214 protein-coding genes, 1 tRNA gene, 3 pseudogenes and 1 riboswitch (2 of these 219 cut by a window edge) are annotated in these 221,384 nt (G+C 67.8%); of the genes and pseudogenes, 107 read left to right on the forward strand and 111 right to left on the reverse strand.

Translation table 11 applies throughout. From position 1 onward, the window contains the following. On the reverse strand, nt 1-735 hold the 5' portion of the coding sequence (locus AC07NF_RS13355; RefSeq protein ID WP_494626540.1) for a UDP-glucose dehydrogenase family protein. It extends 573 nt beyond the left edge of the window; 735 of the gene's 1,308 nt are visible here — the first part of the coding sequence; the start codon lies at nt 733-735; its stop codon lies off the left edge, out of view. Between the two features lie 158 nt (nt 736-893). On the opposite strand from AC07NF_RS13355, the gene galE reads away from it, so the two are divergent. The 3 genes from galE (at nt 894) to AC07NF_RS13370 (ending at nt 6,915) form a co-directional block, all read left to right on the forward strand. After that, nucleotides 894-1,871 (forward strand): UDP-glucose 4-epimerase GalE, encoded by a 978-nt coding sequence (gene galE, locus AC07NF_RS13360; protein ID WP_494626542.1) that lies wholly within the window; start codon nt 894-896, stop codon nt 1,869-1,871. Between the two features lie 100 nt (nt 1,872-1,971). Continuing rightward, nucleotides 1,972-4,434, forward strand: a complete 2,463-nt coding sequence (locus AC07NF_RS13365) for a bifunctional diguanylate cyclase/phosphodiesterase (protein WP_494626544.1) — start codon at nt 1,972-1,974, stop codon at nt 4,432-4,434. A gap of 99 nt (nt 4,435-4,533) precedes the next feature. Next, nucleotides 4,534-6,915, forward strand: a complete 2,382-nt coding sequence (locus AC07NF_RS13370) for an ATP-binding protein (protein ID WP_494626547.1) — start codon at nt 4,534-4,536, stop codon at nt 6,913-6,915. Here the strand turns inward: AC07NF_RS13370 and AC07NF_RS13375 are convergent. After that, a complete protein-coding gene (locus AC07NF_RS13375) occupies nt 6,893-8,437 on the reverse strand; it encodes a helicase HerA-like C-terminal domain-containing protein (protein ID WP_494626549.1) in 1,545 nt (514 codons plus the stop codon). The two genes, AC07NF_RS13370 and AC07NF_RS13375, sit on opposite strands and share 23 nt — an antisense overlap. A 100-nt stretch (nt 8,438-8,537) precedes the next feature. On the opposite strand from AC07NF_RS13375, the gene AC07NF_RS13380 reads away from it, so the two are divergent. The 3 genes from AC07NF_RS13380 (at nt 8,538) to AC07NF_RS13390 (ending at nt 16,224) form a co-directional block, all read left to right on the forward strand. Then, complete coding sequence (locus AC07NF_RS13380; protein WP_494626551.1) at nt 8,538-9,701, forward strand: AI-2E family transporter; 1,164 nt, start codon at nt 8,538-8,540, stop codon at nt 9,699-9,701. A gap of 297 nt (nt 9,702-9,998) precedes the next feature. Beyond that, nucleotides 9,999-14,840 carry an NAD-glutamate dehydrogenase gene (locus AC07NF_RS13385; RefSeq protein WP_494626553.1) on the forward strand — a complete coding sequence of 1,614 codons (4,842 nt, stop codon included), beginning with the start codon at nt 9,999-10,001 and terminating at the stop codon, nt 14,838-14,840. A 61-nt stretch (nt 14,841-14,901) separates the two neighbouring features. Then, nucleotides 14,902-16,224 carry an MFS transporter gene (locus AC07NF_RS13390; protein ID WP_494626555.1) on the forward strand — a complete coding sequence of 441 codons (1,323 nt, stop codon included), beginning with the start codon at nt 14,902-14,904 and terminating at the stop codon, nt 16,222-16,224. On the opposite strand, the gene AC07NF_RS13395 is transcribed toward AC07NF_RS13390, so the two are convergent. Next, nucleotides 16,196-16,948, reverse strand: a complete 753-nt coding sequence (locus AC07NF_RS13395; RefSeq protein WP_494626557.1) for a dienelactone hydrolase family protein — start codon at nt 16,946-16,948, stop codon at nt 16,196-16,198. The genes AC07NF_RS13390 and AC07NF_RS13395 overlap by 29 nt on opposite strands. Nucleotides 16,949-16,966: 18 nt before the next feature. Next, entirely contained in the window at nt 16,967-18,556 is a 1,590-nt protein-coding gene (gene purH / locus AC07NF_RS13400) for a bifunctional phosphoribosylaminoimidazolecarboxamide formyltransferase/IMP cyclohydrolase (protein WP_494626559.1), read from the reverse strand. Nucleotides 18,557-18,582: 26 nt separating this feature from the next. After that, a riboswitch (ZMP/ZTP riboswitch) is annotated at nt 18,583-18,663 on the reverse strand. Nucleotides 18,664-18,715: 52 nt separating this feature from the next. On the opposite strand from purH, the pseudogene AC07NF_RS13405 reads away from it, so the two are divergent. Both AC07NF_RS13405 and AC07NF_RS13410 read left to right on the forward strand, forming a co-directional pair. Next, a pseudogene (locus tag AC07NF_RS13405) lies at nt 18,716-18,839 on the forward strand (hypothetical protein); the annotation flags it as partial. A 763-nt stretch (nt 18,840-19,602) separates the two neighbouring features. Further along, complete coding sequence (locus tag AC07NF_RS13410; protein ID WP_494627568.1) at nt 19,603-19,695, forward strand: hypothetical protein; 93 nt, start codon at nt 19,603-19,605, stop codon at nt 19,693-19,695. A gap of 123 nt (nt 19,696-19,818) precedes the next feature. Here AC07NF_RS13410 and AC07NF_RS13415 read toward each other — a convergent pair whose 3' ends face one another. From AC07NF_RS13415 to AC07NF_RS13440, 6 genes are all read right to left on the reverse strand, one after another. Then, nucleotides 19,819-20,169: a hypothetical protein gene (locus tag AC07NF_RS13415; protein ID WP_494626561.1), complete on the reverse strand. Its 351-nt coding sequence runs from the start codon at nt 20,167-20,169 to the stop codon at nt 19,819-19,821. A gap of 726 nt (nt 20,170-20,895) precedes the next feature. Further along, nucleotides 20,896-21,183 carry a hypothetical protein gene (locus AC07NF_RS13420; protein WP_494626563.1) on the reverse strand — a complete coding sequence of 96 codons (288 nt, stop codon included), beginning with the start codon at nt 21,181-21,183 and terminating at the stop codon, nt 20,896-20,898. A gap of 5 nt (nt 21,184-21,188) precedes the next feature. Beyond that, a complete protein-coding gene (locus tag AC07NF_RS13425) occupies nt 21,189-22,919 on the reverse strand; it encodes a heparinase II/III family protein (protein WP_494626565.1) in 1,731 nt (576 codons plus the stop codon). A gap of 9 nt (nt 22,920-22,928) precedes the next feature. Then, nucleotides 22,929-23,588: a ribulose-phosphate 3-epimerase gene (rpe, locus tag AC07NF_RS13430; RefSeq protein ID WP_494626567.1), complete on the reverse strand. Its 660-nt coding sequence runs from the start codon at nt 23,586-23,588 to the stop codon at nt 22,929-22,931. Between the two features lie 37 nt (nt 23,589-23,625). Beyond that, the gene (locus AC07NF_RS13435; protein ID WP_494626569.1) at nt 23,626-24,906 is read right to left on the reverse strand and encodes an RsmB/NOP family class I SAM-dependent RNA methyltransferase; all 1,281 of its coding nucleotides are present in this window, start codon (nt 24,904-24,906) and stop codon (nt 23,626-23,628) included. Nucleotides 24,907-24,955: 49 nt separating this feature from the next. Next, nucleotides 24,956-25,363 carry a hypothetical protein gene (locus AC07NF_RS13440; protein WP_494626571.1) on the reverse strand — a complete coding sequence of 136 codons (408 nt, stop codon included), beginning with the start codon at nt 25,361-25,363 and terminating at the stop codon, nt 24,956-24,958. A 91-nt stretch (nt 25,364-25,454) separates the two neighbouring features. On the opposite strand from AC07NF_RS13440, the gene AC07NF_RS13445 reads away from it, so the two are divergent. Both AC07NF_RS13445 and AC07NF_RS13450 read left to right on the forward strand, forming a co-directional pair. Further along, a complete protein-coding gene (locus AC07NF_RS13445; RefSeq protein ID WP_492815869.1) occupies nt 25,455-25,694 on the forward strand; it encodes a DUF1674 domain-containing protein in 240 nt (79 codons plus the stop codon). Between the two features lie 43 nt (nt 25,695-25,737). Beyond that, nucleotides 25,738-26,172, forward strand: a complete 435-nt coding sequence (locus AC07NF_RS13450; protein ID WP_494626573.1) for an ester cyclase — start codon at nt 25,738-25,740, stop codon at nt 26,170-26,172. Here AC07NF_RS13450 and AC07NF_RS13455 read toward each other — a convergent pair. Then, on the reverse strand, nt 26,169-28,262 hold the full coding sequence (locus AC07NF_RS13455) for an amidohydrolase family protein (RefSeq protein WP_494626575.1): 2,094 nt from the start codon (nt 28,260-28,262) through the stop codon (nt 26,169-26,171). The genes AC07NF_RS13450 and AC07NF_RS13455 overlap by 4 nt on opposite strands. Nucleotides 28,263-28,358: 96 nt before the next feature. On the opposite strand from AC07NF_RS13455, the gene ggt reads away from it, so the two are divergent. Continuing rightward, nucleotides 28,359-30,119: a gamma-glutamyltransferase gene (gene ggt / locus AC07NF_RS13460; RefSeq protein WP_494626577.1), complete on the forward strand. Its 1,761-nt coding sequence runs from the start codon at nt 28,359-28,361 to the stop codon at nt 30,117-30,119. A gap of 132 nt (nt 30,120-30,251) precedes the next feature. Here ggt and pyrF read toward each other — a convergent pair whose 3' ends face one another. Then, a complete protein-coding gene (pyrF, locus tag AC07NF_RS13465) occupies nt 30,252-30,941 on the reverse strand; it encodes an orotidine-5'-phosphate decarboxylase (RefSeq protein ID WP_494626579.1) in 690 nt (229 codons plus the stop codon). An 85-nt stretch (nt 30,942-31,026) separates the two neighbouring features. On the opposite strand from pyrF, the gene AC07NF_RS13470 reads away from it, so the two are divergent. Both AC07NF_RS13470 and AC07NF_RS13475 read left to right on the forward strand, forming a co-directional pair. Continuing rightward, complete coding sequence (locus AC07NF_RS13470) at nt 31,027-31,722, forward strand: MarC family protein (RefSeq protein ID WP_295111207.1); 696 nt, start codon at nt 31,027-31,029, stop codon at nt 31,720-31,722. A 2-nt stretch (nt 31,723-31,724) separates the two neighbouring features. After that, complete coding sequence (locus AC07NF_RS13475; RefSeq protein ID WP_494626582.1) at nt 31,725-32,966, forward strand: UbiH/UbiF/VisC/COQ6 family ubiquinone biosynthesis hydroxylase; 1,242 nt, start codon at nt 31,725-31,727, stop codon at nt 32,964-32,966. Here AC07NF_RS13475 and AC07NF_RS13480 read toward each other — a convergent pair. The 4 genes from AC07NF_RS13480 to AC07NF_RS13495 all read right to left on the reverse strand — a co-directional run bounded on the left by AC07NF_RS13480 (nt 32,963) and on the right by AC07NF_RS13495 (nt 35,343). After that, the gene (locus tag AC07NF_RS13480; RefSeq protein WP_454713630.1) at nt 32,963-33,160 is read right to left on the reverse strand and encodes a Trm112 family protein; all 198 of its coding nucleotides are present in this window, start codon (nt 33,158-33,160) and stop codon (nt 32,963-32,965) included. The two genes, AC07NF_RS13475 and AC07NF_RS13480, sit on opposite strands and share 4 nt — an antisense overlap. A gap of 10 nt (nt 33,161-33,170) precedes the next feature. Next, the gene (locus tag AC07NF_RS13485) at nt 33,171-33,842 is read right to left on the reverse strand and encodes an LON peptidase substrate-binding domain-containing protein (RefSeq protein ID WP_494626585.1); all 672 of its coding nucleotides are present in this window, start codon (nt 33,840-33,842) and stop codon (nt 33,171-33,173) included. An 8-nt stretch (nt 33,843-33,850) separates the two neighbouring features. Further along, entirely contained in the window at nt 33,851-34,750 is a 900-nt protein-coding gene (gene trxA, locus AC07NF_RS13490; protein WP_494626587.1) for a thioredoxin, read from the reverse strand. Between the two features lie 86 nt (nt 34,751-34,836). After that, nucleotides 34,837-35,343 (reverse strand): prolyl-tRNA synthetase associated domain-containing protein, encoded by a 507-nt coding sequence (locus AC07NF_RS13495; RefSeq protein ID WP_492815862.1) that lies wholly within the window; start codon nt 35,341-35,343, stop codon nt 34,837-34,839. A 79-nt stretch (nt 35,344-35,422) separates the two neighbouring features. Here AC07NF_RS13495 and AC07NF_RS13500 point away from each other — a divergent pair, with 79 nt between their 5' ends. The 3 genes from AC07NF_RS13500 to AC07NF_RS13510 all read left to right on the forward strand — a co-directional run bounded on the left by AC07NF_RS13500 (nt 35,423) and on the right by AC07NF_RS13510 (nt 37,259). Next, nucleotides 35,423-36,169, forward strand: coding sequence for a DUF6065 family protein (locus AC07NF_RS13500; RefSeq protein ID WP_492815861.1), 747 nt, complete (start codon nt 35,423-35,425; stop codon nt 36,167-36,169). A 221-nt stretch (nt 36,170-36,390) separates the two neighbouring features. Then, a complete protein-coding gene (locus tag AC07NF_RS13505) occupies nt 36,391-36,957 on the forward strand; it encodes a hypothetical protein (protein WP_492815860.1) in 567 nt (188 codons plus the stop codon). Nucleotides 36,958-36,959: 2 nt separating this feature from the next. Continuing rightward, nucleotides 36,960-37,259, forward strand: coding sequence for a winged helix-turn-helix domain-containing protein (locus AC07NF_RS13510; RefSeq protein ID WP_492815859.1), 300 nt, complete (start codon nt 36,960-36,962; stop codon nt 37,257-37,259). Nucleotides 37,260-37,363: 104 nt separating this feature from the next. On the opposite strand, the gene rhaT is transcribed toward AC07NF_RS13510, so the two are convergent. The 3 genes from rhaT to glmM all read right to left on the reverse strand — a co-directional run bounded on the left by rhaT (nt 37,364) and on the right by glmM (nt 40,292). Then, entirely contained in the window at nt 37,364-38,431 is a 1,068-nt protein-coding gene (gene rhaT, locus AC07NF_RS13515) for an L-rhamnose/proton symporter RhaT (RefSeq protein ID WP_494626591.1), read from the reverse strand. 126 nt (nt 38,432-38,557) lie between these two features. Then, the gene (locus tag AC07NF_RS13520) at nt 38,558-38,941 is read right to left on the reverse strand and encodes a hypothetical protein (protein ID WP_494626594.1); all 384 of its coding nucleotides are present in this window, start codon (nt 38,939-38,941) and stop codon (nt 38,558-38,560) included. Between the two features lie 4 nt (nt 38,942-38,945). Next, a complete protein-coding gene (gene glmM, locus AC07NF_RS13525) occupies nt 38,946-40,292 on the reverse strand; it encodes a phosphoglucosamine mutase (RefSeq protein WP_494626596.1) in 1,347 nt (448 codons plus the stop codon). A gap of 160 nt (nt 40,293-40,452) precedes the next feature. Between glmM and glmS the strand changes: the two genes are divergently transcribed. Next, nucleotides 40,453-42,273, forward strand: a complete 1,821-nt coding sequence (gene glmS / locus AC07NF_RS13530; RefSeq protein ID WP_494626598.1) for a glutamine--fructose-6-phosphate transaminase (isomerizing) — start codon at nt 40,453-40,455, stop codon at nt 42,271-42,273. A 3-nt stretch (nt 42,274-42,276) separates the two neighbouring features. On the opposite strand, the gene AC07NF_RS13535 is transcribed toward glmS, so the two are convergent. Continuing rightward, nucleotides 42,277-43,665: an amino acid permease gene (locus AC07NF_RS13535; protein WP_494626600.1), complete on the reverse strand. Its 1,389-nt coding sequence runs from the start codon at nt 43,663-43,665 to the stop codon at nt 42,277-42,279. Between the two features lie 70 nt (nt 43,666-43,735). Next, on the reverse strand, nt 43,736-44,911 hold the full coding sequence (locus tag AC07NF_RS13540; RefSeq protein ID WP_494626603.1) for a class I SAM-dependent methyltransferase: 1,176 nt from the start codon (nt 44,909-44,911) through the stop codon (nt 43,736-43,738). Between the two features lie 63 nt (nt 44,912-44,974). Between AC07NF_RS13540 and AC07NF_RS13545 the strand changes: the two genes are divergently transcribed. Next, on the forward strand, nt 44,975-45,490 hold the full coding sequence (locus AC07NF_RS13545; RefSeq protein ID WP_494627570.1) for a GNAT family N-acetyltransferase: 516 nt from the start codon (nt 44,975-44,977) through the stop codon (nt 45,488-45,490). On the opposite strand, the gene AC07NF_RS13550 is transcribed toward AC07NF_RS13545, so the two are convergent. The 3 genes from AC07NF_RS13550 to AC07NF_RS13560 are packed head-to-tail and all read right to left on the reverse strand — an operon-like array spanning nt 45,487 to nt 47,007. Further along, nucleotides 45,487-45,954, reverse strand: coding sequence for a nuclear transport factor 2 family protein (locus AC07NF_RS13550; protein ID WP_494626605.1), 468 nt, complete (start codon nt 45,952-45,954; stop codon nt 45,487-45,489). The genes AC07NF_RS13545 and AC07NF_RS13550 overlap by 4 nt on opposite strands. A gap of 17 nt (nt 45,955-45,971) precedes the next feature. Further along, nucleotides 45,972-46,607, reverse strand: coding sequence for a lysoplasmalogenase (locus AC07NF_RS13555; protein WP_494626607.1), 636 nt, complete (start codon nt 46,605-46,607; stop codon nt 45,972-45,974). Beyond that, nucleotides 46,597-47,007: a YkvA family protein gene (locus AC07NF_RS13560; RefSeq protein ID WP_494626609.1), complete on the reverse strand. Its 411-nt coding sequence runs from the start codon at nt 47,005-47,007 to the stop codon at nt 46,597-46,599. Before AC07NF_RS13560 ends, AC07NF_RS13555 begins: the two co-directional genes overlap by 11 nt. A gap of 65 nt (nt 47,008-47,072) precedes the next feature. Here AC07NF_RS13560 and AC07NF_RS13565 point away from each other — a divergent pair, with 65 nt between their 5' ends. Continuing rightward, nucleotides 47,073-47,855, forward strand: coding sequence for an SDR family NAD(P)-dependent oxidoreductase (locus tag AC07NF_RS13565; protein WP_494626611.1), 783 nt, complete (start codon nt 47,073-47,075; stop codon nt 47,853-47,855). Between the two features lie 126 nt (nt 47,856-47,981). Here the strand turns inward: AC07NF_RS13565 and AC07NF_RS13570 are convergent, their stop codons facing one another. The 3 genes from AC07NF_RS13570 to AC07NF_RS13580 form a co-directional block, all read right to left on the reverse strand. Beyond that, nucleotides 47,982-48,575: a CC0125/CC1285 family lipoprotein gene (locus AC07NF_RS13570; RefSeq protein WP_492815848.1), complete on the reverse strand. Its 594-nt coding sequence runs from the start codon at nt 48,573-48,575 to the stop codon at nt 47,982-47,984. A gap of 97 nt (nt 48,576-48,672) precedes the next feature. After that, nucleotides 48,673-49,305, reverse strand: a complete 633-nt coding sequence (locus AC07NF_RS13575) for a LysE family translocator (protein ID WP_494626615.1) — start codon at nt 49,303-49,305, stop codon at nt 48,673-48,675. Between the two features lie 59 nt (nt 49,306-49,364). Further along, a complete protein-coding gene (locus tag AC07NF_RS13580; RefSeq protein WP_494626617.1) occupies nt 49,365-49,772 on the reverse strand; it encodes an MAPEG family protein in 408 nt (135 codons plus the stop codon). 150 nt (nt 49,773-49,922) lie between these two features. Between AC07NF_RS13580 and AC07NF_RS13585 the strand changes: the two genes are divergently transcribed. After that, nucleotides 49,923-50,123, forward strand: coding sequence for a KTSC domain-containing protein (locus tag AC07NF_RS13585; protein WP_494627571.1), 201 nt, complete (start codon nt 49,923-49,925; stop codon nt 50,121-50,123). A 58-nt stretch (nt 50,124-50,181) separates the two neighbouring features. On the opposite strand, the gene AC07NF_RS13590 is transcribed toward AC07NF_RS13585, so the two are convergent. From AC07NF_RS13590 to AC07NF_RS13600, 3 genes are all read right to left on the reverse strand, one after another. Next, on the reverse strand, nt 50,182-51,408 hold the full coding sequence (locus AC07NF_RS13590; RefSeq protein WP_494626620.1) for an argininosuccinate synthase: 1,227 nt from the start codon (nt 51,406-51,408) through the stop codon (nt 50,182-50,184). 70 nt (nt 51,409-51,478) lie between these two features. Next, nucleotides 51,479-51,841 (reverse strand): hypothetical protein, encoded by a 363-nt coding sequence (locus AC07NF_RS13595; RefSeq protein ID WP_494626622.1) that lies wholly within the window; start codon nt 51,839-51,841, stop codon nt 51,479-51,481. A 344-nt stretch (nt 51,842-52,185) separates the two neighbouring features. Continuing rightward, complete coding sequence (locus AC07NF_RS13600) at nt 52,186-54,180, reverse strand: potassium transporter Kup (RefSeq protein ID WP_494626624.1); 1,995 nt, start codon at nt 54,178-54,180, stop codon at nt 52,186-52,188. Between the two features lie 204 nt (nt 54,181-54,384). Between AC07NF_RS13600 and AC07NF_RS13605 the strand changes: the two genes are divergently transcribed. Next, complete coding sequence (locus tag AC07NF_RS13605; RefSeq protein ID WP_494626626.1) at nt 54,385-54,825, forward strand: Rrf2 family transcriptional regulator; 441 nt, start codon at nt 54,385-54,387, stop codon at nt 54,823-54,825. 103 nt (nt 54,826-54,928) lie between these two features. Here AC07NF_RS13605 and AC07NF_RS13610 read toward each other — a convergent pair whose 3' ends face one another. Continuing rightward, nucleotides 54,929-56,119 carry an MFS transporter gene (locus tag AC07NF_RS13610; protein WP_494626628.1) on the reverse strand — a complete coding sequence of 397 codons (1,191 nt, stop codon included), beginning with the start codon at nt 56,117-56,119 and terminating at the stop codon, nt 54,929-54,931. 290 nt (nt 56,120-56,409) lie between these two features. Here AC07NF_RS13610 and AC07NF_RS13615 point away from each other — a divergent pair, with 290 nt between their 5' ends. The 3 genes from AC07NF_RS13615 (at nt 56,410) to rlmN (ending at nt 59,393) form a co-directional block, all read left to right on the forward strand. Continuing rightward, nucleotides 56,410-57,021, forward strand: a complete 612-nt coding sequence (locus AC07NF_RS13615; RefSeq protein WP_494626630.1) for a flavodoxin family protein — start codon at nt 56,410-56,412, stop codon at nt 57,019-57,021. A 171-nt stretch (nt 57,022-57,192) separates the two neighbouring features. After that, on the forward strand, nt 57,193-57,993 hold the full coding sequence (locus tag AC07NF_RS13620) for an SDR family NAD(P)-dependent oxidoreductase (protein ID WP_494626632.1): 801 nt from the start codon (nt 57,193-57,195) through the stop codon (nt 57,991-57,993). A gap of 185 nt (nt 57,994-58,178) precedes the next feature. After that, nucleotides 58,179-59,393: a dual-specificity RNA methyltransferase RlmN gene (gene rlmN / locus AC07NF_RS13625; protein ID WP_494627573.1), complete on the forward strand. Its 1,215-nt coding sequence runs from the start codon at nt 58,179-58,181 to the stop codon at nt 59,391-59,393. Here rlmN and AC07NF_RS13630 read toward each other — a convergent pair. Continuing rightward, nucleotides 59,390-59,719, reverse strand: coding sequence for an ArsR/SmtB family transcription factor (locus tag AC07NF_RS13630; protein WP_494626635.1), 330 nt, complete (start codon nt 59,717-59,719; stop codon nt 59,390-59,392). The genes rlmN and AC07NF_RS13630 overlap by 4 nt on opposite strands. A 50-nt stretch (nt 59,720-59,769) precedes the next feature. Between AC07NF_RS13630 and AC07NF_RS13635 the strand changes: the two genes are divergently transcribed. The 3 genes from AC07NF_RS13635 (at nt 59,770) to AC07NF_RS13645 (ending at nt 61,600) form a co-directional block, all read left to right on the forward strand. Next, nucleotides 59,770-60,219, forward strand: a complete 450-nt coding sequence (locus AC07NF_RS13635; RefSeq protein WP_492815837.1) for an SRPBCC domain-containing protein — start codon at nt 59,770-59,772, stop codon at nt 60,217-60,219. Nucleotides 60,220-60,312: 93 nt separating this feature from the next. Then, nucleotides 60,313-60,741 (forward strand): DUF350 domain-containing protein, encoded by a 429-nt coding sequence (locus AC07NF_RS13640; RefSeq protein WP_492815836.1) that lies wholly within the window; start codon nt 60,313-60,315, stop codon nt 60,739-60,741. 25 nt (nt 60,742-60,766) lie between these two features. Continuing rightward, nucleotides 60,767-61,600, forward strand: a complete 834-nt coding sequence (locus AC07NF_RS13645) for a S1 family peptidase (protein ID WP_492815835.1) — start codon at nt 60,767-60,769, stop codon at nt 61,598-61,600. 133 nt (nt 61,601-61,733) lie between these two features. Here AC07NF_RS13645 and AC07NF_RS13650 read toward each other — a convergent pair whose 3' ends face one another. Together AC07NF_RS13650 and AC07NF_RS13655 are read right to left on the reverse strand one after the other, a co-directional pair. Next, nucleotides 61,734-63,422, reverse strand: coding sequence for an AmpG family muropeptide MFS transporter (locus AC07NF_RS13650; RefSeq protein WP_494626638.1), 1,689 nt, complete (start codon nt 63,420-63,422; stop codon nt 61,734-61,736). 36 nt (nt 63,423-63,458) lie between these two features. Then, nucleotides 63,459-64,988 carry a response regulator gene (locus tag AC07NF_RS13655; RefSeq protein ID WP_494626640.1) on the reverse strand — a complete coding sequence of 510 codons (1,530 nt, stop codon included), beginning with the start codon at nt 64,986-64,988 and terminating at the stop codon, nt 63,459-63,461. Nucleotides 64,989-65,201: 213 nt separating this feature from the next. Here AC07NF_RS13655 and AC07NF_RS13660 point away from each other — a divergent pair, with 213 nt between their 5' ends. Continuing rightward, nucleotides 65,202-65,774, forward strand: a complete 573-nt coding sequence (locus tag AC07NF_RS13660; protein WP_494626642.1) for a hypothetical protein — start codon at nt 65,202-65,204, stop codon at nt 65,772-65,774. On the opposite strand, the gene AC07NF_RS13665 is transcribed toward AC07NF_RS13660, so the two are convergent. The 5 genes from AC07NF_RS13665 to AC07NF_RS13685 all read right to left on the reverse strand — a co-directional run bounded on the left by AC07NF_RS13665 (nt 65,771) and on the right by AC07NF_RS13685 (nt 72,981). After that, on the reverse strand, nt 65,771-67,300 hold the full coding sequence (locus tag AC07NF_RS13665) for a YifB family Mg chelatase-like AAA ATPase (RefSeq protein WP_494626644.1): 1,530 nt from the start codon (nt 67,298-67,300) through the stop codon (nt 65,771-65,773). The genes AC07NF_RS13660 and AC07NF_RS13665 overlap by 4 nt on opposite strands. Nucleotides 67,301-67,409: 109 nt before the next feature. After that, nucleotides 67,410-68,363, reverse strand: a complete 954-nt coding sequence (gshB, locus tag AC07NF_RS13670; protein ID WP_494626646.1) for a glutathione synthase — start codon at nt 68,361-68,363, stop codon at nt 67,410-67,412. Nucleotides 68,364-68,541: 178 nt separating this feature from the next. Then, nucleotides 68,542-70,011 carry an OprO/OprP family phosphate-selective porin gene (locus AC07NF_RS13675; protein ID WP_494626648.1) on the reverse strand — a complete coding sequence of 490 codons (1,470 nt, stop codon included), beginning with the start codon at nt 70,009-70,011 and terminating at the stop codon, nt 68,542-68,544. Nucleotides 70,012-70,119: 108 nt separating this feature from the next. Then, on the reverse strand, nt 70,120-71,118 hold the full coding sequence (locus AC07NF_RS13680; protein WP_494626650.1) for an alpha/beta hydrolase: 999 nt from the start codon (nt 71,116-71,118) through the stop codon (nt 70,120-70,122). A gap of 42 nt (nt 71,119-71,160) precedes the next feature. Continuing rightward, complete coding sequence (locus AC07NF_RS13685; protein ID WP_494626652.1) at nt 71,161-72,981, reverse strand: methyl-accepting chemotaxis protein; 1,821 nt, start codon at nt 72,979-72,981, stop codon at nt 71,161-71,163. A gap of 165 nt (nt 72,982-73,146) precedes the next feature. On the opposite strand from AC07NF_RS13685, the gene AC07NF_RS13690 reads away from it, so the two are divergent. Then, nucleotides 73,147-73,452 (forward strand): hypothetical protein, encoded by a 306-nt coding sequence (locus tag AC07NF_RS13690; protein WP_494626654.1) that lies wholly within the window; start codon nt 73,147-73,149, stop codon nt 73,450-73,452. Nucleotides 73,453-73,466: 14 nt separating this feature from the next. Here the strand turns inward: AC07NF_RS13690 and AC07NF_RS13695 are convergent, their stop codons facing one another. From AC07NF_RS13695 to rdgB, 5 genes are read right to left on the reverse strand one after another with little or no spacing between them, the layout of a single operon-like run. After that, nucleotides 73,467-74,282, reverse strand: a complete 816-nt coding sequence (locus AC07NF_RS13695) for a SirB1 family protein (protein WP_492815826.1) — start codon at nt 74,280-74,282, stop codon at nt 73,467-73,469. Nucleotides 74,283-74,284: 2 nt separating this feature from the next. After that, a complete protein-coding gene (locus AC07NF_RS13700) occupies nt 74,285-74,662 on the reverse strand; it encodes a YraN family protein (RefSeq protein ID WP_494626656.1) in 378 nt (125 codons plus the stop codon). Beyond that, complete coding sequence (gene rsmI / locus AC07NF_RS13705; protein WP_494626658.1) at nt 74,662-75,534, reverse strand: 16S rRNA (cytidine(1402)-2'-O)-methyltransferase; 873 nt, start codon at nt 75,532-75,534, stop codon at nt 74,662-74,664. Before rsmI ends, AC07NF_RS13700 begins: the two co-directional genes overlap by 1 nt. Before the next feature lie 36 nt (nt 75,535-75,570). Further along, nucleotides 75,571-76,713 (reverse strand): radical SAM family heme chaperone HemW, encoded by a 1,143-nt coding sequence (gene hemW, locus AC07NF_RS13710; RefSeq protein WP_494626661.1) that lies wholly within the window; start codon nt 76,711-76,713, stop codon nt 75,571-75,573. Then, nucleotides 76,706-77,308, reverse strand: a complete 603-nt coding sequence (gene rdgB, locus AC07NF_RS13715; protein WP_494626663.1) for an RdgB/HAM1 family non-canonical purine NTP pyrophosphatase — start codon at nt 77,306-77,308, stop codon at nt 76,706-76,708. Before rdgB ends, hemW begins: the two co-directional genes overlap by 8 nt. 27 nt (nt 77,309-77,335) lie before the next feature. Here rdgB and AC07NF_RS13720 point away from each other — a divergent pair, with 27 nt between their 5' ends. The 5 genes from AC07NF_RS13720 (at nt 77,336) to AC07NF_RS13740 (ending at nt 79,500) form a co-directional block, all read left to right on the forward strand. Continuing rightward, nucleotides 77,336-77,941 carry a glutathione S-transferase N-terminal domain-containing protein gene (locus tag AC07NF_RS13720; RefSeq protein ID WP_494626665.1) on the forward strand — a complete coding sequence of 202 codons (606 nt, stop codon included), beginning with the start codon at nt 77,336-77,338 and terminating at the stop codon, nt 77,939-77,941. A gap of 156 nt (nt 77,942-78,097) precedes the next feature. After that, on the forward strand, nt 78,098-78,214 hold the full coding sequence (locus tag AC07NF_RS13725) for a hypothetical protein (protein WP_295108901.1): 117 nt from the start codon (nt 78,098-78,100) through the stop codon (nt 78,212-78,214). A gap of 94 nt (nt 78,215-78,308) precedes the next feature. Then, on the forward strand, nt 78,309-78,842 hold the full coding sequence (locus tag AC07NF_RS13730; RefSeq protein WP_291874712.1) for a DUF2975 domain-containing protein: 534 nt from the start codon (nt 78,309-78,311) through the stop codon (nt 78,840-78,842). 17 nt (nt 78,843-78,859) lie between these two features. Then, nucleotides 78,860-79,096 carry a helix-turn-helix domain-containing protein gene (locus AC07NF_RS13735; protein WP_494626668.1) on the forward strand — a complete coding sequence of 79 codons (237 nt, stop codon included), beginning with the start codon at nt 78,860-78,862 and terminating at the stop codon, nt 79,094-79,096. Between the two features lie 83 nt (nt 79,097-79,179). Further along, nucleotides 79,180-79,500 carry a hypothetical protein gene (locus AC07NF_RS13740; protein WP_492815819.1) on the forward strand — a complete coding sequence of 107 codons (321 nt, stop codon included), beginning with the start codon at nt 79,180-79,182 and terminating at the stop codon, nt 79,498-79,500. Nucleotides 79,501-79,520: 20 nt separating this feature from the next. Here AC07NF_RS13740 and AC07NF_RS13745 read toward each other — a convergent pair whose 3' ends face one another. Both AC07NF_RS13745 and rph read right to left on the reverse strand, forming a co-directional pair. Beyond that, a complete protein-coding gene (locus tag AC07NF_RS13745) occupies nt 79,521-80,498 on the reverse strand; it encodes a S1C family serine protease (protein WP_494626670.1) in 978 nt (325 codons plus the stop codon). A gap of 68 nt (nt 80,499-80,566) precedes the next feature. Further along, nucleotides 80,567-81,283, reverse strand: a complete 717-nt coding sequence (rph, locus tag AC07NF_RS13750) for a ribonuclease PH (protein ID WP_492815817.1) — start codon at nt 81,281-81,283, stop codon at nt 80,567-80,569. Nucleotides 81,284-81,396: 113 nt separating this feature from the next. Here rph and hrcA point away from each other — a divergent pair, with 113 nt between their 5' ends. The 14 genes from hrcA (at nt 81,397) to AC07NF_RS13820 (ending at nt 98,872) form a co-directional block, all read left to right on the forward strand. After that, a complete protein-coding gene (gene hrcA, locus AC07NF_RS13755; protein ID WP_494626673.1) occupies nt 81,397-82,473 on the forward strand; it encodes a heat-inducible transcriptional repressor HrcA in 1,077 nt (358 codons plus the stop codon). A 12-nt stretch (nt 82,474-82,485) separates the two neighbouring features. After that, nucleotides 82,486-83,112 (forward strand): nucleotide exchange factor GrpE, encoded by a 627-nt coding sequence (grpE, locus tag AC07NF_RS13760; RefSeq protein ID WP_494626675.1) that lies wholly within the window; start codon nt 82,486-82,488, stop codon nt 83,110-83,112. Nucleotides 83,113-83,254: 142 nt separating this feature from the next. After that, nucleotides 83,255-84,373, forward strand: a complete 1,119-nt coding sequence (gene dnaN / locus AC07NF_RS13765) for a DNA polymerase III subunit beta (protein WP_492815814.1) — start codon at nt 83,255-83,257, stop codon at nt 84,371-84,373. Nucleotides 84,374-84,438: 65 nt separating this feature from the next. Next, nucleotides 84,439-86,373 (forward strand): S9 family peptidase, encoded by a 1,935-nt coding sequence (locus AC07NF_RS13770; RefSeq protein WP_494626677.1) that lies wholly within the window; start codon nt 84,439-84,441, stop codon nt 86,371-86,373. 25 nt (nt 86,374-86,398) lie between these two features. Then, entirely contained in the window at nt 86,399-86,686 is a 288-nt protein-coding gene (locus tag AC07NF_RS13775) for an ArsR/SmtB family transcription factor (protein ID WP_454713683.1), read from the forward strand. Nucleotides 86,687-86,762: 76 nt separating this feature from the next. Then, on the forward strand, nt 86,763-87,134 hold the full coding sequence (locus tag AC07NF_RS13780; RefSeq protein WP_454758325.1) for a VOC family protein: 372 nt from the start codon (nt 86,763-86,765) through the stop codon (nt 87,132-87,134). An 84-nt stretch (nt 87,135-87,218) separates the two neighbouring features. Beyond that, nucleotides 87,219-87,374 carry a hypothetical protein gene (locus tag AC07NF_RS13785; RefSeq protein ID WP_494626680.1) on the forward strand — a complete coding sequence of 52 codons (156 nt, stop codon included), beginning with the start codon at nt 87,219-87,221 and terminating at the stop codon, nt 87,372-87,374. A gap of 43 nt (nt 87,375-87,417) precedes the next feature. Further along, nucleotides 87,418-88,581: a DNA replication/repair protein RecF gene (gene recF, locus AC07NF_RS13790; protein WP_494626682.1), complete on the forward strand. Its 1,164-nt coding sequence runs from the start codon at nt 87,418-87,420 to the stop codon at nt 88,579-88,581. After that, nucleotides 88,578-91,040 carry a DNA topoisomerase (ATP-hydrolyzing) subunit B gene (gyrB, locus tag AC07NF_RS13795; RefSeq protein WP_492815809.1) on the forward strand — a complete coding sequence of 821 codons (2,463 nt, stop codon included), beginning with the start codon at nt 88,578-88,580 and terminating at the stop codon, nt 91,038-91,040. The genes recF and gyrB overlap by 4 nt, the downstream gene beginning before the upstream one ends. A 226-nt stretch (nt 91,041-91,266) precedes the next feature. After that, the gene (locus tag AC07NF_RS13800) at nt 91,267-92,334 is read left to right on the forward strand and encodes a PDC sensor domain-containing protein (RefSeq protein ID WP_494626685.1); all 1,068 of its coding nucleotides are present in this window, start codon (nt 91,267-91,269) and stop codon (nt 92,332-92,334) included. A gap of 373 nt (nt 92,335-92,707) precedes the next feature. Next, nucleotides 92,708-93,304: a hypothetical protein gene (locus tag AC07NF_RS13805; RefSeq protein WP_494626687.1), complete on the forward strand. Its 597-nt coding sequence runs from the start codon at nt 92,708-92,710 to the stop codon at nt 93,302-93,304. 71 nt (nt 93,305-93,375) lie between these two features. Continuing rightward, nucleotides 93,376-94,662, forward strand: a complete 1,287-nt coding sequence (locus tag AC07NF_RS13810) for an outer membrane beta-barrel protein (RefSeq protein WP_494626689.1) — start codon at nt 93,376-93,378, stop codon at nt 94,660-94,662. A gap of 57 nt (nt 94,663-94,719) precedes the next feature. Further along, nucleotides 94,720-96,939, forward strand: coding sequence for a GumC family protein (locus tag AC07NF_RS13815; RefSeq protein ID WP_494626691.1), 2,220 nt, complete (start codon nt 94,720-94,722; stop codon nt 96,937-96,939). A 52-nt stretch (nt 96,940-96,991) separates the two neighbouring features. Further along, entirely contained in the window at nt 96,992-98,872 is a 1,881-nt protein-coding gene (locus AC07NF_RS13820) for an O-antigen ligase family protein (RefSeq protein WP_494626693.1), read from the forward strand. A gap of 15 nt (nt 98,873-98,887) precedes the next feature. Here AC07NF_RS13820 and AC07NF_RS13825 read toward each other — a convergent pair whose 3' ends face one another. Continuing rightward, entirely contained in the window at nt 98,888-99,541 is a 654-nt protein-coding gene (locus AC07NF_RS13825) for a sugar transferase (RefSeq protein WP_494626695.1), read from the reverse strand. A 200-nt stretch (nt 99,542-99,741) separates the two neighbouring features. On the opposite strand from AC07NF_RS13825, the gene AC07NF_RS13830 reads away from it, so the two are divergent. Beyond that, nucleotides 99,742-99,894, forward strand: a complete 153-nt coding sequence (locus tag AC07NF_RS13830) for a hypothetical protein (protein WP_291874755.1) — start codon at nt 99,742-99,744, stop codon at nt 99,892-99,894. A gap of 200 nt (nt 99,895-100,094) precedes the next feature. Here the strand turns inward: AC07NF_RS13830 and AC07NF_RS13835 are convergent, their stop codons facing one another. Further along, nucleotides 100,095-100,934 (reverse strand): transglutaminase-like cysteine peptidase, encoded by an 840-nt coding sequence (locus tag AC07NF_RS13835; protein ID WP_494626697.1) that lies wholly within the window; start codon nt 100,932-100,934, stop codon nt 100,095-100,097. A 261-nt stretch (nt 100,935-101,195) separates the two neighbouring features. Between AC07NF_RS13835 and AC07NF_RS13840 the strand changes: the two genes are divergently transcribed. The 3 genes from AC07NF_RS13840 to AC07NF_RS13850 all read left to right on the forward strand — a co-directional run bounded on the left by AC07NF_RS13840 (nt 101,196) and on the right by AC07NF_RS13850 (nt 103,970). Next, entirely contained in the window at nt 101,196-101,984 is a 789-nt protein-coding gene (locus AC07NF_RS13840; RefSeq protein ID WP_492815801.1) for a metallophosphoesterase family protein, read from the forward strand. Between the two features lie 87 nt (nt 101,985-102,071). Further along, complete coding sequence (locus AC07NF_RS13845) at nt 102,072-102,671, forward strand: polysaccharide biosynthesis/export family protein (protein WP_494626699.1); 600 nt, start codon at nt 102,072-102,074, stop codon at nt 102,669-102,671. Nucleotides 102,672-102,827: 156 nt separating this feature from the next. Continuing rightward, nucleotides 102,828-103,970, forward strand: coding sequence for an acyltransferase family protein (locus AC07NF_RS13850; protein WP_494626701.1), 1,143 nt, complete (start codon nt 102,828-102,830; stop codon nt 103,968-103,970). 13 nt (nt 103,971-103,983) lie between these two features. Here AC07NF_RS13850 and AC07NF_RS13855 read toward each other — a convergent pair. The 4 genes from AC07NF_RS13855 to AC07NF_RS13870 form a co-directional block, all read right to left on the reverse strand. Beyond that, nucleotides 103,984-104,060, reverse strand: a tRNA-Arg gene (locus AC07NF_RS13855). 81 nt (nt 104,061-104,141) lie between these two features. Then, a complete protein-coding gene (locus AC07NF_RS13860) occupies nt 104,142-105,464 on the reverse strand; it encodes an NCS2 family permease (RefSeq protein ID WP_494626703.1) in 1,323 nt (440 codons plus the stop codon). 101 nt (nt 105,465-105,565) lie between these two features. Next, nucleotides 105,566-105,997: a hypothetical protein gene (locus AC07NF_RS13865; RefSeq protein ID WP_494626705.1), complete on the reverse strand. Its 432-nt coding sequence runs from the start codon at nt 105,995-105,997 to the stop codon at nt 105,566-105,568. Between the two features lie 4 nt (nt 105,998-106,001). Then, nucleotides 106,002-106,964, reverse strand: a complete 963-nt coding sequence (locus AC07NF_RS13870) for an ABC transporter ATP-binding protein (RefSeq protein ID WP_494626707.1) — start codon at nt 106,962-106,964, stop codon at nt 106,002-106,004. Between the two features lie 142 nt (nt 106,965-107,106). On the opposite strand from AC07NF_RS13870, the gene AC07NF_RS13875 reads away from it, so the two are divergent. The 3 genes from AC07NF_RS13875 to AC07NF_RS13885 all read left to right on the forward strand — a co-directional run bounded on the left by AC07NF_RS13875 (nt 107,107) and on the right by AC07NF_RS13885 (nt 108,103). Beyond that, complete coding sequence (locus AC07NF_RS13875; RefSeq protein WP_492815795.1) at nt 107,107-107,376, forward strand: zinc-finger domain-containing protein; 270 nt, start codon at nt 107,107-107,109, stop codon at nt 107,374-107,376. Further along, nucleotides 107,377-107,814: an acyl-CoA thioesterase gene (locus AC07NF_RS13880; protein ID WP_492815794.1), complete on the forward strand. Its 438-nt coding sequence runs from the start codon at nt 107,377-107,379 to the stop codon at nt 107,812-107,814. A gap of 64 nt (nt 107,815-107,878) precedes the next feature. Next, nucleotides 107,879-108,103, forward strand: a complete 225-nt coding sequence (locus tag AC07NF_RS13885) for a hypothetical protein (RefSeq protein WP_494626708.1) — start codon at nt 107,879-107,881, stop codon at nt 108,101-108,103. A 12-nt stretch (nt 108,104-108,115) separates the two neighbouring features. On the opposite strand, the gene AC07NF_RS13890 is transcribed toward AC07NF_RS13885, so the two are convergent. After that, nucleotides 108,116-109,015, reverse strand: a complete 900-nt coding sequence (locus AC07NF_RS13890) for a LysR family transcriptional regulator (protein ID WP_494626710.1) — start codon at nt 109,013-109,015, stop codon at nt 108,116-108,118. A gap of 96 nt (nt 109,016-109,111) precedes the next feature. Here AC07NF_RS13890 and AC07NF_RS13895 point away from each other — a divergent pair, with 96 nt between their 5' ends. From AC07NF_RS13895 to AC07NF_RS13905, 3 genes are all read left to right on the forward strand, one after another. Next, nucleotides 109,112-110,110, forward strand: a complete 999-nt coding sequence (locus AC07NF_RS13895) for an aldo/keto reductase (RefSeq protein WP_494626712.1) — start codon at nt 109,112-109,114, stop codon at nt 110,108-110,110. 65 nt (nt 110,111-110,175) lie between these two features. Further along, on the forward strand, nt 110,176-110,583 hold the full coding sequence (locus tag AC07NF_RS13900) for an SRPBCC family protein (RefSeq protein ID WP_494626714.1): 408 nt from the start codon (nt 110,176-110,178) through the stop codon (nt 110,581-110,583). After that, complete coding sequence (locus AC07NF_RS13905) at nt 110,580-111,059, forward strand: GNAT family N-acetyltransferase (RefSeq protein ID WP_494626716.1); 480 nt, start codon at nt 110,580-110,582, stop codon at nt 111,057-111,059. Before AC07NF_RS13900 ends, AC07NF_RS13905 begins: the two co-directional genes overlap by 4 nt. Here AC07NF_RS13905 and AC07NF_RS13910 read toward each other — a convergent pair. The 7 genes from AC07NF_RS13910 to AC07NF_RS13940 form a co-directional block, all read right to left on the reverse strand. Next, nucleotides 111,056-112,639, reverse strand: coding sequence for a long-chain fatty acid--CoA ligase (locus AC07NF_RS13910; protein ID WP_494626718.1), 1,584 nt, complete (start codon nt 112,637-112,639; stop codon nt 111,056-111,058). The two genes, AC07NF_RS13905 and AC07NF_RS13910, sit on opposite strands and share 4 nt — an antisense overlap. Nucleotides 112,640-112,704: 65 nt before the next feature. After that, nucleotides 112,705-114,510 carry a methyl-accepting chemotaxis protein gene (locus AC07NF_RS13915; protein WP_494626720.1) on the reverse strand — a complete coding sequence of 602 codons (1,806 nt, stop codon included), beginning with the start codon at nt 114,508-114,510 and terminating at the stop codon, nt 112,705-112,707. 94 nt (nt 114,511-114,604) lie between these two features. Continuing rightward, entirely contained in the window at nt 114,605-115,663 is a 1,059-nt protein-coding gene (gene leuB / locus AC07NF_RS13920) for a 3-isopropylmalate dehydrogenase (RefSeq protein WP_494626722.1), read from the reverse strand. Between the two features lies 1 nt (nt 115,664). Then, nucleotides 115,665-115,967 carry a putative quinol monooxygenase gene (locus tag AC07NF_RS13925; protein ID WP_494626724.1) on the reverse strand — a complete coding sequence of 101 codons (303 nt, stop codon included), beginning with the start codon at nt 115,965-115,967 and terminating at the stop codon, nt 115,665-115,667. Between the two features lie 14 nt (nt 115,968-115,981). Continuing rightward, nucleotides 115,982-116,590, reverse strand: coding sequence for a 3-isopropylmalate dehydratase small subunit (leuD, locus tag AC07NF_RS13930; RefSeq protein ID WP_494626726.1), 609 nt, complete (start codon nt 116,588-116,590; stop codon nt 115,982-115,984). After that, entirely contained in the window at nt 116,590-118,026 is a 1,437-nt protein-coding gene (gene leuC, locus AC07NF_RS13935; RefSeq protein WP_494626728.1) for a 3-isopropylmalate dehydratase large subunit, read from the reverse strand. The genes leuD and leuC overlap by 1 nt, the downstream gene beginning before the upstream one ends. A gap of 284 nt (nt 118,027-118,310) precedes the next feature. After that, entirely contained in the window at nt 118,311-119,273 is a 963-nt protein-coding gene (locus tag AC07NF_RS13940; RefSeq protein ID WP_494626730.1) for a LysR substrate-binding domain-containing protein, read from the reverse strand. Between the two features lie 285 nt (nt 119,274-119,558). On the opposite strand from AC07NF_RS13940, the gene AC07NF_RS13945 reads away from it, so the two are divergent. Further along, nucleotides 119,559-120,518 carry a M23 family metallopeptidase gene (locus AC07NF_RS13945; RefSeq protein WP_494626732.1) on the forward strand — a complete coding sequence of 320 codons (960 nt, stop codon included), beginning with the start codon at nt 119,559-119,561 and terminating at the stop codon, nt 120,516-120,518. Between the two features lie 63 nt (nt 120,519-120,581). On the opposite strand, the gene rplS is transcribed toward AC07NF_RS13945, so the two are convergent. Next, nucleotides 120,582-120,989, reverse strand: a complete 408-nt coding sequence (gene rplS, locus AC07NF_RS13950; RefSeq protein ID WP_492815779.1) for a 50S ribosomal protein L19 — start codon at nt 120,987-120,989, stop codon at nt 120,582-120,584. 3 nt (nt 120,990-120,992) lie between these two features. After that, entirely contained in the window at nt 120,993-121,730 is a 738-nt protein-coding gene (gene trmD / locus AC07NF_RS13955; protein WP_494626734.1) for a tRNA (guanosine(37)-N1)-methyltransferase TrmD, read from the reverse strand. 130 nt (nt 121,731-121,860) lie between these two features. Here trmD and AC07NF_RS13960 point away from each other — a divergent pair, with 130 nt between their 5' ends. Next, complete coding sequence (locus AC07NF_RS13960) at nt 121,861-123,492, forward strand: ubiquitin-activating E1 FCCH domain-containing protein (protein ID WP_492815777.1); 1,632 nt, start codon at nt 121,861-121,863, stop codon at nt 123,490-123,492. A gap of 1 nt (nt 123,493) precedes the next feature. Here AC07NF_RS13960 and AC07NF_RS13965 read toward each other — a convergent pair whose 3' ends face one another. Both AC07NF_RS13965 and AC07NF_RS13970 read right to left on the reverse strand, forming a co-directional pair. Continuing rightward, complete coding sequence (locus tag AC07NF_RS13965; RefSeq protein ID WP_494626736.1) at nt 123,494-123,997, reverse strand: DUF805 domain-containing protein; 504 nt, start codon at nt 123,995-123,997, stop codon at nt 123,494-123,496. Between the two features lie 89 nt (nt 123,998-124,086). Beyond that, nucleotides 124,087-125,022, reverse strand: a complete 936-nt coding sequence (locus AC07NF_RS13970) for an isopenicillin N synthase family dioxygenase (protein ID WP_494626738.1) — start codon at nt 125,020-125,022, stop codon at nt 124,087-124,089. A 163-nt stretch (nt 125,023-125,185) separates the two neighbouring features. On the opposite strand from AC07NF_RS13970, the gene AC07NF_RS13975 reads away from it, so the two are divergent. The 4 genes from AC07NF_RS13975 (at nt 125,186) to AC07NF_RS13990 (ending at nt 129,421) form a co-directional block, all read left to right on the forward strand. Beyond that, a complete protein-coding gene (locus tag AC07NF_RS13975) occupies nt 125,186-125,854 on the forward strand; it encodes a YiaD family glycine zipper/OmpA-like lipoprotein (RefSeq protein WP_492815774.1) in 669 nt (222 codons plus the stop codon). A gap of 104 nt (nt 125,855-125,958) precedes the next feature. Beyond that, the gene (cerH, locus tag AC07NF_RS13980; protein ID WP_494626741.1) at nt 125,959-127,011 is read left to right on the forward strand and encodes a ceramide hydroxylase CerH; all 1,053 of its coding nucleotides are present in this window, start codon (nt 125,959-125,961) and stop codon (nt 127,009-127,011) included. Nucleotides 127,012-127,068: 57 nt separating this feature from the next. After that, the gene (locus tag AC07NF_RS13985; RefSeq protein ID WP_494626743.1) at nt 127,069-128,067 is read left to right on the forward strand and encodes a sterol desaturase family protein; all 999 of its coding nucleotides are present in this window, start codon (nt 127,069-127,071) and stop codon (nt 128,065-128,067) included. 322 nt (nt 128,068-128,389) lie between these two features. Beyond that, complete coding sequence (locus AC07NF_RS13990) at nt 128,390-129,421, forward strand: helix-turn-helix domain-containing protein (protein ID WP_494626745.1); 1,032 nt, start codon at nt 128,390-128,392, stop codon at nt 129,419-129,421. Here AC07NF_RS13990 and AC07NF_RS13995 read toward each other — a convergent pair. The 3 genes from AC07NF_RS13995 to AC07NF_RS14005 are packed head-to-tail and all read right to left on the reverse strand — an operon-like array spanning nt 129,418 to nt 132,115. Next, nucleotides 129,418-131,322: a monovalent cation:proton antiporter-2 (CPA2) family protein gene (locus tag AC07NF_RS13995; protein WP_494626747.1), complete on the reverse strand. Its 1,905-nt coding sequence runs from the start codon at nt 131,320-131,322 to the stop codon at nt 129,418-129,420. The genes AC07NF_RS13990 and AC07NF_RS13995 overlap by 4 nt on opposite strands. 5 nt (nt 131,323-131,327) lie before the next feature. Further along, nucleotides 131,328-131,909, reverse strand: coding sequence for a glutathione-regulated potassium-efflux system oxidoreductase KefF (gene kefF / locus AC07NF_RS14000; RefSeq protein ID WP_494626749.1), 582 nt, complete (start codon nt 131,907-131,909; stop codon nt 131,328-131,330). After that, nucleotides 131,909-132,115, reverse strand: coding sequence for a hypothetical protein (locus AC07NF_RS14005; RefSeq protein ID WP_494626751.1), 207 nt, complete (start codon nt 132,113-132,115; stop codon nt 131,909-131,911). Before AC07NF_RS14005 ends, kefF begins: the two co-directional genes overlap by 1 nt. On the opposite strand from AC07NF_RS14005, the gene AC07NF_RS14010 reads away from it, so the two are divergent. Next, nucleotides 132,018-132,728: a CoA transferase subunit A gene (locus AC07NF_RS14010; protein ID WP_494626753.1), complete on the forward strand. Its 711-nt coding sequence runs from the start codon at nt 132,018-132,020 to the stop codon at nt 132,726-132,728. The genes AC07NF_RS14005 and AC07NF_RS14010 overlap by 98 nt on opposite strands. Beyond that, nucleotides 132,728-133,369, forward strand: a complete 642-nt coding sequence (locus AC07NF_RS14015) for a 3-oxoacid CoA-transferase subunit B (protein ID WP_494626755.1) — start codon at nt 132,728-132,730, stop codon at nt 133,367-133,369. The genes AC07NF_RS14010 and AC07NF_RS14015 overlap by 1 nt, the downstream gene beginning before the upstream one ends. Nucleotides 133,370-133,487: 118 nt before the next feature. Here AC07NF_RS14015 and AC07NF_RS14020 read toward each other — a convergent pair whose 3' ends face one another. Together AC07NF_RS14020 and AC07NF_RS14025 are read right to left on the reverse strand one after the other, a co-directional pair. After that, a complete protein-coding gene (locus AC07NF_RS14020) occupies nt 133,488-134,477 on the reverse strand; it encodes a DJ-1/PfpI family protein (RefSeq protein ID WP_494626757.1) in 990 nt (329 codons plus the stop codon). Between the two features lie 81 nt (nt 134,478-134,558). Then, a complete protein-coding gene (locus AC07NF_RS14025) occupies nt 134,559-136,148 on the reverse strand; it encodes an ArnT family glycosyltransferase (protein WP_494626759.1) in 1,590 nt (529 codons plus the stop codon). 181 nt (nt 136,149-136,329) lie between these two features. Between AC07NF_RS14025 and AC07NF_RS14030 the strand changes: the two genes are divergently transcribed. From AC07NF_RS14030 to AC07NF_RS14045, 4 genes are all read left to right on the forward strand, one after another. After that, nucleotides 136,330-139,734, forward strand: coding sequence for a TonB-dependent receptor (locus tag AC07NF_RS14030; protein WP_492815763.1), 3,405 nt, complete (start codon nt 136,330-136,332; stop codon nt 139,732-139,734). A 151-nt stretch (nt 139,735-139,885) separates the two neighbouring features. Continuing rightward, entirely contained in the window at nt 139,886-140,893 is a 1,008-nt protein-coding gene (locus tag AC07NF_RS14035; RefSeq protein WP_494626761.1) for an agmatine deiminase family protein, read from the forward strand. Further along, nucleotides 140,893-141,771 (forward strand): N-carbamoylputrescine amidase, encoded by an 879-nt coding sequence (gene aguB / locus AC07NF_RS14040; RefSeq protein WP_494626763.1) that lies wholly within the window; start codon nt 140,893-140,895, stop codon nt 141,769-141,771. The genes AC07NF_RS14035 and aguB overlap by 1 nt, the downstream gene beginning before the upstream one ends. Then, nucleotides 141,768-142,295, forward strand: a complete 528-nt coding sequence (locus tag AC07NF_RS14045; RefSeq protein ID WP_494626765.1) for a GNAT family N-acetyltransferase — start codon at nt 141,768-141,770, stop codon at nt 142,293-142,295. Before aguB ends, AC07NF_RS14045 begins: the two co-directional genes overlap by 4 nt. Here the strand turns inward: AC07NF_RS14045 and AC07NF_RS14050 are convergent. Further along, nucleotides 142,292-143,110 carry an acid phosphatase gene (locus tag AC07NF_RS14050; protein ID WP_494626767.1) on the reverse strand — a complete coding sequence of 273 codons (819 nt, stop codon included), beginning with the start codon at nt 143,108-143,110 and terminating at the stop codon, nt 142,292-142,294. The two genes, AC07NF_RS14045 and AC07NF_RS14050, sit on opposite strands and share 4 nt — an antisense overlap. A 146-nt stretch (nt 143,111-143,256) precedes the next feature. Here AC07NF_RS14050 and AC07NF_RS14055 point away from each other — a divergent pair, with 146 nt between their 5' ends. Next, a complete protein-coding gene (locus tag AC07NF_RS14055; RefSeq protein ID WP_492815758.1) occupies nt 143,257-145,281 on the forward strand; it encodes a TonB-dependent receptor in 2,025 nt (674 codons plus the stop codon). Between the two features lie 271 nt (nt 145,282-145,552). After that, nucleotides 145,553-146,341: a SapC family protein gene (locus AC07NF_RS14060; protein WP_492815757.1), complete on the forward strand. Its 789-nt coding sequence runs from the start codon at nt 145,553-145,555 to the stop codon at nt 146,339-146,341. A gap of 59 nt (nt 146,342-146,400) precedes the next feature. On the opposite strand, the gene AC07NF_RS14065 is transcribed toward AC07NF_RS14060, so the two are convergent. Beyond that, nucleotides 146,401-146,793: a hotdog family protein gene (locus AC07NF_RS14065; protein ID WP_494626770.1), complete on the reverse strand. Its 393-nt coding sequence runs from the start codon at nt 146,791-146,793 to the stop codon at nt 146,401-146,403. A gap of 197 nt (nt 146,794-146,990) precedes the next feature. Here AC07NF_RS14065 and AC07NF_RS14070 point away from each other — a divergent pair, with 197 nt between their 5' ends. Further along, nucleotides 146,991-149,141: a protein-disulfide reductase DsbD family protein gene (locus AC07NF_RS14070; protein ID WP_494626772.1), complete on the forward strand. Its 2,151-nt coding sequence runs from the start codon at nt 146,991-146,993 to the stop codon at nt 149,139-149,141. Nucleotides 149,142-149,144: 3 nt separating this feature from the next. Here AC07NF_RS14070 and AC07NF_RS14075 read toward each other — a convergent pair whose 3' ends face one another. Continuing rightward, the gene (locus tag AC07NF_RS14075) at nt 149,145-149,876 is read right to left on the reverse strand and encodes a DUF1353 domain-containing protein (protein ID WP_494626774.1); all 732 of its coding nucleotides are present in this window, start codon (nt 149,874-149,876) and stop codon (nt 149,145-149,147) included. Nucleotides 149,877-150,048: 172 nt separating this feature from the next. Between AC07NF_RS14075 and AC07NF_RS14080 the strand changes: the two genes are divergently transcribed. Then, on the forward strand, nt 150,049-150,651 hold the full coding sequence (locus AC07NF_RS14080; RefSeq protein WP_494626776.1) for a thioredoxin family protein: 603 nt from the start codon (nt 150,049-150,051) through the stop codon (nt 150,649-150,651). Here the strand turns inward: AC07NF_RS14080 and AC07NF_RS14085 are convergent. Beyond that, nucleotides 150,648-151,142 (reverse strand): hypothetical protein, encoded by a 495-nt coding sequence (locus AC07NF_RS14085; RefSeq protein WP_494626778.1) that lies wholly within the window; start codon nt 151,140-151,142, stop codon nt 150,648-150,650. The genes AC07NF_RS14080 and AC07NF_RS14085 overlap by 4 nt on opposite strands. Before the next feature lie 106 nt (nt 151,143-151,248). On the opposite strand from AC07NF_RS14085, the gene pgi reads away from it, so the two are divergent. Further along, complete coding sequence (gene pgi / locus AC07NF_RS14090) at nt 151,249-152,868, forward strand: glucose-6-phosphate isomerase (protein WP_494626780.1); 1,620 nt, start codon at nt 151,249-151,251, stop codon at nt 152,866-152,868. Nucleotides 152,869-152,871: 3 nt separating this feature from the next. Here the strand turns inward: pgi and AC07NF_RS14095 are convergent, their stop codons facing one another. From AC07NF_RS14095 to AC07NF_RS14110, 4 genes are all read right to left on the reverse strand, one after another. Then, nucleotides 152,872-154,947: a TonB-dependent receptor plug domain-containing protein gene (locus AC07NF_RS14095; protein WP_494626782.1), complete on the reverse strand. Its 2,076-nt coding sequence runs from the start codon at nt 154,945-154,947 to the stop codon at nt 152,872-152,874. 183 nt (nt 154,948-155,130) lie between these two features. After that, entirely contained in the window at nt 155,131-155,421 is a 291-nt protein-coding gene (locus tag AC07NF_RS14100; RefSeq protein WP_494626784.1) for a hypothetical protein, read from the reverse strand. A 1,240-nt stretch (nt 155,422-156,661) separates the two neighbouring features. Then, nucleotides 156,662-157,240 carry a hypothetical protein gene (locus AC07NF_RS14105; RefSeq protein ID WP_494626786.1) on the reverse strand — a complete coding sequence of 193 codons (579 nt, stop codon included), beginning with the start codon at nt 157,238-157,240 and terminating at the stop codon, nt 156,662-156,664. After that, nucleotides 157,237-157,962 carry a hypothetical protein gene (locus AC07NF_RS14110; protein WP_494626788.1) on the reverse strand — a complete coding sequence of 242 codons (726 nt, stop codon included), beginning with the start codon at nt 157,960-157,962 and terminating at the stop codon, nt 157,237-157,239. The genes AC07NF_RS14105 and AC07NF_RS14110 overlap by 4 nt, the downstream gene beginning before the upstream one ends. 441 nt (nt 157,963-158,403) lie before the next feature. Here AC07NF_RS14110 and hisS point away from each other — a divergent pair, with 441 nt between their 5' ends. The 3 genes from hisS to hisG are packed head-to-tail and all read left to right on the forward strand — an operon-like array spanning nt 158,404 to nt 161,997. Continuing rightward, complete coding sequence (hisS, locus tag AC07NF_RS14115; RefSeq protein WP_494626790.1) at nt 158,404-159,894, forward strand: histidine--tRNA ligase; 1,491 nt, start codon at nt 158,404-158,406, stop codon at nt 159,892-159,894. Further along, nucleotides 159,854-161,029: an ATP phosphoribosyltransferase regulatory subunit gene (locus tag AC07NF_RS14120; protein WP_494627575.1), complete on the forward strand. Its 1,176-nt coding sequence runs from the start codon at nt 159,854-159,856 to the stop codon at nt 161,027-161,029. The genes hisS and AC07NF_RS14120 overlap by 41 nt, the downstream gene beginning before the upstream one ends. After that, on the forward strand, nt 161,026-161,997 hold the full coding sequence (hisG, locus tag AC07NF_RS14125; RefSeq protein WP_494626792.1) for an ATP phosphoribosyltransferase: 972 nt from the start codon (nt 161,026-161,028) through the stop codon (nt 161,995-161,997). The genes AC07NF_RS14120 and hisG overlap by 4 nt, the downstream gene beginning before the upstream one ends. A 382-nt stretch (nt 161,998-162,379) precedes the next feature. On the opposite strand, the gene AC07NF_RS14130 is transcribed toward hisG, so the two are convergent. Beyond that, nucleotides 162,380-162,925 (reverse strand): GNAT family N-acetyltransferase, encoded by a 546-nt coding sequence (locus AC07NF_RS14130; protein WP_494626794.1) that lies wholly within the window; start codon nt 162,923-162,925, stop codon nt 162,380-162,382. Beyond that, a complete protein-coding gene (locus AC07NF_RS14135; RefSeq protein WP_494626797.1) occupies nt 162,925-163,512 on the reverse strand; it encodes a hypothetical protein in 588 nt (195 codons plus the stop codon). The genes AC07NF_RS14130 and AC07NF_RS14135 overlap by 1 nt, the downstream gene beginning before the upstream one ends. A gap of 111 nt (nt 163,513-163,623) precedes the next feature. Here AC07NF_RS14135 and AC07NF_RS14140 point away from each other — a divergent pair, with 111 nt between their 5' ends. Then, nucleotides 163,624-164,364, forward strand: coding sequence for a hypothetical protein (locus AC07NF_RS14140; protein WP_494626799.1), 741 nt, complete (start codon nt 163,624-163,626; stop codon nt 164,362-164,364). Between the two features lie 200 nt (nt 164,365-164,564). Here the strand turns inward: AC07NF_RS14140 and AC07NF_RS14145 are convergent, their stop codons facing one another. Together AC07NF_RS14145 and AC07NF_RS14150 are read right to left on the reverse strand one after the other, a co-directional pair. Further along, a complete protein-coding gene (locus AC07NF_RS14145; protein ID WP_494626801.1) occupies nt 164,565-164,762 on the reverse strand; it encodes a hypothetical protein in 198 nt (65 codons plus the stop codon). 70 nt (nt 164,763-164,832) lie between these two features. Then, nucleotides 164,833-165,111 (reverse strand): alpha/beta fold hydrolase, encoded by a 279-nt coding sequence (locus AC07NF_RS14150; protein WP_494626803.1) that lies wholly within the window; start codon nt 165,109-165,111, stop codon nt 164,833-164,835. A gap of 193 nt (nt 165,112-165,304) precedes the next feature. On the opposite strand from AC07NF_RS14150, the gene AC07NF_RS14155 reads away from it, so the two are divergent. Further along, the gene (locus AC07NF_RS14155) at nt 165,305-166,759 is read left to right on the forward strand and encodes a S41 family peptidase (protein WP_494626805.1); all 1,455 of its coding nucleotides are present in this window, start codon (nt 165,305-165,307) and stop codon (nt 166,757-166,759) included. On the opposite strand, the gene AC07NF_RS14160 is transcribed toward AC07NF_RS14155, so the two are convergent. Then, nucleotides 166,756-166,950 carry a hypothetical protein gene (locus AC07NF_RS14160; RefSeq protein WP_494626807.1) on the reverse strand — a complete coding sequence of 65 codons (195 nt, stop codon included), beginning with the start codon at nt 166,948-166,950 and terminating at the stop codon, nt 166,756-166,758. The genes AC07NF_RS14155 and AC07NF_RS14160 overlap by 4 nt on opposite strands. A gap of 109 nt (nt 166,951-167,059) precedes the next feature. On the opposite strand from AC07NF_RS14160, the gene AC07NF_RS14165 reads away from it, so the two are divergent. Then, nucleotides 167,060-168,730, forward strand: a complete 1,671-nt coding sequence (locus tag AC07NF_RS14165; protein WP_494626809.1) for a hypothetical protein — start codon at nt 167,060-167,062, stop codon at nt 168,728-168,730. A gap of 100 nt (nt 168,731-168,830) precedes the next feature. Here AC07NF_RS14165 and AC07NF_RS14170 read toward each other — a convergent pair whose 3' ends face one another. The 5 genes from AC07NF_RS14170 to AC07NF_RS14190 form a co-directional block, all read right to left on the reverse strand. Then, a complete protein-coding gene (locus tag AC07NF_RS14170; RefSeq protein ID WP_494626811.1) occupies nt 168,831-170,948 on the reverse strand; it encodes a M13 family metallopeptidase in 2,118 nt (705 codons plus the stop codon). Nucleotides 170,949-171,046: 98 nt separating this feature from the next. Next, complete coding sequence (locus AC07NF_RS14175) at nt 171,047-171,529, reverse strand: copper chaperone PCu(A)C (RefSeq protein ID WP_494626813.1); 483 nt, start codon at nt 171,527-171,529, stop codon at nt 171,047-171,049. 14 nt (nt 171,530-171,543) lie between these two features. Next, nucleotides 171,544-172,035: a YcnI family copper-binding membrane protein gene (locus AC07NF_RS14180; RefSeq protein ID WP_494626815.1), complete on the reverse strand. Its 492-nt coding sequence runs from the start codon at nt 172,033-172,035 to the stop codon at nt 171,544-171,546. A gap of 12 nt (nt 172,036-172,047) precedes the next feature. After that, nucleotides 172,048-174,096: a TonB-dependent receptor family protein gene (locus tag AC07NF_RS14185; RefSeq protein WP_494626817.1), complete on the reverse strand. Its 2,049-nt coding sequence runs from the start codon at nt 174,094-174,096 to the stop codon at nt 172,048-172,050. Nucleotides 174,097-174,162: 66 nt separating this feature from the next. After that, nucleotides 174,163-174,567 (reverse strand): DUF2946 family protein, encoded by a 405-nt coding sequence (locus AC07NF_RS14190; protein WP_494626819.1) that lies wholly within the window; start codon nt 174,565-174,567, stop codon nt 174,163-174,165. 336 nt (nt 174,568-174,903) lie between these two features. On the opposite strand from AC07NF_RS14190, the gene AC07NF_RS14195 reads away from it, so the two are divergent. The 3 genes from AC07NF_RS14195 to AC07NF_RS14205 all read left to right on the forward strand — a co-directional run bounded on the left by AC07NF_RS14195 (nt 174,904) and on the right by AC07NF_RS14205 (nt 179,698). Next, the gene (locus AC07NF_RS14195; RefSeq protein WP_494626821.1) at nt 174,904-177,570 is read left to right on the forward strand and encodes a TonB-dependent receptor plug domain-containing protein; all 2,667 of its coding nucleotides are present in this window, start codon (nt 174,904-174,906) and stop codon (nt 177,568-177,570) included. Nucleotides 177,571-177,683: 113 nt separating this feature from the next. After that, the gene (locus AC07NF_RS14200; RefSeq protein ID WP_454718244.1) at nt 177,684-178,358 is read left to right on the forward strand and encodes a response regulator transcription factor; all 675 of its coding nucleotides are present in this window, start codon (nt 177,684-177,686) and stop codon (nt 178,356-178,358) included. Further along, a complete protein-coding gene (locus tag AC07NF_RS14205) occupies nt 178,355-179,698 on the forward strand; it encodes a sensor histidine kinase (RefSeq protein ID WP_494626824.1) in 1,344 nt (447 codons plus the stop codon). Before AC07NF_RS14200 ends, AC07NF_RS14205 begins: the two co-directional genes overlap by 4 nt. On the opposite strand, the gene AC07NF_RS14210 is transcribed toward AC07NF_RS14205, so the two are convergent. The 4 genes from AC07NF_RS14210 to ybaL all read right to left on the reverse strand — a co-directional run bounded on the left by AC07NF_RS14210 (nt 179,699) and on the right by ybaL (nt 184,300). Continuing rightward, nucleotides 179,699-179,923, reverse strand: a complete 225-nt coding sequence (locus tag AC07NF_RS14210) for a CsbD family protein (RefSeq protein ID WP_492815729.1) — start codon at nt 179,921-179,923, stop codon at nt 179,699-179,701. 179 nt (nt 179,924-180,102) lie between these two features. Next, the gene (locus AC07NF_RS14215; protein ID WP_494626827.1) at nt 180,103-181,959 is read right to left on the reverse strand and encodes a M61 family metallopeptidase; all 1,857 of its coding nucleotides are present in this window, start codon (nt 181,957-181,959) and stop codon (nt 180,103-180,105) included. A gap of 65 nt (nt 181,960-182,024) precedes the next feature. Then, entirely contained in the window at nt 182,025-182,480 is a 456-nt protein-coding gene (locus AC07NF_RS14220) for a MaoC family dehydratase (protein ID WP_494626830.1), read from the reverse strand. Nucleotides 182,481-182,635: 155 nt separating this feature from the next. Beyond that, nucleotides 182,636-184,300, reverse strand: coding sequence for a YbaL family putative K(+) efflux transporter (ybaL, locus tag AC07NF_RS14225; RefSeq protein WP_494626832.1), 1,665 nt, complete (start codon nt 184,298-184,300; stop codon nt 182,636-182,638). Between the two features lie 71 nt (nt 184,301-184,371). Here ybaL and AC07NF_RS14230 point away from each other — a divergent pair, with 71 nt between their 5' ends. Together AC07NF_RS14230 and AC07NF_RS14235 are read left to right on the forward strand one after the other, a co-directional pair. Further along, complete coding sequence (locus AC07NF_RS14230; RefSeq protein WP_291872164.1) at nt 184,372-184,620, forward strand: helix-turn-helix domain-containing protein; 249 nt, start codon at nt 184,372-184,374, stop codon at nt 184,618-184,620. A 72-nt stretch (nt 184,621-184,692) separates the two neighbouring features. Continuing rightward, nucleotides 184,693-186,492 (forward strand): cation:proton antiporter domain-containing protein, encoded by a 1,800-nt coding sequence (locus tag AC07NF_RS14235; RefSeq protein ID WP_494626835.1) that lies wholly within the window; start codon nt 184,693-184,695, stop codon nt 186,490-186,492. 6 nt (nt 186,493-186,498) lie between these two features. Here AC07NF_RS14235 and AC07NF_RS14240 read toward each other — a convergent pair whose 3' ends face one another. Next, nucleotides 186,499-187,563, reverse strand: coding sequence for a hypothetical protein (locus AC07NF_RS14240; protein WP_494626837.1), 1,065 nt, complete (start codon nt 187,561-187,563; stop codon nt 186,499-186,501). 52 nt (nt 187,564-187,615) lie between these two features. On the opposite strand from AC07NF_RS14240, the gene AC07NF_RS14245 reads away from it, so the two are divergent. Both AC07NF_RS14245 and AC07NF_RS14250 read left to right on the forward strand, forming a co-directional pair. Beyond that, a complete protein-coding gene (locus AC07NF_RS14245) occupies nt 187,616-187,798 on the forward strand; it encodes a hypothetical protein (RefSeq protein ID WP_494626839.1) in 183 nt (60 codons plus the stop codon). Nucleotides 187,799-187,827: 29 nt separating this feature from the next. Further along, a complete protein-coding gene (locus AC07NF_RS14250) occupies nt 187,828-188,175 on the forward strand; it encodes a RidA family protein (protein ID WP_494626841.1) in 348 nt (115 codons plus the stop codon). Here AC07NF_RS14250 and AC07NF_RS14255 read toward each other — a convergent pair. Then, entirely contained in the window at nt 188,172-188,603 is a 432-nt protein-coding gene (locus tag AC07NF_RS14255) for a MarR family winged helix-turn-helix transcriptional regulator (protein ID WP_494626843.1), read from the reverse strand. The genes AC07NF_RS14250 and AC07NF_RS14255 overlap by 4 nt on opposite strands. Before the next feature lie 71 nt (nt 188,604-188,674). On the opposite strand from AC07NF_RS14255, the gene AC07NF_RS14260 reads away from it, so the two are divergent. From AC07NF_RS14260 to AC07NF_RS14270, 3 genes are read left to right on the forward strand one after another with little or no spacing between them, the layout of a single operon-like run. After that, nucleotides 188,675-189,049 carry a nuclear transport factor 2 family protein gene (locus tag AC07NF_RS14260; protein WP_494626845.1) on the forward strand — a complete coding sequence of 125 codons (375 nt, stop codon included), beginning with the start codon at nt 188,675-188,677 and terminating at the stop codon, nt 189,047-189,049. A 26-nt stretch (nt 189,050-189,075) separates the two neighbouring features. Further along, the gene (locus AC07NF_RS14265; RefSeq protein ID WP_494626848.1) at nt 189,076-189,726 is read left to right on the forward strand and encodes a glutathione S-transferase family protein; all 651 of its coding nucleotides are present in this window, start codon (nt 189,076-189,078) and stop codon (nt 189,724-189,726) included. Beyond that, entirely contained in the window at nt 189,723-190,073 is a 351-nt protein-coding gene (locus AC07NF_RS14270) for a DUF2200 domain-containing protein (RefSeq protein WP_492815721.1), read from the forward strand. Before AC07NF_RS14265 ends, AC07NF_RS14270 begins: the two co-directional genes overlap by 4 nt. Here the strand turns inward: AC07NF_RS14270 and AC07NF_RS14275 are convergent. Beyond that, nucleotides 190,070-191,452, reverse strand: coding sequence for an aminotransferase-like domain-containing protein (locus AC07NF_RS14275; RefSeq protein ID WP_494626851.1), 1,383 nt, complete (start codon nt 191,450-191,452; stop codon nt 190,070-190,072). The genes AC07NF_RS14270 and AC07NF_RS14275 overlap by 4 nt on opposite strands. Nucleotides 191,453-191,553: 101 nt before the next feature. Here AC07NF_RS14275 and AC07NF_RS14280 point away from each other — a divergent pair, with 101 nt between their 5' ends. Further along, a complete protein-coding gene (locus AC07NF_RS14280; protein WP_494626853.1) occupies nt 191,554-192,414 on the forward strand; it encodes a DMT family transporter in 861 nt (286 codons plus the stop codon). Here AC07NF_RS14280 and AC07NF_RS14285 read toward each other — a convergent pair. Next, entirely contained in the window at nt 192,411-192,818 is a 408-nt protein-coding gene (locus AC07NF_RS14285; protein WP_494626855.1) for a helix-turn-helix domain-containing protein, read from the reverse strand. The two genes, AC07NF_RS14280 and AC07NF_RS14285, sit on opposite strands and share 4 nt — an antisense overlap. 72 nt (nt 192,819-192,890) lie before the next feature. Between AC07NF_RS14285 and AC07NF_RS14290 the strand changes: the two genes are divergently transcribed. From AC07NF_RS14290 to AC07NF_RS14330, 9 genes are all read left to right on the forward strand, one after another. Beyond that, the gene (locus tag AC07NF_RS14290) at nt 192,891-193,724 is read left to right on the forward strand and encodes a class I SAM-dependent methyltransferase (protein ID WP_494626857.1); all 834 of its coding nucleotides are present in this window, start codon (nt 192,891-192,893) and stop codon (nt 193,722-193,724) included. 81 nt (nt 193,725-193,805) lie between these two features. Beyond that, entirely contained in the window at nt 193,806-194,447 is a 642-nt protein-coding gene (locus tag AC07NF_RS14295) for a TetR/AcrR family transcriptional regulator (protein WP_494626859.1), read from the forward strand. Further along, nucleotides 194,444-195,442, forward strand: coding sequence for an HlyD family secretion protein (locus tag AC07NF_RS14300; protein ID WP_494626861.1), 999 nt, complete (start codon nt 194,444-194,446; stop codon nt 195,440-195,442). Before AC07NF_RS14295 ends, AC07NF_RS14300 begins: the two co-directional genes overlap by 4 nt. Then, a complete protein-coding gene (locus AC07NF_RS14305; RefSeq protein ID WP_494626863.1) occupies nt 195,439-196,359 on the forward strand; it encodes an ABC transporter ATP-binding protein in 921 nt (306 codons plus the stop codon). The genes AC07NF_RS14300 and AC07NF_RS14305 overlap by 4 nt, the downstream gene beginning before the upstream one ends. Next, complete coding sequence (locus AC07NF_RS14310; protein WP_494626866.1) at nt 196,356-197,504, forward strand: ABC transporter permease; 1,149 nt, start codon at nt 196,356-196,358, stop codon at nt 197,502-197,504. The genes AC07NF_RS14305 and AC07NF_RS14310 overlap by 4 nt, the downstream gene beginning before the upstream one ends. 347 nt (nt 197,505-197,851) lie before the next feature. Then, nucleotides 197,852-199,057: an OmpA family protein gene (locus AC07NF_RS14315; protein WP_492815712.1), complete on the forward strand. Its 1,206-nt coding sequence runs from the start codon at nt 197,852-197,854 to the stop codon at nt 199,055-199,057. Between the two features lie 498 nt (nt 199,058-199,555). Further along, nucleotides 199,556-201,439, forward strand: a complete 1,884-nt coding sequence (locus AC07NF_RS14320; protein WP_494627577.1) for a ribonucleoside-diphosphate reductase subunit alpha — start codon at nt 199,556-199,558, stop codon at nt 201,437-201,439. 182 nt (nt 201,440-201,621) lie between these two features. After that, nucleotides 201,622-202,614 carry a lipid A-modifier LpxR family protein gene (locus AC07NF_RS14325; protein WP_494626869.1) on the forward strand — a complete coding sequence of 331 codons (993 nt, stop codon included), beginning with the start codon at nt 201,622-201,624 and terminating at the stop codon, nt 202,612-202,614. 82 nt (nt 202,615-202,696) lie between these two features. Next, the gene (locus AC07NF_RS14330) at nt 202,697-203,038 is read left to right on the forward strand and encodes a hypothetical protein (RefSeq protein ID WP_492815710.1); all 342 of its coding nucleotides are present in this window, start codon (nt 202,697-202,699) and stop codon (nt 203,036-203,038) included. 12 nt (nt 203,039-203,050) lie between these two features. Here the strand turns inward: AC07NF_RS14330 and AC07NF_RS14335 are convergent, their stop codons facing one another. The 5 genes from AC07NF_RS14335 to AC07NF_RS14355 form a co-directional block, all read right to left on the reverse strand. Further along, a complete protein-coding gene (locus tag AC07NF_RS14335) occupies nt 203,051-203,245 on the reverse strand; it encodes a hypothetical protein (protein WP_492815709.1) in 195 nt (64 codons plus the stop codon). A 112-nt stretch (nt 203,246-203,357) separates the two neighbouring features. Continuing rightward, nucleotides 203,358-203,987, reverse strand: a complete 630-nt coding sequence (locus tag AC07NF_RS14340) for a DUF2799 domain-containing protein (protein ID WP_494626872.1) — start codon at nt 203,985-203,987, stop codon at nt 203,358-203,360. An 83-nt stretch (nt 203,988-204,070) separates the two neighbouring features. Continuing rightward, entirely contained in the window at nt 204,071-205,339 is a 1,269-nt protein-coding gene (locus AC07NF_RS14345; RefSeq protein ID WP_492815707.1) for a patatin-like phospholipase family protein, read from the reverse strand. A 10-nt stretch (nt 205,340-205,349) separates the two neighbouring features. Then, the gene (gene trhA / locus AC07NF_RS14350; protein ID WP_492815706.1) at nt 205,350-206,039 is read right to left on the reverse strand and encodes a PAQR family membrane homeostasis protein TrhA; all 690 of its coding nucleotides are present in this window, start codon (nt 206,037-206,039) and stop codon (nt 205,350-205,352) included. A gap of 118 nt (nt 206,040-206,157) precedes the next feature. Continuing rightward, on the reverse strand, nt 206,158-206,928 hold the full coding sequence (locus tag AC07NF_RS14355; RefSeq protein ID WP_494626875.1) for a sulfite exporter TauE/SafE family protein: 771 nt from the start codon (nt 206,926-206,928) through the stop codon (nt 206,158-206,160). A 142-nt stretch (nt 206,929-207,070) separates the two neighbouring features. Between AC07NF_RS14355 and AC07NF_RS14360 the strand changes: the two genes are divergently transcribed. Continuing rightward, nucleotides 207,071-208,087 carry a cupin-like domain-containing protein gene (locus AC07NF_RS14360; RefSeq protein ID WP_494626877.1) on the forward strand — a complete coding sequence of 339 codons (1,017 nt, stop codon included), beginning with the start codon at nt 207,071-207,073 and terminating at the stop codon, nt 208,085-208,087. Nucleotide 208,088: 1 nt separating this feature from the next. Beyond that, nucleotides 208,089-208,188 (forward strand): annotated as a pseudogene (locus tag AC07NF_RS14365) (hypothetical protein); the annotation flags it as partial. A gap of 10 nt (nt 208,189-208,198) precedes the next feature. On the opposite strand, the gene AC07NF_RS14370 reads toward AC07NF_RS14365, so the two are convergent. Both AC07NF_RS14370 and AC07NF_RS14375 read right to left on the reverse strand, forming a co-directional pair. Beyond that, entirely contained in the window at nt 208,199-209,212 is a 1,014-nt protein-coding gene (locus tag AC07NF_RS14370) for an aldo/keto reductase (protein ID WP_494626879.1), read from the reverse strand. A gap of 11 nt (nt 209,213-209,223) precedes the next feature. Continuing rightward, the gene (locus AC07NF_RS14375; protein ID WP_494626881.1) at nt 209,224-210,387 is read right to left on the reverse strand and encodes an MFS transporter; all 1,164 of its coding nucleotides are present in this window, start codon (nt 210,385-210,387) and stop codon (nt 209,224-209,226) included. 99 nt (nt 210,388-210,486) lie between these two features. On the opposite strand from AC07NF_RS14375, the gene AC07NF_RS14380 reads away from it, so the two are divergent. Further along, on the forward strand, nt 210,487-211,413 hold the full coding sequence (locus AC07NF_RS14380) for a LysR family transcriptional regulator (protein ID WP_494626883.1): 927 nt from the start codon (nt 210,487-210,489) through the stop codon (nt 211,411-211,413). A 20-nt stretch (nt 211,414-211,433) separates the two neighbouring features. On the opposite strand, the gene AC07NF_RS14385 is transcribed toward AC07NF_RS14380, so the two are convergent. The 4 genes from AC07NF_RS14385 to AC07NF_RS14400 all read right to left on the reverse strand — a co-directional run bounded on the left by AC07NF_RS14385 (nt 211,434) and on the right by AC07NF_RS14400 (nt 214,557). Continuing rightward, nucleotides 211,434-212,480: an aspartate-semialdehyde dehydrogenase gene (locus AC07NF_RS14385; RefSeq protein WP_494626885.1), complete on the reverse strand. Its 1,047-nt coding sequence runs from the start codon at nt 212,478-212,480 to the stop codon at nt 211,434-211,436. 99 nt (nt 212,481-212,579) lie between these two features. Continuing rightward, nucleotides 212,580-212,657 carry a hypothetical protein gene (locus AC07NF_RS14390; RefSeq protein ID WP_492816578.1) on the reverse strand — a complete coding sequence of 26 codons (78 nt, stop codon included), beginning with the start codon at nt 212,655-212,657 and terminating at the stop codon, nt 212,580-212,582. Nucleotides 212,658-213,133: 476 nt separating this feature from the next. After that, nucleotides 213,134-213,784: a hypothetical protein gene (locus tag AC07NF_RS14395; RefSeq protein ID WP_494626887.1), complete on the reverse strand. Its 651-nt coding sequence runs from the start codon at nt 213,782-213,784 to the stop codon at nt 213,134-213,136. 104 nt (nt 213,785-213,888) lie between these two features. Then, nucleotides 213,889-214,557, reverse strand: coding sequence for a glutathione S-transferase family protein (locus AC07NF_RS14400; protein ID WP_494626890.1), 669 nt, complete (start codon nt 214,555-214,557; stop codon nt 213,889-213,891). A 138-nt stretch (nt 214,558-214,695) separates the two neighbouring features. Here AC07NF_RS14400 and AC07NF_RS14405 point away from each other — a divergent pair, with 138 nt between their 5' ends. Further along, nucleotides 214,696-215,736, forward strand: a complete 1,041-nt coding sequence (locus AC07NF_RS14405) for a ribonucleotide-diphosphate reductase subunit beta (RefSeq protein WP_494626892.1) — start codon at nt 214,696-214,698, stop codon at nt 215,734-215,736. Between the two features lie 164 nt (nt 215,737-215,900). Here AC07NF_RS14405 and AC07NF_RS14410 read toward each other — a convergent pair whose 3' ends face one another. Then, a complete protein-coding gene (locus AC07NF_RS14410; protein ID WP_492815696.1) occupies nt 215,901-216,227 on the reverse strand; it encodes a GIY-YIG nuclease family protein in 327 nt (108 codons plus the stop codon). Between the two features lie 64 nt (nt 216,228-216,291). After that, nucleotides 216,292-216,432 (reverse strand): annotated as a pseudogene (locus tag AC07NF_RS14415) (hypothetical protein); the annotation flags it as partial. Between the two features lie 50 nt (nt 216,433-216,482). Between AC07NF_RS14415 and AC07NF_RS14420 the strand changes: the two are divergent. After that, nucleotides 216,483-217,355 carry a 2-dehydropantoate 2-reductase gene (locus AC07NF_RS14420; protein WP_494626894.1) on the forward strand — a complete coding sequence of 291 codons (873 nt, stop codon included), beginning with the start codon at nt 216,483-216,485 and terminating at the stop codon, nt 217,353-217,355. A gap of 19 nt (nt 217,356-217,374) precedes the next feature. Here the strand turns inward: AC07NF_RS14420 and AC07NF_RS14425 are convergent, their stop codons facing one another. Beyond that, complete coding sequence (locus AC07NF_RS14425; protein WP_492815694.1) at nt 217,375-217,800, reverse strand: DUF6491 family protein; 426 nt, start codon at nt 217,798-217,800, stop codon at nt 217,375-217,377. A 152-nt stretch (nt 217,801-217,952) separates the two neighbouring features. Then, on the reverse strand, nt 217,953-219,212 hold the full coding sequence (locus AC07NF_RS14430) for a dicarboxylate/amino acid:cation symporter (protein ID WP_494626897.1): 1,260 nt from the start codon (nt 219,210-219,212) through the stop codon (nt 217,953-217,955). A gap of 309 nt (nt 219,213-219,521) precedes the next feature. Here AC07NF_RS14430 and AC07NF_RS14435 point away from each other — a divergent pair, with 309 nt between their 5' ends. Beyond that, nucleotides 219,522-220,976 carry an AMP nucleosidase gene (locus AC07NF_RS14435; protein ID WP_492815692.1) on the forward strand — a complete coding sequence of 485 codons (1,455 nt, stop codon included), beginning with the start codon at nt 219,522-219,524 and terminating at the stop codon, nt 220,974-220,976. A 138-nt stretch (nt 220,977-221,114) separates the two neighbouring features. On the opposite strand, the gene nudC is transcribed toward AC07NF_RS14435, so the two are convergent. Continuing rightward, nucleotides 221,115-221,384: the 3' portion of an NAD(+) diphosphatase gene (gene nudC, locus AC07NF_RS14440; protein ID WP_494626900.1), read on the reverse strand. The gene runs 672 nt beyond the window's last position; only the last 270 of its 942 coding nucleotides appear in the window; the start codon falls outside the window, past its right edge — the gene reads right to left on this strand; its stop codon occupies nt 221,115-221,117.

Here is a 221,384-nt window from a genome sequence, read left to right on the forward strand (position 1 = left end):
GTCGAGACCGATGCCCTTGGCGACTTGCTGGACGTCCGCGCCGACCGCTTCACAGAGATCGGCCATCTCGTTGATGAAGGTGATCTTCATGGCGAGGAAGGCGTTGGCGGCGTACTTGATCAGCTCGCTGGTGCGACGGCCGGTGAAGACCAGTGGGGTCTCGTTCAGCGACAGCGGACGGTAGAGGTCCCGCATCACCGCCTGGCCACGCTCGTCGTCCGTGCCGACCACAACGCGGTCGGGACGCTTGAAGTCCTCGATCGCCGCGCCTTCACGCAGGAATTCGGGGTTGGAGACCACGGCGAACTGGGCGTTCGGATTGGCCTTCTTGATGATGGCTTCGACCTCGTCGCCGGTGCCGACCGGCACGGTCGACTTGGTGACGATCACCGTGAAGCCGTCGATCAAGCCGGCGATCTCTTCGGCGGCGGCGTAGACGTAGGACAGGTCCGCGTGGCCGTCGCCGCGACGGGTGGGCGTGCCGACGGCGATGAACACCGCGTCGGCGTCCTTGATCGCCTGGGCGCCTTCCAGGGTGAAGGACAGGCGGCCTTCACGCACGTTGCGCGCCACCAGGTCTTCCAGGCCCGGTTCGAAGATCGGGATCTCACCGCGTTCCAGGCGCTCGATCTTGCTGGGGTCCTTGTCGATGCACGTCACCACGTGACCGAAGTCGGCGAAACACGCCCCCGACACCAGGCCCACATAACCCGTGCCAATCATCGCTACGCGCATCGAAGCATCCCGATCCGAAATGAGCGTCGCGATCCGCAACGCTTCCGCCTAATCCGTCAATCACGGCGCCGAGGCAAGCCGTGCGGTCAAAACGCTGACAGTGGTGACATCTTGATGACCTCCCGTTAGCACGGACAGTCTTGGCGCAAGGATCTTGGATGCAGACCGTTCTGGTGACCGGCGGGGCCGGCTATGTCGGTTCTCACGTCTGCCTGGCCCTGGCCCAGGCGGGGTTCAAGCCCGTCGTGTTCGACGACCTGTCGAACGGCCACCGCGAGCACGTCCAGTGGGGGCCGCTCGAGATCGGCGACATCCGCGACGCCGCCCGTCTGGACGCGGTGTTCGCCGCCCACCAGCCCGTCGCCGTCCTGCACTTCGCCGCTCGCATCGAGGTTGGCGAGTCGGTGAAGAACCCCGGGACCTTCTTCGACGTCAATGTCGGCGGGACCATCACTCTGATCGAGGCCGCGCGCCGGGCCGGCGTCAACGCCTTGGTGTTCTCCTCGACCTGCGCCACCTTCGGCGAGCCGGTGCGCATGCCGATGGACGAGACCCATCCGCAGGCCCCGCTGAACCCCTATGGCCGCAGCAAGCTGATGGTCGAGCAGGCCCTGGCCGACTACGACCGCTATGTCGGCTTCCGCAACACGGTGCTGCGTTACTTCAACGCCGCCGGCGCCGACCCCGAAGGCCGCATCGGCGAGTGGCATGAGCCCGAGACCCACGCCATTCCGCTGGCCCTGCAGGTCGCCCTGGGCCAGCGCTCGCACTTCACGATCTTCGGCGAGGACTATGACACCCCCGACGGCACGGCGGTGCGCGACTATGTCCACGTTCTGGACCTGGCCGACGCCCATGTCTCGGCGCTGAAGCGGCTGCTGGCCGGTGGGAGCTCGACGTCGTTCAACCTGGGCAGCGGCGAGGGGACCTCGGTGCGCCAGCTGGTCGATGGCGTCGGCCGGGCCGTGGGCGCGCCGCTGAAGGTCGAGCTTGCGCCGCGCCGAACGGGTGACGCGCCGATGCTGGTCGCCGACAACGCCCGCGCCCGCGCTGAACTGGGCTGGACCCCCTCGCGCAACCTGGACGCCATCCTGTCCAGCGCCTGGCGCTGGCATCGGGCTCAAGCGGTTCTCTAAGAAGAAAATTGCCGCGATAACCCGCCGCACTGGGCGTTATGCCGCGATCCTCCCTGGGGAAACGCTTTATTTGCAACTCTCGCTGTAGCTCTGAGGGGATGTGACCCTCGGGGGGCCGTGCGTGCTCAAGTTTCTGACCTGCCTGACGACGGAGCATGACCTGCGCCTGGTGGTTGTCGCCGGCCTGGTCTGTATCGCCGGCTGCTTCACGACCTTCCGTCTGTATTCGCGGATGCGCGGCGCCCGGGGCGTCGTGCGCGCCGCCTGGCTGCTGCTGACCGGCCTGGTCGCCGGCTCCAGCGTCTGGGCCACCCACTTCATCGCCATGGTCGCCTACACGCCCGGTCTGAAGACCGGCTACAGCCCGACCGGCACCCTTCTCTCGCTGATGATCGCGGCCCTGTTCATGGCCAGCGGCTTCGCCGTCGCCTCGGCCCAGCGCTCGACCACCAACGACTTCGCCGGCGGCGTCCTGCTGGGCCTGGGCGTCGCGGCCATGCACTACACCGGCATGTCGGCCTTCGTGACCCAGGGCCACCTGGTCTGGGAACACGCCACGGTCGGCTTCTCGGCGATCCTCGGGGTCGCCGGCGCGACCGGCGCCCTGGTCATCGGCGGCAACGCCCGAACCGTGAAGCAGCAGGCGCTGGGCGGCGGTCTGCTGTGCCTGGGCATCGTGGCCCTGCACTTCACCGGCATGTCGGCCATCACCATCCTGCCGGACGCCAGCGTCGTGGTGCCTGAGCAACTGCTGTCGGGCTTTGTCCTGACCCTGGCCGTCGGCTCGATCACCAGCATGATCATCCTGGGCGGCCTGGGCGCCGTCGCCATCGAATCCCAGACCTCGCGCTCGGCTCTCGAGCGCATCCGCCGCCTGGCCAACGCCGCCTATGAAGGCCTGGTCGTGGTCCAGTCGGGCAAGATCAACGACGCCAACGCTGCCTTCTGCGAGCTGGTCGGCGCTGAGCTGCCGGAGCTGGTCGGCCGTCCGCTGACCGGCGTCCTGACCTTCGACGACAAGACCACCGACCGCGAAGGCGTCCGCCGCGAGGGCAAGATCCAGCCGTTCGCCGGCCGCGAGATCCCGGTCGAGGTGTTCTCGCGCCTGATGGACGACGGCGCGCGCATCGAGACCTCGGGCCTGACCGTCCTGGCCGTCCGCGACCTGCGCGAGCGGCGCGCGGCCGAGGAGAAGATCCGTTACCTGGCCGAACACGACGGCTTGACCGGCCTGCCCAACCGCAACTCGCTGCAAGCCCGCCTGGCCGCCGCCGTCGAGCGTGTCGAGGCCTCGGGCGAGAGCCTGTCGGTGATCTGCATCGACCTGGACCACTTCAAGGAAGCCAACGACCAGCACGGCCACGTGGCCGGCGACCTGATCCTGGTCGAGACCGCCCGCCGCCTGCAGTCGGCGGTGCAGGCCCCGTCCTTCGCCGCGCGCCTGGGCGGCGACGAGTTCATCGTCGTGCAGGTGGCCGGCGGCGACCAGCCGACCGCGGCCGCCGAACTGTCGGGCCGCCTGATCGAGATGCTGTCGGTTCCGGTGGCGTTCGAAGGCCAGGAGCTGGCCCTCGGTTCGAGCCTGGGCGTCAGCCTGTTCCCGGACGATGGCCGTACGGCCGAGGCCCTGATGGCCAATGCCGACATGGCCCTGTACCGCGCCAAGGAAAGCGGCCGCGGCGTCTATCGGTTCTTCAAGCGCGAGATGGACGACAGCATCCGCGAGCGCCGCAGCCTGGCTCGCGACCTGCGTCAAGGCATCGCCGACGAGGAGCTGGTGGTCCACTACCAGCCGCTGGCCCGGGCCACCGACGGTGAGGTCTGCGGCTTCGAAGCCCTGGTCCGCTGGCAGCACCCGACGCGCGGCATGATCCCGCCACTGGAATTCATCCCGGTCGCCGAGGAAAACGGCCTGATCGGTCCGCTGGGCGACTGGGTCCTGCGCCGCGCCTGCGCCGACGCCGCCACCTGGGAAAAGCCGCTGCGCATCGCGGTGAACCTGTCGCCGATCCAGCTGCACAATCCCGCCTTGCCCAGCCTGGTGCACGAGGTGCTGATCACCACCGGCCTGTCGCCCGCGCGGCTGGAGCTGGAGATCACGGAAAGCGCTCTCTTCAAGGACTATCAGCGCGCGCTGGACAATCTGCGCCGCCTGAAGGCCCTGGGCGTGCGGATCGCCATGGACGACTTCGGCACCGGCTTCTCGTCGCTGTCGACCCTGCAGTCGTTCCCGTTCGACAAGATCAAGATCGACAAGAGCTTCGTCGAGAACATCCATCGCCACGACCGCGCCACCGTCATCGTGCGCGCCGTGCTGGGCCTGGGCCGCAGCCTGGAGATCCCCGTGGTGGCCGAGGGCGTCGAGACCGCGGAGCAGATCCAGTTCCTGCGCGGTGAGAACTGCACCGAGCTGCAAGGCTACGCCATCGGTCGCCCGACCCCGGTCGACTCGCTGATGGCCTGGACCATGGCCAGCGCCGAACCGTCGGCCGCTGTGCTGGGCATCGACCCGGAACAGCAAGCCGCAGATCAAGTCCAAGACCAGGCCAAGCGTTCGGCCTGATCGGTTGCGCCGGTCCGCAACTCCGTATTCCATGACGCGTTAGGCGAAAGCCAAGCGGGGCCGTAAGACCCTGCGTAGTCATGGACGGGGACGTATCGCGTGCTGGGACGAACGGTCATCAAGTTCGTGACGGCGGCCGACCGGCGCGAGTTGCGCTACGGCTTGGCGATCCTGGCGGTGCTGCTGGCCCTGGCCGCGCGGTTCGCCGCGGTGGTGCTCACCGGCGTTCCGCTGTTTTTCCCGACCTTTTTCGTCGCCGTCATGGTCGCGGCCATGGTCGGCGGCTTGGGCCCCGGGTTCCTGGCCGTGGGTCTTGGCGCCGGCATCGCCTGGCGGTTCTGGATGGCGCCCGACGGCGGATGGGCGCTGGAGACGCGCGAGAGCGTCCAGCTGGTCATGTTCGTGTTGTGCGGCGGCCTGATGGTCCTCCTGGTCGAGGCCATGCGCGTGGCCGTGCGCTCGGGCCTTTCCGCCGAGGAGCGTTTCCGCTCGGCCCAGGAGGTGTCGCTGGACGCCTTCGTGATCCTGGAGCCGGTGCGCGAGGCGGGCAAGGTCGTCGATTTCCGCTGGATCTACGCCAATCCGATGGCCGACTCGATGCGGCCGACGGGGGTCTCCACTCTGCTGGGCCGCCGCGCCCTGGATGTGTTTCCTGACGAGACCGGCCGCGACATGGTTGCGCGCTTCAAGCGCCTCTTGGCCAGCGGCGGGCCGGACGACATCGACGTGCGGCGGGTGATCGACGGCGAGGAGCGCTGGATCCGCTCCAGCGGCGTGCGGCTGGGTGGCGACCTGGCGGTGACCTTCCGCGACGTGACCCAGGAGCGGCGGGCCTCGGCGGCCCTGCGCAGCAGCGAGGAACTGTTCCGGGGCGTGGCCAATTCGGCGCCGGTGCTGATCTGGGCGACCTCGGCGCGGGGACAGGCCGACTGGTTCAACCAGGCCTGGCTGAACTTCCGGGGGCGGACCCTGGAGCAGGAGCTGGGCACGGGCTGGTTCAGCGGCGTGCATCCCGAAGACCAGCAGGCGGGTCTCGAGGCGGCCGACGCGGCCGCGGCCCAGCGTGAGCCATTCAATGTCGCCTTCCGGCTCCAGCGCGCCGACGGGGCCTGGCGCTGGATCAACAGCGTCGGCGCGCCGCGCTTCGACGAGGCCGGTGATTATCGCGGCTATATCGGCAGCTGCTTCGACTTCACCGAGACGGTCGAGGCCCGCAAGGACCTGGAGGACCGCGTCGCCCGGCGCACCGCCGCTCTGCAGGCCAGCATGGCCGAGACCGCTCACGCCCAGGCCGCCCTGGCCCAGGCTCAGCGGCTGGAGACTGTGGGCCGGCTGACCGGCGGGGTGGCGCACGACTTCAACAATCTGCTGACCGTCATCGTCGGCGGCCTGGACATGATCCTGCGCCGGCCTGACGACATCGCGCGGGTGCAGCGCCTGGCTGAAGCGGCCCTGGCGGCCGGCCAGCGGGGCGAGCGGCTGACGCGGCAGCTCTTGGCCTTCTCGCGGAACCAGGAGCTGAAGCTGGAGGTCGTCGACATCGGCGCCCTGCTGGACCAGGCCGAGCCGCTGCTGCGCCGGGCGGTGGGCGAGGCCATGGCCCTGACCATCCGCCATGAGGCGGGCATGGCCAGTTCTCGCGTCGACGCCGCCCAGTTCGAGGCGGCGCTGCTGAACCTGGTGGTCAACGCCGCCGACGCCACCTCGGACGGCGGCGCGATCAGCATCGTCGTCGAGCCCGCAGCCTTGGCCGAGGGCCAGGTCGCCGACACGGCGCCGGGCGACTATGTCCGCGTCGCGGTCAGCGACACCGGCGCGGGTATGCCGCCCGACGTGTTGGCCCGAGTGTTCGAGCCGTTCTTCACGACCAAGGAGGTCGGCAAGGGCACCGGCCTGGGCCTGGCCCAGGTCTACGGCTTCCTACGCCAGTGCGGCGGCGGGGTGGCCATCGACAGCGCCCTTGGCCGCGGCACGACGGTCTCGCTGTACCTGCCCGCCACCGACGAGGCGGTGACGCCGCTGCCCGTGGCGCGGTCGCCGTCGCGCGACAGCCTGAAGGGCGTGCGGGTGCTGCTGGTCGAGGACGACGCGGCGGTGCGCGAGATCGCCGGCGGCCTGTTGCGCGACCTGGGCTGCGCGGTGACCACCGCCGAGAACGGGGCCTCGGCCCTGGAGGCGTTGGAGGAGGGCGTGGTCTTCGACCTGTTGATGTCCGACATCGTCATGCCGGGCGGGATCAGCGGCGTCGATCTAGCCCGCTCGGCCTCGGCCCATCGGCCGGACATGGCGGTGCTGCTGACCACCGGTTATGCCGGCGACCGCATGGACGTGGCGCCCGCCGACCTGCCGTGGCCGGTGCTGCGCAAGCCGTTCCAGGTGGAGCAGCTGGCCGACATCGCCTCGGCTCTGCTGGCCGCCCGCGAGGTTCCTCCGAAGAAGAAACCCCGCAAGCGCCGGACTAGCGCCGCCGCCGGCTCGTAGAGCCGCCGAGCAGTCCTCCCAGCAGGCCGCGCATCAGCTCGCGTCCGGCCGTCGAGGCGACGGTGCGCACCAGGGTGGTGGCGAAGGCCTCGGTCATGGTCTGGCGGTTGGAGGCGCGGGGGCGGCTGGCGCGCTCGCGCTGGGCTTCCTCGCGTTCGCGGATCTTGGCCTCGGCGGCTTCGCGCTTGTCGTCCTCGGCCTGTTCGCGGGCTTCGTCGGCCTGGCGCTGGGCCTGCTGGGCGCGGCCCTGCAGGATCTCGTAGGCGGAGTCGCGATCCTGGAGGGTGTCGTAGACCCCGGCGACCGGGCTCTTGGCCTTCAGCGCCGTGCGCTCCTCGGGCGTCAACGGACCCAGGCGCGAGGCCGGCGGACGGATCAGGGTCTTCTGCACGACCTTGGGCGCGCCCTTCTCGTCCAGGGTCGAGACCAGGGCCTCGCCGACGCCCAGGGCCTGGATGGTCTCGGCGGTGTCGAAAGCCGGGTTGGTCCGGAACGACTGGGCGGCGGCCTTCAGGCCCTTCTGGTCGGCGGGGGTATAGGCGCGCAGGGCGTGCTGCACGCGGGCGCCCAGCTGGCCCAGCACGGCGTCGGGAATGTCGGCCGGGTTCTGGGTGACGAAATAGATGCCCACGCCCTTGGAGCGGATCAGGCGCACGACCTGCTCGATCTTCTCCAGCAGGGGCTTGGGCGCGTCGTTGAACAGCAGGTGGGCCTCGTCGAAGAAGAAGACCAGCTTGGGCTTCTCCGGATCGCCCACCTCGGGCAGCACCTCGAACAGCTCCGACAGCAGCCACAGCAGGAAGGTCGAATAGAGCTTGGGCGACTGGATCAGGCGATCGGCGGCCAGCAGGCTGACATAGCCCCGGCCCGCCGCGTCGGTGCGCATGATGTCCGACAGGTCCAGCGCCGGCTCGCCGAAGAAGTGCTCGGCGCCTTGCGTCTGAAGCGTCAGCAGCTTGCGCTGGATGGCGCCCACCGTGGCGGGCGCGACATTGCCGTATTGCGTGCCGATCTCGTCGGCGTGGTCGGCCACATATTTCAGCGCGGCTTGCAGGTCCTTCAGGTCCAGCAGCAAGAGGCCGTCCTGGTCGGCGACGTGGAAGACGATGGTCAGCACGCCCTCCTGCACGTCGTTCAGTTCCAGCAGGCGCGAGAGCAGCAGCGGGCCCATCTCGGAGATGGTCGTGCGGATCGGGTGACCCTTCTGGCCGAACAGGTCCCAGAACATCACCGGCGGCGCGGCGGGCGACAGAGCCAGATCCATCGAGGCCGCGCGGGCCAGCATCTTCTCGTTCGGGGTCCCGGCCATGGCCACGCCCGACAGGTCGCCCTTCACGTCGGCGGCGAAGACCGGCACGCCGGCGTCCGAGAACGCCTGGGCCAGCACTTGCAGCGTGACCGTCTTGCCGGTGCCCGTCGCGCCGGCCACCACGCCGTGGCGGTTGGAGCGGTCGAGCCTTTGCGTCACGGGACCTTCGCCCAATCCGACCAAGATCTCGTTTTCGCCAATCGACAGCGGCATGACCAAACTCCGTGGAACGCGTTGATGACCCTAACCGGGGCCTTGCGCGTCGCCAATCGGCGCGGGCAATGTCGGGCTCGCTTCTGGAGATATTTTACAAATGACGGCCACCGACCCGCCCCGCGCTCCGCCGCCGGTTACGACGCGCAACGCGGTGGTCTTCCTGGCCGTGATCGCCGCCGGGGCGACGCTGAAGTGGATGCAGGACATCCTGACGCCCCTGGCCCTGGCCCTGTTCCTGGCGGTGATGATCGACAGCTTCGCTCGGGTGCTGACCCTGCGCGCCCCCGGCTTCCCGAAGAAGCTGGCCCTGCCGACGGCGGTGGTGCTGTCGCTGCTGCTGTTCGGGGTCTCGATCTGGATCGTGGTCGACAACGGCAAGGCGTTCTTCGACCACTCCTCGGAATATGTCGCCAGCCTCAACGCCATCATCGCCAAGTTCGCGCCGGTGGTGGCGCACTGGGCGCCGGGGTTGGAGCTGAAGGTCGCGCCGACCATCGGCGATGTGGTCAAGCAGCTGAACCCGCAGCGCTACTTCGGCGACGTGGCCCAGTCGTTCAACAGCTTCGCCACCAGCGCGGTGCTGGTGCTGATCTATCTCGGCTTCATCCTGGCCTCACGCAAAGGCTTTGGCCGAAAGATCGTCGCACTCTTCCCGCACCATGCCGAGCGCGAGCAGAACATGACCATGTTCCAGCGCATCCGCGACGGGGTGGAGCAGTACCTGTGGATCCAGACGGTCACCGGCCTGATGATCGCCGTCGCCGCCTGGGTGGTGATGATGCTGGTCCGGCTGGACAACGCCTTCTTCTGGGCGTTCCTGATCTTCCTGGCCGCCTATATCCCGATCCTGGGCGGAGCGATCGGCTGCTTCCTGCCGCCGCTGTTCGCCCTGGTCCAGTTCCCCGACAGCCTGTGGCCGGCGATCATCCTGTTCGCGGCGCTGCAGGGGATCTTCTTCGTGGTTGGCAACGTGATCTATCCGCGCATGCAGGGCGACAGCCTGAACATGGACCCGACGGTGGTGCTGCTGTCCCTTGCGGTCTGGGGCGCGCTGTGGGGCGTGCCGGGCATGTTCCTGTCCACGCCGCTAACCGTGGCGGCCATGGTCATCCTGGCCCAGTTCGAGGGCTCGCGCTGGATCGCGATCCTGCTGTCCGAGGACGGCGATCCCCAGGGCGACCGGACGCTGTCGGGCAAGGGTCATGGACCCGCGTCGGACAAGCCGGCCAAGAGGCCTTCTGCCAGCAAGAAGCATCCTTAAGGGTCGAAGAAATGCAGGCGCCCCTTACACTGCGAATTGCGGCTCCTATCTATGCCTTGTCCGGCTCCCCCCACCCGGACAAACCGCAGATCGCGGCAGGCAAGGCCGCCGCCATCTTAGCGGAAAACGCCCGCTTCCCCCCAAGCGGGCCCGCGCCGCCCGCTTTACCCCCAGCCGGCGCCGCTTCCGTTTCCGGCCCGGTGTGGCACGGCACGGATTCTTTCCTATTTCGGACTTACGGGTTGAAGCCGCGCCTGAAAGGGCTAGGTTGCGACCAAAAATTCGCGAGGAAATCCTATGATCGGTGAAAAAAATGACCTCAAGTCCGCTGAGGCCCCGATCGGTCCGCTGGTAAGCGCCTTCGCCCAGGCCCTGGGCGTCGCGGTCGAGGCCCTGTCGCCCGCCGCGCGCGGCTTCGCCGCCCAGGCCCAGGACGACTGGTCGGCCGAGGAACTGCCGGGCCTGGACGTCGCCGACGTCGCCCGCGCCCTGGCCGATTTCTGGCGCTTCGGCGAGTCGGCCAAGGATCTCTCCGAACCGGCCATCCGCCTGGTCCGCGCGCAAGGCGGCGAGACCCCTTCCGACCTGCTCGAGATCGTCCAGCCCGACCGGCCCTTCCTGGTCGACAGCATCATGGGTGAAGTGGCCGAGGCCGGCTTCTCTGTCCGGGCCATGTTCCACCCCGTGTCGGACTGCGGCGGTGTGCGCCGCTCGATGATCCAGATCTGGCTGGCTCCGGTCGGCGAGGACCGCGAGGACGCCCTGGTCGCCAGCGTCCGTGAGGCCCTGTCCGACGTCGGCCTGGCCGTGCAGGACTTCCAGCCCATGCGCGCCCTGATGCGCCGCACGATCGGTGAGCTGCGGGACGCCAAGACCCCGGTCTCGACCGAGGAGAAGTCCGAGGACCTCGACTTCCTGGATTGGCTCGAGAGCGACCACTTCGTGTTCCTGGGCGCCCGCGTCTACGAATATCCCCGCACCGCCGACGGCGGCTATGCGGCCGAGGAGCCGCTGTACCAGCCGGAAGGCAGCCTGGGCGTGCTGCGCGACCAGGCCCGCACCGTGCTGCGCCGAGGCAGCGAGCCGGCCATCCTGTCGGCCCAGGTCCGCAGCCACATCGACATCGGCGACCCGATCGTGGTGGCCAAGTCGAACCTGCGCTCGCGCGTCCATCGCCGCGGCTACATGGACTATATCGGCGTGCGTCGTTACGGCGCCGACGGCAAGGCCTCGGGCGAGGTCCGCTTCGTCGGTCTGTTCACCGCCGAGGCCTACGAGACCCCGGCCCACGAGGTGCCGCTGGTCCGCCGTAAGGTCCATCACGTGCTGACCCAGGCCGGCAAGGATCCCGACAGCCACAACGGCAAGCGCCTGCGCAATGTCCTTGAGACCTGGCCGCGCGACGAGCTGTTCCAGAGCAGCGAGGACGAGCTGCTGACCACGGCTTTGGGCGTGCTGCACCTGTATGACCGGCCGCGCGTGAAGCTGTTCGCCCGCCGCGATCCGTTCGACCGCTTCATCTCGGTCCTGATGTTCGTGCCGCGCGACCGCTACGACTCCGGCGTCCGCGCCCGAGCCGGCGAGATCCTGGCGCAGGCGTTCCGGGGCCGGGTGTCGGCCTATTATCCCAGCTTCTCCGACGCTCCGCTGGCGCGGGTGCACTACATCCTGGGCGTGACGCCCGGCGACCACGCCGAGCCCGACATGGCCGCTGTCGAGGCCGCCATCGCCGAGACCGCCCGCACCTGGGACGACCGCTTCGAAGCCGCCGTCCGCGAAGGCTCCACGGGCCGCGTCGCCCATCTGCTGGCGCGCTATGCCGGCGCTTTCCCGCCCGGCTATCGCGACCAGTACGACGCCGATGAGGCCCTGGCCGACATCCAGGTCATCGACGACCTGGCCGACGGTGAGGCCGTCCGCGTGCGCGCCTTCCGCCGCGATGGCGACGACGCGGTCACCCTGCGCTTCAAGCTTTATCGTCCCGGCGCCGCCGCGCCGCTGGCCGACGTGCTGCCGATCCTGGAGCACATGGGCCTGAAGGCCCTGATCGAGGACGGCTTCAAGGTCTCGCCGGACGGCAAGCCCGTCTGGGTCCACGAGTTCGTGCTGCGCGACGAGGCCGGCGAGCACCTGGTGTTCAACGACGTGAAGCAGGCCTTCGAGGCCGCCTTCGTCGCCATCTGGACCGGCCGCGCCGAAAGCGACGGCTTCAATCGTCTGGTGCTGGAGCTGGGTATCGGCTGGCGCGAGGCCGCCCTGATCCGGGCGCTGGCCCGCTATCGCCAGCAGTCGGGCCTGGATCCCAGCCAGGGCGTGCAGGAGCAGGCGCTCTCGGATCATCCTGGTGTCGCGCGCCTGATCCTGGACCTCTTCCAGACCAAGTTCGACCCGGCCGTCCGCGCCGACCTGAAGCTGCGCCAGGAGCAGGCCAAGGCCGTCGAGGCCAAGATCACCGAGGCCCTGCAGGCCGTCGAGAGCCTGGACGCCGACCGTGTCCTGCGCCGCCTGGCCGCCCTGGTCGGCGCGATCCAGCGCACCAACTTCTACCAGCCGGCCGCCGATGGTGGCGCCAAGCCGTATATCAGCTTCAAGATCGCCTCGCGCGAGCTGGAAGACCTGCCGGCCCCCAAGCCTTATCGCGAGATCTATGTCTCGGCCCCGCACGTCGAGGGCGTGCACCTGCGCTTCGGCCCGGTCGCCCGCGGCGGCCTGCGCTGGTCGGATCGCCGCGACGACTTCCGCACCGAGGTGCTGGGTCTGGTGAAGGCCCAGCAGGTCAAGAACGCGGTCATCGTGCCGGTCGGCTCGAAGGGCGGCTTCTATCCCAAGCAACTGCCGCGCGGCGGTGATCGTGACGCGATCCAGACCGAGGCGATCCGCGCCTATAAGACCTTCCTGTCGGGCCTGTTGGACCTGACCGACAATATCGACGCCGACAACCAGGTGGTGCCGCCGCCGTCGGTCGTGGCGCATGACGCCCAGGATCCGTACCTGGTCGTCGCCGCTGACAAGGGCACGGCGACCTTCTCCGACATCGCCAACGGCGTGGCCGAGAGCTACGGCTTCTGGCTGGGTGACGCTTTCGCGTCCGGTGGTTCTGTCGGCTACGATCACAAGGTCATGGGCATCACCGCCCGCGGCGCCTGGGAAGCGGTCAAGCGCCACTTCCGCGAGCTGGGCAAGGACATCCAGACCCAGCCCTTCACCGTGGTCGGCGTCGGCGACATGTCGGGCGACGTGTTCGGCAACGGCATGCTGCTGTCCAAGCAGACCAAGCTGTTGGCCGCCTTCGATCACCGTCACATCTTCCTCGACCCGAACCCGGACGTGGCGGTGTCGTGGGAAGAGCGCGACCGGATGTTCAAGCTGCCGCGCTCGTCGTGGGACGACTACGACAAGTCGAAGATCTCGGCCGGCGGGGGCGTCTTCGCCCGTAGCCTGAAGAGCATCCCGCTGTCGAAGGAAGTGCGCGAGCTGTTCGAGATCAAGGCCGAGGCCGTCTCGCCGGCCGAGCTGATGACCGCGATCCTGAAGTCCAAGGCCGAGCTGCTCTATCTGGGCGGCATCGGCACCTATGTGAAGGCCAAGGGCGAGAGCAACGCCGACGCCGGCGACAAGGCCAATGACGCTATCCGCATCAACGGCTCGGACCTGCGGGTCAAGGTCGTGGGCGAGGGCGCCAATCTCGGCCTGACCCAGGCCGGCCGGATCGAGTTCGCTCAAATGGGCGCAGGAGGGGCCGGCGGTCACATCAACACCGACGCCATCGACAACTCGGCCGGCGTCGACAGCTCCGACCACGAGGTCAATATCAAGATCCTGACCGGGATCCTGGAGCGTGGCGGCGAGCTGACCCGCGAGAGCCGCAACACGCTGCTGGCGTCGATGACGGAGGACGTCGGTCATCACGTCCTGGAGCACAATTTCGACCAGACCCTGGCCCTGACGCTTCTGGAAAGCGACGCGGTCAGTGAGGTCGACGCCCAGATCCGCTACATGGTCGACCTTGAGCAGCGCGGCCGTCTGGATCGCAAGGTCGAGGGTCTGCCGACCAATACGGCGCTGCTGGAACGCAAGGCCGCGGGCAAGGGCCTGGCCCGGCCCGAGCTGGCCGTGCTGCTGGCCTACGGCAAGCTGGACCTCTTCGACGAGATCGTCGCCAGCCAGGCGCCGGACGATCCGTGGTTCGAGGCCACCCTGCGCGGCTACTTCCCCAAGGCGCTCGATAAGTACGCCGACGCCATGCAGAAGCACCGGCTGAAGCGCGAGATCATCGCCACGGTGGTCGGCAACCAGATGGTCAACATGTGCGGCCCGACCTTCCCGAGCCGCCTGAAGGCCGCCGCCGGCGCCGACATCGGCGCGGTGGTGACCGGCTTCACCGCCGCTCGCGAGATCCTTGGGATCGACGCCCTGTGGGACCAGGTCAACGCGCTGAACAATAAGGCTTCGGCCGATGGTCAGACGGCGCTGTACAAGGCCCTGGCCTACGCCCTGCGCAGCCTGGCCTTCTGGCTGGCCCGCCGGGCGCATCGCGACAAGTCCAGCGTCCAGCAGCTGGTCGAGGCCTATGGTCCGTCGGTGAAGACCCTGACCGGCATGGCCCCGGCCATCCTGTCGCCGTTCGAGCAGAAGACCGTCGCTAAGCGGGTGAAGGCCTATGTCGCCGACGGCGCGCCGGAAGCGCTGGCCCAGGCCGTCGCGGCCCTGCAGCCGCTGACCACGGCCGCCGACCTCGTCGACCTGGCCAATGCGTCCAGCTGGAGCGTCGAGAACGTCGCCCGCCTGTACCACCAGGTCGGCGCGGCCTTCGGCTTCGACCGTCTGCGCGGCGCGGCCGGTTCGTTCGTCGGCGGCGACGCCTTCGAGCGCCTGGCGGTCCGCCGCCTGATCGAGGACATGCTGACCGAGCAGACCGCGATCACCGAGGCCGTCCTGAAGTTCGCCGCCAACGCCCAGGCCGGCGACGACGAGCTCTCGGCCAAGGCCGCGATCGCGTCCTGGGCCGCCCTGCGCGGCGATCGCCCCAAGGCGGTCAAGCGCACGATCGAGGACATCGAGCAGGCCGGCGGCGGCTGGACCTTCGCCAAGCTGACCATCGCCAACGCCGCGTTGCGCGAGCTCTCGACCGCCGCCTAAAGACGCTGGCCCCTCCGCCTTCTCTCGCTTACGAGGGAAGGCGGAGAGGGAGCAGTAGCGTATGGACCAGGGTGATCGCCGGCGAGCAGCCTGGATCTCGTACGAGTGGGCGCAGCAGCCGTACTGGGCGCTGATCGCCACCTTCATCTTCACGCCCTATTTCGCCGCCGGCTTCGTCGGCGACCCGGTGCGGGGGCAGAGCCTGCTGGGCTATGCCGGGGTAGTGTCGGGCCTGGCCATCGCGATCCTGAGTCCGCTGCTGGGCGCGACGCTGGACGCCCGGCGCAATCCGCGAGCCTGGCTGATCGGCCTGGCCTTCCCGTTCGTCATCGCCAGCGCCCTGCTGTGGCTGGCCGTTCCCGGCGAGACGAGCCGCATCCCGCTGATCCTGGCCTGCCTGGTCGTGGCTGGGGTGGCCGCCGAGCTGGGGGTCACGGTGATGAACGCCCTGCTGCCGGTGATCGCCAAGCCGGGGCAGTTGGGACGCCTGTCGGGCACCGCTTGGGCGTTAGCGTACGTCGGGGCGCTGGTGACGCTGTTCATCGTCCTCTTCTGTTTCTCGCTGCCCAAGGTCCCGATGCTGGGCCTGTCGAAGGCGCTGCACGAGCCGGACCGGATCGTCGGGCCGCTGGTGGCCGTGTGGTTCCTGGCCTTCGCCTGGCCGCTGATGCTGACCGCGCCCAAGCCCTCGGCCGGAGCCGGCGACAAGCCGCTGGCCGAGCTGTGGTCGACCCTCAAGAGCCTGCCGAGCCGTCCGCACATGGCGACCTTCCTGCTCGGCCGGATGCTGCTGGGCGATGGCATTTCCAGCTTCATCGCGTTCGGCGGCGTGCTGGCGGCGGGCCTGTTCGGCTGGACGACGACGCAGCTGGGTCTGTATGCGATCCTCCTCTCGGTCGCCGCCGGCATCGGCACCTTCATCGGCGGCCGGGTCGACCAGAAGATGGGCTCGAAGGCCACCGTGCTGGTCGCCACGGGCGTCATCCTGTTCGGCGCCATCGGCGTCGGCATGGTCGGCAAGGACACGATCTTCTTCCTGATCCCCGTCGCCCCCGCCCAGGCCGACCAGGCGCTGTTCGCGAGCATTCCCGAGCGGATGTTCCTGTTCTTCTCGATGTTCGTCGGCCTGACCTTCGGCACGGCCCAGTCCTCCCTGCGCGCCTGGATGGCCGAGCTGGCCCCGCCCGGCGAGACCGGCCGGTGGTTTGGCCTCTACGCCCTGTCGGGCAAGGCCACCGCCTTCCTGGCGCCGCTGGTCATCGCCGTCGGCACCAAGCTGGCGGGCGACCAGCGCATCGCCGTCGTCGTCTCGGCCCTGTTCATGGCCCTGGGCGCCAGCGTCCTGGCCAGAGCGCCTAGCCGCAGGCCTGAAGCGCTCCCGTAAAGTAGGTCCGCACCTGCTCGAACAGGTCGGGCCGGTAGCGGGCCCGAGGGTCGTTGGCCTTGTTGTCGTCGAAGGCGTGGGTGGCGTCGGCCAGGAACAGCTGGTCGACGGTCAGCCCGTCGCGCGCCAGCCGGTCCAGGGCCAGTTTCGGCGCCTTCCAGCCGACCACCTGGTCCTTGCCGGCCACCACCGACCAGACCGGCGCCGCCGCGCCGGTCCAGCCGTGGCGGGTGGTCAGGGCCGGATAGCCGGCGAACGGATAGACCAGCATCGAGCCCTTCACCGCCTGGCGCAGGCGGTCGGGCGCGGCGTCGGCCAGGCCGGTGATCAGCGGCGCCCGCTCGCCCATCGCGTAGGCGTCCATGATCGTCCAGCCGCCATGGCTCCAGCCGGCCAGGAACACCTGGGAGGCGTCAGCCCAAGCCTGCCCCTCCAGCCAGGCCAGCATGGCGAAGACATCCGCCGCCCGCTTGCCGCCACGCAGCCGCAGGCCGGTGCAGACGGTCAGCTTGGCGTCCGTCAGGGTCATGCCGCGCGGCTTGAGGCTATCGACCACCACGGCCGCCCAGCCGGCCGCGACGGCCGTCCGGGCGTAGTCCTCGAGGAACGGCGTCTTGCCGCCGCAGCCGTGGAAGATCAGCGCCACCGGGAACGGCCCCAGGCCTGCGGGCTTGAACACCCGCGAGTGCTTGGCGACCTGTTCGCCCCAGGCGGCGCTGTCCATCGACGACCTCATAGCGTGTTAGTGACGGAACACTCGCACGCCCGTGAAGGCCATAGTGAGGCCCAGCTTATCGGCCGCCTCGATCACTTCCGGATCGCGCATCGAGCCGCCCGGCTGGATGATCGCCGTGGCGCCCGCTTCCGCCGCCTGGATCAGGCCGTCGGCGAACGGGAAGAAGGCTTCCGAGGCGCAGGCGCAGCCCTTCAGGTCGAGCCCGAAGTCGGCGGCGCGAAGGGCCGCGATGCGGGCCGAGTCCTTGCGGTTCATCTGGCCGGCGCCGACGCCCAGGGTCTGGCCGGCGCGGGCATAGACGATGGCGTTGGACTTGACGTGCTTGCCCACCGTGAAGGCGAACAGCATGTCGCGGATCTCGTCTTCCGTCGGCTGGCGCTGGGTGACGATCTTCAGGTCGCTGGCCTTGATCCGCGCGTCGTCACGGGACTGGACCAGGAAGCCGCCGGCCACGCTCTTGAAGGTGTCGCCGGTCGACAGCGGGTCCGGCAGGCCGCCGGTCACCAGCAGGCGCAGGTTCTTCTTGGCCGCGAACACGGCGATGGCGTCGTCGTCGGCCTCGGGGGCGATGACCACCTCGGTGAAGATCTCGACCATCGCTTCGGCCGCCTCGCGGGTCAGGCGCGAATTGACCGCCACGATGCCGCCGAAGGCCGAGGTCGGGTCGCAGGCCAGGGCCCGCTCATAGGCCTCGCGCTGGTTGCCGCCGACCGCCACGCCGCAGGGGTTGGCGTGCTTGATGATCGCCACGGCGGGACCCTGGGCCGGATCGAACTCGGCGATCAGCTCGAAGGCCGCGTCGGTGTCGTTGATGTTGTTGTAGCTGAGCTCCTTGCCCTGCAGCTGGGTCGCCGTGGCCACCCCGGTGCGCGGGTTGGGGAACGCATAGAAGGCCGCCTTCTGGTGCGGGTTCTCGCCGTAACGCATGGTCTGGCGCAGCTCGCCGGCGATGCTCTTGCGCGCCGGGAAGTCCTGCTCCAGCGCCTGGGCGAACCAGGCCGAGATCGCCGCGTCATAGGCCGCCGTGCGGGCATAGGCGCGGGCCGCCAGGGTCTGGCGCAGGGCCAGGGTCGTCCCGCCGGCCTTCAGGGCTTCCAGCACTTCGGCGACGTCCGACGGATCGGTGCAGACGGCGACATAGCCGTGGTTCTTGGCCGCCGAGCGGATCATGGCTGGGCCGCCGATGTCGATGTTCTCGACGCACTCGGCGTAGCTGCCGCCTTTGGCGACGGTCGCCTCGAACGGATAGAGGTTCACGTACAGGATATCGATGCCGCCGATGCCGTGGTCGGCCATGGCCTGCGCGTGTTCGGGGGCGTCGCGGACGCCGAGAAGCCCGCCGTGCACCACCGGGTGCAAGGTCTTCACGCGGCCGTCCATCATCTCGGGGAAGCCGGTCAGGTCCGAGACGTCCTTCACCGGGATCCCGGCCGCGGCGATCGCGGCCTTGGTGCCGCCGGTCGAGACCAGCTCGACGCCAGCGGCGTGCAGAACCTGGGCGGCCTCGACCAGGCCGGTCTTGTCGGAGACCGACAGCAGGGCGCGCTTGGGGGAAACGAGATCGGGGGCGGATGGATAGTCGGGGGCGGCGGGCACGGCGGACTCCAGGTCTGTGGTTGTCAGAAGGGAGCCCAGGCGCGCGGCATATGAGGTTCGAGCTCCCCGGTGGTTTCCCACCTTCAACGCCAGTCACGCGAACGCGGCGGAAAATACGGAGGCGGGCGGGGGAGTCAATCAACTCCTCCCTTCCCCTTGATGGGGAAGGGTCGGGGATGGGGTGATTGCTGAGCTGGCGGCTGCGCGCTGCATCAACCGCCGTAGTCACCCCCACCCCTGCCCCTCCCCCATCGAGGGGGAGGGAACGTGTTTCATCGACCTCGCACCGTGCGGCTGCGAGGGTATGAAAGGGACTGCGGAGCGCCGGGCCGCGCCCGGAATGTTGAGTATTGTTACCGTTTCGACGAAGCTCGAACGCTCCGCGCAGCCGTTATCCGGTGAGCCCTCGACGCGCGGGGTCTTAACCCGCTTCCGAAAGAGGCCCCCGACGGGCGGGCCAGGGCGACGACCCCAGTCCCGGAATGCACGGGCGACTTCAGCCCCTGCCTGTTGCGTTCGCCGAACCTTCGCCGCCAGGGCTTCGTCCCGATGTTTCAGGGAGCCTGCCGCTGGAGCCGTCGCGAAGGGACTTCCCGAAAGAAGCCCGACGAGCGCTACCCGCTCGACCACCCCCGACAGCCGTCACGATCGCCGGCCGGACGTCCCTTCCGCGCCATCGGGTGAGGAAGAGTATGGGGGTGGATTTGAACGCGGATCATTCAGCGGCGCGTAAAATCGACAAGCCATTGATTTCGCTGCGCTCGATCGCGCGAACTCCGAGGATACAGCGCGCCCAATCCCCTCTCTCTTAGAGAGAGGGAGGGGCCCATCGCTTCGCGATGGGAGGGTGAGTGGTTACACCCTAGGCCGGCGTGCCGGCACTGACTCCCCCAACAGCGCCAAGATCGTCAAAGGGCTCCGCCTACCCACTCACCCTCCCACGCCTACGGCGCGGGTCCCTCCCTCTCTCCATGAGAGAGGGGTCTGGAGCGCACGGCTTCACTCAGTAGTGAAAGCCTTCCGCCCCGGAAGAGCGCCCTCCTTACATCTCACGGCGAGACGATCGCTGGGCTGGAGGGGTTACTCAAGGACGACGCTCCGCGTCGCCGCGCCGCGGCCGCCCGGAGGGCGGTCCTTGACCAACCCCTCCAGCCCAGCACGCTGCAGCCTTCAAGAGATGTAAGGTGGGCTCTGGCCCATGACGGCCGGAAGTAATGAACGACGAGACTCAACTTCGCTCGGCTCAATAGGCAGCGTTGCGGCTAGCTGCATTTTTCCGTTGATTGAGCGAGGGCGGTGGCCGCGCCGTAGGTGAAGCTTCGATTGAAGTGGTTGATGAATGTCTCAATTAAATGCCCATGATAGTACGAGTATACCGCCTGGGTTACATTTCGCTCTTTTGGTTTGATGATGTTAAATGTCAGGTGATCTGTGAAAACTTCCGGCTTGAACCATGCCAGCTTGGCCCAGTCCTTTGCCTTGTGGGTGTAATATTTCCCATCGGAGCTGACCTCCCAGGTTGTGATTTTGCCCTTGGGTTCATTCTGCCTGATAGCGGCGTCGAATTTGGCAAGCAGCGCCTTGGCGTCACTCGTATAAAATTTCACGGCCATATGGCCCTCGTCTCATGATGAGAAGAGGCGGGCGACGCCCGCCTCTTCAGGGTCGCTTAGCGCGGACGCGCGGGCGGGATCGACGGACGTGCCGGTGTTGACGGCCTGAATGGCGGCGTCATTGGCTGGCGTTCGGGGATCATGGGGCGTTGCGGAATATAGACCATGACCGCCTCCTTTAGCGTTTGCTGTCGGGAGTGCGGTGGGTCGGCTTCCACGTCGAACCTGGCGAACTCGTTGGAGGTAGCCGGGTATTGTCCGGCACCGTCGTGAAGTTCGGTCGGGCACCGCCGCGCGGGCCTTGCTCTTGGAAAATGCCGCCGTTGCGGCCGCTATTCGAACCCGGTTTGAGGGTCATTTGATTTGTCCACAAGTGTTGAACAGGAAGATTCCTGACGTTGTGGACACCTGACCTTGCTCCCACGCAGGGATGCGCGGTACGGAGATCGCACAACGTCGCTCGCGATGTTGAGGAGAGGGGTGATGTCGGTCCCGGCCTAGACAACTTGGCCCGCGCATTCCTCTCCTATCAGTCCACTGGACTGAAATCCGTGCCCGTTTCGTTCTCTGGTCTCCTTGTGTGAGATTTAGTCCGATACCGACGATACTAATGAGTCGCGGACACCAGGGATAGCGTACGAACCCCCGCCGAGCACAAGACGCTGTTAGCAACCTGTGAGTATTCGGTTGATGACCGGTGGCGAAACGGTGGATCGATTCCACCCGCTATGCGAGTCCTATCCGCTCCCGCACTGCCTTAAACACCATCGCCATCTCGACATGCGTATGCACGTACCCGTGCTCGAACAGGTACGTCAGCATCCGGTCGTAGGCGTCGTCATAGTCCGCCATCGCCACGCTGCCGGGCTCTCGCGCCTGGCGCTCCAGCACCGCCAGGACCTCCGGCGCGTTCGCCGTCAGCGCGGCGATCACTTCGGACACCTCGTCGTCGGTGTATTCCGGCACGTGCCGCGCGCGGCCGGGGTCCAGGAGGGGTCTGCGGTCGAAGCCCATGGCGCCTAGCCCTCCGCTCGGGTGAGTTTCCAGCGGATCTTGGCGCCGACTTCCGGGCGCACCTGGCTCTTGAGCACGATCTGGCCGGCCTTGCGGGCCAGGCCGTGGTCGAAGTGCGCCGAGGGGGCGATCTCGACGTCGACGGCGTCGTTGCGCAGCCACCAGCCGATGTTGTTGGGGCCTCGGATCAGGACGCTCTTGCCGTCGCGGGCGATCGAGGCGCGGGCCTCGGGGTGCAGGTGGAAGCGCACGGCGAAGGGCAGGTAGCGCCTGGGACCATCGGCCGCGCCGGGGTCGGCGGCTAGCGGGGTGAGGCTGTCCTCGCCGCGCAGCTCGTCGGCGACGGCGTCGAGGAACAGGCGGCGGGCGTGGCTGAGGCCGACATGGCGCCAGCCGTCGTGGACGATGTCCAGCCAGACGCCGCCGACATCGTCGTGGCGCTTGGCCTCGACCTTGGTGGCGCCATCGACCAGCCAGGGGCCCAGCGCCTTGGCGCGGAAGCCCGAGAGCGGGCGGCCGGCCGAGCCGTCGCCGGCGCTGACGGTGGAGGCCGCGTCACTCAGGCGGAAGGCGTTGGCGCCGGTGGCCTCGGGGCTCCAACCGCAACTGGTGATCAGGCGGTCCTTGGCGCAGACGATCTCGACGGCGGCCGGTTGGGCGCAGGCGGCGACGCTGAGCGGGCCCAGCGGCGGGCGGCCGCAGTCGGCGATGACCTCCAGGCTGCCGCCGACCATCTTGTGGTAGCCGCTGTGCGGCGCGGCGTTCAGCGGGCGCGGGCCGGCGTCGTCATGGGCGAGAGCCGCGGCGATGCGCTGCGGGGCGATGGCCTCGCCGCCGTGGAAGGCCGCCAGATGGCCGTCGCCCAGGGTGAAGAACCGCGCGGCCGTGGAGAGGCGGTCGATGGCGCGTGAGAGGCTTTCGGGGCTGGGGCGGCCGCGCTGGCCCAGGGCGTCGTCCAGGGTCAGCAGGTCGAACAAGAGCTCGACGCCGGCCTCGGGGCTGCGGGTGGCGTGGCCGCCGTCGGGCAGGACCATCGTGTCGATCTGGCGGGTGATGGCCTTCAGGCCCTTGTCGATCAGGGCCTCGCTGGACTTGCCGGCCAGGGCGCAGCCGGCGACCGTGGCGGCGACGGCGCGCTCCAGGGCGCGTTCGGGGCTGGCCTTGATCTCCAGCAGATGGCGGCCCTGGCGGGCCAGGTCCTGGGTCAGGTCGGCGATCTCGGCGTCGCTGCCCTCGGCGGCCAGGATCTTGGCGGCGCAGGCCAGGTGGAAGACGCGGCGCTCGATACACTCGGCGCTCCACGAGAAGGCGTTCCACTTGCCGAACACCCGGCGCCAGTCGTCGAGCAGGCGCAGGGACCGGCGAGCGCCGTCCGAGCCGGCGGCGGTCAGGTCGGGCAGCCAGTCGAAGCGGTGCAGGCTGACGGCGAAGCGGCGCGAGGGGCTGGCGGTGTCGAACGGGTCGCCGTCGGGGCCCAGGCGCAGGGTGCCGCCGTCCAGGGTCAGGGTCCCGGCCAGCATCTTCTTGCCGTGGTCGGCGTTGGCCGGGCGCGGGTCGCGCGGACGGGCCGAGAGGCCCTCGGGACGGGGCAGGGCGATGGCCAGACGGTGGGGGCCCGAGCCGAACCACTCCCGCTGGATGTGGCCGGAAAGCTCGGCCGTGACGGCCTTCCATAGGACGCCACCACGCCGGGGCGTGTTGATTTTAGAGCCGCTTGCGGAACGCTTGACGGCCATCGTTTGGGGTCAGCCGCCCTTCAGCGCGCGGATATTGTCGGCATAGGCGCTAGGGCCGCCCTTGAACACCGCCGAGCCGGCCACGAGGGCGGTGGCTCCGGCGGCCACGCATTGCGGGGCGGTCACAGGGGTCACGCCGCCATCGACCTCGATGATGATGTCCAGGCCGGCCTTGTCGACCATCTTGCGCAGGGCCTCGACCTTGCGCAGCTGGCCGGGGATGAAGCTCTGGCCGCCGAAGCCGGGGTTGACCGACATCACCAGCAGCAGGTCGACGTCCTCGAGAATCCACTCGACGTGGTCGATGCTGGTCGAGGGGTTGAACACCACGCCGGCCTTGGCCCCCAGCTCGCGGATGCGCTTCAGGGAGCGGTGCAGGTGCGGGCCGGCTTCGGGGTGGATGCTGATCAGGTCCGCCCCGGCGGCGCGGAAGGCCTCCAGGTACGGATCGGCGGGGCTGATCATCAGGTGCACGTCGAACGGGATCTTGGCGTGCGGCCGGATGGCTTTGACGATGTCGGGACCGAGCGTGATGTTGGGCACGAAGTGGCCGTCCATCACGTCGACATGCACCCAGTCGGCGCCGGCCGCCTCGATGGCGGCGACTTCCTCGCCCAGCTTGGCGAAGTCGGAGGCGAGGATGGAGGGGGCGATGATCGGCGCGGTCATGGTCCTGGGATAGCCGCCCCGCGCCGATCTGTCAGCCCTAGAGCTTCTTGAACCTTGCGGCGAAGAAGCCGTCCTGGCCGCCGTCCCGATGGTGGGGCAGCAGGCGCAGGGTCCCGCGGGCGGTCAGGCTGGCTTCCGGAGAGCCGCCTTCGCCGGGCTGGATGGGCTCCAGCGCCATGTCCTTGCGGCGCGCCAGGAAGGCCTCGACCTGGGCCTCGCCCTCTTCGGGCTCCAGCGAGCAGACGGTGTAGACCAGCTGGCCGCCAGGCTTGAGGCGGTCGGCGGCGCTGTCCAGGATCTTCGACTGCACGCCGGCGAGGGAGGCCACATCGCTGGGCCGCGCGGCCCACAGCACGTCCGGATGGCGACGGAAGGTGCCGGTGGCGCTGCACGGCGCGTCCAGCAGGATGGCGTCGAAGGTGCGGGTGTCTTCCCAAACGGCGGCGTCGGCGGTGACGATCTCGGCCGTCAGGCTCATGCGCTCGAGATTCTCGTCCACGCGCTTGAGGCGGGCGGCCGAGCGGTCCAGGGCCACGACCTGCGCGCCGGCGGCCGCCAGCTGCAGGGTCTTGCCGCCGGGCGCGGCGCACAGGTCCAGCACCTTGTCGCCGGGCTTGAGGGCCAGCAGACGGACCGGGACGGCGGCGGCGGCGTCCTGCACCCACCAGGTCCCGTCCTCGAAGCCCGGCCAGCCGGCCACGTCGCCCTTGCGGCGCACGCGCAGGGAGCCGCCGGGCAGCGCCTCGGCCTCCAGGAGCTCGGCGAGGGCCGCGACATCGGCCGAAGGCTTCAGCGAGAGATCGGTGGCGGGCTCGATGGCGATCTGGGCGGCGATCTCGCGGGCCGTGGCCTCGCCGAACGCGGCGACCCAGCGGGCATAGAGCCACGGCGGGGCTAGCAAGGCCGGGTCGTCGTTGGGGCTTCCGTCGCGCAGCAGGCCGCGCAGCACCGCATTGACCAGGCCCTTGAACGGGCGGCTGGTCTTGTTGGCGCCGGCCAGCTCGACCGAGGTGGCCACGGCGGCGAAGGCCGGGACCTCCAAGTGGAAGGCCTGCGCGGCGCCCAGGCGCAGCAGGTTCATCACCCGGTCGGGCGGCGCCTTCTGCAGCTTGGCGGCCAGGGCGCGGTCGATGGGGCCCAGGTGGCGCAGGACGGCCATGGCCAGGGCGCGGGCGAACGCGCGCTCACGCGGCTCCAGGAAGCGGAAACCGTTGGCGGAGGCGGCTTCGTCGATGCCGCCGCGACGCGACAGGGCCGCATCGATAAGGTTCAGGGCGGCTTCCCGGGCGGGGAGGCCGTCGTTCAATTCTTGAGTCACCGCCTCGCCGTGCCCAAAGGCGACGGCGAGCGCAAGCGATTTGACAAAATCAGGCGGCCAAAGAGGGCTTCCGAATGGCCGTCGTGACCGCCGTCAGGCCGAACACGAAGAAGCCCGAGACCACCGAAAGCCCGCCCACGGCCAGCAGCGGACCGAACACCGACGGCGGTCCCTTCTGGCCCAGATAGAGAAAGAGGCCGCTGATCATGCAGATCACCCCGACGTTCGACAGGGTGAAGTTCGTGATCTTGACCCAGTTGGGAACCCGCTGCCCCAGCAGGGCGTAGAAGGTCCCCATCAGGGCCATGCTGATCCAGCCCAGCAGATTGAGGTGCGCGTGCGCCGAATAGGTGCTGTGGTCCTTGCTGATGCTCATGGCCAGGCCCCACGAGACGCCGACCATGGCGTAGAAAGCGGCCGCGCCGAAGAAGGCGTGCGGCCAACGACTGGCAGTCATGTTCAGATCTCCCCGAACGTCGATATTCAAGGTCGGGCGTTGAACACTGCCAAACTGGCGCCCGCAACCGCGTTGGTGCTAAACTTTCGCCATGTCGCAGGATCAGCCGTCTTCGTCGCAAGCTTCGTCGCAAACCCCGGCGGACGCCTCTTTGGGCGCCGCCCCGGGCAAGGATCTGACCCCCGCCGCGCGCCGCGCGCTGGAGGAGGCCGCTGCTCGCCGCGCCGCCGAGGCCGCCGCCGCCCTGCCGACGGAAAAGGGCGGCCGCGACGGCCCCGAACCCACCCGCTTCGGCGACTGGGAGAAGAAGGGCGTGGCGGTCGACTTCTGAGGCTGGACGCGCGACGCTCCCCGAAAACGAGGGGAGAAACGTCATGCAAGACCTAGCCGAGCGGCGCATCCAGGTGGTGCGCGACCACATGGCGCTGGAATGCGTCCATGACTGGGACGCGGTGATCGCCACCTTCCAGCACCCCCGCTACGAGATGTACGGCTCGAGCGCGGTGTTCGACGGCGAGGCCGCCGTGCGCAGCTATTTCGCCGCTTCGCGCACGCCCTTTCCCGACCAGGGCAACGAGGTCATCGCCATCGCCCACGCCAGCGACACGGTGCTGGTCGAGTTCTGGCTGACCGGCACGCAACTTGGCCCGCTGAAGCTGCCCGGCCGCACGGTGGAAGCCAGCGGCAAGGCCTTCCGCGTCCGCATGGCCGCCAGCTTCGAGTTCGCGCCCGGCGCGGACAAGATCGTCTGCGAGCGGCCGTACTTCGACCAGATGGCGGTGCTGCGGGCGCTGGAGCTGACGGCCTAGAACTCGTCCAGATGGTCGTCGGGATAGCCGAAGCCGGCGTCGCCGCTGGTGGCTGGCTTGGTTGCAGCAGCCGGCCGCACGGTCGGCGGGGCGGCGAACGGTTCGACCCCGATCGCCGCGTAGATCTCGGACGGGAAATAGACCGCGCCGCCCTTCATCACCATGCGCGGTCGGCGGATGGCCGAGATGTCCTGGGTCGGGTCGCCGGCCACCAGCACCAGGTCGGCCAGCTTGCCGCGCTCGATCACGCCCAGGCGGTCGGTGCGCTTGAGGAATTCCTCGCTGCCCAGGGTCGCCGAACGCAGCGCCTCGGCCGGGGTCAGGCCGGCCTGGACGTACAGCTCCAGCTCGCGCAGCATCGAAAAACCCGTGGCTTCGTCGGTGCCCGGCAGCAGGCGGATCCCCGCCTTGTGCAGCATGCCGATGGTCTCGATGACCTTGGCGAAGCCGGTCTGGTAGGCCGCGTCGTCGGCCGGGGTCTTGATCGTCACGAACGAGCGCTTGCGATAGCGCTGGAAGCCGATCGGCATGTGCGAGAGGAAGTCCTGCTGGCCGACCTGGGTCTGGCCGGCGCGGCTCAGCATCAGCTGCTCGACGATGCTGGCGGTGGTGTCCAGCGCCACGCCGTGGGTCTTCATCAGGCCGACGGTCTTCTGGACCCGCGCCGAGTTGAGGTCGAGGGTCCCGGCCCGCGCCATGGCCGTTAGGCGAAGGGGCGTACGGGTGTCCTCGGTGGGATCGAGGATCCAGCCCAGCATCAGCTGGTTGATGTGAGCGATGGCGTCGTAGCCGTCCTCGATGACCCGGTCGGGCGTGTCGAAGGCCGGCACGTGGCCCGAGACGCCCAGGCCCAGGCGGTGGGCCTCGGCCGCCAGGGGTTTCACCCAGTCGGGGTTCATCGAGTTGTAGATCTTGATCTCGCCATAGCCGCGATCGGCGTACCAGCGCACGTCGGCCAGGCCTTCCTCCAGGGTCGCCGGGATGAAGCCGTTGCGGGCCGAATAGGGACTGCGGCCTTCCAGGAAACCGGCCGGGGCGATGCGCGGCCAGGCGATCTCGCCGCTGTCGATGCGCGGCATCAGGTCCAGCAGAAAGGCGTTGACGTTGCCCATGTCGCGCGTGCTGGTCACGCCGGCGGCCAGGTAATAGAGGCCCGAGTCCAGCGAGGCGTGCGAGTGCATGTCGTGCAGGCCGGGATAGACCACCCCGCCTTCGCCCTCGACGATGGTCTGGTCGGCCGGCGGCGGGCCGCCGTCGCCGGGCAGCACCTGGGTGATGACATCGCGCATCACCACCACAGTCGACAACGGGCCTAGGGTCCCGGTCCGGGGATCGAAGACGCGGACATTGCGGATGCGCACCGGCGTGTCGAACCGGTGGGCCACGGCTTTCGCGATCTCGCGCATCCGCCGGCCTTCCAGGTCGGTGGCCAGATCCCGCAGCTGGGAGGCCGAGGCCTCGTAGCCGGCGCGCACGGCCATGTCGCCGTCGCCGAACTTGGCCAGCAGGCGATCCTGCTTGTCGAGGATCACATAGGTCGGTTTGACCTGGACGCCGGTCAGCCGGATCACCCGCCCGGAGACGGCCGTCTTGCCCGCGCCCAGGGTGACCTGGCGCACCGGGGTCGCGGTCAGCTTGCCGGCCGGCAGCACGGAAATCTGGCCGCCGGGACGGGCCAGGGCGGCGCGGGCATAGATGTACGAAGCCCAGGGGCTGTCGTCGTTGACGATGTACAGCGGCGCGGCGGCGCTGGCGGTCTCGCCGGCGTCGGCCTGGCTTTTCCAGCGGGCCTTGCCGTCGGTCCAGGCGAAGCTCTCCTCGACCGGCCCGCCCATCAGCGAACTGCCCTTGATGGTCCACGACACGGGCAGGCTGCCTTTGCCCAGCACGATGTCCTCGTGGTGCTTGGGACCCCGGCCGTTGTTGTCGACCTTGTACTCGACCGAGGTCCTGGCCCCATCGGTCACGGCCTCGACCGAGCCGACGATCTCGCCGTTGGCGACGACCGACAGGCGTTCGGTCGAGGCAGCCTGCGCCAAGCCGGCGCTGGCTAGCATCAAGGCGGCAACGCTCAGGGCCGGAAGCTTCATCGGGTCTTCTCCAAGCTTGAGCCCGGATATTGGTCCCGAGGCGCTGGCGCCTTCTATGCGAACTTCAGCGCGCGCGCTCGGGGGTGAGCATAGTCCATGCACGGAGCATGGCTTCCCGAACCGCCGCGGTCGTGCCTAGCTGGGCTTTCCATCGCCTGGAGGCCTGCCTTGCGTCTGCTTGCTGCTCTCGTCTCTGTCGCCCTGCTGGTCGCGCCGCCGAGCCTGGCCGCGCCCGCCAAATCGAAAGCGGTCGCCGCCCGCGCGCTGGACGCCGGGGCGGTGGCCTCGCCCGACCGCTACGGGGCGCTGGCGGCGCAGGAGATCCTCAAGGCCGGCGGCAACGCCGTCGACGCGGCGGTGGCGACCGGGTTCGCTCTGGCGGTCACCTATCCCGAGGCCGGCAATCTGGGCGGCGGCGGGTTCATGACCCTGTACGTCAACGGCAAGCCCTACTTCCTGGACTATCGCGAGACCGCGCCGGCGGCGGCGTCGGCCGACATGTATCTGGGCAAGGACGGCGAGCCTGTCGCGGACCTGTCGTTGTTCGGCAATCTCGCGGCCGGCACGCCGGGCACGGTGCGAGGCCTGGCCATGGCTCACAAGCGGTTCGGCAAGCTGTCCTGGGCGCGGGTGCTGGCGCCGGCCATCCGCTATGCCAAGGGCGGTTTCCTGGTGAACGACCAGTTCGCCGGCATGCTGACCAAGGAGGTCCCGCCGCAACTCGCCAAGACCAATTTCCGCGACTATTTCGCGCCGGTGAAGGCCGGAACGATGTTCAAGCAGCCGGAGCTGGCCGCCACCCTCGAGCGGATCGCCAAGGAGGGCGACAAGGCCTTCTACGAGGGCAAGACCGCCGACCTGATCGTCGCCCAGATGCAGCGCGGGCCGGTGAAGGGACTGATCACCAAGGCGGACTTGGCGGGCTACAAGGCTGTCTGGCGCACGCCGGTCACCGCCAAGTGGCGCGGCTATGACGTCATCACCGCCCCGCCGCCCAGCTCGGGCGGCATCGCCCTGATGCAGATGCTGCTGATGAAGCAGGACCTGTCGCCGAAGTTCAAAGGCGTGGCGCTCAACAGCCCGCAATATGTCCACCTGCTGGCCGAGATCGAAAAGCGCGTCTATGCCGACCGGGCGGAATATCTGGGCGACCCAGACTTCGTGAAGGTGCCGGTCTCGAACCTGATCGATCCGGCCTATGTGGCGCGGCGGGCGCGGGAGGTCGATCCGGACAAGCCCTCGGTCACCAAGGCGGTGGTTCCGGGCCTGGAGAAGCCGCAGACGACCCACTATTCGATCGTCGACCGGTGGGGCAACGCGGTGTCGAACACCTACACCCTGAACGGCTGGTTCGGTTCGGGCGTGGTGGTCGAAGGAGCGGGCTTCCTGCTGAACGACGAGATGGACGACTTCTCGGCCAAGCCCGGCGCGCCCAACATGTTCGGCGTGGTCGGTGGGGCGGCCAACGCCATCGCGCCGCACAAGCGGCCCTTGTCGTCGATGACGCCGACTATCCTGGTCAAGGACGGGCGGCCGGCCATGGTCATCGGCACGCCGGGCGGCTCGCGGATCTTCACCTGGGTGTTCCAGGTGCTGGCCAATGTCTACGACTTCAAACTCAGCCTGAAGGCGGCCCAGAACGCGCCGCGCTTCCACCACCAGCTGCTGCCCGAGAACGTGATCTTCTACGAGCCGGGGTATCCGCCGTCGGCGGCGCTGAAGGGCGCGCTGGAGGGGCGGGGCTACAAGTGGGTCGAGGACTTCAGCGGCGACATGGAGGCGATCCAGGTCGTGGTCCGCACGCCCGTGCCGGAGGCGGATCCGCGGGCGCGGGGCGTGGGTATGGTGGTGAAGTAAGGGCGGCGCTGGCCCCTCCACCGGCTTCGCCGGTCCCCCTCCCCCAAAAGGGGGAGGAGAGTTCCCTCTCCGCCCCGCTTGGGGGCGGACAGACCTCGCGGAGCGAGGTCAGGTGGGGGCCTGTGCTGAGTCTCAGAGCCCCGCGATCTCCCCCACCACCTTCAGCGCCGCTTCCCTCGGGTCGTTCGCCGCCGTGATCGGGCGGCCGCAGACCAGGTGGCTGGCGCCGGCGCGGATGGCGTCGGCCGGGGTGGCGGCGCGGGCCTGGTCGTTTTTGGCCGACCAGTCGGGGCGCACGCCGGGGGTGACGATCAGGAAATCAGGGCCGGCAATCTCGCGGGCCAGGGCCGCCTCATGGGGCGAGGAGACGATGCCGTCGACGCCGCACTTGATCGCTTGGCGCACGCGGCGCTCGACCAGGTCGCGGGCGTTGAAGCTGTAGCCCATCTCCACCAGGTCGGCGTCGGTCAGGCTGGTCAGCACGGTGACGGCCAGGATCTTCAAGGACGAGTCGCCACGCGCCTTCACCGCCGCCTTCATCACCTGGGGCTCGGCGTGGACGGTCAGCAGATCGCAGCCGCTCTGGGCCAGCACGCGGGCCGAGCGCTCCACGGTCGCGCCGATGTCGTGCAGCTTCCAGTCCAGGAAGATCTGCTTGCCGCTGGCCTTCAGTTCATGGGCCAGGGCCATGCCGTCGCTGGCCAGCAGCTCCAGGCCGATCTTGTAGAAGCTGACGGCGTCGCCCAGCTGCTCGACCATGCGGCGCGCATCGTCGGTGGTCGGCAGGTCCAGCGGCACGATCAGGCGGGCGTCGGCGGTCATATTCGGTCCCCGGGGTTGGCGCGCGTCATCGTCCGCTCTAGGACAGAGCCGAGTTTGGGCGCGATTTGAAAGGCGAGGACGTCGAATGACCGAGGCGAAGCTGGCCGTCAACTTCTTCGTCGCGCTGTTCGCCCTGATCGACCCGATCGGCAACGTGCCTTTGTTCGCCGCCGCCACCCTGGGCGCGGCCGCGGCGGGGCGGCGGATGGTGGCTGTCTATATCGGCCTGTTCGTCGCGGCGTTCCTGATCTTCTTCTTCTTCACGGGCGTGGGCCTCCTGGCCTTCTTCGGCATCTCGATGCCGGCCTTCCGCATCGCCGGCGGGGTGATCCTGTTCATTCTGGGCCTGGACATGCTGCGTGACGACTTCACCACCATGTTCGCCGACGCGGCCGAGGGCATCGAGGGCCAGTCGGCGCGGGTCTACGCCCAGAAGCGCTTCGAGCGCCTGATCGTGCCGTTCGCCATGCCGCTGCTGATCGGGCCGGGCGCGATCTCGACGGTGATCATCTACGCCGCCGAGGCCAAGCCGTTCGGCTGGGCGGGCGTCGGGCTGGGCGTGGCGGTGATCTCGGTGGTGTCGCTGGTGATGGTGGCGGTGTTCTGGGCCGCGCCGCTGATCAGCAAGGTGCTGGGCCGGATCGGCATGAGCATCGTGGTGCGGGTCCTGGGCCTGATCCTCTGCGCTCTGGCGGTGCAGTTCGTGCTGATCGGCGTGGGCGACGCCACGCGCGGCCTGGTGCGCCAGGACGCCAAGGCCCCCTATGCGGAGACGAAGTAGCCATGGACGCTGATGTCATCATCGCGGGCGCCGGCATGGCCGGCTCGACCTTGGCGCTGGCCTTGGCGTCGGGCGGCCTGAAGCCGCTCCTCGTTGACCCCCAGCCGTTCGAAGCCCAGCTGGCCCCGACTTTCGACGGCCGCAGCTCGGCGATCGCCTATTCCAGCTTCCGCCAGTGGCGCACGATCGGGGCGGGCGAGGCCTTGGCCCCCCACGCTCAGCGCATCGAGCAGATCCTGGTCACCGACGGCCGCACGCCTGGCGCCGCCTCGCGCAAGCCGCTGCCGGCCTTCCTGCGGTTCGACAGCAGCGAGATCTCGGGCCGCATCGAGGGCGAGCCCCTCGGCTACCTCGTGGAGAACCGCCGTATCCGCCAGGCCCTGGCCCAGGCGGTGACGGAGAAAGAGATCCCGGTCATCGCCCCGATGGCGGCCAAGGCCCTGTCAGTCGACGCAGCCGGCGCGCGCCTGACCCTGGCCGACGGGCGGGTGCTGTCGGCTCCGCTGGCGGTCAGCGCCGAGGGGCGGGGCTCGGTCCTGCGCAAGGCGGCCGGCATCGGCGAGATCGGCTGGAGCTATGGCCAGTCGGGCGTGGTGGCGACCGTGCGGATGGAAAAGCCGCACGAGGGCGTGGCCCACGAATATTTCCTGCCCAGCGGCCCGTTCGCCATCCTGCCGCTGACCGACAACCGCGCCAGCCTGGTCTGGACCGAGAGCACCGCGCGCGGCGAGGCCCTGCGCAATGCGTCGCCCGAGGCCTTCCACGCCCACCTGATGCGCCGGTTCGGCGATTTCCTGGGGCAGGTCTCGATCGAGGGGCCGACCTTCGTCTATCCGCTATCGCTGAGCCTGGCCGAGCGCATGGTCGCTCCGCGCCTGGCCCTGATCGGCGACGCCGCCCACGGGGTGCACCCGATCGCCGGGCAGGGCCTGAACCTGGGCCTGAAGGACGCCGCCGCCCTGGCCGAGGTGCTGGTCGAGGCCATTCGCAATGGCGAGGACATCGGGGCCGAGGCCGTGCTGGAACGCTACGCCCGCTGGCGGCGGTTCGACACGGTCAGCAACGCCGTGGCCTTCGACGCCTTCGTGCGGATCTTCTCGAACGACAATCCGCTGATGCGCCTGGCGCGCGGCGCCGGCCTGGCGGTGGTCAACCAGATCGCGCCCGCCCGCCGGTTCTTCATGCACGAGGCCGGCGGCGGGGTGGGCGACCTGCCCAAGCTGCTGCGGGGCGTGGCGCTCTAGGCGTCCAGCTCGCGGGCTTCTTCCGGCAGCATGATCGGCACGCCGTCGCGGATCGGATAGGCCAGCTTGGCCGAGCGGCTGATCAGCTCGCCCTTGGCGCGGTCATATTCCAGCGCGCCCCGGGTCACGGGGCACACCAGCACTTCCAGCAGGCGCGGATCGACGTCGACGGGAGGGGGAGCGGCTTGCGTCATGGCCCCCTCTCTACTGGATCGAATGCGGTTCGTCATCGTCCCCGGCGGCGGCGTCGATTTCCAGCAAGGCCGTCAGAGTCGCCTTGCGTTCGAAGATCGTCTCGGCCTCGAGCAGGGCCTGCTTTTCCAACGGGTCGAACGGCAGGGCCATGGCCAGGCTGTTGATCAGGGCGTCCGACGGCGCGCTCTCGGCGTCGCCCCAGTCGATGGCCAGGCCCCGGTGGTCGAGATAACGCCGCAGGGCCATCAGCAGCCGGTCGATATCGGCCGCCGTGCGCACGCCGGCGGCGTCCTCGCGCAGGTCGGGCTCGAACGGGGTGAAGTCGGCGCGGACCTGGCGGTAGGGCGTGCGCACCGGCAGCTCGTCGCCGGTCCGGAAGCGGCAGACGCCGGTCAGGGTGATCAGGTAACGGCCGTCGCTAGTCTCGGCGAAGCTGGTCACACGGCCCGCGCACCCCACCGGCGCCAGGGCCGGACGCTCGTTGTCGGCGGCCTGGTGCGGCTTGGTCTGGATCATGCCGATGATCCGCTCGCCCGACATGGCGTCGTCCAGCATGTTCAGGTAGCGCGGCTCGAAGATGTTCAGCGGCAGCTGGCCGCCGGGTAGCAGCAGGACCCCGTCCAGCGGGAACACTGGGATCACCAGCGGCAAGTCGGCGAGCTTGCGATAGTTCCCCTGCATGGACGCTCCTAGCTGAAGAGGATGGCCGACAGCTTGCGCCGGCCCTGCTTGGCGGTCTCGGACGTCGGGCCGGCGGCCTCGAACACCGTCAGCAGCTGCTTGCGCGCCGCGTCGTCGTTCCACGTACGGTCGCGGGCGATGATGGTCAGAAGATGGTCGGCGGCCTCGTCCAGGCGACCGACGCCGGCCAGGGCCTTGGCCAGCTCGAAGCGGGCCTCGTGGTCGTCGGCATTCGCGGCCAGGCGCTTCTCGAACTCAGCGGTCTCGGACGGCGCGTCTTCGGCCAGGGCCAGGGCGGCGCGAGCGGCGTCGAGATCCGGATCCTTGGCGTCGGCCGGGGCCATGGCCACGACTTCGGCCGCGCCTTCCAGGTCGCCGCCCAGCAGATAGGCGCGGGCCATGCCGCCCAGGGCCTTGATGTTGGTCGGGTCGGTGTTGAGGGCCTGGGCGAAGGCCTGGGCCGCGCCGCCGATGTCGCCGATCTCCAGCGATTCCTTGCCCAGGGCGATCAGGTCGTCGATGGCGCTGGGGCCGGCCGGACCGGTCAGCTTCTCGACGAAGGCCTTGACCTGGCTCTCGGGCAGGGCGCCCTGGAAGGCGTCCACGGGACGACCGTCGACGAAGGCGTAGACGGTGGGGATCGACTGCACGCGCAGCTGGCCAGCGAAGCCCGGATTGGCGTCGACGTCGATCTTCACCAGTTTCACCGCGCCCTTGGCGGCGTTGACGACCTTCTCGATCGTCGGGGTCAGGGTGCGGCAGGGACCACACCAGGTGGCCCAGAAGTCGACGATGACGGGCTGGGTCTTGGAGGCCTCGATGACGTCCGCCATGAAGCTGGCGTCCGTGCCGTCCTTGATGTGCTCGCTTTTAGCAGGGGTCGCGGGCTTTTCGCCGATCAGGGACATCGGGTCTCTCGTGTACTCAAGGCAGGGAACGCGTTAGCCGCCAAGATGGTCCCTGGCGCGCATCTTCGCAACGGCGTGTTCGCCTCTTAGGCGACGACTTCCATGGCTTCGAAGTCGACGATCATCGGCTCCACGCCCAGGGCGCTGAGGAACTTGCGGAAGTCGGCCTGGCTCACCGCCGTGGTGGCGTCGTTGCCCAGCGGGTGGAAGTTGACCGGGTCAGACTCGGCCAGGGCCTTGTCGAGCACGAAGCGCAGACGCTTTTCGCCGTCGTTGATCAGGCCGAAGGCGGTGACCGAGCCCGGCGTCACGCCCAGGGTTTCGACCATCATCTCCTGCGGGCCGAACGACAGCCGGCCCGAGCCGATCACGTGGTGCAGCTTCTTCAGGTCGATGACCGTCTCGCCCAGGGCCGAGATCAGCCACAGCTGGCCCTTGGCGTCCTTGAGGAACAGGTTCTTGGTGTGGCCGCCGGGCAGGGCCTTCTTGATCTCCAGGCCCTCCTCGACGCGGAACACCGGCGGGTGGTCGAGGGTCGAGGCGGCAATGCCGTGGGCCTCGAAAAAGGCGAACAGGTCGGCTCTGGTCTTCATGAGGTCTCTCTAGACGGCCCAACACCCGCAGGGCTAGACCAGAGAACACCTAGGGCAGGAAGAAGAGCAAAGGACCGGCATGGAACTGGAGTGCTATCCCACCGAGAACCGTCCGCCGGAAATCGTGCCCGGCCGCCCGCAGCGGGCCTGGATGGATCATTTCGCCGACCGCCATCCCTATCGCTGCCTGCCGCTGACCATGGCCAACACCACCGGCTGGGACGTTCTGTGTCCGGTCGGCTTCTCGATGAGCTGGGACGGCGGGGCGCACCAGGAGTGCATCAAGTTCCAGCCCGACCACCCGTATCCGGGCTTCACCGACTTCGTGAAGTCTCACTTCACGCGTGGCGTGGTGACCTTCCACACCGGCTACCTGTTCCGCACGCCGCCAGGCTGGTCGCTGATGGCCATGGGTCCGCCCAACCACGTCAAGGACGGGATCCAGCCGCTGGCCGGCGTGATCGAGACCGACTGGCTGCCGTTCCCGTTCACGATGAACTGGATCTTCACCCGCCCCGGCACGGTGCGGTTCGAGAAGGGCGAGACCTTCTGCTTCATCATGCCGATCCAGGACAAGCCGATGGAGGCCTTCCAGCCGGTGATCCGCTCGATGAATTCCAACCCGGACCTGCGGCGCCAGTACGACGTCTGGGCCGAGAAGCGGAGCGAGTTCAACAAGCTGATCTTCAAGCGCGATCCGGAGGCCACCAAGGAGGCCTGGCAGCGGTTCTACTTCAAGGGTGAGTATCCCGAAGAGATCCAGGCCGAGGCGCCGAGCCATCACGTGAACAAGCGGCGGATGAAGTCGCCGAAGGTGGGGGTGTAGTTCGCCGTAGATCCTCCCCCTGTGGGGGAGGCGGCCGAAGGCCGGAGGGGGAAGTAACCGGATAGCCCGCTACTTCCCCCTCCGTCGGCTGCGCCGACACCTCCCCGCGAGGGGGAGGATCTTCCCGTCCAATCCGGTTTGTTCAGAGCACTCTGCTTGACAGAGCATTTCCACTATGACCAACTCTGCATCACAGAGTTCTCTGACCATGGAGGCTGGTGATGACGAGCGTATCCAAACACGAAGCCGAGGCGGCCCTGTCGCAGATCGACAGCGTGACCCGTCGGGGCATGGCGCTGCGCAGCTACCGCCACGCCGGGCCGATCCTGATGGTGTGGGGCCTGATCTGGGGCCTGGGCTATCTGGGCATGGCCAGGCTAGCGCCGGAATATTGGGGCTGGATGTGGGGCGGGCTGGACGCCGTCGGGGTCATCGGCACGCTGGTGCTGTCGTCCCGGTTCAAGCCGGCCGACGGCGGGGCGCCGAGCCAGGCCTGGCGGACCAGCCTGGGCATGGCTGCGTGCGTGGCTTTCATCCTGGCGATCGTGGCGGTGTTCCCCAAGACCGAGCTCCTGCCCTACATCGCCCTGCCGGGGCTGTTCGTGGGCTTCCTTTATACGGTGATGGGCGTGACGATGGCCGCCTGGCGTTACGCCGTGATCGGGGCGGTGGTGTTCCTGGCCACCCTGCTGGGCTACTACGCCTGGCCCCAATACCTGGCCGAGTGGTTGGCCTTGGTCGGGGGTGGCGGCCTCTTCCTCAGCGGCCTGTGGCTGAGGAGCGCATGACGATGGCCGGGCTCGATGATGTGATCCACCAGCCGCTGCGGCTGAAGATCATGGCCGCCCTGGCGGCCGAGAAGGGCCAGCCGCTGGACTTCCCGCGCCTGAAAACGATCACGGAAGCCACCGACGGTAACCTGGGCAGCCACCTGACGACCCTGGAGAAGGCCGGCTATGTGGCGATCGAGAAGGACTTCGTCGGCAAGCGCCCCCGCACCCAGGCCCGGCTGACCCCGGAAGGCCGCAAAGCCTTCCGGGCGCATGTGGAGTACCTGCGGGGGGTAGTGGAGGCGGCTGAAGAGCTCTGAGGAGCCGAAACCTCGCCCTTCGACAGGCTCAGGGTGAGGTTTCTAGTGAACCGCCGCGAAAAGTAGTCCTCATCCTGAGCTTGTCGAAGGACGAGGACGGGCCCTCAGCCCCCGATCATGTTCCCGTAGCCGATCACGATGGTCGCGCCGACCAGCAGGGCCACGCCGGCCCAGACCATGTTGCGCACGGCGGGGCGGGCGTCCTTCCACTCCTTGAAGGCAAAGCCCCACAGGGTGCCGAAGATGATGATCGAGGCCATGTGCAGGGTCCAGCTGGAGAAGCCGAACTTGCCCATCTGGCTTTCGCCCATCGTGTAGAAGAAGAACTGGAAGTACCAGGCGGTGCCGGCCAGGGCGCACAGCAGGTAGTTGACCAGCAGTGGGGCCTTGGGCTCAGCAGCGTCGGCTTCCGTCGTCTTGCCCAGCCACTGCCCGGCCGACTTGTTGCGGATGATCAGGCCGGCGCACCAGATACCGTTGGTGATCAGGCCGCCGAACATCACGAGGCACAGGGTCGGCAGGCCGGTCCAAAGCGGACCCGCGCCGGCCGCCGCGGCCAGGGCCTTCACCGGCTCGCCAGCGGCCAGGCCGAAGGCGAAGCAAGCCGACATGATCCCCGAGAAGATCGCGACCGCGATGCCCTTCTTGAAGTCGAACTCGGCGACGGCGGCGGCCTTCTGGTCGGGCGACAGGTCGGCGTCCTTCTTGGCGCCGGCCATAGCCACGACGATGATGCCGGCAAGGGTCATCAAGAGGCCCAGCAGGATGATCTTGCCCGAGGTCGAGCCCAGCAGGGTGGCGGCGAAGGTGCCGCGGACCAGCGGCGGGATCAGGGTGCCGAACACGGTGCACAGGCCCAGCACCACGGCCATGCCGAGCGAGAGGCCCAGATACCGCATGGTCAGGCCGTAGGTCAGGCCGCCAAAGCCCCACAGCACGCCGAACAGCACGCACAGGCCCACGACGTCGTGCGGGACCTGGCTCATCACGCCCATCAGGTTGGGGGTCTGCAGCGAGGCGAACAGCCACGGAGCCAGCAGCCAGGAGAAGATGCCCCCGGTCAGCCAGTAGATTTCCCACGACCAGCGCTTCACGCCGCGATACGGAACATAGAAGCTGGCCGAGGCCAGACCGCCCAGCCAGTGGAAGACGACGCCAAGCAGCGGGTTCATGCGCGCGCCTCGCTCGGCGCGGTTTCGATACGCTGCATGTCTTCCTCCATCACGTGGATCCCGAAATATGGGATGCTTTTCTACATGATGGAGGTTTTTGCGCGGGACGCCAACCCTTGCTGACGTTTAGCCGTCCAGGCCGTTCTCGTCCTCGGCGTCCGGAGTCCAGTACGGCTCGGATTCAGGCGCTGGGCCACCCAGGGTGACCGAGAAGTCTTCGGCATGGAACGTGATCGCGCCAAAGGCCAGGTTCACGGTATTGGCGCCCTTGGTCGGGATCCAGTGAGCGATGTTACCGAAACTGGCGTGGATCGCCAGTTGTTCCGGGTCAGTCGTGGTCGAGAAGGCCCGAACCTTCTCGAAGCGCACGGCGACCAGGATTCGATGATCCCGGACGCCGGGGGGATAGGCGGCCAGCCGGATGGTCAGCGCCCAGGCCGGGAGGTCCAGCTCGATGGCGAGCAGATTGCCGTCGTGGAATGCGGCATAGCCGGTCTCGCCCATGTCCATGGGATCAGACCGCCTTCACCGCGCTGACGATCGACTTCACCACCTTGGTCACCAGGGCGGGATCATCGCCCTCGGCCATGATGCGGATCAGGGGTTCGGTGCCCGAGGCGCGGACGACGATGCGGCCCGAGCCGTTCAGCTGGCTCTCGCCGTCGGCGATGGCCTCTTTCACGGACTTGGCCTCCAGCGGCTTGCCGCCGGCGAAGCGGACGTTTTCCAAGAGCTGCGGCACGGGCTCGAACTGGCGGCCCAGGGCGCTCATCGGCAGGTCGGTCTGGATCATCACCGCCAGCACCTGCAGGGCGGCGATCAGGCCGTCACCGGTGGTCGAGAAGTCCGACAGGATCAGGTGGCCCGACTGCTCGCCGCCGACATTGAAGCCGCCTTCGCGCATGCGCTGCATGACGTAGCGGTCGCCGACCGAGGTGCGCTCGAGCGACAGGCCCAGGGTCGAGAGCTGGCGCTCCAGGCCCAGGTTCGACATCACGGTGGCGACCACGCCGCCGCCCTTCAGCGTTCCGGCCTTGTGCGAGGCCGCGGCGATGATGGCCATGATCTGGTCGCCGTCGACGACCACGCCCTTCTCGTCGCAGATCACCAGGCGGTCGGCGTCGCCGTCCAGGGCGATGCCGATGTCGGCGCGGTACTCGCGGACCATCTTGGCCATGGCCTCGGGATGGGTCGAGCCGCACTCGGCGTTGATGTTCGTGCCGTTCGGGGCCACCCCGACCGTGAACACCTCGGCGCCCAGTTCGTAGAGCGCGTCGGGCGCGACCTTGTAGGCCGCGCCATGGGCGCAATCGATGACGATGCGCAGGCCCGACAGGTTCAGGTGGCGCGGGAAGGTCGCCTTGACGATCTCGATATAGCGGGCCTGGGCGTCGTCGACGCGCTTGACGCGGCCAAGGTCACGCGGGGCGGCGAGGCCTTCCTGCAGGCCCTCGTCCATCAGGGCCTCGATCTTCAGCTCCTGCTCGTCCGACAGCTTGTAGCCGTCGGGGCCAAACAGCTTGATGCCGTTGTCGGCGAAATTGTTGTGGCTGGCGCTGATCATGATCCCGAGGTCGGCGCGCATCGAGCGGGTCATCATCGCGACCGCAGGCGTGGGCAGGGGGCCAAACAGCCGCACGTCCATGCCGACGCTGGTCAGGCCGGCGACCAGCGCGGGCTCGATCATGTAGCCCGACAGGCGGGTGTCCTTGCCGATCACCACCAGGTGCCGGCGCTCGTCCTGCGAGCGGAACAGCTTGCCGGCGGCCAGGCCGACGCGCAGGGCGACCTCGGCCGTCATCGGATGCTTGTTGGCCTGGCCCCGGATGCCGTCGGTGCCGAAATAGGCGCGCTTGCTCATGGTCGTCTTCTGGTCTCTTTGAAGCCTTCGTCGGACCGCGAAACGATCCGAAATGCAGATTTACGAGTGAGCGTCTTTAGCCAGTGCTAAAGGCGCCTCAAGCAAGTCTCGCGTCGACAGGCATAATCCTGTCCGTGCGTTCTACAAGGGATCATGGCCCATGTGCGGCATTATCGGCATCGTCGGAAAAGAGCCCGTCGCTGAGCGCCTGATCGAGAGCCTCAAGCGGCTCGAGTATCGGGGCTACGACTCCGCCGGCATCGCCGGTGTGGTCGGCAGCAAGGTCGAGCGCCGTCGCGCCAAGGGCAAGATCAAGGCGCTGGAAGCCGTCGTGACCGAGGAGCCGCTGGTCGCGACGACCGGCATCGGCCACACCCGCTGGGCCACGCACGGCGCGCCCAATGTCCAGAACGCCCACCCGCACACCGCCGGCCGCGTCACCCTGGTCCACAACGGCATCATCGAGAACTTCGCCGAGCTGAAGGCCGAGCTGGCCGCCGCCGGCCGGACGTTCTCGAGCGACACCGATACCGAGGTCATCGCCCACCTGATCGACGCCGAGCTGGCCACGGGCCTGCCGCCGCTGGAGGCCTTCAAGGCCACGCTGGACCGCCTGACCGGCGCCTACGCCCTGGCCGTGCTGATCGAGGGCGAGAATGACCTGATCCTGGGCGCCCGTCGCGGCAGCCCGCTGGTCGTGGGTGAAGGCCAGGGCGAGATGTTCCTGGGCTCGGACGCCCTGGCCGTCGGTCCCTTCACCAACCGCGTCGTCTATCTGGACGAGGGCGACTACGTGGCCCTGGACCACGACAGCTACCGGATCTTCGACGCCTCGGGCGCGGCGGTGACCCGGCCGGTGCGGGTGGTGCCGACCTCGGCGGTGATGCTGGAGAAGGGCAACTACCGGCACTTCATGGAGAAGGAGATCCATGATCAGCCGGAAGGCTGCCAGCGCACGATCGCGGCCTATGTCGACACCCTGACCTCGCGCGCCTCGGTGCCCGGCGACATCGACTTCGCCAAGCTGGAGCGCATCCAGATCGTCGCCTGCGGCACCTCGTTCATCGCCGGCATGGTCGGCAAGTACCTGATCGAGCAGCTGGCCGACCTGCCGGTCGATGTCGAGATCGCCTCGGAGTTCCGCTACCGCACGCCGGCCCTGCGGCCGGGCTCGCTGGTCGTGGCCATGTCGCAGTCGGGCGAGACCGCCGACACCCTGGCGGCGCTGCGCTACTGCAAGGCCAAGGGCATGAAGAGCGCCGTGGTCGTCAACGCCCAGGAATCAACCATGGCCCGTGAGGTCGACGTGGTCTGGCCGATCCACTGCGGTCCCGAGATCGGCGTCGCCTCGACCAAGGCCTTCACCGCCCAGGTCAGCGTGATGATCGCCCTGGCCATCGCCGCCGCCAAGGCGCGCGGGACGATCGACGCCGCCGAGGAGCAGCGCCTCGTGAAGGTGCTGCTGGAAGCCCCGCGCCTGATCGCCGAGGCCATCGGCCTGGAAGACGCCATCAAGGAGATCGCCGCCGACGTCGCCAAGGCGCGCGACGTGCTCTACCTCGGTCGCGGCCCGATGTCGGCCCTGGCCCTGGAAGGCGCGCTGAAGCTCAAGGAGATCAGCTACATCCACGCCGAGGGCTACGCCGCCGGCGAGCTGAAGCACGGCCCGATCGCCCTGGTCGACGACCAGACCCCGATCGTCATCCTGGCCCCGCACGACAGCTATTTCGAGAAATCGGCCTCGAACATGAGCGAGGTCATGGCCCGGGGCGGCCAGGTGATCTTCATCACCGACACCGAAGGCGTGAAGCATGCGCCCGCCGGCGCGAAGGTGGTGGTCACGGCCCCGGCGTCGGACCCCCTGGTCTCGACCCTGGTGATGTCGGCCCCGATCCAGCTGCTGGCCTACCACGTCGCCGTGGTGAAGGGCGCGGATGTGGACCAGCCCCGCAACCTCGCTAAGTCGGTGACGGTGGAATAGCGCCTAGGCGTTCAGTCGCGAGTGCTTGCGCGAATATCCGAAATAAATCGCGCAAGCCGCCGCCACCCACACCGCGAACAGCAGCCAGGTGTCCAGCGGCAGGCCGATGATCAGATACTCGCAGAAGGCCACGCTGAGCGCCGGCAGCACCGGGTACAGCGGCACCTTGTAGCCGCGCGGCAGGTCCGGCTGCGTGCGGCGCAGGATGATCACGCCCAGCGAGACGATGGCGAAGGCGATCAAGGTGCCCATGCTGGTCAGGTTCACCAGCACGTCCAGCGGCACGAACGCCGCCAGCACCGCGATGAAGGCGGCGACGATGTAGGTGTTGAGGTCCGGGCTGTGGGTCTTGGGATCCAGACGCTGGAACACCTTGGGCAGCAGGCCGTCGCGGCTCATGGCGTAGAGGATCCGCGTCTGGCCGTACATGACGACCAGCGTGATCGAGAAGATCGACACGATCGCCCCGACGCACAGGATCAGCGAGGTCCAGGCCTGGCCCGTCAGGTTGCGCAGGATCACCGCCAGGCCGGCTTCCTGACCCTTGAACGCCGTCCAGGGCTGGGCCCCGACCGCGGCCAGGGCGACCAGGATGTAGACGGCGGTGACGATCAGCAGGCTCAGCACGATGCCCAGCGGCAGGGTCTTGCGCGGGTCCTTGACCTCCTCGCCCGCCGTCGAGACCGCGTCGATGCCGATATACGAGAAGAAGATCGACGAGGCCGCCGCGCCGACGCCCGCCACGCCCATCGGCATGAACGGCATCAGGTTGCTGGCGTGGAAGCCGCTGAAGGCCACGACCACGAAGAACAGCAGCACCAAGAGCTTCAGCACCACCAGCACGGCGTTGATCGCCGCCGATTCCTTCACGCCGCGCAGCAGCAGGATCATGCAGGCCCCGACCAGCACCACGGCCGGCACGTTGACGATGCCGCCGGCGCCAGGGGCCTTGGCGATGGCGTCGGGCATCTTCCAGCCGACCAGGTCGACCAGCATTTCGTTCAGATACTGCCCCCAGCCCACGGCGATGGCCGAGGCAGAGACGGCGTATTCCAAGAGCAGGCACGCCCCGACCAGGAAGGCGACGAACTCGCCCAAGGTCGCATAGGCGTAGGAGTACGAAGACCCCGACACCGGGATGGTCGAGGCCAGCTCGGCGTAGCACAGGGCCGTCAGGGCGGCCGTGATGCCGGCCAGCACGAAGGACAGGATCACCGCCGGACCCGCCGCCGGCACGGCCGTGGTCAGGGCCACGAAGATGCCGGTGCCGATCGTCGCGCCGACGCCCAGCATGGTCAGCTGGAACAGGCCGATCGAGCGGTGCAGGTTCTCGGGCGGATGTTCGCCCTCGACATTGGCGACGGGCTTGCGGCGCAGGAGGTCGGCCAGCATGGCGCTTCCTTCAGGAGATCAGGCGGCGCCTATGAACGCCGCCAGCTTTCCCGTCAATCTTTGGAGCGTTTTAGGCGCGCAGCAGATAATCCCGCGTCAGCGGCACCGCGTCCCGCTTCTTGGCCAGCTGGATCTGGAAGACCATGTGGCCGCCGTGCCGGAAGCCCAGCTCGGCGCCGGCCAGGTAGAACTCCCACATCCGCCGGAAGCGGGCGTCGAACATCGTCGGGATATCGGGATCGGCCATGAACCGCTCGCGCCAGATGCGACAGGTCTCGGCATAGTGCAGGCGCAGGATCTCGACGTCGGTGATCCATAGGCCCGCCTGCTCGATGGCGGTGACGATCTCCGACAGGCCGGGGATGTAGCCGCCCGGGAAGATGTATTTCTGGGTGAAGGCGTTGGTCGCGCCCGGTCCGTGCATCTTGCCGATCGAGTGGACCAGGGCCACGCCGTCCTCGTCCAAGAGCTTGGCGATAGTCTCGAAATAGGTCCGGAAGTTCGGCGCGCCGACGTGTTCCAGCATGCCGACCGAGACGATGCGGTCGAACTTTTCGTCCAGGTCGCGATAGTCGGTCAGGCGGAAGTCGGTCTTGTCGGCCAGGCCCGCCTTGGCGGCGCGCTCCTTGGCCAGGGCCAGCTGCTCGGTCGACAGGGTCACCCCGGTCATCTGCGCCCCGAAGTCCTTGGCCAGGGTCATGGACAGACCACCCCAACCCGAACCGATGTCCAGCGTCTTCATGCCGGGCTCAATGAGCAGCTTGCGGCCGATCAGGGCCTTCTTGGCCTCCTGGGCCTCTTCCAGCGTCATGTCCGGACGCTCGAAATAGGCGCAGGAGTACTGCATGTCGGTGTCGAGGAACCTGCGGTACAGGTCGTTGGACAGGTCGTAATGGTGCGAGACGTTGCGGCGCGAGGCCACGCGGTCGTTGACCTGCTGGATCCGTCGCTTCAGCGCCTTGCGGAAACGGGTGAAGGCCGAGCCGCGCTTGGGTTTGCGCCCGCCGCTCTCGCCGACGATGGTCAGCAGCTGGTCGATCGTGCCCTGTTCGAAGACGATGTCGCCTTCCATATAGCCTTCGCCCAGGCCCAGGCTGGGATTGGCCAGGCGGCGCAGGCCCCGGCCGTTGATCCGGATGGCTACGGGCGGCCCCGTGCCATCCCCCGCCTTGATGACCCGGCCTCCCGGCAGATGCGCCGTGAAGTCGCCGGTCTTGATCATTTTGCTGAGCAGGGCTTCGATCATCCGACCAACTTAAGCACTGGTTCGTCCGCGACAACCTGTCGCACACGGAGGAAATTCATGTCGATGCTGAATCTGGTCGTCAGCCGCGCCGGCGCCGACGAGGCGCACATCGTCGCCAACCTGATGCAGCTCTACATCCACGACTTCTCGGAGCTGTGGTTCGACCGCGAGGTCGAGGGCGAGCTGGGGCCGGACGGGCGCTATTTCGACTATCCGGGTCTGGAGACCTATTGGGCCGACCCGGCCCGCGAAGCCTGGCTGTTCCGCATCAACGGCCTGCCGGTTGGTTTCGCCCTGGTCAACGACGTCGCCCACGCCCGCGCGCCGATCGACCGCGCGGTGGCCGAGTTCTTTGTCGTCCGCAAGCACCGCCGGCGCGGGGTGGGGATCGCGGCCGCCCACGCCCTGTTCGGCACGGCCTGGGGTGTGTGGGAGGCGGCGGTGGTCCGCCGCAACGCCGGCGCCCTGGCCTTCTGGCGCCAGGCGGCGGCCAGCTATCCGGGCGTGCGCGACATCGTCGAGGAGGATCACGACGACGCGCTGTGGAACGGGGCGGTGCTGCGGTTCCGGGTGGGCTAGAGCTTGCGCAGCTCGGGGCAGGCGTCGGGTTCGGCCGTCCAGCTGATGCTGGCGATCTTCCAGGCGCCGTCCTGCTTGGCGAAGGTGAAAACGTCGATGCCGCAGTGCAGGGTCTTGCCGTCGCGCGAGACCTCATAGGGCGCGGTCAAGGTGGCCAGGCCGCCGCGGCGGATGATCACCGGCGACCAGATCCATTCCTTGACGCCCGGATCCAGGCGCTTGCCGTAGCTGTCCTCGAAGGCCACGCGGCCGATCTTGAACTGGCCGCCACCCAGGGTGCGCACGCCCATGAACGGGGCGCCGGGCAGGAACAGGGGCTTGAGGGCCTCGGGATCGGCGGCGGCCAGGCCGTCGAGGAAGGCCTGGGTCACGGTCATGACGGCCTTGTCCTCGGGATCGGCTTGCGGCGGCGCCGGAGCAGCGGCGGCGGCCTGGACAAGGGCGGCGATCACGAGAGCGAGCATGGCGGTCTCCGAAAGGTCTAGCTGAGCATGCCCCAGCAGATGGCCGCCTGTCCGCCCCAATAGAGGAACCAGACGGCCCAGGCGGTCAGGCGCGGGGAATTGAGCAGCTTGGCGCCCTTGAAGAGGTCAAAGGACAGGATGGCGTCCGAGGCCATGAAGGCGAAGGCGCCGATCGTGGTGGCGATCGCGCGCTCCGGCAGCAGCAGGCTCGAGACGACCATGCCGACGATGGCCAGCACATAGGCGATCACCGGGATCTTCAGCTTGCCCAGGCTGCTCCACAGCAGGCGCAGCATCAGGCCGGCGGCGGCGCCGACCCCGATCGCGCCGACCCAGAACAGGGCGGGCGGTGTGCTCTCATGCTCCAGGAAAAGCGGGATGTAGACGAGGTGTCCGACAAGGAAGGCGCCCAGGCCGAACGGCAGCCAGCGCTTGGGATCCCCGGCCAGGAAGGCGTCGCCCAGGGCGCAGAAGGCCAGGGCGACGGCCAGCAGCACTGAGCCGCCGTCCAGATAGGCCAGCACCGCCAAGGCCGCGACGGCGCTGGTCTTGACGGTCGTTCGTAGAAAAGACGGGGGCTGATGAACAAAGATCAGGCCATAGGCGAGGGCGCTGCCGGCGGCGATCGCCCACAGCAGGGCCTCAGGCGTCATGGGACAGTTTCTGCAGGAAGGCCTGGGCGGCCTCCTTGTGGCGCGGCTTGATGGTCTTGCCCAGGATCGCCACCAGGGCCGCGAACACCGCGGCATCGTCGGTGAAGCCGATGGCCGGCAGGATGTCGGGGATCGCGTCGGTGGGCAGGACGAAATAGGCCAGGGCCGCGAAGATCATGCCCTTGGCCGCCGTCGGGGTCTCGGGATCGCGGGCGGCCCACCAGACCGACAGGGCGTCGGCGGCGAACGGCACCTTGGCGGCGACCTTGCGGATCTTGGGCAGGAAGCCCTCGCGCACCTTCTCCTCGTTGACGCGCACGGTCACGGGCGAGAGGGCCTTCTTGGGATCCAGCACCTCGTTGACGTTTACGTCGGGGGACGGTTTGGCGTCGCGGCTCATCGGTTTAAACCCTCACTCAAGCACGATCCTAAACGCTGGAAACGCGAACCCAAGGGGAAACGTCCATGAAACTCGACAACACCGTCGCCGCCGTCGTCACCGGGGGCGCTTCGGGCCTCGGCGAGGCCACCGCCCGCGCCCTGGCCGCCCAAGGCGTCAAGGTCGCCATCTTCGACTTCAACGAGGAGAAGGGCGAAGCGGTCGCCAAGGAGATCGGCGGCGTGTTCTGCAAGGTCAACGTCACCAGCGACGCCGATGTCGACGCCGGCTTCGAAAAGGCCCGCGCCGCCCACGGCCAGGAGCGGATCCTGGTCAACTGCGCCGGCACCGGCAACGCCGCCAAGACCGCCAGCCGCGACAAGGCCACCGGCGAGACCAAGCACTTCCCGCTCGACGCCTTCGACCGCATCATCCAGATCAACCTGGTCGGCACGTTCCGCTGCATCGCCAAGTCGGCCAAGGGCATGCTGGACCTGGAACCGCTGGAAGACGGCGAGCGCGGCGCGATCGTCAACACCGCCTCGGTGGCGGCCGAGGACGGCCAGATGGGCCAGGCGGCCTATTCGGCGTCGAAGGGCGGCGTGGTCGGCATGACCCTGCCGATCGCCCGCGACCTGATGGGCGAAGGCATCCGCGTCAACACCATCCTGCCGGGCATCTTCAACACCCCGCTGATGAACAATGCGCCCGAAGCGGTGAAGGCCGGCCTGGCGGCCTCGGTGCCGTTCCCCAAGCGCCTGGGCAATCCGGAAGAGTACGCCCAGCTGGCGCTCACCATGATCACCTGCGGCTACTTCAACGGCGAGGACGTGCGGCTGGACGGCGGCATCCGCATGGCGCCGCGATAGGCAAAGAAAAGCCCTCCCCCTTGATGGGGGAGGGTTGGGTGGGGGTGAGATAGGGCGATGCAGGCGGAACCGCCGCATCACCCCCATCCCCGACCCTTCCCCCATCAAGGGGGAAGGGCGCTTTTCTTACTTGCCCGGAACCGGCCGCTGGATGGTGCTGGCCAGGTTGCTCATGATCTCGCGGGCGTCGTAGGCGCGCGGGTCGCCTTCCGGCTTCTTGCCCTTGTGCAGCAGGATCTCGGCGCCGGCCTCGAAACGCTCCACCGTGCGGATTTGGGCGCGGTCGGCGAAGAAGGGGTCACCCCAGAACGGGTCCCAGGTGCGCCAGCCATAGCCGCCGCCGAAATAGCGCCAGGACGGGCGCCAGTAGCCGTACGGATAGCCATAGCCGAAGCCCGGACGCGCGAACGGATCGGGCTCGACGTACGAGCGGGCCGTGCGGTCGGTGCGGTGGTCGGCCGTCTCGAACCAGTCGTAGCCTTGCTGCACGGTCAGCTCGGCCGACCGATAGAGCAGGTAACGCTCGACGGTCTCGCGCGAGGTCAGGCTGTTGCCGGCGAAGCTGATCCGGTAGCGGTCGCTTTCCAGCCGCTGTTCGGAGAAGCCGCCGGTGGTCGAGCCGGACGTGACGCGCGGTTGATAGGGCGTAGGCGTCGCGCAAGCCGCTAAGGTCGCGGCGAGAGCCAACGACGCGGCGATGGCGACCTTCTTCATGGACATGACTTGCTCCTTCAAGCGGAGTCCTCGGTGTTTAGGACAACTCTGGCTGGGCTTTGTGGTTTCGCCAAGGCGCCGTTTGATACAGCGCCGCAACCAATCATCCTCGGGACATAATAAGTACGGCGGCCGTGATCAGAAGGACGCCTACCAGGATTGAAAAAATTCGACGAAAACCTGGCTCGTTCATCCGGGTCGACAGCGCCGCCCCGCCCAGGCCGTAGGAAGACATGCTGATCAGGTCCATGCCGATGGTGGCGCAGGCGAACATGATCAGCTGCGGGACCAGCGGCCGCTTGATGTCCAGGAACGGCGGCAGCACGCCCGAGAAGAACAGCAGGATCTTCGGATTGGCGATCTGGACCATGAACCCGTCGAAGAAGGCCGAACGCCCGGCCCGCACGGTGGCCGAGGCGTGGCTCTCGACGTTCTTGTAGCCCGCCCACAGCGACTTCAGCCCCAGCCATACCAGATAGGCCGCGCCCGCCAGGGCCAGGACGTGGAAGGCCTTCGGAAAGGCCAGGATCAGCGCGCCCAGGCCCAGCGCCGAGCAGCCGAACCACACCAGGGTGGCGGTGTTCATGCCCACCACGCTGATCAGCGCCGCGCCCTTGCCGCGCTCCATGCCGGTGGCGATGGCGAACAGATTGGCCGGCCCCGGCGTGATGGCCATGACGAACATGGCGACCAGGAAGGCGCCATAGCGGGCGGGATCGACGGGCAGGTGGTCCATGGCGCGGATATAGGCCTCCGCGCCCCTCTCGGCAAAGCTTGGGTCCGGCAAAGCTTGGTCTAGTTGCCGATGACCATCAGGATCCAGATCGCCCGTCCCAGGGCGCCGAAGAACAGCGCCGCCGTCGCCAGGGCCTGGATGATGAAGCCCAGCTCGCGCTTCTTGGGATCGGCGGCATAGCCCACGGCGTAGATGATCCGGCCCAGCATCCAGACCACCCCCAAGGCGGCGGCGACCAGGTCGTTCCAGTAGATGGCGAACAGCCACAGCGAGGGCAGGTAGATGACCAGCCACTCGACGGTGTTGGCCTGGACGCGCAGATGGCGCTCCAGCTCCGGATGGCCGCTCATGGCCGGGGCCTCGATGCCCGACCGCCGGCGCGCTCCGGGGATCCGCAGGATCATCCAGAGATAGACCAACAGCGACAGCAGGGTGACGATCGCCACGAGCGCGTGGGACTGATGCATTTTCGGTGTTCCTCCCGGCGGCTCTGACGGCCGCCCCCGAAGCGGAGCCTAGACGGCTGGCGCGGCCGCGCAACCTTCGCCTTGGGAACTCCCTGCCCGCTGAATCGCTCCTAGGACTGAACGATCCCCCGCGCGAAAGGCTCGATGGCCATGCATGTGGAATCCACGGCGATCCGAGAGATCGACTACGCCCCTGAACACGGCAAGCTGTTCGTCACCTTCCAGGACGGTGACGAGTACGTCTATGTCGGCGTCCCCGAACGCGTCGGCAGAGCGTTCTTCCGCGCCCCGTCCAAGGGCCGGTTCTTCCAGCGGATGATCCGCGACCGGTACCCGTACAACAGGGTCTGAAACGAAAAACGCCCCGACCGACGGCCGGGGCGTTCTCGTAGTCCAAGGCTTTTGAGGCCTAGCCGCGCTTGTCGCGCTTGGCCAGGACGCGCAGGCGCAGGGCGTTCAGCTTGATGAAGCCGCCGGCGTCGCGGTGGTCGTAGGCGACCTTGCCTTCTTCGAAGGTCACCAGGTCCTGGTCATACAGCGAGTACGGGCTCTCGCGGCCGATGACCGTGACATTGCCCTTGTACAGCTTCACGCGGACGCGGCCGGTGACCTTCTGCTGGCTGTAGTCGATGGCCGCCTGCAGCATCTCGCGCTCGGGCGTGAACCAGAAACCGTTGTACACCAGCGTGGCGTACTTCGGCATCAGCTCGTCCTTCAGGTGCATGGCGCCGCGGTCGAGGGTGATCGACTCGATGCCGCGGTGAGCGGCCAGCAGGATGGTGCCGCCCGGGGTCTCGTAGACGCCGCGCGACTTCATGCCGACGAAGCGGTTCTCGACCAGGTCCAGGCGCCCAATGCCGTTGTCGCGACCCAGCTCGTTCAGCTTGGTCAGCAGGGCGGCCGGCGACAGGGCGACGCCGTCGATGGCGACCGGGTCGCCCTTCTCGAAGTCGATGGTGATGATCGTCGGGGCGTCCGGCGCGTCTTCCGGCGCGATGGTGCGCATGTGGACGAACTCGGGGGCCTCGACCGCCGGGTCCTCCAGGACCTTACCTTCCGACGAGGAGTGCAGCAGGTTGGCGTCGACGCTGAACGGGGCTTCGCCGCGCTTGTCCTTGGTGATCTGGATCTGGTGCTTCTCGGCGAAGTCCAGCAGGGCCTCGCGGGACTTGAAGTCCCACTCGCGCCACGGGGCGATCACGGTGATGTCGGGCTCCAGGCCATAGTAGCCGAGCTCGAAACGGACCTGGTCGTTGCCCTTGCCGGTCGCGCCGTGGCTGACGGCGTCGGCGCCCATCTTGCGGGCGATCTCGATCTGCTTCTTGGCGATCAGCGGACGCGCGATCGAGGTGCCCAGCAGGTACTGGCCTTCGTACACGGTGTTGGCGCGGAACATCGGGAACACGAAGTCGCGGACGAACTCTTCGCGGACATCCTCGATGAAGATGTTCTCGGGCTTGACGCCGGCGGCCAGCGCCTTGGCGCGCGCCGGTTCGATCTCTTCGCCCTGGCCCAGGTCGGCCGTGAAGGTGATGACTTCAGCGCCGTACTCGGTCTGCAGCCACTTCAGGATGATCGAGGTGTCGAGACCGCCCGAATAGGCGAGCACGACCTTCTTCACGGACTTGTCGGCCATGAGGGGTCCTTCCGGAGAGAAACACAAAGTCGCGCGCCTTCAACGGCGAAAGACGGCGCGGGTCAAGAGCTTAAAGCTGACCTTCGTCCTGCAACGTCTTGATGACGAACCGCAGGTGGAACAGCTGGCTCAGACCCAGGCTGGCGGCGAGGGTGGCGCGGACCAGGAGGATGATCAGCGCCTGGGTCGGATCGTCGGTGAAGGTGGCCTGGGTGGCCGTGAACGACAGCAGCACGATGATCGACAGGATCGGGATGCTGAGCAGGCCCACGGCCTTGGGCGCGCGCACGGTCGGCGCGCCGTCGCGGCCCCACAGCATGGGGACCAGGGCGTCCTTGGGGATCCGCTTCCAGGCGCCTTGGGCGGTGGCGGCGATGATGGCCAGGGCGGCGATCGAGAGGCCGTCGCCAAGAACGCGTAGGGTCGTGCTCATCAGTCTCTTCCAAGGCCTGGTGCGGAAGCGTTCTTCCTCAGGCGAATATATGCCGCCGCCGAAAACCACACGCATAGCCAGGGCATGGCGATGGAAGCGTAGCTACGCAGCTCCGTTATGACTGGGCGGCCTGCGACGATGTCAGCGCCGAGGCCGACCCAGATTATCGCAATGATCATGAGGGGCGCCCAGATCATCCAGCGGGACCAAATGAACTTTCGATCGCCGACGCCCAGATCGACGGGGGGCGGAGTCGCATTGCCGGTTCTCCACGCCAATGCGCTGAAAATTCCACACAGCACCGTCGCGACCCCAAGTAGGGCGGCGGCAAAGCCGTAGGACATCTAGACCGTCACCTGGGCGCCCAGCTCGACCACACGGCCGGGTGGAATCTTGAAGAAGTCCGTCGGATTGGCCGCGTTCTTCATCAGGTAGATGAACAGGCGGTCCTGCCACAGCGGCATGCCCGAATTGGCCGACGGCACGATCGAGCGGCGGCCCAGGAAGAAGCTGGTGGCCATGATGTCGAACTTCAGCCCCTGCTTGCGGCAGACCGCCAGCGCCTTGGGGATGTTGGGGCTTTCCATGAAGCCGTAGTTGACGATGACCTTCTTGAAGTCGTCGTTGACCTTCTCGATCTTGACCCGGTCTTCCTCGTTGACGCGCGGCGTCTCGGTGGTGCGGACGGTCAGGATGACATTGCGCTCGTGCAGCACCTTGTTGTGCTTGAGATTGTGCATGAGGGCGACCGGGGTCATCTCGGGGTCCGAGGTCAGGAAGATCGCCGTGCCGGGGGCGCGGTGCGGGGCGCGGGCGCGCAGGATCTCCATCAGGTCGACCAGGGGCACGCTGTCGCGGCGGGTCTTGGCGGTCAGGATCCCCGCGCCGCGGGTCCAGGTCCACATGATCAGCACCAGCACCGCGCCGAACACCAGCGGCAGCCAGGCGCCGTCCGGGATCTTCAGCATGTTCGAGGCGATGAACACCAGGTCCAGCGCCACCAGCGGGATCAGCAGCAGGCCCGTCTGCCACAGGCTCCACTTCCACACGCGGCGGATGACGACATAGGCCAGCAGGGTGTCGACGAACATCGCGCCGGTGACGGCGATGCCATAGGCCGAGGCCAGCTTGTGCGAGCTCTGGAACATGAACAGCAGCACCAGCACGCCGATCAGCAGGAACTGGTTCACGGCCGGCACGAAGATCTGGCCGGCCTGGGTCTCGGACGTGCGCTTGATCTCGATGCGGGGCAGCAGGCCCAATTGCACGGCCTGCTGGGTCATGGAGAAGGCGCCGGTGATCACCGCCTGGCTTGCGATGACGGTGGCGATGGTGGCCATGATCAGCACGGGCCAATAGGCGAAGCTCGGGACCATCTCCCAGAACGGGTTGCGGCCGGCGGCCGGATTGTCCAGCACCATGGCGCCTTGGCCGAGGTAGTTCAGAGCCAGGCACGGGAACACCAGGCACAGCCACGAGGCCTGGATCGGGCGCTTCCCGAAGTGGCCCATGTCGGCATACAGCGCCTCGGCCCCGGTCACGACCAGGAACACGCTGCCCAGGATGACGAAGCCGACGAAGCCGTTCTCGAACAGGAAGCGGATGCCGTACCAGGGATTGAAGGCGCGGAAGATCGACGGGTCGTCGGTCAGGTGCAGCAGGCCCAGGGCGCCCAGAATCAGGAACCAGACCGCCGTGATCGGTCCGAACAGCGAGGCCATCTTGTGGGTGCCGCGCGACTGGACCGCGAACAGCAGAATGAGAATGCCGGCCGAGATCGGCACGATATAGGGCGTCAGGCTGTGGCCCACGCCGGGCGCGTCCTTCAGGCCTTCGACCGCCGACAGCACCGAGATGGCCGGGGTGATGATGCCGTCGCCATAGAACAGCGCCGCGCCGACCACCCCTAAGAAGAAGATCGCCATGGAGCGTTTGCGGCCGGTCTTGCCAAGGGCCTTCTGGGCCAGGGCCATCAGGGCCAGGGTGCCGCCCTCGCCCTTGTTGTCGGCGCGCATGAAGAAGATGACGTACTTGATCGTCACGAACAGCGTCATGGTCCACAGGACCAGCGACACCACGCCCAGCACCGCATGCTCGGTCGAGGCCGACGAGCGGGCGTGGCTCAGCGCTTCGCGCAGGGCGTACAGCGGGCTGGTGCCGATGTCGCCGAACACGACGCCGATCGAGCCCAGGGCCAGGGCGAAGAAGCCATGACCCTTGGGATCATGACCGCCATGGCCATTGCCACCCCCATTTTGGGAGCCGTTTTCCTGTTGCGGAATGTCGGTAGAGGCGGGCGCGCAATCGGTGCCGGTCGCGCTTGAGGCTTCGGAAGCCATTCAATCCCTCCGGGCCGCCCTCGCAAAATGCTGTCGGCCGACCCATATCGATCAAGCGCGGCGCGATACACCCAATCCGCGACGGGTTCAATCATCCCCTGACGTCGCTTCTTCCCTCTCTCGCAGAAAGGAAGGGGCCGCGTTGCGGAGATGAAACAGTTTTCAGTTGAACGCGCGGGCGACAACCTTACGTTCCCGGTTGAGATGTCTGACAGTCAGAAATTCCCCGTAGCGGCGCACGCCCTGGCCTATCTGGCGCACAAGGAGGCCTTTTCGGCCGACCGCGCCGTGGCCAGCGCCGAGCTCGCCGCCTCGGTCCCGACCAATCCGGTCGTGGTCCGCCGCGTCACCGCCATGCTGGGCAAGGCGGGACTGATCGGCGCGCGCGCCGGCGCCAACGGTGGGGCGTGGCTGCTGAAGCCCGCCGACACCATCACGCTCGACATCGTGTTGAAGGCCGTCAACGGCTGCGCGCATCTGGGCGTCGCGCCCAAGGGCGTGAAGGGCTGCCCGGTGGGCGAGAAGATCCCCGACGCCGTCCGCTCGGCGATACAGGCCGCCGACAAGGCCGCCCATGAGCGCCTGGGCCAGATCACCGTGGCCGACCTGCTGAACGGCGCCCACGCGGCCGTCGAGGGCTGCTGAGAAACGAAAACCTCGTCCTTCGACAGGCTCAGGATGAGGTTTTCGACTGAACGACCCTAGCAGTAGTCCTCATCCTGAGCCTGTCGAAGGACGAGGGCGGCCCCTATTCCGCTGCCGCTAGCGCCAAGCGCTGCTGCTGGCGCGCGTCGATCGCCGCGATCACCCAGATGACGAAGCCGCCCAGGGCCAGGGCGACGCCGACCCAACCGGTCGACGCCCAGCCATAGCCGGCGGCGATGGCCAGGCCGCCCAGCCAGGGGCCCAGGGCGTTGGCGGTGTTGAAGGCCGAGTGGTTCAGCGCCGCGGCCAAGGTCTGGGCGTCACCCGCCACGTCCATCAGCCTCGTTTGCAGCACCGCGCCCAGCCCGCCGCCGCAGCCGATCAGGAACACCACCGGCATCAGGGTCCACAGGCTGCCGATGGCCAGCGGATAGAGGGCCAGGGCGCCGGCGCTCCACAGCAGCACCGCGCCGATGGCCGGGATCAGGGCCCGGTCGGCCGCCCAGGCGCAGACCAAGGTCCCGACGGTCATGCCGGCCCCGAACACCATCAGCACCACCGGCAGGGCGGCGGGCGAGGCGTGGGTCACGGCCAGCATGGTGTCGGCCAGGTAGGTGTAGACGCAGAACATGCCGCCAAAGCCGATCGCGCCGATGCCCAGGGTCAGCCAGACCCGACCATTGGCCAGGGCCGATAGCTCACGCAGCGGGCTAGCGTCGGCGTCGGCCGGAACGCGCGGCGCGAACAGCCAAACCGACAGGGCGGTCAGGGCGGCCAGCACGGCCACGATCACGAAGCCCCAGCGCCAGCCGATCCATTGGCCGACCACATTGGCCAGCGGCACACCGACGATGGTCGCCACGGTCAGGCCGATCATCACCATGGCCACCGACTGCGCCCGCTTGTCCGGCGGGGAGACGCTGGCGGCGACCAGGGCCGCGACGCCGAAATAGGCCCCGTGCGGCAGGCCGCAGAAGAAGCGCGAGATCAGCATGGTCTGGAAGTTCGGCGCGATGGCCGACAGCAGATGCCCGACCGCGAACACCGCCATCAGCACCGTCAGGATCACCCGGCGCGGCAGCCGCGCGGCGCCCACGGCGATCACCGGCGCGCCCACCACCACGCCCAGGGCATAGGCGCTGATCGCATGGCCGGCCGTGGGCGCATCGACGCCCAGGTCCTTGGCGAAATAGGGCAGCAGGCTCATCGACGCGAACTCGGTCGTGCCGATCGCGAAGCCGCCCAGAGCGAGGGCGGCCAGGACTAAGCCGGGATGGACGGTCTTGGTGGTCATGTCGGCGCCTCACACACACGTGGCGCAACACGGACGCGACGCGGCCAATGGGGGAGGGCGGCGCGCCGAAGATCATGCTGCTGGCAGAAGTTCCTTCTGCATAAAGAAATGACAACGTTGTCGCAAGCGGCATAGGCATTTCGTCGTTCGGCCAGAAGCCGCCTTCAGCGCCGCTGATTCCGACCCACAGAAAAATTGCACCCGACCTTGTTGCTGATCCTCTGGCGACGCTGTTCGGCGATCTTACGTAATCGCTACCGTTTCAGTTTCTAAAAACGAGGGAAACCACAATGACCACCGTCGCCATCGCCTACCATTCCGGTTACGGCCACACCGAAGTCCTGGCCCACAAGGTCGCCGAGGGCGTCCGTGACGCCGGCCAGACCGCCGTGCTGCTGAAGATCGACAACGCCGCCCAGGACTTCGCGCCGCTGATCGAGCAGATCACCGCCGCCGACGCCGTCGTGTTCGGCGCGCCGACCTATATGGGCGACGTTTCGGGCGTGTTCAAAGTGTTCGCCGACGCCACCGCCAGCGCCTTCTTCACCGGCGCCTGGAAGGACAAGCTGGCCGCCGGCTTCACCAACTCGCACAGCTTCGCCGGCGACAAGGGCCACGCGCTCGAGAGCCTGACGATCCTGGCCGCCCAGCACGGCATGAACTGGGTGAACCTGGGCATCGCTCCGCCGAACGTGACCGCCGCCGAGCGGGGTCCCGACACCCTGAACCGCGTCGGCTCGTTCCTGGGCGTCGCCGCTCAGTCGGACAACGCCTCGACCGAGATCACCCCGCCGGCCGGCGACCGTGAGACCGCCCGCCTGCTGGGCGAACGCGTCGCCAAGGCCGCCGTTCGCTGGGCGGTCGGCGCCAACGCCGCCGCCGAGCTCGGCAAGGCCGCCTAAAACCAACTGCCCTGGGCCGCGCGGTTTTCCCTCCCCGCAGCGGCCTCGGAAGGGGCGCGCCCGACCCCATCGCGCGCCCCTTCCGCCCCCTTTCTTGAGGGCTTCTTGTACCGAAGCGCGGACCGTGCTCGTCTCCGGCGAAGTTTCGTCTTCTTCCGGATCGACTACGACATGGCCCGCCGTCTCGCCCTGATCACCGGCGCCTCCGCCGGCATCGGGGCCGCCTCCGCCCGCATCTACGCCAGCCACGGCTATGACGTGGCCCTGACCGCGCGCCGGGTCGATCGCCTCGAGGGCCTGGCCGCCGAGATCAAGTTGCGCTCGGGCGTCGAGGCCTATGCCATCCCCGCCGACCTGGCCGAGCCGGCCGGCGTCGACACGGTGCTGGCCGCCATCGCCGAGCAGGGCCGGGTGGTCGACGCCCTGGTCAACAACGCCGGCTATGGCCTGCCGGGGACCTACGACTCCACGAGCTGGGCCGACCAGGCCAAGTTCCTCCAACTGATGCTGACCAGCGTCTGCGAGATGACCCACAAGGTCCTGCCGGGCATGGTCGAGCGCAAGTTCGGCCGCATCGTCAATGTCGCCTCGCTGGCGGGCCTGGTCCCCGGCGCGGCCGGCCACACCCTGTACGCGGCGACCAAGGGCTTCCTCGTGAAGTTCTCCCAGAGCCTGCACCTGGAGAACCTGCAGAACGGCGTGCACGTCTCGGCTCTGTGCCCGGGCTTCACCTATTCGGAATTCCACGACGTCAACGGCACCCGCGCCCAGGTCACCCAGGGCGTGCCCGAATGGCTATGGCTGGGCGCCGACGAGGTCGCCGCCGCCGGCTACGAGGCCGCCGAGGCCAACCGCTCGATCTGCGTCCCCGGCGCGCCCAACAAGACCATCGCCGCCATCGCCAAGATCGTCCCGGATGACTGGGCCCTGGCCCTGATCGCCAACCAGGGAAGCAAGTTCCGCAAGGTTTAGGGGCGCGAAATCCTCGTCCTTCGACAAGCTCAGGATGAGGATTTCGGTTGAGGTCCGGGCCTTTCAATAGGCCTCATCCTGAGCCTGTCGAAGGACGAGGCCGCTTGTCGCAGGCCGGTCCTTTTGGAAAACCGCCTCGGACCTGCTATATGTCCGCCTCGACCCCCGAGCATCCGGACACCCCCTTGAGCGTCACCCTCGACCTGTCGCGCGTCTCCACCGAGACAGCGCCCGCCACTCCCGTCGCCAAACCCATGGTCAACCTCTCGGGCCTCACGCGCCCGCAGCTGGTCGCGGCCCTGGTCGAGAGCGGCGTGGTCGAGCACGGCAAGGCCAAGATGCGCGCCACCCAGATCTTCCGCTGGATGCACCATCGCGGCGTTACCGACTTCGCCCATATGAGCGACGTCGCCAAGGAGACCCGCGCGCGTCTCGCCGAGACCTTCACCATCGCCCGGCCGGAGATTGTCGAGCGCCAGGTGTCCAAGGACGGCACCCGCAAGTGGCTGATCCGCATGGCTCCGGGCATCGAGGTCGAGAGCGTCTACATCCCCGGCGTCGGCCGCGCCGGCGCCCTGTGCGTGTCCAGCCAGGTCGGCTGCACGCTCAATTGCAGCTTCTGCCACACCGGCACCCAGCCGCTGGTCCGCAACCTGACCGCGGCCGAGATCGTCGCCCAGGTGCAGGTGGCCAAGGACGACCTGGCCGAATGGCCGTCGGACAAGGAAGACCGCGTCCTGTCGAACATCGTGTTCATGGGCATGGGCGAGCCGCTGTACAATCTGGGCCAGGTGGCCGACGCCATCGAGATCATCAGCGACAACGAGGGCATCGGCATCTCGCGTCGCCGGATCACCGTCTCGACCTCGGGCGTGGTGCCGATGCTGGAGAAGTTGGGCAATACGACCCAGGCCATGCTGGCGATCAGCCTGCACGCCACCAATGACGCCCTGCGCGACGAGCTGGTGCCGCTGAACAAGAAATACCCGATCGCCGAGTTGATGGCCGGCATCCGCGCCTATCCGGGCCTGTCCAACGCCCGCCGCGTGACCTTCGAATACGTGATGCTGAAGGGCGTCAACGACAGCCCTGACGAGGCCCGCGCCCTGGTCAAGCTGATCAAGGGCATTCCGGCCAAGATCAACCTGATCCCGTTCAATCCGTGGCCGGGCAGCGACTACCTGTGCTCGGACTGGTCGACGATCGAGGCCTTCGCCGCGATCCTCAACAAGGCTGGCTACTCCTCGCCGATCCGCACCCCGCGCGGGCGCGACATCCTGGCCGCCTGCGGCCAGCTGAAGAGCGAGAGCGAGAAGGTCCGCGCCTCGGCGCTGCGCAAGCTGTCGCTGGCGGCGATGGCTGGGGTGCTGTCGGATGATGACGAGGACGAGGCGGCCTAGGCCTCTTCCTCGACCACCTTCTTCAGCCGGCTGAGCATCCCCGCCGCATAGGCCGCGTACGGGCCGATCCAGCGTTCGTGGATGGCGTGGACTGGCAGGGCGTCCAGGTGGTTCCAGCGTTCGCGACCGCGTCGTTCGGCCACGACCAGTCCGGCCTCTTCCAGCACGCCCAGGTGTTGCATAACCGTGCAGCGATCGAGCTCCGCGAACCGCGCGCACAGCATGCCGGTGGTCAGCGGCTCGGCTTTCAGCAGATCCAGAATGCTCCGCCGCACCCGGTGGCCCAGGGCCTTGAAGATCAGGTCGGCTTCGTCCTCGCTTGACATGTTATAAGATTATAACACATGGTCATCGCCAGCAAGCGAGGAGATGCTCCATGGCGCACGAATTCACCGTCAGCGGCCGGATCGGCAAGCCCGTGTCCGAGGTCTTTGAGGCCGTCGCCGATCCGAAGAAGCTGTCCGGCTATTTCACCACCGGCGGGGCGCAGGGGCGGCTCGAGACCGGCGCGACCGTTACCTGGGACTTCCACGATTTCCCGGGCGCCTTCCCGGTCGAGGTGGTCGAGGTCGTGCAGAACGAGAAGATCGTCCTGCGCTGGGGCTCGGCCGAGCCGAACGCGACCTACAACACCGAGGTGACCATGACCTTCGCCGACACGGGCGACGGCCGCACCCTGGTCAAGATCCACGAGGCGGGCTGGAGCGACTCGGCGGCGGGCGAGAAGGCCGCCTTCGGCAATTGCGAGGGCTGGACCGGCATGCTTTGCGCCATGAAGGTCTTCGTCGAGCACGGCCTGAACCTGCGGGAAGGCTTCTACAAGTAGGCCTCGGCTCCCCTGACGCGGGCGCCCCCTACGCAAGACTCGGTGACCCGTGTTAGTCAGGTCGCCGAACAATTCCCAGGGTAGTCCGCGTCCATGCCGTCCCAGCTTCAGTCGCCCGAGGTCCAGGCCTTCGCCACCGGCTTCCCGGTCACCCTGCTGCACGCCAGCGTGACCCTGGTCATGCTGATCCTGGGCACGACGCTGTACGCGCTGCTGACCCCGCACAAGGAAATCGCCCTGATCCGCGAGGGCAATTCGGCCGCCGCCCTGTCGCTGGGCGGGGTGATGGTCGGCCTGTCGATCCCGCTGGCCATCTCGCTGACCGCCTCGACCTCGGTGATCGAGATCGGCATCTGGGGTGCGGCGACCATCGCCGTGCAGCTCTTGGTCTTCCGGGTCACCGACATGGTGCTGAAGGGCCTGCCCGAGCGGATCCAGGACGGCGAGATCTCGGCCGCGGTCCTGCTGGTCGGCGCCAAGCTGGCCACCGCCCTGGTCCTCGCCGCCGCCGTGGCCGGCTGAGCCGACACGGTCGGGGGCTCAAGCAGTGCATTTCCCCAAGCTTCCCGATTGGCTGGTCTACGCCGCGGCGGTCAGCGCCCTGGTGATCGTCGCCGTCGGCCGCCAGGAGCGTTCCGACGCCCCGCCGCCGCCGCCGCCGGTGCCGGGCGAGGAGGGGCTGCCGCTGGGGCCGTCCTCGCCGTTCGACCCGTCGATCGTGGTGCAGGTGCCCGATCGCCCCGAGCCGGGTTCGGGCACGGCCTTCTCGGTCGGTGACGACGGGACCTGGCTGACCGCGCGCCACGTGGTCGATGGCTGCAAGTCCGCCGCGATCGTCGTCGCGGATGGCCGTGGCGTGGCGGCCAAGATCCATGTCGATCCCAAGGCCGACGCGGCGATCCTGACCACCGAAGGCGGGGCGCCGTCGGTGCCGCTGGGCCTGGATATCCCGCTGCGCCGGGGCGCGCGCGCCTATCATCCGGGCTTCCCGCAAGGCCATCCGGGCGAGGCCGCCTCGCGCCTGCTGGGCCGCGAAAACTTGGTCGTCCATGGTCGCGGGGCCCGCACCGAGCCGGTGCTGGTCTGGGCCGAGGTCGGCCGCACCGACACCCTCAAGGGCACGCTGTCGGGCCTGTCGGGCGCGCCGGCCCTGGACGCCGCCGGACGGGTAATCGGGGTCACGGTCGCCGAGGCCCCGCGCCGGGGCCGCATCTATACGACCGCGCCCGAGACCCTGAAGACCCTGCTGGGCCCGCACCGCCGGCCCTCGCCGTCGGAATTCGCGCCCAGCGAGCCGATCACCACCGAGAACTACGGCCGCGTGGCCGATGGGTTGCGGCGGGATCTGCGGGTGGCGCAGGTGGTTTGCTTGGCGGTTTAGGCGGCGGAGAAAAGATCCTCCCCCTAGCGGGGGAGGTGGCGCGAAGCGCCGGAGGGGGAACTTGTCCTGGCTCCGGCCTCTTCCCTCTCCGTCGTCGCTGCGCGCCGACACCTCTCCCTTGGGGAGAGGGTCTTTAAGCGTTCGCCGCCGCCTCGACCTTCCCCTGCCGCGCCGCCACCGCGAACGACAGCACGATCGCCACCACGCCGATCAGCGCGGTGTAGATGAAGAAGGTCGTATAGCCCGCCGCCATGGCCTGGGCGCTGACGCCCAGCTTGGCGCCGGCGGCGGTGAAGCTCTCGGGCGGAAGGCGGGTGAAGAGGCCCTTGAGCAGGCCGATCGGCCCGCCGTGTTCGGCGGCCTGCGCGGACGCCTCGACAATGCGGCCCGACTGCGATGCGATCAGCTTGCCGGGCAGGGCGTACAGCGACGAGAACAGCGCGTACTGCGTGGCCGTGAAGCCCGCCGAGGTCAGGCTGGACATGTAGGCGATCAGGGCGGTGCCGGCGATGCCGCCGGCGATGTTGTCCAGGCAGATCGAGGTGAACAGCATCGGGATGCTGTGGCCGCTCATGGCCAGGAGGGCGAACATCAGGTTGCTGATCGGCTGGGCGAAGGCGCCGATGACCAGCGCCTTCATCAGGCCCAGGCGCGAGACCACGACGCCCCCTAAGAACACCCCGATCATCGAGGCGATGATGCCGAACACCTTGCGGATCTCGGCGATCTCGGTGAGCGAGAAGCCCATGTCGCGGTAGAACGGATTCATGATGTTCAGCACGAAGTCCGAGACGCGGTAGACACAGATCGCCGCCAGGATCAGGCCGGCCACGCCGTGGAAGCGGGTCAGGAACTCGCCCAGCGGCTCGCCGAACGCCTTGGACATGTAGACGCCCGGCTTGGTGCGGACCTTGGGGATAGGCCAGGCGGCGACGACCACGATGGCCAGGCCGATGATCACGCCCACCAGCTGCAGCCAGACGCCGTTGGGCTTGGCGGTCCAGGCGTCGGCCAGGGCTTCGCCGCCGACCAGCTTGGAGAGCAAGGACGCGTCGCCCGACAGGCCCGAGCCCAGCACCAGGGCGCCCAGCACCAGCACGGCCAGGCGGGTCAGCCACTCGAGGATCTCCAGGGCCTTGGGCTGGTTGACGTCGTCGGTCGGGATCGGGCGGATGGTGTGCTCGGCCTCGCGCGGGGCCCACAGGGTGGCCAGCACGCCGATGCCGACGACCGCGCCCATCACGGCGTACGAGAAGTTCCAGCCGAAGCGCTCGGCCAGCAGCAGCGGACCAGCGCCGGCCGCGATCATGGCGACGCGGTAGCCCCACTGATAGGCCACGACCATCGGGCCCTGGTCTTCCTTGTCGGCCACCTCGATGCGCCAGGCGTCCAGGACGATGTCGTGCGAGGCGGTGGCGAAACCGACGGCCACGGCGGCGGCGGCCAAGACGCCCAGCTGGTTCACCGGGTTCATGGTCGAGATCGCCCACAGGCCCAGGATCATGGCGATCTGGAACACCAGCAGCCAGGCGCGGCGATGGCCCAAGAGGTTGTGCAGCACCGGCACGCGGGTGCGGTCGATCAGCGGCGCCCACAGGAACTTGAACGAGAACGACAGGGTGGCCAGGCTGAAGAAGCCGATCACCGCCAGCGACAGGCCCGCATCGCGCAGCCACAGCGACAGGGTGTCGAAGATCAGCATGAACGGCAGGCCGGACGCGAAGCCCAGGCCCAGCATCACCAGGCTGCGGCGCTCCAGGAAGAAGGCCAGGGTCTGGAGAAGGGTCTTCTTCTCGGGCGCGGCTTTCGCGTCGTCGGTCATCTGGCGATCCCCCTGCGGGGAAATCGCCCCCGCCCTTTAGCCGGCGACCTTGGCTCGCGTCGCGGTTTTCGTCCAGCCGCTCGCGGCGCCGCCAGTCGTCCAGCGCTTGAGGGCGTCGCGCAGGGCTTCTTGGGTCAGGGGCTTCACCAGGAAGTCGTCCATGCCGGCGGCCAGGCAGGCGCGCTTGTCCTCGTCGAAGGCGTCGGCGGTCAGGGCGGCGATCGGGGCGGCGACGCCCTTGGCGCGCAGGGCCTTGGCGGCCTGGACGCCCGACAGGCCCGGCATGCGCAGGTCCATCAGGATCAGGTCATAGGCCCCCGCGACGGCGGCGGCCACGGCCTGCTCGCCGTCGGCGACGCGGTCGACCTTGCAGCCTTCGCGTTCCAAGAGGGTGCGGGCCAGCAGGGCGTTGATCGGATTGTCCTCGGCCAGCAGCACCCGCACGCCCTGGGCTACGGCTCCGGCGATGCGATCGTCATGGATCGGAGCTTCGGTCTGGGCGGTCTCGGTTTCACCGGCCCGCAGCACCTGCTCGACCAGCGAGGCGGCGCGTAGCGGCTTGATCAGATAGCCCGAGAAGCCGGCGTCCTTCAGGCGGTCGATGCGGTCGCGCTGCTCGGGGGTGAGCAGCACCACGGCCTTGCGGCCAGCGGGCGGTTTGAAGGCCCCGCGCGGCGCGGCCAGGGCGGCGTCGATCAGCAGCACGGCGTCGGCCGGCGCGCCCGACAGGGCCGAGGCGACGTCGACGGCGGCGAAGGCGCGGCCGCCGGCGGCCTCGATCTGGCGCACGGTGGCGGCGCGGACGATGGCGTTGGGCGAGGCGATGGCGACGCTGCGGCCTTCGAGCGGCGCGGCGCGGGTCGCGGGCGCGGCAATCTCGAACGGCGCTTCGAACCAGAACTCGGCGCCCTGGCCCAGTTCGCCGCCGACCCCGACCTCGCCGTCCATGGCGTTGGCCAGGCGCGCGACGATGGCCAGGCCCAGGCCCGCCCCGCCCAGCTGGGTGGCGTGGGTGATGTCGGTCTGGACGAAGGCCTCGAAGATCCGCTGGCGGGCCTCGGGCGCGACACCAGGCCCGGTGTCGGCGACCGAGAAGCGGATGCGGCCATCGGTCGTGGCCGTGGCGGTCAGCAGGACGCCGCCGGCCTCGGTGAACTTCACGGCGTTGCCGGCGAAGTTCAGCAGGATCTGGCGCAGACGGCCTTCGTCGGCCTGGATGGTCGGCAGGGCGGTCGGCACGGCCCAGGCGATCTCGATGCCCTTCTCGTGGGCGCGGGGGCTCATCAGTTCGGCGACCTGGCGCAGCAGGCCCTCGATATCCACCGGGGCCAGCGACAGCTCGATCGAGGCCGCGCCCAGGCGGGCGAAGTGCAGCACGTCATTGACCAGCGACAGCAGGTGGTCGCCGCTCTCGCGCAGGGCGGTGACATAGGACCGCTGCTCGGCCGTCAGCTTGGTGTTTTCCAGCAGGCGCGCCATGCCCAGCACGCCGTTCAGCGGGGTGCGGAACTCGTGGCTCAGGGTGGCCAGCTGCTCGGGGGTGACGCCGGGTTTCTTGTCGCTCATGGAGATCAAGGTTACCCGCAGCGGCTTAACACCCGGTCAAACTCGCGAGGGGCGCCGGAACCGGTATCGAGCGGCGCCGTTGTGCGTGGACAAGCTCGAACAGGGAAGCTCACGCCATGCGATCGATCCTTCTGATGCTCCTCGGAGTGCCGCTGCCGATCATCCTGCTGCTCGCCTTCTGCACCCACCATTTCTGAGAAAAGGGGACGTCCTATGGCTCTCTCCCCTGATCTCGTCGCCGTCGATATCGGCGAAGAAAACCAGTCGGCCGTCAGCTGGGACGCGGTCCTGGCCGGCGCCGTCGCCACGATCGCCTTGCTGTTCGTGTTGCTGTCGCTGGGCGCGGGCTTTGGCCTGAAGCTGTCGCCGCGCTGGCCGGCGGGCCTGACGGCCAGCGACTTCACCCCGACCTTGGGCGCGGCGTTCATCGCCTGCCAGGTGGTGGCCAGCATGCTGGGCGGCTATGTCGCCGGGCGAATGCGCACAAAGTGGCTGAACGTCCACGACCACGAGGTCCATTTCCGCGACACCGCCCACGGCCTGCTGGCCTGGGCCGCCAGCGTGGTGGGCCTGCTGGTTCTCGGCGCTCTGGCCGCGCCGGCGGCAACGCCGCCCGTCGGCGATCTCACCCCCGCCGAGGTCGTGCGCGCCGGTCAGATCGGCGCCCAGCTGTCGCTTTTCCTGGGCATCGGCGCCCTGACCAGCGCCTTCGCCGCCAGCGTCGCCGCCGCCATCGGCGGTCTGCGCCGCGACGACATGCACAAGCTGCACCGCACGCGGCCCTAGGCCGGAACGCCTTCGCCGGGCGTATGGGTCCGCCGATACGCCAGGGCCTCGGCGACGTGGACGCGCTGGACACGTTCGGCGCCTTCCAGGTCGGCGATGGTGCGGGCGAGGCGTAGGGTTCGGGTCCAACCGCGCGCGCTGATCCGGCCGGCCTCGGCGGCCTGGGTCAGCAGGGCGCGAGCGCGATCGTCCAGGGCGGTGATCTTCTCCAGGAAGGCGCCTTCGGCCCGGCCGTTCAGACCATCGTCGGCGCCGAACTCTTCCGCCCGCGCTTGCTGCAGCGTTCGCGCCCGCGCCACCCGCGCGGCGACCTCGGCCGAGCCCTCCTGCGGCGGCGGTAACGAGAGGTCGGCGGCGGTGACGGCAGGCATGTCGACGGCCAGGTCGATGCGGTCCAGCATCGGACCCGACACTCGACCCTGATAGTCCAGCTGGCACCTCGGCGCCTTGCCGCACGCCCCGCGCCCGGCCCCGCCGTGACCGCAGCGGCAGGGGTTCATGGCCGCGACCAGCTGCACCCGAGCCGGATAACGGATGTGGAAGTTGGCGCGGGCCACCATCACCTCGCCGGTTTCCAACGGCGCGCGCAGGCTATCCAAGGCCTGGCGGCTGAACTCCGGCAGTTCGTCTAAAAACAGCACGCCATTGTGAGCCAAGGAGACTTCCCCCGGCTTGGCCTTCAACCCGCCGCCGGTCAGGGCGGCCATGGAGGCGCTGTGGTGCGGGGCGCGGTAGGGCCGGGCGCGGGTCAAGGCGCCTCTCGCGATCAGCCCCGCCACCGAATGGACCATCGAGGTCTCCAGCAGCTCGGCCGAGGTCAGCGGCGGCAACAGCCCCGGCAGGCGCTGGGCCAGCATCGACTTGCCCGAGCCCGGCGGGCCGACGAACAGCAGGTTGTGGCCGCCGGCGGCGGCGATCTCCAGGGCGCGCTTGGCGTGCTCCTGGCCCTTCACGTCGCGCAGGTCCTTGGCCGCCTCGCCCTCGACGATCGGGCCGGGCGCCGGCGCCGACAGGATCTGGGCGCCCCGGAAATGGTTGATCAGCGAGACGAGCGAGCGCGGGGCCAGGATGCGTGTGTCGCCCGCCCAGGCCGCCTCGGGACCGGAGGCCTCCGGACAGATCAGGCCCAGGCCCATGGCCCCGGCCGCCATCGCCGCCGGCAGCGCGCCAGCGACCGGCATGATGCGGCCATCCAGCGAGAGCTCGCCGATCGCCGCCCAGCCATCCAGGGCGTCCATCGGAATGACGCCCAGCGCCGCCATCACCGCCAGGGCGATCGGCAAGTCGAAATGGGCGCCTTCCTTGGGCAGATCGGCCGGCGCCAGATTGGCGACGATGCGTTTGCCGGGCAGCGAGAGGCCGAGCCCCGCAAAGGCGCCGCGCACGCGTTCACGACTCTCGGCCACCGCCTTGTCCGCGAGGCCGACGATGACGAACACCTGGGCGCCCGTGGTCAGCTGAACCTCGACGTCGACACGCCGAGCCTCGACACCCTCGAACGCAACGGTGACCACGCTGGCGGCCATCGCAAACCCTCATGGACAATGAACTTTATCCACAAGTCACAGCATAGCTTGCGAAATGGAGCAAGAACGAAAAACGAACGTTTCGCGAAACGTCCGTCTTTCCGCAGAGTTACCCACCGTTGCGGCGAATGTCCTCGATACGATTCCAGAGTATGGCCGCGGCGTTGATACCGGTAAAACGCTTGAGCTGTTGTGCGCCGGTGGGCGACGTAACGTTGATCTCGGTCAAGTACTCGCCAATGACGTCGATACCGACAAAGATCAGTCCACGGCGCTTCAGTTCCGGGCCGATGATCTTGCACAGCTCCATGTCGCGAGCCGTCAGCGACACCGCCTCGGCGCGGCCGCCGACCCGCAGGTTTGAGCGCACCTGGCCGGCGGCCGGCACGCGGTTGATGGCGCCCACGGGCTCGCCATCGACCAGCAGGACGCGCTTGTCGCCCTTGCTGACGGCCGGCACGAACTTCTGGGCGATGACCTGCTCGCGGCCGATCATGGCGTGCAGTTCCAGCAGGGCGTCCAGATTGGGATCATCCGCCAGCAGACGGGCCACGCCCGAGCCGCCGCCGCCATAGAGGGGCTTCAGGACGATATCGCCGTGGCGGGCGCGGAAATCGTAGATCGCCTCGTGATCGCTGGTGATCAGGGTCGGCGGCTGCACGCCCGGGAAGTCGGTGACGAACAGCTTTTCCGGCGCGTTGCGCACCTCGGTCGGGTTGTTCACCACCAGGGTGTGGGGGTGGATCTTGTCCAGGAAGTGGGTGGCCGTGATGTAGGCCATGTCGAACGGCGGATCCTGGCGCATCAGGACGACGTCGATGTCGTCCTTCATGTCGATGACCTGGACCTCGCCCAGCTTGGCGTGGGCGCCCTTCTCGGCGAACACCTCCAGCGACTGGGCGCGGGCGAACACCCGGCCGTCTTCCTGAGACAGCTTGTCGGGCGTGTAGAACCACAGCTTATGGCCGCGCTGCTGCGCCTCCATCATCATCAGGAAGGTCGTGTCGGTGTCGATGTTGATCCCCAGCACGGGGTCCATCTGGACGGCGACTCTCAGCGACATGGGGCTCGATCCTTCGGCGTGTCTGTGCGCCGTCTAGTTAAGGCGATTTCCGGCGATTGCGAGGGGCTGATAAGGCGGCGCCCGCCCCGAGGGATGGGGCGGGCGCCTGTACGCGACGAAAAGAGAGGGCGGCCGGTGGGGTGGACCGCCCTCCTTCAGGGAGGAAACGCGTGTCCGGTTAGAACGCGATTTCGCCGCGAACGCTGAGGCTGTCGCCCGTGTCCAGGCCCTTGAACGAGCCGACCTTGTTCTGGGTCTTCCAGTGCACGAAGTTGGTCATCACCCGCGCCCAGTCGTTCACGTACCAGTTCAGGCCGACCGTATAGGCGTCGCCCTCGCCGCCGTTGGCGACGTTGGTGAAGTCGATCTTGTCGTAGCGGGTGGCGATCTCGAACGCGCCCGTGCCGCCGCTGGTGACGGGGTGGTTGACCTTCACGCCGCTCCAGATGCCCGAGCGGGTCGAGAAGCCGGGACGCTCGCCGGTCAGCAGGTAGCCGGCATAGACCGAGCGGGCCTTCTGCTTCACGTTCGGGCCGACCTGCAGGCTGATGTCGCGGGTGCCTTGTTCGCCGAAGATCCAGAACGAGCGGTAGGTGCCGCCCAGTTCGAAGCCGTAGCCGTTGTCATGCTCGGGATTGGTCAGCGAGCTGGCCGAGACCTTCAGATTGTCGTTGAAGCCCGGGCCGATATAGCTGGTCTTGTTGATGGTGGCGGTGGCCGGGGCCAGGTCTTCCGAGAAGCCCCAGACGCCCAGGTGGACGAAGCCGTCCTTGGTCTTGACCGGGTTCCAGTGGGCGCGGCCGGCCAGGGTCAGCGGGCTGCGGTTGTCGCCGACCTGGCCGATCGGGCCGCCGGTCAGCGAAACGCTGGCGTGCCAGTTGCCGCCATAGATCTTGGCCATAGCGCCCAGGCCGAAGAAGCCCTTCTGCGGCGCGGCGACATTGGCCACCACGTTGCGCTCCATGAACGGCAGCGACACGCCCGAGGTCGAGCCGTCGATCGTGCGGTCGTTCAGCTTGTTGCCCAGATAGTACTCGACCACGTGGCCGGCGATGCTGCTGTCGTAGGAGATGTAGACCTCCTTCAGCGACACCACTTCGTCGGCGAAGTCGGCTTCGATCTTGTAGCCCAGCTTGCCCATCATGCCCTCGGCGCCCAGGCGGACCGCCGGGGCCTCGGTGCCGCTGATGTTGCGGGCGTCGAAGTTCGAGCCGCGCGTCGTCGACGCGTCGATCTGGATGCGGCCGCGCGGGTGGAAGGTGAAGAAGCCGTTCGAGCTGACGAACTCGGGACCGCCGTCGGCCCACTTCACCTTCAGCGCATCCTGCTGGGCGTCCTGCAGCTGGACGATCTGGGCCTGAGCGGCCTGCAGCTCGGCGGCCGTAGTCTCCAGGGCCTGGGTGTTGGCCTGGACGGCGGCTTGGGTTTCAGCCGGGACGGCCGGCGCGCCGGCCTTGGCCTCGACGGCCGACAAGCGCTGTTCCAGGGCCTCGATCTTGGCTTGCTGATCCTTGACCAGCTGGATCAGGGCGGCGTTGGCGTCGGCCTTCTTGGCGGGCGCCGCCGAGGCGACGCCGCCGACGCCGATGCTGAGCGCGAGAGCGCTGATGGTCACGGCCAGGCCGGTCTTGAAGCTACGCTTAGGCATGAGTTTTCCCTTCGCGCCGGGCGGCCCCCCTGGGCCCGCCGGTGCGCGTTCTTCTGGATTGATGATTTTGGGTTTGGAGGCGGGGGCTGTTGGACCAGCCCGCTCGGTTTAGTCCGTGGAGGCGGCGCGGGCCGCGATGGCCTTGCCGCCGAAGAAGCCGTGCGACTTGGCCCAGTTGGCGAACAGGGCGGGCCAGCCGGAGGTCGGACCGCCGGGGACGCCCATGTTGAAGCTGTGGCCGCCCTGCTCGAAGACGTGCAGCTCGGCCGGGGCCTTGGCCGCCCGCAGCGCGCTGAACATGATCAGGCTGTTGTCGATGGCCGAGACGCCGTCGTCGACGCACTGGGCCAGGAAGGTCGGCGGCGTCTTGTTGGTCACATGGGTCTCGACCGACATGGCCGCGCTCTGCTCGGCCGTCGGGTTCTCGCCGGCCATCATGCGGCGGGTCTGGGTGTTGTCGAACGGCGGCTTGACCGTGATGACGGGGTAGATCAGGCCGGCGAAGTCGGGACGCGCCGAGACCTTATCGGCGGCGTCGATCGGGGCGTAGAAGGCCTCGTCCGCGCGGCTGGAGATCATGCCGACCAGGTGACCGCCGGCCGAGGCGCCGACCGCGCCGATCTTGGCCGGATCCACCGCGAACTCGGCGGCGCGGGCGCGCACCACGCGCACGGCGCGCTGCATGTCCTGCAGCGGAGCCTGCGGGGCCCAACCGTCGACGGGCATGCGGTAGTAGAGGACGAAGGCGGTGACCCCCATCATGTTCAGCCAGCGGGCCATGGCCTCGCTGGTGGCGCGGATGTTGATGCGGCGATAGCCGCCGCCGGCCACGACGATCACGGCCGTGCCGTTCGGCTTGGCGGCGCGGAAGACGCGCAGGCGGGGCTGGCTGACATTGGTCACCGAGCCGTCGTGCGAGCCGTCCTGCAGGACGATCTCGGCGCCGCCCTTGCCCTTGCCGGCGGCCGGCATGGCGCCGTTCCACAGGTCGATGACTTCGGGTTCGGTTGGTGGGGTAGCCGGTGCGGGGGTCTGGGCGGCGGCGACGCCGGCGGTCGAGGCGACAAGCGCCGCGCCGCCGAGCAGGGCTCTGCGATCGAGTTGCATGGGAGGTCTCTGAGCAGTGGGGAGGAGGAGGGGGGAGCGCCGCTAGGCGGCGCGTTGACCGGGCCGTGACACGCTCGTCCGCGATGTTGCGGGTGGCGCGTCGCCGACCTGGAACTGGTTCATCAGGCGGGAAAGGTCCTCTGCCTCGCGGGCCAGGGCGTGGCTGGCGGCCGTGCTTTCCTCGACCATGGCGGCGTTCTGCTGGGTCACCTGGTCCATCTGGTTCACGGCGACATTGACCTGCTGCAGGCTTGAGGCCTGTTCCTGGGCCGAGGCGGCGATCTCGGCGACCAGGGTGTTGACCTCCAGCACCTGCTTGACGATCCGCTGGAGCGCCTCGCCGGTCCGGCCGACCAGGGCGACGCCCGCGCCGACCTGCTGCGAGGACTCGCCGATCAGGGCCTTGATCTCCTTGGCCGCTTCGGCCGAGCGCTGGGCCAGGGCCCGCACTTCTTGCGCCACGACCGCGAAGCCCTTGCCGGCCTCGCCCGCGCGGGCGGCCTCGACCCCGGCGTTGAGGGCCAGGAGGTTGGTCTGGAAGGCGATCTCGTCGATCACCCCGATGATCTGGGCGATCTGGGTCGAGGAGCCTTCGATCTGGGTCATGGCGGCCACCGCCTGCGCGGCGATCGTGCCGCCCTGTTCGGCGTCGGTCTTGGCGGCCGAGACGATCTGGCGGGCGTGCAGGGCGCCCTCGGCGGTGCGCTTGACCGTGGCGGTGATCTCTTCCAGCGCCGCGGCGGTCTCTTCCAGGCTGGCGGCCTGCTGTTCGGTGCGTTTGGAGAGGTCGTCCGAGGCCTGGCTGATCTCGTGGCTGCCCGACTTGATGCCGCTGGTGTTGCCCGAGATCACCGACATGGCCTGGCGCAGGCGGGCGATGGCGGCGTTGAAGTCGTCCTTCAGCTGGCGATAGTCGTCCGCGAACGGGGCGTCGATGCGGTGAGTCAGGTCGCCGTCGGCCAGGCGCGACAGGCCGCCGGCCAGCTGCTCGACCACCATCGCCTGTTCGCGGGCGGCCTCGGCGCGGGCGGCTTCGTTGCGGGCGCGTTCGGCCTCGACATGGCGGCGGGTTTCGGCCGCTTCGGCCTCCATCCGCACCTTCTCGATGGCGGCGTCCTTGAAGGTCAGGACGGCATTGGCCATCAGGCCGACCTCGTCGCGGCGCGCGGTGTCCGGGACCTCGACGGCGTGGTCGCCTTGGGCCAGGCGGGTCATGGCCGCGGTCATGCCCAGGATCGGGCGGGCGATGACACGCGACAGCATCCAGGCCATGCCGATGGCGATCAGGATCGCCGCCGCGCCGCCGATCGCCAGGGCCCAGGTCGCGCTAGCCAGGGCTTCGTCGCGTTCGGCCAGGCGGATGGCCGAGCGCTTGTCGGCGGCCTCGTTGATTTCGCGTTGCAGGGCGCGGATGCGGTCCAGGCCGCCGCGGCCGATCATGGCCAGGGCCTGCGGCCGGGTGGCCGGGTCGCGGGCCAGGGCGATCTGGCGGTCGGCGCGCGTGGTGCGCCATTCGTGGGCCAGTTCCGCCAGACGCTTTCCGCGAGCGATCTGGTCGGCGCGGGTGCTGCGGCTGATGAAGGTCTCGACGTCGCGGTCGAAGGCCTTGGCGCTGTCGCGATAGGCGCGGACGAACCGCTCGTCGCCGGTTACCAGGAAGCCGCGCACGGCCGACTGCTGCTCCAGGATCAGGGTCTCGGTGTGGGCCGCGTATTTCGCCAGCTTGAAGCTGCGCTCCACGGCGACGGCGTTGTCGCGGATCACGCCCAGGCTGACGAACACGATCGTGCTGGCGACGGCGAACGCCCCGATCAAGGCGACGAACGCCAGGACGATCTTCCCGGTGATTTTCAAGCGCAGCATGACGCCCCCATAGCGTTGAACGGCCGAGGCCGAGCAAGTGCAGTTGAGGTTTCGTTTAAGCTGTACCTTATTACCTATTGGTTACTCGCAAAGTCATCAAAAGTAATGTCTAAGATAGACAAAAATATAGTTGCGACAATAGGTATCGCATCCGCAAGATAAATCATGCGGATGTTCATGGAATTCTCTGTGTGGATGTTGCGCCAATTCTCTTCGTGGATCGCTGGGCAACCCGTGTCGGCGTTGAGCGAAATCCAACACGGACGTGGCGGATCGCAAACGCCTCGCGTGGAAATCGAGCAGCGCATTGATATTGCTGAATTAAATGAAATTTCGACGCGTCCGCCGCGCGAATTTCGCGCGGCGAGCCGCCTGCCGAAAGGGCGTTTTGTGCGGAAAGCCGCTCAGGTGCGGCTCAATCTGCGTCGAAATGATTCGATCTGCGGTTCTTCGTGCCTCGTTCGGCGTTGAAGAGTAGCTTTTTGTCAGTTGAGTCGCAGGCGCATCCGCTCACGCGCGGCGCGGGCCGCGATGGCGGCGCCGCCATCGAGCGTTTGGGCGCGGGACAACGCCTGGAGCGCCCCCGCCAGCGCGCCCTGACCCTCGCGGGCGGCGGCGACGTCCAGCCAGGGGCGGTGGTCGTTGGGGTTCAACAGGGCGCGGCGCAGGGCCGAGCGCTCGGCGCGGACCCAGTCCTTGGCCTGCTGGGCGCGGGCGAAGATGTTGTTCTGCAGGCGGATCAGCACGGCGCGGTCCGAGATCGGCGCCATCAGCAGTTCCAGCCGCGAGGCGACGTCGGGCATCAGGCCGGTGCGCAGGGCGCGGCGCGACAGCTCGGACGGCAGCACCACCCGGCCCTCGCTGAACGGGTCTAGGGCCAGCGGCCCTTCCTCGGTCTCGATGCGCAGCAGGAAGTGGCCAGGGAAGTCGACGCCATGCAGCTCCAGACCCACCTGGCGGGCGGCGTGCAGGTAGAAGACGCCCAGGGCCACGGGCAGGCCCTTGCGGCGTTCGGCGATGGCGATGACGTCGGCATTGTCGGGATGGTCGTAGGTCAGGACGTCGCCAGTCAGGCGCAGGTCGCCGGCCAGGGTCTCGGCCACGGCCTCCTCGGGCGACTCGGCTTCGGCGCGGCGGCGCAGGCGGTCGACGGCGTCCTTGGCCAGGTTGATGGCCGGGGTGGTGTCACGGCTGGGATCGTCATGGACGGCGCAGGCCAGGGCCGCCTCGAACAGCGGGAAGTCCTGGTCGGTCCCTTCGCCGGCTTTCGTCAGAATCTCTTCGGCGTCCTCGCGCGTCATGCTCAGACTCCTTGCCAGGCGTCGGGCAGGTGGCGCGGCGCGCGGCCGGGGGCCAGGGCGATCAGGTCCAGGCGCACGAGAAGGTCGCGCAGGCTGGCGCGGTGCGCGCTGACATGGGCGGCGGCGCGGCGCAGGCGCTCGCGCTGGGTGGGCGTCACGGCGTCCAGGGCGTCCTCGATCGTCGTCCTTTGCTTGACCTCCACAACGGCCAGCACCTTGCCGCGTTGCGCCAGGAGGTCGATTTCGCCCAGCGGGGTGGCCAGGCGGAAACCCAGAATCCGATAGCCCTTGGCCATCAGCCACAGCGCCGCCCAGACCTCGGCCCGCCGTCCGACCTTGCGCGCGGTCGCGCCTCGGATCTGACGAGCCCCCGCCGCCATCAGGCCTGCTCCTTCAGCGCCAGGGCCTGGCGATAGAGGTCCTTGCGCGACAGGCCCAGCGCCTTGGCGACCTCGGAGGCGGCCTCGCCCAGCGGCAGGCGAGCCATGGCTTCGCGCAGGGCGGCCTCGGCGTCGTCGGCCGTGGCGACCTTCTCCGAGCCCGGACCGACCAGGATGACGATCTCGCCCTTGGGGGCCTCGAAGCGCGGGTCAACGGCCAGCTCGGCCAGGGGCGCGCGAATGCAGGTCTCGTAGAGCTTGGTCAGTTCACGGCACACCGCCGCCTGACGGGTTCCACCGAACACGGCGGCCATGTCGGCCAGGCAGTCATCCACCCGCGAGGCGCCTTCGTAGAAGATCAGGGTGGCGCGGGTGTTGGCGAATTCCTCGAAGAAGGTCCGGCGCGCGGCGCTCTTGGGCGGCGGGAAGCCGGCGAACAGGAAGCGGTCGGTCGGCAGCCCGGCCAGGGTAAGCGCAGCAAGGGCGGCGGAAGCGCCGGGGATCGGGATCACCGGATGGCCGGCGGCGATCGCCTCCTTGGCCAGGCGGTAGCCGGGATCGGAGACCATCGGCGTGCCGGCGTCCGAGACCAGGGCCACGCGCTCGCCGGCCTCCAGGCGCTCGAGGATGCCGGGGATGGCGCGCTCGGCCACGTGTTCGTCGTGGCGCTCTAGCTTGGTCTTGATGGCGTAGGCCGACAGCAGCTTGCCGGTGACGCGGGTGTCCTCGGCCAGCAGCACGTCGCAGGCGGCCAGCACGTCCAGCGCCCGCAGGGTGATGTCACGCAGATTGCCGATCGGCGTCGCCACCAGATAGAGGCCGGGCGCCAGGGGCGCATCGGACAGGGCTGGCGGGGGAAGCTGGCGGCTCAACGTATGGATGTCCTTCGTGCTCGGAAAGAAGGCATATCAGGTCGCGAGCGTTCCTGTCAGCCGGTCCAGGACCAGGCGGCCCGCGCGAGTGGCGCGCAAACGATTGGCGTCGTCAACTAGCAGCCCCGCCTCCACCAGATCGCGCACCTTCGGCAGGTCCGGGGTCAGGCCCAGCGGCGCCATCTCGTCGAATCGCACCCCGTCGTCGATGCGCAGGCCCAGGACCAGGCGCTCCTCGGCGGCTTCTTCGGGGCTCAGGATCTCGCGTTCGAAGCCGACGCCGGTCTCGGTCACGGCGGCGATGTAGTCCTTGATGGCGCGATGGGCGACCGTGGCCGCGCGGCCTTCAAGCAGGGCCAGGCGGCCATGCGCGCCGGGGCCGACGCCGACATAGTCGACGCCGCGCCAGTAGACGAGGTTGTGCCGCGAGCGGGCGGCGTCGCCTCGAGCGTGGTTGGAGACCTCGTAGGCGTCGAAGCCGGCGGCCTCCAGCAGTTCCTGGGTGGTTTCGAACAGCGTGGCGGCCAAGTCCTCGTCGGGCACGACCAGGGTCCCGCGCCCGACCGCGCGGTCGAAGGCGGTGCCGTGCTCGATGGTCAGCTGGTAAGGCGAGACATGTTCGGGGCCCAGGGCGATGGCCTCGGCCAGCTCAGCGCGCCAGGCCGCGTCGGTCTGGCCGGGGCGGGCATAGATCAGGTCGATCGACAGGCGCGGGAAAGCCTTGGTCGCCGCGGCGATCGCCCGCCGCGCCGCGCCGGCGTCGTGGTTGCGGCCCAGGGCTTTCAGGGACGCGTCGTCCAGCGCCTGGACGCCTAGTGACAGCCGCTGGATCCCCGCGTCGGCCAGGGCCTCGAAGCGGCCGGCCTCGGCGTCGGTGGGATTGGCTTCGAGGCTGATCTCCAGGTCGGCGACGGGCGACCACAGGCGCTTGGCCGTCTCGATCACCCGCGCGACCTGGGCCGGGTCCATCAGCGAAGGCGTGCCGCCGCCGAAGAAGATCGACAGCAGCTGCCGCTCGCCCGTCAGTTCACGCTGGGCGATGAGATCGGCGACGATGGCGTCGGCCAGCGCCGCCTGCTCGTCGGTCTTGCCCCGGTCACGCACGACGTTGAAGTCGCAATAGGGACAGATCCGCGAACAGTACGGCCAGTGGACGTAGACGCCGAGGCTATCAGTCAAACAGCGCCGCCTTCAGCTTGGCGAAGGCGCGGGCGCGGTGGCTCATGGCGTCCTTGGCGGCCGGTTCCATCTCGCCGAAGGTGGTGTCATGGCCCTCGGGCACGAAGATCGGGTCGTAGCCGAAGCCGCGCGTGCCGCGACCGGGGAACACCAGGGCCCCGTCGACGCGGCCCTCGACCACCACGGCCGGACCGTTCGGCCACGCCACGGCCAGGGCTGAGGTGAACCAGGCCGAATAGTCCTCGGTTCCCGTGGCCTCGATGCGCTCGGCGACCTTGTCCATGGCCATGGCGAAGTCCTTGCCGGGCCCTGCCCAGCGGGCGGAGTAGATGCCCGGCGCGCCGTCCAGCGCCTTGACCGACAGGCCGCTGTCGTCGGCGATGGCGGGCAGGCCGGAGAGGTCGGCGGCGTGGCGGGCCTTGAGCAGAGCGTTGCCGACGAAGGTGCTTTCGGTCTCGTCCGGCTCGGGCAGACCCAGCTGGCCGGCGGTGATGATTTCGAAGCGGCCGTCCAGCAGGGCGGTGATCTCGGGCACCTTGCCGGGATTATGGGTGGCGGCCACGAGCTTCGATCCCATTTCAAGCTTCAGCGCCATGTCACTACTCCCGGGGGAAATCACCTGATGCGGCTTCTTTACGCTCCAATTTCGCCGTTTGCCCGCAAGGTTCGTGTGCTGGCCCTCGAAAAAGGTCTGTTCGACCTGTTTTCCCTGGAGATCGCCATGCCGTTCCAGGACGAGACCCTGCGCAGCCAGAACCCGCTGTGCAAGGTCCCGGCCCTGATCCTGGAGGACGGCGAGGTCATCTTCGATTCCGGCGTCGTCGCCGACTATGTCGACGGTCTCGCCGAGCCCCGCCTGATCCCGGCCGAGCAGCCGGCCCGCCGCCGCGCCCTGACCTTCGAGGCCGCCGCCGATGGCATGGGCGACGCCTCGGTGCTGGTCGTGCGCGAGCGGATGCGGCCCAAGGAAGAGCACCGCCAGGACCTGTTCGAGCGCCAGTTGCGGGCGGTCAACGCGGCGCTGGATCTCTTCGAGGCGGCGGTGGTCGACGGCAGCCTGTCGGGCGAGCGTTTCGAGATCGGCGAGATCGCCGTGGCGGTGCAGCTGGCCTATCAGGACGTGCGCCAGGTCAGCGACTGGCGCGCCGGCCGACCAGCGCTTTCGGCCTGGTTCGAAATCGTCTCCAAACGCACGTCGATGGTCGCTACGCACGCCACTGTGACCTAAGGGCAACTGTTCCGAACCCGCGTGCATCATTACGGTAGTTTAATATCGTTTCTCGATAAACGAGATTGGCGGAACTCAAATCGCCGCCTATCTGTTGATTGTGGCGAGGGACCGAATGGCTCGGCCCCAACCACGTCGCTCAAACTGGAAAACAAGATGTCCGCCGCCCGCCTGTTCCGCATCGCCGACAAGGTCGTCATGACCGCCATTACCGCCGCTCTGATCGTGGCTGTTCCGGTGTCGGCCGTGGCGTTCGTGGTGCAGACGCTTTAAGGCGAGCCAAGAGTTTCCAGGGTTTTCAAGCCCGAGCTTTTGACGTCTCCTCGCGACGCGGGGCATGTTTGAGCGTCGCTGTTGGGGAGCAGCCATGCGCGCGTTGGGGCCCGGCTCCGTATCGAGTTTCCTGAAGATCATCCTCGACGTCATCTACGTCGGGCTGTGGATCTTCGTGAGCCTTCTGTCGCTGTTCACGCTGGTCGCCCTGCTGTTCAGCTTCAATCCCGAATTGCTGGCCTCGATGTTGCCGATCAGCGACGCCGTCGAGGCCATCAGCCGCAACGGCGCGCTGTTCGCCGGGGCCCTGGCGGCCTACGCCCTGCTGCTGGGCGGCTGGATGATCATCGTCGAGCGGCTGCGCAAGATCTTCGCCACCCTGACGGCCGGCGACCCCTTCCATCCCGACAACGTGGTGCGTCTGCGCCTGATTGGCCTCGTCCTGGCCGGCCTGGAAGTCGGGCGCTACGTCTTTTCGGGCATGGCTCGCTGGCTGGCCCCCAAGGCCAAGGTCATCGACGACAGCTTCACCCTGACCGCCTGGTTCTCGGTGCTGGTCGTCTTCGTCCTGGCCGAGGTCTTCCGCGAGGGCGCACGCCTTCGTCGCGAAGCCGAACTCACGATCTGAACCGGAGCGCTTCCCGCATGCCTGTCCGCGTGAACCTCGACCGCGTGCTGCTGGAACGGCGCATGTCGCTGACCGAGCTGTCCGACCGCGTCGGCGTGACGATCGCCAACCTCTCGATCCTGAAGACCGGCAAGGCCCGCGCCGTCCGCTTCTCGACCCTGGACGCCCTGTGCCGCGAGCTGGACTGCCAGCCGGGCGACTTGTTGACCTTCGAATACGGTCCGGCGGACGCGGGCGACGAGCTCGACGGCTAAGTTCGGCTCACGATGAAACCGGCGCGGCGTCGGGGCGTTTCAGCGGGGAGGCGGGGGCGCCTCGACATCCCAAGGAACACACATTGTCCGCCACTCGCATTGTCTTCGCGTCGATCGTCACCGTCGGCGCCCTGGCGGCGGCCGCCGCCTCCCAAGCCTCCAGCCCCGGCGCCTGGGCCGAGTTCGATCAGCGCGTCACCCGCAGCTGCGTCGCCGCGGCCGGCTACCGCAACGCCCGGCCCTCGCCGATCATCGGCTTCGACGATCGTGTCGGTAAGGTCGCTGTGCTGGTGTCCGACAAGTCGCGCGGCTCCAACAACGCCAAGCTCTGCCTGTACGACAAGGTCAAGCGGAAGGCCTATATCGACAACGCCGACGGCTGGGTCGCCCCGCCGCAGCGCTAAGCCGAGCCAGGAGCGGCGGCTTAGTTCAGCCGCCGCTTCTTCAGCAGGCTGGCGCGGTCCATCGAGCGGACCTCCAGCTCGAAGGCGTCGCCCTCGCGCAGGATCTTCAGGGGCACACTGACGCCGGCGTCGCCCAGGCTCCACAGCCGGTCGTAGAACTCGGCGAGGTCGGAGACGGGCATGCCATCGACCGCCAGGATCAGGTCGCCGGCCCGCAGCTCGGCGCGGGCGGCCGGGCCCTTGGGCGAGATGCCGACGATGACGACGTGGTTCTCCATCTCCTGGGCGAAGACGCCCAGCCAGGGACGCGGCGGGTGCGGAGCCTTGCCGCGCGCCAGTTCGTCCAGGATCGGCGGCAACAGTTCGGCGGGCACGAACATGTTGATCGGTCGGGCCTGGCCCTCGTTGTCGCGGCCTTCCAGGGTCAGCGAGCCCAGGCCGACCAGGTCGCCCTTGGGGCCGATCAGGGCCGCGCCGCTCCAGTGCGGGTGGGCGGGGCCGGTGATGATGGCGTCGTCCAGCAGGTATTCCCAGTAGCCGGCGAAAGGCATGCGGGCCAGGACCTTGCCGGCCACGGCGTGGGCCCGGCCGCCAGCGCCAGCGGCGATGATCGGGGCGCCGACGTCCAGGTCCTTGGCCGAGCCGATGGTCATAACTGGTAGGTCCAGCGGCTCGAGCGCCTGCACGAGGCCCAGGCCCGACCGGACATCCAGGCCCAGCACGTGCGCGGGCACGCGGCGGCCGTCGTTGCGGGTGAGGGTGACTTCCCCGGCCTCGGTGATCAGATAGGCCATGGTCAGGACGAGGCCGCCGGGGCCGACGACCACGCCGTTGCCGACGCGCTCGGTGCCCAGGATGCCAGCCGTATAGGCGTCGGCCGGGACCTGGGCCTCCAGCGCCACCATCGAGGCCAGCGCCTGGTCCAGATCGAAGCGATACGCCTCGGCCGACGGGCGCAGGCGGGCTTCGACTTCATAGCCATCGAACGGGGTGGTCACGCGAAACTCCTATCTCAGACTAGGAATCTGGGACCGTTACCCCGTTCGGACAAGTGCGGTCGGGTGGCTTAAGCGCCGATCGCCGCGCGTTGCAGCGCGAACAGCTCGCCGATGCCCTTTTCAGCCAGCGCATAGAGCGACTCGAACTCGGCGCGGGTGAAGCCGCGCTTTTCGCCGGTGGCCTGGATCTCGACGATGTCGCCGTCGCCGGTCAGGACGAAGTTGCTGTCGGCTTCGGCGTTGCTGTCTTCCTCGTAGTCGAGGTCGAGCACCGGGACGTTGTTGAACACGCCGCACGAGACGGCCGCCACCTGGCCCAGGATCGGGTCGGTCTTCAGCACGCCTTCGTCCAGCAGGTACTTGGTGGCCAGGCGCAGGGCGACCCAGGCGCCGGTGATGGCGGCGGTGCGGGTGCCGCCGTCGGCCTGGACGACGTCGCAGTCCAGGGTGATCTGGCGCTCGCCCAGGGCCTTCAGGTCGACGACAGCGCGAAGGCTGCGGCCGATCAGGCGCTGGATTTCCTGCGTGCGGCCGGTCTGCTTGCCGGCGGCGGCTTCGCGGCGGCCGCGGCTGTGGGTGGCGCGGGGCAGCATGCCGTACTCGGCCGTGACCCAGCCGGCGCCCTTGTTGCGCATCCAGCCGGGGACGTTTTCCTCGACCGTGGCCGTCACCAGCACCTTGGTGTGGCCGAACGAGATCAGGCACGAGCCTTCGGCGTAGCGGTTGACGCCGGTTTCCAGCGTGACGGCGCGCAGCTGGTCGGGGGCGCGTTCGGACGGACGCATGGGGAAACTCCGGCTATTTGAATGTCTGTGATGGCCGCTTATCCTATTGGGAGGCGAAGTCTAAGAGGCCGACGCCTTTTGTTCGCCGACCGGGTCCCAAACGACACGCCCATATGACGCATCTTTTTCCCGGTCCGATCGTCCGCACGCCAGGCCTCACCGAGCTGGACAGCCGCGCCCGCGACATTTTCCGGCGCGTGGTGGAGTCGTATCTCGAGACCGGCGATCCCGTCGGCTCGCGCACCCTGTCAAGGGCCGGCCTGGCTTTGTCGCCGGCCTCGATCCGCAACACCATGCAGGACCTGGCGCAGCTGGGCCTGCTGGACGCGCCCCACACCAGCGCCGGGCGCATGCCCACCCATGCCGGCCTGCGGATGTTCGTCGACGGCCTGCTGGAGGTCGGCGACGTCGCTGAGGACGACAAGCGGGCCATCGAGGCTCGGCTGGCCGTGAAGGGCCGCTCGTTCGAGGAGGCGCTGTCGGAAGCCTCGTCCGTGCTGTCGGGCCTGGCCGGCGGGGCCGGGATCGTGGTCACGCCGGTCCGCGAGGGCGGGGTCAAGCACGTGGAGTTCGTGCCCCTGGGCGGCGGCCAGGTGCTGGCGGTCATGGTGTTCGAGGACGGGCAGGTCGAGAATCGACTGATGCGCCAGGCCCCAGGCGTCACGCCCTCAGCCCTGCAGGAGGCGTCCAACTTCCTCAACGCCCGCCTGCGCGGCCGCACGCTGTCCGAGACGCGGACCGAGATGGGCGGCGAGCTGGACATCGCCCGCCGCCAACTGGACGAGACCGCCGCCCGCTTGGTCGAGGACGGCCTGGCCGCCTGGAGCGGCGGGGAGGGCGACGCCCGCTCGCTGATCGTGCGCGGGCAAGCCAACCTGCTGGCCGATGCGCGGGCTCGTGAGGACATCGACCGCGTGCGCCAGCTGTTCGACGACCTGGAGCAGAAGGGGCAGCTGATCGGCCTGCTCGACGACGTTCGTGACGCCGAGGGCGTGCGCATCTATATCGGGGCCGAAACGCGCCTGTTTTCGCTTTCGGGTTCCTCGGTGATCGCGGCGCCCTATATGACGGGCCGACAGAAGGTGCTGGGGGCGATCGGCGTGATCGGTCCGGCGCGATTGAACTACGCCCGAGTCATTCCGTTGGTGGACTATACCGCCCGGGTGCTGGGGCGGATGATGGATGGATAAGGACTGTACGAGATGACCGACGAGCAAACGCCGGCCGAAGACGTCGCCTTCGAGGCTGATGACGCGTCGCAAGAGATCGAGGCGCTGAAGCTGGAAGTGGCCGCTCTGAAGGAGCAGGCCCTGCGCTACGCCGCCGAGGCCGAGAACACCAAGCGCCGCGCCGAGCGCGAGATGAACGACGCGCGCGCCTATGCGATCCAGAAGTTCGGCCGCGACCTGCTGGGTGTCGCCGACAACCTGTCGCGCGCCACCGCCCACAGCCCGCGCGAGTCGGCCGATCCGGCGGTGAAGAACTTCATCATCGGCGTCGAGATGACCGAGAAGGAGCTCACCAGCGCCTTCGAACGCAACGGCCTGAAGAAGATCGATCCGGCCAAGGGCGAGAAGTTCGACCCGCACCTGCACCAGGCCGTGACCGAACAGCCCTCGACCGAAGTCGCCGCCGGCGGCGTGGTCGCCGTGCTGCAGGCCGGCTACGAGCTGATGGGCCGCCTGGTGCGCCCGGCCATGGTCGCCGTGGCGGCCAAGGGTTCGACCGGTCCTTCGACGGGCGAGCCGGCGTCTGGCGCCGCCAATCCGTATGCCGGCGCGGCCTCGGACGGTGACAGCTCGGGCGGGTCTTTCGACCAGAAGGCCTGAACTGCGCGTTTTTGACTTCAAGGGGCGCGGAATGACCGCCGCGCCCCCTTCCCCCGTTCGCGCATTGCGATAATGTCGGCGGTCCATTCTCAACGGGGGTAGCGGTCGATTCCATCGACCGACCGCGCGATCTGGACCGACTATGAAGCTTACCATCGAACGGGCGGCGCTCCTGAAGGCGCTGGGTCACGTGCAGAGCGTCGTCGAGCGCCGCAACACCATCCCGATTCTGTCGAACATCCTGCTGTCCGCCGAAGGCGACCGCCTGGCGTTCTCGGCGACCGATCTGGATATGGAGATCATCGACGAGGGCTTCGCCCAGATCGACGTCCCGGGCCAGATCACGGCCCCGGCCCACACCTTGTACGAGATCGTCCGCAAGCTGCCCGACGGCGCCGACGTCTCGCTGACCTTCAGCGGTGATGACCCTCGCCTGGTGATCCAGGCCGGCCGCTCGCGCTTCAACCTGCCGGTGCTGCCGGCGGGCGACTTCCCGGTGATGAGCAGCGACGGCCTGTCGGGCCGCATCGCGGTCGACACCAACGAGCTGATCCGCCTGATCGACAAGACCCGCTTCGCCATCTCGACCGAAGAGACCCGCTACTATCTGAACGGTCTCTATATCCACACGGTCAACGAAGGCGGCGAGGCCAAGCTGCGCGCCGTGGCCACCGACGGTCACCGTCTGGCCCTGGCCGAGATGCCGGCGCCGGAAGGCGCGGCCGGCCTGCCGGGCGTGATCGTGCCGCGCAAGACCATCGCCGAAGCCCGTCGCCTGATGGAATCGGCCGGCGAGACGGTCGACGTCCAGCTGTCGCCGCAGAAGGTCCGTTTCGAATTCGGCGCGGCCGCCCTGACCTCCAAGGTCATCGATGGCGCCTTCCCGGATTATCTGCGCGTCATCCCGCGCGACAACGCCAAGATCCTGACCCTGGACAACGACCTGTTCGCCAAGGCCGTCGACCGCGTGGCCACCATCTCGGCCGAGAAAAGCCGTTCGGTGAAGCTGGCCGTCGAGCCGGGTCGCATCACCCTGACCGTCCGCAACATGGAAGCTGGCCAGGCCGTTGAAGAGGTCGAGGTCGACTACGACGGCGAGCCCTTCGAAATCGGCTTCAACGCCCGCTACCTGCTGGACGTCTGCGGCCAGATCGCCGGCCCGCAGGCCGAGTTCCGCTTCGCCGACCCGGCCTCGCCCACCCTGGTGGTCGATCCGGTCGATCCGGGCGTGAAGTACGTGCTGATGCCGCTGCGGGTCTGATCCCGCGCGTTCGACAACGAGAAGCGGGCGCCTTGGGCGCCCGTTTTGCTTTCGGGGGTTCATCGATGAAGAAGCTGCTCGCCGCCTCGGCCGCCGTCCTGGCCCTCGCCGCCGCCGTTCCCGCGCTCGCCCAGCAGGCGGTCGATCGCCGGGAGATGGGCAACCAGATCCTGGAGAACGTGCCGGTCGCGTCGCCGGCGATCCGTGAGAGCCTGTCGCGTTATCAGAACGCTCGCTCGGCGATGTTCGGCGACTGGGCGTCGGATGGCGGGGTCATCATCACGACCCGCTTTGGCAACACCAACCAGCTGCACACGGTCGCCGCGCCGGGCGCCGACCGCAGCCAGATCACCTTCTATGACGAGCCGGTCGGCGGCGCCCACACCCTGCCGGGCGGCCAGATCCTGTTCTCCAAGGACACCGGCGGCGACGAGTGGTTCCAGCTGTTCCTGCGCGGCCCTGACGGCAAGACCACGCAGCTGACCGAGACCGGCACCCGCAACGGCTCGCCGGCCTGGTCCAAGGACGGCTCCATCCTGGTGTGGTCGCGCTCGACCAAGGGCTCGGGCGACTCCGACGTCCTGATGCGCGACGCCTCTGGCGCGACGAAGGTGATCTACAAGGGCCAGGGTCAGGTCTCGCCGCTGGCGGTGTCGGCCGACGGCAAGACGGTGCTGCTGGGCCGCTACTTCTCGATCTCGGAGTCCAAGCGCTGGCTGCTGGACGTCGCGACCGGCAAGCTGACCGAGCTGAACCCTAGCAAGACCAAGATCGCCTATGCGGGCGGCAAGTTCACGCCGGACGGCCGCAGCGTGCTGCTGCTGTCGGACGAAGGCTCTGACTTCCAGCGCCTGACCCAGATCGATCTGGCCACCGGCGCCAAGGTTATCCTTTCGGGTGAGCGTCCCTGGGATGTCGAGGACTTCGCCCTGTCCGACGACGGGCGGATTCTGGCCTATGTCGTCAACGAGGACGGCTATTCCAAGCTGGTCGTGCAGGACTTCCGTACCCGCCGCGCCCTGCCGCAGCCGGAGCTGCCGGCCGGTGTGGTCAGCGACATCGCCTTCTCGCCGGACGGTTCGAAGCTGGGCTTCAGCTTGGCCACCCCGACCGCCGCGAGCGACGCCTGGAGCTGGGGCGTCACCGACGCCAAGCTGGAACGCTGGACGGCCTCGGAGCTGGGCGGCTTGGACGCCAAGGCTTTGGTCAGCCCGACCCTGGTCCGCTACCCCTCGTTCGACAAGCGCTCGATCCCGGCGTTCATCTACAAGCCCAAGCTGGCGGCTGGCCAGCGGGCCCCGGTGATCATCGACATCCACGGCGGCCCGGAAGGCCAGTCGCGGCCGACCTTCAGCGCCCTGCACCAGCACACGGTGGCCGAGCTGGGCGCGGCGGTGATCGTCACCAACGTCCGCGGCTCGACCGGCTACGGCAAGACCTACCTCAATCTCGACAACGCCGAGAAGCGCGAGGACTCGGTCAAGGACATCGGCGCCCTGCTGGACTGGATCAAGACGCAGCCGGACCTGGATCCCTCGCGGGTCGTGGTCTACGGCCAGTCGTATGGCGGCTACATGTCGCTGGCCGTGATGACCCACTATTCCGACCGCCTGGCCGGCGGCGTCGAGCGCTACGGCATCAGCAACTTCGTCTCGTTCCTGCAGAACACCGAGGCCTATCGCCGCGACCTGCGTCGCGTCGAATATGGCGACGAGCGCGACCCGAAGATGCTGAAGGCCTTCGAGACGATCTCGCCGATGAACAATGTGGGCAAGATCACCAAGCCGATGCTGGTCATGCAGGGCTGGAACGATCCCCGCGTGCCCAAGTCCGAGTCCGACCAGGTCGTCGCCAAGCTGCGTAGCCAGGGCATCGAGACCTGGTACGTTCAGTTCAAGGACGAAGGCCACGGCTTCCTGAAGAAAGCCAACAACGACCGCCGCCGCGAGGTCGAAACTCAGTTCCTGCAGAAGGTGCTGGGAATTTCCTTGGCAAAATAGGTGTTTAGCAGGCATGCTTAGCCGTATGGATAAGCATGCCGCCGCCCTCGACGACACCTTCCTGGCGCTGGCCGATCCCACGCGGCGGGCCATTCTGAGCCGGCTTGGCCAAGGGCCCGCCAGTGTCGGCGAACTGGCCGCGCCGCATGGCATGGCCCTGACCTCGTTCATGAAGCACCTGAAGATCCTGGAGCGCTCCGGCTGGATCACCAGCGCCAAGGCCGGGCGTGTACGGACCTGCGCGATCGTCACCGACCGTTTCGCCGATGTCGGCGCCTGGGTCTACGGGCACCGATCGCTCTGGGAGCGATGACGCTTACGCAAGGGTCATATTGCGGAGGCTCATAAGGGCGCTAAGGTCCGTTTCATTAAGAAACGGGAGGCGGCTCATGGCCAAGGTGAACTATGTGACGGTCGGCTCGAACGACCTGGAGAAGGCCAAGGCCTTCTACGACGGCCTGCTGGGCTCGATCGGCTACAAGCCGCTGTTCGAGCATCCGTCAGGCGGCCGCCTCTATCGCGGCGACGGCTGCATGTTCGGGGTGCTGGGTCCGTTCGACGGCAATCCGGCCTGCATCGGCAACGGCATGATGGGCGGCTTCGCCTTCGACACCGTCGAAGAGGTCGACGCCTTTCATGCCAAGGCGATCGAGCTGGGCGGCAAGGATGAAGGCCAGCCGGGCGCGCGGATGCCCAAGGCCTATTTCGCCTATTTCCGCGATCTGGATGGCAACAAGCTCTGCGGCTACAAGATCGGCTGAGCCAGCGCGCTTTTCGCCCCGATCCGGGCCCTTTCCGGCCAAGTTCGGGGCGCATCCCCGACGCTTCTGGACATGGAGGCGCGCATGCGCATCGCCTGGGAACGCGTCGCGACGGTGATGGTCAGTGTCGGACTCTGGACCGTGCTGCTGTTAGGCGGGCGGCACGCCCTGCACTTAGCTCGCGGTGAGTTCCACACCTTGGTGCATCTGGCGCTGAAGCGACGTAGCGGGTTCGCCTGAAGTCCGGGGGCTGCGCATCGCCGACGAAGTGCTATTAGGCGGCATGGCGTCGGCCGCTTTGCTTTCCCTGACCCTGACGGACTTCCGCTCGTACGAGCGCGCTCGCCTCGAGACCGAGGGGCGCAGCGTCTACCTGTTCGGGGCCAACGGGGCCGGCAAGACCAATCTCCTGGAAGCAATCAGCCTGCTGACTCCCGGCAAGGGCCTGCGCGGGGCCAGCATGGCCGAGGTCGGCCGCCGGATGCCCGGCGAGGCCGTGGGGCGCGCCTGGGCCGTCGCCGCCGAGGTCGAGAGTGGGGATGACGCCCCGATCCGCATCGGCACCGGCGTGGAGCAGGGCGGGGCCGCCCGTCGCACCGTCCGCATCGAGGGCGAGACTGTTTCTCCCGGACGTTTGGCCGACCATGTGCGACCGATCTGGCTGACCCCGGCCCAGGATCGGCTGTTCCTGGAGGCCGCCTCTGAGCGCCGGCGGTTCTTCGACCGCCTGGTGTTCGCCGGCGAACCGTCCCACGCCGCCAACGCCAACGCCTATGACAAGGCCCAGCGCGAGCGCATGCGCCTGCTGACCGACGCGGCCGAGGCCGGCGTCGCGCCCGACGCCACCTGGCTAAACGCCCTGGAGGCCCGCCTGGCCGAGAGCGGGGCCCTGATGTCCCAGGCTCGCGCCCGGACGCTTTCCGCGCTCCAGGGCGAGATCGACGGCCGGGGCGACCGCCCATTCCCGCAGGCGCGCCTGACCCTGACCGGCGAATGGGAGAAAATGGCGCTGGACGGGGTTCCTTTCGCCGAAATCGAGGAAAGGTTAGCCGCCGCGCTCAGTGTTGCGCGAGCCCGCGATGGGGCCGCCGGACGGGCCCTGACCGGTCCTCACCGCGGCGATCTGGCCATCTTCCACGTCGAGAAGGACCGTCCGGCGGCGGAATGCTCGACCGGAGAGCAAAAAGCGCTGATTTTGAACCTGGTTTTGGCCCAGGCGGCGCGACTTTCGCGTGCCGAATCCGCGCCGAATCCTGTAATATTGCTCGACGAAGTCGCCGCGCATCTCGACCTTACCCGTCGGGCCGCCTTGGCCGATGAACTCACGGCGCTCAAGCTCCAGGCCTTCCTCACCGGCACGGACGAGTCGCTGTTCGACCATCTCAAGGGTCGGGCATTAGGCGTTCGCGTGGGCGATGCCGGCCTGACCATCCTGGAAGACGAATGACCGAGAACACCGAAGACCAAGTTCCCGAAGTGTCGGCCGAGATGACCACCGAGGAAGCCGCCGCCCAGTACGGCGCGGACTCGATCAAGGTGCTGAAGGGCCTGGACGCCGTCCGCAAGCGCCCCGGCATGTACATCGGCGACACCGACGACGGTTCGGGCCTGCACCACATGGTCTACGAGGTGGTCGACAACGCCATCGACGAGGCCCTGGCCGGCCACGCCACCAAGGTCCAGGTGATCCTGAACGCCGACGGCTCGGTGACGGTCACTGATGACGGTCGCGGCATCCCTGTCGACATGCACGAGGGCGAAGGCGTCTCGGCGGCCGAGGTCATCATGACCCAGTTGCACGCCGGCGGTAAGTTCGACCAGAACAGCTACAAGGTCTCGGGCGGCCTGCACGGCGTGGGCGTCTCGGTCGTCAACGCCCTGTCGGACTGGCTGGAACTGCTGATCCACCGCAATGGCAAGGTCCACCAGATGCGCTTCGAGCGCGGCGACGCGGTGACCTCGCTGAAGGTCACGGGCGACTCGCCGGTGCGCGAGGAAGGCCCCAAGGCCGGCGAGACCCTGACCGGCACGGAAGTGACCTTCTATCCGTCGACGGACACCTTCGCGTTCATCGAATTCGACCGGAAGACCCTGGAGCACCGCCTGCGCGAGCTGGCGTTCCTGAACTCGGGCGTGACGATCTGGTTCAAGGATCACCGCGACGCCGAGCCGTGGGAAGAAAAGCTGTTCTACGAGGGCGGCATCGAGGCCTTCGTCCGCCACCTGGACAAGGCCAAGACTCCGCTGCTGAAGGCCCCGATCGCGGTGCGCGGCGTCAAGGACAAGGTCGAGATCGATCTCGCCATGTGGTGGAACGACAGCTACCACGAGCAGATGCTGTGCTTCACCAACAACATTCCGCAGCGGGATGGCGGCACGCACCTTTCGGCCTTCCGCGCGGCCCTGACCCGGATCATCACCGGCTATGCCGAGAGCTCGGGCATCATGAAGAAGGAAAAGGTCAATCTGGGCGGCGAAGACGCCCGGGAAGGCCTGACCTGCGTGCTGTCGGTCAAGGTGCCGGACCCCAAGTTCAGCTCGCAGACCAAGGACAAGCTGGTCTCGTCGGAAGTGCGTCCGGCCGTGGAAAACCTGGTCTCGGAAGGCCTGGCGACCTGGTTCGAGGAGCATCCGAACGAAGCCAAGCAGATTGTCAGCAAGATCGCCGAGGCCGCGGCGGCCCGCGAAGCCGCCCGCAAGGCCCGCGAACTGACCCGCCGCAAGAGCGCGCTCGACATCACCAGCCTGCCCGGCAAGCTGGCCGACTGCTCCGAGCGCGACCCGGCCAAGTCCGAGATCTTCATCGTCGAGGGTGACTCGGCCGGCGGCTCGGCCAAGCAGGCCCGCAACCGCGACAACCAGGCCGTCTTGCCCCTGCGCGGCAAGATCCTGAACGTCGAGCGCGCGCGCTTCGACAAGATGCTGTCGTCGGACCAGATCGGCACGCTGATCACGGCGCTTGGCGCCGGCATCGGCCGCGACGACTTCAACCCGGACAAGGTGCGCTACCACAAGATCGTGCTGATGACCGACGCCGACGTCGACGGCGCTCACATCCGCACGCTGCTGCTGACCTTCTTCTACCGGCAGATGCCGCAACTGATCGAGCGCGGCTACATCTACATCGCCCAGCCGCCGCTCTACAAAGCCGCCAAGGGCAAGTCCTCGCGCTACCTGAAGGACGACACCGAGATGGACGCCTTCCTGGTGGACGAGGGCGTTGACGGGGCCGAGCTGGACCTGGTGTCGGGCGAGCGCATGACCGGTCAGGACCTGCTGGCCCTGGTGCAGCTGTGCCGTTCGGCCAAGGGCAATATCGACCGCCTGGCGGCCCGCGCGCCGGCCTCGGCCATCGAGCAGGCGGCCCTGGCCGGCCTGCTGGGCGAGACGCCGGACGCGACCGCCGCCGCCACGCGCCTGAACCTCTATAACGAGGAGGGCGACGGTCCCTGGTCGGGCGAGCGGGGCGACACTGGCTTCGTGTTCAGCCGTGTGCGTCGCGGCGTGTCCGAGCGCGTGGTGCTGGACGACGTGCTGCTGCACGCCGCCGACGCCCGCCGCCTGGCCGAGCGCGCCGTCAAGCTGGCCGAGATCTTCTCGGGCCGCGCCGTGTTCCGCCGCAAGGACAAGTCGACCACGGTCCGTGGCCCGCTCGACCTGGTCAACGCGGTGCTGGACGCCGGCCGGAAGGGCCTGACCATCCAGCGCTACAAGGGCCTGGGCGAGATGAACCCCGACCAGCTGTGGGAGACCACGCTGGACGTGGAAGCTCGCACCCTGCTGCAGGTGCGGGTGAATCATGCCGACGACGCCGACGACATGTTCAGCCGCCTGATGGGCGATCTGGTCGAGCCGCGCCGCGAGTTCATCCAGGAAAACGCCCTCGACGCCGAGGTCGACGTCTAGAACAGCGTTCTCTTCGCCGAAATCTTGAGCGCCGGGCGCCCGTTTTGCGGGCGTTCCGGCGCTTTTTCGTGTTTGAAGGGCCTTGCGGCTTGGGTGTGACCTGCGGTGTCATCGCGCGGCGATGACGAGGGCGTCATCTTGCGTGGATCGGGTCGATTCGCCCGAAAGTTTGCTTCGATCAGTTTTCGATCAGTTTTCGATCAGTTAGCGTGGGGGCGCGACAGGGATGGACCACGACGCCAGTCTCCGTCCGGAACGGATTCTCGATCTGTCGGAACGGCTCTCCAGCGTGGCCGGCGAAAAGATCGGCGAGATCGCCCGGGTCAATCGCGCGGCCAAGATGCTGTCGATCAACGCCCTGATCGTGGCCGCCCGCGCGGGCGAGGCCGGCAAGGGCTTCGCCATCGTCGCCGAAGAGTTCAAGAAGATCTCGACCGAGATCGACGCGGTGGCCGCCGCCCTGGACAGCCAGGTGCGCGCCGACCTCGACGAGCTGTCGGCCATCGGCGGGGCCATTCTGGGCCACATGCGCGGCCAGCGCCTGGCCGATCTCGCTTTGAACGCCATCGAGATCGTCGACCGCAATCTCTATGAGCGCACCTGCGACGTGCGGTGGTGGGCTACGGACTCGGCGGTGGTCGCCTGCCTGGCCGACGACGATGCGGGCGCGACCCGCTACGCCAGCGAGCGCCTGGGTGTGATCCTGGACGCCTATACGGTCTATCTCGACCTGTGGATCTGCGACGCCAAGGGACGGGTCGTCGCCAATGGGCGGCCCGGCAAGTATCCGGGCGTGGTCGGCCAGTCGGTCGCCGACGCCAAGTGGTTCCGGGACGGCATGCGAACGTCCACCGGCGATGACTTTGTGGCCTGCGACATCGAGAAGAGCCGCGCGCTGGGTGACGCCCCGGTCGCCACCTACGCCACCGCCATTCGCGAGGGCGGCCAGGCCAAGGGCAAGGTGCTGGGCGTGCTGGGCGTCCACTTCGACTGGCGACCCCAGGCCCAGGCCGTGGTCGACGGCGTGCGCCTGACGCCCGAGGAGCGCGAACGCTCGCGCGTCATGCTGCTGGACCAGAAGGGCCGAGTATTGGCCTCGTCCGACAATCAAGGGGTGCTCAGCGAAGTCTTTCCGCTGGATGTATCGGGGGGATCGATGGGCAGCTATGCGGATGGCGACGTCACGGTCGGCTATGCCCTGACTCCGGGCTACGAAACCTATGCGGGCCTAGGCTGGTACGGGTGTTTGGTGCAGCGCCAGCAAGTCTCCGCAGCGACTTCCGTGGCCGCCTAATCCTATTTCCGTTGAGTCTTAACCAAGCCGACTGCGAATTAATCGAACTATTTGGTCGCCTATAGCGCGAAATCGACCAGATTCGCAGCATTAACCACGGATTCTACGTGAGCGGCGTTGCCATACGCTGCCGTACATGGTTTTTTAGGCCTAACCAAACCGCCGATAAAACTCTGCGTATGGCCCACGGCGGGGCAGGCTCGTCATATTTCAAGTCTATAAGTCCGGTTGCGTTGTCTTATTCGCGCGAAGATTGCGGCGATGTGTGATCTTCAAGAGACGCTCTCGCCGAGAAATCGACGAAAAAGCGTAATCCGGGCTAGAGCATTCGTTTACGTTGTCCTAAAGGGACCCCGTTCAATTGGAGGGAGCAATGGCTTCTAACCGCGTTCGCGCTATCGCCATTAGCCTGGCCGTTGCGCTCGCCCCGATCGGCGCTGGCGCCGTCTGGGCTCAAAACACTCAAACCGCGCCGACGGCCCAAACGCTGCAGGCGACCATCCAGCAAGCCGCTGCTTCGGCCGCTGCTCAGCCGGGCTTCGCCCGTCTGTCGGCTTCGGCCAAGCTGGCCGCCATCCAGGCCGCCGTCTCGAACGCCCTGGCCGCGTCCGGCGCTTCGCCGGCCGTGATCAGCGCCGCTCTGGTGCAAGCCGTCGCCAGCGGCACGGTCAGCGCCGGTGTGGCCATCCAGGTCGCCGCGGGCGTGTCGGCGGAAGCGGCTCAGCAAGTCGCCTCGGCTCCGGCCGTGCAGCAACAACTGGCCCAGACTGGTCAATCGGCCACCGTCACGACGGCGGCGACCGACGGCGGCGGCGCGCCGAGCGTCCTGGTCAGCCTGCAAGGCGCGGCCTCGACGGCTACTGACGGCGGCGCCGCCGCTGGTGCTGGCGCCGGTGGTGCGAACACGGCTCCGCCTACGGCGCCGTACGATCCGTGCGCTGGCGTTGTCGCTGCCTACTGCGGCAGCTAAGCGACTAAGAACCCGGGGTGGACCGATGCGTCACGACGCGCGTCGGCCACCGCTTACTGGTGGGGATAATCATGAGAATTCTAACGTGCTCGGCCATCGCGGCCTGTATGGCGCTGAGCGCGCCACAACTTGCTCAGGCGCAAGATCTTGTTGGCTCGAACTTCAAGCGCGACAAGAACGTTTCCGTTCGTCAGCGCCCGCGCCCTGACTACGAAGCGACCGGCCAGAGGGCTGGCGGCTTTACGCTGTATCCGCGCGTGACCGTGGATCTTGAGCATAACGACAACATCTACGCTTCGGCGACCGGCAAGACCGATGACAACATCTGGCGCGTGAAGCCGGAACTGGCCGTCCGTTCGAACTGGTCGCGTCACGCGCTGGGCTTCTTCGCCGGCGGCAACGTCATCCGCTACTCGGACAAGGGTACGGAAGACGCCGAAGAATATACGCTGTCGGCCAACGGCCGCGTCGACATCTCGCGTGGCTCGAACATCACCGGTTCGGTCCAGACCCAGCACCTCGTTGAACCGCGTACGAATCCGACGGCTCCTTCGGCGGCTGCCGAGCCGGTTGAGTACGACCTGAACCAGGGCTCGATCGTCCTGACCAAGGAGTTCAACCGTCTGCGTCTGGTCGGCCGTGTCGAGGACAAGGACTACAACTACGACGACGTCCGTCGGACGGTTCCGCTCGCCGGGTCGAACATCATCGACCAGGACTTCCGTGACCGTAATGAACTGACCTACGGCGGTAAGGCCGAATACGCGGTCAGCCCCGATACGGCGCTTTATGTGTCGGCTACCGGCAACAAGCGCGACTATGACAACAAGGTCGCCGCTACGGATCGTACTTCGGACGGTTATGTGCTGGGCGTCGGCGCCAACTTCGACGTTTCCGAGCTGGTGCGTGGTGACGTCCTGGTCGGCTACATGAAGCAGTCGTACGACAATCCCGCTTTCGCCGACATCGACGGCTTCAGCGCCCAGGGCCGCCTCGAGTGGTTCCCGACCCAGCTGACGACGGTTGGCCTGAATGGCTCGCGCTCGATCGAGGAATCGACTGCGTTGGGCTCGCAAGGCTACATCTCGAACAACATCGGCGCGTCGATCGACCACGAATTGCTGCGGAATGTGCTGCTCTCGGCGGCCTACACCCACGGTAAGGACAATTACAAGGGCATCGATCGTAGCGACAAGCGTGACAACTTCTCGGCTACTGCAACCTATCTCCTGAACCGTCGTGTGGGCCTGTTCCTGACCTACAACTACCTGAAGCAGGACTCGACCGGCGCGGTCGGTCAGACCGGCGCCTCGTTCAAGGACAACAAGCTGATCGCTTCGGTCGCTCTGCAGTTCTAGTAACGACACCTATCACGTCCACGAAACGGCAAGGTTTGCCGGATACTGAGAGTACTTATGGACGGCTCCGGTTTTGAAACTTCGAACGCTCCGGTGAATGACACCGGAGCGTTGTCTTTTGACCTGAACATCGCGATCGCGACCTTCAGGCGACGCTTCCGGCTGTTCGCGGCCGTGGCTGTGGTGGTGTTCGCAGCCGTGGTGCTGTTCACCCTGCAGCAGACACCCAAATACACCGCCATGGCCCAGGTTATGCTGGACGTGCGGAAGGAACAGGTCACCGATATGAGCGCGGTGCTCTCGGGTTTGCCGGCGGACTCGTCCGTCGTCGACACCGAGGTCGAGGTGCTCAAGTCGCGCTCGCTGGCCAGCCGAGTCGTCAAGGACTTGAAGCTCGAGCAGGATCCGTACTTCAATCCCTACCTGGTGGACGCCAAGGGCGCTTCGGCCTGGCTGTCGTCGATCAAGAAGGCGGCGTCGCCGACCGCGACGATCGACCCGCTCGAGCTGCAGCGTCAGCGCGAACGGATCGTCGATAACGTACTGAGCGGCCTGAAGGTCCGCCGGGCGGGCATGACGTATCTGATTTCGGTGGAGTACACGCACACCGATCCGAAGCGCGCTTCGGAAGTGGCCAATGCATTCGCCAACCTCTACCTGACCGAACAGCTGGAGGCGAAGTTCGACGCGACCGCCAAGGCCAACGAGTGGCTGGACACCCGCGTGTCCGAACTGCGGGGCCAGGTGCAGGAAGCTGACGCCGCGGTCCAGCAGTACAAGATCGCCAACAACCTGCTCAGCGCCGAGGGGGCCACCCTCACCGAGCAGGAAATCTCCGGCCTGAACCAACAGCTGGCCCTCAGCCGCGCCTCGCAGGCCGAGACCGACGCCCGCCTGAACATCGCCCGCCAGCAACTGGCGCGGGGCAGCACCGGCGAAGACGTGGGCGAGTCCCTGAATTCGCCCGTCGTGCAGCAGTTGCGTCAGCAGCGCGCGACCAAGAGCGCCCAGGTCGCTGACCTCGCCGGTCGTTACGGCGACCGTCACCCGGACCTGCTGAAGGCCCGTCGCGAACTGGCCGATATCGACGGCCAGATCCAGGCGGAAATTCGTCGGATCATCTCGAACCTGGAAGCCCAGGCTCAGGTGGCCCGTCAGCGCACCGGCTCGGTGGCCTCCAGCGTTTCCGCCTCGCGCGGGACCCTCGCCGGCAACAACCGCGCCGCCATTGGCTTGGCCGAGCTGGAACGCAAGTCGCAGTCGGTCAAGACGCTGTACGAAAGCTTGCTGGCCCGCTTCAAGCAGACCACGGCCCAGGACGGCATCGAGCAGGCCGACGCCCGCGTGGTGTCGCCGGCCAAGATTCCGACCCGTCCCAGCTATCCCAAACCCTCGCTGAACCTGGCCCTCGGCCTGGTGCTGGCCTTGGGCGCGGGCCTCGCGGCGGTCGTGCTGGCCGAGATCCTGATGGCGGGCCTCTTCACCGAGGACGAAGTCGAGCGCCGTCTGGGCCTGCCTTATCTGGGCGCGGTCCCGAGCCTTGGCACCACGGTCGACGACTCCAAGACCCTGAAGGGCCTGACGCCGCCGGACTACCTGCTGGCCAAGCCGCTTTCCAGCTTCGCCGAAAGCCTGCGCAAGCTGCGTGCGTCGATCCTGTTCTCCAAGGTCGGCGAGCCGGTGAAGGTCATCGCGGTCACCTCGTCCCTTCCGGGCGAAGGTAAGACCACGACGACGTTCTCGCTGGCCCGCACCCTGGCGACCTCGGGCGCCAAGGTTATCGTGGTCGACTGCGACCTGCGCCAGAGCGCGATCAGTCAGTTCCTGAAGGAACCGGCTCCGGTCGGCCTGTTGGAGGTCCTGAACGGCGTCGCGACCCTGGATCAGGCGCTGATCACCGACGAGAGCGGCGCCCACATCCTGCCGCTGGCCAAGTCGGCCTACACGCCGCGTGACGTGCTCGGCTCGTCGGCCATGCATCGTCTGCTGCAGGAGTTGCGTAGCCGCTACGAGATCGTGCTGCTGGACACCGCGCCGCTGCTGGCCATCGCCGACACCCGCATCCTGGCGCCGCATGCCGACGCCGTGGTCATGCTGGTCCGTTGGAAGAAGACGCCAGTCAAAGCCGTGCAGTCGGCCCTGGGCCTGCTGCAAGGCACGCGGGCGTTCATCGCCGGCGTCGCCCTGACGCAGATGGACCTCAAGGCCCAGTCTCGCTACGGCTACGGCGACTCCTATTATTACTACGCCAACTATCGAAAGTACTATGCGGACTAGGACGCGGACGGGCGGGGGCGCGCCGTCGCCCGACGCTTCCAAGACACGCAAGTTGAAAGTTTCAGAGGGCGTCGCGATCGGCGCCCTCGTTACTTTGGTGCTGGCCGAAGTCGTCGCCTTCGGGGCCAGCGACGTGGCGGTGGCCGCCGTGTTTGGCGCCCTGCAAGCGGCCCTACTGCTGGGCCTGATGGCCTTCTGCGGTTGGGCGCGCAAGCTGCCCGGCAATCTCATCTCGATCTGGCCCAGCCTGATGTTCCTGGCCGTGCTGATCGCGGCGGCCTGGAGCCTGACCCCGTTCGGTCCCGGCGGCGCCCATCCGGTCTGGGCCTATGTCGGTCCGCACGGCGGTTCGATCACGGTCGACCGTTCGTCCCTGCTGCTGAATCTCCTGCGTCTGGTCGGCTTGGCCTGCCTATTCCTGGCCGCCCAGATCATCGGCGCGTCGGAGAGCCGCCGCCGGATCATGGTGTGGTGGCTGCTGCTGGGCCTGGGCGCCTATGCGGCCCTGGTCATGATCGACCATGTCAGCCTGCGCGGCGGCCGCCGCCTGATCGGCACCCTGCTCAGCCCGAACAGCGCCGGCACCCTGATGGGCGTCTGCGTGGTGTTCGGAGCGACCTTCTTTTCGCAAGCTCTGCAGCGGGCGGGTGGCTCGCTGCGCCTGGAGCGCCTGGGCCTGGACGCCAGCCTCAGCCTGGGCCTGACCGCCGTATTCGGTGTCGCCCTGGCCATGACGGCGTCGCGCGGCGGCATCTTCGCCACGGTCGTCGGCCTGACCGTCCTGCTGACCTGGCAGGTGATCGCCCAAGGCCGCAAGGCGCGAACCATCGCCATCATCGGCGGAGCGGCCGGCCTGCTGGTCGTCGTCGGAGTGGCCATGCGCAGCGCCGAGCTGACGGCCGCGCGCCTGGAAAGTCTCGACACAGACGTCGCCGTCCGACAGACGATCTTCGCGGCCCACTGGGAGGCCTTCAAGACCTCGCCGTGGTTCGGCTTTGGCCTGGGCTCGTTCCCGATCGTGAACCAACTCTTCACCAACACCGAGAACCTGGGTGTTCTGTTCGACGTCCGCGCCACCCACAACCTCTATCTGCAGTGGCTGGAGGAGGGCGGCATCGTCGGGGGCGTGTTCATGCTGGCCTGGCTGCTGGTCACGCTGTGGCGTGTCGGCGCGGAGGCGGTGAAGCCGGGCACGATCGGCGCCCTGGCTCGCGCCACGATCGCCGCGACGGTGGTGGTGCTGCTGCACGGCCTGTCGGACTTCGCCGTCCAGGTGCCGGCCCTGCAGGCCGTGTTCGCCGTCGGCCTGGGCGCGATGACCGCAACGGCCCCGCTGCGTCGTCGCAGTGCCAAGCCGACGGCGCCGTGGAGCACGATCGCCTTCGCAAGTTGCGCACTACTGGTCTCGGTCCTTGTCGCCATGCCCCTCGTCGCAGCGCGGTTCGGCGGTGACCTGTCGGCGATGCCGACGGCTTCGGCCGAGGTCCTGGCCACGAGCATCGAGGTCGGTCTGGTCCGCAACGCCGCCGACCCCGCCGCTAAAGCGCGGCTGGAAGCCCTCAGCCAGCGCGAAGTCGCCATGCGGCCGGGCTCGGGCTCGGCTTGGCTGCGCAAGGCGGCGGTGGACTTCCAGCGCAACGACGTTACTGCCGCCAACGAGGCGCTGGCGCGCTCGCTGTCGGTCGCGCCCCTGCAGGCCAGCCTGTTCATGAGCCGCGCCCGGCTTGCCTATGAGAACTGGCCGGCCTTGACCCCCGATGTGCGCCAGCAGGTCATGTACCAGGTCCGCGCCGAGTACGGGCGAGGGGGCGAGCGCCGTCTCATTGGTCTGGCCAACAGCCTCAAGAACCCGTCCGGTCGAATGGGCCTGGCCTTCCTGATCGTGGCCGAGCGCAATACCCGCGCCCTGGCCAAGCTCCAGCCGATCCAGTAGGCCGCCGAGAGCGGCCTAGTAGGCGTTGTCGGCGATCAGCAGGCTGGGAATGGTCAGCAGGACGATCTTGGCGTCCTTCAGGATCGACCAGGTCTGGATGTAGTCGATATCGGCCTCGACGCGCCGGCGCATGGCGTCGACCGTTTCGGTGCCGCCGCGCAAACCCTTGACCTGGGCCCAGCCGGTCAGGCCCGGACGCGCCTGGTAGCGGGCGTAATATTCCGGGATCCGCATGGCGTAGTAGTCGTCATGGGCGGCGGCGTGCGGGCGGGGGCCGACCAGCGACATGTCCCCCCGCAGCACGTTCAGGAGCTGCGGCAGCTCGTCGATGCTGGTGGCGCGCAGGATACGGCCGATGCGGGTGACGCGGTTGTCGCCACGCTGGGCCTGGACCAGGTCGGGCCCGTCCTCGCGGCAATGCATGGTGCGAAGTTTCAGGATCTGGAACCGCCCGCCGGCCAGGCCGCCACGGGTCTGACGGAAGAGGGCGGGGCCGGGCGACTCCAGCTTGATCAGCAGGGCCGCCAGCAGCAGCAGCGGGGCGAACAGGGCCAGCAGCAATGCCGAGGCGACGATGTCGAGCGTGCGCTTGCGCAAGTCCACGGCAACCGGGGGGAGCGGTCCGCTCAATCCTGGCGCGAGAAGTTCGGTATACGATCCCCCGTCCACCAGATGACCCTCGTATTTCCCCACCACGTCGCGGACTGGTTTCCAGTTCCGACCCCGCCACGCTAGCGCAAATGACTCACAGCGTCGCGGGGAAAAATCCACAACCGGCGGGCTGTATGCTTAACGTGTAATAGACTCTGTTTATTCAGGCGTCCTTATTTGTAGTGACGTTACATCGACGGCATCAGGAGTGCTGCTCGATGATCGACGCCAAGATGTCCTTCGCCCAGATTGAAGTCGCGCCGGCTACGCGGGGCAAGCGCTTGCCGCCCCTCGTGGGGCTGGGCCTGGGCGCCATGGTCTCGATCGGCCTGTGGGCCGGTCTGGCCCTGACGGTCTCGCACCTCTTCTAAGCTTTACGCTGGGCGGTTTCGCCGCCTGACAATATCGACTTTCGCGCCCGCTTCGGTTCCCCGAGGCGGGCGCGAACGCATTCAGAGATCCATGTCTTGGTGACCCGTCGGGCAACGAAAAGCCCCGGACCGCAGGTCCGGGGCGCTCGTCGTCGATCGGGGGAGCGATCGGCCAACGGTTTTGTTAGGCGTCGGTCTGATTAGACGGTGGTCCAGAGGGCGGTGCCCGGGACCTGACGCTGGACCCAGCGATAGTTGAGGTCTTCCCACGGCGTGGCCCAGGGGGTCAGGTTGTCCAGCACCATATCGCCGCCCTTCAGCGAGATCATCAGCACCGCGTGGCTTTCGCCGCGGGCGGTGACGGCGACGGCCAGCGACATGGCGGCTTCCGGAACGCCGGCCGCGATCAGGCGGCGGCGCTTTTCCAGGGCGTAGTCCTCGCAGTCGCCATACAGCTTGCCGTCGATCAGGCGCGGCAGCGACCAGTATTCGGGCATGCCGTACAGATCCAGGTCGCTGGCCTTCTTGACCTCGCGGTTCACCGTTTGGTTGACCAGGTTCAGCAGCTTCATCTGGTCGCGCTGGTCGCGGCCGCTCCAGGCCGACGGGGCCGGCTCGGCGGCGGCCATCTGTACCGGGGCGGTCTCGGCGTCCGAAGCCTTCAGGCTGGGCGCGCCGGCGGCGACGAAGTCCTCGACCTCGGCGACCACAACGGCCTGCAGGCCGTTAACGGAAACCAGATTCAGGCCGTCGTCCTCGGCCGCGTCGGCCTTCGCGGCTTCGAAGCGGTGCGGTGCGGCGACGCCGATCGACGAGGTCGGAGCGAAGGTGGCGCGCGGACCCAGGCCCATCAGGGCCAGCTGGCTGTTCGGCAAGCCGCAGGTCTCGGTGTCGCGACGGCACAGATCGGCAAAGCCCATCGGAGCCTGGACGCCCTCGCCACGCGGCTGGAACGGCATCGAGCCGGCCTGGGCGCTGACGCTGGTCATCATCGCGGCGGCGCTGATGAGTCCGATAACAATGTTGCGCGTGTTGAACATGCTGACCCCGCTGTGTTCGTGGGGTCACTATTCATTCGTGGGCCGAATTTGAGCTGAATTTAGATGGTTTAATTCAAATATTGAACCGTGGTTATTTCGGAATTAACTCAAATGACGACTAAATATACTTGGTAAATTGCAAGAAAAGGATCGTCCTAAATTGCAGGTTAACGCTCGAGGCCATCATTGAACCGCGCCGCTACCTGGGGCAAAATCAAAGGGTTCAAGTCCTGGCGCCCTGTCGCCGACCCGGCGAGTGCAATGTTCAAATCCCTGTTCCGTCCCAAGCAGCAACCCCGCCGCGCCTCGTCCACCGAGGGCCGTGTGGTTTACGCCGTGGGTGACGTTCACGGGCGGCTCGACCTGCTGGACGGCCTGATCGAGCGGATGACCGAGGACTATCGCGCCATGGGTCGTCAGGACCCGCCGGTGCTGGTGATGCTGGGCGACTATGTCGATCGTGGCGCCCAGTCGTCGCAGGTGATCGAACGCCTGATCTTGCTGAAGGCGCAAGGCGCCGAGGGCCGCTTCGAGTTCCGCGCCCTGATGGGCAATCACGAAGAGACGCTGCTGCACTTCCTGGACGACCCGATGGCCGGGCCGTCCTGGGTGGAATACGGCGGCGGCGAGACCATGGCCTCGTACGGCGTCCAGCGTCCGGTCGGCCGGGCCGAGGCCGAGGTGTGGGAGCAGACCCGCCAGGCCTTCCGCGCCGCCTTCCCGCCGGCCCATGAGATGTTCCTCAAGCAGCTGGAGCTGCTGGTCGTCTATGGCGACTACGTCTTCGTCCACGCCGGCGTTAAGCCCGGCCTGCCGCTGGATCGGCAGGTGGCCGCCGACCTGCTGTGGATCCGCAATGAATTCCTCGACAACCCGCATGGCTTGAAGGCCACGGTGGTCCACGGCCATACGCCCACCGAAGAGGTGTTCGTCGGCCGTCAACGGATCAATGTCGACACGGGCGCCTATGCGACTGGCGTCCTGACCGCCGTTAGACTTGATGGCGGTGAGCCGAAGATCATTCAGTTCAGTAAAGCACGCGGGACCTGAGACTTCGTCTTGTTCATCTCGCGGTCACGTGCGATGTGGCATTTCAGATCCCAGGATCGACAAGTCTCTAAGGTGAGAAACTTCGCCATGATCGGTGTTTCGAAATTCTCGCGCGCCCTCGCGATGCTGGCGCTCGGCGTCTGCATGATGGTCGGTGGGCTGGGCGGCGTCGCGCATGCCCAGCAGGCGGCGATCGGCAATACGCCGGTCAGCGCCGCCGCGCAGCCGGCGGACTACGTGCTCGGCTCGGCCGACAAGGTGCGGGTGACGGTGTACGGCGAGCCCTCGCTGTCGGGCGAGTTCTTCATCTCGGGCAGCGGCGTGATGTCCCTGCCCCTGATCGGCGAGATCAAGGCCGGCGGCATGACCCTGGGCCAGTTCCAGACGGCCGTGCAGAAGTCTCTCAGCGACGGCTACCTGAAGGATCCGCGCGTCAGCGCCGAGGTCCTGACCTTCCGCCCGTTCTACATCCTGGGCGAGGTCGAGAAGCCGGGCACCTATCCCTACACCGCCGGCCTGACCGTGCTGAACGCCGTGGCCACCGCCGGCGGCTTCACCTACCGCGCCGACAAGAAGAACGTCTGGATCAAGCACAACGGTGAGACCACCGAGCAGAAGTCCGAACTGACCCCCTCGATCGTGGTCGCCCCGGGCGACACCATCCGCCTGGGCGAGCGCTTCTTCTAGGAAAGACCCGCAACGACGGTGCGAAACGAGGCCCGGCGGATCCCGCCGGGCCTTTTTCGTCTCAAGGTGCGCTCAACCCTTCAGCGCGCTGTGCGTCTTAAGGTCGCATCAAGATGAGTCCCATAGGTTGAGTTTCTCAACCCTGGGGGCTCTCCCATGTCGCATGTTCAACACGCGCCAATCGATCAGGCCGCCGGCGCCCGGTTGCCGGCCCTGGAAGGCCTACGGGGCATGATGACCCTGCTGGTGGTGCTCTCGCACTTCTTCGGCGAGCTGCCCCACGGCCTGCGCGCCTTGATGTTCGGCTGGGTGGCGGTCGACATGTTCTTCTTGATGAGCGGCTACCTGATCGGCAAGCTGATCCTGGAGAAAAAGGATCACGCCAACTTCTTCCTGGTGTTCTACGTGCGCCGCTGCCTGCGCATCCTGCCGCCCTATGTGCTCGTCACGGCAATCGTCTGGGCCATGGTCGAGATGCTGCCGGCCTGGACCGATGCGCCCGTGCGGTTCCCGCTATGGTCCTACCTGTCCTTCACCCAGACCTTCTTCATGATCGACCAAGCCTCGATCGGCGCGCACTGGCTGGCGCCCACCTGGACCCTGGCGGTCGAGGAGCACTTCTATCTGGTCATTCCCGCCGTGCTGGTGTTCACGCCTCTGCGCCGCCTGGCCGGCTGGCTGATTGGCGCGGGACTGGTCGCCATCATCCTGCGCGCGGCCCTAGCCGGAACAGGGCCGAGCGCCGAATACGCCAGCTTGGTGCTGCTGCCGGCCCGGGCCGACATTCTGGTGCTGGGCCTGCTGGGCGCGGTAGCCGTGGTGCGCGGCGGCGTCGACTGGGCGCGCTGGATGATCTGGCTGCGCGTCTCACCGCTGATCGCCCTGGTCGCGACCGGCGCCCTGCAGATGTTGTCGCCGACGCTGTTTCCGGTGTTCTCGCCGACCTTGGTGGCCATGGGCTGTGCTGGCTACCTGCTGGCCATCGTCCACGGCGCGCCCGAGGCCAAGGTCTATCATTCACCGATCCTGCGGTTCCTGGGGACCAACAGCTACTGCATCTACCTGACTCACATGCCGGTGCTGGGCCTGATGCATGGCGGCCTGCTGGGCGCCGCGCCGGACCTGGCCACGCCTGTTCAGGGTCTGGTCAGCGCGGTCGCCTTGCCGGTGGCGCTGCTGGTGGGCTGGGGCCTGACCAAGCTGGTCGAGGAGCCGGCCATGCACTACGGCCGCCGCTGGCGCTGGAGCGACCGTCTGGTCAGCCGTCAGCCGACACATCTGGCGCCGGAACTCGGCTGAATTTCAGGAGAAATGGCGCACCCGACACGATTCGAACGTGTGACCTTTGCCTTCGGAGGGCAACGCTCTATCCAGCTGAGCTACGGGTGCGTATCGCCCTGGTTGCCCAGGGCGGAAGCGGGTCTTAGCCGAAAGGCCGCGTTGGCGCAAACCCGATCACGCGGCGCCCCCTCAAGCAGCCCCCATGTAGATGAAGCGGACCACGAAGAGGGCGGCCAGGACGAAGAGCAGCCAGTCGCCGGGCTTGGCCTGGCCGCGCGCCAGCTTCAGGACCGCGAAGGCGGTGATGCCGAACGCCAGGCCGTTGGCGATCGAGAAGGTCAGCGGGATGGCGATGACCGTCAGGAAGGCGGGGATGGCCACGCCGGGATCTTCCCAGTCGATGTCGGTCAGGGCGCCGATCATCAGCGACCCTACGATAATCAGGGCCGGGGCCGTGGCCGCGGCCGGGATGGCCTGGACCCAGGGGGCGAAGAAGAGCGTCAGCAGGAAGAGCACACCCACGACGATCGCCGTCAGGCCGGTGCGGCCGCCGGCCGCGACGCCCGAGGCGCTCTCGATATAGCTGGTCACGGTCGAGGTGCCGGCCAGCGAGCCGCCGATGGTGGCGATGCTGTCGGCCGTGAGGATGCGGTTCAGGCGCGGGATCGTGCCGTCCGGCTGGACGAGGCCCGCCTTCTTGGTCACCGCGACCAGGGTGCCGACATTGTCGAACAGGTCGACGAAGAGGAAGACGAAGATCACCTCCGCCAGGGCCATGCCCATGCCGCCGTTCAGGTGCAGGGCGGCCGGGACGTCCAGCTTGAAGGCGGTGGCGGTCAGGGCGGCCAGGCCGGACTCGCCGGGGACGATCTTGGCCAGGCCCAGGGCCCAGCCGGCGGCGGCCGCCACGAGAATGCCAATCAGGATCGCGCCCTTAACCCGCCAGGCCATCAGCGCGCCTATGATCGCCAGGCCCAGGATGGCCAGGATCGCGGTCGGCTGGGTCAGGTCGCCCAGCGCCACCGTCGTGGCCGGATTGGCGACGATGATGCCGGCTTCCTTCAGGCCGATGAAGGCGATGAAGAGGCCGATGCCCGCGGCGATGGCTGAGAACAGCGGACGCGGAATGGCGCCGACGATCAGCTGGCGGATGCCCGCCACGGTCAGCACCAGGAAGGCGATGCCCGACAGGAAGACGCAGCCCAGGGCGGTCTCCCACGGCAGGCCCATGCCCTTGACGACGGTGAAGGTGAAATAGGCGTTCAGGCCCATGCCAGGGGCCAGGGCGATCGGGTAGTTGGCGATCAGCCCCATCAGGATCGAGCCCAGGCCCGCGGCCAGGCAGGTGGCGGCGGCGACGGCGGCGATCGGCATGCCGGTCTGGCCCAGGATCGCCGGATTGACGATCACGATATAGGCCATGGTCAGGAAGGTGGTGAAGCCGGCCAGCACCTCGGTGCGCACCGAGGTGCCCTGGGCTTTCAGCCCGAACTGCTTCTCCAGGAAACTCATCTTACGCCCCAATCCCCGTTTCGAAGCGGGAGTGTTGGCGGGCGAGTCCCGGGAAGGCAAGCCTTAGGTGCGCGCGGCTTTCTCGAAGCTTCTTACTGCGCCTAGCGCTTGCGAAAGCGCTTGGCCTCGGCCTCGAGCTTGGACATCCAGGCTTCCGGTTCCGTGCTTTCCGGCTGAAAGGGCAGGGTTCCGGCCACGCCGCGCACCGCCAGCCACAGCGGCGCGGAAAAATGCCCCAGGACGCGCAGCGGTCGGCGCTTGTCGTCGGTGACGTCCCAGCCCTCGGCCTCGAACGCGGCGACCTGCGCGGCCGGCGGCCGGGTCTCGATGTCGTCCCAGTCGGCCGGTCGTTCCACCGCCTCGGCGGCGTCGGTGGTCAAGCCGAACAGGGCCAGCACGCAGGCGTCGATCTCCGGATATTCGGCCCGGGCCTCGGGTTCGGCGAAGTCGCGCTTGAGCAGCGCCCGGTACTCCAGGTCGTTGACACCGGGAAGGTCGATCAGGCGCCGCAGCGCGTCAGGCTTGCTGCTCATACCCTCAGTCCTTCGTCGGATCGGCGGCGTTCGGGTCGCCATAGGTCAGGGCCAGGAAGACGTCTTCCAGGTCCGGATCCTCGGTGGCGATGTCCTTGATCTGGATGCCGCCGGCGCGGACGGCCGCCAGCACCTGCTCGACGCTGGACTGGCCTGTGCGGTAGCTGACCTGGAAGGCGCCGCCCGCCCGCAGCTTGGTGTCGAAGCCGGCCAGGGCCGGGGCGGCCGTCACCGGCGTCTCGGGCGTGACCACGACGTTGCGGCTGTCCATGCGGCTCAAGAGCTTGGGCGTCGGCTCGCAGGCGACGACCTCGCCGCGATTGACGATGGCGATCTCGTCGCACAGCTCCTGGGCCTCTTCCAGGTAGTGGGTGGTCAGCACGATGGTGACGCCCAGCTCGTTGAGGCCCTTCACATAGTGCCAGAGCTGGCGGCGCAGCTCGACATCGACGCCGGCGGTGGGCTCGTCGAGGATCAGCACCGGCGGCTGGTGGACCATGGCTTTCGCCACCATCAGGCGGCGCTTCATGCCGCCCGACAGTTGACGGACATAGGCCCCGGCCTTGTCGCCCAGGCCGAGAGCGTTCAGCAGCTCGTCGGTGCGGCGCTCGTTCTTGGGCACGCCGTAGAAGCCAGCCTGCACCTCCAGCGACTCGCGCGGGGTGAAGAAGACGTCGGCGGCCAGTTCCTGCGGCACCACGCCGATGGCGGCGCGGGCGTCGCGCGGCCGCAGATCGATGTCGCGGTCCCAGATCTTCACCGTGCCCGAGCTCTTGCGCACCAGGCCGGCCAGGATGTTGATGAAGGTCGACTTGCCCGCGCCGTTGGGGCCCAGCAGGCCGAAGATCGAGCCGCGCGGGATCTTAAGGTCGACGCCGTTCAAGGCCCGCTTTTCCGGCGAGGTCTTGGTGGCGGCGTAGGTCTTGTACAGGCCTTCGGCTTCGATGGCGTAGGCGGGCAGGTCCATTGAGCGTCCAGATCGGTAAGCGAGAAGGTCGGGAAACGTCGTTTGAGGCGCCCGTCGATTGACGGCGCCTTTGAGCGTCGCATAGGTATGCCTCGTTCGCCGCCGCGCCAAGGCCGCGTTCAGAATTCTGAGGACTCGCCATATGGCCAAGACCCCCGCCACCGCTCCGACCGCCATGGACATCGACGCGATCGCCGGCTCCGCGCCGGAGACGATCGCCGTCCGCTCGCACCGCATCGCCTGCGACGGCGTCGGCGGGGCCCTGGGCCATCCGCGCGTCTGGCTGGAGATGGGCGCGGCCGGTTTCGTCGACTGCTCGTACTGCGATCGCCGCTTCGTGGCCGCGACCGGCGAGGGCGACGAGGACGAGCGCCTGGCGCCGGGCGTCTACGAAGGCGCCGGCGGCCACTAAGTGACCGATAGCGTCCTGGAGGCCCAGCGGGCCGAGACCCTCGCCAAGGCTTGGGAAAAGGCCGAGTGGCCGCACGAGGCGCCGGTGCTGCGCGCCATCGCCATGCCCTCCGACACCAACCCCGAAGGCGACATCTTCGGCGGCTGGCTGCTGTCGCAGATGGACTTGGCGGCGGCCTCGATCGCCTTCCACCGCGCGGCCGGCCGCTGCGCCACCATCGCCGTCGACAGCATGACCTTCATCAGCCCCGTCCTGGTCGGCGACGAGGTCAGCCTGTTCGCCAAGATCGTCCATACCGGCCGCACCTCGCTGAAGGTCCAGGTCGAGGCCTGGCGCCGCCGCCGCGACGCCGAACAGGCCCACAAGGTCACCGAAGGCGTCTTCACCTTCGTCGCCATCGGCGAGGACCGCAAACCGCGTCCGCTGCCGGTGTTCTAAGGCTGTGAACAGGAACTGGCGGACACCCTGCTATCAGTTCCTCGTGCATGGCCGGGACGCCAAGGTGGCGAACCGAGGCTTCTTTACGACGCGCCTCGCTTTCGCCGACAGTGAGCAAGAAGCGGCGGAGGTCGTCCTGCGTCGCCTGACGGCTGAATTCACCGTCGGTGTTTCGGCGGAAATCTGGGCCAGTTCGCCTCCGATCCTGGAGATCGAGAGCGCCGAGCGCATCGGATGGTTTCGAGCGCTGACAGCCCCCAACAAGGGCAGCACGTTCTATCGCGAATAGCGCGGGCGGACTTCAGGGGCCCATCCTCTCGGCCTTCACGAAGTCGATGAAGGCCCGCAGCGGCGCGGGCATGTGCCGCCGGCTGGGGTAGTACAGATACGGCCCGGTGAACGGCGGCAGCCAGTCTTCCAGCACCGCCTCCAGCCGCCCCGCCGCGATGGCCGGGGCCACGAAGTCCTCGAAGGTGGCCAAGAGGCCCACGCCGGCCTCGCAGGCCGCCAGCTCCAGGTCCAGGCTGGTCGAGGTCAGGCGGGCCGGCGGATCCAGGCGGATCGTCTGGCCGTCCTTCTCGAACTCCCAGGCATAGGTCGCGCCGCTGGGAAACCGATGGCGGATGCTGGCGTGGTCCAGCACGTCGCGCGGATGCTGGGGTCGGCCATGGGCGGCGAAATAGGCCGGCGCGCCGACCAGCATGAACCGCTGCGGCCCCGACAGCGGCACGGCGATCATGTCCTTCTCCAGCCGCTCGTCGTAACGCACGCCCGCGTCGAAGCCGGCGGCCAGAACGTCGATGAAGCTGTCCTCGGCGATGATCTCGACCGCCACGCCCGGATGCTGGGCCAGGAACTTCGGGATCAGGCGCGGGAACACCACCTTGGCCGCCACCAGCGGCACGTTCAGGCGCAGGGTGCCGGTTGGGCTGTCGCGGAAGGCGTTGACCTCGTCCAGGGCCAGGGCGACGTCGGACAGGGCGGGGGTCAGGCGCTCCAGCAGCTTCTGGCCGGCCTCGGTGGGGGTGACGCTGCGGGTGGTGCGGTTCAGCAGGCGCACGCCCAGCCGGGTCTCCAGCCGCCGGACGGCCTCGGACAATGACGAGGCTGAGACATTGCGCAGGGCGGCGGCGGCGCGGAAACCGCGGGCTTGCGCCACGGCCGTAAAGGCGTCGAGATCAGCGAAGTCGGCGTGCTGCATTGTGCGAAATTCCGAACGACCCGTGCGGATCTTCTCGGATTATCGCACGGCTCGCTCAGGCGCATAACCCTCCTCGCTTCTCAAGGAGAGACCCCCATGAAGACCCGCCAACTTGGCCAGACCGGCCCCGTCGTTTCCGCCTTCGGCCTCGGCGCCATGGGCATGTCCGACATGTACGGCCCCAGCGACCGGGCCGAGAGCCTGGCCACCTTCGACGCCGCCGTCGAAGCCGGGATGACCCTGATCGACACCGGCGACTTCTACGGCATGGGCCACAACGAGATGCTGATCGGCGAGGCGCTGAAGAACCACAAGCGCGACAAGCTGGTGATCAGCGTCAAGACCGGCGCCCTGCGCGATCCGGCCGGCGGCTTCGTGGGCTTCGACGGCCGCCCGGCCGCGATCAAGAACTTCCTAGCCTATAGCCTCAAGCGCCTGGGCGTCGACCACATCGACATCTATCGCCCCGCGCGCCTGGACCCGAGCGTGCCGATCGAGGACACGGTCGGGGCCATCGCCGAGATGATCCAGGCCGGTTATGTCCGTCACGTCGGCCTGTCCGAGGTCGGGTCCGAGACCATCCGCCGGGCCGCCAAGGTCGCGCCGATCGCCGACCTGCAGATCGAATACTCGCTGGTCTCGCGCGGCGTCGAGAAGGACATCCTGCCCACCCTGCGCGAGCTGGGCATCGGCATGACGGCCTATGGCGTGCTGTCGCGCGGCCTGATCAGCGGCCACTGGACCAAGCAGCGCTCCGAGAATGTCGGCCGCGACTTCCGCGCTCACAGCCCGCGCTTCCAGGGCGACAACCTGGACGCCAACCTGAAGCTGGCCCAGGCGCTGGGCGCGGTGGCCGAGAGCAAGGGCGTGACCACGGCCCAGGCGGCCATCGCCTGGGTCGCCTCGCGCGGCGACGACATCGTGCCGCTGATCGGCGCCCGTCGCCGTGATCGCCTGACCGAGGCCCTGGGCGCGCTGGAGGTGAATTTCACGCCTGAGGACCTCGCCGCCATCGAGGCCGCCGTGCCGAGCGAGGCCGTGGCGGGCACGCGCTACGCCGAGGCGATGATGACGCACCTCGATAGCGAACGCTGAGGTCTTGCATGACGCGCTGTAGCCGTCGTCAGATGGGGCTCCCAGATGACGGCGGAGCAGCGCGCATGTTCGAGTCCCGGCATATCAGCATCCGGATCCACAGGTCGGCCGACGAGGTCTATGCCTTCACCCACGAGCCCGAGAGCTTCACCCAGTGGGCGGCGGGCCTGGCCTCGGGGCTGACCCAGGACGGCGACCAGTGGATCGCCCACGGTCCCGGCGGCGACGTGCATGTGAAGTTCTCTGAGCCGAACGCCTACGGCATTCTCGACCACTGGGTGACGCTGCCGGACGGGACCGAGCTCTACATGCCGCTGCGGGTGGTCGCGAACGGCGAGGGGGCCGAGGTGGTGATGACCCTCTATCGTCCGCCCGGCATGTTCGACGACGCTGCCTTCGCCCGTGATGCGGCGGCGGTGGCGCGGGACTTGGCCAAGCTGAAGGCGTTGGTCGAGGCCAAAGAACAAGCATGACGGTTACGTTGAGACCCACCGGCCCAGGCGACCTGGGCTGGATCATCCAGCGGCACGGCGAGCTCTATGCCGCCGAGGAAGGCTGGGACCATCGGTTCGAGGGCGTGGTGGCCGGCGTCGTGGCCGACTACGTCAAGACCTACGACCCGGCCCGCGAGGCCTGCTGGATCGCCGAGCATGAGGGTCGCAAGGTCGGCTCGATCATGCTGGCGCGCGAGGACGACACGACGGGCCGCCTGCGCCTGTTGCTGGTGGATCCGAGCGCGCGCGGCCTGGGCGTCGGCGAGGCCCTGGTCGGTGCCTGCATCGCGCGGGCGCGGGAGGCCGGCTATGCCGAGATGGTGCTTTGGACCCAGGCCAACCTGCTGCCCGCCCGCCGGCTCTACGCGCGGTTCGGGTTCGAGCTGGAGAAGAGCTGGGACTATGACGGGTTCGCGGAAGGGCTGGTGTCGGAGAGTTGGCGGTTGAAGCTCTAGCCCACCAAGTGCCCCTTCCACGCCTCCCGAAGCACTTTCTTGTCGATCTTGCCCGTCGCGGTCAAAGGCACCGCGGCGAACACCACATCGTCCGGCGTCCACCACTTCACGATCCTCGGCGCCAGGTACTCGAGCACGTCGGCCTTGCAGACCGCGGACCCCTCGTGCGCCTCGATGACCAGCAGCGGCCGCTCCTCCCACTTGGGGTGCGGCACGCCCACCACGGCGGCGATCTTCACGCCGGGGCAGCCGACGGCGACGTTTTCCAGGTCGATGGAGCTGATCCATTCGCCGCCCGACTTGATGACGTCCTTCTGGCGGTCGGTGATGCGCATGAAGCCGTGGGCGTCCAGGGTGGCGATGTCGCCGGTGTCGAACCAGCCGTCCGCGCGCGCCGCGTCGGCGTCCTTCTTGAAGTAGCGCCGCACGACCCAGGGGCCGCGCACGAGCAGGGCGCCGGAGGTTTCGCCGTCCCAGGGCGCTTCGCTGCCGTCCTCGGTCTCGACCCGCAGCTCGATGCCGAACTGTAGCCGGCCCTGGCGGGTCCAGATGGCCTCGTCCATGGCCTCCTCGCCCAGGGCGGCGAGGGCGGGCGTGGGGGTGGCGACGACGCCGATCGGGCAGGTCTCGGTCATGCCCCAGATCTGCAGGGTCTGGACGCCGTACAGCCGCTTGAACGCCTCGGCCATGGCGCGCGGCACGGCGCTGCCGCCGATGACGACACGCTTCAGCGTGGTCGGCGAGGCGTCGTTCTTTTCCAGCCAGGCCAGATACATCGTCCAGATCGTTGGCACGCCGCCGGTGAAGGTGACGCCTTCGCCCTCGATCAGCTCGTGCAGGCTGGCGCCGTCCATCTTGTCGGCCGGCAGCACCAGCTTGGCCCCGCAGATCGGCGCGCTGAACGGCAGGCCCCAGGCGGTGGCGTGGTAGAGGCTGGAGCAGGGCATCACCACGTCGAAGGCGGTGAAGCCGAATGCGCTATTGAGGCCCCCGGCCATGGCGTGCAGCACCACGGCGCGGTGCGAATAGAGCACCCCCTTGGGATCGCCCGTCGTGCCCGAGGTGTAGCAGAGGAAGGCCCCGGCGTTCTCGTCGAAGACCGGCCAGTCGATCGTCTCGGGCTCACCGGCGATCAGGGTCTCGTACTCGTCCGACAGCATGATGAAGGTCTTCACCGTGGTCAGCTGCGGGCGGATCCGCTCGACTAAGCCTGCGAAGTTGCGATCGTAGAATAGGACCGAGCTTTCCGCGTGATTGACCGTGTAGACGATCTGCTCGTCGAACAATCGCGGATTGGCCGTGTGCAGCACCGCCCCGACGCCCGGCACGGCGTAGAACAGCTCCAGGTGCCGGTGGGTGTTCCAGGCCAGGGACGTGACGCGGTCGCCGGCCTTGACGCCCAGCCGCCGCAGCGCGTGGGCCGCCTGGGCGGCGCGCCGGGCCAGGCCCGTATAGTCGTAACGGTGGATCGGTTCGTCGATGAGGCGCGAGACGATCTCGCGCGCCCCGTGGGCTTGGGCCGCATAGGTCAGGATGCCGCTGATCATCAGCGGCGTCGTCTGCATCAAACCCGGCGTCATCGGCCCCTCCCAACTCTTATCGTTGGGAGGAACCTAGTACGTGAACGCTGTTCAGCGAAAGGGCGTCAGGCCGCGCGGCGGCGGCCTTGAGCCTCGGCCGGGCCGACCTGGAAGCGGCCGACCAGCACCGCCAGCTCGCCAGCCTCGCCCTTCAGCGAGTGGCTGGCGGCGGTGGCTTCTTCCACCATGGCGGCGTTCTGCTGGACGACCTGGTCCATCTGGTTCACCGCCACATTGACCTGGTGCAGGCCGGTGGACTGCTCCTGGGCCGAGGCGGCGATCTCTTTCACCAGGGCGTCGATCGAGGCGACCTGGCCGACGATGGCGCGCAGGGCTTCGCCGGTCTGGGCCACCAGGTCCACGCCCGCGCCGACCTGCTGTGTCGAGGTCGAGATCAGGGTCTTGATCTCCTTGGCCGCGTCGGCCGAGCGTTGCGCCAAAGCGCGGACTTCTTGCGCCACGACCGCGAAGCCACGGCCAGCCTCACCGGCGCGGGCGGCTTCGACGCCGGCATTGAGCGCCAGCAGGTTGGTCTGGAAGGCGATCTCGTCGATCACGCCGATGATCTGGTTGACTTGGGCCGACGAGCTTTCGATCTCGCTCATGGCGCTGACCGCCTGGTCGACGATCTGGCCCGAGCGTTCGGCGCCGGTGCGGGCCTGGGCGACCAGGGCGGAGGCCTCGCGCGCGCCGTCGGCGGTCTTGCGGACCGTGGCGGTGATTTCGTCCAGAGCGGCAGCCGTCTCTTCCAGGCTGGCGGCCTGCTGCTCGGTGCGGCGCGAGAGGTTGTCCGAGGCCTCGGCGATCTCGTCGGCGCCGCTGCTGACGCCGCCGGTCGCGGCGTTGATGGCGCGCACGGCCTGCTGCATGCGGTCGGCGGCGGCGTTGAAGTTGCTCTTCAGGCTCTCGGCCTTGGGCGAGAAGGCGATGGTGATACGGTGGGTCAGGTCGCCGCCGGCCATGCGGTCCAGCGCCTCGGTGAGGGCGGCGATATTGACCGCGTCGCTGCGGGCGATCTCGGCCTTCTCGGCCTCGTTGGCGCCGCGCTCGGTCTCGACGGCGGCGCGGTGAGCGGCGGACTCGGCTTCGACGCGCAGCTTGGCGATCGCGGCGTCCTTGAAGACGGCGACGGCGCTGGCCATCTGGCCGACCTCGTCCTGGCGACCCGTGGCGGGCACCTCGACGGCGTTGTCGCCGGCGGAAAGGCGACGCATGGCGGCGGTCATGGCCGCGACGGGCGCGCCGATCGTGCTCGACAGCAGCCAGCCCATCAGGCCGGCGATGATCACCGCGGCGGCCCCGCCGATCAGCAGCGACCAATGCGCCATGCTCTGGGCGGCCTTGGCCTCCTGGGCGCGGACGGCGACCCGCTCCTGGGCGGCGGCCAGCAATTCTTTCTGGATGGCGCGGATCTCGGTCAGGCTCTTCTTGCCGGTCAGCTGGCCGGCTTGCTCGCGGCCCGTGGCCGGATCGGCCATCAAGGTCATCGACGGATCGCCGATGGTCTTGCGCCAGGTCGTCATCGCGTCGCGCAGGCGCTGGATGCGGGCCTTCTGTTCCGGAACGGTGGTCTTGGCCTCGAAGGCGTCGAGGCGATCGTCGAACTTGTCCTTCGACTCCTTGTAGGTGTCGGCGAACTTGGCGTCGCCCATGATCACGTAGCCGCGCAGGGCGTTCTGCTGTTCCAGCACCAGCGCCATGATCTCTTCGGCCTGAGCGGCCAGGCCCAGGCTGCGCTGGGTCGAGATCATCGACTCGTCGATGCGCTTGAGGCTGCTGAAGACCAAGGCCGACGAAATCGTCGAGGCCAGAATGACGGCGCAGAATGCAACGCCAAGTTTTGCGGGTATTTTCAGGTCTTTAAAAGACATGTCGCCGAGTCCCTGACACACACAAGAGATGTGTCAGGAAATCGACGATTATCCTTAAGAACCCATTGCAAATTTTGCAAAGAACAAGGTTCTGTTAATTGTGAATATTTGCGATAACGGCGTCACCCATTTGAACAGTGTTCAGTGAGCCGCCCAGGTCTCGAGTTTTCGCGCCCTGGTCGAGTGTTTTCTTCACAGCCGCGAGAAGAATATCGGCGGCCTCGACCTGCTTCAGCGACCAGCGCAGGGCCATTTCGAACGACAGGATGGCGGCCAGCGGATTGGCCAGGCCCTTGCCGGCGATGTCGGGAGCCGAGCCGTGGATCGGCTCGTACAGGCCCGGCTTGTTGGGATCGCCGATGGCGGCCGAGGGCAGCATGCCCAGCGAACCGGTCAGCATGGCGGCGGCGTCCGACAGGATGTCGCCGAACAGGTTGTCGGTGACGATGACGTCGAACTGCTTGGGCGCGCGGACCAGCTGCATGGCGCAGTTGTCGGCCAGGATGTGCTCCAGCTGGACGTCCGAGTATTCGCGGGCGTGGAGGTCGGTGATCACCTGCTTCCACAGCAGGCCCGACTCCATGACGTTCGACTTCTCGGCCGAGTGGACCTTGTTGGTCCGGCCGCGAGCCAGTTCGAAGGCCACCCGGCCCACGCGCTCGATCTCGCTGGTGGTGTAGACTGCGGTGTCGAAGCCCTTCTTCTGGCCATCGGCCAGGGTCTCGATGCCGCGCGGCTCGCCGAAATAGACGCCGCCGACCAGTTCACGCACGAACATGATGTCCAGGCCCGAGACCAGCTCGGTCTTCAGGCTGGAGGCGCCGGCCAGGGCCTCGAAGCAATAGGCCGGGCGCAGGTTGGCATAGACGTTCATCGCCTTGCGCAGGCCCAGCAGGCCAGCCTCGGGGCGCAGGTGGCGCGGGGCGTTGGCCCATTGCGGGCCGCCGACGGCGCCCATCAGCACCGCGTCGCTGGCGATGGCCTGGTCGCGGACCTCGTCCAGCAGCGGCGTCCCGTGGGCGTCATAGCTGGAGCCGCCATAGGGGGCTTCCGACACCTGGAGATCCGGGGTGATGGCGGCCGCCACGCGGCGCACTTGCGCGCAGACTTCAGGGCCGATGCCGTCGCCGGGCAGGAGGAGAAGAGTCGCCATCTTAGATCTCGCGATAGTCGGAAACGTCGAAGGAGGACATGCGGCGCTCATGGACGCCAAGCTCGGCGCAAGTCGCGCGCCACGCCGCCATATGCGGGCTGGCGCGATGGAATTCCAACGCCGCCGCGTCGGTGAAGTGTTCGAAGACCCGGATCAGGCCAGGATCCAGCGGGTCTTCGGAGAGGGCGTAGGCCAGGCAGCCCGGCTCGCCCCGCGATCCCGCGACCTGGGCGGCCAGGTGCGGGCGCAGGTCGGCCAGGCGCTCGCGCGCGATGCGGATCGAACCGGCGAGGATGACCGTCATGGAGCGGCCGGCGCTTAGGCTTCCAGCCAGGGCTGGCTGATCGCGCGCTTGCTCTCGAACACGTCGATGTCGCTGCCGTGCTGCAGGGTCTCGCCGATGGCGTCCAGGCCCTTGAGCATCTTCTCTTTCCGCACCGGATCGATGTCGAAAGAGATGACCTTGCCCGACGGCGAGATCACGGTCTGGGCTTCCAGGTCGACGCTGACCATGTGGTTGCCGCCCTTGGCCTCGTCCATCAGCAGCGAGAGGTCTTCAGCGCCGACCACCACCGGCAACAGGCCGTTGTTGTAGCAGTTGTTGTTGAAGATATCGGCGAAGCTGGTCGAGATCACGCACATGATCCCGAAGTCCATCAGGGCCCACGGGGCGTGCTCGCGCGAGCTGCCGCAGCCGAAATTGTCGCCGGCGATCAGCACGCTGGCGTTCTTGTACTCCGGCCGGTTCAGGACGAAGTCGGCGATCTCGTTGCCGTCCCCGTCGAAGCGGAAGTCGTAGAACAGGCCCTTGGCCAGCCCTTCGCGCTCCACGGTCTTGAGGAACTGCTTGGGGATGATCTGGTCGGTGTCGATATTGGCCAGCTCCAGCGGAGCCGCGCGGCCGTCGAGGCGGGTGAAGGCCTTCATCAGGCGGTCTCCTCCAGGAAGGTGCGCACGTCGGTCAGGCGCCCGGCGATCGCCGCCGCCGCCGCCATGGCGGGCGAGACGAGGTGGGTGCGGCCGGCGCGGCCCTGGCGGCCTTCGAAGTTGCGGTTGCTGGTCGAGGCGCAGCGCTCCTGCGGAGCCAGCTTGTCGGGGTTCATGGCCAGGCACATCGAGCAGCCGGGCTCGCGCCAATCGAAGCCGGAGGCCTTGAAGATGGCGTCCAGGCCCTCGGCCTCGGCCTGTTCCTTCACCAGGCCCGAGCCCGGCACGACCATCGCCTTGACGTGCGGGGCCACCATGCGGCCGTGCAGGAAGGCGTCCTGCACCACGGCGGCGGCGGCGCGCATGTCCTCGATGCGGCTGTTGGTGCACGAGCCGATGAAGACGCGGTCGATGCGGGCTTCCGAGATCGGCTGGCCGGCGGTCAGGCCCATATAGTCCAGCGCCCGGTGAGCGGCCGCGCGCTTGTCGGGCGTGGCGAAGCTTTCCGGATCCGGGACGTTGCCGGTGACCGGGATGACGTCCTCTGGGCTGGTGCCCCAGGTGACCATCGGAACCAGCGCCGCGCCGTCGATGACCACGGTGCGGTCGAAGACGGCGTCCTCGTCGGTGAACCAGGTCTTCCAGCTGGAGACGGCCATGTCCCAGGCCGCGCCCTTCGGCGCGGCGGGCTTGCCCTGGATGTAGGCGAAGGTCTTGTCGTCCGGGGCCACCAGGCCGGCCTTGGCGCCGCCCTCGATGGTCAGGTTGCAGAGGGTCATGCGGCCCTCCATCGACAGGCCGCGCACGGCCTCGCCGGCGAACTCGATGACATAGCCGGTGCCGCCGGCGGTGCCGATCTCGCCGATCACGGCCAGGGCAATGTCCTTGCCGGTCACGCCCGGGGCCAACTGGCCGTCGACGCGAACCAGCATGTTCCTGGCCTTCTTCTGGCGCAGGGTCTGGGTGGCCAGGACGTGCTCGACCTCGGACGTGCCGATGCCGTGGGCCAGGGCCCCGAAGGCGCCGTGGGTCGAGGTGTGGCTGTCGCCGCAGACGATGGTCATGCCCGGCTGGGTGCGGCCTTGCTCGGGACCGACCACGTGGACGATGCCGTTGCGGATGTCGCCCATCGGGAAGAATTCGATGCCGTTGTCCGCCACGTTGCGGGCCAGCGTCGTGAGCTGCAGGCGCGCTTCCTCGTCCTGCACGGCGTCCACGCCCAGGGCCTGGCCCTCGGTCGGGATGTTGTGGTCGGCGACGGCAAGCGTGCGATCGGGCCGGCGCACCTTGCGTCCGGCCGCGCGAAGGCCGGCGAAGGCCTGCGGGGTGGTGACCTCATGGATGAGGTGCAGGTCGATATAGAGGATGGCCTCGCCGTCGGTTTCGTTGACGACGTGGGCGTCCCAGATCTTGTCGTAAAGGGTTTTGCCGGACATGGCGGGGATATAGGGCGGATCGTGCGCCAAAATCCAGTGGTGGCGGGCTCTGGGGCCAAATTCTTGCGTTCTGTGTGGCGCTCACGCCAGAACGACATAGGGCGCGCCAGTGGTTTCGGCGCGCCCTAGCATCATTCTTTGCTTCCGGGGGCCGATGGCTCCGCCCGGAAAGGGCCGTCCACTAGAAAGGAGACGGTCTGGAAGCCCGGCCTGAACCGGGGGTGAAGTCACCATCTCACGTACCGAAGTTTTGTCAACAAGCGTGCGATCGCACCAAAGCTTGACTATAGAGGCCTCGCCAGCGGCGAGACGGCGGGCGACTCCAAAGGCGCGAGCGCGGCGTAGCGGGCGATCAGCGGATCGGCGGCGGCCTGGGCCAGCACCCAGTCGCGGAAGGCGGCGATCTTGCGCACCCGCGCCCGGTCGCTGGGATAGGCCAGCCAGTAGCCGCCGGTATAGCGGGCCACCACGTCGAACGGCATGACCAGGCGCCCCTCGGCCAGCTCGCGGGCGAAGAAGATCGGCGAGCCCAGGGCCGCGCCGTGGCTGGCCAGGGCGCTGGCCACTTCCAGGGCCTGGGCGTCCGAGGCCAAGCGCGGGGTCAGGCGGTCCTGCGCCACCGTGACGCCGGCGGCCTGGAACCACTCTTCCCACTCGCGGGCGATGCCGATCCTGGGGATGTCCAGCAGGTCCTCAGGGCGCGAGAGGCCGCCGATGCGAGCCAGGAACTCAGGCGAGACCAGCGGGGTCTGGACGGCGGGGATGAGGAAGTGAGCGGTCATGCCCGGCCATTTCCCCTGGCCGCCGCGCAGGGCCATGTCGACGCCCTCGCGCGACAGTTCGACGACCCGGCTGGAGGCCTCCAGCCGCACGGCGATGCGCGGATGGGCGATCTGGAAGCCGCCCAGGCGCGGGGCCAGCCACTGGCCGCCCAGGCTCTGGACCGTGGTGATCGACAGCACGCCTTCTTCGGTCTCGACCAGGTCGGACACCGCCGAGCGCAGCAGGGACATGGCCTCGGTCGAAGCGCGAGAGAGCCGCTCGCCGGACGAGGTCAGGGTCACTTCGCGGGGCAGGCGGTTGAACAGCAGCTGGTCCAGCTGTTGCTCCAGGGCCTTGACCTGCCAGCTGACAGCCGCCTGGGTCACGCCCAGCTCGTCGGCGGCGCGGGTGAAGCTCTTCAGGCGAGCGGCCGCTTCGAACACGCGGATGGCGGCGAGCGGCAGGCGGGCGAGGATGTCAGGCATAAGCTTACCTTATGCATAGCTAAGGAGGCCGCGTTTGTCATCAGGTCGATGAACGTCGATCTTCCACGTCATCGGCAGCCAAGGAGGGCCGCGATGATGGACCAGGCGCTCAAGATGCATAAGGAAGCTTCGTTCGGCTGGGTGCTGGCGCTGCAACAGCTGTGGGCCTTGCTGCGCGCCCCGAGCCCGCCCCAGAAACACCCGCGCCTGATCCAGCCGCGATAAGGCGCCTTGATCCGACGCGCGCGCTTCCCAAGTCCTGAAGCAAAGGCGAGGAAGCGCGACATGACTCACAGTTTGACCCGGCGCGGGGCCATGGCCGCCCCTCTGGCGCTGGCCTTTGCGCCGGGTCTCGCGCGCGCCGCGCCCGCGACCCCACGACAGCCCCTCGCCGTGGTCAGGGTCGAGGGCCGGCGGCGCGCGCTGTTCGAAGGCGCCAAGGGGCCGGTGACGGTGCGTGATGGCGATGTCGTGCTGGGCCGTTTCGAAGGCGTCTTCGTCGAGCTGGATCTGCCAGACACGACCCGTCGTCTCTCCGTCGAGGCCGCCGGCCAAACCACCACCCTCGACCTGCCCGCCGATGACGGCCCCATGCTGGGGCCGCCGCTGCGCGGCGGGCCGTGGGCGGCGATCTACAAGGCCGAGTGGCCACGCGGACACCGGCGGGTGTTCTATGATGGCCGCCTGCCGGGACGCACCGCGATCGACTGGGTGAAGCTGGACGACCAGGGCCGCATCGCCAGCGGCGACCCGGACCTTGCCCGCGACGCCCTGGGTTATGGGGAGGAGGTGCTGGCCGTGGCCGACGCGGTGGTCGCCGCCGCGCGGGACGGCGTGCCTGAGGCGGAGCGAGTCTCCCGGAACGGCAAGCACCCCCAGGACCTGGCGGCCGGCAACTACGTCTCGCTGGACCTGGGGAACGGCCGGTTCGCGATCTACGAGCACCTGGTCCCGGGCAGCCTGCGGGTGAAGCCCGGCGACCACGTACGCAACGGCCAGGTCATCGGTCGCCTGGGGTTCTCCGGCGACTCCACCGGCCCGCACCTGCATCTGCACGTGGCCGACGCGGCCGCGCCCTTGCTGGGCGAAGGCGTCGGCTACGGCTTCGAGGCCTTCACCCTGCTGGGCCGCTACGAGGATCTGGGCCGCCTGGGCTCCGCCCCGTGGACGCCGCTGGCGGACCTGGCCCCCGAGCGCCGCAACGAGCTGCCCGGCTCCAATGTCGTGGTCCGCTTCCCGGACTAACCGACAAAGAAGAAGGCCCCGGCGTTTCCGCCAGGGCCTCGTTCCATTCGCAGTATCGGAGACTTAGTCTTCCGACGAAGCCGCGGCGGCGGCGGCCTTGGTGTTGCCACCGGCGCGCTCGGCGATACGGGCCGACTTACCGCGACGGTCGCGCAGGTAGTACAGCTTGGCGCGACGGACGACGCCGCGACGCTTGACTTCGATGCTTTCGATGCTCGGCGAGAGCAGCGGGAACAGACGTTCCACGCCTTCGCCGAACGAGATCTTGCGGACCGTGAAGCTCTCGTGGACGCCCGTGCCGGCGCGGGCGATGCAGACGCCTTCATAGGCCTGAACGCGCTCGCGCTCGCCTTCCTTGATCTTCACGTTGACGCGCAGGGTGTCGCCGGGACGGAATTCCGGGATCGCGCGGACGGCCAGCAGACGGGCCGCTTCTTCTTGCTCGAGCTGAGCGACGATGTTGATCGCCATGGTCTAGTCTCCTTTGGGCTTTCCCCTTTTGGGGTCGCCTTTTGCCTGTTGATTGGCGAGATGCGCTTCCCAGAGATCTGGACGCCGCTCGCGGGTCGTTTCTTCACGCATAGACTTGCGCCATTGGTCGATCCGCTTGTGATCGCCCGACAGCAGCACCTCGGGGATATCCAGTCCTTCGAACGTCCGCGGTCGCGTGTACTGCGGATGCTCCAGGAGGCCGTCCTCGAAGCTTTCTTCCAGCGTGCTCTCGATGTTCCCCAGAACACCCGGGGCAAGTCGAACGCACGCCTCGATCACGACCATCGCCGCCGTTTCTCCTCCTGCGAGGACAGCGTCTCCGACCGAGATCTCCTCGAACCCGCGGGCGTCCAGCACCCGTTGATCCACCCCCTCGAAGCGGCCGCACAGCACCACGATGCCGGGCGCCTTGGACCACTCTCTTACGCGCGCCTGGGTCAGGGGCCTGCCCCGGGCGCTCATGTACAAAAGCGGCCGTCCATCCAGCTCCACACTGTCGAGCGCAGAGGCGATGACGTCCGCTTTGAGCACGGCTCCCGCGCCGCCACCCGCGGGTGTGTCGTCGAGGAAGCCGCGCTTATCCTTGGAAAAGGCCCGAATGTCCAGCGTTTCCAGACGCCACAGGTCCTGCTCGGTCCAGGCGGTCCCGATCATCGAAACGCCGAGCGGGCCTGGGAAGGCCTCGGGGAACATGGTCAGGACGGTGGCGGTGAACGGCATGGGCGCTCTTTAGCCGCACCCGCGCCGAGAGTCGAAGGGGTGTCGACCAGCAGCGTTCACCAACAGCATTTCCGGCTTGTTCACCCTCCTGAGCGAAGTTCAGGCCGAAAAACTTCGTCCGGATCCGCCCATGTCGACCCTGAGCCGCCTCATCCGACGCCTGAGCCAGGGCGCCAGCGCCTTTGGCGGCCGTCTGCGGCGCGACCAGCGCGGCGCGATCGCCGTGCAGTTCGCCCTGCTGGCCATTCCGCTGTCGGTGCTGGTCTTCGCCCTGGTGGACCTGGGCCGCATCGGCCTGCAGCGCCGCCAGATGCAGGACGCCCTGGACGCCGCCACCCTGATGGCCGCCCGCTCGACCGCCACGACCGACGCCGAACTGGAAGCGATCGGCGACCCGGCCTTCGTGGCCGAGATCGCGGGTCTGAACCTGGGCCTGACCGCCTCGAACTCGACTTTCAAGAACGGCGCGACCAACCACGTGATCGGCACGGCTTCGGGGACCCTGAAGCCGATCATCGCCAACCTGTGGACCGGATCCAATTTCGATGTCGTGGCGACGTCGGACGTGGTGCGCTCGTCCAAGGACCTGGAAGTCGCGGTGGTGCTCGACATCACCGGCTCGATGGAAGGCTCGCGGATCACCGACCTGAAGACGGCGGCGAGCGACCTCGTGAACATCATCGTCAAGGATCCGGCGCAACAGACACCGTTCTACTCAAAGGTGGCGCTGATCCCGTACGCGGCGGGGGTCAATCTGGGCACGTATGCCGATGGCGCGCGAGGCGCGATCACGAACCGCGCGATCACAAAGATCACCAAGGCCAACCAGGCCGTGGTCACATCGAACGGCCACGGCTTCATCGTCGACGACCAGATCTCGTTCTCGGGCGTCGGGGGCATGACCACGCTCAACGGCAAGACCTACACCATCAAGTCCGTGACCGCGAACACCTTCACGGTCGACGCCAACACGTCCAGCGCCTCGACCTATACTTCGGGCGGCGTGGCGACCTGCGAGAAAAGCACCAATCCTGGCTGCCGCAAGTACGTCTACGACAACCCCTATGGCACGGCGACGACGCGGACGATCAGCACCTGCGTCAGCGAGCGTACGGGGGGTGACGCCTATACCGACGTCGCGCCCAGCACCTCGCCGGTGGGCCGCAACTATCCGACCACCGCGGCCGACAACTACAGCGGCGCCAATCCCTGCCCCAGCGCGACGATCACGCCGCTGACCAGCAACAAGACGACGCTGACGAACCAGATCAACGCCCTGGACACCGACGGTTCGACCGCGGGTCAGATCGGCTTCGCCTGGGGCTGGTACATGATCTCGCCGAACTTCGGCTATCTGTGGCCGGACGTCACGCAACGCCCGGCCGCCTACAAGACCAAGGACCTGATGAAGGTCGTGGTGCTGATGACCGACGGCGCGTTCAACACGCCCTACTGCAACGGCGTCATCGCCCGCAACGCCGGCTCGGGCAGCGGCACCTATTCGGACCACATCGGTTGCGACGCGACCAACGGCGACCCGTTCACCCAGACCAAGGCGCTCTGCAAGGAGATGCAGGACGCCAAGTACGACATCACGATCTACACGGTCGGGTTCGACGTGGACGACAACACGGCCAAGGGCGTGCTGAAGGGCTGCGCCAGCAAGCCCGAATACGCCTTCTTCCCGGCGACGGGTTCGGAGCTGAAGACGACCTTCAAGTCGATCGCCCAGGAGATCTCGCAGCTGCGGATCGCCAAATAACCTAGACGGCCGGGGGCTCGCCGTAACGGTTGGCCCCCGCCTGGCTGGGCTGGGCCAGCAGCACGACCAGCAGCACCAGGACGACCAGGTAGAGCAGGTTGTTGAAGAAGATCGCGAAGAACAGCCTCTCGATGCCCGGAGGCGGCGCCTCGAAGCTGCTGACCACGACGTAGAAGCCGCCGATGCCGAAAGCCAGGAAGGGCAGCGGCGCCAGGCCCCAGTAAGCTCGTCGTCCCGTGTCATGCAGCCGGCGCGACACGGCGGCCGCCAGCAGGGCGACGACGGCGATGATCTCGACGCCCATCAGCACGACGAGGCCGCCGAGGTCGGGAAAATCCTGAGAAGGCGTGGCGGGGATCAGCAGGCTGACGGCGATCATGTTGCCCGCGCCCATGACGATCATCATCAGCAGGACGACGACGCCGACATAGGGCCAGAAGACGCGCCGCGGATCGCGGCCCGAAAAGTCCGCAAGCCTGGCCAGGCTTTGCACCAGGAATTCCAACCGCCCCTCCCCAGAAGCAGAACGCGCACGCCGGGACCATGACGTCGAGGCGAGCGCGCGCAACCCTCTTTCGGAGGTTGTAGGTCCTTTTAGGCCAGTTTGATCTCTCGCAGGCGCTGCTGGAGGAATTCGTCGGCAGTAATCGACTCCGGATAGCGGTCCGGATTCTCGGGCGTGACGCAGTTGGGCAGGGTCTTGATCTCGTAGTCCGACGCGAAGTGCAGGAAGAACGGCGTCGAGTAGCGCGGCAGGTGCCGGCGCTCGGGCGGCGGGTTCTGCACGCGGTGGATGGTCGAGGGCAGGACGTGATTGGTCAGGCGCTCCAGCATGTCGCCGATATTGATGACGATGCAGCCCGGGGGCGGGTTGATCGGCAGCCAGTCGCCGTTGCGGTCCTGCAGCTCCAGCCCGCCTTCTTCGGCGCCCATCAAGAGGGTGATGGTGTTGATGTCGCCATGGGCCCCGGCGCGCACGCCGGTGGCGTCCAGCGGGATCGGCGGATAGTGCAGCAGGCGCAGCACGCTGTTGCCGTCCTGGACGGTCGGCTTGAAGAAGTCGCGGTCCAGCTTCAGGTAGGTGGCGATGGCCTCCAGCACCTTGCCGCCCATGTTGTCCAGCGCGTTGTAGAACCAGCTGACGTCGTGCTTGAAGGCCGGGATCTCGGCCGGCCAGACGTTGTCGGCCATGGTGGCGCGGAAGCGGTGGCCGAGCGGCAGCTCGCGGCCCATGTGCCAGAATTCCTTCAGGTCGTGGTGCGTGGCGCCCTTTGCGGTCTCGACGCCGAACGGGATGTAGCCGCGCGCGCCGCCCTTAACGCCCGCGTACTGGGTCTTGGTCTCCACCGGCAGGGCGAAGAAGGCCTTGGTGTCGGCGATGGCCGCGTCGATGCGGTCCTGCGGGATGTCGTATTCCGACAGCACGGCGAAACCGTAGCGCTCGAACGACGCGCCCAGCTCCTGGGCGAAGCGCGGGAAGTCCTTGCTGTAAAGCGTGAACGAGATCGGATCGATGGCGGAGGTGGACACTTCTTCGAGCCTTGAGGTTAGTAAGTTCCTTCTTACTACACCGAGCCGGGAACGAAACGAAGGCCGTTCATCCTGGCTTCAGGCGCGGTATTGGAACTTGACCATAAGATGGGCGTTTGCCCGTTTGACCTTGATCTACAACAAAGACGTGGGAGTTGCGACAATGCGCAAGACTGCTCTGGCCGCCCTGCTCATGGGCGCCGCCGCCCTGACCGCCTGCTCCACCACCGATCCCTATACGGGCATGCCGGTGCGCAACAATACCGGCACGGGTGTGCTGGCCGGGGCCGCGGGCGGCGCCCTGCTGGGCTACCTGACCAACACCAACAAGGGCGAGCAGGGCCGCAAGAACGCACTGATCGGCGCGGGCATCGGCGCGCTCGCCGGCGGCGCGGTTGGCAACTACATGGACCGCCAGCAGGCCGACCTGCGGCGCAGCCTGGAAACCTCGGGCGTGATGATCCGCCGCAACGGCGACCAGATCGTGCTGGTCATGCCCAGCGACGTGACCTTCGCCGTCGACAAGTCGGACGTGCAGCCGCAGTTCACCCGCGTGCTGGACGACGTGGCCCGCACCTTGAACGCCTATCCGCAGACCACGATCGACGTGGTGGGCCACGCCGACTCGAGCGGCGGCGCCGAGTACAACCAGGGTCTGTCGGAGCGCCGCGCCAGTGCGGTGGCCGACTATCTGACCCGCCAGGGCCGGGTGATCACCGACCGCGTCTTTGTGGCCGGCATGGGCTCGCGCCAGCCGATCGCGGACAACGCCACGGCCGCTGGCCGGGCTCAGAACCGTCGGGTCGAGATCATCCTGCGGCCTCTGACCTAAATCCGCTTAAGGGCGCGGAATCGTCGCGCCTTTGATCCAAACGGTTGCTTTTCCCTCGCGCCGTCGCCAATTCGTTCTCCTTATCGAGGCGGCGCGAGGTCGAAGTGAACAAGTTGGCAAGCGAAGGCGTCAGTCTGACCAAGCAGGCCTATGGCCTGACCGAAGACCTGATGACGCCCAACGCGGCCGTCTACTGGATCGATCTCGTCGTGTCGGTCGCCCTGATGTGGGGCGGCCTTTACGTCGCCGCGACGACCGCCAGCCTGGCGCTCGGCCTGGTCGCCGCCGCCGTCAGCGTGCTGGCCCTGTACCGCGCCCTGTCGTTCATCCATGAGCTGACCCACCTGCGCGCCGACGAGACGCCGGGCTTCCTGGCCGGCTGGAACCTGCTGGTCGGCATGCCGCTGATGACCCCCTCGCTGATGTACGAGGGGGTGCACAACATCCACCATATCAAGGATCGTTTCGGCACCGCGCTGGACCCGGAATACTTGCCGCTGTCGCGCTTCACGCCGCTGAAGCTGGCGGTGTTCCTGTTCGTGGCCCTGCTGGCCCCGCTGGGCGTGATCCTGCGCTCGGCCATCCTGATCCCGCTGTCGTTCGTCATCCCGCCGCTGCGCGTCTATGTGCGCACCAAGCTGTCGGCGCTGATGATCAATCCCGACTTCGTGCGCGAGGACCTGCACCGCTGGCGCGCCGGCTGGGTCGCCCAGGACGTGGCTTGCTGGCTGTGGTCGTGGGCGGTGATCGCCGCCACGGTCGTGGGCTGGCTGCCGCTGCGCTTTACCCTGACGGGCCTGGCGATCTTTGCCGTCGCCACCTTCGTCAACCAGGCCCGCACCCTGGTCGCCCACCACTGGGACAACGACGGAAGCAAGATGACCCTGGACGAGCAGTTCCTCGACTCGGTCAACGTGCCGCCGCCGAACCTGGCGTCGGAGCTGTGGGCCCCGGTGGGCCTGCGTTACCACGCCCTGCACCACCTGCTGCCGCGCCTGCCGTACCACAACCTGGGCAAGGCCCATGCGCGCCTGACCGCGGCCTTCGCGGCGGACTCGATCTATCATCGCGCGTCGGAGAAGGGGCTGTTCGAGGCCCTGGCGGATCTGTTCCGCCGCGTGGGTCGCAAGACCCCGGTCGACCAGCCCGCCCATTAAGCGTCAATTGAGGGCCGGCGTGTAAGGAAGGTCTCCTGAAGCGGAGGCCTTCCGGACGTGACGACGGCCGCACCAGTGATCGATCTCGCCGGCGCCGCCCATCGGCTGGCCGCGCCGCTGCTCGACGTCCTGCTGCCGCTGGGTTCGGTCTTTTCCCTGGTCTCGCTGGCCAGCGCCCTGGTCATCGGCGCCTTGCACATCGTGCTGAGCCGCCGGGCGCGGGGCCGCAAGACCGCGCCGCGCCTGCTGTGGCGGGCGCTGTTTCCGCGCAAGGTCTGGCTGACGGCGTCCAGCCGCGCCGACCTCGTGTTCTTCGTCTTCAACGTCTGGGTCGCGGGCCTGCTGCTGAGCGCCGCGCTGCTGTCGGGTCAGGCGATCTCGCGGGGCCTCGCCGCCTGGCTGGTCGGCGCCGTGGGGCCAGGTCCGCTGGGCGCGACGCCCTGGCCGGTCGTGGCGGTGGTCGGGACCGTGCTGGGCTTCCTGGCCTATGAGCTGGGCTATTACGTCGACCACTGGCTGAGCCACAAGGTCCCGTTCCTGTGGGCCTTCCACAAGCCGCACCACACGGCCGAGGTGCTGACGCCGCTGACCGTCTACCGCGTCCATCCGATCGAGAGCCTGAAGTTCGCCAACATCGCGGCCCTGGCCAGCGGATCGACTGGCGGGATCCTGGCCTGGACGTTCGGGCCGGCCTGGCACGAACCGCTGGCGTTCGGCCAGAACGCCATCTTCCTGGTCTTCATCATGACCGTGGTGCACCTGCAGCACTCGCACGCCTGGATGACCTTCGCGCCGCTCGGCAAGTGGCTGCTGAGCCCGGCCCACCACCAGATCCATCACTCGGCCGACCCGGCGCATTTCGGCAAGAACCTGGGCAGCTGCCTGGCCGTCTGGGATCGGATGTTCGGCACGCTGCACGTCCCCGGCGCGCGGCCCAAGGCCCTGACGTTCGGAGCCATCGCCGCCGACCCGCACAGCCTGACCGGCGGTTTCGCCACGCCGTTCGTCGAGGCCTTCCGCCCGCCGCCCTCACCCGAGTTGCAAGCGGCCGAATAAAGAAGCGACGCGGGACCGGCGGGACCACGCGTCGCCAAAGGTTTGGGCTGTTTCACGCGGTGGTCCGGCCTAGCCATGTCCCCCACGACGGGGTCGGCCGGACCGGCCGCTCGACGCGAGAACGCTGCCAAGGGAATGGATGCGTCGGCCTCACGCCACGCCGATCCCGTAGAGCCCGGCCAGGCGCGGAGCAACGGCGGCTCCGGTGTTTGAGACGGCCGGTCATGAATCTGAGACTCCGCGCACGCGGGTATCTCAAGACATTGACGGCCTGCGGCTTTCGAGGCTCGTTGGTCGGGTATCGTCATTCCGAGTTCGTCGCATGCCGTCTTCGCTGCCCCAGTTCCAGGCCGGCACCCGGATCACCCCGGGCCGCGAGGGCGCGCAGGCCTATGCCGAGGCCATCGCCCCGGTGTTCGACACCCGCCTGCGCGACGTCGACGCGCGCGGGCCGGACCTGGGCATCAACAGCTTCAACATCGGTCCGATGGTGCTGGGCCAGGCCCATATGAGCGGCGGCGTGTTCGGCTATGGCCGCGACGGGCGCAAGATCGCGTCCACGGGGCTGGAGCTGGTCCTGGTGCAGATCATCGTCGAGGGCGAGGACCGCCGCTCCACCGGTGGCGATGAGATCATCGCGCGGACCGGCGATGTCTGCCTGCTGGACCTGACCCGCACCTTCGTGTCGGAGACGGCCCACTGCACCAACATCAACCTGGCCCTGCCGCGCGACGCCTTCGACGCCCGCGACATCGACCTGGACCCGCTGCACGGCCTGGTCCTGCGTCGCGAGAGCGCCGGCGCGCAGCTGCTGCGCTCGCACGCCGAAAGCCTGATGCGCGTGGCCCCCGACCTCGCGCCCGAGGAGGCCTATGGCGTCGGGCGGGCGACCACCGACCTGCTGGCCGGCCTGACCCTGGGCCAACGCGGCGAGGAGACCCGGCGGGCGGCGGCCGAGACCCAGCGCGCGCGCCTGCGGCGCTTCATCGACGCCAACCTGCACGACCCGGATCTGGGCGCGGAGCTGCTGTGCCGCCGCTTCGGCGTCTCGCGCGCTTCGCTCTATCGCCTGTTCGCGCCGCTGGGCGGGGTCAGCGAGCACATCCGCAACCGCCGCCTGCGCCGAGTGTTCGAGGCCCTGTCGGATCCGGCCCAGCCGCAGGGCATGGCCCAGGTGGCCGAGCGTTACGGCTTCACCGTGTGGTCCAGCTTCAGCCGGGCGTTCAAGAGTCGCTTCGGCATGACGCCGGGCGAGGCGCGAGGACAGGGCACAGTCGCGGCGGCGAAGGCCAGTGTCCAGCAGGCCGCGAGCGGCGACCTGTCGGACTGGCTGCGAGCGCTGGACGCGGCTTAAGTCGTCCCTTCCTGCTGCGCCCGTTCGCGCAGTTCCTCGTCCAGGCTGGCCGTGTCCCAGGCTCCGCCGGCGTCGCCGGGGCGCATGCGGTGCAGGTCGGCGTCCAGCAGGCTGTCCATGGTCTTGGCCGCATCGCGCGAGGCCAGGATATAGGCCTCTTCCTGACCCCACATCGGCCGCAGCTCCTCGAACATCCGCCGGTCGTGGCGGCGGAAGAAGGCCGAAGCGCGGTGGGCGCGGTGGGCGCGGAAACCCAGCTTCTGCAAGGCGGTGGTCCCGAGCGCCAGGGCCGACTCGAAGGTCTCGCGCTCGACCGCGTCGGCGCCGTTGGACAGGAGGTCGTAGGCGTGGCGGCGGTCCCAGGCGCGGGCCAGGATGATCAGGTCCGGGAAGGCCTTGCGCGCGGTCTCGACCAGCTCGACGGTCTTCTCCCGGTCATCCAGGGCAACGATCAGCATCCGGGCCCGCTCGGCCCCGGCGGCGCGCAGCAAATCGAGGCGCGTGGCGTCGCCATAGTGCACCCGGCGGCCAAAGCGCCGCAGCAGTTCGATCTGCTCGATGTCGCTGTCCAGGATGGTCGACTTGAAGCCGTTGGCGGTCAGCAGGCGGCCGGTGATCTGCCCGAAGCGCCCGAAGCCGGCGATGATGATGTCCGGCTCGCCCTCGTCGAAGTCGCCGGTGTCGGGGACGACGTCCGGGATGGCCGCGTCCATCAGGTCGGCGACGCGCTCGTACAGGATCATGGCGACCGGGGTCAGGGCCATGGAGACGGCGACGGCGGCGGTCAGCAGGGCGGCCAGCTGGACGCCGATGACGCCCGCGCCGACCGTGAAGCTGAGCAGCACGAAGGCGAACTCGCCGCCTTGCGCCAGGGCCGTAGCTACCGCCAGCGCTCCGCGCTTGGGGGCGCCGAACATCCGGGCGATGCCGTACATGACCAGCAGCTTCAGGGTCATCAGTCCCAGGACGATGCCCAGCAGCTGCAAGGGCTGGCTGGCCACCAGCGGCAGGTTCACGCCCGCGCCGACAGTGATGAAGAAGAGGCCCAGCAAGAGGCCCCGGAACGGCTCGATGTCGCTCTCCAGCTCGCGACGGAACTCGCTTTCGGCCAGCACCACCCCGGCCAGGAAGGCGCCGAGGGCGGGCGACAGGCCCACGACCTGCATCAGGCTGGCCACGGCGACCACGATCAGCAGGGCGGCGGCGACGAAGATCTCGCGCAGGCGGGCCTTGGCGATGAAGCGAAACAGCGGCTGGACCAGGTAACGACCGCCGCCGATCACCCCGGCCACGGCCGCGAACACCGACAGGGTCTGGGCCCAGATCGGCAGCTCAGCCACCAGACTGCCGCCGCCATGTCCGCCGCCGGCGTCGGCATGGTGCGCCGCGCCGGTGGCCAGCAGGGGCAGCAGGGCGAACATCGGGATCACCGCCAGGTCCTGCAGCAGCAGGACCCCGAAGGCGGCGCGGCCGACCGGGCCTTGCCGGAGACCCTTCTCATCGAGGGTCTGCAGGACGATCGCTGTCGAGGACATGGCCAGGACGAGGCCCACGGCCAGCGCGGTCTGCCAGGGCAGGCCCAGCGCCAGCGAGGCGCCGGCGATGGCCAGGGCCGTGCCCAGCACCTGGGCTCCACCCAAGCCGAAGATCGCCTTGCGCATGTCCCACAACATCGAGGGCTGCACTTCCAGGCCGATCAGGAACAGCAGGATGACGACGCCGAACTCGGCGAACTTCATGACGTCGGCCTGATCGCCGACCAAAGCGAGGGCGAACGGACCGATGACGACGCCGGCGATCAAGTAGCCCAGCACCGAGCCGAGCCCCAGCCGCTTGGCGATCGGCACCGAGACGACGGCCGCGCCCAGATAGACCAGGGTCTGGGTGAGGAAGTTCTCCATGCCGTCTACGCCTCCACGCTCTTGGGCAACAACGAGGCCACGCGCGCCTTGTAGCGCTCAGCCTCGGCCTTCAGGGCCGCATCGTCTTTTACAGAAGCGCCGTGAACCACGAACGGCGTCTCCCATTCCATGCCGCACAGGTGCGCGGTCTGCTCCAGCGGCCGCAGGAACTCGTCCATCGAGAACCGGTTGTAGCCGTGCATATGGTAGGCCTTGGCGCTGGCGCCCGTGGTGCAGGCCACGAACAGCCGCTTGCCCTTCAGGGCCTCGCCGTCCTCGCCATAGGCGAAGCCGTGCAGCCAGACCAAGTCCAGCCACTCCTTCATCAGGGCCGGGGTCGAGTACCAGTACAGCGGAAACTGCAAGGCGATGACGTCGTGCTTCACCAGGGCGGCCTGCTCGGTCTCGATGTCGACTACGAAGTCCGGATAGGTCTCGTACAGGTCCTTGAAGGTGACGCCGGAAAGGCCCTTGGCCGCCTTGGCCAGGGCGCGATTGGCGCGCGAGCGTTCAAGGGCCGGGTGAGCCAGGACAAGAAGCACCCCGGGGGTGGAAGGCGTCATGGAGCCGGTGCTAGCGTTGGTCATCAAACGACCCTTCCGGAAATAATTTCATCAAGGGTTGAATTTCTGAGCGGCTCGGGCGACACGGTTCGCCCAAGCACCCGATTAGCAAGTTCGGGATAGGGAGACACCATGGTCGACAAGGTGAAGACAGACGCCGTCGAGGCCCTGGCCGGGCTGTTGTTCGATGGCATGACCATCATGGCCGGCGGGTTTGGCCTGTGCGGCATTCCCGAGAACCTGATCGCGGCGATCCGCGAGGCGGGGACGAAGGACCTCACGGTCATCTCCAACAATTGCGGCGTCGACGGGTTCGGCCTTGGGATTCTCCTCGAAAACCGCCAGATCAAGAAGATGGTCTCGTCCTATGTGGGCGAGAACAAGCTGTTCGAACAGCTCTACCTCAGCGGCGAGCTGGAACTGGAGTTCAATCCGCAGGGCACGCTAGCCGAACGCATTCGTGCGGGCGGGGCGGGCATCCCGGCCTTCTTCACGCGCACCGGCTACGGCACCCTGGTGGCCGAGGGTAAGGAAACCCGAGAGTTCGACGGCGAGATGTACGTGATGGAGCGCGGCCTGGTCGCCGACCTGTCGATCGTCAAGGCCTGGAAGGCCGACGCCGAGGGCAACCTGATCTACCGAAAGACCGCCCGGAACTTCAATCCGATGATGGCCACGGCCGGCAAGAAGACCGTCGTCGAGGTCGAGGAACTGGTGGCGATCGGCGACCTGGACAAGGACGCCATCCACACGCCCGGCATCTATGTCGACCACCTGGTGAAGGGCGCGAAGTTCGAGAAGCGCATCGAGCGCGTGACCACCCGCGCGAAGGAGCAAGCGTAATGGCCTGGACCCGCGACGAGATGGCGGCCCGCGCCGCCAAGGAGCTGCAGGACGGCTTCTACGTGAACCTGGGCATCGGCATCCCGACCCTGGTGGCCAACTACATTCCCGAAGGGATGTCGGTGACGCTGCAGAGCGAGAACGGCATGCTGGGCATGGGCCCCTTCCCCTATGAGGGCGAAGAGGACGCCGACCTGATCAACGCCGGCAAGCAGACGATCACCGAGCTGGACTCGAGCTCGTACTTCTCGTCGGCCGACAGCTTCGCGATGATCCGCGGCGGCCACATCGCCCTGTCGATCCTGGGCGGCATGCAGGTGTCCGAGACCGGCGACCTGGCCAACTGGATGGTGCCCGGCAAGATGGTCAAGGGCATGGGCGGGGCCATGGACCTGGTCGCCGGCGTCAAGCGCGTGGTGGTGGTCATGGACCACTGCGAGAAGTCCGGCGCGCCGAAGCTGCTCAAGCAATGCTCGCTGCCGCTGACCGGCGCCGGGGTGGTGGACCTGCTGATCACCGAACTGGGCGTCTTCGAGATCAATCGCGGCAAGACGCCGGTGAAGCTGATCGAACTGGCCCCGGGCGTGACTGTCGACGAGGTCAAGGCCAAGACCGAGGCGGCGTTCGAGACGTCGCTCTAGAGATCGGTGGTGCAGCAACCTCGTCCTTCGACAAGCTCAGGATGAGGTTGCTGGTTGTCGCCGAGCTTGAACTAGGACCTCACCCTGAGCTTGTCGAAGGGCGAGGTCCGCCGCACGGTCATTTGGCCAGCCAATACGGATGCTCCAGCGTCAGCGCGACGTAGCGGGCGGTTGGCTTCCCGTAAGCGCCGGCGATCTCCTCCAAGACTGAAGCCGGATCCCCCGCCTTCGCCTCCACCGTCCGCGAGGCACGCGGAAGCTTGGCTGGCGCGATCACCGTCAGTCCGTGTCGCGACACAGCGCTCTGGCTCGGAAAGGCCTCCGAGCGGTTGGTCCGTGACCAGGCGTCCAGCGCCGTGGCGAAGGCCAGGTCGTCGAAGCCGTCGGTGATCCGCACCGCGATCTTCTCGCTCCGCCAGGCGTTGGCCCAACCCGACAGGCCGGTCATCGCCGCGTCCGTCCCGACCCGGAACGCCGCGCCGTCATGAGCCTGGACTGGGAGCGGCACGTTCAGCCGCGCGGCGGTCTCCCGCATCACCGCCTCGCCCGCCAGGTCGCGCAGCAGCGCCAGGCTGGCCGGGATCGAGGCTGTCACCCCGGCGGTAGTGGTCGCGCCGCCGTCGACGATCCAGCGCCGGTCGCGCCGCCAGCGGACGTTCGGATAAGCCTTGGCGAGACGTCCCAACTCGTACCAGTGCGTGGTGGCCTCGCGACCGTCCAGCAGGCCCGCGCGGGCCAGGGCCTCGGCCCCGGCGCAGATCGAGACGATCCGGACGCCGCGTTTGGCCCGCTCGCGCAGCCAGGCGTCGCGGGCCGGGTCATAGGCCGGCATCATGAACGGCACGATGACGACGTCCGGCTCGCGCTTGAGGGCGGCATAGGTCGTCTGCGGACGGATCCAGGCCTGGCCCGGCATCAGCCGCACCGGGGCCAGGCTGGGGGCCAGGATCGTGACCTCCACCGCGCCGGACTGCGCCAGCACGGCATAGGGCGCGATCAGGTCCGTGGTCTCCGTGCCCCGAGGCTCGGCCAGGATCACGACCAGCGGCTTGGCCAGGGCCGGTGAGCCGAGAACCAGGGCGAACAACAGAACAGCCAGACGCAACATCGAGACCTCCCGTGAGACGCGGGAAGCATCGCCGTCGCAGGCCGTCTCGAAAGGACGGTTATCCCTCGAAAGCCGCCAGCCCTATTTCGGCGCGTGCTGAGGCTGCGGCGGCAGGCCGGTGATCGGGTCGCGGGGCAGGGGCGCGAAACCCTCGGCGATGAACAGGTCGACCCGGCGCGAGCGCTTCTTGTCCAGGCGCACGCGGGCGATCTGCAGGCCGGAGTGAGCCTTGAAGTCCTGCTCGATCTCGGGGCGATAGCCGCCCTCCAGGCTGACGATCAGGGCGCGGCGACCGTAGTGCGCGTCCAGCGGCGTCTCGGCTTCGGCCTGGTTCTGGGCGTAGGCCTCGTGCACCCACATCCGCAGCGGCGGCGCGCCCGGCTGGCCGAAATAGTCGCGGCCGTAGTAGGCGGCGGCGTTGTAGACGAAGCGGTCGTCCATCGCCACGGCGCTCAACGGGCCGCGCAGGGCGGTCTCTTCCTTCGAGCGCTCGATGATCGCCTGGACGGTCTGGTCCCAGCCGCGCACGCGCTTGAAGCCGTTCGACAGGCCGGTGACGTCGACCACCTTGGGGCTGATCATGCAGGCGATGAAGAAGGCGGCGAACACAGCCTGGACGGCCAGGCCGCCGATCATCCAGCGACGGGCGTTCCAGCGCAGCAGCCAGCCGGCCGTCAGCACCGACCCCGCCACGAAGGCCGCGCCGGCCCAGTTGGCGTTGGCGCGCGAGACGAAGGCCTCGCCGGCCACAATGATCAGCGGCGGGGCCGAGAAGCACAGCAGCAACAGGTCCGGCGAGGTCAGGCGCTTCTTGGCGCCCAGCCAGATCGCCCCGCCCAGCAGCACCGCGAACGGCAACGGGCCGAAGACCCCGAACTGCGAGCCGACGAACTCGATCAGTTCCCGGAAGTTGAACAGGCTGTGCGACCCCCAGTTGGCGTTCGCCGCCGTGTGCTTGACGGTCGAGAAGTGGTGGCTGGCGTTCCAGGCGAAGTTCGGAGCCAGGATCAGGACGAAGGCGGTGACGAACAGCACCGCGGCCGCCGGGCACCAGCGCTTGCGGGCTTCCTTGGAGATGGCGAAGTGGATGACGATGCTGCCCAGCACGTAGATCGCCGCGTATTTCGACAGGAAGGCGCAGCCCAGCGCCGCGCCCATGCCGGCGGCGATGAAGTAGCGACGCGGCGCGGTTTCCACCGCTAGGGCGACATAGGCCCAGATCGTCAGGGCCAGGAAAAACAGCAGCGGCGCGTCGGTGGCGATCAGGCCCGAGGACAACACCACGCCCGGCATCAGGCTGTAGATCGCCGCCGCGAGCAGGCCGCTCCAGCCGCCATAGAGGTTCCTGGCGATGCGGTGGATGACCAGCGCCGTGGCCCCGTGCAGCAGTGCGGCGGACAGTCGCACCCAGGGCTCGGCGTCGCCGCCGATGTGGGTGGTCAGCCAGATCAGCCAGGCGATCATCGGCGGCTTGGAGAAGTAGCCGAACGCCAGCTCGCGCGACCACAGCCAGTACTGCGCCTCGTCGGGGTAGAGCTCGAGCGGCGTTGTGAACAAGGCGATCAGACGCAGAACCGTCAGCCCACAGACCATCATCAGGGTCAGCCGCCAGGCGCGCGATTCTACGCCGGGCGCGGGGGAAATCTCGGAGGTTGGGGTCGCTGAGCGCATGACACCTAATTAGCCAAGTAAGAAAAATTTGACCAATTGTTCCGCGTTGTCCGCCATTTATGACAGTTTGGGGGCAGACGTGGCCTTTCCGTCACCAAACCTTTGAATAAGCCGGGTAAAGAGCGGCCAGGTTGCGTCACGTCGCTACGGCGTGGCGTACGGAAATAATGAGGGGATTAAGATGACTTCGATCCAGCGGCTCGCCAGTGGCGCGGCGTTGGGCGTACTTGCGCTCGCTGCGGCCAGCGCCGTCTACGCTCAAGAAACCACTTCGGCCGTCCGCGGCGCCGTCACGGCTGACGGTGCGCCGGTGGCTGGGGCCACCGTGACGATCCTTCACACGCCGTCGGGCACGCGCTCGACCACCGTGACGGACGTCAACGGTTCGTACGACGCCCGCGGCCTGCGCGTCGGCGGCCCGTATGAAATCACCGTCTCGGCGGCCAACTATGACGCCAAGAAGGTCACTGACGCCTACCTGACCCTCGCCGACACGGCGCGCATCGACGTCGACCTGAGCGCGGCTCAAGTCGACGCGGTCGTGATCACGGCCTCGTCGGGCAACGACGGTGAAACCGGTCCGAAGACGGTCCTGAACCGCGACGCCATCGAAGGCGTCGTCTCGGTCGCCCGCGACGTGCGCGACCTGGCCCGCCGCGACCTGCTGGTCTCGCAAAACATCCGTAACGACGGCGGCATCTCGATCGCCGGCTCGAACCCCCGGATGAACCGCATCACGATCGACGGCGTCTCGGCCCAGGACCCCTACGGCCTGGAAACCGGCGGCCTGCCGACGGCGCGCGGTCCGATCTCGCTGGACGCCATCGAGCAGTTCAGCGTCGCCGCGGTTCCGACCGACGTCGAGAACGGCTCGTTCACGGGCGGCGCCCTGAACATCGTCCTGCGTTCGGGCGGCAACAAGTTCCACGGTTCGGCCTTCTACAACTACCTGAACGAAGGCCTGGTCGGTAAGTACATCGGCACCAGCCGCGTTCAGCAGCAGATCAGCCAGAAGAACTTCGGTGGCTTCCTGTCGGGTCCGATCTGGCGCGACAAGCTGTTCTTCGCCGTCTCGTACGAAAAGTACCAGACCGCGGACACGACCAACACGGGTCCGGCCGGCGCCGGCTTCGCCAACAGCTTCTCCAACGGCCTGACGCAAGCCACGATCGACCAGATCGTCGGCATCTATAACAACAACTACGCCAGCGATTACGCGGCCGGCGGCATCACCCGCACCACGCCGGTGACCGACAAGAAGTACTCGGCCAAGATCGACTGGAACATCAACGACAACCACCGCGCCAGCCTGACCTATCGTCGCGCCGACTCGGTGTTCACCTCGCGCACCGACCTGGGTACGACGACGGCGGCTCTGGACTCGCACTGGTACGACGCCAGCTATCGCGACGAAGGCACCACGCTGGAAATCAACTCGGATTGGACCAAGCGTCTGTCGACGACCCTGCGCGCGACCTATCGCGACTGGGTGAAGGGTCAAAACCCGAAGAGCGGCCAGAACTTCTCGGACATCACGATCTGCGCGGCTCCGAACGCTGACACCGGCGCGACGAACTCGTCGATCCAGACCTGCGCCACCGGCTTCTCGAGCGTCCGTTTTGGTCCTGACCTGAACCGTCACGCCAACCGCCTGGACATCCAGGAAGCGGTGTTCCAGGGCACGGCGACCTACTCGCTGAACGACCACGTCTTCAAGCTCGGCTATCAGGGCTCGAAGAAGGAAGTGTTCAACGTGTTCGTGCCGAACTCGCGCGGCACCTACTACTTCGACTCGATCGCCGACTTCGCCGCCGGCCGCGCCAGCTCGCTGGTCTACAGCAACTCGGTCACCGGCAACGCCGACGACGCCGCCGCCAACTTCAAGTACTGGCAGCACTCGATCTACGCTCAGGACGCGATCGACGTCACCGACGACATCAAGGTCACGGCGGGCTTCCGCTTCGACTGGATCAAGATGGACGACGTTCCGGGCACCAACCCGAACTTCGTCGCCCGCACCGGCTTCACCAACGCCAAGACCCTCGATGGTCTGAGCGTCCTGCAGCCGCGCGTCTCGGCCAACTGGCGCGTCAGCGACCGCATCAAGGTGAGCGCGGGCTTCGGTCTGTTCTCGGGCGGTCAGCCGGAAGTGCTGTTCGCTACGCCGTTCTACAACAACGGCTACCAGATCGCGGGCACCACGATCCGTCGCTGCGTGGCCACGGCCGCGAACTGCACCAGCGCCACGGGCTACCTGGAAGCGTCGACCTCGTCGGGTGTCACCCCTGGCTTCACCACCGCGGTGGGCTCCGCCGCCCTGGACAACCTGAACACCTTCGCGAAGTTCGGTTATGAGATCCCGGACATCGTGCGTCAGTTCCAGCAAGGCACCCTGGCCGGCACCCCGGGCATCAACCCGACCAACGAAACCATCGCTCTGTCGCCGGCCTTCCGCCTGCCGTCCGAGTGGAAGCTGTACTTCAACGGTTCGTGGGACATCTGGGCTGGCTGGCGTCTGGACGCGCAATACGTCGCGACCCAGGCTCAGAACGCCATCACCTTCGTCGACGTCCGCGCTCAGCCGCTGATGGTCAACGGCCAGCGCGCCGTGACCCCGGACGGTCGTCCGCGTTATGACGGTCTGACCTTGACGGCCGCCCAGCGCGCCGCTCAAGGCGTGACCTCGACCAACCCCGGTGATAACCGCGACCTGATCGCGACGAACATCGACAAGGGCGAGGCCTTCACGGCCGCCGTCGGCCTGTCGAAGTCGTTCGACTTCGGCGTCGACTTCGCCGTCGGCTACGCCCGTCAGAACATCGACGAGTCGAACGCCGGTCTGCGCTTCGGTACGACTGCTGGCTCGCTGTACAACAGCGTTCCGGCCGGCCTCGACCCGGCTCGCGACGCCTACGGCACGGGCCTGGAAGAGATCCAAAACCGCTACAAGCTGGAACTGGGCTATCGTAAGAAGTTCTTCGGCGACAACGAGACCCGCATCAGCCTGTTCGGCGAGCGCACCTCGGGTCGTCCGTATGGCTTCACGATGCAGGACGCCGCTTCGGGCCGTAGCCCGGTGTTCGGTGTGAACCGCGCCGCCCAGCTGCTGTACGTGCCGGACATGGCGACCGCCTCCAGCACCAACCCGCTGCAGTACGGCAACGTGTTCTTCAGCGACGCGGCCAACCGCGACCGCTTCCTGGCCTACGTGAACCAGTTCAACCTGAAGCCGGGCATCCTCGAGAAGTACTCGAACCGGAACAAGGACCTGAGCCGCCTCGACCTGCAGCTGAGCCAGGAACTGCCGACCCTGATCGACGGCCACAAGCTGAAGGTCCAGGTCGACATTCGTAACCTGCTGAACCTGATCGATCGCGACTGGGGCAAGGTCGAAGAATACTTCGACGGCAACACCCTGGCCCGCGTCTCGTGCGTCACCTCGACGGGCGCGGCCCTGGCTGCCGGCACCAACGGCGCCAGCTGCCCGGCCTACCAGTACTCGAACGTTCCGACCTCGGTCACCAAGAGCCGGAACATCGCTCAGTCGCTCTGGTACGCCCAGATCTCGCTGCGCTACGAGTTCTAAGAACTCGATCATGACTAGGGAGAAGGGCGGTCCTCCGGGGCCGCCCTTTTTCTTTGTCATCTGCGTTTGCTACTTAGGGGCCTTGACCCCGCCAGCCGTAGGGGCCATCTGCGCCCCCTTTCGCGTTTCACCCCTTCAATGGGCTTTTCGAATGACCGTCACCGTCCCCGCCGAATGGGCTCCGCACCGCGCCATGTGGGTGGGTTTCCCAAGCCACGCCGAGCTGTGGCAGGAAGACCTGGAACAGGCCCAGCAGGAGGTCGCCGACCTGGCCCGCGCCCTGGCCGGTCCGGGCGGCGAGCGCGTGCGCCTGATGGTCGTTGGCGATGAGGCGGAAGCCGCCGCTCGCGCGCTGCTCTCCGACACCAGCGTCGAGATCGTTCGCGGCCAGTTCGGCGACATCTGGCTGCGCGACACCGGCCCGATCTTCTTCGACCGCGCCGGCGCGGCGGTCGCGGCCGGCTTCCAGTTCAACGGCTGGGGCGGCAAGTACGAGATGGAGGGCGACGACACCGTCGCCGAGCAGATCGCCGCCGCCTCGGGCGCGCCGCTGGCCCGCAACAACTTCATCCTCGAGGGCGGTTCGCTGGACCATGACGGCCTGGGCACCATCCTGACCACCCGCCAGTGCCTGCTGAACGAAAACCGCAACACCGGTTGGGACGAGGCCGCGGCCACGTCGGCGCTCGCCGACGCGCTGGGCGCGAAGAAGATCCTGTGGCTGGGCGATGGCCTGCTGAACGACCACACCGACGGTCACGTCGACAACCTGGCCCGCTTCGTCGCGCCGGGTGTCGTGGCCTGCCCGATGGCTTTCGGCGCGGATGATCCGAACGCGGACATGTACGCCGAGACCGCCCGCCTGCTGGCCGGCATGACCGACAGCCGCGGCTCGCCCATCCAGGTCGCCCGCATCCCTTCGCCGGGCCGGATCCTGGACGAGGACGGCGAGCCGATCCCGGCCTCGCACATGAACTTCCTGATCGCCAACGAGGCGGTCATCGTGCCGATCTACGCCGAGGAGTCGGGCGCCTTCGCCGTCGAGGTGATCAAGGGCCTGTTCCCCGAGCGCCAAGTCATCGGTCTGCCGTCCACCGCCATCCTGACCGGCGGCGGGTCGTTCCACTGCATCAGCCAGCAAGAGCCGGAGACCGCCTGATGGCCCGCACGCTCAACGTCGCCGCGATCCAGACCTCGTACGGCATGGATCTGCAGGCCAACATCAAGAAGACCGAAGCCTTCATCCGTGAAGCGGCCGCCAAGGGCGCGCAGGTCATCCTGCCGTCGGAGCTGTTCCAGGGGCCGTATTTCTGCGTCACCCAGGAAGAGCGCTGGTTCGCCGAGGCCCATCCGTGGCGCGAGCATCCCGTGGTCAAGGCCATCGCGCCGCTGGCCGGCGAGCTGGGTGTGGTGATCCCGATCTCGATCTTCGAGCGCGAGGGCCCGCACTACTTCAACAGCCTGGTCATGGCCGACGCCGACGGGTCGATGCTGGGCCTCTATCGCAAGAGCCACATCCCCGACGGCCCAGGCTATCAGGAGAAGTATTATTTCCGGCCCGGCGACACCGGCTTCAAGGTCTGGGACACGCGTTTCGGCCGCATCGGCGTCGGCATCTGCTGGGACCAGTGGTACCCGGAAGCGGCCCGCGCCATGGCCTTGATGGGCGCCGAGGCCCTGTTCTATCCGACCGCGATCGGCACCGAGCCGCACGACCCGACCCTGAACACGACCCTGCCCTGGCAGCGGGCGATGCAGGGCCATGCGGTCAGCAACGTGATCCCGGTGATCGGCGCCAACCGCATCGGCTTCGAACCGTGGGACGGCTATCCGAACGGCGGCCAGACCTTCTACGGCTCCAGCTTCGTCGCCGACCATCGCGGCGACCTGATCAGCGAGCTGGGTCACACGGACGAGGGCCTGGTCAGCGGGACGTTTGATCTCGACTTCCTGCGCACGCACCGCGCCGCCTGGGGCTTCTTCCGCGATCGCCGGCCGGAGCTCTACACGGCCCTGGCCACCGGCCGCCCTGCATGATCACGACCGACCGCCTGGTATTGCGCCCGGCGGTCGACGCTGACCGGGACGCCATCGCCGCCATGAACGGCGACTCGCGGGTCGGCGCCTGGCTGGGCGGCGTGCGTGATCGCGTCGCCAGCGACGCGTTCGTCGATCAGGTCCAGGCTCACCAGTTCGAGCATGGATTCAGCTTCTGGGTCGTCGAGCGCCGGGCCGACGCGCGGATGGTCGGCATGACCGGAGTCTGGTGGGTTCCGCCGGAGGTAGGGCTTGGCCAGGTGGTCGAGATCGGCTGGCGCTTCCATCCCGACGCCTGGGGCCAAGGCTACGCCACCGAGGCGGCTCGGGCGGCGTTGGACTATGGCCTGAACCAGCTGGGGCAGCCCGAGATCATCGCCTTCACGGCGCGCACGAACCTGGCCTCGCAGTCGGTCATGCGCCGGATCGGCATGACGCCCGACCCGGCGCGGGACTTCGACCATCCCGGGCTGGCGGAGGACCATCCGCTCCGCGCGCACGTAATGTTCGTGGCGCGGGCTTAGGCCCCGCACCCCTGCGGCGCGCCCTTGGCCCTCGAGGCCTTCACCTCTTCGCGGGCCTTGGCCAGGTCGGCCATGAAGCCCGGATCGTCATGCAGCCGCGTGACCATCGCCGAGCCCAGGTAACGCCCCGCCTCGACGTCGCTCTGGAAGTGGACGCCGCAGATGATCCGACTGTCGCCGAACGCCTTGCCGCGCGCCAGGATGGGAGAAGCCTTGTCCGGAACCAGTTCGGCGATCACCGAGGCCCAGGCCCAGCCGATCAGGCCGTGGCCGGACGGATACGAGCCGTCGGTGTTGATCCAGTCCTCGCGCGGCACGCAGATCGGCGCGGTGTTGCCGACAGGCGGGCGCGGGCGCTGGAAGACCGCCTTGGCCGGCTGGTAGATCTTGGCCGCGTCGTCGGTGAGGCGCAGCAACAGGTTGGCCAGGGTCGGGGTCGCCTCGGCGCTGAGGGTGACGCCGGCCGCGCACGAGAAGGCCTTCATGCCGTTCTTGCCCGACAGGTCGGCGTCGGCGATGGCCCGGCTCCAGGTCTCGGTGTTGACCAGCTTGCGGGTCTCTTCGAACTGGACGCGCTCGGCCTTGCCACGCGGGCTGTCCGGCTCGGGCGGCGGACCGATGATCGTCGCCGCGTCGATCGCGCCGGCCGGCAGGTAGCCCGGCGGCGGCTTCACCCAGCCGGCCGAAGGCGCGGTCATGGCGACGGCGGCCGGCTTGGCTGCGTGAGTCTTGAACGGATTGGGCAGGCCGTCGCTCGAACAGCCGGCCAGCGCCAGGCCGCTCAACGCGGCGGCGATCAGCACAAAACGGGTCATGGAGTGCGTCCCTGAGGTCATGCGCCCACAGAGCGGCGCGAAATTCTCGCGTCAAGCGAAAGCGGATTGACGTGCGCGTATGTTATTTCATAACACTCTTCTCGACCGCTCCCCCGGTCAAGTTTTCAGTCGTCCAGAGACCCCTCATGCTTCGTCGCGTCGCCTTCTCAGCCGCGAGCCTCATCGCGCTCGCCGCCGCCGTTTCCGCCCATGCCGAGGACGCCCCCGAGACGCCCGACAATGCCGTCGACAAGGTGGTCATCACCGCCGCGCCGTACGCCGTGTCGCTGGACACCGTGACCAGCAGCGTCAACGTCATCACCCGCGACAAGCTGGACGTCCTGCCGCCCGCCGGCCTGGGCGACACCCTGAACGGTCAGCCGGGCCTGCGCTCGACCTTCTACGGTCCCGGCGCCAGCCGCCCGGTCATCCGCGGCCTGTCGGGTCCGCGCGTCATGGTGCTGGAGAACGGCGTCGGCCAGGTCGACGCCTCGTCGCTGTCGCCCGACCACGCCGTGGCGTCCGATCCGGGCGAGGCCTCGCGCATCGAGGTGCTGCGTGGTCCCTCGACCCTGGCCTATGGCGGCTCGGGCATCGGCGGGGTGGTCAACATCATCGACGAGCGCGTCCCGTCGTCCCCGGCCGAGAACGGCTTCGAGGGCCGCATCGCCGGCTCGGCCTCGAGCGTCGACGACGGCAAGTCGATCAACGGCTCGGCCAAGTTTGGCAAGGGCCCGCTGGTCTTCGCCGTCGACGCCGATCACCGCGTGAGCAGCGACTACGACGTCCCGACCGCTCCAGTCTCGTCGCGCCTGGCCCGCCGGGACGGCTTGACCCCGGACCCGGACAAGACCGTCAAGAACACCGATGTCGAGGTCGACGCCTATGGCGCCGGCGTCTCTTACGTGCACGACAGCGGTTTCCTGGGCGTGGCCATCAAGAAGACCGACACGACCTACGGCGTGCCGTACCTGCAGGTGCTGGCCCCGATCGATCCGGACGCGGAAGGCCCCGTCTCGATCCACCTGCAACAGACCCGCTACGACCTGCGCGGTGAGCAGAACGTTGACCTCGGCCTCTTCGACAAGGTCCGCCTGTCGGTCGGCCATGCCAAGTACGAGCACGCCGAGGTCTCGGTCGACAGCGGCGAGGTCGGCACCCGCTTCCTGTCGGACGGCACCGAAGGCCGCCTGGAACTGGTCCAGAAGGAGCGTGACGGCTGGCAGGGCGCGGTGGGCTTCCAGGCCCTGGAGCGCCACTTCTCGGCCATCGGCGACGAGGCCTTCGTGCCCTCGACCGATATCAAGGAATACGGCGTCTTCACCCTGCAGCGCCTGGATCGCGGCGTCTGGGGCGTCGATGCGGGCCTGCGCTTCGACAGTCGTGAACTGAAGACCGACTTCACCAGCAAGACGTTCGACAACGTCTCGGCCTCGCTGGGCGTGTTCTACAAGCCGGCCGACAAGCAGTTCGTCGCCCTGGCCCTGTCGCGCAACGGCCGCGCCCCGACCGAGTTCGAGCTGTTCGCCGACGGCCCGCACCCGGGCACCGGCGGCTATGAAGTCGGCGACGCCGACCTGAAGTCCGAGAAGGTGACCTCGCTGGAGGCGACTTATCGCTACACCGGCGACCGCCTGCGCCTGGAAGGCCACCTGTGGGGCGCCTGGTACGACGGCTTCATCGAAGAGGCCCCGACCGGCGCGGTCCAGGACGACCTGCCGGTGTTCCAGTACTTCCAGACCAAGGCCAACTTCCATGGCGCCGAGGCCGAGGCTTCTTACGTCGCGTGGCGCGGCGGCGAGCAGTCGCTGAAGCTGGAAGGCGTCTATGACTGGGTGCGCGGTTCGACCGACTTCGGCGCGCCGGCCCGCGTGCCGCCGTGGGCCGTGACCGGCCGGGTGGTGTGGAGCGCCCCGCGCCTGGACGTCCAGGCCGAGGTCCGCCGCGTGGCCAGCCAGAACCGGACGGCGACCTTCGAGCTGCCGACCGACGGCTACACCCAGGTCAACGCCATGGTCACCTTCAAGCCGATCGCCGACTCGGGCCTTCGCCTGTTCGTCGACGGTCGCAACCTGACCGACGAGACGATCCGCGAGCACGCCTCGTTCCTGAAGGACTTCGCGCCGTCGCCGGGTCGCTCGGTCCGCGCGGGCTTCGCCTGGCGGTTCTGATCATGAACACGCGATCCCCGGCAGCCCCTGGGGATCGCGTCGGTCCGGGGCTTGGGCCATCCTCCCCCTTGTCCAGGCCCCGGACTTCTTCGCCTGGAGCGGCGGATATCAAGCTTAACGGCTCGCGCCAGGGATGAATTCCAGGTGCAGGGTCCGGCTATGACAGCAGCCCAGATTGCCGGGCTCGTCGGGATCGGCTAGAACGCCGAGCCTTTGCGGGCGTCTTGAAGCGTTCGAGCGTCCGTTTTCTAATTCTGTCGTAGAGCTCTTCATGACCACGTCCCAGTCCGCCGGTGAGATCTCCGGCAACGTCCTGTTCTACAACTCGCCGGAACCGCTGAACCGCGAGCAGCACGCCAAGCTGGCCCTGGTCCACAAGGACAAGCCGTATGGCTTCGCCGCCGCTGGCACCGCCGTGCCGCTGACGGTCTCGGAATTCGCGCCGGCCGCCCTGACGTTCCCGGTGATCTTCGCCGGCGACGACAAGGTGCCGCTGGCCGTGATGGGCCTGAACCAGGCCGAGAACCTGTTCATCACCGCCGATGGCGCTGTTGAAGCCAACGTCTACATCCCGGCCTATATCCGCCGTTATCCGTTCGTCCTGGCCAATGACGACACGCAAGACCGCCTGATCGTCTGCATCGACGTCGGTTCGGACCTGCTGTCGACCAAGGGCGACACCCCGCTGTTCGACGCCAAGGGCGAGCCGACCGAATACACCCAGAACTGCATCAAGTTCTGCGACGACTTCGAAGTCGAGCGCCGCCGCACGGACTCGTTCGTCCAGATCCTGAAGGACAACGACCTGTTCGAGCTGAAGAAGGCGATCTTCCAGCCGCAGGACGAAACCGGCGCCGCGGCCGGCGAGCCGGTCACCGTCGCCGAGTACTTCGGCGTCTCGGAAGAGAAGCTGAACGGCCTGTCGGCCGAGAAGCTGAAGGAACTGCAGGAAAACGGCGCCCTGGCCCAGATCTACGCGCACCTGGTGTCGCTGCTGGGTTGGGATCGCCTGATCAACAAGACCATGCTGCTGCAAGCGCAGACCGGCGCCGCGAACTAAGGTTCGGCGTCAGCTGAGAATGAGAGGGCGGCGGGGCTTCGGCTCCGCCGCCTTTTTCTTTAGCGCGCGAAGATGCTGCGGGTCAGGCACGAGAAGACCAGGCGGCCGGCCTCGTCGAGCAGGTCGTGCTGGGCGATGACGATGCCCTTGCCTTCGCCGACCGGGTCCTTGCCCATCACGGTCATGCGGCCGCGCAGCAGTTCGCCGACGGGCGGGTTGCGCATCCAGCGCAGGGCGTCCACGCCCAGGCGCTTGGTCTGCGGCCAAGCGGCGCTGGCCTCGCCGTCCAGGCGGGTCCAGATGGCGAAGACCATTCCGTCCGGCGCGCCGTTCTCGACCGGCCAGCCGGGGGTGAAGGCGGCGATGAAGGCGTCCAGCGCCTTGGTGTCCACGGCCCGCGAGCCCAGGTTGACGACCTGACCGATCTCGATGTCGTCAAAGGCGGCGGGCATGGGCAGCTCCGTTTGATTCCACCAGAGAATGGCGGGCGCCATTCTCTGCAATAAAGGACGAGCCTGTTTATCCGTTTCGGGTGAATCACCCGAAACGGACAGGCTCTTCGACTGTCTGTTGCGTCTTCACCATTGTCGAGCCGCCGTTAGCGGGCCATGTGTTCGTCCGCAGTCGTTTTCCTCCCCCGGACCCGCTCATGTTCCTCAAGAGAGCCGTTCTCGCCCTGCAAGCCTTGCTGGCGGCGACCCTGCTGGCCGGAGCGGCGGTCGCCGGTCCCGTGGTCAATTCCGGGCACATCGAGTCCGAGCTGGTCGCCCAGGAGAGCGGCATCGCGCCGGGCGGCACGATCTATGTGGCCCTGCGCCAGAAGATCATTCCCGGCTGGCACACCTATTGGCGCAATCCGGGCGACGCCGGCGAGCCGACCAAGATCACCTGGACCCTGCCGCAAGGCTGGAGCGCCGGCGACATGGTCTGGCCGACGCCGCAAAAGGCCAAGTTGGGCCCGCTGCTGGACTATGCCTATGAGGGCGAGGTCTTCATCCCGGTGCCGATCAGCGCGCCGGCCGACGCTCAAGTGGGCACGACGATCAGCCTGAACGCCGCCGTCCAGTACCTGGTCTGCGAGCAGGTCTGCGTGCCCGAGGACGCCAAGCTGACCCTGCTGCTGCCGGTCGTGGCCGGCGCGGCGGGCGCCGATTCCAAGTGGGGCTCGGTGGTCGCCGACGTCCTGGCCAAGGCGCCCAAGTCCGCCGGCCTGAAGGCGGTGTTCAAGCTGGACGGTCAGAGCCTGAAACTGGCCGTCACCGGTGGCCCGCTGAAGGGCGCCGACATGGCTGGCGCCTATTTCTTCCCCTATTCGCCCAAGGTCATCGAGCACGCCGCCGACCAGGTCATCGACCGGGGTCCCGAAGGCCTGACCCTGACCCTGAAGCCGGGCTACGACTTCGTCGGCGGCGGCACGCCCCCGGCCGAGCTGCAAGGCGTGATCGCCACCAAGGCCGGGGCCTGGGAGGTCACCGCCACGGCGGGTGATCCGCCCGCGACCGCTGGTGGGTTGGGCGCGCCGTCGGCTGAAACGGCGCCGGCTTCGACGTCGGGCGGCCTGCTCGGCGCGCTGGCCTTCGCCTTCTTGGGCGGGTTGATCCTGAACCTGATGCCGTGCGTCTTCCCGGTGCTGTCGATGAAGGCCGCCAGCCTGGCCGGCCACGCCCACGACGCTGGCAAGACCCGCCTGCAGGGCCTGGTCTTCCTGCTGGGCGTCGTCGCCACCTTCCTGGCCCTGGCCGGCCTGCTGCTGGCCGTACGGGCCGGCGGCGCGGCGGTGGGCTGGGGCTTCCAGCTGCAGTCGCCGCTGGTCATCGCCGGCCTAGCCCTGCTGATGCTGCTGGTCGCCCTGAACATGTCGGGTGTCTTCGAGATCGGGACCTCGGTGCAGAACGTCGGCTCGGGCGCCTCGGCCCAAGGCGGCGCGACCGGCGCCTTCTTCACCGGCGCCCTGGCCGTGGTGGTGGCCGCCCCCTGCACCGCGCCGTTCATGGCCGGCGCCCTGGGCTACGCCCTGACCCAGCCGGCCGTCATCTCTCTGGCCGTGTTCCTGGCCTTGGCGCTGGGCTTCGCCGCGCCGTTCGTGGCCGTGGCCTTCATCCCGGGCCTCCTGAAGCTGCTCCCGCGCCCCGGCGCCTGGATGGATGTGCTCAAGAAGGGCCTGGCCTTCCCGATGTACGGCGCGGCCCTGTGGCTGGTCTGGGTGTTCGCCCAGCAGTCTGGGCCGCTGTCGCTGGCGCACCTGCTGGCCGCCGGCGTCCTGGCCGCCTTCGGGGCCTGGCTCTATGGCCTGGGCCAAGACCGCCGCGCCGCGGGCAAGCCGGCTTTGGTCTCGATCCTGGTCGCCCTCGTGTCGCTGGGCCTGGCCTTCACGATCGCGACCTTCGGCGCCCTGCACGCCGCGCCGCCGACCGCCGCTGCTGCTGGCGCTGAAGCGCCGACGGGCCCGGGCCTGGCCGCCGAGGTCTGGTCGCCCGAGAAGGTCGCCGAGCTGCAAGCCGCCGGCCGTCCGGTGCTGGTCGACTTCACCGCCGCCTGGTGCGTGACCTGCCAGGTCAACGAGAAGGTGGCGCTGTCGGGCTCGAAAGTCGCCGACGCCTTCAAGGCCCAGAACGCCGTCTATCTGAAGGCTGACTGGACCAATCGTGATCCGCTGATCGCCAAGGCCCTGGCCGACTTCAACCGCGTCGGCGTGCCGCTGTACGTGGTCTATCCCAAGAACGGCGGCGCGCCGGTCATTCTGCCCCAGCTGCTGACCGAGGGCCTGGTGATCGAGGCGATCGAGAAGGCGGGGGCCTAGGCCCTATTTCTTCTTCTCGCCGCCGAACGGCAGTCGTTCCTTGACCTTGTCGATCGGGGTCTTGGTCACGACGAGCGGCGGCGGGATCACCGGGGTCTCGACCTTGATCGGATAGGCGCGCCAGCCGGTCTGGATCAGGGCGTTGAAGCCCTGGCACTTGGGCAGGTAGCGGACCATGCCGGTGCGCGGCTTGGCGAACGGCGCGAACTGCATGAGGTTCTGGCGCTTGGGATCGACGAAGCGCCAGTCGGTCGGCAGGCCATAGCCCTTTTCGCCCCCCAGCCGCACGGCCTGATAGGCCAGGTTCGCCTGGAACGGCGTCACGCCGTAGCGGATCATCGCCCGCAGGAAGATGGCGTCGGCCTCCTCGCGCTTGCCCGGCTCGCCGATCGTGTAGAGCCAGTCGTGGACGATGGCCGCCCGCGCCGTCGGGCCCTGCGGGTCGACGAAGCCCTGGCCGTACCAGGGCACGCTGGCGAAGTCGGTGACGTACCAGCGCGGCACCACGATCACCTTGCCCGTCTCGACGTCGCAATAGGGGAACTCGGCGTCCAGGGTGAACAGCTTGCGGCCGTCCTTGGTCTGGTTGAACAGCATGATCGGCTGCGGCGTCAGCGAGCTGGGCGGCGTCGGCGCGACGACGGGCACGAAGACCGTGGTGTTCGTCTCGGTGGCGCAGGCCGCCAGGAGCAGGCCGGAGCCGATGACGGCGGCGAGGGTCTTGGTGCGGGACATCGATCGAAGAGAGCAGGGGAGGAGGATGCAGACGTTCTGGGCGTCGGACCTCCTTGGATCAAGCAAGAATGGCGAAGTTTCGGCGGGCGGCTCTGCATTCTGCGACCGTTTCGCAAACCGTCGATCCGTGAGATGGTGCCGGCGGGGGAACCCTCGAAGCTGGAGAACCGACATGTCGATCACTCGCCGCCTCGTCGCCGCTGGTCTGCCTTTGACCGCGCTCGTTCCGACTCTGGCCCATGCCAAGCCCGCCCCCGACTTCACCGCCGTCGACGCCGACGGCAAGACCCGCTCGCTGTCGGAGTTCCGCGGCAAGACCGTGGTGCTGGAGTGGGTCAACGAAGGCTGCCCCTATGTGAAGAAGCACTATTCCGGGAACATGCAGGGCCTGCAGCAGGCCGCTCGCGCCGACGGCGTGGTGTGGCTGACCATCGCCTCGTCGGCCCCCGGCAAGCAGGGCTATTTCGACGCCCCCGCCGCCAAGACCTGGATGGAGGCCAAGGGCGCCAAGCCGACGGCCCTGCTGCTGGACGGCGATAACAAGGTGGCCACGCTCTACAAGGCCAAGACCACGCCGCACATGTTCGTCATCGATAAGACCGGCGCGGTCGTCTACGAGGGCGCGATCGACGACATCCCGACCAGCAAGGTCGAGGACCTGAGCAAGGCCAAGAACCTGGTCGCCGCCGCGTTGGCCGACGTGAAGGCCGGCCGCAAGGTCGCGACGCCGTTCGAGACGCCCTACGGCTGCTCGGTGAAGTACAAGGACGCTTAAGCCGCAGGTTGGGGCGGCGCGGTGATCACTTCGACATTGTCGTTCAGCAGATAGACCAAGTCGCGCAGGGCCAGGTCCTGGGCCTTGATGGTCGCCGCCGCGCCAACGGCGGTCAGCTTCTCGGGCAGGTCCTGGCTGATGCCGCGCAGGATGCACTTGAGGTCGTCGACCGCGCCGCGCTCCTTCAGCGTCACGTGGCCTTTCATGTCGAGGGCCGACAGCTCGCCGATCTTGGCCGAGAAACCGTCGAAACCTTTCAGCGGCTTAGCAGGGGCCGTCGGGTCCGCGCCGGCCAGGGTCTTGCGGTAAGCCTCGGTCAGAGCCCTTAGCTGGCTGGCGCGCTTGACGATGTCCTGGAACAGGGGCTCGCCGGCCACCGATTGCGGGATCATGGGCTGCTGAGCCACCGCCGGCGCGGGGCCTGCCGCCTGACCTGGATTGAACGAAGCCATCCAGAGCATGGCGGAAAAGGCGACGGCGTCACAGGACATGGGGGGACTCCCGCAAAAAACGTCATTGGTCTGCCATGACGTGGCGGCAGCCGTTTGATAAGCCCCGTTCCGTAAACAGCGATTTACCAAACTTGAGGATGCCCGCATGGCCGATCTCGACACCGCCTGGACTCGCCTGGAAGACGCCGCCAAGGCCGCCGGGGAGAAGCGCATCGTCGAGTTCTTCGACAGCGAGCCGGGACGCCTCGACGCGCTGACCCTGGATGTCGCTGGCCTGCATCTGGATCTCTCCAAGCAGGCCTGGGACGAAGCCGGCCTGGAAGCCGCGCTCGACCTGGCCCACGCCGCCGATGTCGAAGGCGCCCGGGCTCGCATGTTCGGCGGCGAGGCGATCAATTCGTCCGAAGGCCGCGCCGTGCTGCACACCGCGCTGCGGGCTCCCGCCGACGCCGACTTCAAGGCCCAAGGCCAGCCGGTGATGGCCGATGTCGACGCCGTCCGCCAGCGCATGAAGGCCTTCGCCGACGCCGTCCGTTCGGGCCAGATCAAGGGCGCGACCGGCAAGCCGTTCAAGGCCATCCTGCACATCGGCATCGGCGGCAGCGACCTTGGTCCCCGCCTGCTGTGGGACGCCCTGCGTCCGGTGAAAGCCCAGATCGACCTGCGCTTCATCGCCAATGTCGACGGCGCAGAGTTCGCCCTGACCACGGCCGACATGAACCCGGAAGAGACCCTGGTCATCGTCGTCTCCAAGACCTTCACGACGCAAGAGACCCTGGCCAATGCCGGCGCCGCCCGCGCCTGGCTGGTCGAGGCCCTGGGCGAGACCGGCGCCAATCAGCACCTGGCCGCCATCTCGACCGCGCTGGACAAGACCGCCGCCTTCGGCGTGCCGGACGACCGCGTGTTCGGCTTCTGGGACTGGGTCGGCGGTCGTTATTCGCTGTGGTCCTCCGTCAGTCTCTCCGTGGCTGTCGCCGCGGGTTGGGACGCCTTCCAGGGCTTCCTGGACGGCGGCGCGGCCATGGACGAGCACTTCCGCACGGCCTCGCTGGAGAAGAACGCGCCGGTGCTGGTCGCCCTGGCCCAGATCTTCAACCGCAACGGCCTGGACCGTCGCGCTCGTTCGGTCGTTCCGTATTCGCACCGCCTGCGCCGCCTGGCCTCGTTCCTCCAGCAGCTGGAGATGGAGTCCAACGGCAAGTCGGTCGGGCCGAATGGCCAGCCGGCCCAACGCGGCACCGCCACCGTGGTGTTCGGCGACGAGGGCACCAACGTCCAGCACGCCTACTTCCAGTGCATGCACCAGGGCACCGACATCACGCCCATGGAGCTGATCGGCGTCGCCCAGTCGGACGAAGGCCCGGCGGGCATGCACGAGAAACTGCTCTCCAACCTCCTCGCCCAGGCCGAGGCCTTCATGGTCGGCCGCACCACGGAAGATGTGGTCGCCGAGCTGAAAGCCAAGGGCGTCTCCGAAGCCGAGATCGCGACCCTGGCGCCCCAGCGCACCTTCGCCGGCAATCGCCCGTCGACCCTGGTGGTGCTGGAGCGCCTGACGCCCCGCACCTTCGGCGCCCTGATCGCGCTCTATGAGCACAAGACCTTCGTCGAAGGCGTGATCTGGGGGATCAACAGCTTCGACCAGTGGGGCGTCGAGCTGGGCAAGGTGATGGCGGGTCGCATCCTGCCCGAACTGGAAAGCGGCGCGACGGGCCAGCATGACCCGTCGACCACGGCCTTGATCCAGCGCCTGAAGAAGTAGGCGCTAGAAGGTCTTCCGCACCCGCAGGCTCAGGAACGTCCGCGGGTTGATGTCGCGATCCTCGACGAAGGCCACGGCCCGGTTCGGGGCGCGATCGGCGAAGACCGTGCGGCGGATGGTGAAGTCGTCCCACAGGTTCAGCTGGGCGCGGATCGCCAGGGTCGGAGTCGGCTTGTACTCGGCGAAGGCCTCGTAATAGGCCGAGCCGCGCCAGACGTTGGTCTGGTCGACGTCATAGGTCCCCTGGCCCAGCAGCGGCAGCCAGTTGATCCCCCACTGGGTCTTGTACTTCACCAGGTCCTGGGTGAAGCCGATATTGGCCTGGGTCGGACGGATGCCCGAGATCGGCCGGTCCTTGCCGGTCGTCGGGTCCTTCACGTGGGTCTCGTTCCAGTCGTTCTTGAACGTGAAGCGGCCGCCCTTGATGCCGATCTTGTCGACCGGGATCACGATATTGACCGACAGCTTGTCCAGCGTCGCGTCGCCGATATTGCCCGTCGCCGACAGGCCGCCCGGCAGCGGCAGGCGGTCGATCACGCCGATGATCTCGTCGTGGCGGTACGCGACCGAGACGATGCCCTCGCCCCAGAAGCGGCGCTCGTAGCTGACTTCCGAGATCCAGCGCTGCTCGGGCTTGAGGTCGACATTGCCGCCATAGACATTGTTGTCTTCCAGGTCGGACGAGGCGGCAAAGTCGCCGAAGTCCAGCTGGCCCAGCTCGCGCTCGAAGCGGAAGCGGAACTGGTTGTTGGCCTTGGGCGTCCAGGTCGCCTGGAAGCGGGGCTTGGCGTAGAAGAAACTCTCCTTGTTGGACGCATCGCCCGACTGCTTGATGGTCGAGGTCTCCAGCCGCAGGCCGCCCTCCAGGGTCAGCTTGGGATTGACCCGCCAGGTCGCCTTGGCGAAGGCCTCGCCGCGCAGTTCCTCGACCTTCACAGACGCGCTGGGCAGGGGCACGGCCGCGCCGCCGACGCTGTAGGCCTGCTTCACGTCCAGCATGTTGTAGGCGCCCTCGGCGCCCGCCTCGAGCGTCAGGGCCTTGGAGAACTCGTGGCGCACCAGGCCGCGCACGATCGACTCGGAGCTGTCGCCGTCGGCCACGAAGCGCTGCTGGGCGTCCTTGACCCCCGCCAGGGTCTGGTCGCTGGTCGAGACGTTGTCGAAGTTCTCGAAGCTGTGGATGGCGCGGGTTTCCAGGTTCCACTTCGGGGCCAGCGGCCGGGTGTAGGTCAGACCCAGCTCGCCCGAATGGCTCTCCTCGGCATAGGCGCTGCGGCGGAAGGCGACGGGGGAGGAGAGCTCCTGCCATTCCTGCCAGTCGTTGACGCCGTAGCGGGCCGTGGCCTCCAGCTTGCCGCCGGCGACCGGGCCGGAGAAGTTGCCGCGGATCGAGCGCCCGCCGCCCCAGCCGTCATTGATGAAGGCCTCGTCGCGGATCAGCTTGCCGCTGCCGTCGTGGCGCACGTTGCGGCCCACGCCGTTGCTGTCGCTGGTCGAGGTGCCGTCGCTGAGCGTCACGCCCCAGCTCTTGTCGCCATTGGTGGCGGTGAACTGGTAGCTGCCGCCATAGACGTCGTGGCCGCCGTCGAAATGCATCGAGTTCAGCGTCAGGATCTGCTGATGGCTGACGCCCTTCTTCAGCACCACGTTCACGACGACGGCGTAGCCCTGCATGTCGACGCCCGGGACGCCGCCGCGGATCAGCTCGATATGGTCGACGCGGTCGGCCGGCGTGCGCCCCAGCACGTTGCTGCCGGTGTCGTTCTTGGAGGCCGGGCGGCTGCCGTTGATCAGGATATTGCCCACCGCGCCCTCGAAGCCGCGCGCGCCCGAACCGTCGTCCACGTCGAAGCCCGGCACCCGGTCGACCATGTCCAGCGCCGTGTTCGGACGCTGGGCGGCGAAGAACTCCGGTTGGAACACCAGCAGGCCGGTCGCGGCGGGCGCGGCCACCGGCGGCGCGGCGATCTGTTCGGCGGTCTGGGCGGTCTCGCCGGCCAAAGTCTCGCCAGCATGAGCCGTACCGGCGAGCAGCAGCATCGTGGCCGACGTGGCCAGCAGAATGGACTTGGTCATCACTGTTTCCCCTCAGTGACGAGAGGTCTGGACGCCGGGCCCGTTCATCTCAAGTTACAAGCCGGAAATGTAGGTTACTTCGATGTCAGATTACATCGGGTTCATCTGTTGACGCTGTCGCGACTGCTGGGCTTTGTGGATAAGTCTGGGCCCAAAGCGGGTTTGACTTAACAATTGGTGTATAGGTCAGCCTTGGCGAGCGCGCCGCCGGGCTTCCGTCACCAGCCGGTCCATCACCGGCGTGCGGCTGGGCGCTAGCAGCTCGGCGCGGCCTTCGGCGAAGATCCGCCGGTTCTCGGCGCAGGTCGCCCGCATGGCCGCCAGCTCCTCGGGCGGAACCTTGTCGGCCAGAGCTTCGGCCTCGCGCGCGGCGCGCTCGGTGATGCGCTCCAGCTCGTCGTAGAAGTCGAGGAACGACCGGATCTTGCTGACGATGTGGCGCGGACGCTTGCGGCGCGGGGGCTTGGACTTGGGCATGGAAAGGCTCCATCGCTGAAGGACACGCGTCCGCCGCTTCACGCGGCGGCCCGCTGAAGATGTGTGGGGAGGCGACGGAGCGGCCGGGGCGAACCCGGAGACCGTAAGGTTTGTTGTGTTTCGGCTCGCTGTCCGCTCCGCCAGGCTGTTCTTGTCCGTGAGGATGGGAGGCGTGAGCGTATTTCAGCTCGGGTCCCCACTAGCCCCCGGACGGGCGCGGACCAAGTCGATCGGCTACATCCGTCTCGACCCCGACGATCCACGATAGGCGGTTTATACGATCACCGCCCTGTCGATCCGCTGATGGCCTTGATCCTGGAAGCTACCCGTTCGCCAGCCAATCTGCCTAAAGAGTACAGACGGGGCGACTTTCGAGCCTCCAGGAACCGCCAGCGGCCCCGCTCAACCTACCCCCGCCGCCGTATTGGGCCGGATCCAAACGCCCTCCCCCGCGACGGGGATGGCTATGAGTATGGGGCGGCGCTGAACGCGGATCATTCAGGGCTGCGTAAAATCGACAAGCTGTTGATTTTGCTGCGTTCTATCTCGCGAATTCCGAGGATAAGGCACCCTCAATCCCCTAGCGGCGACGAACGGGGGTCTTCAGATCGATGGGAGCAAGGGGCAAATTAGCAATCGATGGTTTGAGCATATGAAGATTAAATTCCACGTGCCCGCAGTGCTGCTAGGAGTGCTTTGGGATTAGATTCCAAGATAACAAAACCGCCCATAAAATCTCTTAAAGCGTATCTTCTGCGTCGCGTTTCTTTATTCCAGGCATTCCGACTCACTGATCGATCGAAGGTGCCGACAATATCGCCGTGCGCTTGTAATCTTGGAGCGTCCGTATCGTAGACGCAGAATAATTTAGTAGGGGTGCCTAGGTCGCGGACTTGGCCGGCCGTAACAACCACGGCTCCCGCAAGGGCATCGGCATCCTCAGCGGACAATAGAACTTCTATGGTTGAGAGTATTTCGACGTCCGTAGCGCCACGTCGAACGACGCTGAGGCCGCGCGCATAGCAGTTGGTAAGCTTTTGAGTAATGAGTTCGTCGATAGAAGTATTGTAATCTAATGGCGTAGTTAGTATGCGAGCAATAGGTTCGCCGTCGTCAATCTGCGTTCTTTCGGGTAGAGATAAGGAAAAAGCCTCGCACACGCCGTTCGGAAAGGCTCTATCAAGCTCATCAGCCGAAGGCTCACCCGTTGAAAGCCAAGCATTCCGACAGGCTATTGACGTCAAGCGGCTTCAAGCTCGTGCCGCGAAGACAAGAATTCGAGTTGAAGTGGTAGGTGTCGTCCGTCAAACGGCACATCGACCTCGCCGTCATCTATGCCGGGGCCAAACCAAGTAAACTCAATTCTGTCATCAGATGAGAAGGTAATTTCACCTGCATTATCGCCGCGCCCGATTAACAGCATTGGTTGGCCGTTTGCGTCCAAAAATGCCTTAATTGATAGCCCTTCATTTGCCAGGAAGCCGACTAGGGTTATCGCGGCGTCGACGGTAGCGGGAATGGGAGCTGGGGCACCTTCACCGTCCCAGTCCTGGCCGTAGCGGCCTAGGGCCCGTAGGCGCCTGATCGCCTCGAGGGCAGGGGTAGTTCGGGCGGCATTTTGAGAGATCGCAGGCGAGGCAACGCGCTGGGCGGTGGGTGCCCATGAAGCGGAAATGGGTGACGCGGTGCCGTGAAAGGAAGACGGCTTCGCGCTGTGAGTCGCAATCACATGCGCCCAACGTCGCTGGCGCTCGACATCTATCGGCGTCGTTGAAAGTTGAGGCGCAGTCGAAAGCGCGAGAAGGAGCTCTGCGATCATCTTATCAGAGAAATGGCGTGCGCCGCAGTCTCCGTCAAGGTGTCTGACAGGAGAGCTTTCAGGCGAACGTGCTGTTCGTCAGCATGGTGAGCAATGAGGCCCCAGTTCACGACTTCGGGGTCCATCGGTTCGACGTCTGACGTTCCAAATTGATCTGTAACGGAGGTTAATATCCTGATGATGTGTGGGAGTTTTGGATTTGATTGTGAGTGAACATCTATATTTACTTGAATAAGCCTTCTCGTCGTCTTGTTCGGAAATTCAAAAAATCCAGAGTGGGTATGCCATAGTCTGCTGCGCTGGAAGCTTCCGGGGGCCACGAAGGGGGATTTGGGGTCTATAATATCCTCAACGTTTGGCTCGTCGCTTCCCGTAAACTCGAAAACGTCCAGATAGGCCGATGAAATTGAAACAAGCGATGAGAATTGACTGAGCTTATCGACGGCGGGAGACATCAGCTTGGATGCTCGTTCACGGAACGGTGCCCACCGCGTGTAAAAAAACTGCTCATACTTCAAAGAATCTCGAAGCAGCGTGAATTGCTCGGCGACTTCCGCAGCTTCTCGCCGTAAATATGTGCTGCCGGCTTCCGGCGCGGGAAATTGGAATCCGCCCTGAATGGAAATGTTGATTCCAAAAGGAAGGCCTGCTGATGACCGCTCGTCTAGGCCAAGCTCGGCTGCACGGCTGGCTCCGTCAGTATCGAGCTTTCGCCAGAGCACATCACCGGCAGGGTCGGAGAATTGGACTGTGATAGCGCAAGAATTGATTGCGTGAGTATCTCGGTGAGGTCGCCAATTCCCTAACGTCGACATATGGTCTCGGGCCTCCCGCGTGCGGCTATCGTCTGCGGTAAATATCAGTTCGCAGGCCGTCAAGCGCGTAGGGATTCGTAGGTGCTATTGCTCATGCAATAGAGAATGGCTCTTTGCCGCTCTTTGCAATGGACACCCCTTCCCCCACCGCTCCCTATCCGCTACACCGCCACCCGCAATGACCCGCGCACCGCACCACCACGGCTGCCACCACCATCCGACCTCGCCTCGCGGGATCGGCCGGGTCCGTTCGCTCTAAAGCCAGCGACCCTGCCAGAGCCCCGCCTAGCGGATGGGGCTTAAGCGCAAGCGCCATCCGTCGAAGCCTTGAAGATTCAGGACCGACGAATGACCGACGATACTTCCGCCAACGACACCACCCAGGACTTCCGCCCCGAAGCCCGCGCACCGCGCGGCTTCGCCGACAAGCGCGCCCGCGACCTGCGGGCCGAGCGGGCGATCCTGGAGGCGGTGTCGGCGGTCTATGAGCGCTACGGCTTCGAGGCCCTGGACACCGGGGCGTTCGAATATGCCGACGCCCTGGGCAAGTTCCTGCCCGACAGCGACCGGCCCAACGAGGGCGTGTTCGCGCTGCAGGACGACGACGACCAGTGGATGGCGCTGCGGTACGACCTGACCGCGCCGCTGGCCCGGTTCGCGGCGCAGAACTGGGAGACCCTGCCCAAGCCGTTCCGCCGCTACGCCTTCGGGCCGGTGTGGCGCAACGAGAAGCCGGGGCCGGGGCGCTTCCGCCAGTTCATCCAGTGCGACGCCGACACGGTGGGCTCGGCCCGTCCGGAGGCCGACGCCGAGATCATCGCCATGGCGGTCGAGGGGCTGGAGGCGGCCGGCCTGCCGCGCGGCGCGGCGGTGCTGAAGATCAACAATCGCAAGCTGCTGAACGGCCTCTTGACCTCGGCCGGGGCCGAGAACGCCGGCCAGAAGCTGGCCGTGCTGCGCGCGGTCGACAAGCTGGACCGCCTGGGCGTGGACGGGGTTCGGCTGCTGCTGGGCGAAGGCCGCCTGGACGAGAGCGGCGACTTCACCAAGGGCGCGGGTCTCAAGGGCAAGGCGATCGACTCGGTGCTGGACTTCGTGTCGGCCGGGGCCGGTGGCCGCGCCGCGACGCTGGACAACATCGCCAAGGTGATCGGCGGCTCGGCCGAGGGCGACGAGGGCTTGGCTGAACTGTCGCGGATCGACGCGGCGCTGACCAGCTTAGGCATCGCCGACGACCAGGCCTTCATCGATCCGTCGATCGTCCGGGGGCTGGAATACTACACCGGCGCGGTGTTCGAGGCCGAGCTCTTGCTGAGCACCACGGATGAGAAGGGCAACAAGGTCTCGTTTGGCTCGATCGGCGGCGGCGGTCGTTATGACGACCTGGTGGCGCGGTTCACCGGCACCGCGACGCCGGCCACGGGCTTCTCGTTCGGCGTCACCCGCCTGGCGGCGGCGCTGCGGGCGGCCGGCCGTGAGCCGGGCGGCGTTGCGCGCGGGCCGGTGGTGGTGATCACCTTCGACCAGGCGCACATGCCGGAATACTTCTCCGTGGTCGGACAGCTGCGCGCGGCGGGCATTCCGGCCGAGGTGTATCTCGGGACCTCGGGCATGAAGCCGCAGATGAAATATGCCGACCGTCGCAACGCGCCGGCCGTCGTCATGCTGGGCGGGGACGAGATCGCCGCCGGCACGGTGACGATCAAGGACCTGGACGCGGGCCGCATGGCCGCCGAGGGGGTGACCGACAACGCCGCCTGGAAGGCCGAGCGGCCCGGCCAGCAGACCATCCCGCGCGATCAGCTGGTCGCGGCGGTTCGCAAGATCATCGGGGGCTAATCACTTGAGGCTCGAGCGTTCCATTCCGGCGGAGGCGCTCGACGCCATCCGCGCTCCCTTGCTGGCGGCCGGCGCCGCAGCGACCGACGCGCCGGTGCTGCAGCCGCTGGGCCTGCTGCTGGACCTGACCGGCGAGGCCATGCGCTCGCGGCTGTTCGTCGTCTCGGGCGACGGCGGCGAGGAAGCGGCCCTGCGGCCGGACTTCACCGTGGCCGTGGCGCGGCAGCACTTCTCGAATGGCGGCGGCGCGGGTCGCTACCGCTACGAAGGCAAGGCCTTCCGCGTCGCCCCGCGCGGCAGCGACCGCGCCGAGGAGTTCCTGCAGCTCGGGATCGAGGCCTTCGAAGCCGGCGACCCCGTGGCCGCCGACGCCGAGATCGCCGCCCTGGCCTGGGCCGCCTCGGCCGCCGGCGGACGTGAGGACCTCTCCCTGATCCTGGGCGACGTCTCGCTGTTCGCCGCCTTCGTCGACAGCCTGGAGCTGGCGCCGCCCCTGGCCGCCCGTCTCAAGCGCGCCTTCGCCAAGCCGCGCCAGCTGAAGGCCGAGCTGGACGGCGACGTCGCCGCGCCGACCGCCGAGCAGTCGCGCATCGCCTCGCTGCTGGCCGGCCTGCCGGAGTCGGAAGCCTCCGCCGTGCTGCAGGAGCTGTGGTCCCTGGCCGGCATCGAGCCCGTCGGCGGCCGCCGCCCGGCCGAGATCGCCCATAGGCTCGTGGAACGCGCCGAGGCCGCCAAGGCCGGTCGTCTGGATCCGGAGCAGGCCGCCAAGGTCCGCGCCTTCCTGGCCGTATCGGATCGTCCGGACGCGGCGCTGGACGCCATCGCGTCCCTGGCGGGACCCAACGACACCGCACTGAAAGCCGCCGTCGCCGGCTGGCGTTCGCGCCTGTCGGGCATGGCCGATCGCGGCGTGCCGCTGGAGAAGGCGACCCTGGCCGCCGCCTTCGGCCGGGCCTTCGGCTATTACGACGGCTACCTGTTCGAGGTCCGCTCGGCCGCCCTGGGCGACGAACGGCCTGTCGCGGCTGGCGGTCGCTACGACGGCCTGCCCTCCAAGCTGGGGGCTGCCACCAACGCCGGCGCCGTGGGCTTCATGATCCGCCCGGCGCGCGCCTATGCGGGAGGCGGCGAATGAGCGCCCAACCGATGATCTTCGCCATCCCCTCCAAGGGCCGCCTGAAGGACCAGGTCGAGGCCTGGCTGGCCGAGTGCGGCTTCAAGCTGGAAATGACCGGCGGCGCGCGCGGCTATTCGGCCGAGCTGGCCGGCCTGCCGGGCGTCTCGGTGCGCCTGCTGTCGGCGGGCGACATCGCCGCCGGCCTCGACAGCGGCGACCTGCACCTGGGCGTCACGGGCGAGGACCTGCTGCGCGAGCGCGGCGACGACATGGACAGCCGCGTGATGCTGCTGCGGGCCCTGGGCTTCGGCCGCGCCGACCTGGTGGTGACCGCGCCCAAGAACTGGCTGGACGTGGATACGATGGCCGATGTCGACGAGGTCGGGCACCTGCATCTGGCCAAGACCGGCCGCCGCCTGCGCGTGGCGACCAAGTACGTCACCCAGACCCGCGCCTTCTTCGCCCGCCATGGGGTCGCCGACTACCGCATCGTCGAGAGCAGCGGCGCCACCGAAGGCGCGCCTGCCGCCGGCGCAGCGGAGCTGGTGGTCGACATCACCACCACCGGCGCGACCCTGGCCGCCAACGGCCTGAAGATCCTGTCGGACGGCGTGATCCTGAAGAGCCAGGCCCAGCTGACAGCCTCGCTGATCGCGACCTGGTCGGCCGAGCAGCGCGGCGCCCTGCAGCGCATGCTGTCGGTGGTCGAGGCCAAGGGGCGGGCCGGCAAGCTGGCGACCCTGGTCTGGCCGGCCGAGCAGGACGCGGCGGGGCAGTCGGCCGTGGCGGCCTTCGTCGCCAAGGGCGGCTCGCGCCGGGCCAATGGCGCCCTGCTGGCGACCGGCGACCTGTTCGACGCCGCCGCGGCGCTCGCCGCCGCCGGAGTCGAGCCGGTCACCGTCTCGCGCCCGGACTATGTGTTCGAGTCGCGGTCGGCCGTGCTGGATCGTTTCGTCCGGACCCTGGAGGGCGCTCCCGAAAAGTAAGTTTTGACATATCTGTCAAATATGGACGCGAAATCGGGGCGTATCTTCGACTTTCGCGTCCAAACTACGCCTCACGCGTCAAAAATTCGTCCAAACCTTTGCGAAAAAGGGATTTGCCGCGTTGACACCGTCATGAATTTGACGTTTCTAGACACTGCAAGAGCGAAACGAGCCCAAAGAGAGCTCCCGTTCTTCGGCGTTTCGGGGAGGAAACGCCCGCCTAGATCGAATGATCGAGAAAATAGCCAGCCCGTCGCGATTATCCCCCGCGGCGGGTTTGGTGTATCTGGGCTACAGCACAGTTTTTTGACGGTTGAGTCAAAAGTGGCCGCGCGGGCTGGAAGCGCTTCCAGAATGTCCGGCGCTCGGAGCGGCTGAAGACCTATCGTCCGGCCGGCCTGATCAGGGCATAACAATCGCTCGGCCCCGCGACCTCGCCCAGCTGCGGCCGCGTCTCCCAATTGGCCAGCCGCGCCTCGAGACTTAGGCTCGCCTTGCGCAGCACGCCGGCCGAGGCGGCATTGTCCGGGTGGCAGGTCGCCCAGACCCGGAAGATCCCCGGCTGGGCGATGGCCCAGTCGACCACGGCGCGGGCGGCCTCGCTGGCGAAGCCCCGGCCCCAGAACGCTTCCCCGAAGATGTAGCCGAAGTCGGCCTTGGGCGGGGCCAGGCGCAGCTCGATCACGCCCATCAGCGTCCCGGACGCCTGGTCGGTGACCGCCCACGGAAACGCTGCGCCCGAGACCCAGCAAGCCTCGCACCGCTGGGCGAAGGCCAGGCTGTCGGCGACGTCGCGGTGGGTCTCGAAGGTCATGAACCGTGTGGGCCCGGGCAGGCCGGCATAGGTCCGGAAGATCGCCTCGGCGTCCGTCCGCCGGACCGGCCGCAGGCGCAGCCGTTCGGTGAGGATATCTTCCGGCGGCCGCATCAGCGCTTCTCCAGCCGGCCGTGGCCCGTCCGGGCGTCGATCACGACATCATAGGGCTGACGGACGCCGTCCTTCTGGGCGATCAGTCGCCACTGCCGGTTGGCGAGCTTGGGTTCGAAGGCCCAGGCCTCGCTGCCGGCGTTCTGGAGCGTCTGGCTGGCGATAAAGGCGACCTCGACCTCGGTGACATCGCGGACCCGCACCTGCCAGGCGAAGGCGGGCGCGGGCAGGGCGGCCCAGCCGATGACGTTGCAAAGCGGCATGTAATCGCAGCGGCTGGCTTCGAGCACGGTGGACGGGATGGCGGGCAGGGCCAGCCACAACGCCATGGCCATCAGCTTCCGCCGCCGCAGGCACAGTCCGGCCATGATCAGCGCCACGATCGCGCAGGCCACGGTGATCGCCGACAGGACGGCCCACATGTCCACGACCGTGCCGTCGACCAGCATGTAGCGGAGGTATTCGGCGCACCCCAGGGCGCCCAGGATCCCTTTCAAGGCGAAGAAGGCCGCCACGAGATAGAGGACGCCGAGGCCCAGGGCCTTTGCCGCCTTTCCCATCATCGTGTCGCCTCCCGATCCCGGCATCCATGTTCTCCACGCCGACTCAACCGTCAAGCGGGCGACTCACCCTCAGGTGGCATGAAGTCTGCAGGGTTAATCCCGGAACGCCTTCCGGCGCACCGCGAGGACAACCGAATGATCCGTTTGGCGAACTCCAGCATGCTGCTGTCATCCCTGCTGGGCCTTGGCCGGCAAGGCGGGGCCGGGGACGACGCCGCCAATCTGGTGAGAATGGCGGCCACGCGAGCGGATCAGGCGCTCAAGGCGGCGCCGGCCAAAACAGCCGAGCTCCCGGCAAAAACCGCCACGACGCGACCGGCGGTGACCGTGTCGCTGAGCCGGATGGCCCAGGCCGCGCAGGCGTCTCAGATCGCCCAGGCCGCCCAGAAGCAACAGGCCGCTCAGGCGGAGCCAGAGGCCGATCCGGCCGCGAAAGTCGAGCATTATAGAGCCGAGCCTTATCGTGTCGTGCTGCCGCCGGGAGCCCAGGGGCAGCCGGTGCGTTCGTCGGGCGTCAGCCCCTTCACGCCCGACGAACTGAAGAAGCTGGAAGCGGTCACCGATTTCGCCCGCACCCAGCATCAGGACTACATTCGCTTCCTCAAAGAGGGGGTTCCGCCCAGTGAGAATGTGGCGACCATGACCCCGGCCCAGGCGCGGCAGCGCCTGGACGATCTGTCTTTCCTCCCCCGCTACGAGGAGGTGGGAAAGCAGGTGATCGGCAGCAGCTGGCCCAGGCCGCACGTCTTCGACATCGCCGCCAATAGCGGCGAGATCACGCAGTCGATCGACACCTATATCGGCTGGCTCAAGGAGCGCGCCGCCCAGAGCGAGACGCCGGCGACGCCGACCTCCGGTCTGAACATCCAGGTGTAGGACGGATCGACATCCAGCCTTGAGTGACCCGAAGTCCACCGATTATCCCCGCGAAAGCGGGGATCCAAGCCGAGTCAGAGGGGTATCGCTCGGTCTCACCCGGTCCTGAAAACCAGGTTGGATCCCCGCTTTCGCGGGGATAGTCGGTGAGAAAGAAGCTTGTTGATCGGGCCCAGAAGGCCGTCCGAGGCGGCTTTGCCTCAGGCCGAGATGTTGACCAGCGTGCCGGTCAGCTCGCCCGTGGTCTGGGCCAGGGCCGCGCCGGCCGAGGCGGTCGCCTTGGCGTTGGTCTGGGCCACGGCCAGCTGGGTCAGGTCGACGATGGGAGCCGGGGCCGGCGCCGCGCCCGTGGACTGGGGCGGGGTGTAGCGGACGGCGTTGGACGCGGAGACCTGCACGGGGCGTTCCTCGAAAGGGATTCGCCCGCAATCTGAGTCCTAAGCCTTAAACGGACCTGACCAAACGTGGTTAAGGCGCGGGCGGGTCCAGCAGCGCGTCGATCTCACGCAGGACGATGTCGGGGTGGGAGTTGAAGACGTCGTGGTCGGCGCCGGCGATCTCCACGATCCGGGCGGCCGGATGGGCGGCGCGGTAGCGGTCGATTTGCTCGTGGCGCCACGTCAGCATCAGCGCTTCGTCGGCGCGCTGGGCGGGCGTCAGGTCCGGCGCGGACGTGGGGATGGCGAAGACGGCCAGGATCGGGACGCCGGTCACGGCGGGGAACTTCTCCATGTTCTGGCGGGTCATCAGCTTGGAGAGCGGCGGGGAGCACGCTCGTCAGAAACGCGACGGCCAATACGATCCAGCGCAACACGACCTCCCCCAAACCGGCGAGCTCGGATCAAACATGGGCCTGCGTGAAAGCCAAGGGGGGTGAGGCGCGCCACAATCTCACCTTAAGGTAGCGCTTGATTGCAAGCGTCACCGGGGAGGGAGCGACATGAAGAAGGCTGACATCCTGGCCTTGATCGGGGCGATGACGCTGGCCGCGCCCGCGGTCGCCCAATCGCTTTCGACCCCGGCTGTTTCGAACGCCGACTTCGAGGCTGGCGCGGCAGGCCAGCCGCCGCCGGGCTGGGGATTCCCGTCCTCGGCGGGCGCGGCGGGGTATCACGCCGAGATCAGCAACGCAGGGCCGCATGCCGGCAAGCAGGCCGCGCGGCTCTGGCGCGACAAGGCGGTGGCCAAGCCTCCCGGCGCCTTTGGCGCGCTGTCCCAGAAGCTCGACGCCACCGCGTTGCGTGGCCACCGGATCCGTTACAGCGCCGCCGTGCGGGTCGACGATCGCGGCAGTCAGGTCGGGCTGTGGCTGCGGGTGGACGGGACGGACGGCAAGCCGGCCTTCTTCGACAACATGGGCGATCGGCCGATCACCGCGTCCGGCTGGGCGATCTACACGATCGAGGCCTATGTCCCGCAGGAGGCGTCGAGCCTGTTGCTGGGCTTGCTGGCGGGCGGCGACGTGGACGCCTGGATCGACGACGTCCGGCTGGAGGATCTAGGCCCCGCCGACGGCGCGCCAACGGGCGAGGCCAAGGCCTATCTGGATCGCGCCCTGGACCTGCTCGAGAAGGGCCACATCAACAGCGCCACGGCCGACTGGCCCGCCCTGCGCGCCGAGGCCTACAAGCAAGCCGCCGGGGCGTCGACGCCGGGCCAGACTCACAAGGCCATCCGCGCGGTGATCGCTCGCCTGGGCGAACGCCACACCTTCCTGCGGCCGCCGACCGGGGCGGGGACGTCGGCGAGACCTTCCGAAGCGCCGGCCGCGCCGGTCGCGCCGCTGCCCGTCGGGCGGATGGAAGGGCAGGTCGCGGTCGTGGCCCTGCCGCGTCTGTCGCGCGACATCACCAATCCCAAGGACGACGGCGCGCCCTACCAGGCGGCGATCACGAACTTCCTGAAGACGGCGAACGATGCCAAGGCCTGCGGCTGGATCATTGACCTGCGGGGTCATGGCGGCGGCGACATGTGGCCGGGGATGCGCGGCCTGGCGCCGCTGCTGGGCGAGGGGCCGTCCGGCGCCTTCGTGAGTAAGTCGGGGCGCAAGGCCTGGCCGGCGACCAACGCCGAGGTCCGCCACAGTCTCAGCCGTCCCGACGCGCCGGTCGCCGTGCTGCTGGGACCACGCACCGCCAGCGCCGGCGAAATGATCGCCATCGGCTTCGTGGGCCGCCCCCTGGCGCGCTCGTTCGGCCAGCCGACGGCGGGGCTGACCACGGCCAACAGCGCCATCCCGCTGTCGGACGGCGCGGTGCTGGCCCTGACCAACGCCTATGTCGAGGACCGCCTGGGTCACCGCTACGAAGGCCCGATGCAGCCCGACGAGATTGTGGCGCCGGACGACGCCGAGGCGGCGGCGACGGCCTGGCTGGCGACGCAGGGCTGCCGCTAGGCGTCCGGCGCGGCCAGGCTCAGCGTCTCGATGACTTGGAAGGCGTAGGTCGAGCCGACCGGCGGCTTGATGTCGTCGGCCAGCACCACGGCGGTGATGGCGCGGCCGTGGCCCTTGACCTCGCGCACCCGGCTGGCGCCGTTCGCCCCGTTCGTCGTCCGAGGGCGACCTCTGGTCGAAATCGCGATCACGCTCGTCGCAGTGGAATTTCGCCGTTGCCGATCTCGTGGCTTTGCGGAGGACAGGCGGCCCCAACCGCCATCCCACACTCCCAGACACACGAGAGACAGAGAGGCGAACGTGGCCAACATTACTGGCGCCGACGGCAACGACATCCTGACCGGCACGGCCGCCGGCGACACCATCAACGGCGGCAAGGGCAATGACACCCTGACCGGCCTGGAGGGCAATGACGCCCTCTATGGCGACGACGGCGCGGACATTCTGGATGGCGGCGACGGCGACGATTACGTCTATGGCGGCGGCACGAACGACTCCGACACCTTCAGCGACACGCTCAAGGGCGGCGCGGGCTTTGACCGTCTGTACGGCGGCGTGGGCGACCATTTCGACGGCGGCGCGAACGGCGCCCAGGGCGACTACGCCTATCTGAACCTGACCAGCCTGACCTCGTCGGTGATCGTCGATCTGGGCGCGGCCGGGGTCCAGGCCCTGACCGGCGGTGGCAGCATCGTCAATGTCGAGCAGTTCGAGGTCTGGTCGGGCTCGGCCAGCGACCGCATCAAGGGCGGCGCGGGCGATGACAAGATCCACGCCGGGAACGGGCACGACGCCATCAACGGCGGCGATGGCGCCGACTACATCTACGGCATGGCCGATAACGACACGATCCGCGGCGGCGCCGGCATCGACAGCCTGCGCGGCGACGGCGGCCATGACCGCCTGATCGGCGGCGACGGCAATGACACCCTGGCCGGCGACCAGGACGCGGCCCTGGCGGCCGACGGCCAGGACCAGCTGGATGGCGGCGACGGCGCCGACTACCTCTACGGCCAGGGCGGCAACGACATTCTCATTGGCGGGGCCGGCAATGACGAGCTGTGGGGCGGCGCGGGCGCCGACCGCTTCGCCTTCTCCGGGGCCAACCAGGGCAATGACCTGATCCGCGACTTCGCCAAGGCCGAGGACCGTTTCGACCTGGACGGCAAGTCGTTCACCGCCGCGGCCAGCGATGGCAATGGCGGCACGAAGCTGACCTGGGACGGCGGGACGATCACGGTCGAGAAGGTCGCCCTGACCCTGGCCGAGGCCAATGGCCTGCTGACCAGCGGCGCCAACACCCTGGTGCGCCTGACCAACGCCTTCGACAACCTGCTGCGCTACGCCCCGGCCAACGACACCGACCGCGCCTATGTGCAGGGCCTGACCGACAAGGTCGTGGCCGGCCAGCTGACCGAGGCCGCCGCGCTGAAGACGCTGATCAACCTGGCCGACGCCACGGCCGCCGTGGCGACTACGTCCTACGCCTTCTTCACCGGTGGCACGCCGGGCGAGGGCGGCATGGACTATCTGCTGTCGCCGATCGGTCCCAACCCGAACAACCTCAACAGCGCCTACTACCAGACCTTCAACACCGAGAACCGCTACATCAATTTCGCGGTCAATCTGGGTCGCGACGGCGCGGGCAAGGCGGCGTTCCAGACCGAGTACGGGGCCAAGAGCCTGTTCGAGGCCACCCGCGCGGCCTATGCCGAGATCTTCGGGTCCACGCCCGACGACGCCAAGGTCCACGCCCTGATCGACACCCGCGTCGCCTACTTCACCAGCTACGGCCAGACCGACATCGGGACCAAGGCGGCCATGGTCGGCTGGCTGCTGGCCGAGGCGATGAAGGCCGATGTCGGCCAGTACGCCGGCGCCAGCAACGCCTATTTCACCGACCTGGCGGATGGCGCGGCGTTCGCGGTCGACCTGATCGGCCAGTACGGCAAGCCCGAATACAACCTCTAACGAGTTTCTCTGGCCGTCCCCCGAAAACCACGGGCCAGAGAAAAGGGCCGCCGGATCTCTCCGGCGGCCCTTCCTTTTGTCTTCGATCAGATAGCGCGGGCTACCAGATCTTCACGCGGTCGGCCGGCGCGACGTACAGCTTGTCGGTCGGCTTGACGTCGAAGGCCGAGTACCAGCCGTCCTGGTTCCGGATGGTGCCGTTGACGCGGTAGTACGACGGCGAGTGCGGATCGCTGGCGATCTGCTGCTTCAGCGCGTCTTCGCGCGACTTCTGGCGCCACACCTGGGCCCAGCCCAGATAGATGCGCTGGTCGCCGGTGAAGCCGTCCAGGACCGGCGAGGGCTTGCCCTGCAGCGAGACGTGGTAGGCGTCCAGCGCGAAGGCCAGGCCCGACAGGTCGCCGATGTTCTCGCCCATGGTCAGGTCGCCGTTGACGTGCACGCCCGGGAAGGGCTCGAACGCCGAGTACTGGGCGCCCAGCTTGGCCTTCTGGACGTCGAACTTGGCGGCGTCTTCCGCCGTCCACCAGTCGCGCAGCACGCCGTCGCCGTCGGACTTGCGGCCCTGGTCGTCGAAGCCGTGGCCGATCTCGTGGCCGATCACGCCGCCGATGCCGCCGTAGTTGACGGCCGGATCCGCGTCCGGATGGAAGAACGGCGCCTGCAGGATGGCGGCCGGGAACACGATCTCGTTGTTGACCGAGTTGTAGTAGGCGTTGACCGTCTGCGGGGTCATGCCCCACTCGGACTTGTCGACCGGCTGGTTCAGGCGCTCGACGTCGTGGCGATAGTCCCAAGCGCCGGTGCGCATCAGGTTGCCGTAGGCGTCGGCTTCCTTGATCTCCAGCTTGGAGTAGTCACGCCACTTGTCGGGATAGCCGATCTTGACGGTGAACTTGGCCAGCTTGTCCTGCGCCTTGGCCTTGGTCTCCGGACCCATCCAGCTCGAGGCGTCGATGCGGGTCTTCAGGGTCGTGCGGATGTCGCCGACCAGCGAGACCATCTTGGCCTTGGAGTCCGGCGGGAAGTAGGCCGCGACATATTCCTTGCCGACCGCTTCGCCCAGCATGGTGTTGACTTGGGCGACGCCACGCTTCCAGCGCGGGCGCTGCTCGGGCTGGCCCGACAGGGTCTTGTTGCGGAACTCGAAGCTGGCGTCGACGAAGCGCTTGGACAGCAGCGGCGCGGCGCTATCGATGACCTTGAACGCCTGCCAGGCCTTCAGCGTCTCGACCGGGGTGTCGGCATAGATCTTGGCGTACTTGGGGAAGCTGGTGTTGGTCGTGACGATGAAACGGTCGACCTTGGGCAGCTCGGTGCCGACCAGGTAGCGGTTCCAGTCATAGCCCGGCGTCAGGGCCTGCAGCTGCGCCAAGGTGGCCGGGTTGTAGGTCTTGTCGCGGTCGCGGCGTTCGACGCGGGTCCACGAGGCGTCGGCCAGCTTGGTCTCGAACTCGACGATGGCCTTGGCGTTCTCGGCCGGCTTTTCCCAGCCGCCCAGGGTCAGCATCTTCTCGACATAGGCCAGGTAGGCCGTCTTCTTGTCGGCGAACTTGGCGCTCAGATAGTAGTCGCGGTCGGGCAGCGAGAGGCCGCCGGTGCCGGCATAGACGGCGTAGGCCTGCGGGTTCTTGGCGTCGGTCTGGATGCCCAGGCTGATCAGGCTGGCATACGGCGTGACCGAGCTCTTGCCCATCAGGGCGGTGAATTCGTCCTTGGTCTTGACCTTCTTGACGCCGTCCAGCCACGGCTTGATCGGCGCGGCGTCCAGCTTCTCGATGGCGGCTTCGTTCATGAAGGCGCGGTAGGCGGCGCCGATCTTGGCCTTTTCGCCGGTCGCGGCCTTGTCGGCGGCGGCGCCTTCGATGATCGCCTTGGTGCGGGCTTCCGACAGCTCAGCCAGCTTGTCGAAATTGCCGTAGCGGGTGCGGTCGGCCGGGATCACCGTCTTGGCGTCCCAGGTCCCGTTGGCGAACTTGTAGAAGTCGTCGCCCGGCTTGGCCGACGTATCCATGCCCGAGATGTCGAAACCCCAGGTGCCGTAGCGCGGGGACTCCAGCGAGGTGGTGGCGTCGGCGGCGGCCGCCACGCCTTGCGGCAGCAGCGATTGCACCGTGCACGCATCGTCGATGCATTGGTGTTGTTCGTGGGCCAGAGCCCCGAAGGCCGACATCGACAACGCGGCAGCAGCCGCGGCGCCGAACAAAACTCGTTTCATGGAAGTCGCATCCGTTGGTGTGAGCTGGGCGGCAATCTGCACGGACGCGGAATTTTTGCTCCCTTAAAAAAAGTTCATGTAACCCATTTTTTGAAGGATCAGTGATGGTGCTCGCTGGCCGGGGCGGCCTGTCCGTTGGGCGGGGCCAGCTGTACGGCCAGTTCCACCTGCACCTTGCGGCCGTTGTCGAAGACCAGCGTTACCGGAACTTTTTGCCCCTGGGCCTGGGCGGTCTTCAGGCCGATCAGCATCAGGTGATAGCCGCCGGGCGCGAAGGCGACCTGGCCGCCGGCGGGGATCACCACGCCGTTGTCCTGGCGGCGCATGCTCATCACGCCATTGGCGGTCGAGGACTGATGGATCTCGACCTTGCCGGCCGCGGGGGTCTCGACGCTCTTCAGGGTCACCGGGGTCTTGCCGGCGTTGACGACGGTGAAGAAGCCGACGCCGTTCATGCCGGCCTGGGCCGGACGGCTCCACGGCTGGCGGATGGTCAGGGCGCCGAGCTTGTAGTCGCCAGCCTGGGCGGCGGTGGAAGCGGCGAGGATGGCGGTCAGGGCGATGGCGAACAGGCGCGACATGAGGCGCTCCTTCCTTAGTGATGGTGCGCGGCCGCGGCCGCGTCGGGGATCAGGGTGACGGTCGGGGCCGGGCGGTTCAGCTTGGCGTCCGGGGCTTCCGGGCTGGGGACTTCCTTCCACTGGCTCTCGCCCTTCTCGCAGGTCTGGACGATCGGGAAGATTAGTTTGTCCCCCGTCGCCGGCAGCTTCATCAGCACGGCGAAGTCGTCGAAGGCCTCGTCGGGCAGGCGGCCCTCGAAGGTGATGGCGGTCGGCGCGGCTTTCGGGTCAGCCGGCCGCTCGAGGCTGTAGGTCCAGCCGGGCTTCACCTGCGGCCGGGCCGAGGCGACGCCGTCGGGGATCTCGATGCGGACCTTCAGGGTCACATCGCCGGCTGCGCAGGCATGGCCGACGCGGAAGGCGATGGCCGAATACGACCCGGCCTTGGCCGTGTCCGGCACGGCGACCACGTGGGCGGCCGCCGGCGTGGCGATCAGCGCCAGGAGGGCGATCAGTGGGGCTTTCATCTTGTCCTCCCTCTAGAAGCTGACGGTCACGCCGCCGAACACCGACCGGCCGTCGCCGGGCCACAGGGTGGCGGTGGTCGCGGTCCAGGCCACCGCGGCCTGGGTGTTGGAGACATAGGCCTTGTCGGCCAGGTTCCGCGCATCGACGAACACCGACACGGCCGGGGTGACCTTCCAGCCGGCGTTCAGGTTGACGATGGCATAACCCGGCGCGGTCTTGGTGTTCTTGTAGTCGATCCACTGGTCGCTGGCCGACCACTCGATCGATGGGGCCACGAACCAGCCGCGCGGGTCGTCGTAGCGGACCTCCGAGCGGTAGAAGTTCTTCGGCACGATCGGCAGGCGGTTGTCGCTGAACTGCACGTCTTTGCGGAAGCGGAAGTCCGAATAGGTCCAGGTCTGGCGGATGCGCCAATGCGGGGCCGGCGCCCAGTCCAGCGCCGCCTCGATCCCCTGGTGCAGGGTCTTGTCGGCGTTGAAGGTCGCCGCCGGGATCGACGAGGTCACCGCATATTGCAGCATCTCGTCGCGCAGCTCGGCGCGATAGACCGTCAGGTCGTAGGTGAACGGCCCGCGATGGCCGCGCGCCCCGACCTCGCCGGTCCAGGCCTTCTGGGCCTTCACGGGGGCGAAGCCGGTGTTGGTCGGGCTCATCGAGCTGAAGTTCGGCGGCTCGACCGAGCGGGTCAGGTTGGCGAACACCTGGTTGCCCGCCTCGTCCTGCCACAGCAGGCCGACGCGCGGCGACACCCAGTCATAGGTCTTGCCGGCCTTGAGGTTGAAGGTCGCCGCCTGGCCCGGGATCGCGAAGCTGGCATAGTCGCGCTCGGCCTGGCCCCAGGTCGCGCCGGCCACCACGGCCACGCGGTCGGTGACGAACAGCCGCCCCTCGCCGAAGACGTCCACGGCCTTGGCGTTCTGCAAGGTCCGCGAGGTCGGCGCGCCGCGGGCGCCGCGATTGTTGACGTAGAAATTGCTGTCCATGTCGCCGGTCCGGTACCAGGCGCCGAAGAAGGCGTCGGCCCGCTTGCCGGCCAGCTCGCCGTCCCAGTCGAAGCGGCCGAAGGCGCCGTAGTTGCGGCTCTGCTGGTCGATGACCTGGAAGATCGGGTGGTCCAGGTCCTTCCACACCGCATAGACCGCGCCCTCGAACACCAGCTGGTCCGACAGCCGCCAGGTGGTGCGCAGCGAGCCGCGCAGGCCGCGCTGGTTGCGGCTCTGGTCGCCCGACAGGTTGCCGGCCGCCGACTGGCGCGGATTGGCCTCGAACTGGGCCACGGTCAGGGATCCGGGGATCTCCTGGTTGATGTTCGAGCCGTTGACGATGAAGCGGACCTCGCGGTCCTGGCCGAAGCTGCGGCCGATATTGAGCGAGCCGAACTGGATGTTCTGCTGGCTCTGCGAGCGCCAGCCCTGGCTGGTCTGGTTGGTGGCGGCGGCGAAGACGTCCCAGTCGCCGGCCTGGCGAGCGATGGCGACGTGCTCCCGCGCCAGCCCGAACGAACCGCCGTCGATCCGCACCTGGTTCTGGAAGCCCGCGTCCTTGCCCGTGGGCGTGACCATGTTGATCGCCCCGCCCAGCAGCGCGCCGCCGAAACGCAGGGCGTTGCCGCCGCGATAGACCTCGGCGTAGCGCGTGTTCAGCGGGTCGGCCACCTGGCTGTCGCCATAGCCGTCGGCCTCGTTCAGCGGCACGCCGTCCTGGGCCAACAGCAGGCCTCGGTTGTGGTTGGCGTTGCCGATCCCCGAGCCGCGGATCGAGATGCGGATATCGCCGCCCCACTTGCGCTGGGCGTACACGCCGGGCGCGTCGCGCAGCATGTCGTCCAGGGCCAGCGCCTGGCGGCTGGCGTAGCTCTCCTGCGAGATCACCGACACCGCGCCGGGCGTCTCCGACAGCCGCCGGCGGGCGTCGGCGACGACGGGCGGATCCTCGGGGTTGGGACGGGCGGTGACGATGACCGACGAGACCTGGTCGTCGGTCTCGGCGGCGTGGGCGAAGGGCGCGATGCAGGCGAGCGCGGCGGCGCCCATGAGGGCGCGGCGGAAGGTATGCGACATGGAAGCGGAAGATCCCGGAACGTGGCAGGGCGTACGGCGTCAGAAACGCAGCGCGACGGAAAATGCTCAGGCGTTCAGGAGGGTAGGCGGACCTTGGCTGGGCGGACGCGGCGGGGCGCGGGCATGACCCCGCACGCCCAGGACACGCTCGACGGTCGTCTCGAGGTATTCGGCGTAGTGGACGGGCGCGACAGTGGGGACCGGCGCATCCACCGTCGCGGCCAGGGTCGGCCCCACGCAGTTGGTGCACTTCAGCCCCATGAAGCCCTTGGCGGGCGCCGTGCGGACCGAACCGTCCTCGTCGACGATCACGACCTTCGAGCCGTCCGCCGTACAGATCACCATCGCCGACCCGCTCTCGCGCAGGTCATGGGCCATGGCGGCGGCGGGGAGCAGCACCTGCACAAGCACCGCCAACACCGCCGCGAACGCGGCGAGCAGAGTGCGGAAATGGCCGGTGCGGGCGGTCATGGTGAAGACGGAGTAGGGCGCGGGGCCGGCAGGGTCAATGCGGCGGAGTGCGGCGGTGGGCACTTAAGGGCGGGGTGCGGCGCCGCAATTGCGGTCACGACCCTGCCCAAAAGCATGGCGGGCGCCGCGCAATGGAGCAGCCGAGGCCTCCAAGTCCGCCCTTAGCCTCCCGCGAGGGTTGAGGCTGTTGCGGATGTTTCAAGCCTGACGAACTGTCGCAATCGCGCAAACATCGCGATCTGTGTCTGTATTCGATCGTCGAAATAAGAAAATCGCGCCGTTGGGAAGCATCACCGAGAACAAAAACAAACGCGTATAGCGCCAAGAGGGGTGACTATGACTAAGTTCTCGCGAACCATTCTGCTTTCGGGCATCTCTGCTCTTTCGATCACCTTAGGTTTCGCCGGTCAGGCCAGCGCCGCCGGCCTGCAGGCCCAGACGGCCGAGCCGACCTCGACCGAGCTCGATACGCTGGTCGTCATCGGCACGCGCCGCACCGACCGGTCGGTGGTGGATTCACCGTCGCCGATCGACGTCTTCGGCGGCGAGGAGCTCAGCCGCCAGCCGGCCGCCGACATGCTGGACGTGGTCAAGAACCTGGTCCCTTCGTTCTACGTCCCGCAGAACACGATCTCGGACGCCTCGACCTTCGTGCGCGCGCCGTCCTTGCGCGGTCTGGGCGCCGACCAGGTGCTCGTGATGATCAACGGCAAGCGCTACAACCGCTCGGCCCTGGTCCAGGTGGTGACGGGCGGCGACACCGCCCTGTCGCTGGGGGCGCAGGCCGTCGACCTGTCTTTGATCCCGTCGATCGCGGTCAAGAACCTGCAGATCCTGCGCGACGGCGCGACCGCCCAGTACGGCTCCGACGCCATCGGCGGCGTCATCAACTACGGTCTGCGCGACAGTGACAGCGGCTTCGAGGCCCAGGCGCGCTACGGCCAGACCTATAGCGGCGACGGCGAGAGCTATCAGTTCGCCGTCAATGCCGGCTTCAAGCTGTTCGACGCCGGCTTCGTCAATGTGTCGGGCGAGTATTTCGACGACGGCGAAACCAGCCGCGGCGCCACCCGGCCCATCGCGGCCGTGTTCGCGGGGCTCAATCCCAGCCTGGCGGGGCAACTGCCCAACTATCCCGGCCCGGCGCAGATCTGGGGCTCGTCGCCGACCGACGGATACAAGGTGTTCGTCAACGCCGGTTACGACATCAGCGACAGCGCCCACCTCTACATGACGGCCAATGTCGGGCATCGCGAGGCCGACCAGAGCTTCAACTATCGCTCGCCGATCTCGGCGCCGACGCCGCTGGCGGTCAACAACGGCACGGGTACGGCCGCCACCGGCTCGCCGGGGCGCAACGGCGCCTTCGCCCCGATCTATCTGACGCCCTGTCCGACCGGCAACGCCACCTGCCCGGCGGGCGGCTTCGTCAAGAACAGCAACACCTTCAGCTTCACGTCCGTCTATCCGGCGGGCTTCACCCCGCGCTTCCAGGGCGTGGTCGAGCAATTCTACGGGACGATGGGCGTGCGGGGGCGGGCCGACAGCGGTTTCACCTACGACCTCTCGGGCACTGTGGCGAAGAACTCGCTCGACCTGGCCATGACCAAGTCGCTGAACGCCTCGTTCGGTCCGACCAGCCAGAAAGAGTTCAAGTTCGGCAAGCTGATCCAGCGTGAGACCAACCTGAACCTCGACCTGACCTATCCGATCGAAGTCGGCTTCGCGAGCCCGATCACCCTGTCGGGCGGCGGGGAATATCGCCACGAGGAGTATGAGGCGACCGCGGGCGACACGCAGTCCTACGCCGCCGGCCCCTACGCCGTGCAGCCGCTGTACGTGCAGGTCTCGCCCGGCGTCTACACGCGCTCGATCGTGGGCGGCTCGCCCGAGACGGCGTCGCAGTCGCCTGGCGCCAGCGGCTATGGCGGCACCAGCCCGGCGTCGGCGAAAACCTCCACGCAGAGCAACTACGGCGTCTATCTGGGCGCCGAGGCCGATGTCACCGAAGCCTTTACGCTGGGCGTCGCCGGCCGCTACGAGGACTACGACACCTTCGGCGACACCTTCGTGGGCAAGGTGAACAGCCTCTATCGCGTGTCCGAGATGGTCTCGGTGCGCGGCACTGTGGGCACCGGCTTCCACGCTCCGTCGCCAGGCCAAAGCAACACCGAGATCCTGACGACCGCCTTCGCCCCCGGCGGCGAGCAGGTTCAGACCGGCACCTATCCGGTGACCAGCGCCATCGCCAAGTATTTCGGCGCCAAGACCCTGACCCCCGAAAAGTCCACCAACTACGGCGTTGGCTTCATCTTCAACCCGATCGACAACTTCACGCTCACCGTCGATGGCTATCTGATCAAGGTGAAGGACCGCATCAGCATCACCAGCACCTTCGATGTCGTCGCGGCCGACATCGTCGCCCAGCCTGCGCTGGCCGCGGTCGGCGTCGGCGGCGCGGTGGCCTATTTCACCAATGGCTTCGACACCAAGACCAAGGGCATCGACGCCGTCGCCACCTATCGCCTGCAGCTGATGGACAATCCGCTCAGCCTCACCCTGGCCTACAGCTACAACAAGAGCACGGTCACCAAGTCCGACCCGGTGGCCATCGGCGCCGACCGGATCTACGACATCGAGAACATCACGCCCAAGCACCGGGCCAATGTCTCGGCCAGCTACGAGATCGGCGGCTTCACGCTCAACGCCCGCGGCAACTACTACAGCAGCTGGAGCACCAACCAGGACTATCCAGGACAGACGTTCGGCTCGAAGGTCACCGCCGACCTCGACCTGAGCTACACGGTGGCCGAGAAGTACACGCTCACCGTCGGGGCCAATAACCTGTTCGATGCGTATCCGGACAAGCTGGCCCCGACCACGGCCAACCCGATCTACGCCATCACGGGCAGCACGGCCGACGGTCAGATCTATCCGCGCTCGGGCGGTCCGTTCGGCATGAACGGCGGCTTCTGGTACGCGCGCCTGAAGGTGAAGTACTAGAACGCTCCGAGCGAACGCCGTCCGGCCCGTCCGGACGGCGTTTTCGCTTCCCAACCTGGCGCCCCCGCGTAACCTCCCGCCGCTACCAAACGCCCTCGGGCGACGGGCTGGACATGACGCGTATTCTACTGATCGAGGACGAACCGGAGATGGCTCGGCTGGTGGCCAGCAATCTGGCGCGAGCGGGGCTGCTGGTGGATGTGGCGGGGTCGATCGATCTGGCGCGGGAGATCCTGAAGACGGCGCGGTTTTCGCTGGTGTTGCTGGATCGGGGCCTGCCCGACGGCGAGGGGCTGTCGCTGATCCCCGCCATCCGCGCCGCCCAGCCGGGCGCGGCGGTCATCCTGCTGACCGCCCAGGACCGTCTGGACGACAAGGTGCGGGGGCTGGATGCCGGGGCCGACGACTACCTGACCAAGCCCTTCTTCACCGATGAGCTGATGGCCCGCATCCGCGCGGCGCTGCGGCGGCCGGGCGGCGAGGCCGCCGCGCCGGTGGTATGCGGGCGGCTGTCGTTCGACCTGCAGACGCGCGAGGCCAGCATCGACGAGACGCCCCTGACCCTGGGCCGGCGCGAGCTGTTGGTGCTGGAGGCCCTGGCCCGGCGGGTCGGGCGGGTGATCCAGCGCGACGCCCTGCTGGACGCCGTCTACGGCCTGGACGACGAGGTGCAGCCCAAGGCGCTGGACGCCCACGTCTCGCGCCTGCGTCGCCGCCTGAACGAGGGCGGGGCCGGGGTGATGATCCATCCGGTGCGCAATGTCGGCTACATGCTGAAGGCCCTATGAGGCGTCTCTCGTCCTCCCTGGCCGCGCGGCTGATCGTCTGGTTCGTGCTGGTCCAGTCGCTGGTCTCGGTGCTGGCCATGGCCGTCACGCTGTTCCTCTGGCGCCAGCCCGGCGACGAATACGCCTTCGCCCAGATGCACCTGGAGGAGGTGGTCATGGCGGCGATCCGGCGCGGGCCCGACGGCCAGCTGGCGCTGGGCGAGACGCCGGCGCTGAAGGCCTTCCGCGCCGAGCGTCCGAGCGTCGAGATCGCGGCCCTGCAAGGGACGCGGATCCTGCCCGGCTCGTCGCCGGTGCTGGCGCAGGCGTTGCGCGACCAGGGCGCGCCGGCCTTCATCAGCGCCACCTTCGTCTTCAGCCAGGGGCCGCTGGCGGGCGAGACCGCCACGGCGACGACGCGCGGCGGGCCGTTCGGCGACATCGTGGTGGTCGGGGTCGGCAACCGGCTGCGGCTGGCCGACCTGCCGGCGCTGGGCCTCTATATGGGCGCCTATCTGGTGCGGGTGATGATCCTGGTCATGCTGGGGGCGGCGGCGGTGACGCCGTTCGTCATCGGCCGGGCGCTGCGGCCCTTGCAGCAGGCCGGGCGCGAGGCCGCCCGCATCGATATCCGCCGCCGCGACCTGCGCCTGCCGGTCGGCGAGGGCGTGCCCAGCGAGCTGGCCGGGCTGATCGGGGCCATCAACGCGGCGCTGGATCGCCTGGACCAGGGCGTGCGCCGCCAGCAGCGCATCGCCGCCGAGGCCGCCCACGAGCTGCGCACCCCGCTGGCCGTGCTGGCCGCCCGCATCGACAGCCAGCCGGCTTCCGACGACCAGCTGGCCATGCGCCGCGACCTGGAGCGGATGCGGACCCTGGTCGATCAGCTGCTGCTGGTGGCGCGGCTGGAGATCGCCGACGCGCCGCGCGACGAGACCTTCGACCTGGTGGCCCTGGCCCGCGACGTCGTCGCCGACTGCACGCCGCTGGCCTTGGCGCAGGGCCGCGACCTGGCTTTGGTCCCCGATGTCGAACGACGGATGGTGCGCGGCAGCCGGCGCGTGATCGAGGGGGCGCTGACCAACCTGGTCAACAACGCCATCCGCGCCGAGCCGGTCGGCGGCGCGGTGGAGGTGCGCGTGCCGGACGCTGACGAACTACGGGTCATCGACCACGGCCCGGGCGTGCCGCCGCATGAGCGCGAGCTGGTGTTCGACCCGTTCTGGCGGCGCAATGACGACCATCCCGGCGCGGGCCTGGGCCTGGCCATCGTCAAGCAGGCGGCCCTGCTGCACGGCGGCCAGGCGTTCGTGGAAGAGACGCCGGGCGGCGGCGCGACGTTCCGCCTGCGCCTGTCGTAGCTACTTCTTGGCGTCCTTGACCGCGTCCTTCAGATCGCCCTGCTTCACGTTGCCGGCGACCTTGTCCTTCTTGCCCTCGGCCTTGAGGTCTTTGTCGCCGACCAACGTGCCGACGCCGGACTCGACCTTGCCGACGGTCTCCTGCTTGCGGCCGGCTTCCTTGTCGCAGGCGGCCAGGCCGGTGAGGGCGGCGATCAGGGTGAAGGTCAGAAGAGTGCGGGTCATGTGTTGGCTCCGGTTGAACCTTCACAACGCAAGCGGGGCCTTTCGCGATCCCCAGGGACTAGGGGACCGAAAACCTCGTCCTTCGACAAGCTCAGGATGAGGTTTTCTACTGAACGGTCCTACCCATAGTCCTCACCCTGAGCTTGTCGAAGGGCGAGGACGGGCCCGAGGCGGCGGGGCTACTTCGCCGCGTCGGGCTCCGCGCCCAGCCAGGCCTTGCGGAAGGCCAGCTGCGCGTCGGTGGGTTTCAGGTCGGCCTTTTCGAAGCGCACGACTTCCAGCGTCGGGTCGGCGGCGACCTTCAGCGGGGCCTCGCGCACCTGGCCGCGCTGGACGAACTTGATGGTCGTGGCGTCGTCCGGCTTGAGGCGGTCGAGAGCGTCGGTCCAGTCGGCCTCGTTGGCGAACTCGAAACGCCCGATGCTGACGATACGGTCGCCGACTTCCAGGCCGGCGGCGTAGAGCGGGCTGTTCGGGACCGGCGGGGCGTCGAGGATCGGCTCGGCGCCGTTGGCCCTGACGCGCGACGCGCCCAGCCAGGCCTTCTTCGGCGCTTTCGGGCGCAGCTTCAGGCCGGCCTGTTCCAGCAGCGGGGCGAAGTCGGGCAGGGCCGAGCCTTCGATGCTGGCCTTGAAGAAGGCGTCGGCGAACTTCGCATCACCCGTGGTCTGGGCCAGGGCGGCGCGGATGTCGGCGGGCTTGTAGGGCTTTTCCGGCGCGCCGTGGGTCTTCCACATGCGCTTCATGAAGTCGTCGAGGCTGAGCGGCTTTTCGCGGCCGCGCAACTGCAGGTCCAGCGCCAGGCCGATCACCGCGCCGTACGGATAGTACGAGGTGAAGATGTTTGGATTGGTCGGGTCCAGCGCGGCGGCGGCGTCGACGAACGGCGCGCGCAGGCTCATCTCCTGCGGCGAGCCGTACAGGCGCCCCGGACCGGTGATGACGCCGTTCAGCGTGCCGGAGAGGGCGGTCAGGTACTCGTCGGTGGTCGACTGGCCGGCGCGGCGGATCAGCAGCGGGCCGTAATACTGCGTGAAGCCCTCGGCCAGCCACAGCGACGGGGTTGGGTTGGCCTTGGTGAAGTCGAACGGCTCCAGCTCGGCGGGGCGGATGCGTTCGACGTTCCAGGCGTGGAAGAACTCGTGGCTGGCCGTGCCCAGCTGGCTGAAATTGCCCCGGAACAGCGAGCGGGGCTGGCTGATGAAGGTCGAGTTGCGGTGCTCCATGCCGTCGCCGGTGATCTGCGGCATGTAGTCGGCGATGAAGGTGTAGGTCCCGTGGTCGAACTTCGGCAGCTCGCCGAACACCTTGATGTGCTCGGGGACGATGGCCTTCAGTTTCGCCACGAACTTGTCGGCGTCCTCGTCCGTGCCCGGGTTATGCAGCGCCAGGCGGAAGGTGTAGTCGCGGCCCTGGTCGGTGACCTTCCATTCGCGCAGGGTGAAGGCGCTGATCTCGGTCGGGCTGTCCATGAAGTACTGCAGGTTCGGCGCCCAGTACGTGTCGGCCGCTCCCGTGGCGGGCGGCAGCTGGGTGGCGACCCGCCAGCTGGGATCGGCGCGCTTGAAGGCCACGCGGATCGGCTTGTCGTCATAACCGTCGGCCCACAGGAAGGTCGCGGGCATGTTCAGGTGGGCGTGGGTGGCGTCGACCTGGGAATAGGTGCCGTCGCCGCGGTCGGCGTACAGCGTGTAGGTGACCTTCACGGTGCCGTCGTGGCCGGTGACGGTCCAGCCGTAGGGATCGGTGCGCTCGACGGTCAGCGGCTTGCCGGCCCCGTCGACGGCGCTGACCTTGTAGACGTTCTTGGCGAACTCGTGGATCGCGTAGCGGCCGGGCGACGAGCGCGACATCCGCAGGCGCAGCGGCCCCTTGGGCGCGCCGCGATAAGTGGCGACGATCTGCGCCTCGTGGTGGGCGGCGTTCTCGAACGAGACCTCGTATTGGACGGGGGCGTTGGCGCCAGGATCGGCCGCCGCGTGGGCGGTGGTGGCCAGCAGGGCCAGGCCCGACAGGCCGAACAGAACTTTACGCATGCGCTCCCCCGAAAAACGAAGGGGCACCATGGCCAAGCCCGTGCGTCGCCGCAAGGCGGGGAGGGCTAGCCCCGGCTGGCCGGCTTGCGTCTGCGCGGCACGCGGACAACCGCCTCGCCGTCCATGATCGGTTCGTCGCCGACCAGGCCTTCGCAGCGCAGGGTGACGCGGGCGCTTTCCGGATCGATGGCGGCCACGGTCACACGCGCCGTGACGACGTCGCCGATCCGCACCGGCTTGTGGAAGGCCAAGGTCTGCGACAGGTAGATCGAGCCGGCCCCGGGCAGGATGGTGCCGACGACCGCCGAGCCAAACGAGGCCGACAGCAGGCCATGGGCGATGCGGCCGCGATAGGCGGTCTTGCTGGCGAAGGCCTCGTCCATGTGGACGGGGTTGAAGTCGTCCGAGGCCTCGGCGAACAGGCCGATGCGCGCTTCGGTGACAGGGACCTGTTTCTCGGCGACCATCCCGACGGACAGTTCTTCCAGGATGTAGCCGCCGGAGGGGTGACGTTCGATCATGTCCGGCGGTTACCGCTCACGGGGGGTTATGACCAGCGAAAAACGGCTGTGGGGCCGAAACCTCGCCCTTCGACAGGCTCAGGGTGAGGTTTCTATTTAGGCGCCGAGCTCGCAGTAGTCCTCATCCTGAGCCTGTCGAAGGACGAGGGCGGGCCTCAATGATGCCCCGCGCTCGCCGGCGGCTTCTTCTTCGGGGCGCGGGCCAGCATGCCCTTGGCGATCTCTTCCTCGCCGATCAGGGCGTGGGTGGCGCCCATCTCCTTGAGCAGGGTCACGTCGGCGTCGGTATAGGCGCGGGCGATGATCTCGCACTTGGGGTTTGCCGCGCGGGCCTGTTCGATGATGCGAGCCGCCTCGAACGGATTGGGCACGGCGACGAACAGGTGGGTGGCTTTGTCCAGGCCGGCCTTGAGCAGCACCTCGGGCTTGACCGCATTGCCGCCGATGGTCTCGAAGCCGGCCTTGCGCAGGTCCTCGGCGCGCTCGACGTCGTCCTCGATCACCACCAGCGGGGTCTTGCCCTTGAGGCCCTCGGCCACGGCCTTGCCGACGCGGCCGTAGCCGATCAGCAGGGCGTGCGGCTTGGCGGCGGCCGGGATCGGCGGCTCGCCCGAGGCCTCGCGCTCCTTGGCGATCATCTTGGGCAACAGGCGGTCCAGCCAGGCGAACAGCAGCGGGTTGACCAGGATCGACAGGATGGCGCCGGCCAAAACCAGGTCGCGGCCGTTCTCGGGCAGCAGCTTCAGCGACACGCCCAGGCCGGCCAGGATGAACGAGAACTCGCCGATCTGGGCCAGACTGACCGAGATGGTCAGGGCCGTGCTCATCGGGCGGCGGAAGGCCAGCACGATGACCAGGGCGGCGATCGACTTGCCGACCACGATGATGGCCAGGGTCGCCAGCACCGCCAGCGGCTCGCGCAGCAGGACGCTGGGGTCGAACAGCATGCCGATCGAGACGAAGAACAGCACCGCGAAGGCGTCGCGCAGCGGCAGGGTCTCGTTGGCGGCCTGCTGCGACAGCTCGCTCTCGGCCATGATCATGCCGGCGAAGAAGGCCCCCAGGGCGAACGACACGCCAAAGAGGGCGGCCGAGCCGAACGCGACGCCCAGCGCGATGGCCAGCACCGCCAGGCGGAACAGCTCGCGCGAGCCGGTGTGGGCGATGCGGTGCAGGATCCACGGGATGACCCGGCGGCCGACGATCAGCATGAAGGCCACGAACGCCACGACCTTGCCGATGGTGATGGCGAAGGCCAGGCCGACGCCGCCGGTCTGGTTGGCCGGGGCCTCGCCGCCCAGCACGCCCGACAGGGCCGGCAGCAGGACCAGCGCCAGCACCATGGCCAGGTCCTCGACGATCAGCCAGCCGACCGCGATCTTGCCGCGCCCGGTCTCGATCAGCCGTCGCTCCTGCAGGGCGCGCAGCAGCACCACGGTCGAGGCGACCGACAGCGCCAGGCCGAACACCACGCCGGCGCCGACGCTCCAGCCCAGCGCGACCGCCAGGCCAAGGCCCATCACCGTCGCCGCGCCGATCTGCACGACCGCGCCGGGGATGGCGATGTTCTTCACCGCCATCAGGTCCTTCAGCGAGAAGTGCAGGCCGACCCCGAACATCAGCAGGATGACGCCGATCTCGGCCAGCTGCGGGGCCAGCTCCTGATCAGCGACATAGCCGGGCGTAAACGGCCCGACCAGCACGCCCGCGAGCAGGTAACCGACGAGGACCGGCAGCTTCAGCCGGTTGGCGATGGCGCCGAAGACGAAGGCCAGGCCCAGGCCCGCGACGATGGTGGCGATCAGCGAGGTGTGGTGCAAAGGCTCTCCTTGACGATCAGCTTTTTCGGGCGTACTCAACCAATATGGGTGATTAAACCCAGGTACGCCAGATGCCGCACGCAAAAATTCTCCTTCCGGCCCAGTGCCGGGCCGCCCGGGGACTGATCAATTGGTCCCAGGGAGAGCTCGCCGACAAGGCGGGCGTGTCGCGCAGCACGGTCAAGGACTTCGAGACCGAGCGCCACGCCTTGCACCATAGCACCGAACGCCTCCTGATCGACGCGATCGAGGCTGGCGGGGTGTCCTTGATCGTGGCGGACGAGGCAGGACCGGGCGTGCGGCTGAAGCGACCGGTTTAAGGACGCCGAGCGCGTCAGGCGAAGTGTGGGCGGTTCGCCGCCCGGACGCGCGACAAACGAAAGAGAGGGGCAGTGGCGCACGAGGTTTCACCAGAGAGCTACAAGGACCTGGTCCTGTTCCTGGCGACCGCCGGCATTGTCGCGCCGATCTTCAAGCGCCTGAAGATCAACACCATCCTGGGCTATCTGCTGGCCGGGGTGATCCTGGGGCCGTACGGCCTGGGCCGGTTCATCCACGTCGCGCCGTGGCTCGACTACTTCACCGTCGACAACCCCGACGAAATCGCCCAGCTGGCCGAGTTCGGGGTGGTGTTCCTGCTGTTCATGATCGGGCTGGAGCTCTCGTGGGAGCGCCTGCGGCTGATGCGCAAGTGGGTGTTCGGCCTGGGCGCGATCCAGGTGATCGGCTGCTCGCTGGCCCTGGGCGCCGGCGCCATGCTGCTGGGCCAGGATCCCGTGGCGGCCCTGACCATCGGCGCGGCCCTGACCCTGTCCTCGACCGCCATCGCCGTGCCGGTGCTGGCCGAGCGCCGCCGCCTGCATTCGGAAGCCGGCCGCGCCACCTTCTCGGTGCTGCTGTTCCAGGACCTGGCCGTCGCGCCGATCCTGATCACCCTGGCGATCCTGGGGCGCGGCAACGGCACGTTCCAGCTGAAGGACCTGCTGGCCCTGGCCCCCGCCGCCATCGGCCTGGGCGTCATCGTGCTGGTCGGGCGCCTGGCCCTGCGGCCGATGCTGAAATCCGTCGCCAAGGCCAAGAGCGAAGAGATGTTCATGGCCGCCTGCCTGCTGGTGATCATCGGCGCGGGCATGGTCGCGGCCCTGTCGGGCCTGTCCATGGCGCTGGGCGCCTTCGTGGCCGGCGTCCTCCTGGCCGAGACCGAGTATCGCCACGAGGTCGAGGTCAAGATCGAGCCGTTCAAGGGCCTGCTGCTCAGCCTGTTCTTCGTGTCGTTGGGCATCCGTCTGGATCTCTCCCTGCTGGCCGCCCAGCCGGGCGCGATCCTGGCCACGGCCGTCGGCCTGCTGGTCCTGAAGACGGCGGTGGTGTTCGGCAGCGGCCTGGTCATGGGCCTGAACAAGCGTGCGGCCATCGAGGCGGCCCTGATCCTGGCGGCCGGCGGCGAGTTCGCCTTCGTCTTGCTGGACAACGCCATGAGCGCCCGGGTCGTCTCGCCGGCCATCGGCCAGGCGGTGCTGGTCTCGGCCACCCTGACCATGTTCCTGATCCCCGGCCTGGCGGCTTTGGGCGGGTATCTGGGCCGCAAGAGCGCGCCCCTGCCGGTCAGCGAGGCCCCGCCCTCCACCGAGCGCGAGCCCGACCGCGTCGGTCCCGAGCCCGCCGGCCAAGTGCTGGTCATCGGTTATGGCCGGGTCGGCAAGCTGGTCGGCGACATGCTGGGCCGCCACGACCTGTCGTGGATCGCCGTCGAGCGCGACGCCCGCCTGGTCGAGCAGGGCCGCCGCGACGGCGCTCGCATCTACTACGGCGACGCCTCGCGCATCGAGCTCCTGGAGCGCTGCGGCCTTGCTACGGCCAAAGCGGTAGTGGTCACCATGGACGCCTTCGAGGTCGCCGAGGCCGTGGTTGCCGCCGCCCGTGGCGAGCGCCCCGACGTGCCGATCGTGGTCCGCGCCCGCGACGCCCGCCACGCCGCCCGCCTGTACGAACTGGGCGCCACCGACGCTGTGCCCGAGACCATCGAGGCCAGCTTGCAGCTCTCTGAAGCCGTGCTGGTCGATATCGGCGTCCCGATGGGCCTGGTCATCGCCTCGATCCACGAACGCCGCGACGAATACCGCAAGGTGCTGAACCGCCCGGACGCCCTGGGAGGAAGGCGCCGGCGCCTGCGCGACGCGACGTTGCGGTAGTGTTCGTCAGTAGCGATTCCGATTATTGCAGAGAAAATTCTGTTCAGAGAAGATGGGTGACGATGCCTTGGATTTTATCATCTGTCCAGATACATACCAGCTATAGTCATTTATGCATTCGTATGAATTTTGCACAATAAACTTACATTCTTCAATTAAATTTACTGGTGATATGGGTGCCGTTTGTTGGTATTGACCTGATACCAGGGGCTCGTAACAGGTATGTGCGCCGGATAATTTTCTCGAAACGACGCCTGTAGCGGCTTCGATATACCTAAATTCTCTATCCGCCATGAAGCGCCGGAAAGTGTTTAGGCTCGCTCGTCGCTCGGGCTCGAAGTTCGCCGAGGCTCTTTGGAATTCCGCCAGAACGGGCTTCAGTTCTTGCCAGTTTTGGCTCTCCGGCGGCTTCGCGACGATCAGGTCTGCCTTTTCTTCCACGACCTTCAATATGGTGTAGGCGCGGGCCATCGACTCTGTAAGCGTCTTCAACGCCACCTGCTGTTGGGCATAGACCCGCTCGTCGTCGAGCGTGGCTTGCTTGTGGACTTCCAGGTCCAGGGCGGCTTGTTCCCGAGCGATCGCCGCCAATCGCACACGCTCGTCTCGCTCGCCTTGAGCCTTGGTTCGCTCAGCGAGCAGCTGACTGTCGATCTCCTTCTGTCGGTTCTGTCGCGCCTCTTGCGCATCCTTGCGGTCGTTGTCTTCTTTTCTGTCTAGACCTCGACGATCGAACTCCAACTTCCACTGGCTGGCTTCGCGAGCTTGTTCGATGTCCCATTGTTTACTTTGGCGCGCTTGATCTTTCTTCGTGAGGTCCTGGCCAAGCAGGAAGATGATCAGCGGCATGGCCAAGGACGCGGCGACCTTCAGCGTTTCGAGCACCCAGTCGTAGCGCTTGGCGGAGTTGACGTCCGCGTTCGGGGTCTCCGTCACGTCGCGGCCTCCGATGAGCTTGGCGAGTGCGAGAAATGAGTGTTCGTGGATCGCATCGATGAGCCCCCGTTCATCGTGTTTCCAACGATAACGCCGATCTTCCAATATGCAATCATTGAGGGTGTGATTTTCCATCGCCCTCATAGGCGGCGTCAGAGCTGACGCTTGCCAATCCCGGTACGTTCAAGTGGGAGAAGGCCTCGATCGGCTTCACGGTCGCCGTCGACTGGGCGTTCGAGCGCTACGCCTGCAAGGTGCCAATACCGACAAGAAGACTGGCCAAGCCTACCCGGATGAGGGCATGGGCGTGACCGTGTATCACCGCGACACCGACGGCAAATGGCGGGTCGCCATCGACAGCTGGAGCTAGAGCCTCCCGCCGCCGAAGTAGGAGTTTTCATGATCGAACGTATTGGCAAGGCCCAACGCTGGAGCGACGCGGTCGCCGCCCATGGCCTGGTGTTCCTGGCCGGCCACGTGGCCGAGGAGACGCGCGGGCAGTCGGTCTTTGTCCAGACGCAGGAAGTGCTGGCCCAGATCGACGACACCCTGGCCCAGGCCGGGGTGACCAAGGCGGCGCTGGTCAGCGTCACCATCTACCTGGCCGACATCGCCGGCTTCGACGAGATGAACAAGGCCTGGGATGCGTGGGTCAACACCGAGAACCCGCCGGCCCGCGCGACGGTGGAGTCGCGCCTGGCGCGGCCGGACTATGCGGTCGAGATCGTCGGGATCGCGGCGCGCTAGCTGGTGATCCGGTCGAGGTTGGTCAGCAGGCGCTGCAGCAGGCCGACCAACTGCTGCGTCTCGGCGTCCGAGAAGCCGTCCAGCACCTCCTGATTGCCCGCGAGCAGGGTGGCGACCGCATCCGGCAGGCGCGCCTCGGCGGCCTCCGTCAGGGTGACCCGGCTGCTGCGGCCATCGGCGGGATCGGGCGTGCGGCGGATCAGGCCGTCGCGTTCCATGCGGGCCAGCATCTGGGCCATCGGCGGCTGCTCGACCTTGGCGAAGCGGGCCAGATCCCGCTGGGTGCTGGCCTGGCCGTCGCGCAGCGCGACCAGCACCGGCACGTGGCCCAGGCCAAAGCCCAGCGGCTTCAGCCGCGCCTCGCTGAGCCGGCCGAAGCCCCGGGCGGCCAGGCTGATCAGGTGGCCCGGCGTCGACAGCACATCCATTGCGGCTCTTCCCTTGCGTTCCATCACGCCTAGATACATACGTGCATATGTAATTGGCAAGGAGCGATCCCATGGACGCCGAAATCAAGGTTCTCGAAGGCCTGTACGACCGCTTCAACGCCCGTGACATCGACGGCGTCATGGCCTGGCTGACCGACGACGTCGCCTGGGCCAACGGCATGGACGGCGGCCACGAGCAGGGGCAGGCGGCGGTCCGCGACTACTGGACCCGTCAGTGGTCGATGATCAGCCCCCACGTCGAGCCGGTCGGCTTCCGTCGCGCCGCCGACGGGGCGGTGGTCGCCGAGGTCATCCAGACCATCCGCGACCTCGACGGCAATCCGCTGGAAGGCCAGACGCACGGCCTCAAGGACAAGACGGTCGGCCACGCCTTCACGTTTCGCGACGGCAAGGTGGCGCGTTTCGATATCCGCGACATAGAGTAGGTCCAACCACAAGGGAGCCTGCGGTCATGATCACCCTCTACGGCGAAGGTCGGGGCTTTCGGGTCGCATGGCTGCTGGAGGAGATGGGGCTGCCCTATCGGCTGCGGCCGGTGGACATGCTGGCCGGGGTCGAGAACGACACCGAGTTCATGGCCATCAATCCGGCCGGCTTCATCCCGGCGATCCGCGACGGCGACGTCACCATGGTCGAGTCCATCGCCATCATGGAATATCTGATGGCCCGCCACGGCCCGACGCCGCTGGCCCCCGGGCCGCTGGATCCGGCCTTCCCCGCCTATCAGCAGTTCCTGCACCTGGGCGAGGCGGGCCTGGCGATGCCGATGTTCATGCGGGTGGTCAGCCAGATCCTGGCCCCCGATGACGAGAAGGACAATTGGGGCGCTCGCAAGGGCGTGCGGATGTTCGAGGGCCGCCTGCGGCTGGTGAACCGCCAGCTGGAGCGCGCGCCCTACATGGCCGGCGAGGCGTTCACGGCGGCCGACATCTCGGTGACCTACGCCCTGCAGTTCGCCAAGCGGGCAGGGGGCTACGACCTCAGCGAGGTTCAGCAGGCCTATGTCGCCCGCACCACGGCGCGGCCGGCCTATGGCCGGGCGATGGACGTCTGCGCGGCGACCAAGGGCTGGGCGCAGTCGCAGGGCGAGGCCGTCGGATGAGCCACCGCATCTACGCCATGAGCTTTGCCAGCGTTTATCCGGCCTATGTCGCCAAGGCGCAGAAGAAGGGGCGGACCAAGGAGGAGGTCGACGAGATCATCCTGTGGCTGACCGGCTTTTCCCAGGACGAGCTGGAGGCGCGGATCGCCGACAAGACCGACTTTGAAAACTTCTTCGCCCAAGCCCGGCTGAACCCGGCGCGGGCGCTGATCACCGGCACGGTCTGCGGCGTGCGGGTCGAAAACGTCGAAGAGCCGCTGATGCGTGAGATCCGCTATCTGGACAAGCTGATCGACGAGCTGGCCAAGGGCAAGGCGATGGCCAAGATCCTGCGGACGCCGGCCTAGGCCAGGGCCGCCTTCAACACTGAAAAGACGCGCGGGTCCTGCATCTGGGCGACGTTGAAACGCATGAAGTCCGGGGCGGTCTGGGCGGCGCTGAACACGTTGCCGGGGGCCAGGATGACGTCCTGCTCCAGGGCTGTGCGGGCCAGGTCCGAGGCGTCTTTTCCGTCCGGCAGCCGGCCCCACAGGTAGAAGCCGCCGCGCGGGGTGACCCACGGCTTCACGCCTAGATTAGCCAGGCGAGTCGTGGCGTCGCGGCGCGAGCCTGAGAGCCGCCGGCGCAAGGCCTCGACGTGGCGGCGATAGCCAGTGTCCATCAGGCTGTCGAAGACTAGTCGCGCCGCCACCGGGCTGGCCCCGCCGAAATTGGTGGCCACCTGCAGGTCGACCAGGGCCTCGATCCAGTCGGGCCGCGCGGCGATGTAGCCGCAGCGCACCGAGGCCGACAGGGTCTTGGAGAAACTGCCGATGCGGATGACGTTCACCAAGCCGTCGAAGGCGGCCAGGCGCGGGGAGGGGTCGGGCTCGAACTCGGCGAAGATGTCGTCCTCGACGATGACCAGCCCATGCGCCGAGGCGATGGTCAGCAGCTTGTGGGCGGTCTGGGCCGACAGGCTGGCGCCGGTCGGATTGTGGATCGCCGAGTTGGTGATGTAGAGGCGCGGCCGCTCGGCAGTCAGCACCTGGGCGAAACGCGCCAGGTCCGGGCCGGTGGGCGTGTAGGGCGCGCTGACGATCCGCACCTGGTGGGCGCGCAGCAGGGCCTGGAAGTTGAAGTAGCAGGGATCGTCGACCAGCACCGCGTCACCGGGCTTGAGCAGGAAACGACAGATCAGGTCGATGGCCTGGGTGCCCGAGGCGGTCAGCAGGATCTGCTCGGGGGACGCGTCCAGCCCGTCGGCGGCGGCGCGGCGGGCCAAGAGCTGGCGCAGATCCAGCAGGCCGCGTGAGTGGCCGTACTCGACCAGCGCCTCGTCGCCCGCGTGCGACAGGCCCCGCATCGCCTTGCGCAGGATCGCGCCCGGCATCCAGTCGGGCGGCAGCCAGCCGCAGCCGGGCTTCAGCGCCTGGGCCGAGGCGTCCAGCGACTGGCGCGAGACCCACAGCGGATCGATGGCGCGGTCGGCGCGGGGCTGGAGCTCATTGACGGCCGGCGTCGCCACGCCTTCCGAGACATAGAAACCCGAGCCCGGCCGCGAGCGCACCACGCCCTCGGCCGCCAGGCGGTCATAGGCCTCGACCACGGTGGACGGGGAAACCTTCAGGGTCGCGGCCAGGACGCGGATCGACGGCAGGCGCTCGCCATGCGTCAGGGCGCGGCTGGCGATGCGGGCGCGGATCGCGCGCATAACCTCGTCGGTGCGGCTGGCGGGCTTGGCCATCGGGCGGTCCTAAACTGTATGGCTATTGATAGCATACAGTTCGGTTCGGATCGTATCGATTGTTCCTGGGGTTGGCGGGGCGGAGCTCCTAAAGCCCGGGCATGGAACAGACATCCAAAGGCTGGGGCAGCGGGCTCCTGGGCGTGATCATCTTCAGCGGTTCACTGCCGGCCACCCGTGTGGCGATCGGCGGGTTCGGGCCGGTGTTCCTCACCTGCGCCCGCGCGGTGATCGCCGCCCTGCTGGGCGCGGCGTTGCTGTTTGTGTTCCGGCAGAAGCGGCCCGCCGCATCGGACGTGCGGCCGCTGCTGGTGGTAGCCTTAGGCGTGGTGGTCGGGTTTCCGCTGCTGACCGGCCTGGCGCTGCAGCATATCGACGCCGCCCACTCGGTCGTCTTCGTCGGCCTGCTGCCGCTGGCGACGGCGCTGTTCGGCGTGCTGCGCGGCGGCGAGCGGCCCAAGCCTGCTTTCTGGATCTTCTCCGTGATCGGCAGCCTGTCGGTGGCCGGTTTCGCCGTCTCGCGCGGCGGGTCTGGCTCGGTGGTCGGCGATCTTCTGATGGTGGCGGCGATCGTCGCCTGCGGCCTGGGTTATGCCGAGGGCGCGGTGCTGTCGCGGCGGCTGGGCGGCTGGCAGGTCATCTGCTGGGCGCTGGTCCTGGCCCTGCCGGTGATGGCGATCCTGGCGGTAGTCACCCTGCCGATGACCTGGAGCGGGATCGACGCCGGCGCCTGGCTGGGTCTGGCCTATGTCTCGGTGTTCTCCATGCTGATCGGCTTCGTGTTCTGGTACCGGGGCCTGGCCTTGGGCGGCATCGCCAAGGTCGGGCAGCTGCAGCTGCTGCAGCCGTTCTTCGGCCTGGCCCTGGCCGGCCTGTTGCTGCACGAGGCGGTCGCGCCGGCCATGCTGGCCGTCACCGCCGTGATCGTGCTGTGCGTGGCTGGGGCCAAAAGGTTCGCCTAGAGCGCCTCGGCGCGATAACGCCGCCGGGCGCCGGCGACCTTCACGATGCGCAGGAAGTGCGGGCAGTCCATCAGCTGCGGGACCTTGCAGTCGGCGGCGTGGCGCAGGCCGTCGCGCATGCGGGTCAGCTGCTCGATGCGGCGATCGAGGGCGTCGGCCTTGGCGCGCAGGCGGTCGCGGTCGATGTCCGGGCCATCAAGCATGCCGGCGATCTCGTCCAACGAGAAGCCCGAGGCGCGGCCCAGGGCGATCAGCGCCAGCCGCTCGGCCGTGTCCGGCGCGAACAGCCGCTTGAGGCCCCGCCGCCCGGTCGAGGCGATCAGTCCCTTCTCCTCGTAGAATCTCAGCGCCGAGGCCTGCACGCCCGAGCGTTTCGAGAGTTCTGAAATATCGATGTCGAACACCGCTTGACCTCAAGTGCGCTTGAACTTGCAGGATGCGCGGACAGGCCGATGCTGGCAACGACGGAGATGACGATGAGCACCACCCCCGACCGCGACATGGCCGCCTACTGGGACCGCGCCGGCCGGGTGTGGGTCGAGCACCAGGCGCTGCTGGACCGGATCATGGCGCCGATCGCGCAGGCGGTGGTCGAGGCCGCGGGCCTGGTCAACGGCGAGGCCGTGCTGGACGTCGGCTGCGGCTCGGGCGCGACCACCTTCGCGGCGGCCTGGCAGACCGGTCCCACGGGGCGGGCGGTTGGGGTCGACATCTCGCCGGCCCTGGTCGAGCTGGCCCGCCGCCGCGCGGGCGAAGACGGTGTCGAGGGCGTCGAGTTCCTGCTGGCCGACGCCCAGACCCACAGCTTCAAGGCCGAGTACGACGCCATCGTCTCGCGGTTCGGGGTGATGTTCTTCCCCGATCCGGTGGCGGCCTTCGCCAACCTGCGCACGGGGCTGAAGCCTGGCGGCCGACTGGCCTTCGCCGCTTGGCGCAGTCCTGAGGAGAACCCGCTGGCGCTGGTCCCGCTGCACGCCGCCGCGCCGCTGCTGCCGGAGATGCCGAGGTTCGAGAAGGACGCGCCGGGCCGTTTCGCCTTCGCCGACGCCGAGCGCATGCGCGGCATCCTGGAGGCCAGCGGCTGGCAGGGCGTCGAGATCGCGCCGCTGGACGTGACGACCCCGCTCTCCTTCGACGAACTGATGACCATGAGCCTGCGGGTCGGGCCGCTGAACCCGATCCTCAAGGACGCCGACGAGGACCTGCGGGACACGGTCTGGGACGCCGTGGCGATCGCGCTGGAGCCGTACGTCAAGGACGGCGTCGCCCAGATGACCTCGGCCTGCTGGCTGGTCACGGCGGAAGGGTAGGGCCCTCCGAACTCCGGGAGCTTGAGTTTTCCACAGACCCGATATATAACCGACCAGTCAGTTATATATCGGGTCAGGAAAATGCAGGCCGGTTCCCCCAAATGGCGGCGGCGCAGCGAGGCGCGGCCTGGCGAGATCGTCCAGGCGGCGCTCGAGGTGTTCGCGGAAAAGGGCTTTGCCGCCGCGAAGCTGGACGAGATCGCGGCGCGGGCCGGGATCTCGAAGGGCGCGCTGTATCTCTATTTCGAGACCAAGGAGGACATTTTCCGCGCGGTGGTCCGCGAGGCGGTGGTGCCCAACATCGGCATGGTCGAGGAGGCGCTGAGCCAAACGATCATCCCGTTTCCTGATCTGCTGCGTCTGCTGTTCACCCGCCTTGCCGACATGGCGGAGACCTCGCGCCTGGGCGCGGTGGCCAAGTTGGTGATCGGCGAGTCGCGCAATTTCCCGGAACTGGCGCGGGTCTGGCACGACGAGGTCGTCAGTCGGGCGTTGGCGGCGCTGATCAAGGCGCTTGAGAAAGCGCAGGTGCGCGGCGAGGTCCGTCTGGGGGATCCGCGTCTGCAGGCTTTCAGCATCATGGGTCCCATTCTGATGGGGGTGATCTGGCAGGAGACTTTCACGCCGGTCGGCGCGCCGCCGATGGATCTGAAAGGCCTGATCGTCCAGCACCGCGAGACGATCGTGGCGGGCTTGGCGCCGCAAGCGGGCGTCCGCCGGTGAAGCCCCCCGTCCGCATCATCGCCATCGTCGCGGCCGTGGGTGTCGTCGGCTTCCTGGGCTGGAAGCTGCTCGGCCCGGACGCCCATCGTCCGCACCGCCTGTCGGGTTATGTCGAGGGCGAGACGCTTTATGTCGGGGCCGCGAACGCTGGCCTCGTCTCGACCGTGGCCGTCCAGCGCGGCGACCGGGTCAAGGCCGGCCAGCCTTTGTTCGCCCTGGACGCCGCCCAACTGACCGCCGCCCGCGACCAGGCCGCCGCCCAGGTCGCCATCGCCACGGCTCAGCTGCGTGACGCGCAGAAGGGCCAGCGCCCGCAGGAGCTGGCGGTGTTCGACGCCGAGCGCGCCGCCGCCGACGCCCAGGTGCGCCAGGCGCAGAGCGACTACAACCGCATCGCGCCGCTGGTGAAGAAGGGCATCTACGCCCCCGTGCGCCTGGATCAGGTCAAGGCCGCCCTGGACACCGCCCGCGCCAACGCCGCCGCCGTCGCGCGCCGCAAGGATGTCGGGACCCTGGGGCAGCGGCCGGACGCGGTCAGCGCCGCGCAAGGCTCCGTCGCCTCGGCCCGCGAGGCCTTGGCCGGCGCCCAGGACCGTCTGGACCAGATCAGCCCGCGCGCGCCCAAGGCCGCTCGGGTGCAGGACGTCTTCTACCAGCCCGGCGAATGGGCCGCCGCCAACCAGCCGGTCGTGGCCCTGCTGGCTGACGACCGCGTGCGCCTGCGGTTCTTCGTGCCGGAGGCCGAGGTTGCGCGGTACCGGGCCGGCATGGCCGTGCGGTTCTCGTGCGATGGCTGCGGTCCCGAGCGGACGGCGCGGATCAACTATGTCTCGCCGCGCTCGGAGTTCACCCCGCCGGTGATCTACAGCCGCGAGGCCCGCCAGCGGTTGGTGTTCCTGGTCGAGGCGCGGCCGGATCCCGGCGCGCCGTTGGCTCCCGGTCAGCCCGTGGATGTCGTCCCGCTGGAGGGCTCTTCCAGGGAGAATGGGCGGTGAGCGACCTGGCCGTCGATGTCCGGGGGCTGAACAAGAGCTTTGGGCCGCGCCACGTCGTGCAGGACGTCTCGATCCAGGTCGAGCGAGGGCGGATCACCGGCTTCCTGGGCCCCAACGGCTCGGGCAAGACCACTACCCTGCGCATGCTGTGTGGTCTGCTCACCCCTGATAGCGGTGAGGGGCGGGTGCTGGGGCTGGACTTCCGGCAGGACGCCGAGGCGGTCAAACGCCAGACCGGCTACATGACCCAGAAGTTCTCGCTCTATGAGGACTTGTCGATCGAGGAGAACCTCGACTTCGTGGCCCGCGTCCACGAGCTGGACCGCCGCCGTGAGCGGGTGAAGGACAGCCTGGACCGCCTGGGCCTGACCGCCCGCAAGAAGCAGCTGGCCGGCAGCCTGTCCGGCGGCTGGAAGCAGCGCCTGGCCCTGGCCGCCAGCGTCATGCACGGTCCCAAGCTGCTGCTGCTCGACGAGCCCACCGCCGGCGTCGATCCGAAAGCCCGCCGCGAGTTTTGGGACGAGATCCACGCCCTGTCGGCCGAGGGCCTGACCGTCATGGTCTCCACCCACTACATGGACGAGGCCGAGCGCTGTCACGACATCGCCTATATCGCCTACGGCAAGCTGATGGCGCGGGGCACGGCGGATAAGGTGATCGCCGACAGCGGCCTGGTCACCTTCCGCGCCGAAGGGCAGGGGGCCGATCGCTTGGCTCGTGAGCTGGCCGGCAAGCCCGGCGTGATCATGGCCGCCCCGTTCGGCGCGGCCCTGCATGTCAGCGGGACCGACCGCGCGGCGCTGGAAGCCGCCATCGCGCCTTATAAAAAGCCGCCGCTGGTCTGGACCGAGGTCCAGCCGACCCTGGAAGACGTCTTCATCCGCCTGATGGGCCAGTCGTCGGACAACTTCCAATGAGCACGCCCAAAGAGAAGCATGGAGGTCTCTCCGGCGCCCGCATCCTGGCGGTGCTGATCAAGGAGTTCATCCAGCTCACCCGCGATCGGCTGACCTACGCCATGATCCTGGTCATGCCGATCGTGCAGCTCTTGCTGTTCGGCTACGCCATCAACAACGACCCGCGCGACCTGCCGACGGCGGTGCTGGTGCAGGACCAGGGACCGATGGCCCGTTCGACGCTGTCGGCCCTGGTCAACAGCGGCTATTTCGAGATCGTCCGCACCGCGACCTCGCCCAAGGAGCTGGACGACGCGGTGGCGCGTGGCGAGGCGCAGTTCGCTCTGACGATTCCCGCCGACTTCACCCGCCGCGTGGTGCGGGGCGACGCGCCCCAGATCCTGGTCGAGGCCGACGCTTCGGATCCCGCCGCGACCGGCGGGGCGATCGCGGCCCTGGCCAACCTGCCGCGCACGGCGCTGACGCGGGATCTGGTGGGCGCGGTGAGCAAGCCCGGCGGCGATCCGTTCGAGGTGGTGATCCACCGCCGCTACAATCCTGAAGCCATCACCTCGTACAACATCGTGCCGGGCCTGCTGGGCGTGATCCTGTCGATGACCCTGGTGATGATGACGTCGCTGGGCGTCACCCGCGAGTATGAGCGCGGCACCATGGAGAGCCTGCTGGCCACGCCCGCCCGGCCCATCGAGGTGATGATCGGCAAGCTGGCGCCCTATGTGGCCGTCGGGATCATCCAGACGGCGGTGATCCTGATGCTGGCGCGGGCGCTGTTTTCGATCCCGATGGCCGGCGGCTGGACGGCGCTGTCGCTGGGCGTCGTGCTGTTCATCATCGGCTCGCTGGCCCTGGGGTTCCTGATCTCGACCGTGGCCCGGACCCAGCTGCAGGCGATGCAGATGTCGTTCTTCTACATCTTCCCGTCGATCCTGCTGTCGGGCTTCATGTTCCCATTCCGTGGGATGCCGCAATGGGCGCAGGGCCTGGGCAGCGTGATCCCGGTGACACACTTCCTTCGGGTGGTGCGCGGCGCCCTGCTGAAGGGCCTGGACGTCGCCCAGCTATGGCCAAGTCTTTCCGCCCTCGGGGTGTTCGTATTGGCCGTCTCGGCCCTGGCCATGGCCCGCTATCGCACCACTCTGGATTAGGCCCGAGTCTGGCCAAGGTTGGTCGACGACCTGACCAACCCCGTCAAAAGGTGAGGTTTTTTGGCGACGATCTGCGAATGCTTGACCATTTCCTGGCCGCAAGCCCTTGCGTGCAAACGGTTCACGTGCGAACCCAGCGGAGCAGACGCTTATCTTCCGTGGATGACGGCGGGCACGCTCGGAAGTTGATTCTGAGGGGCGGTCTTGTTTAGCTTTCCTGAGCAATGGGCAGGGGGGCGAAACCTGACGAGTGTGTCTTTGCTGACACTTTCCCGTGGCGTTCGCCTTGGTATAACAGTGCTCGGTCGGTCTCCGGCCTGGGCAGGGCAATAGAGGGCTCTTCAATTATGAAACTCAACCTCCTGGCAGGAGCTGCTCTGGCCGCGGTGTTCGCCGCGTCGGGCGTTTCGGCCCAAGAGACCGGCTGGTACGGCGCGGTCGACCTTGGCTACCACTGGCCGCAGAGCATCAAGACCGAGTCGGACCAAAACGCTCCGGACGGCGCTCACTATCACTGGGCCTGGAAGTCCGAGAAGGACTGGACCGGCTTCGTTCGCCTCGGCTACCAGTTCAACCCGAACTGGCGCGCTGAAGTCGAAGGCGGCTATCGCCCCGGCGACCTGAAGAGCGTCCACGGCCCGGCTCAACGCGTGCCGGTCGGCCTCTGCACCCCGGGCGTCACCCGCACCGCCGCCGCCCCGACCTGCGGCTCGCCGGACGGCTCGATCGAAGCCTGGACCCTGATGGCGAACGTCATTTATGACTTCGCTCCGGGCTCGTGGCTGAACCCCTTCCTGGGCGCTGGCGTCGGCATCAACCGCCTGGACGTCAAGACCCTGGGTCAGTTCAGCAGCGTCCCGGGCGCCATCACGGCGACCAACCCGGCCATCCAGAACCTGACCGTTGACGACGACGATCTCGCCATCGCTTGGCAAGCCATCGCCGGCGCCTCGATCAAGGCCACGGACAAGCTGAAGATCGACTTCACCTACCGCTACATCACCGGCGGCGAGCACACCTGGCAGTCGCTGGGTTCGAACTCGCTGCAGCCGGGCGCCTTCGAAGGCCAGTACAAGGACCAGTCGGTGACCGTGGGTCTCCGCTACTCGTTCGCGTCGCCGCCGCCTCCGCCGCCGCCCCCGCCGCCGCCGCCTCCCCCGCCGCCTCCGCCTCCGCCGCCTCCCCCGCCGCCGCCGCCTCCGCCGCCGCCGCAGTATGAGGCCCGCGAGTTCATCGTGTACTTCCCGTTCGACCAATCGGTCCTGACGACGGAAGCGCAATCGGTGGTCACGGAAGCCGCGAAGTACTCGAACGATGGTCACGCGACGAAGATCGTCGTCGTCGGCCACACCGACACGTCGGGTTCGCCGAAGTACAACGCCAAGCTCTCGGAACGCCGCGCCAAGGCCGTCGCTGACGCGCTGGTCTCGCAAGGCGTCCCGGCTGCCGTGCTCGGCGTCGACTGGAAGGGTGAAAGCGCTCCGGCCGTCGCTACCGGCGACGGTGTGAAGGAACCGCTGAACCGCCGTTCCACGATCTCGATCAACTTCTAAGATCGAATCGACTGAAGACTTGGGAGGGCCCGGCGGCGACGCCGGGCCCTTTCTCTATGTCTGGACCTAGGCTGGTCCGAATCCTCGAGTCGGGGCCCATGGCGACGCTTGGCGATGGGGCCTATCGACCCCACATCTGATCCGAAGGCCCGGTTTCCGGGGCTTTGCGCGGAAGGTCGCCCGCGGGCGTCATCCACCCCCGACCACTATCCCTTGTGGCCATCCTGTTAACGAACGGCGTTGTCCGGGGGCGGATGTCTGGAGGCGCCTTGCGGCGTCCTGTCGCGGCTGAAAAAAGTTCGCCCAGGCAACCCCTTGTCCCACCTACGCAAGTTCGCGCCGTTCACAGGTTGTTAACGAAAAACTCGCCTCCGGGGCGTTGACGAGTCGTTAGCCACTATGGCCCCATATGTGGGTTGAGGGGGCTCCTCAGCCACAAGATATAGCGGCTGACCGGGGCATGTCCCTTCTCCGGAACACGCTGATTGAGCAATGGATTTGGTCATGAACGGCAGTGAAGCGGCGAAGACGAGCGTCCGAAACGAGGCCCGACTGGCGGCCATCAAGCCCGCCAAGCGCCCGCAGCTGGCGCTGGTGCAGAAGGTCCAGGTCGATCGCTCGCGCGACGCCCTGCTGACCGACTTCGGCAAGACCACCCTGGAAGATCGTTACCTGCTGCCGGGCGAGTCCTATCAGGACATGTTCGCCCGCGTGTCGACGGCGTTCGCCGACGACGCCGAGCACGCCCAGCGCGTCTACGACTATATGAGCCGCCTGTGGTTCATGCCGGCCACGCCGGTGCTGTCGAACGGCGGCGCCGACCGCGGCCTGCCGATCAGCTGCTTCCTCAATGCCGTCAACGACAGCCTGGACGGCATCCTGGGCGTCTGGAACGAGAACGTCTGGCTGGCGGCCAATGGCGGCGGCATCGGCACCTACTGGGGCGGCGTCCGCTCCATCGGTGAAAAGGTCAAGGGCCAGGGCCAGACCTCGGGCATCATCCCCTTCATCCGCGTGATGGACTCGCTGACCCTCGCGATCTCGCAGGGTTCGCTGCGTCGCGGCTCGGCCGCCGTCTATCTCGACATCCACCACCCGGAGATCGAAGAGTTCCTCGAGATCCGCAAGCCGTCGGGCGACTTCAACCGCAAGTCCCTGAACCTGCACCACGGCCTGTCGATCACCGACGAGTTCATGCACGCCGTGCGTGACGGGACCAAGTTCGGCCTGCGCTCGCCCAAGACCAACGAGGTCCTGCGCGAAGTCGACGCCCGCGCCCTGTGGCAGAAGGTCCTGGAGCTGCGCCTGCAGACCGGCGAGCCCTACCTGATCTTCTCCGACACCGTGAACAAGGCCATGCCGTCGTTCCAGCGCGAGCTGGGCCTGAAGGTCCGCCAGTCGAACCTGTGCAGCGAGATCATGCTGCACACCGGCACCGACCACCTGGGCAACGAGCGCACCGCCGTCTGCTGCCTGTCGTCGGTCAATGCCGAGACCTTCATGGAATGGCGCGACCACCCGACGTTCATCGAGGACGTCATGCGCTTCCTGGACAACGTCCTGCAGGACTTCATCGACCGCGCCCCGGACGCGGCCGCCACGGCCGCCTACGCCGCCATGCGCGAGCGTTCGGTGGGCCTGGGCCTGATGGGCTTCCACAGCTTCCTGCAGAGCCAGAACGTGCCGTTCGAGAGCGCCCTGGCCAAGAGCTGGAACATGCGGATGTTCAAGCACCTGCGCCGCGAAGCCGACAAGGCCTCGATCGCGCTGGGCGAAGAGAAGGGCCCGTGCCCGGACGCCGCTGACCGTGGCTCGGTCGAGCGCTTCTCGCACAAGCTGGCCATCGCCCCGACCGCCTCGATCTCGATCATCTGCGGCGGCACGTCGGCGGGCATCGAGCCGATCCCGGCCAACATCTACACCCACAAGACCCTGTCGGGCTCGTTCGCGGTGAAGAACCCCTATCTGGAGAACCTGCTCGAGGAGAAGGGCCAGAACACCGACGCGGTGTGGGGTTCGATCCTGGAGAACGAAGGCTCGGTCCAGCACCTGGACTTCCTGAGCCAGGACGAGAAGGACGTCTACAAGACCGCCTTCGAACTGGATCAGCGCTGGGTGGTCGAGCTGGCCGCCGACCGCACGCCGGAAATCTGCCAGAGCCAGTCGGTCAACGTCTTCCTGCCGGGCGACGTCGACAAGTGGGACCTGCACATGCTGCACTGGATGGCCTGGGAGCGCGGCGTGAAGTCGCTGTACTACCTGCGCTCCAAGTCGGTGCAGCGCGCGGCCTATGCCGGCGCCGACGAGAAGGCCGAAGTCGCCAACAGCGGCTTCGACGTTCCGGAGAAGACCGACTACGACGAGTGCCTGGCCTGCCAATAAAGGCCTCGTAGGCGATGAATATTCAGACGGCGGTGTGAGTGATCACACCGCCGTTTTCGTTTGTGTTCGAAATCGGGCGGAACTGCGGACGTTTACGACGGTTCACCATGTGCGCATTCGTCACGATGGACACATCAAACGAAGCGCGTAGGCTGGACCTGAGTTGGATTGGGGAATCCGTGATGCGTAGCGCTGGGGAGCGTCGTATCTTGTGCCTCGTGGCCGTTCTGGCCATGGCGGGCGCCCATGCGTCGACGGCCTGTGCGGCTGCCAAGGCCGCCAAGGTCAAGGCGTCAGATAAGGCCGCCTCGGCCGCCCACAACCCTGCCACATCGATTTCTTTCCAGGTTAAACCCGAGACCCTGCGGCCGCTGGATCCCAACGGCGCGACCGGCTTCATGGCCAGCGTCGTCGACGCGCCGGAAGCCCAGGTCGAAGGCGGTTTCGCCCTCTCGCCCGCCGCCGCCATCGCCGGCGACGCCCGCATCCTGGACGCCGACCGCTTCTATGACGGCATGGGTCCGGTGACCTGGCGCTCGAACGCCTTCACGCGCCAGGCCGCGGTTGGCGGCCCGATCGACAGCGTCCGCGTCTCGATGGCTGGCGTGGCCCGCACGGCCGGCGTCGCGCCCCTGACCCTGGTCCGTCCCGACAGCGACGCCTACGACGTCCAGGACGTCGACGTGACCGTGACCCGCGGCTGGCCGGCCGCCGTCACCCTGAAGGGCCGCAGGTTCGCCCTCGACGTGACGCCGCATGCCGGCGTGGGCTTCGGCGCGGCCGGCGGCTCGGCCGAGGCTGGCGCCACCGTGCGCCTGGGCCGGAAGAAGAACATGGGCGACCGGGTGAACGACGCCCTGGGCGTGCGCGAGGGCGACGACGCCTTCGGGATGCGCGGGCGCTGGTACATCTTCGCCGCCGCCAGCGGCCGGGCCGTCGGCTTCAACATGCTGCGCGGCCAGAACGGCGACTGGAGCCGCGCGGGCCTCACCCAGGACACCACCAGCCGCCTGATCGGCGACAGCCAGGCCGGCGTCGCTTGGCGGCGTGGTCCGATGCAGGCCTCGCTCGGCTATATCCACCGCGAGATCCGCGCCAAGGAAGGCATCATGGGCCTGGCCACGCAAAAGGATGACGTGGTGGCGCTGTCGTTCAGCCTGAAACCGCACTGGTAAAAGGCTTTCAGCCCTATAAAGCTTGTGTTTCCGGCCGCTTTCATGCAGCAAGCGCCGGTCCTTTCACTGCGCTAGCGAGACCATGAGCGAGAGCGAGCCCCCGCGCCGCAAGACCCTGAGCCTGAAGAGCGCGGTCGCCGCTCCTGGCGGTCCGCCGCCGCTCGAACGCATGGTCAAGCCGTCGGCCCGCACGACCGTGTTCACGCCGCAGGCCCCGCCGCCGGTCGAGCCGCCGCCGCCTCCGGCGACTGGCGACTGGAAGTGCAAGCCGTGCGGCACGCGCTTCGACCCGCCGACCGAGCTGGCCGACGAGGACTCGGTGCGCTGCCCGTCGTGCAATGCCCGCCTGGGCCTGGCTTCGGATTTCCGCAGCGACCCGCCGAACGTGGCCAAGCTGCGCGCGCGCTGGCTGAAGAAGGCCTAGACGCCGACCGCCCTAGCTCGCAGCAGTTTGGTGCGGGCGGAAGTTCAGCGGATCAAAACCCTCGATCCAGCCCTTCAGGAACAGACCCTCGGGGTGCTGGGCCTCATACGCCTCGACCTCGTAGACCTGACCGGCGAAGACGCCCAGGTGCGGCAGGTCCATGCCGGTGCGGATCAGCAGATCGCCTTGGCGAAAACTCGTGTGCATGTGTGTGAAGCTCCCTCTCCGGGCGCGATACTGGCGCGCGGAACGGACAGGACAACACACGAAGATTTCAGGAGCGCGACGGGAACCTTTCGGCCGCTAGGACGTGCGCTGACTAAAGCCACCGTCCGTAATGCGGCGAGAAGCGCGCCTTCAGGTCGTCGACCTCCTGCTCGGCGTCGCGGATCGCGGCCTCGGCCCGGCGGCCGTCCTCGACGGCCTCCCGCCGTTCGCGGCGCAGGCGCTGCAGACGATCACGCAGCTCTCGCGTCTGTTCGTCGGTGAGCTTGGGGTTGCGCAGCTCGTCCTCGACCCCGTCGGCCTGACGCGCCCGCTTGTCGGCGCGGGAGTCGGCCGAGCTGAGATCGGACTTGGCCGATTCCAGCCGCTGGGTGGCGGCATGGACCCGCTCGCCATCGGCATAGCCGCCCAGGAAGGCGGGCTCGGCCGGTTGCGGGCAGACATTGTAGTAGACGCTGCCGGCGCGTCCGACGGCGAAACCGTTCATCTCGGTGCAGTAGCGGACCAGGCCCTCGTCGCGGCCCTGGGCGTAGAGCAGGGGGTCAGGCGTGACGCCGGTCTTGGCGCACGCCTTGGCGTGGTTGTCGATGCGGCTCATCGGATAGCCGCTGGCGCCGTCGCCATAGCCGACCCCGTGCCAATTTCCTTGCAGGCACTGTTCCGGGGTCATGGTGGCGCAACTGGCGAGGGCCAGGGCCGCGCCGGCGATCAGCAGCTTCCGCATCCGCTCGTTTCTCCCCAGGCTGGACATGGGGCGAGCTTAGAGCTTGGCCGTGTGAACCGTGGCTGAACGGTGTTCGGGCGGCCCTAAGGCTCCAACGGCGCCTCGACCCCCACCGGGCCGGGTTCGTCGCGGACGATGACGCCCGTGCCGGCCGAGATCGACGGGACCTGCTTCTTGAAGAGGCCGCGCCACAGGCTCTGTTCCTCGACCGCGCTGGTCCAGGCGCCGCCTTCCAGGGCCAGCTGGTGGCCGGCGTCATAGATGCCGCGCATCAGGTCGGTCTCGAACTTCAGGAGGTTGATGCCCTCGAAGCTGTTGGGGATCGAGGCCACGCTGAGCGGCAGATTGTGCCGCGAGCAGAAGCCGGCGGCCAGGCTCAGCGCCTGGCGGTATGAGAACCGCAGCATGGTGTCGAAGCTGCGGGCCATGATCGAGGCCACGCCCGGCGGGGTCGACTGGGTCGAGGGATCCAGCACCGTGTTGACGATCACATGCACCCGGCCGCGGCGGAAGCGGGGGCCGAGGTTGCGCCAGTGCAGCAGGGCGTCGGGCATCAAGAAGAGCGGCGCGGCCACCCCGCCGTCGACATGCATTTCCTGATAGCGGTGGCCGTCGACCTCGACCTCGATCAGCTTGGGCGGGAAGATGCCCGGCACCGAGGACGAGGCGACCAGCAGGTTGCGGAACAGCTTCAGGGCCTCGTCGCCGCCGTGGGTGGCGATCTCGCCCATGTCCCAGACCACGGCCCGCTGGCTGTCGAGATTGGTGGTGGCGATCAGCAGGCGCCGGCCCTTGCGGTGCTCGACGGCGATGGCCTCGACCATCTCCTGGTCGACGAAGGTCTCGACCAGGGCGTCCAGGCTCTCGCCCTTGAAGATACTGGGGCCCAGCGCGGGGGCCAGGCGGCGCAGGCTGAGCAGCTCGGTGGCGTGGCCGCCGACATAGGCGTCGGTCAGGCGCTCGTCCCAGGCCGCGCCCAGGAAGGCCAGCGGGGCGATCAGGGCCCCGGTGCTGACGCCGGTGACGATGGCGAAGTCGGGACGGCGGCCGGCCTTCGAGAGGCCCGTCAGCACGCCCGCGCCATAGGCGCCGCCGGCCGCGCCGCCGGACAGGGCCAGAATGTTGAACTCATCGCGGCCGATCAGCGAGCGCAGCGGCGCCAGGCGGTCGGCGGCGCTCTTGAGGGCGTCGTCGGCCTGGTCGACCGACAGGCGCACGCCGGGAAAACCGGCGGCCTCGACATGGCGGTCGGACGGCGGCGACGGCAGGCGCTTGCCGCGCAGCGGATCGGCGGTCTTCCAGTCCTTGAAGAAGCCCTGGAGGCTGATCTTGCCGTTCGGGTCCCGATCCAAGGCGGTCCTCTTAGTGCGAGCTGGCCAGCACCACGCCCACCAGGACGGCCGCATAGTGCAGGCCGGCGCCGCCAATGACGTGGCCGTGCCAGATGGCGCGGCGGAACTTCAGGCGACGCATCAGGTAGAAGATGGTTCCGGTGGAATAGACGACGCCGCCGATGGCCAGCAGCAGCAGGGCCACCCACGACAGGCCGTCGATCATCGGCTTGATGGCGACCAAAACGAGCCAGCCCAGGGCAAGGTACAGGCCGACCCAAAAACGCTTGTCCAGGCCCGGCAGGAACAGCTTGGCCGCCACGCCGATGGCCGCCACGGTCCAGACCGCCGAGGTCATGCCGATGGCCCACCAGCCGGTCAGGTTCTGGGTGGTGAAGGGCGTGTACGAGGCGGCGATCATCACGAAGATGCCGGCATGGTCGAAGCGGCGCAGCAGCGGGCGCCAGCGGGCCTTGGCGAAGTTGTAGGCGGTCGACAGCGACAGCATCAGGATCAGGCCCACGGAATAGACGCTGACGGCCGCCACCTGCTTCAGGTCGCCCAGGCCCATGGCCAGGCCCAGCAGGATGCCGCCGCCCAGCAGGGCGCAGGCCAAGCCGGCCAGGTGCACCACCAGGTCGGCGCACTTGGCGGCCGGCGTGGGATAGTGCGTCGCCGGCTTCTCAACGACGATGTCGGTCGTGTTGGTGGTCGCAGTCATGGCCCCGCCCAGTCCGGTGGAAGTACGTGCGAACGCTAGGTTCGTTCCGTGACATATAAGCGTCGATCATCGTGGCCGCGAAAGGGCGTCGGCGACACGATGGGCCGATAAAGCGACTCTAGAAGAAGAGGCCCCGCGCCCCGTCGAAGACCAGCTTGCCGCCGACGGCCACCAGCAGGACATAGATCACCTTGTAGAAGCCCTCGGCGGGCACCCGGCGCACCACCCAGACCCCGCCCCAGGTGGAGGCGATGGCCAGGGGCAGCAGCACCCCGGCGGTCATCAGCACCTTGGGGGTGAACTGGCCGAGCGCGACATAGGCCGGCACCTTCATCCAGTTCACCACGGCGAAGAAGATGGCGCTGGTGCCGATGAACGTATCGCGCGCCAGCCGGCGGGGCAGGACATAGATCTGGAACGGCGGGCCGCCGGCGTGGGCGATCTGGCTGGTGAAGCCGGCCGCCGCGCCGCACAGGGCGCCCAGCCAGGGCCGGGCAGGCCCCGCCTCGACCTGGGCGGCGGCCTTGACCGCGCGCTCGGCCCACAGCCGTTGCAGGGCGAAGACCACCGAGATCGCGCCGACGGCCAGCTCGACGGCGGCCTCCTTGACGAAGGCCGCCAACGCCCAACCCAAGAAGATGCCGACCGCGGCGGCGGGCAGCATCAGGATCAAGAGGCCCTTGTCCCAGCTCTTCCGGAACGCCCAGACGCTGACCACGTCCTGGACCAGCAGGATCGGCAAGGTGATCGAGGCGGCCATGACCGGCGACACGGCCAGGGCCATCAGCGGCACGGCCACCACCCCGATCCCCGCGAAGCCGCCCTTGGCCAGGCCCAGCAGGATCACGGCGGGGATCGCCACCGCGTAGAAGAACGGATCGGTCAGCATAAAGCGCTGCTTAGCAGCATTCCGGGGTTTGGCGAGGCCGATCAGCCGTTCTTTGCGGTCCCGCAACGTTCGGTAACGCGACCGCCGATTTGCCCGCCTAGCCTGACAGCGCTCACCTTTTCGAAAAAAGTCCGCGTCCTCCATGACCTCGCCCGGTCGGCTGTCCGAGATCCTCGAGATCGACGCCGAGACCTTCAACCGCGACCTGACCCCGCTCTACCAGCCGACCGTGCTGCGCGGCGTCGCGCGCGACTGGCCGGCGGTGAAGGCCGCGCGGACCTCGCCCAGGGCCCTGGCCGACTATCTCAAGCGCTTCGACAAGGGCGCGATGGTCGAGGCCATGCTGGGCGCGCCGGCCATCGGCGGGCGGTTCTTCTATGACGAGGGCGGCCGGGGCATGAACTTCGACCGGCGCTCGGCCCCGCTGAGCCCGGTGCTGGACGAACTGCTGCGGCTGGCCGACCATCCCGAGCCGCCGGCCATCTATGTGGGCTCGACCCCGATCGCGCCGGTGCTGCCGGGGTTCGAGCGCGACAACGCCCTGGACCTGCTGGACGACAAGATCGCGCCGCGCCTGTGGCTGGGCAACGCCTCGATCATCCAGACCCACCACGACATGTCCGACAACATCGCCGTGGTGGTCAGCGGCCAGCGGCGCTTCACGCTGTTTCCGCCCGACCAGGTCGGCAACCTCTATATCGGCCCGCTGGACTTCACGCCGGCGGGGCGGCCGGTCAGCCTGGTGTCGCTGGATAATCCGGACCTGGAGCGCTTTCCCAAGTTCGCCCAGGCGCTGGAGAGCGCTCTGGTCGCGGAGCTGGAGCCGGGTGACGCGATCTACATCCCGACCCTGTGGTGGCACCACGTCCAGGCGACGGGGCCGCTGAACCTGTTGGTCAACTACTGGTGGGAGCCGGCGGACATGCCGGGCGGCCAGCCGTTCGACGCCTTCGTGCATGCGCTGCGCAACGTACGCCGACTGCCCGCCAAGCGGCGCAACGCCTGGCGGGCCTTCTTCGAGCACTACATCTTCCACGCCAATGGCGACCCGGCCGAGCACATCCCCGAGGGGCGGCGCGGCGTGCTGGAAGACAAGCCCGACGCGACGCGGGAAGCCGAGATGACCGCCTTCCTGCGTCGGGTGTTGGGTAGGGACTGAAATGCCCTGCGTGATCCTCGTCCTTCGACAGGCTCAGGATGAGGATCATGGCTGAGGCGTTTCAGTAGAAACCTCATCCTGAGCTTGTCGAAGGACGAGGTTTCGGGCCCGCTAGACTAGCGGCGGATTGAGGTCCCTAAACCCACCCTCGCGCCAGTACGGATAGTAGGGATAGGCCGGTGTCACGGCGCTGGCCGCATCCAGCCGCGCGACCTGCTCGGCGGTCAGGTTCCAGCCGACCGCGCCCAGGTTCTGGCGCAGCTGTTCCTCGGTGCGGGCGCCGATGATGACGCTGGACACCGTCGGGCGCTGCAGCAGCCAGTTGATGGCCACCTGCGGGATGGTCTTCTCGGTCTCGGCGGCAATGGCGTCCAGGGCGTCGACCACGCGGTAGAGGCGTTCGTCGTCCACGGGCGGGCCGGCGTCGGCGGTGTCGTGCAGGCGGCTGGTCTGCGGCAGCGGCTGGCCGCGACGGATCTTGCCGGTCAGGCGACCCCAGCCCAGCGGGCTCCAGGCCATGGCCCCGACGCCCTGGTCGGCGGCCAGCGGCATCAGCTCCCACTCGTAGTCGCGACCGACCAGCGAATAGTAGGCCTGGTGGGCGACGTAGCGCGGCCGGCCGTCACGATCGGCGGCGGCCAGGGACTTCATCAGCTCCCAGCCGGCGAAGTTCGAGGCGCCGACATAGAGGACCTTGCCACTGCGGACGAGGTCGTCCAGCGCCGAAAGCGTCTCCTCGACCGGCGTGGTCCCGTCGAAGGCGTGCAGTTGCAAGAGGTCGATGCGGTCGGTCTTCAGGCGCTTCAGGGCCGCCTCGACGCCGGGGATCAGCGCCTTGCGCGAGGTCCCGCCGTTGAGGCCCAGCTTGGTCGAGATCAGCGCTTGGTCGCGGCGGCCTTCGAGAGCGGCGCCCAGGATCTCCTCGGACGCGCCGTTCGAATAGACGTCGGCGCTGTCGAACAGGGTCATGCCGGCTTCCAGCGCGATGTCGACGATGCGGCGGGCGCCGGCGATGTCGGTGTCACCCCAGGCCGAGAACAGCGGGCCCTGGCCGCCGAACGTGCCGGCGCCGAACGACAGGGCGGGGACCTTCAGGCCGGAGCGGCCCAGCGTGCGGTATTCCATCGGGGGATCTCCTAGGCGAGGGCCGGCGTGCGGCGTTCGAGGGACAGGCTGAAGAAAGCCAAGGCCAGCGCCGACAGCGGCACGGCGGCGGCGATCAAGGGCACGGCCGACAGGCCCGGGCCGTGGGCGATCACCGCCCCGCCCAGCCAGGCGCCGAAGGCGTTACCCAGGTTGAAGGCGGCGATGTTCAGGCTGGACGCCAGGCCCTGGCCCGCACCGCCGGCCTGGCTCAGCACCCGCATCTGCAGCGGGGCGACGGTGGCGAAGGCGGCCGCGCCCAGCAGGAAGGCGGCGATCACGGCGCCGATCTGGCTATGGAAGGCGAAGGCCGAGGCGCCCATGACCACGGTCAGCGCGACCAGGGTCCCGACCAGGGCCGCGTTCAGCCCCTTGTCGGCCCAGCGGCCGCCGACCAGGTTGCCGGCCACCAGGCCCGCGCCGAACACCAGCAGGATCGGCGAGACGGCCTCCTTCGAGAAGCCAGCCAGCTCCATCAGGATCGGCTGGATGTAGGTGAAGACCGCGAACACGCCGCCGAAGCCCAGGACGGTCATGGCCAGGCCCAGTTGCACCTGCGGGCGGGCGAGGACGGCGAACTCCTCGCGCAGCGGCGCGGGCTCGACCTTCTCCTGGGCGCTGGGGACCAGGGCGGCCAGGACGATCAGCGCCACGGCACCGACGCCGGCCACGGCCCAGAAGGCCATCCGCCAGCCGAAGGCCAGGCCCAGCCAGGCGCCGAACGGCACGCCCAGCAGGGTGGCGATGGTCAGGCCGGTGAACATGATGGCGATGGCCGAGGCCTTGCGTTCGGGCGGCACCAGCGAGACGGCGACCAGCGAGCCGACGCCGAAGAACGTCCCGTGCGCCAGGGCCGTGACCAGGCGCGCGCCCATCAGGATCCCGTAGGTCGGGGCGATGGCGGCCAGGATGTTGCCCAAGGTGAAGATCGCCATCAGCACCAGCAGTGTGGTCTTCCGGGGCAGGCGGCGGGTGGCCAGGGTCAGGATCGGCGCGCCAACAAAGACGCCCAGGGCGTAGCCGGTCATCAAGAGGCCGGCGGCCGGGATCGAGACGCCGAGATCGGCGGAGACCTGCATCAGCAGGCCCATGATGATGAATTCGGTGACGCCGATGCCAAAGGCGCCGACGGTCAGGGCATAGAGGGCGAGAGGCATGACAGCCGGCTCCGGTGAATGGTCGGAGCGGGAGATAGCGTCTTGGTGTTCGATGAATTAGATTGCGGTCAGGAACTTCACTTGTGACTTGAGGGAACGATGGCCCGTCAGGAGATCAACCGCTCCGGAGAGATGGAGGTCTTCGCCCGCGTTGTCGAGGAGGGCGGTTTCACGGCCGCCGCCAAGGCCATGTCGATGACCCCGTCGGCGGTCAGCAAGCTGGTGGCGCGGCTGGAAGCGCGGCTCGGCTCGCGGCTGGTGATGCGCTCGACCCGCAAGCTGCAACTGACCGCTGAGGGCCTGACCTTCCATGAGCGCTCCCTGCGGGTGCTGGCTGATCTGGATGAGGCCGAGCGCTCGGTCGCCGCCTGCGCCGTGCCGCGCGGCCGGCTGCGGATCAACGCCAATGTGCCGTTCGGCCTGCACCACCTGTTTCCGCTGATCCCGAAGTTCTCGGCGCTCTACCCGCAGGTCCAGGTCGACGTGACCCTGACCGACCAGGTGATCGACCTCTTGGACGAACGCGCCGAGGTCGCCATCCGCGTGGGGCCGATGCGGCCTTCGCAGCTGGTCGCCAGGAAGCTGGGCGACAGCCGCACCGTCCTGGTCGCCTCGCCCGAATACCTGGCGCGCCGGGGGGCGCCCAAGCATCCCGACGATCTGGCCAAGCACGACCTGATCACCTTCAACTTCTCACGCCAGTCCGATGAATGGCCGTTCCTGATCGGTGGCGAGCGGGTCAGCTACCCCGCCCAAGGCGGCGCCCTGGTCGGCGACGGCGAAAGCGCCACGCACCTGGCCCTGGCCGGGCAGGGGATCACCAAGCTGGGCATCTTCCACATCATCGACCACATCCGGGCGGGGCGGCTGGTCCCGGTGCTGGATGAGTTCAATTCCGGCGAGCTGGAGACGGTCAGCGCCGTCTATGTCGGCCATGCCGGACCGCTGCCCGCGCGGGTGCGGGCGTTCATCGACTTCCTGGCGGCGGAGGTGGACGTGCATTGGCCGATGGGACGAGCGGTCTAGCCGCCCGCCCCGTAGCGAACCTACGCGTCCAGCATCACTTCGGCGATCTGCACCGCGTTCAGCGCCGCGCCCTTGCGCAGGTTGTCGCCGACCACGAACAGGGCCAGGCCGTGCTCCACGGTCGGGTCCGGACGGATGCGGCCCACGAACACCGGATCCTGGCCGGTGGCGGCCAGCGGGTTCGGCACGGCCTCGACCACCACGCCCGGCGCGGCGTCCAGCAGCTGCGTCGCCTCGGCCACCGACAGCGGACGCTCGAACTCGGCGTTGATCGACAGCGAGTGGCCGGTGAAGACCGGCACGCGCACGCAGGTGCCCGAGACCGGCAGGCCCGGCAGCTCCAGGATCTTGCGGCTCTCGTCGCGCAGCTTCAGCTCTTCCTCGGTATAGCCGTCCTCGCCCAGCACGTAGTTCAGTGGCACGACGTTATAGGCCAGCGGCACGGCCCACTTGCGCGCTTCCGGCAGCGGCGCGGCGTCCGGCGACATCGCCAGGCCGTCCAGGTCGCCCGCCGCGCCGGCGCGCAGCTGCTCGGACAGCACCTGGATGCCCTCGACCCCGCCGCCCGACGCGGCCTGGTAGGTGCTGACGGTCAGGCGCTTCAGGCCGGCCTTCTCGTGCAGGGGCTTGAGCACCGGCATGGCGGCCATGGTGGTGCAGTTGGGGTTGGCGACGATGCCCTTGGGGATGTCGTTCAGCGCATGCGGATTGACCTCGGCCACCACCAGCGGGACGTCCGGGTCCGAGCGCCAGGCCGAGCTGTTGTCGATCACCACGGCCCCGGCCGCGGCGGCCTTGGGGGCCAGCTGGCGCGAGGTGTCGCCGCCAGCCGAGAAGAACACGATGTCCAGACCGGCGAAGTCGGCGGTCGAGGCGTCCTCGACGATCACTTCCTGGCCCTTGAAGTCGATCTTGCTCCCGGCCGATCGCGCGGAGGCGAACAGGCGCAGCTGCGCGACCGGGAAGTCCCGCTCGGCCAGCAGCTCGCGCATCATGCCGCCCACCAGGCCGGTGGCGCCGACGACGCCGACGCGCGGCGGATTGGATCGGGAAAACTTGAAGCTCATGGAAGGCGTCTCCTGGTGTCTAGGAGCGCGGGGAGCTGTCAGATCTCGTCGAGAGAGAGCCGCCCCGCGCCATCGGCGGGGCTGGTTCGAGGATGCCGCTTAGATCGCGCGCATACCCGCCGCCCCACCGAAGCGGGTCGTTTTGCGGGTAATAATTTTAGTCGCGGCGAATTGCATCGAGGGTGCTTCTAGCGGCGAAGCTGGGCTGGGTAAAGAGGTTCGGGGGAAGAATGATGCGTCGGTGAGGTCGCAGGCGCCGTTATGAGCAAGGTCATACCCCACTCCGTCATCCCGCGCTTTATGCGCGGGACCCATGGTTCAGCTTCCACGTGAGAGCCTAGGTCCGCACTTCACGTGCGGCGGACAAATGGGTCCCGCGAACAAGTCGCGGGATGACGGGGAGGGGGTGTCGGAATTCCTTCTCGCCCGAGAAGGAGCCCTCCTTACATCTCACGGCGAGACGGTCGCAGGGCTGATCAGGTCACTCAAGGACGACGCTCCGCGTCGCCGCCGCGCGGCCGCCCGGAGGGCGGTTCTTGACTGACCTGATCAGCCCTGCACGCTGCAGCCTCCAAGAGATTTAAGGATCGCACCGACCTCGAGGAGGTCGGTGGGGAGGTCATTCGGAGCGTGTGACTAATGTCCCGCTTCAATCAAATTGATGTGTTGTCTTTCAGTATTTCGCTAATCCTCTCGAGGAAGGGCTTTAGGCGCCAATATCCCGTTTTGGATTCTTCCAACTCCACCTCAATTTGACGCTGAGCCTCCGCTTCGAGGTGTGCTAAGTTTCTAAGATCGTAGGTTTTTTTGATATCTCCAGAATAGGCCTCATCAATTAGGCCCAATCTCACAGCGCAATCGACCTTGTCCTTGAATGGTATGCTGCTGCGTTGAGTTTTTGAATCCTTATACACGCATGGGAAAATCTTCTCACCATCATAAGTCACGCTGGTTAGACTGCCAAATGCTGAAACTGGCTTGTAAGACTTATGCGTCTGAAGCTGTTTTACCTCTTCATGATCGGCAAAAACTGTCCATAGAAGGTATGCTACTACAGCCTCATAAATCGAGGCATATTGGATAATTTGAAATTTGACGAACGGGTGCGAGAATTCTTCTTCTGGCCGGAGGGCTTCCATCAACTTGTATACATATCGTGCTGAGTAGTACGCTCTTCCTAGGCTCGATTTTAGACTATCATCAGCTATAAAATTAAACTGATCGGTGTGCCAAGCTAGATCTCCGGGGAGATCTCGCTTGCAGTATGCAAGTATCTCGTCTCTTTGCTCATGTGGTAGTGGCATTCTTTATCCCTCGGAGCGAGCTGTACAAGCAGCACGGTCATTTAACGCTACGAGGCAAGGGTGTAACTTGGGGTAGATTTTTTAATCACTAACGCGTCAGAGTGTCATTCCTGCTGCCCTAGCCGCTCCCATCCCTCGAAGAACGGGAACCGCTTGGGCCAGAACTCCGCCAGCCTCGGGTCCGCGTCCACCCGCTTCACCACCTCCGCCATCCTCGGCGCGACCTCGTAGAACCGCACCCGCCTCGGCCCCCAGCGGCTCACCACCGTGACGTACAGGTCCAGCACCGTCAGCTCGTCGCCCAGCAGGTAGCGCCCCGGCGTCAGCTGGCTCTCCATCATCGCCCAGCAGTCGAGGATGCGCTCGGCCGTCGCGGCCTTGATCCGCGCGCCGACCTCCGCGTCCGAGCCGCCCAGGCGTGAAGGGTCGTCCCGCACCCAGAACAGCGAATAGATCGAGGCCGGGATGAAGGTCATCCAGCGCAGGAACTGGGCGCGGCGCGGATCGTCGATGGCCGGGCCAAGCCGCGCTTCCGGGTAGCGGTCCGCTAGCCAGATCAGGATCGCCGCGCTCTCGGTGATGGTCTCGCCGTCGGGCGTGACCAAGGCTGGGATCTGTTTCAGCGGGTTGACCGTGGCGACCTTGGCCTGCTCGGCTTCGCCCTCCCAGGTGGGAGCCTCGACCACCTCATAGGGCAGGCCGATCAAGGACATAGCGGCTTCGACGGGTACGCCGCCCGAGCCCAGGGCGCTGAACAGGCGGTAGGCGGTCATCGTCGACTCCCGAATTATCCACACCCTACTCACAACATCTTGTGTGGGTGCGACGTCACGACCACTAGATGGCAGCCGTCGCTTTGATAGGGTGAGTCAACTTAGCGTCTGTTCGACGATTCTGCTCCGAGGCTCCGCATGTCCGCTCCGTCGTCGCTCATCCTGCCCGGCCTGATGACCCCCTCGGGCGGCTACAAGCCGTTCCGTTATCCGTGGGCCTACGACTTCTGGAAGAAGCAGCAGCAGGTCCACTGGATGCCGGAAGAGGTGCCGCTGGGCGAGGACCTCAAGGACTGGGCCGTCAAGCTGAACGACAAGGAACGGAACCTGCTGACGCAGATCTTCCGCTTCTTCACGCAGTCCGACGTCGAGGTGCAGGACAACTACATGGAGCGCTACGGTCGGGTGTTCAAACCGACCGAAGTGAAGATGATGCTGGCCTCGTTCGCGAACATGGAGACGATCCATATCGCGGCGTACGCCCTGCTGCTCGAGACGATCGGCATGCCCGAGACCGAGTTCTCGGCCTTCATGGAATACGAGGCCATGAAGAACAAGCATGACTACATGCAGACCTTCGGCGTCGACTCGAACGCGGATATCTGCCGCACGCTGGCGATGTTCGGCGGCTTCACCGAAGGCCTGCAGCTGTTCGCCTCGTTCGCGATGCTGATGAACTTCCCGCGCTTCAACAAGATGAAGGGCATGGGCCAGATCGTCTCGTGGTCGATCCGCGACGAGAGCCTGCACTGCGACGGCATCATCAAGCTGTACCATGCGTTCAACAAGGAAACGAACGCGGTCACCAAGTCGGTGGCGGATGACATCGTCGACTGCTGCAAGACCGTGGTGAAGATGGAGGACGCCTTCATCGACCTGGCCTTCGAGGCCGGCGACATCCAGGGCATGACCCCCGACGACATCAAGCAGTACATCCGCTTCATCGCCGACTGGCGCCTGCGCCAGCTGCAGCTGCCGGAAGTGTACGGCGTGAAGGAAAACCCGCTGCCGTGGCTGCAGTCGCTGCTGTCGGGCGTCGAGCACGCCAACTTCTTCGAAGCCCGCGCGACCGAATATTCCAAGGCCGCGACCAAGGGTCAGTGGCACGGCGCCGAGGGTGTGTGGACCAGCTTCGACGAGATGATGAAGAAGCGCACGGACCTGACGCCGGCGGAATAGGCCTTTTACGAGGGGCGTGGTGAGGGGCGGGGCCGCATGGTCTCGCCCTTCGTCGTTCTGGAGCTGCGGCGGAGGCAGCGCCGACTTCCTCGTCCTTCGACAGGCTCAGGATGAGGACGTGGAAAGGCTGCGGCCTTTGCACCTCATCGCACCCCCACAACACCTCATCCTGAGCTTGTCGAAGGACGAGGTGTTCGGCACTGCGCCAGACCGGGAAGCGCTTTCCAATCGCCACGGATCACCGCCTCTTTCTTTGCGCGGCTCCAGCCCTTCAGCTGCCGCTCGAACGCGATGGCGTCGGTGATGAACTGGAATTCGCCCGTCCAAGCGAGCTCGACGGGGCGGCGCTTGTAGGTGAAGGCCTTCGGGTCGAGGCCGGCATTGTGCTCGGCGACGCGGGTGTTGGGATCTGGGCCGCGATGCGAGCCGACGTAGTACATGCCGTCGGCGCAGCGCAGGATGTAGACCCAGGCTGATTGGACGTCATGCATCGCGGATGCTCCTGCTTCGCGATGATGCGCCTATAGATTGAGGTGGCGCAATCCGTGCCGAAACACCTCGTCCTTCGACAAGCTCAGGATGAGGTGTTTGGAATGCCGAGGGGGAGTCTCACGTCCTCACCGTACATCTCACATCCTCATCCTGAGCTTGTCGAAGGACGAGGATGTCGGCAGTGCGCGGAAGTTCGTGACCCAGTCACGTCGGCGCTCTAGTTACCGCGCTAGAGCAAGGTACGGAGCTTCAGCATGACCAGCATCGCGGTGATCGGCCCGGGGGCCGTAGGCGGCACGGTAGCCGCCTGGCTGGCGCAGAATCCCGCGCATGATGTGACCGTCTGCGTGCGCACGCCGTTCCAGACCCTGGCGGTCGAGACGCCCGAGGGGCCGATCACGGCCAGTCCGCGCGTGGCGACGTCGCCGGAAGGCCTCACGCCGGTCGACTGGGTGCTGGTGGCGACCAAGACCTACGACACCGACGGCACCATGGCTTGGCTCTCGGCGCTGGTCGGGCCGGAAACGCGCGTGGCCATCCTGCGCAATGGGGTCGAGCACACCGTGCCGTTCGCCGACAAGGTCGCGGCCGAGAACCTGGTTCCGGCGGTGGTCGACATCCCGGCCGAGCGCTCGGCGCCGGGCCGGGTGCTGCAGCGGCGCAATGGCTGGATCAAGGTTCCGGCGGGCGCGGCGGGCGAGGGCTTCGCGGCCCTGTTCGCCCACACGCCGATCGCGATCGAGGTCGTCGAGGACTTTACCACCGAGGCCTGGAAGAAGCTCGCTTTGAACTGCGCCGGGGCGGTCAACGCCCTGGTCCTCAAGACCGCCATCGTCGCCCATGACGAGGGCGCGGCGGAGGTCATGCGGGCCCTGGTGCGCGAATGCGTGGCGGTGGGCCGGGCCGAGGGGGCGGATCTCTCCGACGACCTGCCGGACGCGGTGATCGCCGGCTATCGCGGCCAGGCGCCGGAGTCGATGAACTCGCTGCACGCCGACCGCGTGGCGGGGCGGCCGATGGAGCTGGACGCCCGCAACGGCGTCATCGTCCGCAAGGGCGCGGCGCACGGGATCGCGACGCCCGCCAACGCCATGATCGTGGCGCTGCTGAACGCGGCCGCCTCCTGAAGGAAGCGGCCGGGCTCGCTTACGGGCGGTCCTTCTTGGGGATCGCCTGGATCTGTTCCGGCGTCAGCTTGGTGATGGTCTTGGCGCGGATGGGCATGGCGAAGCCCATGCCGTCCGAGACCCGCAGGTCCAGGTCCATCGGGCTGCAGACGCTGTCGGTGCCGCGCACGATCGAGACCAGGTGATTGCCCGGCCAGGTCAGCTGGTTGGAGCCATACGACAGGTCGACGCGATAGACCTCGCGGTTGCGGACCTTGAGGTACAGGGTGTTCTTGTCCGGGGCGCTCCAACCGCGCCAGTCGGACAGGTAGAAGCACTGGCGAGGCGGCTTGGTCGCCTTGGCCGGGGCATCGCCTTGAGCCGCCGAAGCAGCCGTCGCGCCCAGGCCAGCGGCGATGGCGAGCCCGATCAGCGCGGTGCGCGTGACGTGGGTGAGCTTGCTCATGGCGTGGTCGTCCTAAAAGGTCCCTCGACTCAAGAGATTGGGCTTCGGCGGGGCGAAGTCAAGTTTTTACTGTACATTTGAAACTGTACACGAAAAAGCCCGCTTCCGATGAGGGAAGCGGGCCGTCTCTGAGAGCGTTCCGGAGAGTGCTCTTAGGCTTTCGCGGGCTCGGGTTCGTCGGGGACGATATCGTCCAGCTCGCCCTCCCACTTGGCGACCACGGCGGCGGCGACGCTGTTGCCCACGACGTTGGTGGCGCTGCGGCCCATGTCCAGCAAGTGGTCCACGCCGAGAACGAGCGCGATCCAGGCGTCGGGCATGCCGAAGTGGGTGAGGGTGGCCATGATCACCACCAGCGAGGCGCGCGGGATGCCGGCGATGCCCTTGGAGGTCACCATCAGCAGCGCCAGCATGAAGATCTGCTGCTGGATCGACAGGTGCACGCCGTGCGCCTGCAGGATGAACATGGTGGCGAACGTGCAGTACAGCATCGAGCCGTCGAGATTGAACGAGTAGCCCAGCGGTAGCACGAACGAGACGATGCGGCGGCGCACGCCGATCTTGGGCAGGCCGTCCAGGATGCGCGGATAGGCGGCTTCCGACGAGGCGGTCGAGAAGGCCAGCAGGGCCGGGTCGCGGATCACGCCGAACAGCGGGATCACCCGCTTGCCGATCACCAGGAAGGCGGCGACGAACAGCAGCGCCCACAGCACGCCCATGGTGGCGTAAAAGCCCAGCACGAACTTGCCGTAGACCACCAGCATCGAGATGCCTTGGGTGGCGATGGACGAGGCCAGGGCGCAGAAGATGGCCAGCGGGGCCAGCTTCATCACGAAGCTGGTGACCTTCAGCATGATCTGGGCGCCTTGCTCGGCCAGCTCCATGATCTGCGGGGCCTTGTTGTCCAGCGAGGCGACGGCCGTGCCGACGAACAGGCTGAACACCACGATCTGCAGGATCTCGTTCTTGGCCAGGGCGTCGAAGATCGAGGTCGGCACCAGGTGGACGATGAAGGTCTGCAGGGTGAAGCCTTCGGTCGAGGCCGCCGGCGGGGCGGCCGTCGAGGCGGCGTCGGTCAGGACCAGGCCCGCGCCCGGCTGCAGGATGTGGACCATCAGCAGGCCCAGCAGCAGCGACACGGCCGAGGCGGTGATGAACCAGCCCATGGTCTTGACGCCGATGCGGCCGACCGAGGCGGCGTCCTCCATGTGGGCGATGCCGGCGATCAGGGTGGTCAGCACCAGCGGCGCGATGATCATCTTGATCAGGCGCAGGAACAGGTCGGTGCCCAGCTTGAACCACTTGGAGGCCTCGGCGGCCTGCGCGGGGTCCAGAAACTGGTTGCAGGCCCAGCCCGTGGCGACGCCCAGGACCATGGCCCCGACGATCATGAACGCGAAGCGTTTATTCATTCAGTCCCCCTGGCGCCTCTATCGGGCGTCGACGGCATGTTCTGGTTTCCGAAAGGAACGACGCACGAGAACGCCCGCGCCGCCATCCGCTCCTTCCTTGAGCATTTCCGCCCTTGTGGCCGACGAACGCGGGTTCGTCCATGCCCTAGAGGCGGTCGGGCCCTGTCTACGGCGCGCCAAGCCGAAGAAATGGGCTCATCCTGAAGACGGAAGCGCGCGCGGCTTCCTCATCGTCGGTAAGTAATAAATCATTCCCATTTGGCCGGGCCGGCGTCTCGCCAACGTCGCAAAACGTCGCTATAAGGACCCATGTCAAACCAAGAAAAAGCAATCGCCGTCGTTGAACGGCTCAATGACGAATACGAACGCGCCGTCGACGCTCTCCGGACCGCCCTGCGCGCCTATCTCGAAAACGGAACCCGACCCGACCCGCAAGCGCGGTTCGACGGTACGTTCGCCTATCCCGAGCTGCGCCTGACCTACGATCCCGAGGCCCTGCCGCCCAAGCTGGCCCGTTCGTACGCCCGCGTCAGCCGCCCCGGCGTCTATTCCACGACCGTGACCAAGCCGGCCCAGTTCAAGGACTATCTGGTCGAGCAGCTGACCCTCCTGATGGACGACTTCGAGGTCGAGATCGAGGTCGAGCGCTCGCGCCAGGAAATCCCGTATCCCTACGTTCTGGACGCCACCATCGACCTGAACCAGGCCGACGTGCGCAGCGAAGACATCGCCCGCTTCTTCCCGACCACGGACCTGGCCTTCATCGGCGACGAGATCGCCGACGGGGTGTGGGACCCGACCCTGGAAGAGACGCGCCCGCTGTCGCTGTTCGATGGCTTGCGCACCGACTTTTCGCTGGCGCGCCTCAAGCACTACACCGGCACGCCGGCCGAGGACGTGCAGCAGTTCATCCTGTTCACGAACTACAATCGTTATGTCGACGAGTTCGTGCGCTGGAGCATCGAGCAGCTGCAGCAGCCCGACAGCCCCTACACGGCCCTGTCGTGCGCGGGCGGCCTGACCATCACCGCCAACACGGTCAATCCGGAACTGGCGGTGGCGGAGTCGACCTGGCGCAAGCACCAGATGCCGGCCTATCACCTGATGGCCCCGGGCGGCGCGGGCGTGACGCTGCTGAACATCGGCGTCGGTCCGTCCAACGCCAAGACGATCTGCGACCACCTGGCGGTGCTGCGCCCGCAAGCCTGGCTGATGATCGGCCACTGCGGCGGCCTGCGCGACACCCAGACCATCGGCGACTACGTCCTGGCCCACGCCTATCTGCGCGACGACCACGTGCTGGACGCCGTGCTGCCGCCGGAAATCCCTGTGCCCTCGATCGCCGAGGTCCAGCGGGCGCTTTACGACGCCTCCAAGGCGATCAGCGGCGACAGCGGCGACCAGCTGAAGAAGCGCCTGCGCACCGGCACCGTGGTCACCACCGACGACCGCAACTGGGAACTGCGCCACAGCCTCTCGGCTCTGCGCTTCAACCAGAGCCGGGCCGTGGCCATCGACATGGAGTCGGCGACCATCTCGGCCCAGGGCTATCGTTTCCGGGTGCCGTACGGGACGCTGCTGTGCGTGTCGGACAAGCCGCTGCACGGCGAGATCAAGCTGCCGGGGCAGGCGAATGCCTTCTACGAGCGGGCGATCAGCCAGCACCTGCAGATCGGGATCATGGCCTGCAAGCTGCTGCACGCCGAAGGGCCGAACTTGCACTCGCGGAAACTGCGGGCGTTCGACGAGCCGCCGTTCCGGTAAGGGGCAAGCTCTGAAATCTCCTCCCCCTCTGGGGGAGGTGGCCCAGAGGGCCGGAGGGGGTAGCTCGGCATCGGCCGGCGACGCCCCCTCAGTCGGCTTCGCCGACAGCTCCCCCAGCGGGGGAGCAGAGTCCGTAGCCTACGCCTCCTCCGCCCAAGCCTTGATCAACTGATGCGCGATCGCCAGCGGCGGCGGGGCGAACACCCCCTCCAGCTCGCCCTTGATCAGCTGCTGGGCCTCTTCCTTGGTAAACCAGCGCACCTCTTCCAGCTCGGTCTGGTCCGGCGCGGCGTCGGCGGTCTCGACATCCGCCATCAGGCCCATCATCAGCGAGCCCGGCCACGGCCAGGGCTGGCTGGAGTGGTAGCGCACGGCGGTCGCCTTCAGGCCGGCCTCTTCCTGCAGCTC

The sequence above is a fragment of the Caulobacter sp. GW821-FHT10A06 genome, from assembly GCF_059415805.1.

Coding starts and splice junctions, on each gene's coding strand:
- galE (WP_494626542.1), top strand. CDS start 894: ATGCAGACCGTTCTGGTGACCGGCGGGGCCGGCTATGTCGGTTCTCAC.
- AC07NF_RS13375 (WP_494626549.1), bottom strand. CDS start 8,437: ATGCCGCTGTCGATTGGCGAAAACGAGATCTTGGTCGGATTGGGCGAA.
- AC07NF_RS13380 (WP_494626551.1), top strand. CDS start 8,538: ATGACGGCCACCGACCCGCCCCGCGCTCCGCCGCCGGTTACGACGCGC.
- AC07NF_RS13385 (WP_494626553.1), top strand. CDS start 9,999: ATGATCGGTGAAAAAAATGACCTCAAGTCCGCTGAGGCCCCGATCGGT.
- AC07NF_RS13390 (WP_494626555.1), top strand. CDS start 14,902: ATGGACCAGGGTGATCGCCGGCGAGCAGCCTGGATCTCGTACGAGTGG.
- AC07NF_RS13395 (WP_494626557.1), bottom strand. CDS start 16,948: ATGGACAGCGCCGCCTGGGGCGAACAGGTCGCCAAGCACTCGCGGGTG.
- AC07NF_RS13415 (WP_494626561.1), bottom strand. CDS start 20,169: ATGGCCGTGAAATTTTATACGAGTGACGCCAAGGCGCTGCTTGCCAAA.
- AC07NF_RS13420 (WP_494626563.1), bottom strand. CDS start 21,183: ATGGGCTTCGACCGCAGACCCCTCCTGGACCCCGGCCGCGCGCGGCAC.
- AC07NF_RS13425 (WP_494626565.1), bottom strand. CDS start 22,919: ATGGCCGTCAAGCGTTCCGCAAGCGGCTCTAAAATCAACACGCCCCGG.
- rpe (WP_494626567.1), bottom strand. CDS start 23,588: ATGACCGCGCCGATCATCGCCCCCTCCATCCTCGCCTCCGACTTCGCC.
- AC07NF_RS13440 (WP_494626571.1), bottom strand. CDS start 25,363: ATGACTGCCAGTCGTTGGCCGCACGCCTTCTTCGGCGCGGCCGCTTTC.
- AC07NF_RS13445 (WP_492815869.1), top strand. CDS start 25,455: ATGTCGCAGGATCAGCCGTCTTCGTCGCAAGCTTCGTCGCAAACCCCG.
- AC07NF_RS13450 (WP_494626573.1), top strand. CDS start 25,738: ATGCAAGACCTAGCCGAGCGGCGCATCCAGGTGGTGCGCGACCACATG.
- AC07NF_RS13455 (WP_494626575.1), bottom strand. CDS start 28,262: ATGAAGCTTCCGGCCCTGAGCGTTGCCGCCTTGATGCTAGCCAGCGCC.
- ggt (WP_494626577.1), top strand. CDS start 28,359: ATGCACGGAGCATGGCTTCCCGAACCGCCGCGGTCGTGCCTAGCTGGG.
- pyrF (WP_494626579.1), bottom strand. CDS start 30,941: ATGACCGCCGACGCCCGCCTGATCGTGCCGCTGGACCTGCCGACCACC.
- AC07NF_RS13470 (WP_295111207.1), top strand. CDS start 31,027: ATGACCGAGGCGAAGCTGGCCGTCAACTTCTTCGTCGCGCTGTTCGCC.
- AC07NF_RS13475 (WP_494626582.1), top strand. CDS start 31,725: ATGGACGCTGATGTCATCATCGCGGGCGCCGGCATGGCCGGCTCGACC.
- AC07NF_RS13480 (WP_454713630.1), bottom strand. CDS start 33,160: ATGACGCAAGCCGCTCCCCCTCCCGTCGACGTCGATCCGCGCCTGCTG.
- AC07NF_RS13485 (WP_494626585.1), bottom strand. CDS start 33,842: ATGCAGGGGAACTATCGCAAGCTCGCCGACTTGCCGCTGGTGATCCCA.
- trxA (WP_494626587.1), bottom strand. CDS start 34,750: ATGTCCCTGATCGGCGAAAAGCCCGCGACCCCTGCTAAAAGCGAGCAC.
- AC07NF_RS13495 (WP_492815862.1), bottom strand. CDS start 35,343: ATGAAGACCAGAGCCGACCTGTTCGCCTTTTTCGAGGCCCACGGCATT.
- AC07NF_RS13500 (WP_492815861.1), top strand. CDS start 35,423: ATGGAACTGGAGTGCTATCCCACCGAGAACCGTCCGCCGGAAATCGTG.
- AC07NF_RS13505 (WP_492815860.1), top strand. CDS start 36,391: ATGACGAGCGTATCCAAACACGAAGCCGAGGCGGCCCTGTCGCAGATC.
- AC07NF_RS13510 (WP_492815859.1), top strand. CDS start 36,960: ATGGCCGGGCTCGATGATGTGATCCACCAGCCGCTGCGGCTGAAGATC.
- rhaT (WP_494626591.1), bottom strand. CDS start 38,431: ATGAACCCGCTGCTTGGCGTCGTCTTCCACTGGCTGGGCGGTCTGGCC.
- AC07NF_RS13520 (WP_494626594.1), bottom strand. CDS start 38,941: ATGGACATGGGCGAGACCGGCTATGCCGCATTCCACGACGGCAATCTG.
- glmM (WP_494626596.1), bottom strand. CDS start 40,292: ATGAGCAAGCGCGCCTATTTCGGCACCGACGGCATCCGGGGCCAGGCC.
- glmS (WP_494626598.1), top strand. CDS start 40,453: ATGTGCGGCATTATCGGCATCGTCGGAAAAGAGCCCGTCGCTGAGCGC.
- AC07NF_RS13535 (WP_494626600.1), bottom strand. CDS start 43,665: ATGCTGGCCGACCTCCTGCGCCGCAAGCCCGTCGCCAATGTCGAGGGC.
- AC07NF_RS13540 (WP_494626603.1), bottom strand. CDS start 44,911: ATGATCGAAGCCCTGCTCAGCAAAATGATCAAGACCGGCGACTTCACG.
- AC07NF_RS13545 (WP_494627570.1), top strand. CDS start 44,975: ATGCTGAATCTGGTCGTCAGCCGCGCCGGCGCCGACGAGGCGCACATC.
- AC07NF_RS13550 (WP_494626605.1), bottom strand. CDS start 45,954: ATGCTCGCTCTCGTGATCGCCGCCCTTGTCCAGGCCGCCGCCGCTGCT.
- AC07NF_RS13555 (WP_494626607.1), bottom strand. CDS start 46,607: ATGACGCCTGAGGCCCTGCTGTGGGCGATCGCCGCCGGCAGCGCCCTC.
- AC07NF_RS13560 (WP_494626609.1), bottom strand. CDS start 47,007: ATGAGCCGCGACGCCAAACCGTCCCCCGACGTAAACGTCAACGAGGTG.
- AC07NF_RS13565 (WP_494626611.1), top strand. CDS start 47,073: ATGAAACTCGACAACACCGTCGCCGCCGTCGTCACCGGGGGCGCTTCG.
- AC07NF_RS13570 (WP_492815848.1), bottom strand. CDS start 48,575: ATGTCCATGAAGAAGGTCGCCATCGCCGCGTCGTTGGCTCTCGCCGCG.
- AC07NF_RS13575 (WP_494626615.1), bottom strand. CDS start 49,305: ATGGACCACCTGCCCGTCGATCCCGCCCGCTATGGCGCCTTCCTGGTC.
- AC07NF_RS13580 (WP_494626617.1), bottom strand. CDS start 49,772: ATGCATCAGTCCCACGCGCTCGTGGCGATCGTCACCCTGCTGTCGCTG.
- AC07NF_RS13585 (WP_494627571.1), top strand. CDS start 49,923: ATGCATGTGGAATCCACGGCGATCCGAGAGATCGACTACGCCCCTGAA.
- AC07NF_RS13590 (WP_494626620.1), bottom strand. CDS start 51,408: ATGGCCGACAAGTCCGTGAAGAAGGTCGTGCTCGCCTATTCGGGCGGT.
- AC07NF_RS13595 (WP_494626622.1), bottom strand. CDS start 51,841: ATGAGCACGACCCTACGCGTTCTTGGCGACGGCCTCTCGATCGCCGCC.
- AC07NF_RS13600 (WP_494626624.1), bottom strand. CDS start 54,180: ATGGCTTCCGAAGCCTCAAGCGCGACCGGCACCGATTGCGCGCCCGCC.
- AC07NF_RS13605 (WP_494626626.1), top strand. CDS start 54,385: ATGTCTGACAGTCAGAAATTCCCCGTAGCGGCGCACGCCCTGGCCTAT.
- AC07NF_RS13610 (WP_494626628.1), bottom strand. CDS start 56,119: ATGACCACCAAGACCGTCCATCCCGGCTTAGTCCTGGCCGCCCTCGCT.
- AC07NF_RS13615 (WP_494626630.1), top strand. CDS start 56,410: ATGACCACCGTCGCCATCGCCTACCATTCCGGTTACGGCCACACCGAA.
- AC07NF_RS13620 (WP_494626632.1), top strand. CDS start 57,193: ATGGCCCGCCGTCTCGCCCTGATCACCGGCGCCTCCGCCGGCATCGGG.
- AC07NF_RS13630 (WP_494626635.1), bottom strand. CDS start 59,719: ATGTCAAGCGAGGACGAAGCCGACCTGATCTTCAAGGCCCTGGGCCAC.
- AC07NF_RS13635 (WP_492815837.1), top strand. CDS start 59,770: ATGGCGCACGAATTCACCGTCAGCGGCCGGATCGGCAAGCCCGTGTCC.
- AC07NF_RS13640 (WP_492815836.1), top strand. CDS start 60,313: ATGCCGTCCCAGCTTCAGTCGCCCGAGGTCCAGGCCTTCGCCACCGGC.
- AC07NF_RS13650 (WP_494626638.1), bottom strand. CDS start 63,422: ATGACCGACGACGCGAAAGCCGCGCCCGAGAAGAAGACCCTTCTCCAG.
- AC07NF_RS13655 (WP_494626640.1), bottom strand. CDS start 64,988: ATGAGCGACAAGAAACCCGGCGTCACCCCCGAGCAGCTGGCCACCCTG.
- AC07NF_RS13660 (WP_494626642.1), top strand. CDS start 65,202: ATGGCTCTCTCCCCTGATCTCGTCGCCGTCGATATCGGCGAAGAAAAC.
- AC07NF_RS13665 (WP_494626644.1), bottom strand. CDS start 67,300: ATGGCCGCCAGCGTGGTCACCGTTGCGTTCGAGGGTGTCGAGGCTCGG.
- gshB (WP_494626646.1), bottom strand. CDS start 68,363: ATGTCGCTGAGAGTCGCCGTCCAGATGGACCCCGTGCTGGGGATCAAC.
- AC07NF_RS13675 (WP_494626648.1), bottom strand. CDS start 70,011: ATGCCTAAGCGTAGCTTCAAGACCGGCCTGGCCGTGACCATCAGCGCT.
- AC07NF_RS13680 (WP_494626650.1), bottom strand. CDS start 71,118: ATGCAACTCGATCGCAGAGCCCTGCTCGGCGGCGCGGCGCTTGTCGCC.
- AC07NF_RS13685 (WP_494626652.1), bottom strand. CDS start 72,981: ATGCTGCGCTTGAAAATCACCGGGAAGATCGTCCTGGCGTTCGTCGCC.
- AC07NF_RS13690 (WP_494626654.1), top strand. CDS start 73,147: ATGCGGATGTTCATGGAATTCTCTGTGTGGATGTTGCGCCAATTCTCT.
- AC07NF_RS13695 (WP_492815826.1), bottom strand. CDS start 74,282: ATGACGCGCGAGGACGCCGAAGAGATTCTGACGAAAGCCGGCGAAGGG.
- AC07NF_RS13700 (WP_494626656.1), bottom strand. CDS start 74,662: ATGGCGGCGGGGGCTCGTCAGATCCGAGGCGCGACCGCGCGCAAGGTC.
- rdgB (WP_494626663.1), bottom strand. CDS start 77,308: ATGGCGCTGAAGCTTGAAATGGGATCGAAGCTCGTGGCCGCCACCCAT.
- AC07NF_RS13720 (WP_494626665.1), top strand. CDS start 77,336: ATGCGGCTTCTTTACGCTCCAATTTCGCCGTTTGCCCGCAAGGTTCGT.
- AC07NF_RS13725 (WP_295108901.1), top strand. CDS start 78,098: ATGTCCGCCGCCCGCCTGTTCCGCATCGCCGACAAGGTCGTCATGACC.
- AC07NF_RS13730 (WP_291874712.1), top strand. CDS start 78,309: ATGCGCGCGTTGGGGCCCGGCTCCGTATCGAGTTTCCTGAAGATCATC.
- AC07NF_RS13735 (WP_494626668.1), top strand. CDS start 78,860: ATGCCTGTCCGCGTGAACCTCGACCGCGTGCTGCTGGAACGGCGCATG.
- rph (WP_492815817.1), bottom strand. CDS start 81,283: ATGCGTCCGTCCGAACGCGCCCCCGACCAGCTGCGCGCCGTCACGCTG.
- hrcA (WP_494626673.1), top strand. CDS start 81,397: ATGACGCATCTTTTTCCCGGTCCGATCGTCCGCACGCCAGGCCTCACC.
- grpE (WP_494626675.1), top strand. CDS start 82,486: ATGACCGACGAGCAAACGCCGGCCGAAGACGTCGCCTTCGAGGCTGAT.
- dnaN (WP_492815814.1), top strand. CDS start 83,255: ATGAAGCTTACCATCGAACGGGCGGCGCTCCTGAAGGCGCTGGGTCAC.
- AC07NF_RS13770 (WP_494626677.1), top strand. CDS start 84,439: ATGAAGAAGCTGCTCGCCGCCTCGGCCGCCGTCCTGGCCCTCGCCGCC.
- AC07NF_RS13775 (WP_454713683.1), top strand. CDS start 86,399: ATGGATAAGCATGCCGCCGCCCTCGACGACACCTTCCTGGCGCTGGCC.
- AC07NF_RS13780 (WP_454758325.1), top strand. CDS start 86,763: ATGGCCAAGGTGAACTATGTGACGGTCGGCTCGAACGACCTGGAGAAG.
- AC07NF_RS13785 (WP_494626680.1), top strand. CDS start 87,219: ATGCGCATCGCCTGGGAACGCGTCGCGACGGTGATGGTCAGTGTCGGA.
- recF (WP_494626682.1), top strand. CDS start 87,418: ATGGCGTCGGCCGCTTTGCTTTCCCTGACCCTGACGGACTTCCGCTCG.
- gyrB (WP_492815809.1), top strand. CDS start 88,578: ATGACCGAGAACACCGAAGACCAAGTTCCCGAAGTGTCGGCCGAGATG.
- AC07NF_RS13800 (WP_494626685.1), top strand. CDS start 91,267: ATGGACCACGACGCCAGTCTCCGTCCGGAACGGATTCTCGATCTGTCG.
- AC07NF_RS13805 (WP_494626687.1), top strand. CDS start 92,708: ATGGCTTCTAACCGCGTTCGCGCTATCGCCATTAGCCTGGCCGTTGCG.
- AC07NF_RS13810 (WP_494626689.1), top strand. CDS start 93,376: ATGAGAATTCTAACGTGCTCGGCCATCGCGGCCTGTATGGCGCTGAGC.
- AC07NF_RS13815 (WP_494626691.1), top strand. CDS start 94,720: ATGGACGGCTCCGGTTTTGAAACTTCGAACGCTCCGGTGAATGACACC.
- AC07NF_RS13830 (WP_291874755.1), top strand. CDS start 99,742: ATGATCGACGCCAAGATGTCCTTCGCCCAGATTGAAGTCGCGCCGGCT.
- AC07NF_RS13835 (WP_494626697.1), bottom strand. CDS start 100,934: ATGTTCAACACGCGCAACATTGTTATCGGACTCATCAGCGCCGCCGCG.
- AC07NF_RS13840 (WP_492815801.1), top strand. CDS start 101,196: ATGTTCAAATCCCTGTTCCGTCCCAAGCAGCAACCCCGCCGCGCCTCG.
- AC07NF_RS13845 (WP_494626699.1), top strand. CDS start 102,072: ATGATCGGTGTTTCGAAATTCTCGCGCGCCCTCGCGATGCTGGCGCTC.
- AC07NF_RS13850 (WP_494626701.1), top strand. CDS start 102,828: ATGTCGCATGTTCAACACGCGCCAATCGATCAGGCCGCCGGCGCCCGG.
- AC07NF_RS13860 (WP_494626703.1), bottom strand. CDS start 105,464: ATGAGTTTCCTGGAGAAGCAGTTCGGGCTGAAAGCCCAGGGCACCTCG.
- AC07NF_RS13865 (WP_494626705.1), bottom strand. CDS start 105,997: ATGAGCAGCAAGCCTGACGCGCTGCGGCGCCTGATCGACCTTCCCGGT.
- AC07NF_RS13870 (WP_494626707.1), bottom strand. CDS start 106,964: ATGGACCTGCCCGCCTACGCCATCGAAGCCGAAGGCCTGTACAAGACC.
- AC07NF_RS13875 (WP_492815795.1), top strand. CDS start 107,107: ATGGCCAAGACCCCCGCCACCGCTCCGACCGCCATGGACATCGACGCG.
- AC07NF_RS13890 (WP_494626710.1), bottom strand. CDS start 109,015: ATGCAGCACGCCGACTTCGCTGATCTCGACGCCTTTACGGCCGTGGCG.
- AC07NF_RS13895 (WP_494626712.1), top strand. CDS start 109,112: ATGAAGACCCGCCAACTTGGCCAGACCGGCCCCGTCGTTTCCGCCTTC.
- AC07NF_RS13900 (WP_494626714.1), top strand. CDS start 110,176: ATGTTCGAGTCCCGGCATATCAGCATCCGGATCCACAGGTCGGCCGAC.
- AC07NF_RS13905 (WP_494626716.1), top strand. CDS start 110,580: ATGACGGTTACGTTGAGACCCACCGGCCCAGGCGACCTGGGCTGGATC.
- AC07NF_RS13910 (WP_494626718.1), bottom strand. CDS start 112,639: ATGACGCCGGGTTTGATGCAGACGACGCCGCTGATGATCAGCGGCATC.
- AC07NF_RS13915 (WP_494626720.1), bottom strand. CDS start 114,510: ATGTCTTTTAAAGACCTGAAAATACCCGCAAAACTTGGCGTTGCATTC.
- leuB (WP_494626722.1), bottom strand. CDS start 115,663: ATGGCGACTCTTCTCCTCCTGCCCGGCGACGGCATCGGCCCTGAAGTC.
- AC07NF_RS13925 (WP_494626724.1), bottom strand. CDS start 115,967: ATGACGGTCATCCTCGCCGGTTCGATCCGCATCGCGCGCGAGCGCCTG.
- leuD (WP_494626726.1), bottom strand. CDS start 116,590: ATGAAGGCCTTCACCCGCCTCGACGGCCGCGCGGCTCCGCTGGAGCTG.
- leuC (WP_494626728.1), bottom strand. CDS start 118,026: ATGTCCGGCAAAACCCTTTACGACAAGATCTGGGACGCCCACGTCGTC.
- AC07NF_RS13940 (WP_494626730.1), bottom strand. CDS start 119,273: ATGCCTGACATCCTCGCCCGCCTGCCGCTCGCCGCCATCCGCGTGTTC.
- AC07NF_RS13945 (WP_494626732.1), top strand. CDS start 119,559: ATGACTCACAGTTTGACCCGGCGCGGGGCCATGGCCGCCCCTCTGGCG.
- rplS (WP_492815779.1), bottom strand. CDS start 120,989: ATGGCGATCAACATCGTCGCTCAGCTCGAGCAAGAAGAAGCGGCCCGT.
- trmD (WP_494626734.1), bottom strand. CDS start 121,730: ATGCCGTTCACCGCCACCGTCCTGACCATGTTCCCCGAGGCCTTCCCA.
- AC07NF_RS13960 (WP_492815777.1), top strand. CDS start 121,861: ATGTCGACCCTGAGCCGCCTCATCCGACGCCTGAGCCAGGGCGCCAGC.
- AC07NF_RS13975 (WP_492815774.1), top strand. CDS start 125,186: ATGCGCAAGACTGCTCTGGCCGCCCTGCTCATGGGCGCCGCCGCCCTG.
- AC07NF_RS13990 (WP_494626745.1), top strand. CDS start 128,390: ATGCCGTCTTCGCTGCCCCAGTTCCAGGCCGGCACCCGGATCACCCCG.
- AC07NF_RS13995 (WP_494626747.1), bottom strand. CDS start 131,322: ATGGAGAACTTCCTCACCCAGACCCTGGTCTATCTGGGCGCGGCCGTC.
- kefF (WP_494626749.1), bottom strand. CDS start 131,909: ATGACCAACGCTAGCACCGGCTCCATGACGCCTTCCACCCCCGGGGTG.
- AC07NF_RS14010 (WP_494626753.1), top strand. CDS start 132,018: ATGGTCGACAAGGTGAAGACAGACGCCGTCGAGGCCCTGGCCGGGCTG.
- AC07NF_RS14005 (WP_494626751.1), bottom strand. CDS start 132,115: ATGCCGCACAGGCCAAACCCGCCGGCCATGATGGTCATGCCATCGAAC.
- AC07NF_RS14015 (WP_494626755.1), top strand. CDS start 132,728: ATGGCCTGGACCCGCGACGAGATGGCGGCCCGCGCCGCCAAGGAGCTG.
- AC07NF_RS14020 (WP_494626757.1), bottom strand. CDS start 134,477: ATGTTGCGTCTGGCTGTTCTGTTGTTCGCCCTGGTTCTCGGCTCACCG.
- AC07NF_RS14025 (WP_494626759.1), bottom strand. CDS start 136,148: ATGCGCTCAGCGACCCCAACCTCCGAGATTTCCCCCGCGCCCGGCGTA.
- AC07NF_RS14030 (WP_492815763.1), top strand. CDS start 136,330: ATGACTTCGATCCAGCGGCTCGCCAGTGGCGCGGCGTTGGGCGTACTT.
- AC07NF_RS14035 (WP_494626761.1), top strand. CDS start 139,886: ATGACCGTCACCGTCCCCGCCGAATGGGCTCCGCACCGCGCCATGTGG.
- aguB (WP_494626763.1), top strand. CDS start 140,893: ATGGCCCGCACGCTCAACGTCGCCGCGATCCAGACCTCGTACGGCATG.
- AC07NF_RS14045 (WP_494626765.1), top strand. CDS start 141,768: ATGATCACGACCGACCGCCTGGTATTGCGCCCGGCGGTCGACGCTGAC.
- AC07NF_RS14050 (WP_494626767.1), bottom strand. CDS start 143,110: ATGACCCGTTTTGTGCTGATCGCCGCCGCGTTGAGCGGCCTGGCGCTG.
- AC07NF_RS14055 (WP_492815758.1), top strand. CDS start 143,257: ATGCTTCGTCGCGTCGCCTTCTCAGCCGCGAGCCTCATCGCGCTCGCC.
- AC07NF_RS14060 (WP_492815757.1), top strand. CDS start 145,553: ATGACCACGTCCCAGTCCGCCGGTGAGATCTCCGGCAACGTCCTGTTC.
- AC07NF_RS14065 (WP_494626770.1), bottom strand. CDS start 146,793: ATGCCCGCCGCCTTTGACGACATCGAGATCGGTCAGGTCGTCAACCTG.
- AC07NF_RS14070 (WP_494626772.1), top strand. CDS start 146,991: ATGTTCCTCAAGAGAGCCGTTCTCGCCCTGCAAGCCTTGCTGGCGGCG.
- AC07NF_RS14075 (WP_494626774.1), bottom strand. CDS start 149,876: ATGTCCCGCACCAAGACCCTCGCCGCCGTCATCGGCTCCGGCCTGCTC.
- AC07NF_RS14080 (WP_494626776.1), top strand. CDS start 150,049: ATGTCGATCACTCGCCGCCTCGTCGCCGCTGGTCTGCCTTTGACCGCG.
- AC07NF_RS14085 (WP_494626778.1), bottom strand. CDS start 151,142: ATGTCCTGTGACGCCGTCGCCTTTTCCGCCATGCTCTGGATGGCTTCG.
- pgi (WP_494626780.1), top strand. CDS start 151,249: ATGGCCGATCTCGACACCGCCTGGACTCGCCTGGAAGACGCCGCCAAG.
- AC07NF_RS14100 (WP_494626784.1), bottom strand. CDS start 155,421: ATGCCCAAGTCCAAGCCCCCGCGCCGCAAGCGTCCGCGCCACATCGTC.
- AC07NF_RS14105 (WP_494626786.1), bottom strand. CDS start 157,240: ATGATCGCAGAGCTCCTTCTCGCGCTTTCGACTGCGCCTCAACTTTCA.
- hisS (WP_494626790.1), top strand. CDS start 158,404: ATGACCGACGATACTTCCGCCAACGACACCACCCAGGACTTCCGCCCC.
- hisG (WP_494626792.1), top strand. CDS start 161,026: ATGAGCGCCCAACCGATGATCTTCGCCATCCCCTCCAAGGGCCGCCTG.
- AC07NF_RS14130 (WP_494626794.1), bottom strand. CDS start 162,925: ATGCGGCCGCCGGAAGATATCCTCACCGAACGGCTGCGCCTGCGGCCG.
- AC07NF_RS14135 (WP_494626797.1), bottom strand. CDS start 163,512: ATGCCGGGATCGGGAGGCGACACGATGATGGGAAAGGCGGCAAAGGCC.
- AC07NF_RS14140 (WP_494626799.1), top strand. CDS start 163,624: ATGATCCGTTTGGCGAACTCCAGCATGCTGCTGTCATCCCTGCTGGGC.
- AC07NF_RS14150 (WP_494626803.1), bottom strand. CDS start 165,111: ATGACCCGCCAGAACATGGAGAAGTTCCCCGCCGTGACCGGCGTCCCG.
- AC07NF_RS14155 (WP_494626805.1), top strand. CDS start 165,305: ATGAAGAAGGCTGACATCCTGGCCTTGATCGGGGCGATGACGCTGGCC.
- AC07NF_RS14170 (WP_494626811.1), bottom strand. CDS start 170,948: ATGAAACGAGTTTTGTTCGGCGCCGCGGCTGCTGCCGCGTTGTCGATG.
- AC07NF_RS14175 (WP_494626813.1), bottom strand. CDS start 171,529: ATGTCGCGCCTGTTCGCCATCGCCCTGACCGCCATCCTCGCCGCTTCC.
- AC07NF_RS14180 (WP_494626815.1), bottom strand. CDS start 172,035: ATGAAAGCCCCACTGATCGCCCTCCTGGCGCTGATCGCCACGCCGGCG.
- AC07NF_RS14185 (WP_494626817.1), bottom strand. CDS start 174,096: ATGTCGCATACCTTCCGCCGCGCCCTCATGGGCGCCGCCGCGCTCGCC.
- AC07NF_RS14190 (WP_494626819.1), bottom strand. CDS start 174,567: ATGACCGCCCGCACCGGCCATTTCCGCACTCTGCTCGCCGCGTTCGCG.
- AC07NF_RS14195 (WP_494626821.1), top strand. CDS start 174,904: ATGACTAAGTTCTCGCGAACCATTCTGCTTTCGGGCATCTCTGCTCTT.
- AC07NF_RS14200 (WP_454718244.1), top strand. CDS start 177,684: ATGACGCGTATTCTACTGATCGAGGACGAACCGGAGATGGCTCGGCTG.
- AC07NF_RS14205 (WP_494626824.1), top strand. CDS start 178,355: ATGAGGCGTCTCTCGTCCTCCCTGGCCGCGCGGCTGATCGTCTGGTTC.
- AC07NF_RS14210 (WP_492815729.1), bottom strand. CDS start 179,923: ATGACCCGCACTCTTCTGACCTTCACCCTGATCGCCGCCCTCACCGGC.
- AC07NF_RS14215 (WP_494626827.1), bottom strand. CDS start 181,959: ATGCGTAAAGTTCTGTTCGGCCTGTCGGGCCTGGCCCTGCTGGCCACC.
- AC07NF_RS14220 (WP_494626830.1), bottom strand. CDS start 182,480: ATGATCGAACGTCACCCCTCCGGCGGCTACATCCTGGAAGAACTGTCC.
- AC07NF_RS14230 (WP_291872164.1), top strand. CDS start 184,372: ATGCCGCACGCAAAAATTCTCCTTCCGGCCCAGTGCCGGGCCGCCCGG.
- AC07NF_RS14240 (WP_494626837.1), bottom strand. CDS start 187,563: ATGGAAAATCACACCCTCAATGATTGCATATTGGAAGATCGGCGTTAT.
- AC07NF_RS14250 (WP_494626841.1), top strand. CDS start 187,828: ATGATCGAACGTATTGGCAAGGCCCAACGCTGGAGCGACGCGGTCGCC.
- AC07NF_RS14255 (WP_494626843.1), bottom strand. CDS start 188,603: ATGGATGTGCTGTCGACGCCGGGCCACCTGATCAGCCTGGCCGCCCGG.
- AC07NF_RS14260 (WP_494626845.1), top strand. CDS start 188,675: ATGGACGCCGAAATCAAGGTTCTCGAAGGCCTGTACGACCGCTTCAAC.
- AC07NF_RS14265 (WP_494626848.1), top strand. CDS start 189,076: ATGATCACCCTCTACGGCGAAGGTCGGGGCTTTCGGGTCGCATGGCTG.
- AC07NF_RS14270 (WP_492815721.1), top strand. CDS start 189,723: ATGAGCCACCGCATCTACGCCATGAGCTTTGCCAGCGTTTATCCGGCC.
- AC07NF_RS14275 (WP_494626851.1), bottom strand. CDS start 191,452: ATGGCCAAGCCCGCCAGCCGCACCGACGAGGTTATGCGCGCGATCCGC.
- AC07NF_RS14280 (WP_494626853.1), top strand. CDS start 191,554: ATGGAACAGACATCCAAAGGCTGGGGCAGCGGGCTCCTGGGCGTGATC.
- AC07NF_RS14290 (WP_494626857.1), top strand. CDS start 192,891: ATGAGCACCACCCCCGACCGCGACATGGCCGCCTACTGGGACCGCGCC.
- AC07NF_RS14295 (WP_494626859.1), top strand. CDS start 193,806: ATGCAGGCCGGTTCCCCCAAATGGCGGCGGCGCAGCGAGGCGCGGCCT.
- AC07NF_RS14310 (WP_494626866.1), top strand. CDS start 196,356: ATGAGCACGCCCAAAGAGAAGCATGGAGGTCTCTCCGGCGCCCGCATC.
- AC07NF_RS14315 (WP_492815712.1), top strand. CDS start 197,852: ATGAAACTCAACCTCCTGGCAGGAGCTGCTCTGGCCGCGGTGTTCGCC.
- AC07NF_RS14325 (WP_494626869.1), top strand. CDS start 201,622: ATGCGTAGCGCTGGGGAGCGTCGTATCTTGTGCCTCGTGGCCGTTCTG.
- AC07NF_RS14330 (WP_492815710.1), top strand. CDS start 202,697: ATGAGCGAGAGCGAGCCCCCGCGCCGCAAGACCCTGAGCCTGAAGAGC.
- AC07NF_RS14335 (WP_492815709.1), bottom strand. CDS start 203,245: ATGCACACGAGTTTTCGCCAAGGCGATCTGCTGATCCGCACCGGCATG.
- AC07NF_RS14340 (WP_494626872.1), bottom strand. CDS start 203,987: ATGCGGAAGCTGCTGATCGCCGGCGCGGCCCTGGCCCTCGCCAGTTGC.
- trhA (WP_492815706.1), bottom strand. CDS start 206,039: ATGACTGCGACCACCAACACGACCGACATCGTCGTTGAGAAGCCGGCG.
- AC07NF_RS14355 (WP_494626875.1), bottom strand. CDS start 206,928: ATGCTGACCGATCCGTTCTTCTACGCGGTGGCGATCCCCGCCGTGATC.
- AC07NF_RS14360 (WP_494626877.1), top strand. CDS start 207,071: ATGACCTCGCCCGGTCGGCTGTCCGAGATCCTCGAGATCGACGCCGAG.
- AC07NF_RS14370 (WP_494626879.1), bottom strand. CDS start 209,212: ATGGAATACCGCACGCTGGGCCGCTCCGGCCTGAAGGTCCCCGCCCTG.
- AC07NF_RS14375 (WP_494626881.1), bottom strand. CDS start 210,387: ATGCCTCTCGCCCTCTATGCCCTGACCGTCGGCGCCTTTGGCATCGGC.
- AC07NF_RS14380 (WP_494626883.1), top strand. CDS start 210,487: ATGGCCCGTCAGGAGATCAACCGCTCCGGAGAGATGGAGGTCTTCGCC.
- AC07NF_RS14385 (WP_494626885.1), bottom strand. CDS start 212,480: ATGAGCTTCAAGTTTTCCCGATCCAATCCGCCGCGCGTCGGCGTCGTC.
- AC07NF_RS14390 (WP_492816578.1), bottom strand. CDS start 212,657: ATGCAATTCGCCGCGACTAAAATTATTACCCGCAAAACGACCCGCTTC.
- AC07NF_RS14395 (WP_494626887.1), bottom strand. CDS start 213,784: ATGCCACTACCACATGAGCAAAGAGACGAGATACTTGCATACTGCAAG.
- AC07NF_RS14400 (WP_494626890.1), bottom strand. CDS start 214,557: ATGACCGCCTACCGCCTGTTCAGCGCCCTGGGCTCGGGCGGCGTACCC.
- AC07NF_RS14405 (WP_494626892.1), top strand. CDS start 214,696: ATGTCCGCTCCGTCGTCGCTCATCCTGCCCGGCCTGATGACCCCCTCG.
- AC07NF_RS14410 (WP_492815696.1), bottom strand. CDS start 216,227: ATGCATGACGTCCAATCAGCCTGGGTCTACATCCTGCGCTGCGCCGAC.
- AC07NF_RS14420 (WP_494626894.1), top strand. CDS start 216,483: ATGACCAGCATCGCGGTGATCGGCCCGGGGGCCGTAGGCGGCACGGTA.
- AC07NF_RS14425 (WP_492815694.1), bottom strand. CDS start 217,800: ATGAGCAAGCTCACCCACGTCACGCGCACCGCGCTGATCGGGCTCGCC.
- AC07NF_RS14430 (WP_494626897.1), bottom strand. CDS start 219,212: ATGAATAAACGCTTCGCGTTCATGATCGTCGGGGCCATGGTCCTGGGC.
- AC07NF_RS14435 (WP_492815692.1), top strand. CDS start 219,522: ATGTCAAACCAAGAAAAAGCAATCGCCGTCGTTGAACGGCTCAATGAC.